Here is a 230,686-nt window from a genome sequence, read left to right as displayed (position 1 = left end):
AAATAAAACGAAAATTCTGCGGTATGTTATAAGTCCCTATTGTTCCTCAAGAAGAGTGGATTATTTTGAAATAAAATCCTTTTCATCATCCTCTCAAAAAGTAGTTTTCCGGGACCGGGTTTATAATCTTAAAATAATGCGCTATAATTTATACGTTTTCCTGTATTTATAATGTATGGAATTCTTATTTAGAAACATTACAAACTGCCTAATTGTGAGATTTCTCACTTTTCGATATTGTTAAACTTTCTTAATTTTGTAGAAATTCAAATTTAAACTTATATGGCAGGTTTAACGAGTTCTACGATAGGTAGAAAATATGCTATGGCATTATCAGCTCTATTTTTGCTGATTTTTCTTATACTGCATTTGACGACCAATTTGTTATCAGTTCTGAATAAGGATGCATTCAATACGGCATCTGACTTCATGGGCTATAATCCTTTTGTGCAGTTCTTAATGCAGCCTATTCTTGGTTTTGCAGTAATTTTCCATTTCATTATGGGATTTGTACTTGAAATCAAGAATAATAAAGCGCGTCCGGTAAAGTATGCAGCTAACAATGCATCGGTGAATTCTTCATGGATGTCCAGAAATATGATTATTTCCGGAGCTGTTATATTAGCATTTCTGGCGCTTCACTTATATGATTTCTGGCTGCATGAAATGAATTACAAGTATGTAGAAAGATTAACTCCTGATGCAGAACGTTTCTGGCCGGAACTTCATGAGAAGTTTGCCGATCTTTGGAGAGTGGCTTTGTATGTGATCTCTTTTGTTTTATTAGGATTACACTTGGCTCACGGTTTCCAGTCTTCATTCCAGTCTATCGGAGCAAGACATCCAAAATATACGCCGGTGATCAAAGCTTTCGGGACATGGTATTCAATCCTTATCCCTGCAGGATTCATCATCGTAGCAGTTTTCCATTTTATAACTCAATAATATCAATATACTAGTATGAGTAAATTAGATTCAAGAATTCCAGCGGGTCCTCTTAAAGACAAGTGGAAAAATCATAAAGACCATATGAACCTTGTTGCACCAAACAACAGAGATAAGATTGATATTATTGTTGTAGGTACAGGTTTGGCAGGAGGTTCTGCAGCAGCTACATTAGCTGAGCAGGGATACAATGTAAAAGCATTCTGCTACCAGGATTCACCAAGAAGAGCGCACTCTATTGCAGCTCAGGGAGGAATCAACGCAGCTAAGAATTACCAGGGAGACGGTGACTCTACTTACAGATTATTCTACGATACCATCAAAGGTGGTGACTATAGAGCAAGAGAAGCCAACGTTTACAGATTAGCTGAAGTTTCTGCAAATATTATTGACCAGTGTGTTTCACAAGGAGTTCCTTTCGGTAGAGATTACGGCGGTCAGCTAGATAACCGTTCATTTGGTGGGGTTCAGGTAAAAAGAACTTTCTATGCAAAAGGACAAACAGGACAGCAGTTATTATTAGGAGCATATTCTGCAATGAGCCGTCAGATCGGTAAAGGTAGAATCAAAATGTATAACCGTCATGAGATGCTTGATCTTGTAATTGTTGATGGGAAAGCAAGAGGAATCATCGCGAGAAATCTTGTTACAGGTGAGATCGAAAGACATTCTGCTCATGCTGTAGTAATTGCTTCAGGAGGATACGGAAACGTATATTTCCTTTCTACCAATGCAATGGGATCAAACGTCTCTGCAGCATGGAAAATTCACAAGAAAGGAGCTTACTTCGCAAACCCTTGCTATGTACAGATTCACCCGACTTGTATTCCTGTTCACGGAACACAGCAGTCTAAACTGACTTTGATGTCTGAATCATTAAGAAACTCCGGAAGAATCTGGGTTCCTAAAAAGCATGAAGATTCAGTAGCTATCAGAGAAGGTAAATTAAGACCTGAAAATATTAAAGAAGAAGATAGAGATTACTATTTAGAAAGAAGATACCCTGCGTTCGGTAACCTTGTACCAAGAGACGTTGCTTCAAGAGCAGCTAAGGAAAGATGTGACGCTGGATTCGGAATCGAAAATAATGATACTCAGGAAGGAGTTTACCTGGATTTCTCTACAGAGATCATGAAAAAAGGTAAAGAATCCGCTATCGAAAAACATATTCATAATCCTACAGATCAGCAGATCTATGATTTAGGTAAGAGCTGGGTAGAGGAGAAATACGGTAACTTATTCGTAATGTACGAAAAAATTACAGCTGATGATCCTTATAAAACTCCAATGAAGATCTATCCTGCAGTTCACTACACAATGGGTGGTGTATGGGTTGATTATAACCTTCAGTCTACAATCCCAGGATGTTTCGTAATTGGTGAAGCTAACTTCTCAGATCACGGTGCCAACAGACTTGGTGCTTCTGCATTGATGCAAGGTCTTGCTGACGGATATTTCGTACTTCCTTACACGATTGCAGATTACCTTTCTGCAGACATCAGAACAGGAACTATTCCTACCAATACAGGAGCGTTTGACGAGGCTGAAAAGGGGATTAAAGAAAAAATTGATTTCTTCTTAAACAATAAAGGAACTCATTCCGTAGACCACTTCCATAAGCAATTAGGAAACATTATGTGGAATAAAGTAGGAATGGGAAGAACTCCTGAAGGACTGAGAGAAGCAATTAAGGAAATTGAAGAAGTAAGAAACGATTTCTGGAAAAATGTAAAAGTACCGGGAGAAGGAGAAGGAATGAATACTGAGCTTGAAAAAGCATTCAGAGTAGCAGACTTCCTTGAACTTGGACAATTAATGGCTATCGATGCACTGCACAGAAACGAATCTTGTGGTGGACATTTCCGTGAAGACCATTCAACTCCGGACGGAGAAGCGGAAAGAGATGACGTAAACTACAAATACGTCGGAGCTTGGGAATATCAGGGGGACGATATCAATACGGAAGTATTGCATAAAGAAGAACTGATATATGACAACATCGAGGTTAAAACTAGAAGTTATAAATAATCTCCAACCTAAAATATAACATTATGAGTGCAAAAAAAGGCTTACATCTTACGCTGAAAATTTGGAGACAAAAAAATAGTAAAACTAAAGGTCAGTTTGAGACCTATAAAATATCAGATGTATCTACAGATTCTTCATTTTTGGAAATGCTGGATATTCTGAACGAAAATTTAATTAACGAAGGAAAAGAACCTATCGCTTTTGACCACGACTGTCGTGAAGGAATCTGTGGTATGTGTTCACTTTACATCAATGGTAGAGCTCACGGGCCGGATACAGGTATCACAACCTGCCAGCTTCACATGAGAATGTTCAAAGATGGAGAAACTATCGTTATTGAACCTTGGAGAAGTGCCGCTTTCCCTGTTATCAAAGACTTGATGGTAGACAGAAGCGCATTTGACAGAGTAATGGCTGCAGGAGGTTTCATTTCTGTGAATACTTCTGGAAATACATTGGATGCTAACGCAATTCCGGTTCCAAAAGAAGATGCAGACAGAGCAATGGATGCAGCTGCTTGTATCGGATGTGGAGCTTGTGTAGCTACATGTAAAAACGGATCTGCAATGCTGTTTGTAGGAGCTAAAGTTTCTCAGTATGCATTACTTCCTCAAGGTAGAGTAGAAGCTAAGAGAAGAGTTCTGAACATGGTGAAAGCTATGGATGAAGAAGGATTCGGAAACTGTTCAAACACCGGAGCATGTGAAGTAGAATGTCCTAAAGGTATTTCTCTTGAAAACATTGCAAGAATGAACAGAGAATACATGGCTGCTCTTGTAGATCAAGGATAGAATTGATTCAAATACATAAAAAATCGCCTTCATTTTTGGAGGCGGTTTTTTTATGAATGGCAGTACCCTGTTAAAGTTTGTTAACTTATTGATGGTTTTTAGTCATTCTTTATTTAATAAGTATATATTTGGAGGGTAGTTGAATTGTTTTTTTAAAACTTTCAAATATAGCATGCCATTCAAAAAGAGACAATTGAAATAATAGAAATGTCCCTCTTGAAGGGTGATAATAAAATTTTTAAAAAAAATAATTAGTGTGAATTAGCAAGCCCTAAAAAGCGTATTTTTGTGTAATATTAAAAATTGAAATGAAAAAATATCTTTTATTGTTTATCATCACAGCTTTTGTGATGTCTTGTTCAAAAAAAGTAGAAGTAAAAGGAAAAATTACTGGAAGCTCATCATTAGAAAGAATTGAATTTGTAGAAGCTTCAGGAGTAGGAACCCTGCCTTTGATTAATATAGGTTTAGATAAAGACGGAAACTTTTCAGGAAGCTTTGAAGCGCCTAAAGACGGTATGTACGTGATCAACTATGCAGGCAGACAAAACCTGATCTATCTTGAAGGAGGACAAAAAGTGAATATTTCAGGAAACGGAGCTACTTTCCCAAATGAATATGTAATTACCGGAGATGCTAAAAAGAACAATGATTTCCTTACGGCAAGTATGAAGTTCTTGGCAGACTATGGTAGCAAAGTTAATTTAGGAGGATTAATGGGCGGAGATGAAGCTGCATTTTTGAAAGGAATGCACAAAGTTGAAGCTGATATTAATAAAAACGTAGACGAGTTAGCAAAGAAAAACAGCCCAAGCAAAGGACTTCTTGAGTGGAAGAAAAACGATATAAAAGTTACCATTCTTAATTTGCTTGCTAACTATGAAATGTCTCACGGACCAATGTCTGGTAACCCATCTTACAAAGCTTCTAAAGCTTTCAAAGATTACGAAACCCAGTTGGAAACTGACAAAGAAGCGATGGTGAAAACAATCCCTCTTTACAGACAATATCTTCTTGTAAAAATGACTCCTGATTTCCAGAAGTATGCAGAAGCAAACAGCAAAGGAAAAACAGGAATTACAACTTCTGAGATGTTTGCCCAGTACCTAAAAACAAAGAAAGATTTATCTCAGACTGCAAAAGATTATCTTTTGGCATTTGTAATGGCTCAGGCGGATATTCACCCTACAACTCCGGCTGCAAATATTGACAAAATCAAAAAGATCATTGATTCAGATATTAAAGATGCTACCATTAAAAGTGATCTTTTAAAAATGCAGGTAGCTATTACAGGACTTAAAATTGGAGATGTAGCTCCTGAAGCAGCTTTAGCAAAACAAGATGGAAAAGCTTATAAACTTTCTGAAAACAAAGGGAAATCTTATATGTTATTCTTCTATGCTTCATGGAACCCTTACATCAGCGAAGCTACAGTACCTGTATTAAAAGAAGTAGTAAACTTCTATAAATCTAAAATGAATTTTGTATTTGTAAACGTAGATGATACAAAAGATCAGTTCATTAAAACAAGCAATTCTCTTTTAAAAGGAATTCAGGGAGTGAACGTTTATGGAGAAGGAGGTCTTAACTCTGATATCGCTAAGAAATATGGTGTATACGGATTCAAGTTACCTTGCTTTGTGATCATTGATAAAGATGGTAAAATTGCCAGCAGATCATTCGTAAACCTTGGTGAGCAGGAATTGGTAACTATTCTTGATAAGCAAACAGGTCTTTCAGCTCCAAAAGTAGAGCCGAATGCTCAAATGCAGCCACAATTACAGCTTGATCCATCTGCAATGCAGCAAGCTCCACAGCCAGCAAACCCACAGCCGGCTCCAACAAAATAATAAACTTTAACACAGTATAGAAACCTTATCTTCGGATAAGGTTTTTTTTATTGTATTTTTGCAAATTGAAGCGTAAAAGTTTCAATTAGGAAAATAGAAAATTTTAGAATGAGTAGGAAGAAAAAAAGAGATTTAATTCTTGAAAATATAAAGTTATTGACGGCCGGAGCAAAAGGTGTGGCAATAGGAAAGACAGAAGAAGGAAAAGCGGTAATGGTTACAGGCGCAATTCCCGGCGATATTGTGAATGTAAGAGTGAAGAAAGCAAAGTCTAAATATTATGAAGGCGAGGCGGTTGAAGTTCTTGAAAAATCACCTTACAGAGTTGATCCAAAATGTGTTCATTTCGGAACCTGTGGTGGCTGCAAATGGCAGAATATGAGCTACGAAAAGCAGCTTGATTTTAAACAGGAAGAAGTATATAATAATATCAAGAGAATCGGAGGAATTGATAACTTTGAGACCGTGTCAATTCTAGGAGCTGAAGAACAGTATTTTTATAGAAATAAAATGGAGTTCTCCTTCTCAAACGCAAGATGGCTTACTCAATATGAAATCAGTTCTGAAGAAAATTTTGGCAGCAAAGATGCTTTAGGGTTCCATATTCCGGGAATGTGGAGCAAAATTCTTGACCTTAAAGAATGTTTTCTTCAGGAAGATCCTTCTAACGCAATCAGACTCGCAGTAAAAGAGTACGGTGTCAATACCGGTCTGGACTTCTTTGATGTAAGAAATCAGGAAGGTTTTTTAAGAACCTTGATGATGAGACAAAACTCTAAAGGAGAATGGATGGTTCTTTTCCAGCTTTACAGAGAAGAAAAAGAAAACAGAGAAAAGCTTTTTGAATTCTTATTAGAAAAATTCCCGCAGATTAAAACATTAGTATATGCTATTAATCCTAAGCAGAATGATTCTATTTATGATTTAAATATCAATATATATTTTGGAGAAGGTTACCTTATGGAAGAAATGGACGGGCTGAAGTTTAAGATAGGTCCGAAATCATTCTTCCAGACAAACTACAAACAAGCTTTGGAATTATACAGAAAGACTCTGGAGTTTGCAGATCTGAAAGGGGATGAAGTGGTGTATGACCTTTATACAGGAACAGGAACAATTGCTCAATATGTAGCGAGAAATGCAAAACAGGTAATCGGAATAGAATCTGTACAGGAAGCGATAGATGCTGCTATAGAACATGCTGCATTGAATGGTCTTACAAACTGTACTTTCTATTGTGGAGACATGAAAGATATCTTCAATGACGAATTTATGGCAACCCACCCGAAAGCGGACGTATTAATTACAGATCCACCAAGAGACGGAATGCACCAGAAAGTAGTAGAACAGATCTTAAAGCTTTCACCGGAAAAAGTAGTTTATGTAAGCTGTAATTCAGCAACACAGGCGAGAGACCTTGCTTTGATGAAAGATCATTATACTTTAGTAAAGATTTTGCCGGTAGATATGTTTCCACAGACACACCATGTTGAGAACATAGCATTATTGATTAAAAAATAAATTTATTTAAATTTGAATTTCAAATCTTAATATGAAACGTCAGTTCCATCTGACTAAATTAAAAAATAAAAATGTACAGATGAAGTACTTTAAATTTCTCATAGCGATCTGCTTTTTAGGGATGCTTTTTTCCTGTGGAGGAGATGATGATATTTGTGAAAGTGGAGAAGGAACTCCCAGAATGAAGGTGGCTTTCAGATCACTGGATACTGGAAAAGAGAAGACGCTGGATACACTATATGTAGCAGTAGATTATGGAGCAGGAAAAGTGGATCTGGGGAAACTTGCAAAAATTGATTCCCGGTTAATTCCTTTACGTGTAGACAATTCACCTTATACAGACGTTTATTTTAAACTTACATATAATGGGGCAGAATCTAAAGTAAGGATTAATTACACTACGAAGTCAACATATGTTTCTCCCGGATGCGGAATCAAAAAATCTTACGAGAATTTAAGTTCAGAATTAGTAACTCCGAATCCTGTTCAGAAGCTGGAAGCCGGACAAAATCAAATAGAGAATGAAGACAAGACTAATCTTTACCTTTCTTTTTAGTTTATTGGGAATAATAAGCTGGGCACAAGACAAAAAAAAGGAAGCAGAGAAGAAGGTTCAGGAGAAATATGAACCCAATTTTATGGTTGGCCTTGATGTACTGAATACCGGAGCCGGTTTTTTTTCTGACAGAAAATTATATCAGGGGTTTATTTCTTCAAAGATAAAAGGAAATATCCATGCTATTGCAGAGGCAGGTTTTGAAAAGAATGTGTATCAGAAGAATGGTTATGATGCGAAAGCAAGCGGTCCTTTCGTGAAGTTGGGAGCGTTCTATATGCTGGCAAAAGATGCAGAGAATGAATTCAACGGATTTTATGCCGGGGGAAAAGTGGCAGGATCATTTTATAATCAGGAATATATGGCAATCCCTGTTCGTGGGTTTGGAGGAAGTAATTCTTCTGAAGCTTTTCCTTCATCATCACAGTCGTCTTTTTGGCTGGAAGGTACGTTGGGAGGCAGAGTACAATTATTTAATTCCAATTTCTACATTGATGTGAATCTTCAGCCAAGATATATGGTATATACTTCCAAGCAGGAAGATATTTCCCCCATGATTGTTCCCGGCTTCGGAAAAAGTTCTTCAAAATTCAATATGGGATTTGCATGGAATATTGCATATAAGTTTTAGAAATATTATTTCTTGATATTTAAAATACATAAAATACAAACTTTAGAATAGTCTAAAGTTTGTGTTTTTTTTAATGGATGTAGAGGATAGATATATTATATTGAAAAATATTAGCTTATTTTATCTGTGAGACTTATAAAATAGTTATATTTGGCGGAAATTATAATTGTGTTTTAATTTATGAAAAGAGTATTTACTGCTTTAATGTTTACTTTTATAGGAGGAGCCGTGTTCGGGCAATGGACACCAACTTCCTTTAAAAAAGGAGACGATAACAAAAGAAGTACAGGATTCAGAGTAGATCAATCTAATGTAAGAGGTAACGGGTACTATAAGTTAGACCTGAACTTACTGAGATCTCAGCTGAAGAATGCACAGGAAATGGGTACAAATGCCGCTCCTGTAGTGATTTCTCTTCCCACTATGAGCGGGAAGATTGAAAGATTTAATGTATACAGTTTTCCAGTAGTTGTAAAAGAACTGGCAGACAAGTATGAATTAGGATCTTATGTTGGAACAAGTGTAGAGGACCCTACCAAGTATTTAAGATTCAGTGTTGCTCCTAATGATTTTCAGTCGATGATCATCCATGGAGATAGCTATGAGTTTATTGACCCGGCTTCTGCAGATAAAACAGTTTATGCTGTTCATCCTAAAACTAAAAAAGAGAAAAATGGATTCTTATGTTCTACAGAAGAATCTCCTGTTGCTAAAAAGGAAATAGATGCCTTATTAAAAAATGGGCAGTCATTCTCAAATCAGGCAACAACTTTCAACAAGAGTTCTGATAAGAAATACAGAACAATGAGACTGGCAATGTCTGTTACCGGTGAGTATACTCAATACTTTATGGGGCTTGCTGGTGTACCTGCTACAGCTACAGATGATCAGAAAAGAGCTCCAGCACTTGTTGCGATTAATAATACTTTAACCAGAGTAAACGGAGTTTTTGAGAAAGATTTTGCATTGCATTTGAATTTGCAAAACTTTCCGGGTGTAATTTATATTGATCCGAATAATGATCCATATTCTGCTGCTGCTACAGGAGCAGGAGGTGCATGGAATGGACAACTACAGGCTGCTTTGACAGCCAATGTAGGAGATGTCAACTATGATATCGGACACTTATTCGGTAAATCAGGAGGTGGAGGAAATGCCGGATGTATCGGATGTGTATGTATTAATCCTACCACTACAGTTCCTAAAGGAAAAGGTTCAGGATTTACTTCCCCGGCAAATGGAATTCCATCAGGTGATAGCTTTGATATCGATTATGTTGCTCATGAGATGGGGCACCAATTAGGAGCTAACCATACTTTCTCTCATAATATTGAAGGAAGTGGGGTAAATATGGAACCTGGTTCAGGAACTACCATTATGGGATATGCAGGTATTACTGGTCCTAATACAGATGTTCAGGCTAATTCTGATCCTTATTTCCATAAAGCAAGTATCGGTCAGGTTCAGGCTAATTTAATTGCAAAAACTTGTGATGTAGAAACTACAATTACCAACAATCCACCGGTAATTACGGATCTACCAACATATACTATACCTAAAGGGACTGCTTTTGTTTTAACAGGTGGTGCTACAGATCCTGAAAATGATCCAATGACTTATTCTTGGGAAGAAGTTGATAATGCGTCAGTTTCTATTAATAAGTTTAACTTAGGAAATACAATGTCTGGAGCTTCATTCAGATCTTCTCCGCCTAGTACAAACCCTACAAGATACTTTCCAAAATTTGCATCTGTAATGAATGGAGTATTAAATAATGCAAACAATACTTGGGAAGCGGTATCAACTGTAGCAAGAACGACAAACTTTGCACTAACTGTTAGAGATAATAACTCTAATGTGGCTCAACAGCAGTCAGCTTTTAAAGTTCAGACGATTGTTGTGGGAGATAATGGTCCTTTCAGAGTAGCTAATCAATATGCAGATGTGAATACGCCAACTCCAATTCAGTGGATTGTTGCCAATACTAATGCTGCTCCTTATAATGTTGCTAATGTAAAGATCGACTATACTACAGATAACGGAACAACTTGGACTGTGTTATCAGCATCAACACCTAATGACGGAACTGAAAACTTTACTTTCCCTTCTGCTTTGAATGGACAGACGATTAAAGTAAGAATTTCTTCAATAGGGAATGTTTTCTATGCTGTTGGACCTGTTAGTATTGCACCTCTATCTGCATGTAGCAGCGCTGCTCCAACAAATTTAGTGGTGAGCAATATTACTGTGTCTTCAGCTAGTGCATCTTGGATGTCTTATACTGGAGCAACTTATAAAGTACGTTATAGAAAGGTAGGTGCAACAGTATGGACTGAAGCTGATACAACAGTTCCTTCAATCAACTTAAGCAATTTAATTGATGGTACAACGTATGAAATTCAGGTTGCTTTAGTTTGTGGAACTACGGTAGGTACATATTCTGCATCTGTAAACTTCAGTACACCTGTACTTGCTTATTGTACTGCTGCTACGGCTAATGCAAACTATGAGTATATTTCCAATGTAACACTTGCGAATATAAATAATACTTCAGCAAGCAGTACATATACAAATTATACAACAAATACTGCGCTTCAGATTAATTTAACAAAAGGGAATGTTTATCCTATGTCTGTCACTGCTAGTAACCCAGATGTTGCTGATTATGATACAGTAGCAGCATTTATTGATTTTAATAAGGATGGTGTTTTCAGCGAAACAGAAAGAGTATTGAACTACCCTGTAGCGCTTACTCCGTCGCCAACTGTAGTAACAGGGAATGTTACAATTCCAAGTAATGCAGTGGAAGGACAGCCATTAAGAATGAGAGTTGTAGTATTTTTTGTAGGTGATACAAATGCAGGCTTATCATTACCAGCAGATTATCTATGTGGAAATAATTTTGATTACGGAGAGGTTGAAGACTATAACGTAGTTATTACTGGTAACCTTGCTACTTCTGAAACTGCTGTTAAAAATAATGGTATTCAGATTTATCCAAACCCTGCAAGTGATGTTCTAAATGTTACTAAAGTTTCAGATAAAGCTACTTATAAAATCTATAGTGCTGCTGGACAATTAGTAGATAGAGGAAATATCAATAATGGAAAAGTGAATGTTTCAGCTTTAGTTAAAGGTGGTTATGTAATTACAATAGATGATAAAGGAATTGAGCAATTCAAATCTAAATTCATTAAAAAATAAAGATAACCTTTAAATATTAGTAAATCCCCGGGCTTTCCCGGGGATTTCTTTATTTAAAGCATAAGTGGATATATTATTGTGTTTTTACAAAAAAAACCTAAATGCACCTATAAATTAATAATAAAAAATGATTAGATTTGTATGATTAATATTATAATGAAAACATTATGAAGAAATTCTTTACCTCTTTAATTCTGTTTCTCTGTTTGATTTGTACAGGCTTTGTATCCAAAGTCTCAGCTCAGGCAGGACAGATCGGGACAGGAACAGGTACCTCAGTGTATCTCCCCATACGTTCCTATTATGGGTATAGCTATTCTCAGCAGATATATACTGCTGCGGAAGTTTCGACTGCCATAGGTACGTCGACCTATATCACAGCTGTAAAGTTTTATGCCACCACCGTTTCAACCTCACAGGATGTATATAAGGATTGGGTGGTATATATGGGAAACACAACCCAGAATAACTTTGCAACTACTACAAACTGGGTTCCATTAAGTTCTTTGACCCAGGTTTTCTCTGGAACTTTACCTAACCTCACAAATGGGAACTGGGTAACTCTTCAATTGGCGACTCCGTTTTTGTGGAACGGGACAGACAATCTTGTGATTGCTGTAAATGAAAAAACTCCAGGTTATTCATCTTCGCCAGGTACGGCTTGGGGATCTTATAATGCAGGAGCAAACAGAGGAATGATCTACTATGAAGATTCTGCAAACCCAGATCCTGCTGCACCACCTCCAGCAAAAGACAGACTTGCGGATATTCCTAGAGTACAGTTGGAAAGCCATCAGCTGCCAGCTTGTTCAGCCGCGCCGCCTACCAACATTACAGTTTCAAACCTTACAACAGTTTCAGCTAATGTAGGATGGTATCTTTCTGCAGGAGCTACATATGTTGTACGATACAGACCTGTAGCGGGAGGACCTTGGGTTACAATTAACGTAACAACACCTTTGGTAGGAAATCAGATCATTACCGGGCTAACAGAACAAACCCAATATGAAGTTCAGGTTGCTACGGTCTGTGGAGGTGCTCAGGGAGCATTTTCTTCCAGCGTAAACTTTACAACTCCAGCGCTCAGTTATTGTAATTCAGCAGCGACGAGTACTTTTATTGACGGGTATATAAGTCAGGTTACAGTCAATGCGCAAGGAGCTCCTTCAATGAACAGTAACTCTAATCAAAGTGGTTATACAGATTATAGTACAGATCCTACAAGATTAGTTACTTTAGTAAGAGGTGGTACTGCTACTGTTTCTGTAGCAAAAACATGGCCGGGTTACCAATATAGCTTCTTAACAGGAGTTTGGATTGACTTTAACCGTAATGGTGTTTTTGAAGCTACTGAAAGAGTATTGACTTCTCCAAGTAATACGACAACACCGGTTACAGCCACATTCAATATACCAACTGCCGCAGGTGGTGCGTATACTGGAAACCTAACTACCAGAATGCGTGTTGTAATGAATGAGTACAGCCCTATTAATGCTTGTGGTACATATTCTTATGGTGAGACAGAAGACTATGCTGTTAAACTTATTGATTTGTCAGCATGTACTACAGCTCCACCGTCTGATATTCAGGTAAACAATGTAACTCCTTCTTCAGCTAACGTTACTTGGACATCAACTACAGGAGCTACTTATATTGTAAGATATAGAGTTTCTCCTTCTGGTGCATGGCAGCAGATTGCTGTAAATACACCTTTGGTAAGTAACCAAATGCTTACAGGATTATTAGAGCAGACAGCATATGAAGTTCAGGTAGCTACAATTTGTGGAGGTACTACAGGTGCATTCTCTCCGAGTGTAAACTTTACAACTCCGGCTCTTACTTATTGTACAGCAGGTCCTACAGGTAATACTGCTACTAGTGGATATATTAATAATGTAACCGTTACTCCTACGAATACTCCTATCATGTTGAGTAATTCAGGATCAGATAACTATAAAGATTACACACCAGACCCTACAAGAATAGTGATATTTGAAAGAGGTTCTGCAAATAATAAAATTTCTGTGAACAAATACTGGCCAGGTTCTCCTACATCTTATGGAGTTTCAGCTTGGGTTGATTTTAACAGAAACGGAACATTTGAAACAAGTGAGAGAATCCTTAATACTACTTATAATACAACGACTCCGGTAACGGCAACTTTTGCTGTGCCTACAGTAGCGAGTGGAAATGTATATACTGGAACTCTTCCTACCCGTATGCGTGTAGTAATGAGATATTTTGATAATGCTAACCCTTGTGGAACATTTACTCAGGGAGAAGTAGAAGATTATCCAGTAAAATTTGTAGATTCTCAAAACTGTACAACAGCTCCTCCAACGAATATTACAGTAAACAATATTGGTGCAACTACTGCAACAGTATCATGGGTTGCAACTGTAGGAGGTACTTATAATATAAGATGGAGAACTACTCCTGGAGGTGTTTGGCAGACGGCTACTGTGCCAGCTGGTCAAAACTTCTATGGAATCACTGGTCTTACTGAGCAGACAAATTATGAAGTTCAGGTTTCTACAACATGTGGAGGTTCTACAGGATCTTACTCATCATCAGTAACGTTTACAACACCACCGTTGTCTTACTGCCCTATGACAGGTACAGGAACAAATGACCATATTTCGAATGTAACAGTTACCTCTTCGAACCTTGGAGTTCCTCCAATGAACAATACTTCAGTACAGACTAATTATACTAGCTATACAACACCTGAGACTCTTATTACTTTAGATGTTGATTCTCAAAATAATAAGATCTCTGTAGCTAAAGGTTGGACTGGAGCTACAGGTAACGATGCTGTAACAGCATGGATCGACTTTGACAGAAACGGACAGTTTACAGACGCTGAGAGAATTTTAATTTCTCCAGCTAATACAACTACTCCTGTTACTGCTACGTTTGCCGTTCCTTCAACATCTTATACTGGTCCATTGACAACTACAATGAGAGTTGTACTAAAACGTACAAGTGCTCCTGTAATGTGTCAGAATGCAGTAGATGGGGAAGTGGAAGACTACAGAGTAAGAATCAGACCTTGTAGTAATGCAACTCCAAATGCACCTACATTTACTACTACTCATACAACAGCTACTGTTACAATTACAGGAGGAGGAGTAAGTTATGTGGTAAGATACAGAGTTCAGGGAACAACAGCCTGGACACAGGTATATGCTTCAGCACAATTGGGTAACCTTCCATTAGTAATCACCGGATTGACACCAGCTACCACTTATGAAGTAGAAGTAGCAGCAATTTGTGGAGATATTATTGGAACAGCAACTCCAATCAAGACATTTACTACAAGATGTGATCCTACTCCTCCAAATGTGACAGTAGGTAATATTACTCCAACAACAGCATTGATTACATGGACTCCGCTTGCAGCAAGTTCTACCTATACAATGAGATGGAGAAAAGTAGGTACTACAACATGGAATATTATTAGTTTACCGGTAGCTCCTGCAAATACTTATGTATTAGGAAGTGTAACTCCATTAGAGCCATTCACTACTTACGAAGTGCAGATTGCTAATACGTGTAACGGAGAAACAACTCTGAATCCATATTCTAACCCTAAAGTATTTACAACAGAAAGAATCTGTGAAATTCCGCCTCCAGGCTTGACGATTACTCAATTGCTTCCTACCTCTGCAGCGATCCAATGGGATCCGTTCCCAGGAGCAACCTACGTTCTTAGATATAGAAAAGTGGGTATTCCAAGCTGGACAGAAGTACCATCATTGGTTAATAATCTTGTATTAACAGGTCTTACAGAATTAACGAAATATGAAATGCAGGTTGTAAATATCTGTAATGGTACACCAGGAAATTATACCCCTCCATATTACTTCACAACTCCTACAGTAATTTATTGTAAGATGAATTCAGGAAGTTCTACAGGAGAGCATATTTCTAAAGTTACAGTGAAGCCTACTGGTAAAAAAACGATGGAGAATGAATCAGGAGCATCAACGTATACAGATTATACAGGAGTTCCTAAAACATTCATCGAAATGATTCAGGGATCAACAGACAATGAGATCATCATTGAGAAGAAGTGGACAGGAAATACTTATAACGAAGGAATTGCAGTATGGATTGACTTCAACAGAAATGGTGAATTTGATATCAATGAAAGAGTATTAAGCTCTCCACCGAATACAGACAGCCCTATCTCAGGTAAATTCAATGTACCGGCAGATGCGTTTGTAAGCATGACAGATTACAAATATGTAGTGATGAGAGTAGCAATGGAAAGAGATGGTATCCCTGTAAACTGTACAAGCTTCAAAAATGGAGAAGTAGAGGATTACACAGTAAGAATCTCTAAACCGATAGTAGCTAATCCAATTGATCAGACGGGTATCATGATTTATCCTAACCCGGTAAGCTCAATACTGTTTGTGAAAAATATCAGCAAGAGAGCTAAATATAAGATATATAATGCTGCCGGACAGGTAATCGGAGATGGTATCTTACTGAATAACCAAATCAACGTAAGCAGATTGATTAACGGTGTTTATGTAATCGATATCGATGATAACGGTAAAACTGTTCAGAAGAAATTTATCAAAGAATAAGTAAGCTAAATTTCAAATAGAATAAGCCTCCAGAAATGGAGGCTTATTTTTTTATTATCCTTATTATATATTGATTAGTTACAATAATTATAAAAAATATTAGTAATAAGGCTAATTATAAGTTATAGAACGTTTCTGGCCAATTTATATCAGGAGGAATAATATTAAATAATAAGATTGATATGAGTAAACTAATCAACAGTGTATATGTTATATATATTGAAGATAATAGAAATATCATTCAAAAGAAATTTATAAAGGAATAATACAAAAAGCCCTCAAAAGAATGAGGGCTTTTTTATTCTTTAATTGAGAAAATAACCTTTAAGAATATTTCTATTCAATAGCAAAAATCACTTTTTCAGTCTGTTCTTTTAATTCTTCCAGATTGGTATTGTTGTAGATGATACAATCTGCCATTTTAATTTTATCCCTTTCAGGCATCTGCTTTTCCATGACAGCCTCTACCTCACGATAGGTTTTGTTATCTCTATCCATTACCCTTTTAGCTCTGATATTATCCTCAGCCGTTACCAAAAGAGATTTATAACATTGTCTGTTAAGTCTCAGTTCAAACAATAATGCGGTTTCTTTGAAAACCAAATATTTGCTTTGCTTCTTAACCCAATCTTCAAAATCAATTCGTACAGCTGGGTGTATGATTTCATTTAATTGCTGGAGCAGATCATTATTGTTGAAAACTTTACTGGCAACAAATTTTCTGTCATACAATCCATTTTCATCATAAGATCCTTCACCAAGAAGTTCCTTGATCTTTATTTTCAAATCTTCGCTTTCATTGACGATTGCCTTGGCTCTGTCATCGGAATAATAAACCGGAAAGCCGAATTCCTCTATAAAGTGTGCTACTGTAGTTTTTCCAGAGCCTATACCGCCTGTTAAGCCTATGATTTTGGGTGCTGGTTCCGGTTCAGCTTGCTGTGTTTCTGAATGTAATTCTTCCATGATTTAAAATTAATATCCAAAAACATCATTAAAGCTAAACGTCTCATCAAGTCGTACCCCTTTGTCGGTCATTTTAAGACTTGCAAGCTCATTATGAGCATCATGTTCAAAGAACAATATATATTCATTATCTACACACTGCTTAAGGAACTTTCCTTTCTCTTCCAATGTTAAAAGAGGTCTGGTATCATATCCCATCACATATACCTGGTTGATATGTCCTGCTGTAGGAATAAGATCTGCAGCAAAAACAACTGTTTTTTCCTGATATTGGATTACCGGAAGCATCTGTTTTTCTGTATGACCGTCTACAAAGATGACATCCATCTTCAGATCCGGAGCAAAACCGTAGTTTCCGGTAGTAGGAAGCGGTAAAAAATTAAGCTGGCCACTTTCCTGCATAGGCATAATGTTTTCTTTCAGGAAACTGGCTTTTTCCCTTGCGTTTGGCTCTGTTGCCCATTGCCAGTGATTTTCATTAGTCCAGAAGTTGGCATTTTTGAAAGCTGGTCTGTATCCGGTTCTGTCATCATTCCATTCTATAGCGCCGCCACAGTGATCGAAGTGAAGGTGGGTAAGAAATACATCCGTAATATCTTCCTTTATAAAACCATATTTCTTTAGATTTTTATCAAGAGTATCATCTCCCCAAAGAGAATAATGTCCGAAAAATTTATCATCCTGTTTGTTTCCAAGACCACAGTCTACCAGGATTAGTTTTTTTCCGTCTTCAATAAGCAGGGAACGTGTTCCCAGTTCAATCAGGTTTTTTTCGTCTGCCGGGTTTGTTTTTTCCCACAGACTCTTCGGGACGACTCCGAACATAGCACCGCCGTCCAGTTTAAATTTTCCACATTGTATTGGATATAACTTCATATGTATATTTTGATTATTTTTTTATTACTTTCATTTTCTCCGCAATCTTTCTTGCGTTATCATCAGAACCCTCAAGATGGTTAATAATGTTTTCATAATCAGCCTCTTTTCTATTCTGAGAAAGTTTTTGCTTAATAAATATTTCGTCAGGAATTATTTTAATACCAAAAGCTCCCTTCATTTCCTTTTCCACAAATTCTTTTCCCATATCCTTCACCATCATTGGACATTGCTGAAATTTTTCATATTTGGACGTTAATTTGTCCAAATGAGCATACAGCTCGTCATGATTCATCAGTTCAATCTTTCCGTAGATCTGCACTGCTTCATAATTCCAGGTGGAAACATTAATATGATCATACCAACTGCTGGATATGTAAGTGTGGGCCCCTAAAAAATCACAAAGAACTTCATCTCCGTTTTTTAAAGTTTTCGCCTGTGGGTTAGCTCTTGAAATATGAGTTTCAATATAAGCATTTTCCGGATCATCTTCATTTAGCATCATCATAGCATGAGTCGCCCGGATTTTGTCAACAGAAGAAATCAGTAAAGCAAATGAGTTTTCTTTAATGATCTCTCTCATCAAATTGTAATCTTCGCTTCTGTATAATTTTGGTATAAACATAAACTAATAAACTCTCATTAACCTTGAACCTTACACTTTGAACCTTGAATTAAAAAAGTTCTCCCGGATTTTTAGGTCTTGTAATATTTAAATGTTTGTAAGCTTTGTCAGTAACTTCTCTTCCTCTCGGAGTTCTGATAATAAATCCTTCCTGGATCAAAAACGGTTCATAAACCTCTTCCAGCGTTTCAGGATTTTCAGCAATAGATGTGGCCAGAGCAGAAATGCCAACTGGCTTTCCTTTAAAATTTTCAATCATAACACGCATGATCTTATTATCCATTTCATCCAATCCAAATTCGTCTACATTTAGAGAGTTCAGCGCATATTTTGTAATATTGATCTCAATTTCACCATTCCCTTTGATCTCCGCAAAATCACGCACCCTTCTCAATAATGCATTGGCAATCCTTGGGGTTCCACGGCTTCTTCTTGCAATTTCTATCGCTGCATCTTCGTAAATGACAACTCCCAGAACCCTCGCACTTCGCTGGATAATCATTGATAAAAGTTCAATAGAATAATACTCCAGTCTGCTTTGAATCCCGAATCGGGCAAGCATGGGTTTAGTAAGCATTCCGCTTCTGGTAGTTGCTCCTACTAAGGTAAAAGGATTCAGTCCTATCTGTACACTTCTGGCATTAGGACCTGTCTCCAGCATGATGTCAATCTTATAATCTTCCATCGCAGAATACAAATATTCTTCTACAACAGGAGAAAGACGGTGAATTTCATCAATGAAAAGAACATCATTTTCTTCCAGATTGGTCAATAAACCAGCTAAACTTCCGGGTTTGTCCAATACAGGACCGGAAGTAATCTTACAGTTGACACCAAGCTCATTGGCAATAATATTGGCTAAAGTAGTTTTTCCAAGACCTGGCGGACCATGCAATAAAACATGATCTAATGCTCCGCCACGTCTTTTCGCAGCGGTAACAAAAACTTCAAGGTTCTCCAGCGTTTTTCTCTGTCCCGCAAAATCTTTAAAGCTCTGGGGACGGATCTGTTCTTCCTGCATCAGCTCCTCGCGTGAGTAGTTTTCCTTATCTGGATGTAAAAAATCTGGCATTAATTCATTTCATTTACCTCAAAGATAGCAAATTTAGACTAAGGTTGAAGGGCAGATTGAGAAAAGGTTAAGATTGACACAGAGTTTACGCTAAGGTTAAAAATGAGAACAGCTAAGATTTAAATAATTGGGATATTTTAAGTATTTTTGAGAGGAGAAATTATTGATAAAAATTATTAAAATTTTGATTGTTTAGCAGGCTAGTATTGATGATGAATGAATCTGCCTCAATCTAAACATTAGCATTAACTTTAAACTAATGAAATTAATAGGACCATTTAAGCAGGTGGTAACGCTTGCTAACTTACCATTAAGAGGAAAAATTTCCGATGAACAGCTGGAAATTATTGTAGACGGAGGAATTGTAGTAGATCATAATACCATTCAGAAAGTTGGAAATTTTGAAACATTAAAAACAGAAAACCCTGCCATAGAAATTGAACACATTGAAGGAGAACAGATTGTACTTCCTGCCTTTGTAGATTCACATACCCATATCTGTTTCGGAGGAAACCGCGCCAATGATTTTGCCATGCGTAATGCAGGAAAAACTTATCTGGAAATCGCTGAAAGCGGTGGTGGAATCTGGAGCTCCGTACAACATACACGAAATGCTTCTGAAGAAGAATTACTGAGAACTTTAGTGGAAAGAATCAATTTTTTGATTGATCTAGGAATTACAACCATTGAAGTAAAGAGTGGCTACGGTCTGGATGTGGAAAATGAGCTGAAGATGCTTAGAATGATTAAAAAAGCACAGAACACAACTAAGGCTACTTTAGTTCCAACCTGTCTTTCGGCACATCTAAAGCCTAGAGACTTTGAAGGAAGCAATCCTGAATATCTTGACTATATCATTACTGAAATTTTGCCAAAAGTAAAAGAAGAAGGACTGGCAAATAGAGTAGACATTTTTATTGAAAAGTCTGCATTTCAGCCTGAAGAGAGTAAGGAATTCTTACTTAAAGCAAAAGCATTAGGTTTTGAAATTACCGTTCATGCAGATCAGTTTACACCAGGAAGCTCAAGAATTGCAGTAGAGGTGGGTGCTAAATCTGCAGACCATTTAGAAGCAACAATTGATGAGGATATCGAGTTTTTGGCTAAATCCGATACTGTAGCAACAGCTCTCCCCGGAGCAAGCTTAGGCTTAGGTGAAAAATTTACTCCGGCAAGAAAATTATTAGATGCAGGAGCTATTGTAGCCATTGCAAGTGATTGGAACCCGGGATCAGCCCCAATGGGAAATTTAATAACTCAGGCTTCTATCTTAGCTGCTTTCCAGAAATTAACCACTGCTGAAGTATTGGCGGGAATGACTTTCCGTGCAGCTTATGCCCTTAATCTGGAGGATAGAGGACAGTTGGAAACAGGGAAGAAAGCAGATTTTGTTACTTTCAAAACCAATAATTTTCAAAATATACTTTATAATCAGGGAAGTTTAAAGGCTGAACTTGTTTATATTGATGGGAATAAAAATTAAAATTATAAAAATTAACCATACTTTGTTATTCAATGAGCGGGTTTTCAATGTCAGCTAATTGAATACATACAATAGGCAAATGACTGAATAATGAGTAATATTTGGCAAGGCAGATTGGACGGAGAAGAACTTCTCCATCACAGAATATTTCAAAGGGTAAGAGAAGAACGCAATTACGATAATATCGCAATAGATGACTTTGTACTGCATGGTTTTGCTGTAGATGAAGGAGTAAGACGAAACAAAGGCCGTCAGGGAGCTAAGGATGCTCCTGATGTGATCAGAAAAAATATGTCTAATTTTCCGGTGATTCTCCCTGATTTTTCAATGCTGGATTTCGGGAATATTAGCTGTGACGATGGTAATCTGGAAAACACACAGAACAATCTTGCCAAAAATGTTTCAAAAGTACTTTTAAAAGGCGGAAAATCCCTTGTCTTAGGCGGAGGGCATGAAGTTTCTTATGCCCATTATTTAGGAGTTAAAACAGCTTTTCCGGAACAAAAAATAGGAATTATTAATTTTGATGCCCATTTTGATAACAGACAGCCGGAAAAAGGAGTAGGAGCGAGTTCAGGTACTGGCTTCTGGCAGATTGCTCAGGAAGGCCCTATTAATTCTCTGCATATCGGAATTCAGAGAAACTCCAATACACTTAAGCTTTTTGATACCGCTCATCAGTACGGGATGAAATATATTCTGGCAGATGAATTATTTTTCGAAAATCTTCCATCCATCTATCAGCGTATTGATGAACTCTTGAATACTGTAGATTATGCCTATCTTACTATTTGTATGGATGTTTTTAATGCATCAGTAGCTCCCGGAGTTTCGGCTGCAGCATATAACGGAATCTTTGCGGATCCAGCCTTTATGCATTTTTACAGGCATATCTTAAAAAATAAAAAATTGGTTGCATTGGATGTGGCTGAAGTTAACCCTTCTTTCGATATCCAGGACCGAACAGCAAGACTGGCAGCATGTCTTGTTAATGAATGGCTAATGATTTAAGATAAAGCTATATTCTTCCGATAGAGAAAATCATTATTTTATTAACCCTTAAGGAATGGAATTTGCTAATTTCACCGTGCTTTTAAAATAAAAGCGCTCATAAATTCATTAGCTGAATTTAAAACAGAATTTATATTATGGAACAATTAATTGAAAGCAAGCTTATTAAAGCAGATAAAGCGTTTTCAGTGTGGAGAAAAGTGCCGTTTGAGGAAAGGCAGAAGTTAATTGCAAAAGCAGCAGAAATCTTAAAGAATAATTCGGAGAAATTTGGTAGAATAATTACAACAGAAATGAATAAACCCATTTCAGAATCAATAGCTGAAGTGGAAAAGTGTGCTTTAATGATGAATTATTATGCCACTGCTGATAATATCTTAAAACCAGAAAAAGTAGAATCTGAATTTGCTTTTTCCGAAGTTCATTATGCTCCAAAAGGAGTAATTTTAGGAGTAATGCCGTGGAATTTTCCTTTTTGGCAGGTATTGAGATTTGCTACTCCTGCAATTTTAGCTGGAAATACAGTTGTTTTGAAGCATGCTTCAATTTGTTTCGGAAGTGGAAATGCCATTGTAGATGTTCTTCTTGAAGCAGGTTTTCCGGAAGGTGTTTTTCAGAATCTTGAAGTGGGACATAAAGCGGTAAAGGAAATTCTTGAGCATGATGCTGTGAAAGGAGTAAGTCTTACAGGCAGTGGAAAAGCCGGAGGTGAAGTGGCTTCAATTGCTGGTTTAAATATCAAAAAATCTTTGCTTGAATTAGGTGGAAGTGATGCATTTATCATTTTTGATGATGCCAATCTAGAGGAAGCAGCAAAAGCTGGAGTAAAATCCAGACTTCAAAACTGCGGGCAAACTTGTACAGCCGCAAAAAGATTTATTATTGACGAAAAAATCGAAAATGAATTTCTTCCTATATTCATTGAAGAATATAAAAGATATGAAATTGGAGATCCCTTAGACAAAGAAACCAAATTAGCAGGAATGGCAAGACCTGACCTGGCTGATGAGCTGGAAGCTCAGTTTAACAGAGCATTGGAAAATGGAGCAGAAATCATTATTCCTCTGGAAAGAATTTCAGATAATGAATTTAAACCAGGCTTAATTAGAGTTCAGGAAGGAAATCCAATTTTAAAAGAAGAACTTTTCGGACCTCTTGGCATGGTTATGATTGCAAAAAATGATGAAGAAGCCCTAAAAATGGCCAATGATATTCCTTTTGGACTTTCCAATTCTGTATGGACTAAAAATAAAGACCGCCAATTATTCTTCATTGAGAACCTTGAATCTGGAACAGTCAATATCAATAGAATGACAAGTTCTGATCCGCGTTTTCCATTCGGAGGATCAAAGGCCTCAGGGTATGGAACAGAACTATCCCTATTAGCTTTAAAGGAATTTGTGACAGCTAAGACGATTGTAGGTAATTAATATTTGTATAATGTAAAAAGTACAATGTATTTATAAATACAAAAGAAATTATAAACAAAAACTCCCGGAAATCATTTCCGGGAGTTTTTATATGTTTTTACAAAAAGTAATTTTGCTTATTGCTTATACTGTCGTCAATCTCAGCGTATTTGTTTTTCCACCTTCGTATGATGGAGTAGCATTGATGTTGATTACGAAATCTCCTGTTTCGATATAACCATAATTATGCGTTAACATATTTACCTGGATAATCGTTTCATCAGTAGACTTTTTCATATCATAATAGTATGCGTGAACACCCCAAAGAAGGTTCAGCATAGCGATTACTCTTCTGTTACCGCTATATACGATAATGTGAGAGTTCGGTCTGTGTGCTGCAAGCTGGAAAGCCGTATATCCTGAATGAGTAAGCGTTACAATAGCAGAAACGTTTGTGGTTTTAGCAATTCTTACCGCTGCAAGACAAACTCTGTTTGTAATGAATCTTTCATCAATACAGTTATAATCTTTTTCGATTGGCTCATTTTTGTGTTGATAAAAATGAGTGGTTTCGATATTCTTTACAATTTTAGCCATGTTTTCTACAACCTGTACCGGATATCTACCTACAGAAGTTTCTCCGGAAAGCATTACGGCATCAGCTCCGTCCAATACAGAATTCGCCACATCATTTACTTCCGCTCTTGTTGGTGTTAAGCTGTTGATCATAGTTTCCATCATCTGGGTTGCGATGATTACCGGCTTAGAATAGAATCTTGCTTTTTCTACCAGATTTTTCTGGATGGCAGGAACTTCTTCCATTGGAACTTCTACCCCAAGGTCTCCACGGGCAACCATTAGACCGTCACATTCAACAAGGATTTCTTCAATATTTTTTACCCCTTCAGGTTTTTCAATCTTCGCAATAATCGGAGTTTTGAATTTACCATTTGGATGCGCATTAATAAGCTCCTTCAAGTCGATAATATCCTGAGCATGACGAACAAATGATAAGGCAATCCAGTCAACTTCCATGTCAAGCATGAAATTAGCATCCTGAACATCCTTTTCTGTCAAAGCAGGAAGCGAAACATTCGTATTAGGTAGATTAACTCCTTTTTTAGAACTTAACGGACCTCCTTGAATGGTTTTTGCTCTTACAGTATCTTTTTCATTGGTTTCGATAACCTCCAACATTAGTTTCCCATCATCAATAAGGATTCTTTCTCCTACTTTTACGTCTTGTGGAAACTGCTGGTAAGTCATATACACCTTAGTGGAATCTCCTTCCATCTTTTCATTGGTGAAGGTAAGAATATCACCTGGATTCAGGTAAGACCCTTCCTTTACAACTCCCACTCTCAGCTTAGGGCCCTGAAGATCTCCCAGAATTCCTACTGAATAACCATACTCGCTGTTGAGCTCTCTAATTATTTCAATATTTGTTCGAACTAAGTCGTAATCTGCATGGGAAAAATTTATTCTGAAAATATCAACACCCGCTTTCATTAAATCTAACATTACCTCCTTCGACGATGAAGCAGGCCCTAGTGTTGCGATAATTTTTGTCTTCTTTAAATACTTATTCATAATACTGGATAATTTGATAAAGTTCTTCATCAGAACTCAGTGTATAATCTTGAATTGGAAACACAAGATTTTCAGGGAGCAAAATTACGGAAAAATCAGGAAACTGTTCCGAACTATGCAGAATATATTCCACATCTACCTGATTATTTAATAAAAATTTAATGTTTTCTTCTTCTGTAAAGAGTTCTGTCTGAACTTTTTTTTGCTTACTTTCAGAAGATTTATTTGAAATAAAGGTAAAACAGGTCTTGGAAAACTTGTGGTAGGCCTCAAATCTTGGAAAAAAGTAATCATAATACCCTCCATGAAAGACAAGATCTTTTTTTCTTGAAAAACTGAGATTGTTGGCTTGATTTATTTTGTAAAAAAATTCATGAGCAGGTACATCTTTTGCTAATCTTACCAATCCTATGGCAATATCTTCAAATTCTATATCATCAAGATCATAAAGTTTTTGAATTTCCAAGTATATTTTCTTTTTTATTTAAAATATAAAATGCCCTTTGTGCTGCTTTTTCCTCTGCTTTTTTCTTGGAAGTTTCCGTTGCATTAGCAATTTTTCCTTCACCCAGCCAAACGTGACATCGGAATACCACAGATTTATTAGCTTGTATTTCTTCGCAGGTTTCGTACTTTATATTGACCTTCTTCTTTTGGCTCCATTCGAGTAGGAGACCTTTATAGCTTACAATTTTGTTTTCAAGCTTATTGATTTCAGAAGGGGTCAGCAATTTTTCCAAAATAATCCTTTTACAGGTATCATAATGGAAGTCTAAATAAACGGCACCAATTAGAGCTTCGAATAAATTTCCGGAGATATTCTCGCCCAAAGCGGATGAACTGTTTTGCTTTTGCAAAAGGTTGGTAAGCTTGAGGTCTTCTCCTAATTTATTGAGGTTTTTCCTATTAACAATCTTAGATTTCATCTGGGTCAGATATCCCTCATTTGCCTGAGGATAGGTCTGGAACAGATGACAAGAAATAATTGTACCCAAAACAGAATCTCCCAAAAATTCAAGCCTTTCGTAGTTGCTGTCTTGATTTTTAGAAGAATTTTTCAAAGAAAAAGCCTCGCGGTAAAGAGCTATATTCTGTACCTCTGTACCTAAAACTTTTTTAAGTTCAGTACTGAGAAAATATTCTCTCTCCGTTAATTGTCTTTTTCTTTTTTTGAGAAGGAATTTAGAAAAGTATTTCTGTAACTCCATTCATTGAATTTAGATTTTCTTAAATAGAACGCAAGCATTATGCCCGCCAAATCCAAAAGTATTGCTCATGGCTACTTTTACATCTTTCTTCACAGCAGTGTTAAACGTAAAGTTTAGTCTGCTGTCAATATTTTCATCATCAGTAAAATGGTTGATGGTAGGAGGAACAGTACCATGAATAATAGTTCCCAATGCAGCGATAGCTTCAATAACACCTGCAGCACCAAGAAGGTGGCCTGTCATTGATTTTGTAGAATTAATCTGAATATCATAAGCGTGCTCGCCTAATAATCTTGAGATTGCATTGGATTCTGCGATGTCTCCTAATGGAGTAGAAGTACCATGCATATTGATATGATCTACTTCATCAGCAGTTAAACCTGCATCTTCCAGGCAGCTCTTCATTACCAGATAAGCGCCAAGGCCTTCAGGGTGTGGAGCGGTCATGTGATGTGCATCAGCACTTAAACCTCCTCCTAATAATTCTGCATAAATTGTAGCACCACGTTTTACAGCGTGCTCATATTCTTCAAGAATGATAGTTCCCGCACCTTCACCTAATACAAATCCATCTCTGTCTTTGTCAAAAGGTCTTGAAGCTGTTTTAGGATCATCATTTCTTGTAGAAAGTGCCATCATTGCATTAAACCCACCGACACCACTTGCTGTAACGGCTGCTTCAGAGCCTCCGCACACAATCACGTCTGCTTTTCCTAATTGGATCAGCATTTTGGAATCAATTATAGCATTTGCTGAAGATGCACATGCAGATACAGTAGTATAGTTTGGTCCATGGAAACCGTATTCAATAGAGATATGTCCTGGAGTGATATCCGCAATCATTTTAGGGATAAAGAACGGGTTAAATCTCGGGATTTCCGTATTGGCCCATCCTAATACTTCAGTTTCAAAAGTCTCTAAACCTCCGATTCCGGAGCCCCAAATTACACCGACTCTGTTTTTATCCACATTGTCTTCCATAATCCTGGAATGTGCTACTGCTTCTCTGGCAGCAACAAGTCCCAGTTGGGTATTTCGGTCCATTTTTTTAGATTCTTTCTTATCGAAATGCTGTAATGGATCAAAATTTTTGACTTCGCAAGCGAACTTCGTTTTAAAGTTTGTGGCATCAAAAAGAGTAATCGGAGCGGCACCGCTCTCACCTTTTACAAGATTTTCCCAGTATTCTTTTGCATTATTTCCTATTGGTGTTATTGCTCCAAATCCGGTTACAACTACTCTTTTTAATTCCATAAACTTTGTTTAATTTCTTTTTTGTTGAAGAATATTATTTATTTACTACTTCTTCGATGTAAGCGATAGCGTGTCCTACAGTAGTAATTTTTTCAGCTTGGTCATCCGGGATCTGAATGTTAAATTCTTTTTCAAATTCCATGATTAACTCAACTGTATCTAGTGAATCAGCTCCTAAATCGTTAGTGAAGCTAGCTTCAGGAGTTACTTCTGTTTCTTCAACGTCAAGCTTATCAGCGATGATAGCTTTTACTCTTGATGCAATGTCTGACATAGTAAATTATTTTTTTAATTGTTAGATGGTGCAAATATATAAAATTCTTTACGATAAAACATTTTTTTAGCCTTTTTTGTGGACCAGAAGCTTTCATTTTAGATTGTTCTGCTTTAGTCTTTTAGTTTTCAGGAGGTTATATTTATACTTGAACAATAAATGCAGAGCCTGAACTTTAACTTTAAATGTACTTGTCAGTTTTTAAGGTTAAGATACTATGGGTAAGCTTAATTTTATTAGGCAAATGAAAGTGAGTAAGAGTATTGAAATTATATAATGTAAAGGTATCTATTTTTTTGAGAGAGGAAATCCATCATTTATAATATATGATAAAGTTGTTTATCAGAAATGAAATAAATTTATACTTTCCTAACACTTATTCTTTTTCTTTGACATAATAAATGGCTGCAGAGAAATCAGGATATCTTACCATTAATGTGTCGTTCACTTTCTTGACTCTAAACTCATAGTTACTATATAAACCGCCGGTATTGGGTCTATGGGTTATTAAATAAACATATCCAGTGCTTGATGATCCTTCATGTTCAACTGCCCATATCAAATTTGTAGTTTTCGATTTATTTATTTGATCATTGAGACTTGAGTTATCAATTAATGAAATAACATCATCTTGAGTGAATTTTAAACGTGCAACAGGTGTGCTTGTAGTATGCCAAACACCTTGTATCCAGAGTGGCGGATGGAAATGCTTGGTTTGGGCTGGTACTTCTGGTTCATTGTTAGGTAAATTGTCATCACTTCCTGAGCAATTTATTGTTAAAAATGATAATGCCAAAAATGGTATTAACAAGATGTTTTTTGTAGTTTTCATAAAATGGTGTTATTAGTTTAAAAATATAGTTATAGGTTTGGATGAGCTAACATTCTCTTTGTCAATGAGGATGGGTGTAAATATATGCATTGCTGATTGATGTATTTAAGCTTAGATGTTTGGAGTGCATAATTTATAAGAAATAAATGTGAAAATGAAAACCCGCTTAGATGACCTAAGCGGGTTTTGTGGAGTTGGAGGGACTACTTTTTTGAATGTAATTTGATTTGGCTTCACTTTTGTATTCGTTATAAAGCCTTTATTTTAGGTGATTTGATCAATATTTGATTTAATTTGATTAAATAGTATTTAAAAATTTCGGATACAATTTCGGATACAATTTTAAAATAAGCATTACATTATGGCATCAGTTAGTTACTATTTGAGAAGTAAAGTCCTAGATAAGGAATGTACAATTTGGTTACGATTTAGAGATAAAAATATCGACTTGAAAGTTCCTATACCTTACCTCTCATGTAAACCAAAAGATTGGAAAGACGGAAAATGCAAGACAGTTTCTAAAAAAGTTGCTGAAAACGATGTTGATACAATTAATGTGCGTTTGTCAAAATTGGAAGCTGATATTATTTCAAAATTTAAATCAGATCATCCAGAGGTTGATGTAAAAGGTTGGCTAGAATCTGTTATTGAGCCGCAAAAGGTAAAGCTGGATGAAGAGACTATATATTCTGATGAAGTACTTTCTTTTTTTGATGTATATATAAATATAAAGAAAAATGAAAATGCCTCAATTTCCACTATTAAGAAGGCTAATGTTGTAAAGAATTTGTTAAGCCGATATATTGAACATAAACAAACAAAGAAAAAAACATTTACGAATTTAAAATTTAAAGATTTAGATAATCATTTCAGAACTGATTTTGAAAGTTACTGTAAGAAAGAATTGTATAGTATCTCTACTACTTATAGAGATTTAAAATTTTTAAAGACAGTCTGCAAAGTTGCAGAATCATTTGATATTGATGTTCATAAACATGTCATGAGTTGGAGATTTGAAGTTGAAAAAGCTACAAAGCATATCCCTAAATCAATTTATTTAACGTTTGAAGAGCTTGAAAAAATTGAAAATGCGAAAATGCCTCACGATTATCTGGATAATGCTAAAGATTGGCTTTTAATAGCCTGTTATACGGCACAACGCGTTAGTGATTATTTAAGATTTACTTCATCAATGATTGTACAGGATACGGAGGGGCAGATGTATATTGAATTTACACAGAAAAAAACTAATGCTAAAATGAAAATTCCTTTATTGAAAAAAGTTTTGGAAATTTTAGCTAAACGAGATGGAGAATTTCCACGTAAAATATCAGAAGTAAATCTTAACCTCTATATAAAGCAAGTTTGTGAGATTGCCAAGATTGATGAAATAGTATATAACGGAAAGACAGAGGTTATAGAAAGAGAGGGTAAAAAGAATGTTACAAGAAAAGTTTTTGGTGAATTCCCTAAACATGAGTTGGTAACTTCGCATATTGGACGTAAAAGTTTTGCCTCTAATTTCTATGAAAAAATACCAACTGCTTATTTGCTTAATTTTACTGGACATACAACGGAAAAACAATTATTGACTTATATTAATAAAACGGATGTTGAAAAAGCAAAATCAACGGCTAAATTTTTCAGTAATTTAGGTTATTAAATAATTTTATAAAAAAAATAATTATTTGGCATGATTTTTGATACTTGATTTAATTAGAAAGCTAAAAATATTTTATTAAATTAATATCCAAAAAAAGCTTTTAATAATGATTTTGACAATTAAAAGTCAAGATATTGGAAAAAACCTATAAATGTTATATTGGCATTCATAGGTTTTTTGCTTTAAAGACAATAAATGAATTTTTATTGCCTGTGGGAAAATTACTCCCTTTAATTAAAAGAGTATAGAAAATAAGAATAAAACATATAATAAATTATGGTAAACTGAAAGACCTTTAAACAAAGGGGTCTTTTTTTTATATCCAAAAATTTATTATGTATAAAATAATATTAATATAAAAACAATTTAAAAATGAACACATTGCAACTGGTACAAGTACCAAAAGACGAATTAATTAAAGAAATTGAAAACGTAGTTATGAAGGTATTGGAAGCGCTTAATTTCGGGAAGCAAGCAGAAAATGAAAAAGAACTTTACACCCGAAAAGAAGTGATGGAACTCTTAGGTGTTACCTATTCAACGCTTTTTAATTGGAATAAGAAAAAGATTTTAATACCCAGAAAAATCGGGCATAAAGTGTATTATGATAGAAAAGAAGTTTTAGCGTGTAAGAATAATTAAAAACAAGAAATATCTATCAAGTGGAAATTTATAAATAAAATATAAAAAGACTTATAAAATTTCAGCTTAGTATAATTTAAAATAACAAAATTCGACGTGCAAACATATCCGTAATAAATATTACGGGAGGAATTGTCGTGTCTAAATTTTAATAAAATAAATTTTAATTTATTAAAAATCAATACATTATGAATTTAAATAAAAACAAAAACAGCCACATTGAAATTCTATTACTTATAGTTATGCAGAAATTAAAAGAACAACTTCATTATGAAATGGAAGAAACTTTAACAGCTAAAATAAATGCTATGGAAGAAAGAAAAACTGAAGAACTCTTATCAATTAAAGAAGCTACTGAATATCTAGGAGTAAGCAAAATAACACTTTGGAGATTAAGAAAATCTGGAGAAATAAAAACCCATATGCTCGGATCACAAGTTTATTTCAAAAAGTCCGAGATTTTAAAATCGCTGACTCCTGTAAACTAAGGTATTAAAGATATGCTCTTTAGCCCAAACTTAAAAAAACAAAATATAGTAAAAACATTTAATAAACAATTTTATAATGAAAAATCTCAACAAAAAAACTCAGGTTAAAAATGAAAAAACGAACAAGAAAACTATGAAAACATTTGATTTTAAAAAATTTGAACAAAAATTATTACTCGCACAAGTCACCTATCAACTTGAATTGGAAGAAAGACTAAGGAATGAAGCTAAAGGCTTGTATTTTGAAATGGACTGTGAAGAGCAGATATGGGTATATAAAGATTCTAAAGTGGTGGCTGATATTTGTATTGAAGAGGAATGGGAAAATAAGATTGTTGCTACAATAAATATTAGCCCTTATTCTAAAGTTACATTTAAGAAAGTTAAAAAGAAACTCCGTGATTTTCTATTCAACGAATGGACTAGAGAACAATATGAAAAACTTGAAATTATTGAGTCTTGCATGAGTGGAAATTTTGAGCACTGGAAAGATCATTAATAAAAATATTAATCCACAATGGGAATTCCTTCTTTTTTAGGGTTGGAATTTCTGTTGTTAAAAAACAGGAGCATGTTTAAAGTATACAATAATTTAGCTGATAAAAAAGTGATAGCAGAATTCTGTGATGTAAGAGAATTGTGTGATTATATCCAGAATCCAGATAGAAAAGTTGCAAAATTCATTGAAGAATTTAGGAAATGCTATTCAGATGCAATCTTACATAGGTTGCGTGACAAATTAGAAGTGTGTAATTTCAATTACTTGAGTCCAGTTTCAAACAAAAATGAGGATGGCATATTACTGAGTGGATATTTTTATTATGAGATACAAGACAGCAACGATTTTGACTATGATGTTACCCATGTTAAAGCATTTTGGAGTACCATTAATGGAAAAGGATGTTGTATTTTGGTGGAAGTAGAAAATATACCTGAAGAAGAACTGGCAAATGCCTATAAATGGGTAGCAAACAAAGTGGGAGTGCCAGAAAAAGATTATTTGGACACCATTTTGATGGAAGCAGAGCTTGTGAGCTATGATATGCAGGCGCATTGCAATGATGATGCGATAGCATTATCTTTTGAAACAAAAGAGCTTGAAGCTAAAGTGGACTTGCAACCTAATTTTTTCCCCCAGTTAGATGGATATAATGATATATACTACCGAACTGGGGGGGAAATAAGGCTTAATAATTTAGAAGAAATCGCTGAAGATTATCAGATCAGCTTTGATGAAAACGGATTATTCGACTTTGGAAAAGAAAAAATCAAATACTGCCAATGCTTTGTTCCGTTTGAAGCTGTTGGAGCAAAGAATAGATATAAGTTTTTAAGTGGTTTTGCGAAGTGTCTTATTTCACTCAATCCCCATATGGCTTTCGAATTATTACATCATTATTTACAAAGCTATAACAAACAATATTTTGTGACACCATTGGGTGATGGTGTGGTTGAAGAAATTTTAAATAATGCTTATAAATTGAGAGGAGTTTTAGAACCTTTGGAAAATAGAACAAGAAGATTTTATTTTGAAGATCCGACAATGCCCGCTCCAGAAAAGAAAAAGTTGGTTAACCAAATCTTAGCAAAAGACAAGGTTGAAAAAACACGCCAAGAACTTTTAAGGTATCTTGAAAATTGGGATTTTGAAAAATATCCTAAAATTACCCAAGCTAATCTAATAAAAGTATCTGGAAGAGACAGAAAGACGATACAAAACCATTATAGGGTGGTTCGTAATAGATTTGAAAATAAATAATTTTTGCATTTATTACCTCTTTTCTATGTTGGTAATTAGGGTTTGGTAATATTGTTTTGATAGGCTATTATAAAAGCAAATTAGGTTTGTTATAGATTTATTTTTTTGAGTTCATATACTGTATTTGGAAAAGTATTGCAGTATATAGTAGGTGTAAATTTTGTAAATTCGCAGACAAATGTATTAACGTGAAAATTTATGGATAAGCAAAAACGAGTTGGTGAAGGAATTAAAAAAGTAGTCTCTACTATGATGGATAAAGTAATGCAGAATGTGCTTGTAAAAGATCCATTTATAAAAGAATCACATCATGCAGCAAAGCCTCTTTATGCAGCATTAGTGCCTGATGAAATATTCAAAGGTTCTCATTTTGAGAGAAGATTTGTAACTCCTTTTGGAGGAGTTTGGGAAAAGCTAGCTCAAGTTGTTGCTAATGAAAATCATGGACATTGTTCAATGGGGCACACTGTTAATGGTGTAGTAGGTGCTGAAAGTTTAAGGAGAATTCAAGAGGTTCTTAATAACTTAGAACATAAAAAAGGTGTAGCTAAAACAAAACCAGATTGGATAAAAGAACTTGCGTATGTTAGACAAGGGGGAGGTGATCCAATTCCAGTCAGTGTAACCTGTGATATATTCATACATAATACCGAGACAGATACTAAATATGCTTTTGAATTAAAAGCTCCTCTTCCAAATAGTGACCAGACTAAAGTTAGCAAAGAAAAGCTATTGAAGCTGTTGGCTATGAATCCAAAACAGGTGGATTATGCTTACTATGCGCTGGTCTATAATCCATATGGAAAAAAAGAAGATTATAAATGGGCGTTTCCAATGAGATGGTTTAATATGCATACAGATGAATCTGTTTTAATTGGAAATGAATTTTGGGATCTTATAGGGGGAGATGGTACATATGAAACTTTTATTACTGAAGTAAATAAATTAGGAAGTAATTATAAAGAAATAATTTATCGTGATTATTTGGAAATAGAACCACCTCAACAGTCAGAACAAAATTTGTTGAAATAAGATTATGAAGAAAGAAATAAAGTTTAGTTTTATAGATTTATTTTCAGGAATTGGAGGTTTTCGAATGGCATTGGATAATAATGGGGGTGAATGTTTAGGCTTTAGTGAAATAGATAAAGATGCAATTGAAACTTATTGTAGGAATTCAGATGAACCTATTGAGAATAATTTAGGGGATATCAGGAAGATTAAACAACTACCAAAGCATAATTTATTAACTGCTGGTGTGCCTTGTCAAAGTTGGTCAATAGCTGGAAGAAATTTGGGTTTTGATGACGATAGAGGACAGTTATGGAATGATACGATTTTCTTACTACATCAATCGAAGCCAGATGCTTTTATTTTTGAAAATGTAAAAGGCTTGGTTGATCCAAGAAATAAAGAAGCATTAAAATATATTTTAGAGAGGATAAAAGAGGCTGGTTATCATGCGAATTATTATGTATTGAATTCTTTTGATTATGGTGTTCCTCAAAATAGAGTAAGAATTTACATTATTGGATTTAAAAATAAGAAATTTGCAAATAAATTTGTTCTACCTAAACCATTACAAAAAAAAATAAAACTAGCTTCTATTTTATCTGATTTCAATGAACAGCTTATCGATAAAAAAGAAGAAGTATATAAAGATTTATTTGGGGAAATTGTACCACAAAAAACTATGAGCTTGTCAACCAGTAATGGTTTAAATGATTATTTCTTATTTAATGACTTAAGAAATGGTCATTCGACAATTCATTCTTGGGATATTTTAGAAACAACGGAAAGACAAAAGTCAATTTGTTATTTACTGTTGAAAAATAGACGCAAAAGTGCTTATGGTAATCTTGATGGTAATCCTCTATCATTAAAACACTTTCAATCTCTTGATCCATCCATAAAAAAAAATGAAATTGAAAGTTTAGTGGATTTGGGTATTTTCAAAAAAGTTAATTATTCTTATTCAATAAATGGAAATTTAGATTTGGAATTAACTGAAAATGAAAAAGTTATAATTAACAATTGTCCAGGTAATATTCTCATTGTCGATGATTTAAAAACAAATAGAGAGTTAAAATTAAAAAAAATATCTCTATCCAAAACAATACCTTTAATGATTGAAAAAGGGATGTTAGTTCCTATTGAAGTACGTTATGATTTTAAGAATACCAAGATCAGTACAGGATTATATGGGATTAATCGAATTTTCTTGCCAACATCGAATATATTTCCAACTTTAGTGGCTAGTGACACTAATGATTATGTAACAACAGAAGTTATCCGAGCAAAAAATCAAGATGAACACAAAGATTTGTTTATCAACGAAGTTTTTAAGAATAAAAATTATCGTAGAATTACTAAAGAAGAGGCTTGCTTGATTCAAGGGTTTCCTTCGGATTTTCTTCTTCCTGAAAATAGGGCAAGGTGGATGAAATTAATTGGGAATAGTGTTTCGGTGCCTGTAATAGATGCTTTAGCTAAAGCAATAGTTGAAACTGGAGTTTTTGATATTAATAGTGATTTATCATCGGTCAAATTGAAGTCTAATTCTGTAAATACCCATGAAAATCAATTATTAGGTAGCGCAAGAAATGTTTGTTAATAACGACTTTTATATAATGTCTAATTAAAAAAACATTTAAAGTTTAGAATTTGTTTAAAATAAAAAGCAGGCTTAATTAAGCCTGTTTTTTATTATCTTAAATATTCTGATTAATAAGTTTAACGATGCGATCTATTCTTTCTTTCCACTCAATTGTATCTTTGAAGTTGTTATTATTTATTCTGTAAATTGTTTCTGAATGAATAATATCACTCATTTCTGATAATTCCCTTTTTGTGTCAAAGTCTTCTAATCTTTCAAATAATCTCATAAATACAAGAGCAAAAGAAATATTGATATTTATCTCAATGCATATTTTTATTAAGATTGAAATTTGTATTTCTTGTTCAGTTGGTGAACCCGCTACAATCAATATCCACTTATTTTTAACTTGTATGATAAATGTATTATTAAAAATATTCTGAACACTTGATTCTTGCAAAGTACTATCTTTTAGATTTGCAACAACGGCAGAAAGTTTATAAACTTTTGTTGGTTTTAGCTGTATGCAAACCTCTTTTGCGGTTTCGGATTTTCCTGCGTGACTAGCACCATTAATTAAAATTGATTTCATATTAAATTAAGAATTTTAAAAACAATTTAAGTAGTTTTTTTATTATTACAATGTGGAAAACCGTAAAAAGCTTGGTTAATGTAATTTTTGTTATAGAATAAAATTCTTTATTCTTCTAACCGCTGTTTTTAAAATAAGTAATAAATAATAAGAAAAGCTAATGTAAAAAGTAAGAAAAGCAAACAATATCAAAATAAGTGATACATCATCCCAAATGCTGTACTGTTTAAATTCAAATGGTAGAATACATGCTCTCTGAAACTGCAATATCATTTTGCATTGTTAAAAGGATTTTTCCCTTCACGCATAAAAACTGTTCCCATCTTTTGATATTGGATTGGCTGTCCTTTTACGCAAGCTGTATAAATCCCACTTCCAAAGCCATTTTGTGCTCGGATAATAATTACCTCTTTTTCATCAACTCCGTTGTCAATAGCAACAAATTTCTTTAATCTGTTATTTTTGATTGGCTCTTTGAAATCTTTCGGTAAATCACACTCTTTAGCGGTTGGTGATTCTTTCGGTTTTTCTTCCTGCGCGAAGTAAAATGTTGGCACTGCCAATAATAAAGTAAAAATTAATTTTTTCATTGTAATTATTTTTGATTGTTAATAATGTCTATTTGATAAATTCTTCTCTTTGTTTTGATGCTTCGGCATAGCTGTCAAATACGAGAATCTTTCTTTTTCTGATATTCATTCCTGTTGGAACAGCACCGTCCTTATAGAGTGTTTTCTCGAATTCGTCCATTTTTTTGTACTTCGAATCTTCGCTAACGTCTGTCATTTCAATAACATCACTTCCAATACTTTGATAGCGAGACATATTCTCTTTAGTAAGTACAGAATCACTATTTGGGGCTATAATAGCCCATATAATAGCGTATTTGGGTTTTGTTGACGTAATTGACACTGTATCTTGAATAATGCTTGTAGAATCATTAAAAACAGGTGTAGAAGCCTGATAAGTCGTATCTGTGCTAATGGAATCGGAGTTCATATAAACATTATCCCAAGTGTCTCGTTTTTTACAGCTAACTACTACACAAAAAGCCATTAATAAGTAAACTTTTTTCATAATTACTTATTTTTCAGATAATAATGCGATAATTCCAATGAGAATAAAGTGTCCTATGTAAGAAAGAATTCCCCAGACAATCATAAATCCGATTGCTCCGAGAAAAGATTGTGGCTCAGTCCAATTCCATGAAAGAACTCCTGAACCAATAATAACGACTGCATAAAGAATAAATGCTAATACGGGTAAGCATCCGCCCTCATTTGTGTTGCTCATATTTTTATAAATTTTGTTTGATTTTGAGCAACGAAAAAGCAAGTGGTTCTCACTTGCTTTTAGTCTTGAAGGCTCGGCAAAGCCTATACTACATAAAAACAGGATAAGCCACTTGCCTATATGACAAGTGCGCTAAACTGTTTGCATTTTGTAGTATTAAGAATTTTGCCGATTCACAAGACAAAAGCAAAAGTTTTACACTTTTATTTTCCGTTGATGTTCATCTAAAATAGCTTATAAGCTTTTTTGGATAAATCTGTTTATATCAATAATTAAACCATTTTTAATTACAATTGTATGCAAATATCATAAAATTATTAATATGTAATTGTTGTCGCTTTTCAATTTATTAAATAAGTTGCTATTTTTCAATAATATTTAATTTATAAATTTGATGTTATTTTTTTGTATAAAACTATAAATAACATTCTATTTTTTTATATACTCCATCAATTGATGTAGCAATTCCCATCACATCAACAACCTTATCTTCGTAAAGACTTTCAGTGAAAATCGAATTAGCTAAATCTTTTTTATTTGTATGTACTGTTAGTGCTATTTTATGGTGTTTTTCAGAAGAATCAGGATAAAGTCTTGCGCCTCCTTTTCCTGTTTCACTATTTATTCTAAAAACTAATATTCTATAATTTTGGGGAGTTTCGTCAGAAACTACTTTTATTTCTTCATCAGTTGTATCTGTTGATAAAAGTTTTGAATCAACAATAGATTTATAATTACTGTCAATAGTACCATTGCTTAAAAATTGACCTTGGTTAATTATGCCTACTTCTATAGAATTGAAGCTGTCATTTGACTTCATAAATTCACTCACATCAGATAATTTCTCCGCCACGTTATTAATACTATCAATTAGTATATCAGAAACTGTTGATACAGGTTCTTGATGAGAGCTATGAAATATTTCCTTAAAGCTATTTTGGATTATTGAAAAATCCTCCGATTCTTCGGTGTGATTATTTAAAAAATCCTCTTTCTCATGTGGTAACGTTTGGGAAATATAGTTAAGGTATTGATTTATAAATTCAGTCACTTTGTCCTTATCTACCTCAAAAAAATTAAGTTGAGGGTTGGGTATAAAATTAATATCAAAATTTAATCTATAACTTCCTGTGTTAGAAGGCTGTGAAAAAACTTTTGATGTGATTCCGAATATATTTAATGTTTGCAAGCTTTCATTTAAATAATCATATATTTTTGAATTTATGCTATTAATGTCATCTACTAATGCTTTATGGAAATCAGCTAACTTTCCTTTTAAACTAAAAGAATAACTTAAAGATTCAGACACTATATATTTATCTGGAATAAATGATGATTCTAATGGGATATAATCTAATGGTATGTCTGATATAGGTACAAAATAAGATTTAAGGATTTTATTATTATAATTTTTCTCAAGTATAAAAATTTCGTTAGAATTAAGTATTAATTCTCTATAAGATATTTTCTTTTTATAAAAATTACTAAAATCCTTATCGCTAACTATTATTGTAAAATAAATTAAAGTGTTAGTTTCATCGTCTTCATCACAAAACGATCCAATAATTTTATTTCCATATTTGTTTGTCCCTGTGAATAAGATAGGATATTCATCAAAATGCAAAACACTATAGTTGTCTGTTATTACAGGCAATTCAGAATTTGTTAGCTGAGTACTAGTTAAGTTAAGCATCTTGATTTGGTATTAAGGGGATCATTTCAATTAGTTCTAAACGATCAACAGTGAAAGAGTCTTCTTTATAAAAATCATAATGATATTCATTGAATTCTACTTGATGTGGAGTGTGTTTTACTAACCCTGCATTTTCTTTTAATTTGAAAACAGATAGATTATTTTTATGTTTTGGGCTTATTCCTGCAGTGTAGAGATATTTCTCTAATAAAGCTTTGGAACTGCTATCGTTCCAAATCTCAATTGAAACTCCATGAAACCCGCAAATTTCATCACATGTATTTGTTTCGGGAGTTTTATCTCTTTCAAAATGATTTTTAAAGTCTGCATCCTTCATGTCGGGAGCTTTTCTCACTTTTCTAACAAACATATTTGTTAAATCAGCATAAGAATCATTTAAGCAACTACACTCAGTATTACTAGATATCTTTATAAATTGCATATTGAAAAGAAGAGGTTATTATTGTTTTAAACAAATATACACATTCTGCCTAAATTCACTGTTTATTCAAGTGTGATTATTTTTTTTCAAAATTATTCCCATAGTACGTCAAATCTTGTCGTATTTTTTTCCATCTTTTAGTAGCTTGTTTTTAAGGAATTATATTATTCTTAATAAATGTATTAATACAGTACCTATGTTAGTCTAAGGTACACCCCGAAAAGACGTTTTTCCCTATATCCCCCTGTCTTTTAAATTTAAGGCATTATTTTTACTTACCATTTAGTAACCTAAACATTTTTTAGATATTTTTTCAGAGAAGCTTTACAACTTCATAAACCATATAGATGCCATTTTATATAGGTGATTGATTATTCATTGTTTATATTGAAAAAGCAATCAAAAGATTAAATGTATTAAAACAGAGGGGCGATACATTCCTAAAAATGGAATTGATTATTTTCGCAATAAATAAAAACATTAAAAAAGAGCTAAAATTCCATTGTTGAAAATCTAGCTCCTTATATATTCTATATATCTAAAATGGTACTAATTTATTTGAAATCATTTCTATAGTTTGTATCTTTACATCCTTATAAAGCTTTATAATTGAGGTTTATTCAAATAGATTAAATGAGGTTTAATTAGATCAAATAATTACCAAATTTAGTTTTCGGATACAATTTTGGATACAAAACAAAAAAGAGAAAATGTAATTATTTAAAATTCAATAATTTACAAATTCTCTTTAGATTAAAAAGTGGAGTTGGAGGGATTCGAACCCTCGTCCAAACAAGCAATACATAAGATTTCTACATGCTTATTCTACCATTGGTTTTCGACTGAAGGCAGAGGGCAGACACTCAACTTCCAGCTTATCTTCTATAATTTTCGAATTTTAGCCGAAGCGTCTAAAATCTTATTCCTGCATTCCTATATCTCAGGATCAAACGCCGCAGAACAGAGCATTTGTGAGATATCTTGCTTCCTTACTATCTTCAGGAAAACGCTTGATCTACTATACTTCGATATTAAGCTGCAAGAGCGAACTCTTCGTTGCCAGTTAAAGTTTTGTAGCAAGGGATTAAAGAGATCGCGCCACGGTTCTCTGCATGCTTACTTACCCATTGGTCTTGCTGTCGAAACCAGTCAACCCCATGAATAAAGTGAATGCAAAGATAATGCTTTTTGTTTATATTTCATTAATATGGGCGTTTTTTAATGAGAACAGGTCGTGAAATGAATAATTTGAAACTGCTAAGATTTGAATATTTAGTCATTGTGGATAAAAATATTATTATGTGTTAAATGCCTTTAATGCTAGGTTTTTTAAAGGTCATTAGATATGAGAGTGATTCTTTGTAGTAATATATTTTGTGATGTAAGAAAAATTGTCTAGTTTTGCAATCCAAAATGAGATGTAAAATATGTTAATAATTCCAGTAAAAGATGGTGAATCCATCGACAGAGCTTTAAAAAAATACAAGAGAAAATTTGATAAAACAGGTACAGTTCGTCAATTAAGATCTAGACAAGCGTTTATCAAGCCTTCTGTAACTTTGAGACAATCAAGGTTAAAAGCTGCTTACAAACAAAGAGCACTTAGCAAAGAAGAGCAGGCTTAAGATTTTTTCTTAACCATATATTAATTCACTTCTTAAATTCTTATATTTGAGGAGTGAATTTTTATTTTTATACCCATGATGCTGGAAAAGTTTTTAGAATACTTACAATTCGAAAAAAGGTACTCTCCTCATACAGTTACAAGCTACAAAAAAGACCTTGAAGACTTCTCCTATTTCTTTCTCAGAACAGAGTCTTCTGACAATCTGGCTAAAGCAGACAAAAAAATCATCAGAAATTTCATTGTTGAATTAAGTGAAAATAATATTTCCAAAAGAAGTATCAACAGGAAATTATCTTCTCTTCGTAGTTTTTATCTTTTTCTTTTAAAATTAGGTGAAATTAAAGTTTCTCCCACTGAAGGGATTTCTTCCCTGAAGTTTTATGCTGAAAAACAGATTCCTATGTCTAAAGAGGAAATGATGGATCTTAACGAAAGAGTTTTCGAACAACTGCATGATGTGCTTGAAAGATGTATTATGGAAGTTCTTTATCAGACAGGTATGCGTAAAGCGGAACTTTGTGGCCTGATATTTGAGCATGTTGATTTATATGAAAATGAATTAAAAGTAATAGGAAAAGGAAATAAAGAAAGGGTAATTCCTGTTTCCAATGAACTGTCTGAACTTCTTAAAAGTTATCTGGAAATAAGAAATCCACAGACAGAATTTAAATCATATTTTTTTGTAAATAAGAAGGGGAAAAAACTCAATGAAAAATTTGTTTATGTGGTAGTTAATAAGTACCTTAGTCTTATAACAACGAAAGAAAAAAAAAGTCCTCACATCCTCCGTCATAGCTTTGCTACTCACGTGTTGGATAATGGGGCGGAGATCTCCAAAGTGAAAAAAATATTAGGGCATTCCAGTCTTGCCAGTACTCAGGTCTATACGAATGCTAATATTGAACAATTGAAAAAAGTGTTTAATCAGGCTCACCCTCGAGCTTCAAAAAAAGAAGAATTATGAAGATTTCAGTACAATCAATTGGTTTAACTCCACACGAACCACTAGAGTCACACATTGACAAAAAAGTAAGTAAATTAGATACCTTCTATGACAAGATTCAGGAGTGTAAGGTGTTTTTGAAAGTAGAAAATAACGCTGATAAAGTGAACAAAACAACTGAACTTATTCTGGCGGTTCCGGGAGATGATATTGTAGTAAAAAAGACATCTGCAAGTTTTGAAGAAAGTCTGGACCTTTGCGTTGATACTGCTAAAAAGCTATTAATCAAGAAAAAAGAAATGGCGTAGGAAAAAAAGTTAAAAAAAGTTTATAAAAAATTTGAGAATTCAAAAAATCCGTTCTATATTTGCACTCGCAAAAAAGGAACAGCGATCTTTTGAATTCTTTTTTATATTTGCCTCCATAGCTCAGTTGGCCAGAGCACGTGATTTGTAATCTCGGGGTCGTGGGTTCGAATCCCTCTGGAGGCTCATAAAATATAAACTTTTGGGGAGATTCCAGAGTGGCTAAATGGGACTGACTGTAACTCAGTTGCTTCGGCTTCGTAGGTTCGAATCCTGCTCTCCCCACTTTATATTTTTATAAAAAAAAACTTGCAAGATTAAATAAGTTTTCTTAGTTTTGCACAGCGTTTACCAATAGTTTTGGAAACAAAATTGCGGAAGTAGCTCAGTTGGTAGAGCGTCAGCCTTCCAAGCTGAATGTCGCGGGTTCGACCCCCGTCTTCCGCTCAAAAAAATACCCTGATAAGGGTGATTTTTTTTAACACTGAAATCTGTAGAGTAGAGTTTCTCGATCCATTTCAGTCTTTTATTAAAATGCCTCCATAGCTCAGTTGGCCAGAGCACGTGATTTGTAATCTCGGGGTCGTGGGTTCGAATCCCTCTGGAGGCTCATTTTAATATAAAATATCTGGGGAGATTCCAGAGTGGCTAAATGGGACTGACTGTAACTCAGTTGCTTCGGCTTCGTAGGTTCGAATCCTGCTCTCCCCACATTTTATATTATAAAAAACTTGCAAAATTAAATAAGTTTTTTTAGTTTTGCACAGCGTTTACCAATAGTTTTGGAAACAAAATTGCGGAAGTAGCTCAGTTGGTAGAGCGTCAGCCTTCCAAGCTGAATGTCGCGGGTTCGACCCCCGTCTTCCGCTCAAAAAAATCACGCTACTTAGTGTGATTTTTTTAGTTGATGCCGACTTAGCTCAGCGGTAGAGTGCTTCCTTGGTAAGGAAGAGGTCACGGGTTCAAGTCCCGTAGTTGGCTCTCGATTTTCCCGAATTTCTTCGGGAATTTTTTTTATCCCTGCTTTTTGAAATTAAGTATGAAGTGATTTTGTCACTGAAGAAGTTTTATAGTTAAACACGTGCTTAAACAAAATCATCAATTGATTCCATCTCATTTTTTCTTCAGGTCACTTTTCATCTATTATGGATAGTGTACTGTGATGCCTTGGAAATTTTTACTTCATCTTTAGAATCACAATCATAAAATTTTCGTTAAATTCGTGTAAAATAAATTTTGATGAATATTCTTTTATTAGAAGATGATCTCATTCTGTCTGCAGAGCTTTGCCGATTTTTAGAATCAAATAATTTTAACTGTGATAAGATCTATGACGGAGAAACTTTCCTCCGCCAGATAAAAAATAATACTTACGAACTGTATTTGCTGGACATCAATGTTCCTAAAATAAATGGACTTGATGTCTGCCAGACCATCCGTTCCTTTGATAAGAATACGCCGATTATTATCATTTCTGCCTATGGAGATATCTCTGATAAAAAAGATGCCTTCACCAGGCTGGCCGATGATTATCTGGTAAAGCCTTTTCAGTTTGAAGAACTTCTTTTAAGAATGAACTCGCTGCTGAGAAGAAAAGCACCTTCCGATAATTCAGACCAGGATATTCTTAGAATTGATGATCTTATTATCAACAAAACCGAGCAGAAAGTCTATCGTGGAGGAAATGAAATTACCCTTACGTTAAAAGAATTTCAGCTGCTGGTTTATCTTGCGGAGGCGCAGGGAAGAACAGTTTCAAAACAGCAGATCACAGAACATGTCTGGGAACACAATTTTAACACGAATACCAATACAGTAGAAGTTTATATCAATTTCCTGAGGAAAAAGATTGATAAAGATTTTAAAATAAAACTGATCCATACCCGTTCAGGTTTCGGATATTACCTTAGCCCATTATAAATGTCTTTAAAAAGAAAGATAGCATTAACAATCAGTATCGCCTTTTCATTACTTTTTGGAATGGTAATGGCGGTCATTTATTTATCTTTTAATGACTTCAGAAGGGATGAGTTTAAAGAACGTTTCAGGCAGAGGCTTGAATTTACTTCCCATTTCATCTCAAAATCCAAAGACTTTGAGGAGGAGGCTCCGGTTTTCTTCAATGAAAATTCAGATAACATTCTTTTGAATGAAAAGATTTTAATTTTCAATGAGAAAAAAGAGTTGATCTACAGTACAATCAAGGACCGGAATGTCACCTGGGACAGTGCAATGCTTAAAGAACTGGATAAAAAGAAGATTATCTATACGGAAAGAACAGTTCCGGAAATCTATGCTGCACTCAGAACTATTAATGGTGAAGACTATTATATCCTTACCAGCGCCTTTGATACCAATGGAAAATCGAAGTTGGGTTATCTTAAATATCTTTTGATCACGGCTTATGCCATGAGTACTCTTCTTATTGGTTTTTTCAGTTATTATTTTGTGGAAAAGTTTCTGCGTCCGCTGGAAGATCTGAACAAGGAAATTTCTGAAGTAACGGCCCATAAACTTACAACCCAGATTCCTGTTGAGCAGTCTAATGATGAAGTCAGTGTGCTGGCAAAATCATTTAATACAATGATCGGAAGGCTGGATGATGTATTTCAGTCACAAAAGGATTTCACCGCAAGTGCTTCCCACGAGATCAGAACACCTATTACAAGAATGGCATTTCAGCTGGAGAATCTTATCAAATTTGAAGAACATTCTCCGGAAACTCTGTCTTCTTTACAGCAGATTCAGCGGGACGTGTACCAGTTGTCGGATTTGACGAATTCGCTTTTGCTGCTTACTAAATTTGACAAAGAAAATATTCAGAGTATTTATGAGGAAGTAAGGATTGATGAAGTCATCTTTGAAGCTTTTGAAGCAGTAGAGAAAAGTTATCCACAGCTTAAGCTTGATTTCCTGATTAATGAAGACAGTTCCGAAAATGCTTTTCTCATGATAAAAGGAATTCAATCACTATTGGTCATTGTCTTTATTAATCTCTTTAAGAATGCGGCGGTTTATTCTGACAATACGGAAGTGAATGTCTTGATCACCGAAACGAATGATAACCTTTATGTAGAAGTTATTTCCCATGGAAATACTATTTCCGAAGATGAGCAGACCAAACTGTTTGAAGCTTTTACAAGAGGAAATAATGCCCAGAATATTGCGGGATCGGGCCTAGGTCTTAGGATTGTCAAAAGAATTCTGGAATACCATGACGCCGATATCATCTACTCCTCTCCTCAGGAATATATTAATAAATTCACTTTAATTTTTAAGAAATAATATTCAAAAGCAACTGACCTCAAAAGCAGTTGCTTTTTTTTGTTAAACTCAGGATTAAATTTTTGATAGAAAATTCAACTTTTGGAGAATAAAATATCTGTTCAATTGTTGCTTTTTTCTTTGAAACGGCCTGTATAAGGAGATTTTAATTTTATTTTAAGCGTCATTTAAGTTTCTTTTAATAGCATCAGAGCAATTTTGTAATTTAAAAAGAAAAACAATGAACAGAATTGCAGTGCTGTGTCTCGCCGTTTCCTCATTCATGGCAGCACAACAGCAGATGTCTCTTTTGGATTGCGAAGAAGCCTTTCAGAAGAACAACCTCCAGCTGCTCGCCGAACAATACAACATCAATATGGCTGATGCAGATATTCTGCAGGCTAAAATCTGGGAGTTACCACAACTAAGCGGACAGTTCAATGCTTATAATCCCCAGGATAAAAAGATTTTTGATGTAGGACACTCAAAAGGAGCAGGAGTTACTCAATTGATCTATATGGGTGGGAAAAAGAAAAATGAAATTGCTTTTGCCAAATCCAATAAAGAACTTGCACAACTTCAGTTTTCCCAACTGCTGGCTGATTTAAGATCTCAGCTTCGTTCTGCCTACTTCAACCTTTATTACGAAAAGCTAAAACTGGAAAACACCAATAAGCAGTTAGGTTATATGAATGATCTTTTAAACGCTTATCGTGTACAGTCTGCAAAAGGGAACGTTTCGCTTAAAGATGCTGTAAGGTTACAGAGTATTGTGATCCAGCTGAATCATGATAAACTTGAGATCAATAAAAATATTCTGGATTTTGAACAGAATCTAAAAGTTTTAACAGGCGTTTCGGAGGAAATAGAACCTACGATGTCTGAATCTGAAGCTAAAGAATCACTGGCAGCACAGCCATTCGGTGATGAAGAAGAACTGAAAAGCAAAGCGCTGGAAAATAATGCTGATTACCGATACAATCTGAAACTCATTGATAACAGCAAGTTATATGCACAATGGCAGAAATCCCTGAATGTACCGGATGTGACAGTAGGCGCTTCATGGGATCAGGCAGGCGGAACTTTTAATAATGAAGCAAACCTTACCTTAGGAATTCCTTTACCCTTATGGAAAGCGAACCAGGGAAATGTGGTAAAAGCAAACTATGCTATTCAGCAGAATCAGAAAAATGCTGACTTCCAGAAACTGACCCTGGAGACGAAAGTTCAATCTGCTTATAAAACATGGAAAGCTCAGTATGATCAGCTTTTGGACATTAAAACTACAGATCTGCAGAATATGGATCTTGTATACAACGGAATGCTGAACAATTTCAGAAAAGGAAATGTCAACCTGATTGAATTCACAGACTTTATGGATAGTTATAGGGAAACGGCCCTTCAGATCTATGATATGAAAAATGAGATCATGCAGTCAGCAGAACAGCTTAATCAATTAGTACAAACGAAAATCTTCTATTAAAATCATGAAAACATATATTATCTCCGTATTAATGGTCCTTTCATTATTGGCCTGTTCAAAAAAAGAGGAAGAGAAAACCAATCACGCTAAAAAAGGATTCGAGCTGAGCAACACAATGCTGAATTCAATTTCTTTGGCAAAAGTTGAAAAAAAGAATATAGAAGATGAATATAGCTTCTACGGAAAGATATCTGCAGACAAAAACAGCTATATAGATGTTTATCCGTTGGTAGGAGGAAATGTGATGAGTGTAAATGTAGAACTGGGAGACTATGTGAAAAAAGGGCAGGTGCTGGCAACCATCAGAAGCACCGAGCTTGCAGAAATTCAAAAGGATGTAAGTGATGCAAAAACAGATCTGGTAGTGGCAAAAAATAATCTTCGGGTTGCGAAGGAGCTGTACGAAGGAAAACTAAATACGGAAAGAGATGTCCTGGAAGCAAAAAGCCAGTTACAAAAAGCCGAAGATCAGTTGCAGAGAGCTGCAGCAGTAAGTACGGTTTATAATGTGAAAACCGGAAATATATACAGTGTAGTAGCACCCATTAACGGTTATATTGTTCAGAAAAGTATCAATAAAGATATGCAGCTGAGAAGTGACAGAAGTGATAATATCTTTGATGTTGCCAATACTACCAACGTGTGGGCAATTATGAATGTCAACGAATCGGATATTGATAAAATCAGTCTGGGAATGAAAGCTCAGGTATCTACTCTGTCTTATCCGGATAAGGTTTTTGACGGGAAAATTGATAAAATATTCAAGATTATTGATCCGCAGACCAACGCTATGCAGGCAAGAGTGGTATTGGATAATGCCAATGGACTTCTCATTCCGGACAGTAAAGCAACTATAAAAGTTTCCAGCCTGGAAAGCAGTACTATGCTGACTGTTCCGTCCAAAGCAGTGATTTTTGATGATAACAAAAGCTTTGTAGTGATTTTTAAATCCAGAACAGATGTGAAGGTCAGAGAAATTAAAGTCTTAAAGCAGGTAGGAGATGTCACCTATATTGCAGACGGGCTGAAAGAAGGAGAGGAAGTGATTACCAACAACCAGCTGCTGATATACCGTTCACTGAACAGTTAGTCTTAATTAAACCATTAAGAATATTGATATTTTTCTTTAACGGCTTTTTTAGGTCATCAATTTATCTATCATGAATAAATTCATAAAAAATATAATCGCTTTTTCATTAAAAAATAAAGCATTTACCTTTATCTGGGTAGCGATTTTAGCTATCTCCGGTTTTATAAGTTTCAAAAATATGCCTATTGAAGCTTTCCCGGATGTTACCAATACTCAGATTGTAATCATTACTCAGTGGAATGGGCGTAGTGCAGAAGAAGTAGAACGTTTTGTCACTACACCTATCGAATTGGCGATGAGCCCGGTTCAGAAAAAAACAAGTGTGAGAAGCACCACAATGTTTGGACTTTCTATTGTTAAAATTCTGTTTGACGATGGGGTGGACGATACTTTTGCCAGAAATCAGGTCAACAACCAATTAAGAACTATTAGCCTTCCTGATGAGGTAGATCCGGAAGTACAGCCGCCCTACGGGCCAACCGGTGAGATTTTCAGATATACGCTGGAAAGTAAAACAAAAGATTCGAGAGCATTACTTACTCTGCAAAATTGGGTCATAGACCGTGCTTTAAGAGGTGTCCCAGGTGTAGCGGATATCAATGTTTTCGGAGGTCAGGATAAAGTTTTTGAATTAAGTATAGACCCAAGAGCATTGGATAAATACAACCTTACTCCACTTCAGGTATATGATGCTGTCACCAAAAGTAACCTGAATGTAGGAGGTGATGTCATTGAAAAAAATGGCCAAGCCTATGTAGTAAGGGGGATAGGTTTGGTGAAGTCAGTAGCCGATATCGGAAATATTACTATTCAGAATGACAGCGGAAACCCTGTTCTGGTAAAAAATGTAGCAGAAGTTCATGAAAGCTCTATGCCTAGAGTAGGACAAGCTGCCCTGAACCATCACGATGATACGGTGGAAGGAATTGTGGTGATGAGAAAAGGAGAGAACCCAAGGGAGGTTTTAGTTGGAGTGAAGGCTAAAATTAAAGAACTTAACGAAAAGATACTTCCAAAAGATGTCAAAATGGTTACTTTCTATGATCGTGACAATCTGATGGATTTTACCACTCATACCGTAATGCATAACCTTATCGAAGGAATTGTACTGGTAACGGTAATCGTTTTAATCTTTATGGCCGACTGGAGAACAACATTAATAGTCTCCATCATCATTCCTCTATCCTTACTCTTTGCATTTTTATGTTTAAAGCTGGCTGGAATGAGCGCCAACCTGCTTTCATTAGGAGCAGTTGACTTTGGGATTATCATAGACGGAGCCGTCGTCATGGTAGAAGGTCTCTTTGTAATGTTGGATCATAAAGCGAAACGGTATGGAATGGAGAAGTTTAATAAACTCGCAAAAGGAGGCTGGATCAAACAGACTGGAACCGGATTAGGAAAAGCGATCTTCTTTTCAAAATTAATCATCATTACCTCCCTGATTCCTATTTTCTCATTTCAGAAAGTAGAAGGAAAGATGTTCTCTCCTTTGGCTTTTACATTAGGGTTTGCATTAATTGGTGCATTAATATTTACATTAACATTGGTTCCTGTTCTTTCACATATCCTTTTAAATAAAAATGTAAGAGAAAAAAATAATCCATTTGTTAATTTCTGGGATAGAATCGTTTTGAAAGGCTTTAATTTAACATTTAAGCATAAAAAAATGAGTATGATCGTTGCCATCTCATTCCTGGCGGTCACTTTATTTTCCGGTAAATTTTTGGGAACAGAATTCCTGCCTCAGTTGAATGAAGGTTCACTTTGGATTACGGCCGAAATGCCAATGAGTTCCTCATTAAAAGAATCTCTGAAAACAGCGGACCTTTTAAAGAAAGACATTATGAGCTTTTCAGAAGTTACAGACGTTCTTGCACAGACGGGGAGAAGTAATGATGGGACAGACCCTAATGGATTTGGATTCGTACAGTTTGCTGTTAACCTTAAGCCAAGGGAAGAATGGAAGCGTAAGATTACCTATGATGAGTTGATTAATGAAATTGATAAAAAGCTCAGAAGTTACCAAGGAATTACCTTCAACTATTCCCAGCCGATTTCGGATAATGTAGCTGAAGCAGTAGCAGGTTTTAAAGCCGAAAACGGAATCAAAATCTATGGTGATAATCTGGAAACTCTGGATAAAATAGCCAATGAAGTTTTATTAAAAATTAAAGATGTAGAAGGGGTAAAAGACCCTGGAATTATTAAAAATATCGGCCAGCCGGAAGTAAGTGTTGTACTGGACAGAGATAAAATGGCGGCTTACGGTGTAATGCCGGCAGATGCACAGGCCGTATTGGAGATGGCTTTTGGTGGGAAAACGGCTTCAGAAATGTTTGATGGCGAAAGGAAATTCCCGATCCGTCTGCGCTATTCTCAGGAATACAGGACCAATGAAAACGATATTGCAGCTTTGATGGTTCCTACACAGGATGGAGCAAAGATTCCTTTAAAAGAAATAAGTACCATCGTTAAAGATAACGGAGCTGCATTTATTTATCGGGATAATATCAAGCGGTATATTGGGGTTAAATTCTCAATCCGTGATAGAGATTTGGGAAGCACAATTGCCGATGCCCAGAAAAAAGTTGAAACTATTGAACTTCCGGACGGTTATTCTGTGGGATGGACCGGTCAGTTTGAAAATCAGCAGCGAGCCTCTCACAGATTGGCACAGGTAGTACCCGTGAGTATTCTGATGATTTTCTTCCTGTTGTTTATCCTGTTTGGAAATATGAAAGATTCCCTTCTTGTATTGGCCAACGTTCCTTTTGCTTTAATAGGGGGAATCATCGCATTGCATGTTACCGGAATCAATTTTGGAATCTCTGCCGGAGTAGGTATGATTGCTCTTCTGGGAATTTGTATCCAGAACGGAGTGATTCTTATCACAGAATTTCATCAGAATGTGAAAGACGGTCTTGATATAGACTCTGCGATATTAAATGGGGTAAAATCCAGAACAAGACCCGTAATTATGACAGCGCTTATGGCCTCTATCGGATTGATGCCGGCAGCATTGTCTACGGGAATCGGGTCGGAATCTCAAAAACCTCTGGCCATTGTCATTATTGGAGGGCTGATTACCGCTACCGTGCTTACACTGCTTATTTTTCCAATTATTTTCTGGATATTCAACCGGACAAAAAAGCTCAGCCAGATGTGATTTTTCTTTCATTTATATATTAATTGAGCCTGGAATATTCTGTATTTCAGGCTTTTTAATAAAAGGTTTCAGAAAGTTTTTTTCAATTCGGAAAATTGTGTAAATTTGCAGTCTCAATACGTTAAATATAAGGTTTGTCCTTCACTGGATGAGAATATTGAAAGTTTTTTTAATAAAAAGTTTTTGGTATTTAAAAATTCATTATATTTGCACACCGAAAATTTGAAAAACAATAAATAAATAATTTTAAATCATGGCAAAGGAAACGTTTAATCGTAACAAACCACACTTGAACATTGGTACTATTGGTCACGTTGACCATGGTAAAACTACTCTTACAGCTGCTATTTCTGCTGTATTAGCTAGCAAAGGTCTTGCTGAGAAAAAAGACTTCTCTGCAATTGACTCTGCTCCAGAAGAAAAAGAAAGAGGTATTACTATCAATACTGCTCACATCGAATACGAAACTGAAAAAAGACACTATGCTCACGTTGACTGTCCAGGTCACGCCGACTATGTTAAGAACATGGTAACTGGTGCTGCTCAAATGGATGGAGCTATCGTAGTATGTGCTGCAACTGACGGTCCAATGCCTCAGACTAGAGAACATATCCTACTTTGCCGTCAGGTAAACGTACCAAGAATCGTTGTTTTCATGAACAAAGTTGACATGGTAGATGATCCAGAGTTATTAGAGCTTGTTGAAATGGAGCTTAGAGACTTACTATCTACTTACGAATTTGACGGAGATAACTCTCCAGTAATTCAAGGTTCTGCATTAGGAGCTCTTACTGCAGCTACTGCATCTCCTGCTAACACAGAAGATAAGTGGTTCAAGAGCGTTGAAGAATTGATGGATGCTGTTGATACTTGGATCGAGCAACCACCAAGAGATACTGAAAAGCCATTCTTGATGCCAATCGAAGACGTATTCTCTATTACAGGTAGAGGTACTGTAGCAACTGGTAGAATCGAGGCTGGTGTTATCAACACTGGTGATCCAGTTGATATCGTAGGTATGGGTGACGAGAAATTAACTTCTACTATTACAGGAGTTGAAATGTTCAGAAAGATCCTAGATAGAGGTGAAGCTGGAGATAACGTAGGTCTATTGTTGAGAGGTATTGAAAAAACTGACATCAAGAGAGGTATGGTTATCGCTAAGAAAGATTCAGTTAAGCCACACAAAAAATTCAAAGCTTCTGTTTATATCCTTTCTAAAGAAGAAGGTGGACGTCACACTCCATTCCACAACAAATACCGTCCTCAGTTCTACGTAAGAACTACTGACGTTACAGGTGAAATCTTCTTACCAGAAGGTGTAGAAATGGTAATGCCTGGTGATAACTTAGAGATCACTGTAGAATTGTTACAACCAATCGCTCTTAACGTAGGTCTTAGATTTGCGATCAGAGAAGGAGGTAGAACAGTTGGTTCAGGTCAGGTTACTGAAATCTTAGACTAATTATCTTAAAATAAATAAAGCTTCCGAAAGGAAACTCTCGGAAGCTTTTATCTACGGGCATCGTCCAATGGTAGGATACCGGTCTCCAAAACCGTTGATCAGGGTTCGAATCCTTGTGCCCGTGCAAATATAAATTATGAGTTCATTTGTCGATTTTTTAAAAGGTTCTTATAACGAATTCAGACATAAAGTTGAATGGCCAAAGTGGGCTGACCTTCAGTCATCTACTATTGTAGTGACTATTGCGACAGTGATTCTGGCATTGTTCACTTTTGGAGTTGATGAATTGTTTTCTAAATCAATCAGCAACATCATAGGAATGCTAATCAACTTGTTCAATTAATTAAAAGTATTTTCCCATAATGAGCGAATTGAAATGGTATGTGCTGAAAGCAATCAGCGGACAGGAAAATAAAGTGAAAAACTATATTGAGACAGAAATCAAACGTCTAGGGTTTGATCAGTACGTTACTCAAGTGGTTATTCCTATGGAAAAGGTTATTCAAATTAGAAACGGAAAAAAAGTTCCTAAAGAGAGACCTTATTACCCTGGATACTTGATGATTGAAGCTGACCTGATGGGAGAGATTCCTCACGTTATCAAGAATATTCCCGGAGTTATTTCTTTCTTAAGTTTAACTAAAGGAGGAGATCCTGTTCCAATGAGAAAATCTGAGGTTAACAGAATGCTTGGAAGAATGGATGAACTTTCAGAATTTGCAAGCGATGTTGAAATTCCTTATGTAGTAGGTGAAAACGTTAAAGTAATCGATGGACCTTTCAACGGATTCAATGGTACAGTTGAGAAAATTCTTGAAGACAAAAAGAAAATTGAAGTTTCTGTATTGATCTTCGGTAGAAAAACTCCAATGGAACTGAGCTACATGCAAGTAGAAAAAGTATAACAATTACTTATAAAAATATAAAAAGACTGCTATTAAGCAGTCTTTTTGCTTTTTCTAGAAATTTGATTTTAAAAAAATATTGCTGTTGTTCAGTAGTATTTTCAAGCACAGATATCCTGTTGGTTGCTTCTAAGAAGGACTTTACTTCAATGTAATTACTACCTCTTTAGAATTTTTTCTTAATTAAAGTCTTATGAATTCTTTAATTTATTTTCAGCTGGCATAGTTCTTGCAACCAAGCTGTTAACTAATCCATAAAATTTTATGTTTTTATTTCATACACTGTTTACAGGCGTATGAAAATTCTATGTTTTTAACTAAAAAATGTAAAGTTTCGATTAGCTATTCAAAACACAAGCCTTATATAAACACATAACCCAATGACAAAAATTATTTCGATGGTCATTCTGGTGGGTACTTCCGTACTCGCAAGTGCGCAGGTTGGTATCAATACTGCGAACCCGGAAAAAGAACTTACCGTGAACGGTACAATGAAGACATCAGGAGTTGTTTTCAAGCAACCCCTGGAGAAACTGAAAGCAGATGAGAATTACACTTTCATTATCAAATCTCCAGCTCCGGAAAACAAAATTACAGCGTACAACGATTCCTTTGTACCCAATTCTCCGGCACCGATTAATCTTGTTCAATTTAAAATTACCTGTGATCCTTCAGACAAGGATTGGGTAAATCAATTTGACACAAAGATCAATTCTAGTAAATTTTTGGTGGTAATTTCTTCCTTTGGATTTACACAGCCTACAAGAACTTTTTCTGCAGATTGGCTTACACCGGTACCTCAGATTTTTGCTTATTCTGCAGGAGGAACATGGAAGCTTAAAGCAGATTATCAGGGGTTTTCTCCGGATGCCTCTTTTCCTACAGGAGTTTGGACACTGAATTTACTGGTATTTGACAGGTCATATGCCAAAGATTTTAATTCTACACAAAGTCTTAATGCTTCAACAACTGGTGCTGCTGCAGCTCCATTAATTCAATAAAACAAACACTTATGAAAAAAATTATTGCGATACTCTTTACGGGTTTTGCTGCTTTAAGCATTAATGCACAAGTTGGAATTAACACTAATACACCCAAAGGAACTCTCGATGTTGAAGGAGAAACATTGGTAGAGTCCTACTTAATAGATACTGAAAATACGAAGGCAAGCGGAAACTATCTTCTTCTTACTCGTTCAAAAGATACTTCACCGGTAGGTAAGGTAAAGCTGTTGGATATATCGCTCCGTAATGTAGCCCCTGTAAATATGTATAATATTGTATTGAAAAATGTGAGACAGGATGAAGTTGTAAATCTCAATACAGGATTAGATGTAAGTAAATATGTAGTGGCAATTACAGGTGCTGTTTTTACAGGAGCGGTTTCAGCAGCTAATACGACGACCAGCCCAAAATCATTTGGCTCTTATTCTACTGAAGTTACTCAGATAGCAAGTGGAGGTAAAAATTATCATGCGATTAATTTAAGTTTTAAAGGAGCTGGTACCGTTTCATCACAAAATGGAACATGGACTCTTACCCTGAATGTCTTTGAAAAATCACTAGTTAAAGATTGGGGAACTTTCAATGGTTCAGTTTCAGCATCTGCTTCACCGGCTTATTCAGGAGTATCAACCAATACGCCTCTAGGGCTTCAATAAAAAAACTATGAAAGGAAAAATTTATATCACAATAATCTTGTGTCTGGGGATATTTTTGAATGCCCAGAAAGGAAAAGTAGGAGTGAATACTGCTAATCCCACAGAGACACTTGACGTTAACGGGAAAACATATACAAATTCTTTATATCTGAGAAATCCTGGAGAACCTACCATGACAGGGGGGAGCTTTTTAGCAACTTCGCAGAATGGTTTACAATTGTATGATCCTGCTTTGGAAAGCAGCGGACTGTTCAATTACCTTAAGCTTACTCTTACTGGAGTATCAGGTACAGGAATTTCGGATTATGATACCAAAATTGATGCAAATAATTTTTTGGTTGTACTTCATAACTATTCTTTCAAACTGAATGACGGGAATACCAATGTGATGCTTGATTATGGCGATAACGGTATTAATGACAACAAACAGGGATCACCTGATGTTGTTGCTTTCAAAAGTAACGGGACATGGCATATAAGAGCAAGATTTACAGACAGTAGAATTATTGCTGTGAATTCATCCAATCCATCAAGAAGTTACAATAATTTTACGGTAGATCTTTATCTGATGGCTTACAGAAGGCTGATTACAAAACAAAATATCAGTGATGTTAATGCTGATCTTGGAGGGAATAATGGTTCTACCCAAACGATTACCAAACCATCAGGTTTTTAGTACGTTTTTGATTCTATAAATAAAAAGAAGGACAGATATCTGTCCTTCTTTTTTTAATCGGGTGGAAGTAATTGGAGGTGTCTTTGGGTTATATTTCAAAATCCTCACGAAAAAAGATGCTGCAAAAGCTGTCTGGAAAAAAATAATTCTTTATTTCAATTATTTTTTAAAACTTTTTAAAAATCAGCAATTTCCGTTTGCTATTTCAAAAATATTTTATACTTTTGCAGTCCAAAAAGTAGGTTTATTGTTATGTGAGTGCATAACCTGCTGAATAATAAATGCTTCCAAACTCATTAATTATTCAAATTTAAAAAACAAACAATGGCTAAGAAAGTCTTTAAAATGGTAAAGCTTCAGGTGAAAGGTGGCGCAGCTAACCCTTCTCCACCAGTAGGTCCAGCATTGGGTTCTGCAGGTGTGAACATCATGGAGTTTTGTAAGCAATTTAACGGAAGAACCCAAGATAAGCCAGGGCAAGTTTTACCTGTAGTAATTACAGTATACGAAGACAAATCTTTTGAATTCGTTATTAAAACTCCACCTGCAGCAATCCAGTTAATGGATGCAGCTAAAATCAAGGGAGGTTCTGGTGAACCAAACAGAAACAAAGTAGGTTCTGTAACTTGGGAACAAGTAAAGAAAATCGCTGAAGATAAAATGGCGGATCTTAACTGTTTTACAACAGACTCTGCACTTTCTATGGTTGCAGGTACTGCTAGATCTATGGGATTAAGAGTAACAGGAACTAAACCAACTAACGCTTAAAACTTAAAGAAATGGCAAAATTAACAAAAAAGCAAAAGGAAGCTTTAAGCAAAGTAGAAAAAGGAAGAATCTATAACCTTGAAGAAGGTTCAGCTCTTGTAAAGGAGGTGAACACTACAAAGTTTGATGCTTCTGTAGATATCGCTGTAAGATTAGGTGTAGACCCAAGAAAAGCAAACCAAATGGTAAGAGGTGTTGTATCTCTTCCTCACGGTACTGGTAAAGATGTTAAAGTATTAGCTCTTGTAACTCCAGATAAAGAAGCAGAAGCTAAAGCTGCTGGTGCTGACTATGTAGGTCTTGACGAATATTTACAAAAAATCAAAGAAGGTTGGACAGATGTTGACGTTATCGTTACTATGCCAGCTGTAATGGGTAAATTAGGTCCATTAGGTAGAGTATTAGGTCCAAGAGGTTTAATGCCAAACCCTAAATCAGGAACTGTAACAATGGAAATTGGTAAAGCAGTAACTGAAGTGAAAGCAGGTAAAATTGATTTCAAAGTAGACAAGTATGGTATCATCCACGCTGGTATTGGTAAAGTATCTTTCGATGCTGCTAAAATCAAAGAAAATGCGCAGGAATTGATCTCTACATTGATCAAAATGAAGCCAACTGCTGCTAAAGGAACGTATGTAAAAAGCATTTATTTGTCTTCTACAATGAGCCCTGGTATTGCAATCGATACTAAATCTGTTAACTAATATAAATCCTTAAGACAATGACAAAAGACCAAAAAGTTGTAGCAATACAAGAGATCAAAGACTTGCTTCAGGATGCAAAAGTAGTATACGTAGCAGATCTAGACGGTTTGAACGCTGCGAAGTCTTCAGAATTCAGAAGACAGGCTTTCAAACAAAATATCAAAGTGAAAGTGGTAAAAAATACACTTTTACAAAAAGCAATGGAGCAGATTGAAGGAGTAGATTACTCTGAAATGTTCCAGACTTTTAAAGGAAACTCTGCATTAATGATTTCTGAGACTGCAAACGGTCCAGCAAAATTAATCCAAGGGTTCAGAAAGAAAGAAGAAAAGCCTGCTTTAAAGTCTGCTTTTGTTCAAGAAACTTTCTACGTTGGAGACGAAAACTTATCTGCACTTGCTAACATCAAGTCTAGAGAAGAAATGATCGGAGAAATCATCGGATTACTTCAATCTCCAATTCAAAGAGTTGTTTCTGCTCTTCAAAACAAACCTGAAACTGTAGAAGCTAAAGCTGAAGAAGCTGCTGCTCCTGCTGTAGAAGAAACTCCTGCTGAAGCTCCGGAAGCTGCTGCAGAAAGCACTGAAGAAACAAGTGCTGAATAATTACACTCAAGAAATTAAATAAATAATCAACAAAAACATTACAACAATGTCAGATTTAAAAAATTTAGCTGAAACGCTAGTAAACTTAACAGTAAAAGACGTAAACGAATTAGCAACTATCCTTAAGGATGAGTACGGAATTGAGCCAGCTGCTGCTGCTGTAGTAGTTGCTGCAGGTGGTGGTGAAGCTGCTGAAGAAAAAACTGAATTCGACGTAATTCTTAAGTCTGCAGGTGCTTCTAAATTAGCTATCGTTAAATTAGTAAAAGATTTAACTGGTGCTGGTCTTAAAGAAGCTAAAGATATCGTAGATGGTGCTCCTGCTCCAATCAAAACTGGTATCTCTAAAGACGAAGCTGAAGCTCTTAAGAAGCAATTAGAAGAAGCTGGTGCTGAAGTAGAATTGAAATAATTTCAATTTTATTATAAATATAGGAACCCGGGCAAATGCCCGGGTTCTTTTTTTTGTATGTAAGTCTTTGTAAATGTGTGTTTTATTTTATAACAGTATTTGAATATTATTAATTCTTTCTTTATTGTATTTTAATATGGTTGCTTATTTGATAAAAATTAGCATGATATTTTGTTTTTATTTTTTAATTTATTTATTTTGTTTGGTTTTTTATTATAAAAGTGTTGTTTTTATTGAAAATATATTATATTTGTACCGAAAAAACACAACATAACTTGGATAGAAATTATTTTCTTTCTTACAGTCACAAGATTACACTTTTGTTGCTTCTCGCGGCCGTAGGAAAATTAAACGCTGAGTTTATACCTGTCACAATAAGTAAAACTGAATTACCATATTGTTCAGCTATAAATAATCAGCCACAACGATGCTTAGCTGATGTTTCAGTTCATCTGTCTGAAGAAGGAAATGAAGTGGCAGCTGCAAACAAATTGTCTGCTGTTCAAATTGAAACCTTTGCATTCTATTGCAATAGCCAACAATACAATTTTTCTATTTTTAATAATAATGATCTTCAATCATTCCTTTTTAGAGACATAAAATTTGTCGCTGGATGGAGTAAATGGGCTTATTCATACTCTATCTGTAAGGAATATATTTTCCTGACATTTAATGAAGTCCGAAAGTTCTATATCAATCCTTTTAAACTCGTTGATGGCTTTAAGTTTATTATCAAGATCCCTGATAAATTAATCCATTCTATCATCTCCAAATACTTCTAACAATTTTATGCGCTTTCTTACAGTACTATCTGTTATTTCATTTATTATTTGAGTGAGAATGCCTGAGAATTGTCCTTTTAAAAAAACACATATATAAAAAACAGCAAATATCATTAGACATGAAAAACAGATTATTCACCATCGCTCTTTTATCATTAGGTTTGCCAGCATTAGCACAGGTAGGGATTAATACCGAACAAGCTCAGGCTACCTTTGACATAGTAGGATCACCTTCCAATGCCGGTAAACATGATGGCGTGATTGCTCCAAGGCTTACAGGTGTACAATTAAAAGCTAAAAACTATACTACAGCCCAAACAGGAGCAATAGTATATGTAACCTCGGTTGAAGCTGCACCTTCCGGGCAGACCGTTGATGTTGTTTCACCAGGGTATTATTATTTTGATGGAACCAGATGGGGAAGCTTAAGTGGAAGCTGGCGTACAGTAGGAAATGCCGGTACAACAGCAGCAACAGCAACCCTAGGAACAAATATTGGAAGCGGAAATTATTTAGGAACAAATGACGGTCAGAATTTGGTTCTGGCTACTCAGAAAAACGTAAAAGGAATATTAGATACTAATGGAACACTACAAGGTGGAAATTCCAATTCTGCAACAGGTCCTTATGCTTCATTTACTTGGGGATCCAATAATATTCTTACAAACAGTACCTCTTCAAATATTGCATTAGGAAAAGATAACTCAGTCTCTGCACAGGGTAATTTTCTCGCTGTAGCCATTGGATTAAACAATACAGCAAATAATGGAGCTAAAGTAATAGGAAATAATAATAACGCTACAGGTGCCAATAACCTGGTTTTTGGAAATCTTAATACCGTAACAGGACTTACGGGACTTACTGTTGGGAATAATCACATCAACAGTGGTGGGATTGCTATCGGAAGCGGAAATACAACATCATTGAACAATATCGCTGTTGGATCTGCAAATACTGCTACTGGTACAGAAGCTTTTGCAATAGGATTTTCTGGTCAGGCAGCTGCGGGACAAATGGTTTATGCTAACAAAGAGCATGTTTTCTTCAATAAAAGTAATGGAACAGATACCATATTAGGAATCAATATGGCTCCTACTGCAGCTACATCTACAGGTGCTGCTATACAGATGAAGGGAATCGCTTCGGGTGCCAATGCAACATGTACATCAGCTGAAGAAGGTGCAATTCGATATAATACAACCACTAAAGCACATGAGGGCTGTAATGGAACCAATTGGAAAGCCCTTTACTAATTCAATAAAAAATAAACACAAACCTTAAAAAAATATAAAATGACCAGAAAATTATTCGAAAAGTTAGCTGCGATGCTTATGACATTGATGATGTCGGTAGGAGTATTTGCGCAGCAGGGCTATGAACCAATCCGTGGGATGGGTGTAGAGGCAAAACCTGTCAACAATTCAGGGATTTGTCTAGCATGTTATAACGGAAGCATGAATCCTGTGGTAGATGCAAGCCTTGATAACAGCGTAAGCATGGGGAATTTTGCTTCCCTGTTAAGTGGGAACGGTATCTCTGTAAAAAATAAAAATACAACCTATCCTGCGGGATATATTACCGGATTCAATGTAGATCTTGGAACGAGCTTTATTACTGTTGATCTTTTGAGTTCTCTGCGAATCAGTACTTATAAAAATGGTATTCTTCAGGAGACAACTACCAGCAGTACACTTTTATCAGTACCGGCATTCGGAGGAAGTAAGAACAGGATATTCCTGCATTTTAAAACTTCAAAAGAATTTGATGAAGTAAGACTGTACCAAACCAATGTCCTTTCCATATTCAGTGCTATGAATGTGTACTATGCATTTGCATTTGATCCCGCAAAAGTACCTACAGATAATAATGGTATTTGTGATGATATCATTGCAGGAGGCGGTGTTGACGGAAACGTATCCGGAAGCAGCAGTTTCCTGGCTCCGCTTTCTTATGTTCAGAATAAAGAAAGAATTGGTGATGGAAATAAAAACTCTTACGGATCAATAGTTCTTCCGATCGGATTGCTGGGATCTTATTCAGTTGGAGTTCTTGACAAAAACCAGATTTATCCTGCGGGTAACAGAACAGGGTTTGTTATAGAACCGGATGATCAGGGGAAACTGTTAAGTGCTGAGTTTTTAAAAAATATTACAATAGAAACTTATCTTTATGGCCAGCTTCAGGATTCAAAGCAGCTGTCTGACGGAGGAGGTCTGATTAATATTAAAGTATTAGGATTTGGTTCAGGAAAACAGAAAATTACATTAACGACCACAAAGCCTTTCAATGAAGTACGATTAAAAATTACCCAGACAGTAGGATTTAATTTAGGAGCTTTAAAAGTATACTATGCTTTTGAGGAGCCTGTTTCTTGCGAATGTGATGATAAAATCCAGACCAGTGGTTCTGCTGTTCCCGGAAATTTGGTAACCGGAACTTCATGGACATCAGGTCCGGGATTTCTTGGTCTTATTTTAGCGAAGATGACGAATCCGGAAGCTATTGTTGATAATAATCCGTCTAATTATGCAACGGCTACGGTTCCAGCGGCATCCTTTCTTAGTGTTTTTTCAGCATTTGCAACGGTAAGCAGTACTGCTGTGCTTCCTGTCAATACGATGGCTGGATTCACTGTAGAAAAAGCAGGAAACCTTCTTGGAGTAAGTGTTCTGGAAAATATCACCGTGACATTATACAATGGAAATATCTTGACAGATACCTTTACAAGTTCAGGAAGTCTAATCAGTGGAAACTTCTTCACAACGAACTCAAATAAATTCTATGTAGGAGGAAAAGCTACAAAGCCTTTTAACCGCATTAAAATTACATTCAATAGCGGAACGGCCGTTCGTATTCCTCAAAATTATTATATCTATAACGCTTTCGCGAGCAGAGATGATGATAACGATGGTGTTCCAAACTGTTTCGACAGTTGCCCTGGAGGTGATGACAGCATAGATAATAACGGAAACGGAATTCCTGACTGTGCAGAAGGCTGTACTGAAGTGAATGACAAATCTCCTGCACTGGATACTGATGGAGATGGTATTGTGGATGCCTGTGATCTGGATTCTGATAACGATGGTATTCTTGATGTGGCAGAAGATTTTGATAAAAATGGCAAGTTTCAGGATGATGATAATGAAGGAGATATTCTGTTAACGCCGGTATTGGGAGATTCTGTTCCAAATTATCTGGACCTTGATTCTGATAACGATGGTATCTTAGATCTGTTTGAATCAGGAATTCCGTTATCAGTAATCAATCAGATTGATGCAGATCACAACGGAGTTATTGATACAAATGTTCCGGTAGGTAAAAACGGTATTGCTGATATTCTGGAAACTTCACCGGACTCAGGAGTATTGAAATATGCAATTAAAAATACAGATGGAGATGATAAACCTGACTTCCTGGATATTACTTCCAATGGTTCGGATCTTGACCTTTATAAGATCGGAAAAGAGAACCTCGATACATTAGGAGGTGGATTCATCTCTACGATTAACGATAAAGACAAAGACGGTATTCAGGCTGTAGTAGATACAGACCTTGTGAAAAGAGGTTCACCGGATTCACCACTTTCACCTTATGCTTCATTGCTGAAAAATGCTTCCAAAACTGCTGCGAAAATCACAGCTACAGAAATTGCAGATGCAGCAAATGATGTGAAAGTATATCCAAACCCTGTAAAAGCAGGAGAAAATCTTAGAATCACATCCGCAGAAGAAGGAGTATATACACTGTTCTCAGCACAGGGACAGATCATTAGGACAGATAAACTGAATGCCAATACCGGTATTGATACGTCTTCACTTCCTACAGGGGTTTATATCATTAAAATAGAAACCAAATCAAAAATAAAATCTTATAAGGTTATTGTGAAATAATCATAAGATTAGCTTGTGTTGTAGAGGGGTTGCTCATATTTGGGCAGCCTCTCTTGTTTTAAGAGCCTCGAAATGAGGTGTTTTATTTGTTATTGTGGATGTTTTTTTGTATATTTGCCCCTCTTTTGGCGCGAAAAATTGTTTGTAAATTTATAAAATACTGAAAATCAACTCTTTCATTGTGAAAACGTGGAAGGGATTTCGTATGTGTAGATATTGCGGTAATGCTGCCTCAAAAGTAATAAAAATATTTTGCATTACACTGTGAAAAGATATACCAGTGTTGCAGTTAGAAAGAGCCAAGTGCATAGTTAAAAGAGTCCTAAGGTCTTCTGTGAGCGCCAAAAACACTTTTACCTTTTACTTTTACCTTGTTTCTTGTTCTTTTCTGATATTTTTTAATGAATCAAAATATTTTTTAACCCTTTCTTAAAAGTTTTATGAGTAAAACAAAATCAACAACTCAAGGAAATCCGAGAATTAATTTCTCATCAGCGAAAGGAAAAATCATCACTCCGGACTTTTTGGATATCCAAATTGAGTCTTTCAGAGAATTTTTCCAGCTTGATACACTTCCTGAAGCCAGAAAGACAGAAGCTCTTTACAAGACTTTCCAAGAGAATTTCCCAATTACGGATTCAAGAAACCAATTCGTATTAGAATTCCTAGACTATCTGGTAGATTCTCCACGTTATTCAATTGATGAGTGTGTGGAAAGAGGACTTACTTATTCAGTTCCTCTAAAAGCTAGACTTAAATTGTATTGTACTGACCCGGAACACGAAGATTTCCAAACTGTGGTTCAGGATGTATATTTAGGTCCGGTTCCTTATATGACGCCAAGTGGTTCTTTCATCATCAACGGTGCTGAGAGAGTTATCGTTACGCAGCTTCACCGTTCACCTGGTGTATTCTTCGGACAGACTTACCACGCGAATGGGACCAAATTATATTATTCAAGAATTATCCCTTTCAAAGGATCTTGGATGGAATTTACAACTGATATCAACAGCGTAATGTACGCGTATATCGACCGTAAGAAAAAATTACCATTAACAACTTTATTAAGAGCTATCGGATACGAATCTGATAAAGATATCCTTCAGATCTTCGACCTTGCGGAAGAAGTGAAAGTTTCTAAAGCTGCCCTTAAAAAAGTGGAAGGGAGAACATTGGCTGCGAGAGTATTGAACACTTGGTTCGAAGATTTCGTAGACGAAGATACAGGTGAAGTAGTTTCTATTGAAAGAAACGAGATCATCTTGGATAGAGAAACAATCCTTGAAAAAGAACATTTAGATCTTATCCTGGATGCTGGTGTGAAATCAATCCTGATTCACAAAGAAAACAGTAATGAATTCTCTATCATCCAGAATACATTACAAAAAGACCCTACTAACTCTGAAAAAGAAGCGGTAGAGTATATTTATCGTCAGTTAAGAAACGCAGATCCACCAGATGAGGAAACGGCAAGAGGAATCATTGAAAAATTATTCTTCTCTGAGCAGAGATACTCTTTAGGTGAAGTTGGACGTTACAGATTGAACAAAAAGTTAGGTCTTAACATTCCTACAACAACTGAGGTTCTTACAAAAGAAGATATCATTGCTATCGTAAGACATTTGATCGAACTTGTAAACTCTAAAGCTGAGGTTGATGATATTGACCACTTATCAAACAGAAGAATTAAAACTGTTGGTGAGCAATTAGCAGGACAGTTCGGTGTAGGTCTTTCAAGAATTGCAAGAACAATCAAGGAAAGAATGAACGTTAGAGATAACGAAATCTTTACTCCGCTTGACCTTGTAAATGCTAAGACATTAACATCTGTAATCAACTCATTCTTCGGTACCAACCAGCTTTCTCAGTTCATGGACCAGACCAACCCGTTATCAGAGATCACTCACAAGAGAAGATTATCTGCACTAGGGCCTGGTGGTTTATCAAGAGAAAGAGCAGGTTTCGAGGTTCGTGACGTTCACCATACTCACTACGGAAGAATTTGTCCGATTGAAACTCCGGAAGGACCAAACATCGGTTTGATTTCATCTCTAGGGATCTATGCGAAAATCAATAACCTAGGTTTCATCGAAACTCCATATAGAAAAGTAGAAGGTGGTAAGATTGACCTTAACGCTGATCCTATTTACTTAAATGCAGAAGATGAAGAAGATAAAGTAATTGCTCAGGCAAACGTTGAATTGAGTGATAACGGAGACTTCTTAACAGACAGAATTATTGCAAGATTGGATGGTGACTATCCGGTAGTTGAGCCTGCTCAGGTTAACCTTATCGATGTAGCTCCAAACCAGATCTCAGGTATTTCCGCTTCATTGATTCCTTTCTTGGAGCATGATGATGCGAACCGTGCATTGATGGGATCTAACATGATGCGTCAGGCCGTTCCTCTATTGAAGCCACAGGCTCCAATCGTTGGTACAGGGCTTGAGCAGCAAGTTGCAAGAGATTCAAGAATCTTAATTAACGCTGAAGGTACAGGTACTGTAGAGTACGTAGATGCTGACAGAATCGTTATTAAATATGAAAGAAGCGAAGACGAAGATTTAGTACAATTCGAGTCTGCTACTAAAACATACAAACTTACTAAGTTCAGAAAAACCAACCAGAGTACAACTATTACCCTAAGACCAAACGTAAGAGTAGGTGATGTAGTGGAGAAAGGACAAGTACTTTGCGACGGTTATGCTACCGAAAAAGGAGAATTAGCTCTTGGTAGAAACTTAGTAGTAGCGTTCATGCCTTGGAAAGGGTACAACTTTGAGGATGCAATCGTAATCAACGAAAAAGTTGTACGTGAAGACTGGTTTACTTCAATCCACGTAGATGAGTATTCTCTTGAAGTTCGTGATACCAAATTAGGTATGGAAGAGCTTACAGCAGATATTCCAAACGTATCTGAAGAAGCTACCAAAGATCTTGACGAGAACGGTATGATCAGAATCGGTGCAGAAGTGAAGCCTGGAGATATCATGATTGGTAAAATTACTCCAAAAGGTGAATCTGACCCGACTCCTGAAGAAAAACTTCTTAGAGCAATCTTCGGTGATAAAGCTGGTGATGTAAAAGATGCATCATTAAAAGCTGACTCTTCATTAAGAGGAGTTGTTATCAACAAAAAATTGTTCTCTAGAAACATTAAAGACAAAAAGAAAAGAACTGAAGAAAAACTTAGACTTGAAGAAATTGAAAACACTTACAAGGCTAAATTTGATGAGTTGAGAAATACTTTAATTGAAAAATTAAATACACTGGTAAGCGGTAAAACTTCTCAAGGGGTACAAAATGACCTTGATGAAGAAATCATCGGTAAAGGTGTGAAATTTACTCACAAGCTATTAACTTCAGTTGAAGATTATGTAAATGTTAGTGGTGCAGACTGGACAGTAGACGCTGACAAGAATGAATTGATCAAACAATTAATTCACAATTACAAAATCAAATATAACGACATCCAAGGAGTTAAAAACCGTGAGAAATTTGCTATTTCAATCGGAGATGAGCTTCCAGCAGGGATTATGAAGTTGGCTAAAGTTTACATCGCTAAGAAACGTAAACTGAATGTAGGAGATAAGATGGCAGGACGTCACGGTAACAAAGGTATCGTTTCAAGAATCGTTCGTGAAGAAGATATGCCGTTCTTAGAGGATGGAACACCAGTAGATATCGTATTGAATCCACTAGGGGTACCTTCTCGTATGAACATCGGTCAGATCTATGAAACAGTTCTTGGATGGGCTGGTCAGAAGCTGGGAATGAAGTTCGCTACACCAATCTTTGACGGAGCAACTCTTGATCAGATTACTGAATATACAGAGAAAGCAGGTCTTCCTAAATTCGGTCACACTCACCTTTATGATGGTGGTACCGGAGAAAGATTTACTCAGGCTGCGACAGTAGGTATCATTTACATGTTGAAACTAGGACACATGGTTGATGATAAGATGCACGCACGTTCTATTGGACCTTACTCATTGATTACTCAGCAGCCGTTAGGAGGTAAAGCTCAGTTCGGAGGGCAGAGATTCGGAGAGATGGAGGTTTGGGCACTTGAAGCATTCGGTGCATCCAATATCTTGAGAGAAATCTTGACTGTGAAGTCGGATGACGTGATTGGTAGAGCAAAAACTTATGAAGCAATTGCAAAAGGTGAATCTATGCCTGAACCAGGTATTCCGGAATCATTCAATGTATTACTTCACGAGTTACAAGGACTTGGACTTGATGTAAGACTTGAGGAATAATTTTAAATTTTGCCTATTGAATTTTGAACCAGTTCAGAATTCTATAATCCAAAATTTATAATCCAAAATCTAAAATCTAAAAAATGTCAAATAAAAATAAAACAAGTAGATTTAATAAAATAACCATCGGTTTAGCTTCACCGGAGTCTATTTTACAGGACTCAAGAGGGGAAGTTTTAAAACCGGAAACTATTAACTACAGAACTCACAAACCTGAAAGAGACGGATTATTCTGTGAGAAAATCTTTGGTCCTGTAAAAGATTACGAATGTGCTTGTGGTAAATACAAGAGAATTCGTTACAAAGGGATCGTTTGTGACCGTTGTGGTGTAGAAGTTACTGAGAAAAAAGTAAGAAGAGAAAGAATCGGTCATATCGGATTGGTTGTTCCTATTGCTCACATCTGGTACTTCCGTTCATTGCCAAACAAAATCGGATACCTTTTAGGAATCCCTTCTAAGAAATTAGATATGATCATCTACTACGAAAGATATGTAGTGATTCAGCAGGGTATTGCTAAAAAATTAGATGGTTCTGATTTCGAAAATATGGAATTCCTTACAGAAGAAGAGTACCTTGATATCATGGAAACTCTTCCTGTAGAAAACCAGTATCTTGATGATTCTGATCCAAATAAATTCATCGCCAGAATGGGTGCTGAGGCTGTAGAAGATCTATTAAAAAGAATCGATCTTGATGCATTGTCTTTCGACTTGAGACACAAAGCTCACAACGAAGGTTCTAAACAAAGAAGAACAGAAGCTCTAAAAAGATTGAACGTTGTAGAAGCACTAAGAGGTGCTAATACAAGAATGATCAACAGACCAGAGTGGATGATCATGCGTGTACTTCCTGTTATCCCACCAGAATTAAGACCATTAGTTCCATTGGATGGAGGACGTTTCGCAACTTCTGACTTGAATGACCTTTATAGAAGAGTAATTATCAGAAATAACCGTTTGAAGAGATTATTGGAGATTAAAGCTCCTGAAGTAATCTTGAGAAACGAGAAGCGTATGCTTCAGGAATCAGTAGATTCATTATTCGATAACACAAGAAAATCTTCTGCAGTAAAATCTGAATCAAACAGACCATTGAAATCACTTTCTGATTCATTGAAAGGTAAGCAAGGTCGTTTCCGTCAGAACTTACTAGGGAAAAGGGTAGATTACTCTGCACGTTCGGTAATTGTTGTAGGTCCAAACTTACAGCTTCACGAATGTGGTATTCCTAAAGATATGGCAGCTGAACTTTACAAACCATTTATCATTAGAAAACTAATTGAAAGAGGGATTGTAAAAACTGTAAAATCTGCAAAGAGAATTATTGATAGAAAAGAACCTGTAGTTTATGATATCCTTGAAAACGTGATGAAAGGACACCCTGTTCTATTGAACAGAGCACCTACGCTTCACAGACTGGGTATTCAGGCTTTCCAACCTAAGATGATCGAAGGTAAGGCAATCCAGCTACACCCGTTAGTAACAACAGCATTCAACGCCGATTTCGATGGTGACCAGATGGCGGTACACTTACCGTTAGGACCAGAGGCAATCCTTGAAGCTCAGTTATTGATGTTAGGTTCTCAGAACATCTTGAACCCTGCAAACGGTTCTCCGATTACGGTACCTTCTCAGGACATGGTTCTTGGTCTTTATTTCATGACTAAAGAATTGAGCTCTACAGAAGATATGAAAGTAAAAGGTGAAGGTCTTGCATTCTATTCTCCTGAGGAAGCGGAAATCGCTTATGCTGAAGGTAGAGTTTCTTTAAATGCTAAGGTAAGATGTAGACTACCTGTTAAAGAAGATGGAGTAATAGTAACAAGATTGATCGAAACTTCTGTAGGTAGAATTTTATTCAACCAAATTGTACCTAAGCAGTCAGGATATATTAATGAACTTCTTACTAAGAAATCATTAAGAAACGTTATCGGTAAGATCCTTGCTGATACAGATTTCCCTACAACTGTGAAATTCTTGGATGCAATGAAAGATTTAGGATATTCAAATGCATTCAAAGGAGGTCTTTCATTCTCACTTGGAGATATTGTAGTTCCTGTTGAGAAAAAACAGATGATTGCTTCTTCAATTGAAACTGTAGACGAAATTAGAGCCAACTATAACATGGGTCTAATTACTGATACAGAACGTTATAACCAGGTAATCGACGTTTGGACAAATACCAACGCCGGATTAACTGAAATGATCATGAGCAGAATGAAAACTGACCAAGGTGGTTTCAACTCTGTATACATGATGCTTGACTCTGGAGCGAGGGGTTCTAAAGAACAGATCCGTCAGTTATCAGGGATGAGAGGTTTGATGGCAAAACCGCAAAAAGCCGGTTCTACCGGAGCGGAGATCATCGAAAACCCGATCCTTGCCAACTTTAAGGAAGGTCTTTCGATTCTAGAGTACTTTATCTCTACCCACGGTGCTCGTAAGGGTCTTGCGGATACCGCTCTTAAGACAGCCGATGCTGGTTACTTAACGAGAAGATTGGTAGACGTTGCACAAGACGTTATCGTTACAGAAGACGACTGTGGAACTCTAAGAGGTACAGAAGTTACTGCACTTAAGAAAAATGACGAGATCGTTGAAAAAATCTCTGAAAGAATCTTAGGTAGAGTATCTCTTCATAATATTTACGATCCTGAAACTGACGAGCTTATAGCAAGTGCAGATCAGGTGATCATTGAAGCATTGGCGAAAAGAATCGAAGAAGCCGGATTAGAGGCTGTTGAGGTTCGTTCACCATTAACTTGTGAAGCTAAGAAAGGTATCTGTGCTAAATGTTACGGTAGAAACTTAGCAACAGGTAAAGTGATCCACATGGGTGAAGCGGTAGGTGTAATTGCAGCACAGTCAATTGGAGAACCAGGTACTCAGCTTACGTTGAGAACCTTCCACCAAGGGGGTACTGCAGGAAACGTATCAGAAAACCCATCTATCGTTGCAAGAAGAGATGGTATCGTTGAAATGGATGAAGTAAGAACTATTACTTCTGAAGATGAAAACGGTAATACAGCTGAAGTTGTAGTTTCCCGTTCAACAGAATTCAGATTAGTTGCTGATAATGAGCTTAGAACTCCATTAATGGTAGCTAACGTACCTTACGGATCTATATTAGCTGTAAAACCAGGTGATAAAGTGAAGAAAGGAGATACAATCTGTAGATGGGATCCATATAACGCAGTAATTATTGCAGAAACTTCAGGTAAGGTAGAATACGAGGATATCATCCAGGGTATTTCATTCCAGCTTGAAATTGACGAACAAACAGGATTTGAAGAGAAAGTAATCTCTGAATCTAGAAATAAGAAAGCTGTACCTACCTTGAAAGTGGTAGACTCTAAAGGTGTTGAGCAGAAAGCTTACAACTTACCGGTAGGAGCCCACTTAATGGTTAATGATGGTGAAAAAATTAAGGCTGGTAAAGTCTTAATCAAAATCCCAAGAAAATCTGCAAAAGCAGGGGATATCACCGGAGGTCTTCCGAGAGTTACCGAATTATTTGAAGCAAGAAACCCTTCAAACCCAGCGGTTGTTACTGAAATCGACGGGGTAGTTTCTTACGGAAAAATTAAGAGAGGTAACCGTGAACTTATTGTTGAGGCGAAAACTGGAGAAAGAAAAATTTACTTGGTAAAACTTTCCAACCAGATTCTTGTTCAGGAGAATGACTTCGTAAGAGCAGGTTCTCCGCTTTCTGACGGTTCTATCACACCGGAAGATATCTTAAGAATTAAAGGCCCAACAGCAGTTCAGGAATACTTAGTAAACGAGATCCAGGAAGTTTACCGTCTACAGGGGGTAAAAATCGACGACAAGCACTTCGAAATTATCGTAAGACAGATGATGACGAAAGTATCTATCGTAGATGGAGGTGATACTCAATTCCTTGAAGGAGCTCTTGAACACAAGTATGATTTCTTGGAAGAAAACAACAGAGTATTCGGTCTTAAAGTAGTAGTAGATGCTGGTGATTCTAAAGAATTCATGCCAGGTCAGATGATTACTGCAAGAGAATTAAGAGATGAAAACTCTAAGTTGAAACGTGAAGATTTAAGTCTTGTAGAAGTAAGAGAAGCTCTTCCTGCTACAGCAACTCCTGTACTACAAGGTATTACAAGAGCAGCCCTTCAGACTAAATCATTCATGTCTGCAGCATCGTTCCAGGAAACAACCAAAGTTCTTAACGAAGCAGCTGTTGCTGGTAAAGTAGACGATCTTAACGGTCTTAAAGAAAATGTAATTGTAGGTCACAGAATCCCTGCAGGTACAGGTCTTAAAGAGTATCAGAACGTTATTGTAGGTTCTAAGAAAGAATTCGAAGACCTTAACTAAAATTAATGATTTGAAATTTGGGATTTGAAATTATTTTTATATTTTCACAATCTCAAATTTCGAATTTTAAAAACATAATTTATAACAATGGACAACAATCAAAATCCACAAGACGGAAACATCAACATCGAATTAAACGAAATGGTAGCTGCTGGTATCTATGCTAACCTAGCTTTAGTAAACCACTCTCCATCTGAATTTGTAGTAGACTTTATTCAGTTGATGCCAGGTGTTCAGCAAGCTAAAGTAAGATCAAGAGTTATTCTTGCTCCACTTCACGCTAAAAGAGTATTAAACGCTCTTCAACAGAACATCGCTAACTACGAGCAGCAGTTCGGAGAAATCAAAGAAGTTGAGCCTTTCGTATTAGGAGGAAACAACGTTCAAGCGTAAGATTTCTTTTTTACAATAAATAAGAATACCCTGGTTTTTACCGGGGTATTTTTTTATTCTGAACTTTAAGCAAAGCAGATTAAAATTACTTAATTGTTAATTTTATTTAATAAGATAAAAATATATAGTAACCATTCATCAATTTTATATCTTTGTTCAAGAAAAAGTAGAAAATACAAGATATGATTGATAATGCGTTCGCTGTAAGCAAATTTGGATTTTTAGGTGCTGATTTTCTATCTGAGTTGGAAAAGCATGCTGTTGCAATTAATATAAAAGCAAAAACTGAAATCATAAGAGAAGGGCAGAAAAATAAGTTTGTGCCTTTCCTGATAAAAGGCTCTATCAAGGTTTTCACCCTTAATGATGGAAGAGAACTTATCTACTATTATATTAAACCCAAAGATAGCTGCCTTATGACCTTCTCATCCATTCTCACAGATTACGTCAGCAGGGTATATGCTATCGCCGAAGAAGACTCGGAAGCCATTCTTATTCCTGTTTCCGTAATGCATGATTGGCTGATAAAATTTCCGGAAATCAACAAACTGTTTTATCATGAATATGACCGTAGATTTTCAGAAGTGATGAATATGGTGAATGATGCAGTGTTCCACAGACTGGATAAAAGAGTCCTGAATTACATCAAACAGCAGATTTCATCCACAGGAAACAACCCCATTAAGATAACCCATCGTGAAATTGCCAACAGTTTGGGAACTTCCAGGGAAGTGGTAAGCAGAGTTTTGAAAAAAATTGAAAGCGAAGGTGAAATTGTTCAAACTAAAGAAGGTATTAAAGTTCCTGTAAATGAAAATGTTAGAATAATCTAATTCTAATTGTTTGAAAAGTTTATTTTTATCATCGATAAAAACAATTTGGATGGTGACTTTTATCACCTGTTTTTGAATTGAGAACTCAATAAGTTTGTTATATCATAATTTAATTCAAATTGTATATGACGAAAACTCTCTTATTTTTGTCAGTATTTTCATCAGGTCTTGTCTTTGCACAGGAAGATCTGCTGAAAGATATTGACACGGTGAAAACCAACACAGAAACCTCACAACCCGCCTTCAAAGCCCTTCAGATTGTTACAGGACAATCTACAAAACTGGCTGCCAAAAAAGAATGGTACATTATTGTTGCTCACAGATTTGGAGATATAAGCGCAGGCTTTAAAGACTTTTTCGGTCTGGATCATGCTTCAACCAAATTAGGTGTTATCTATGGTATTTCAGATGCTGTATCCGTAAGTCTGTCCAGAGAAACGAATATGAAAACGTTTGAAGGAGCAGTAAAATACAGACTGGTAAGACAAAATGAAAACTTTCCGGTGGATATTGTGGGGTACAATGTAATGGGTGCCAATACTGAACTGGATAAAGATAATTATCCACACCTTAAATTCAGCGACAGGCTTTCTTATCTTACACAGGCATTGATCTCAAGAAGGTTCAATGATAAGCTTTCCTTACAGCTTACCCCTTCCTTTGTTCATAAAAACCTTTACGAACCCACCATTGAAAACAAAAATCAGTTTTTGGCAGGTTTGGGAGGACGCTATAAAATTTCAAAAAGAGTTTCTGTGAATGCAGAATACTTTGTGAATTTCGACGATCACAGTTTTTATAAAACCCCATTATCATTAGGGGTCGATGTAGAAACCGGAGGACATGTGTTCCAGCTTTTATTAACGAACTCCCAGATAAATTCAGATATCGGATATCTTACCAATGCCACTGGAGCATGGGGAAAGGGGCATATTTTCTTTGGGTTTAATCTTTATAGAGTTTTTTAATATGAAAAAGCTAACATCCTTATTGATACTGTCGTCAGCAATCATACTGACGGCTTGTGACAGCAGAACTTATGAAGAAATTTCTGATAATACACCAATCACTGCACCTGTAAAGTATACAGCAGATGTAAAACCCATTGTTGATAACAGCTGTATAGGCTGTCATTCCGCGGGAAGTTTTAAACCACTGGTTACTTACGATCAGGTGAAAAATAATATAGACGGAATTCTGGACCGTATTCAAAGACCTAACGGTGATCCCGGGAAAATGCCTCAGGGAGGATCGTTGTCTGCCGCTCAGATCAATATTTTCATAAAGTGGAAAGCTGACGGGTTAAATGAAAATTAAAAAAATTGATATGAAAAAATTAGCATTATTAAGCGTATTACTGCTTTCTGCCGGTTACGCTTCAGCACAAAAATACAGTTCTAAGACCGGAAAAGTAACTTTTGAAGCTTCAGTACCTCTGTTTGATGATATTTTTGCCCAGGACGACAATAATGTTGTAATTCTGAATGCAGATAACGGTGAAATGGCATCTGTTTCAACTGTCAAAAACTTTCATTTTAAAACAAAATTAATGGAAGAGCATTTCAATGAAAGTTATGCTGAATCTGCAAAATACCCTAAAACAACTTTCAAAGGGAAAATTGTCAACTTTGATAAAACAAAACTTACAGGCAGCCCTCAGAAATATACGGTTCAGGGAACGCTTAACTTTCATGGAGTAGACAAAGCTGTAAACTCTGCAGCTACTTTGTATGCAAAAGATGGTAAAATATATATGCAGGGTAGTTTTATGGCCAAACCTGCAGATTATAAAGTGACCATACCTAAAATGGTTACCAAGAAAGTTGCAGAAAACGTCAACATAGAATACAACTACGTAATGGTAAAACAATGAGAAATCTAATCTTAATTTTAGGACTATTTCTGAGCTCATGGCTATCTGCTCAGGGAAAAGCAAAATCAATATTTGATATTGCCAGAAGCGGAACAGTTCCTGAAGTACAGGAGCTGATGAAACAAAACCCGGATGTTATTAATCAGGTTAACGAAAATGGTTTTTCACCCCTTATTTTAGCTTGTTACAGAGGAAATGTAAGCGTTGCTGACTTTCTGATTGATAATGTAAAAGATGTGAACTATAAAAGTCGTGAAGGAACCGCATTGGCAGGTCTTGCCATAAAATACAACAAAGACCTGGTGGAACATTTATTAAAGAAAAAGGCAGATCCCAATATAGCAGACGCTACAGGATATACTCCTTTATTCTGGGCAGTAAAATCAGGGAATAAAGACCTGGTAGAACAGCTGCTTAAATATAAAGCAGATAAAACAAAAAAAGATTCAATGGGAATGACCCCTTTTGAATATGCATTACAAACCAATAACAAAGAAATTATTAATCTCTTAAAAAATTGATATGAAAAAAACTCTACTAGCACTTAGTTTAGTTCTTGCAAATTTTGCATGGGCACAGTTTTCATCAGGAACGGTAAATTTACCGGCAACTTCCATGACGGTGAAATTAGACACAACTCCTACCGGAGCAACAATTACAGTAACAGGTGACAGCAACTCTATGTTAGGAATTGGTTTTGGAAGTGTAGGGATGGCAGCAGGTTCAGATGGATTTATATACAATTCATCTACCAATAGAGACTATACATTCCCCGGTCCTATGATGCCTCCAACCATTGATCCTTCACAGGACTGGACAGAAACTTCTAACACTATTTCAGGATCTACAAGAACTGTTGTAGCAACAAGAAGCCTTGCCGGAGGTACTGGTGATTTTGCTATTGCCAATGCTGCGGGAGCTATTAACATCTTTTATGCGAGAAAAACAGGCACAGGTATTGGTTACCATGATGCAGGAAGAGGATATGCAACATTAACGATGACTACAGCCTCTTTATCAACCAATGAAATTGCTGCCAATAGCAAGAAAGTAAGTCTTTACCCAAATCCTGCTAAATCAACAGTAAACTTCAAAAACGTTGATAAGATAAAATCCATTGATATTTACGAAGCAACTGGCAGAAAGGTTAAATCAGTGAAACCGGAAGGCGAAAGCATCAGTGTTGAAGATTTAAGATCAGGAAGTTATTACCTTGAAATTCAGCTTAAAGATGGAACTACATCTTACGAAAAACTTATTAAAGAATAATTTTTCAGAAAAAACACACCTAAATATTTTTTTTTAAAACGATACCTCTGATCTTTCAGGGGTATCATTTTTTTATTAAAGTACCAATTCCAGAGAGATTGCTTTAAATTTTATATATTTGTGTATATCCAGATTCTTTAATAAGAGGCAGTTTCTTTGCCGTATAATTTTTACAACCAATGGAATTCAAAACATTAGCCAATATCACAATAGACGAACTTTTATCAGTATTCAATCATTCATTTTCAGATTATGTTATTCCTTTTCACTTAACGAAAGAGGTGCTTATCTCAAAAATTGCAACAGAAAAATTAGATATGAACTTATCTGCCGGAGCTTTTGATGATGGAAAATTGGTAGGTTTTATTCTTCAGTCTGAAAAAGTTGAAAATGGGGAGAAAATTATATACAATGGCGGGACAGGAGTAGTTCCTGAAAGCAGAGGTAAAGGATTGGTAAGAAAAATGTATGACTTTATTATTCCCGTTTTAAAAGAAAGAAATGCAAATACATTACTGCTTGAAGTTATTGAAGGAAATCAGCCTGCAATCAGGGCATATGAAAACCTGGGTTTTGCAATTGTCCGAAGATTACTTTGTTTTAACGGAAGTATTCAACAGGGAAAAGAAAATGCTGAGGTTTCTATTAGGGATCTGAAAGACTTTCAATGGGATCTGCTATGCTCTTTCTGGGATATTGAACCTTCATGGCAGGGATCTGTTTTCGTATTGGAACCGATGCCGGAAAACTATGTGACTTTAGGATCTTATGACGGAGAGAAGCTTGTAGGATATATTATTTATGGCCCAGCTGCGAAAAAAATATATCAGTTTGCAGTAGATAAGAATTACAGAAATCGTGGAATTGGAACAAAGCTTTTTAACGCTGTTAAAGAAAAAAATGGAGGGCAAACTATAGCCTTGAATAACGTAGATGACTCTTCAGAAAACACCAGCCAATTTCTTAGTGAAAAAGTAGGACTGAACAATTGGCTGTCACAGTTTGAAATGAAAAGACCTATTTAATGAGCATTAATTTTGATTTTAAAAAAATAATCGGTTTTAATATACTTTTAATCTCTTAAACTTTTTATGCAGAAGTATAGGGTGTAACTTTGTAGAAAATTTTAAAATAATGAAGCGAGGAATCCATTTATTACTGCTGCTAATTTCCTTTACGGCTTTTGCGCAACAGATCAATATTGATACAGCCCAAGTGATTATCCCTGGTAGACAGAACAGCACAGAAGCACAGTCAAAACCTTATGTGATTATGATATCTACAGACGGTTTCCGTTATGATTATGCACAGAAGTACAATGCTGAAAACCTTTTGAAACTGGCCAATGGCGGTGTGAAGGCTGAAGCAATGATTCCAAGCTATCCAAGTATTACTTTCCCAAATCACTGGAGCTTAATTACCGGACTTTATCCTTCTCATCATGGTTTGATCGATAACTTTTTCTATGATTACAAGAGAAAAGAAGGGTATGCCATGAGCAATAAAAAAAATGCTGAAGACGGAAGCTGGTATGGAGGAACTCCACTTTGGGGACTTGCTGAAAAACAGGGAATGGTATCAGCCTCTTTAATGTGGGTAGGATCTGCCAGTGATGCCGGAGGAATGAGACCTTCTTATTATTATCCTTATCACGAAAAATTTTCTCCTTCCGAAAAAGTAGAAAAAGTGGTGAACTGGCTGAAATTACCGGAAGATAAAAGACCTCATTTTATATCATTATATTTCCCGGAAGTAGACGGAAGCGGGCATCATTATGGTCCGGATAGCAAAGAAACAGAAAATGCTGTTCATCTGATAGATCAGGCAATTGGTGATCTTGTTCAGAAAGTAAATGATTTAGGATTAAAAAATGTCAACTTTATATTTGTGTCTGACCACGGAATGATCAAAGTAGACGGTGGTACACCTTTAGAAATCCCGGCTGTTCTTTTTGATAAAAACAGATTTGATTTTTACAATTCCCAAACCTTGTTAAGAGTTTATGTTAAAAATCCGGATGAGGTAAAGAAGGTTTACAAACAACTGAAAGCTCAGAAAACAGACGATTACGAAGTATATCTTGACAAAAAACTTCCTAAATACCTGCACTTTGCAACAAGAGACGACCAATACAACAGAATAGGACAGATTCTTCTGATCCCGAAAGCACCAAAAATATTCCTGGAAAAAGGCAAGAAAACATCTGTTGGAAAGCACGGTTATAACCCTAAAGTTGTTCCGGAAATGAAGGCTACTTTCTTTGCCTGGGGACCGGAATTTAAAAACAATCTTGTTATTGACGAATTTGCCAATATCAATGTCTATCCTCTGGCTGCAGAAATTTTAGGATTAAAAATTGATCAGCCCATTGATGGAAAACTGAAAGTTTTAAAGGAAACCCTGAAAGACAAGAAATAGTCTGAGGTTTAAAATATAACATTAAACACGAGTTTCGGCGCACCTTTGGTGCGCCGAAACTCGTGTTATCAGTCTTAAAAAGACAAAAGAATTTAAAACTTAGAAGAAAACTCTTTAGCAAAATCCTCTAGCTTTACATTACCTGTAACAGGAGAATTGTGATCAATAAAATCCTTCTGAACAACCCCGGTTCTTATTCCTCTACCCATTTCAACATAAAGATGAGCCATATCTTCAGGTAATCCGGCTTGAAGCATTCCATTTAAAGAATCTTCATCAGAGAATTCTACCCATGGAAGCTCAGGTTTATTAACAGAAGTTCCCAGGACCTTCGCAAAATCAGAAGCTTTTCTTACATCACTTACAATATATCGGATGTTGTTTGTATTTTCTTCTTTTACCAGTTCTTCAGCGGCTGCTTGGGCAATATCATTGGGATGTACAACGGGTACTTCAATATCTGCAGGATAATTTCCTCCAATAATTCCAGCATTTTGAATCAAAGGAATATCGTTGAAAAAATTATTATAAAAATATCCGGCTCTTAAAAAAGTGAAAGAAGTATTTTCTACTTCGTTATATATTTTTTCAATATTGTGAAGACCTGCAATAGGGCCATTTTCTACCGGAGATTCAGCGCCTACACTGCTTAGCATTACAGCTCTTTTTATATTGGCATTCTTTATAGCTTTAGCATAATTTTTTCCGGCATTGGTTGTGTTCTCCACAATCTTATTCGGGCTGATAGCAGGAGGAGTCATTACAAAAACAGCATCTGCTCCCTCAAATGTCTGAGTTAAAAACTGAACGTCTGTGATAGAACCTATGGCTGGAGTGGCTCCAAGAGATTCAATATCATGTTTTCTTGCATTGCTGCTGCTGACTACCGTAATATGGTGTCCTTCGGCAATTAATTGTTGTGCTAATGGTTTAGCAACATTTCCTAGTGATCCTGTGATTACAATTTTCATATGTAAATATTTTTTTATTTCTGAGAACAAAGTTATATTTGTACTTACTTTTATACAAGTACTTACCCTAAAGTATGTAGATATGACAGCCATCAAAGAAAGCTCAACCATTCAGGAAAATAAAAAAACAGTACAGGATTGTCCTGTAATGTACGTTATGGAAAGAATTGGCGGATTCTGGAAACCGATTATCCTGTTTAATCTTTCCACAGGTGAAAAAAGATACAGTGAATTGAAAAAAGCAATTCCTGCCGTAACAGAAAAAATGCTCATCCAACATCTGAAACAGTTGGAAACAGATGGATTGATTATAAGAACCGCAAAGCCCGTAGTACCTCCTCATGTGACCTATAAGTTAAGTGATGCAGGTAATGAACTGGCTCCTGTTATTGATGCTATGGCTGCATGGGCTTTTCAGGATATGGAAAGAAATGATAACAAATGTGCTGAAGGAAACCGATATATGATGAATCAGGATCAGAACGCTTTTAGCCTAAACCTGAAAAAATAAAAACAGGCGCTTCAATCCGAAGCGCCTGTTTCTGTTAATATCCTATAGAAGAATTATAAAGACTGCATGTCAATAACAAAACGGTATCTTACATCACTTTTCAGCATTCTTTCATACGCTTCATTGATTTCCTGCATTTTGATCATTTCAATTTCCGAAACAATATTGTGCTCTCCACAGAAATCCAGTAATTCCTGAGTTTCAGCAATACCACCAATTACAGAACCGGCTACAGACTTTCTTCCCAAAATCATAGGAACTGTATTCAGAATAGGTTCTAAACCTCCAAGATATCCTACCAAAACATGAGTTCCACTGATATTTAAAGTAGTCACATACGGATTGATGTCATGTACATAAGGAACCGTGTCAATAATCACATCGAATTTCCCTTTTACAGAATCCATTTGTGCCTCATCTGTAGAAATCACAACATGATCAGCACCCAATTGTTTTGCATCTTCAGTTTTTCCCGGAGTTCTTGAGAATAAAGTAACTTCAGCTCCCAGTCCTTTTGCTAATTTAATAGCCATGTGACCAAGACCCCCCAATCCTACAACAGCTACTTTAGAACCAGGACCTACATTCCAGTGTTTCAAAGGTGACCAGGTTGTAATACCCGCACAAAGTAGTGGTGCTACGGCTGCTAGGTCAAGGTTTTCAGGTACTTTTAAAACATGGTGAGAATCCACAACTACTTTTTGAGAATATCCTCCAAAAGTATGACCTCCCAAATGTTTGTCTTTTCCATTGTATGTTCCGGTGAATCCGTTCAGACAATATTGTTCAAGATCATGCTTGCAGCTGTCGCAATGTCCGCAAGAGTCTACAATACATCCCACTCCTGCAAGATCTCCAACTTTAAATTTGGAAACTTCGCTTCCTACATTGGTAATTCTTCCTACAATTTCATGTCCCGGAACTACAGGGTATAAAGATCCGCCCCAGTCGTTTCTTGCTGTATGAAGATCAGAATGGCATACCCCGCAGTATAGAATTTCAATCTCTACATCTTTTGAGGTTACTTCTCTTCTTACAATATTCATTTCTTTCAGATCTGCTGTGGTAGACTCTGCACCATAAGCTTTTACTGTAATTGTACTCATTTTTTATATTTAGTTTATTTAGGCTTATAAATTATTATATTCTTCATCCGTTACAGGCTCCAGCCATTCTACAATACCGTTTTGAGTATTAGGATTAATGGCAATATGAGTAAACTCACTGTCCGGTGCAGCTCCATGCCAGTGGATGGTATCAGGAGGAATATTAATAACATCTCCAGGATTTAAAACCTGAGCAGATTTCCCTTTTTCCTGATAATAACCTGTTCCTGAAGTTACGATTAAAATCTGTCCGCCTCCATGAGAATGCCAGTTATTTCTGCATCCTGGCTCGAAAATGACATTTCCAATCTGACAGTTCAGATTGTCTTCATTGGGTTTAAGAATATGAACCCACGCTGTTCCTCCGGAGAAATAATCTGAAGAAGCTTTTTCTCCTTTTGGAAAAATGGTTGTATTAAAAGTTTCCATAACGGTACAAAAGTCGACACTTTCCCGTAAATCAGACTTATACAGATTACCGAATTACTTACCAATTTTACAGACACTATTTCAGTTACAAATGAAAGTGGTAATTTTGAATAGAAATAAAAATATACTTCATGGACAATCAGGAGGTTGAAATCTATAATACGGTCTCGGAATACAATAAAATGGCGAATCATGAAACCCTGCACCCGCTGGTAAGTATCATTGATTTTTCCAAATCTGATCCTATATGCCAGTATAAAAGAAAATTTGGGTTTTATACCGTTTTCCTGAAGGATGTTATGTGTGGAGATATGCAATATGGAAAGCACAGCTACGATTATCAGGAAGGGACTTTGGTTTTTATTGCTCCCGGACAGACCTATGGAATTTATAATAGAGACAGATTTGTTCAGCCTGCAGGTTTTGCCCTGATTTTTCATCCGGATTTAATCAAAGGAACCAACCTCGGTAAGAATATGAAAGACTATTCATTTTTCTCTTATGACGTACATGAAGCACTCCATCTCTCAGAAAAAGAAAGGGAAGTAGTACTGGATTGCTTTAAAAATATTAAGCTTGAACTGGAACAGGCTATTGATAAACACAGCAAATCTTTAATCGTTAATAATATTGAACTGTTTCTGAATTACTGTATGCGTTTTTATGACCGTCAGTTTATTACAAGAGACCATATCAATCAGGGAGTCATCGGAAAATTTGAAAATCTGGTCGATGATTATTTAAAATCTGAAAATCCTAAGAATATTGGTTTTCCGATGGTAAACTATTTTGCAGAGAAGCTGAACCTATCCGCCAATTATTTTGGAGACCTGATAAAAAAGGAACTGGGTATTTCCGCCCAGGAATTTATCCACAATAAACTTATTGATATTGCTAAAGAACAAATCCTGGATCAGGCAAAAACAATCAGTGAAATTTCCTATGATTTAGGGTTTAAATATCCACAACATTTTACAAGATTGTTCAAAACGAAAGTAGGCATTTCTCCAAGTGAATACAAAATCCTGAACTAAGTTTTTTAACACGAATAGCACTGATTTTTCACAAAAGACACTATTATGATTAATGAATATTTGTGCAATTATTTACGAAATTTGTGTTTAAATAATTAAATTTAAAGAGAAAAGTTTTCACAGTTGTAAAGATGACACCCAATCAGCAGAATACCACTTTTTTTGAGACCCGTTTCGGGAAAATTCTAGCATTAAAAGAAGAAGGAATTATCAGGGCAAGAAGTATCCGTTATGCTTATTCTGAAAGATTTAAAAAACCTGTTGCCGTAGAAGCTTCTTTATCTTCGGTAATTATTTCTCCTGAAAAAACTCCGGTTTGCCCACAGGCCTTAAGCCCGCTTGTGGAAAAGATGATTGGAGCAACTCCTGTTGAAATCTTTGAGCCCGATGAATCTACCCAATATCTTTCCATAACCCGTCCTGAAACAGTCTCTGAAAATGAAAAACTTCCTGTTGTAGTCTGGATTCATGGTGGATCTCATGAAATAGGCTGTGGTGATCTTGCTACTGCCAATCCTGCCGAATGGGTGAAAGAACAACATATCATTGTAGTTGCCGTCTCGTATCGCCTGGGATTATTCGGCTTTCTAGGTGGAGATGAAACAAGGCCTGCTAATCTTGGACTTTTGGATATAATCGAAGCATTGAGATGGATAAAGGCCAATATTGTAGATTTTAGTGGCGATGAAAACAATATTACCCTTCTCGGGCAATCTTCGGGAGGTGACGCGATTGCTCACCTGATGATTTCAGAAGGAGTGGAGGATTTATTTCAGCGTGTGATCATCCAGAGCGCTCCGTTGGGATTACGTCAGAAAAGACAGAAAATGTCCGCGGAATTTCTGAAAAAAACAGAAGCATTGAAAGATGAAACCGATGTTTTAAAAATGGTGGAAGGCTACAAAATATTTGTACCCTCTATAATAAAATACGGTTTGAAAGCTGCGATGCCCTTTGGTACACAATATGGACATTTTCCTTTGTGTAAAGAAGAAGAGTCGGTGGAGATGTGGAAAAAGAATGCTCAGAAATTTGATGTGCTCATTGGTTTAAATAATGATGAAACTGCTTTTTATCTCAAGACTTCCGAGGCTGTAAATAAATATTTCGGAAAAGGATTTGGTTTAAAACTCATGGATAAAGCAGTTGAAAAAACTACAGCACTTATCTATGGAAATCCGGCAAAGCAATTTGCTCAGACTCTGACTGAAGCCGGCGGAAATGTCTATCTCTTCAGAATTCATTCAAAATTGAAAGACAATCACATCGGAGCACCGCATTGTATTGACCTTCCTTTGATTTTTGGGAATGAATCTGCGTGGAAATCTTCCGAACTGCTGAAAGATATCCCTTGGAACCGTATTCATGAGAATGGTAAAAAGCTGAGGACTCTCTGGGCAGAATTTGCCAGAACTGGAAAAATATCTGATACCTCCGAAAGACCGGAAATCCTGGAACTCCGAAAAATGTAACCACACATCAAAACTTATAAAATCTCTCATCTTGGCAAATTCCTCAACTGAAGACGCAAACATTTCCCTCTTCTGGATGGGTGGTTAACTCTACGTTCAATATCTGTTTGCTTATTTTATTGTGAATTATGTATGCTAAATCAGGTAATTGATATTAAATGTTTATTGATAATTATTATTTTTAATGTAAATTTAATTACTAAACCATAAAGAATAATAATTATGAAAACAAACAAAGATTTCAAAGTAAAAAAACTTAAACGTGAAGAACTGAAGAGTTTAAAGGCCGGAGATTTAAATTGGGGTAAAGTATGCTGTACTTCCACCGAGGACGGGCAATGTTGTGAATGGGCCATAGATATTTGGAATTGCCGTTACATTTATTGCTGATTTGAAAATCCTTATAAAATAAAGATATACATATGTATTGCTATGTATGTCTTTATTATTTCTATTAAAATTCATCTTATTCAGGAATCCAAACACTTACATTTCCTGCCGGAACTGGAAAATCTCCCCATCCGTTTTCATCAATAGTTACTTTTTCTTTGAATCGTTTCAACAGGTCTTTAAATTTTTTTCCGGCATAAAGCTGTCCCACTTCCATAGGCTTATTGTAAGAATCTTTATTGCTCAAAACAACAGCACATCCTGGATGTTGATCATCACCGGTACGAACCCACCCAAGGCAATTGGCATCCTCAAAATAATCCTGCTGGTCACCATAAGCATGCTCTTTCCGAGCTATTAATAACTCTTCAATGCCGTCTACCTTGGGCATAAATATCTCCTGATCATTACCTTCTCTATCTTTATCCACATAATGAGCCCCATAAAGATCTGGATAAAATATACATGGATAGCCGTCTTTTCTTAATAAGATGAATGCATAGGCAAGAGGTTTGAACCATGGGTCTACAGGAGCTTCAAGATCCTGTAAAGGCTGTGTATCATGATTGGCTACCAAACTTACAGAATGCATAGGATCTGCCTGAGTAAGGGTTTCATCAAAAATTCTCCTGAGATCATAAGAACCACCTTCCCTGGAAGCCGTATGGAAATTATTCTGTAACGAACTGTCAAAAAGACTCATACATCCATCCGTTACTTCAATATATTTTTGAAGCAGATGAAGATATCCTGGAGCCCAGTATTCTCCTACAGCGAAAATATTTTTTCCGGAATTGGAACGAAGCAGCGTAAGCCATTCCTTATAAAAATCAAAAGAAATATGTTTTAAAGCATCCAGTCTCACGCCATCGAAATCTGTCTGATCAAAATACCATTTTGCCCAATTATTGAGCTCTTCCCGTACAAAAGGATTTCGGTGCTCAATGTCATTATACATCAGGTAATCATAATTTCCTTTTTCATCATCAATCATTTCTTCCCAGTCATTTCCATATTCAGACTGTATTTTGAAGATATGGGAATCCATACCTTCAGCGTAATCCACACCACTGAAACAGGTGAAATTCCATTCAAAATCAGAATATTTTTTTTCTCTTCCGGGAAAAGTGAATTTGGTGTAAGATTCAATTTCGATGACGTCGGAGATAACTTTCTCCCTGTTCTCTTCATCTACTTTTACCACTTTGAATTTTTCCAGCTCATCGCCACCGGCTTTATGCCCAAGAACAATATCTACAATCACTTGTATATTTTGTTTCTTTAAGGCCTTAATGGCTTTTGTATAATCGTTTTTAGTGCCATATTTTGTGGGAATAGTTCCCTTTTGATCAAACTCTCCCAGATCATACAGATCATAGGCATCATATCCGATAGAATAACCGCCGTTTGTCCCTTTATAGGCTGGAGGAAACCATACAGAAGTAATTCCAAGTTTTGCTAAGTATCCGGCCTGTTTTTCGGCTTCTTTCCACAATTTTCCGTCGCCTTCAGAATACCAGTGGAAAAACTGAATCATGGTTGGGTTCATAGATTTGCTGATTTGGTTGATACAAGGTAGCAAAAAAATATGACCTATTCATTTTCAAATTCCTCAAACGGGATTTTTAGTTGAACGGAAACCTGCTTTTTTTCTTCAGTATTCAGTTGAGAGAGAGACAATCCGAGCAGGCGTACCGCTTTGTCAAAAGGACGGAGCTCCCAAAGTTTTTTCCCGGTATTGTAATACTGTTCAGGAGACGAAAAATAATCTTCTCTTGTTATGCTTCTTGTGAAAAGAGAGAAATCTTTATATTTTATTTTTAACGTTAAAGTCCTTCCAAGAATATTATTTTTCTGTAATCTTTGATGGATTTCCTCTGCAAGACTTTCCAGCTTCTCATTGATCTGCTGTTCATCCAGAAGATCCTCAAAAAATGTTCTTTCCACAGCCACACTTTTCTGAATACGATGAGGTTTTACTTCTGAAGTATGAATACCGCGTACTACATTGTAATAATGCTTCCCGGATTTCCCGAAAAGTCTTACCAGATCTTCAAGTGATCTCTTTTTTAAATCTTTTCCTTTATAAATTCCTAAACTAAACATTTTGTTAGCCGTAACTTTTCCAACACCATAAAATTTTTCCACAGGTAATTCTTCCAGAAAATGCTCTATTTTATCAGGATGAATGGTTTTCTGGCCATTCGGTTTATTGATGTCTGAAGCTACTTTAGCCAGAAACTTATTAACCGAAATGCCTGCAGACGCTGTAAGACCCGTCTGTTCAAAAATTTTCTGACGGATTTCTTTGGCGATGAGGTTGGCAGATTCCATTCCTTTTTTATTTTCGGTGACATCCAGATAGGCTTCATCCAGAGAGAGAGGTTCTACCAGATCAGTATATTCATAGAAAATCTCCCGGATCTTTTTGGAAATCTCTTTATATCTGGCAAATCGGGGTGGAACAAAAATAAGCTGTGGACATTTTTCTTTGGCAGTTTTACTAGGCATTGCGGAACGCACACCATATTTTCTGGCTTCATAGCTTGCGGCTGCCACTACACCACGGTGCTGTCCTCCTACGGCTATTGGCTTGCCTTTCAACGTAGGATTATCATGCTGCTCCACAGAAGCATAGAATGCGTCCATGTCCACATGAATAATTTTACGAAGAGGCAAAGAAAAATCCATATACAAAGATATGGATTCCTTTATTTACGGTAAATTTTTTATAGAAGGGAAGTGTGAAGCTGGGAGAGGGAAGTTAATGAGGTCGATATGGAAATTTAGGGCCAATTTATTGAACATTAATAAAAAGAATAACCAGCTCTTCATAGCACTAAATTACTTCCATCTTCGATCTTACTGCTTCCAGCCTCTTACGATTTCAGTCTCATGGTGAGAAGATGAGGTTCAAAACCTGCTTTTTCATAAGCTTTTATGGCAGATTCATTTTGAGCATATACATCAAGTCTTACCTCACTGATTCCCCTTGATGTTGACCAGGAAAGAAGTTCATCGGTAATCACTTTATTGATACCTTTTCCTCTATATTCCGGCTTTACGTACATAAAACCCTGATAAGAGTATTTCTCAAATTGATTGTAATATTTTTCTGAATTTTTGATCAGGGCATATCCTGACGCAACGATTTCATTATTCTCTTCAGCAACAATTACGGTTGCTTCCGGAGACTGTATCAGATGTTTTAAATCATAATAATGAATTTCTCCTTCTATAAGTGTACTGTTGAAAGGCCTTTCAGCAGTAACAACTCCCTGTTCAAATTCTAAAAGGATTTCTAAATCCTGTTCTGTGGCTTCTCTTGTGATCATAGTGTTATATATCTTTAAATTTTAAAACTCATTGAAATCCAGTGGTCTTCAATGAGTTTTTATGTTTTTTGGATTAAAATAAATGAAAGTTACTTTAAAAGTTTATCTATGGTTTGTTGAAGTTCAGGATCTTCAGGGGATATCGCATAATATTTTGCAATAGAAGATTTCTGATCAATCACCATATACCTTGGAATCCAGTTAAGGTCCACATAATTATTAAAATCATTTTTCCAGCCTGTAGAAAACCAATAATTTTCTTTGTGTTTCATGTCAAATCTTTCAAGACTTTTTTCAAATCCTTCTTTTGAACGGTCTAATGATAAAAATACAAAATCAATATTCTTGTTGTTTTCTTCTAATTCTTTAGCTTTTGGAAGAGCATTTAAACAATCTCTACACCATCCTGCCCAAAAATCAATGACCAAAACTTTTCCTTTATGCTGATCAAGAATCTGCTGGACTGTAATGGCTTTTCCTTCTTCATCTTCCAGTTTCTGTTGTAAGGCTTCTTTTGAAAACCCTGTTTTAAGAACGGCAGGAACTTTTTGTGAATAACTTATTCCAAAAATACCCATCATAAAAATTAATATCAACTTTCTCATCTTGTACAATTTCATTTGTACAAATCTAAACAATGAATTGCAATCTGAGATTGATTTCTGATGAATTAGGAAAAATTTATAATATTGATGGTTTCTATGAGGATTGAGTGAAAATATGCTTAACCACCCCGTCAAAAATTCTATTGAATTTTCGCCACCCCTCCGGAGGAGGAGAATATTTACGTTTTCAGTTGTAATCCCGGACGATTTTTATTGGTAGTTTTTAACCAAGCCTTTCACAACGGTAATTACATTCGGCATTGCTTTATTGGCAGCATTTAAAACTTCTTCGTGAGAAACGGCCAAAGCAATATCTGGTCCACCGAGATCAGTGATCACAGAAATACAGAATACATCCATTCCCATATGTTTGGCAACGATTACTTCGGGAACGGTGCTCATTCCTACCATATCACCGCCGATAGCTTTGATCATGCCGTATTCAGCCGGAGTTTCAAAAGTTGGTCCCTGTAAGGCAACATAAACTCCCTGATGGATCTTGATATGATGATCTGCGGCAGCTTGTTCTGCTGTGGCAATCATTTTTTTGTTGTAAGGTTCGCTCATATCCACAAAACGCGGTCCAAGCTCATCTATATTTTTTCCGCGTAAAGGATGCTCAGGCATCATATTGATATGGTCTTTCAGAATGACAATATCTGCCACACTATAAGCCGGATTTACGCCGCCGCACGCATTGGAAAGAATAAGATTTTGAATTCCCAGTAGATGAAAAACTCTTATCGGGAAAGTTACGGTTTCCATAGAATGCCCTTCGTAATAATGGAAACGTCCGCTCATCATCAGTACTTTTTTCCCTTCCAGTATTCCATAAATCAGTTTTCCGGTATGCCCAGCCACTGTAGTTTGTGGGAAATGAGGAATGTTTTTATACTCTAAAACATGGACCGGTTCTACTTCATCCTGTAGTTTTCCAAGTCCGGATCCTAAAACAACCGCAAAATCAGGTGTTTCCTGAATGATATTTTTAATAAAATCAGCGGTCTCTTTAATTTTTTCTAACATAATCTAAGATGATTTGATTGAATTCTTCTTTCTTATCAATAAGTACATTGATAGGCCAGTAGTAAACAATTTCTCTAAGATAGTCAAAAGTTTTCAGACGTACATAGTCTTTCTCTGTGGTTAATATCAGCTTATATTCCCCTAATTTTTTATATTCGGCAAGGATTTTTTTAATGTCATCATCTGTGAAATTGTGATGATCTCTGAACTTTAAATGTTTCACCCTTTTTGAGAATTTTGCCAGATGTTCCAGAAGTGGTTTAGGATTCGCAATTCCGGTGATCAGTAAAATATCATAATAATTCAGGTTGTTATCCGGAAGCATTTTATCTTTTCCGTATACATTTTCGTCATAACCAATGGATGAAAAGAAAACTTTCTGCCCATATGAAGGTCTTATTCTTGAGATATAATACCTTTTTGTTTCCTCAGTAAGTTCATCAGGACATTTGCTGACCATAATAATGTCTGCTCTTTTATATCCTGATCTTGATTCTCTCAGATCTCCGGCCGGAAGAAGGTAATCCTTAAAAAAAGGATCATTAAAGTCGGTCATCAGGATATTAAATCCAGGCTTGATCGCTCTGTGCTGCATGGCGTCATCCAATACCAGAACTTCAAGGTCCATATCTTCAATTACTTTTTTAGCTCCGGGCACACGTTCTTCTGAAACGGCAATGACGAAACGGTTTTTAAAACGCTCAAAAAGCTGCATGGCTTCATCACCCACCATTTTGTAGTTGCTTTCATAATTGGTTACTTCGTAGCCTTTTGTCAGCCTTCCATAGCCTCGTGAAAGAACACCGGTTCTGTAATGTTTGGATAGATATTGAGCCAGATACATCACCATGGGTGACTTTCCGCTTCCGCCCACAGAAAGATTTCCGACATTGATTATCGGAGTTTTGAATTTTGTCGACTTAAAAATTCCCAGATCATACATTGTGTTTCGGATACCCGTTACCAAATGATAACCAAGGGAAAAAGGATAAAGGTACCATCTTTTCATACGATTGCAAAAATAGGAATTTTCATAAGCATTTGGTATAATATTCTCAAAGACTTTTCAACAAATATTTCGTTAAATTAAAGTATTTTTGTGGAGTTATTACAATACATTGAGATACTTTATTGAATTTTCTTACAACGGAAAGAACTATTTCGGCTACCAGATACAGCCGGATGCCATTTCTGTGCAGGAAGAACTGGAAAAAGCACTTTCCACTATTTTAAGAGAAGAGATTAAAACTACAGGAGCTGGAAGAACCGATACAGGAGTTCACGCCAAAAAAATATTTGCTCATTTTGATACGGAAAAAGAATTGGATAATCAGCTTACACGCAGGCTGAACAGTTTTCTTCCGCCTGATATTTCCATTAAAAGGATTTTTCCGGTAAAAGATGATTTTCATGCCCGTTTTGATGCCACGTACAGAACCTATGAATATTATATCTCACTGGAAAAAAATCCATTCACTCAGGAATCTGCATGGCAGCACTGGAAAAGAGGTCTGGACATTGATGCCATGAATGAAGCCTGTAAGATTCTTTTTGAATATGAAGATTTTACCAGTTTTGCCAAATTAAAAACCGACAACAAAACCAATATCTGCAAAATGTATAAAGCAGAATGGGAGCAAAACGGATCAGAACTGAAATTTACAGTTTCTGCTAACCGTTTTCTTAGAAATATGGTTCGTGCTATCGTTGGAACAATGGTAGAAATAGGAACCGGAAAACTGAAACCTGAAGATCTTCGTACAGTGATTGAAGATAAAAACCGAAACGCTGCCGGAACTTCAGCTCCAGGGCACGGATTGTATCTGGTGGATGTGGGATATGAATTTTAAATCTTAGATTCAATTCGTCATAGAAAAATCTTAATTTTCAATAAAATAAATAACTATGACTGAAATTGATAAATTAGCCTTCGCATTACATCATTTTGCCGGACTTTCAGAAGAAGATTTCAGATTGTCTGAAAATTTTTGGCTTCCCAAGGAATATAAAAAAGGAGATTTTTATAATCTTCAGGGAAATGTATGTTCTTATTTAGGATTTATAGTTGACGGTGTTTTCCGTTCTTATGTCATCAATGGAGATACGGGTGAAGAAAAGAATGTTTTTCTTTATTCGGCTAATGGTTTTGTGGTTCCTTTTAAAAGTTTTCTGAATCAGATTCCATGTGATTATTTTACACAGGCTCTTACGGATGCTTCTATTATTTTTATTCGGCATGCAGATCTGCTTTCGCTTTATAAGCAGTCGCATCAGTGGGAGACATTCGGGCGGCTTCTTGCACAGGCAGCTTTTAATGTGACTATGACAAGGGTAGAAGGGTTTTTATTAAAGTCTCCTGAAGAACGCTATCTGGATCTGATGAAAGAGCATCCGGATATTTTCAGTAATGTTCCGCTTTATCATATTTCTTCTTATCTGGGTATTCAGGGACCTTCTCTGAGCAGGATAAGAAAAAGAATTTCAGAGAAATAGTACGATTTTAACCTGAGTTAAAGTTTTCGTCATTTTATCTGCGGAAATTTGTTTCATCAATTTAACAATACAAAAAATAAAAATTATGAAAACAAAAACAATCGTATTGATTCATGGGTTATTTGTGAATAATACAAGCTGGAAAGAATGGAAAACGTATTTCGAAGCTCAAGGGTATACGGTACATACACCTTCAAATCCCGGACATGAAGGAGATCCTGTCTCTTTAAAAAATAATATTCCGGGAGAACTTCGTCATGTAGGATTTGATGACACAGTGAATAATCTTGTAAAACTCATAGACAGTCTTCCTGAAAAACCTATCGTTATTGGGCATTCTTTTGGAGGGCTTATGGTTCAGAAGCTGATTGATATGGGAAAAGCCGCAGCTGGAGTAAGTATAGATGGAGCTCCTCCGAAAAATATTATGGCTCCTTTTTCTACCATTAAAATTGTTTGGCCGGTAGTGAACTTTTTCAAAGGAAACAGTCCGTATCTGGGAACAAAAGAATGGTATCACAAAGCATTTTTCAATAATTATTCAAAAGAAGAAAGCGATAAACTGTACGCAACAGTAGCAGTTCCTGAAAGTAGAAAACTAGCAAAAGATCCTTTGTTTAAAGCTTCTGCAAAATTAGATCTAAAGAAACCACATCAGTCATTGCTGTTTATTGCAGGTTCTAATGATCACATTTTTCCGGCTGAGTTTTCAAAGAAAATAGCAGGAGCTTATAAAGATCCCAACAGCATTGTAGATTTTAAAGAGTTTGCAGGCAGAAGTCACTTCATTTGTGGGGAAAAAAATTGGGAAGAAGTAGCAGAATATGTACTGGGCTGGATACAAAAGAATGCTTAATATATTCATATTGTAAATAGTAGGTATCTGAAATTTTCTATGACGATTTGTAAAAGTTGTAAAGGCAGTCCGGTTATAATGTCTTATTTTTGCATAGAATTTTTATTTTAATTCTTTCTTTCGATTCGTACAATGAAAAAACAAGATACCTGGGAGATTATAAAAAGGCTGTTCTTTATCGGAATGAAGTTCCGTTCATGGTTCATCCTTACTCTTATAATTTCTATATTCCTTTCCATTGTTTCTACTTACAGGCCGTATCTTACTATGCAGGTGGTGGATAATGATATTACAAAGCTGCATGATAAGGCTTTGATGATGAAACATATCTATATCCTTGTAGGATTGGTGTTTGCTGAAACAATTTTAAACTTTTTCCTGGTTTATTTTTCAAATTTTATCTCGCAGAATGTAATCAGGGACATCAGAGAACGGTTATATGCTAAGCTGATTTATTTCAAAACTTCATTTTTTGATAAAACTCCAATCGGGCAGCTGGTAACACGTGCGGTAGGAGATGTGGAAACAATTGCTACAGTATATACAGACGGTTTCCTGATGGTTTTCGGAGATATACTGAGAATTCTGTTTGTACTGATTATGATGTTCAATACCAATGTTCACCTGAGTTATATTACGCTGGCTATTTTACCTTTAATGGTCGTGATCACGAGATTCTTCCAGAAAAGACTGAAGAAAGCTTTTGGAGATGAGAGAAACTGGACTGCCAATCAGAACTCTTTTGTTCAGGAGAGACTGGCGGGAATGTCTATTATTCAGGTATTCAACAGACAGGAATCTGAGTTTAAGAAATTTGATGATATTAATATTACACTAAAGGGAGCATTGCTGAGAACCGTATTTATTTTCTCGCTGTTCTTTCCTGTAGTGGAACTTATTTCTTCATTATTCATAGGATTTATCCTTTTCTATGGAGGATATATTACGATCAGTGCGGGGGTGGTGATTGCCTTTATCCAGTATATTTCAATGCTGATCCGTCCTTTGAGGCAGATTGCAGACCGTTTCAATAATATCCAGCGCGGAATTGTAGGAGCAGAAAGAGTATTGGGATTAATGGATGAAGAAAATGCAATGCCGAATAACGGAACAGTGAAGAAAGATCACTTTGCCGGAAAAATTGAATTCCAGAAAGTCCATTTTGCTTATGACGAAAAGCAGGAAGTTCTGAAAGGAATTGATTTTAAAGTGAATCCTGGAGAAACTGTAGCAATCGTAGGAGCAACGGGTGCCGGAAAGTCTACCATTATCAGTTTGATCACAAGATTGTATGATATCAACTCCGGAAATATTCTGATTGATGATGTGGATTTAAAAGATTATGAGCTTTATAATCTGAGAAGTCACATCGGGGTAGTTTTACAGGATGTTTTCCTTTTCCATGGAAGTATTTTTGAAAACCTTTCCTTCGGAGATGACAGCATAACTTTAGATAAAATAAAAGCAGGCGCAAGGGAAATTGAGGTAGACCAGTTTATTCAGCAGCTTCCCGGCGGATATGATTATGTAGTGAGCGAAAGAGGTTCATCAATATCTTTAGGCCAGAGACAATTGCTGTCTTTCCTGAGAGCCTATTTATCAGATCCGAAAATTTTGATTCTGGATGAAGCCACATCTTCTATAGATCACGAAAGTGAAAAGCTTATTCAGAGAGCAACAGAAAAAATTACCAAAAACAGAACATCCATTATTATTGCCCACAGACTTTCAACGATTGAAAAGGCTGATAAGATCATTGTAATGGAACATGGTAAAATTGTAGAAGAAGGGAAACACCTTGAGCTTTTGGATAAGAACGGGTATTATGCCACTCTTTACAAAGCCCAGCTGCGTCATGAAGTGGAAATGGAAGAAGAAAAAGAATCATAATCAATAAGGGATTATAATAAACAAAAAGAGAACTATTATGGTTCTCTTTTTTTATGAAGCAGTCTAATATTTACATTGATTATTTTACTACAAAAGGCACAAAAGTTTTAAACATAAAAGTTTTTTTGAACCAAGCTTTAATGCACGCCGTGATCCAATCTATTAATGCTTCTTAAAACTGCAGAAAACAAAATTCTGAACGGTTTCAAAAGGAGTGGTGTGATCTTCGGTAATGCACTTTACTTTTTCAAAAGCGCTTTCAAACTTTTCCGGTAATGATTTCTCGTCATACTGTTGAATATCCAATCCGCTGCATTTCGTAGGTCCGTTTTTAGAAAAAGTTCCCAGGATCATAAAGTTATTTACATTTTTTTCTGCAATACCTATATATTTTGAAACCTGTTCCGCTGTTGTAAGGAAATGGAATGCAGCTCTGTCATGCCAGATGTCATAAGTCTCCGTAGGTTCAAAAGCAGTAATATCAGTTACAATCCATTTTACTTTACTGGCAGCAGTTCCAAGTCTTTTCTGTACTTTTTCTAAAGCTTTGGCAGAAATATCAAGGACTGTAATATTCTCATAGCCTTCCTCAAGAAGAAAATCAACAAGATTGCTGTCTCCACCACCGATATCGATGATCTTAGCATCTTTTCCCAATCCCGAAGATTTGATAAAGTCAATTGATGTCTGAGGTTTTTTCTGGGTCCAGCTTACCTGGTCGGGATTTTTGGTTTCGTATACGTTTTCCCAATGGTTTTTGTTGTCGGAAGAACTCATAATTCTTTTAATTGATTATTGATCTCTTCAAATTTATTAATTAATTCATCAAGTTTTCCCTGTTGTTTCTTTATTGTTTTGGGTCTTAAATAAAACCAATTGAAAGCGATCCATGCTAATGTTACGGCATAGGTCAGAATACCTGAGCCAAGCGTCATTCTAGACGTGTATTCATACATGTAAAAGCATATTCCCAGAGACAGCATAATAAAATATAAATTGAGTATGGTAGTGTGCATCAATTTCTGCTTACTCTTTACCACATATAAACTCTGGAGATATTCATTGTTCGACTGAGTCTGATCAATTTTATAAAAAACCATAAACATTCTGTTATAGGCAAAAAGGAACATGACCATAGCCAGAATGACAAGCACAATCCCGATTTTTGTAGTAATCATCTGAGGCTGGAAACGATACCAGATATAAATAATTAATAATGAGGTGACGATTAATCCAATATTGGCAACAATCAGCTTACGCAGATTCTGGTTTCTGAATTTTTTCAGCTTACCAAGAAGCTCCTCCAGGTTGGGTTTGTTAGAAGTCTGTTGCTTCCATATATTTTTGAAATTGATATTAGTATCCATTTTCTCTAAACTTTTGTGTTAATTTTTCCTTTATCCTGTGAATTTTTACCCGTATGTTAGATTCTGAAAGTCCTACAATATGAGCTATCTCAGCTTGCTTTACCTCTTCCAGCTCCAATGAAATAATAATTCTATCCGTTTCAGACAGTTCCGAAATAAACTGATAAAGCATTTGTATCTGAGGTTCCATAGACTCCTGCTTTTTCTCCTCCAGATTAACAGGCAGATCTGTTTTGGTAAATTTTTTTTCTTTTTCAATCTGCCGGAGACAGTTATTGGAAGCAATTCTGAAAATCCATGTTCCTACACTGGATTCATTTCTGAATTTCGGAAGCTGCTGCCATACAATGATGAATGTTTCCTGGGCAAGATCCTGGGCAAGATCGGTATCATTCACATATCCCATGCATAGACGGAATATCCTTTGCCAGTAGAGTTCGTATATCTCCTCAAAAGCCATTATTTCGCAGATAAAAAGTTATTAAGCTGATTAAAGTACCAATCCTTATCATCATACATGATGAAGTGTAACCCTTTTGAAGCATACTGCATATTGGTATTTTTTAAATTTTTGTACTGTTCCTCAATTGTTGGCTTTAAATTTACGAAAAAGGATTCCAGAAGAATAAGAGAGGGACATTGTATAGTTTTTATTTTCTCTCTCAGATCAGTATTGGAAAAATCACAGTACATTTTAGCAAATGTTCTTCGGTCAGATTTCATGCTCCAGTTGATCACCGTTTCCTGCATAGAAGTGTCTGCCAGAAGGCGTGGCATAGTCTGTGTCTGCATTTTGCGGTACTGATCATCATTCATAGCTGTTAATTGAGTAATGGTAGATGTACAGTCATTATTTTCTTTAGATGTAAAATTAGGATCAGATATCGCTGCAAGGCAAGGTAGCGTATCTACAATAACGATTTTTCCTACTAACTCAGGATAATCCGCTGCAATAGCCAGAGCAAGGCCGCCTCCCATACTGTGTCCGACGATAATAGGTTTGGCTATTTTATTATTCTTTATATAAGCAGCAATTCCTTTTTCCCAATCTTTAAAGCTGGCATCTGCCTGCGGTTTAGTTCCGGCAAATCCTGCCATTGTTAAAGTATAACAGGTGAAGCTTTTTTCAAATTTTGCTGTCGTTTCGTTCCATACATCTCCTGAAGAGGCAAACCCCGGAATAAATAGTAAAGACTGGCTTCCTTTTCCGGTTTTCTTTACTTCAAAAGGATACACTTTTTCCTGACCGAATATATTGCATATTGCTAAGAAAAATAACATAATGATAAGAAGGAATGTGAATTTTTTCATGATTTCTAAAGTTTTAAGGTTTATTTGTCTTTTAGAGACGAACCTTTAAAAAATGTTACACAAGATTTAAATATTTTTTTCAAAAAAATATTTCTCCTCCTTCTAAACCCTTTTATTTAGAGCAAATCATATGGGAATTTATTTTAGCAATTTGTTGTTAAATGGTAAAACAAGAGTGAAATCATGAACAGATACAGGAATAATTAATCTAATATTCTTCCATAAAATCTGCTGATGTCAAAATAAAACCCCGGAATTTTATATTTATCCTTTTCAAATTCCTGATAATCGCATTTTCCTTTCAGACTTTGCGATTTTGTTTCCATTTGAAACCTGTTTAAAAGTACATATTCATCAGTAACGGAAATGACATGAAAACCGGTCTCACATTTCAACCCATCACCGGAAGTAAGAATAGCATTTAATAATCCGTGGAAATTTCCAGCGACTTTTTCAGCCATGTTATCATCATTATTTAAATGATATAAATAAGCAAGATAATTCATGGCACGCAGATCCAGTGGATTTTCATCCAAAGCATCCAAAAACAATTGGATCCCTTTGGAAAGATCTTTTTGTGAAATACCTTCCCCGCGATAATATTTGGCCACTTCTTCGGCTTTCTTCCCAGTTTTATAAGGTTGATAGTCTTTTTGAAAGGTATAACCGAAGTAAAGATGACGGTACTGATTGCTTGTAAGGAGCGTATCGTTCTGTTTTAATCTTTTTAAAAGTTTCGGATAATACAATTCCGAATTTTTATCCTCAATATTTTTTTGAATTAAAGAATAATCTGGTGCTTTAAATTCCATTTTTTGTGCATGCAGGAAAGTAAGCTGTGTTAAAAAGAATAAAGAGAAAAATGCTTTAATATTCATGGTTTGTATAATGTTGTTGTGATTTTTTGATGACTTAAAAATACGGAATATGCATTAATAAGATAAAAGTTTACTGTCTGTTTGTAAAAAAAACAATAAAATGTTATCAAAGTGTCATTTTGTGTTGATAAATTTACTAACTTTATTCAGAATTTAAGAGGTAACCCCTAACATTCGAAGGGGTAAATGGAATTTTTAACTAAAAAACTAAAAATATTAATGAGTAGTAGTATCCAAGATGAATTTAAAGTCTTCAAAGACGAATTGAAAAAGCTAAATATCGAAGTACAGAAAGTTGTAAAAGTAGGAAACGGCAGTATGGATTTCCACGAGGTTTTCTATAAATCGCCGAGGTATGAAGAGGTAAAAAGTATCTATGTTCAGCGTCATAATCTGGACAATATGATTGAAAAATTTAAACAAGCCTATCATTAAGAAATAGAATGTGCGCTGCAGAGAATCTGCAGCGCACAGTTTTTATAAAGCGGTATAATATTAGTCTTTATCGAGTGTAGATGTTTCTTTCGTATCCTTCATTCGGGCATATACGATCAGGGAAAATAAAATACATCCCGTAATGTACCAGTAGAAATAACTTTCTGTTCCTGTCTGTTTAAACCATAAAGCAATATATTCCGCAGTTCCTCCGAAAATAGCTACTGTAAGAGCATAGGGAAGTCCTACACCCAGCGCCCTGATCTCAGAAGGGAAAAGTTCTGCTTTTACAACAGCATTGATGGAGGTATACCCGCTGACAATGATCAGAGATGCCATAATCAGAAAAAAGGCGGTCCACATTGAGGTTGTTGTACTTAAAGCAGTGAGAAGAGGGACAGTGAATAACGTACCCAAAATTCCAAAGCCTAAAAGAAGCGGCCTTCTTCCGATTTTATCTGATAATGCTCCGAAAACTGGCTGCAGGCAGGCAAATATAAATAATGAGATAAATGAAATAAGGGTAGATTGTTCTTTAGTCAAATGTACAGTGTTCACCAGAAATTTTTGCATATAAGTGGTATAAGTGTAGAACGCAAGAGTTCCCCCTAATGTCAGCCCGATTACCGTAAGCAGAGCTTTTGGATGCTTTAGAAGTTCTGTTACTGTTCCTTTTTTCTTTTCACTAAGTTCTTTTTTATTCTCAAATGCTTCAGTTTCGTGAAGATTGGCTCTTAAATATAAGGCGATAACAGAAAGTAATGCTCCAATAACAAAAGGAATTCTCCAGCCCCATTCTTCAAGCTGGGCTTCTGTTAAAAGCAGTTTCTGTAAGATCAATTGTATTCCCAATGCAATCAGCTGACCTCCGATGAGAGTGACATACTGAAAGCTCGAATAAAATCCCCTTTTATCTTCTGATGCCATTTCGCTGAGATAAGTTGCGGAAACGCCATATTCGCCTCCTACACTCAATCCCTGCAATAGTCTGGCGATCAGCAATAAAGCAGGAGCCAGAATTCCGATGGTTTTATAAGTAGGAGTAAGAGCAATCAGAAGAGATCCGAATGACATGAGTAATACAGAAAGTGTCATTGCCTTTTTTCTTCCGATCTTGTCAGCAATACTTCCGAATATCCAGCCTCCAATGGGGCGCATCAGAAAGCCTACCGCAAATATTCCTGCTGTATTCATCAGCTGTGCATTCAGGTCAGAATCCGGGAAAAATGAATGTGAAAAATAAATGGCAAAAGCAGCGTAGGCATACCAATCATACCATTCAACAAGATTTCCGATAGATCCGCCTATGATGGCTTTGATTCTTTGACCAGTAGTGATAGAGGATGAATTCATAAATTATTATTTCAGACAAGTTTTTGGCACCCAAGATACAAATTTCAGAAAAAAAATAAACCGCTCTGAAAAAGAACGGTTGAATAATAGGTAAGAGTAAATTTTTAAAATCTATATCCAATGGAAAGCCCGCTTCTAAAGCCCGCCCAAGGACCATCCACTTTTATTCTGGCACCATTGGCATTGGTTTCTACCGTATACTTTACAAAAGGAATATCCAGGTCTTCAATTTCTTTTTTAAGCTGAGCCTGCATGTCAGGAGTTAATATATAATCTGAGGTCATGGTAAAATCACCTTTTCCACTTCCGTAGTGTGCTCCTGCAATCCAAAAATCCAGTACAAGATTCTGACTCCTTGTTAAAAAGAATTGTACTCCCACCATCAGGCCGCCACTGTTTCCATTAGTGTCTCCCTGGCCTCTAAGCGGGATTTGATAAGTAATTGAATTAGGACCATTGTAATCATAATAAAAATCAAAAGTATTGGAAGTAACACTTGAATACCGATAATAAGGTGCAAAATAAAATCCTTTTCCATAGCCTTTACCGATATAAAACCTCGGTTCTATGGTAAAATTGGTAGCTTTTACCCTAAGATTCTGGAATCTTTTTTCATCTTCGTCTTTCAGAAAGGCATTGATGAACGGTACTTTTCCTTCCGGCATTGTTCCGAAACCGATGTTCACTGAAAACCACTGGTTGATGACCCGCTCATAAGACAGGTTAATGTTTCTGAAAGCATAAGCTGTGACATTGGTTTTGATGATATTCATCTTTTCTCCTGAACTGTTTTGAGTTTCCTGAGCTCCCAATGCTGAAAAAAGAAAGCAGGGAATTAATATGAATGCTTTTTTCATGACTTTATATTTTGTGATGTTAAAAAGTACCAGCAAAAAGCGGGCTGTATTTAACATAATAATTAGATTTTTTTTAAAATTTAATTAATCTTTAATTTTTAATGATCATCAATGTAATACACGTCGGAGATTGATTGTCCTAATAGTATAATTCATCTTTTGATATGAAAAAAACTATTTATACCATATTCTTTCTTTGTGGAGCTTTTGCTTTTGCCCAGGAGAAGAAAAACGATACAGCCGATGTTGCAGCAACAAAAGAGATCCAGGAAGTTATTTTAAAATCACAACGTAAAAAACAGTTTGCGGATAAAGCAGTTTATACTTTTGATAAAGAGGCATTGGAAAGAGCACGCTATGCAAAAGATCTGCTCCGTACCCTTCCTGAATTACAGTTGGATCCGGTATCGAATACCATTACCAGTACGAAAGGAGGAACTACACTATTTCTTATCAACGGGATTGAAGCTACAGATATGCAGATCCGAAGCGTTACACCCAGTGAGGTTGTGAAAGTTGAGTATTATGATATTCCACCGGCAAGATGGGCAACAAGAGCAGATACTGTAGTTAATATTCTGACGAGATCCACAGAAACGGGATATGTGTTCGGGGCTGATGTTTCTACAGCGTTGAATACAGGATTTGTGAATGGTTCTGCTTACGCCAATTATACAAAAGGGAAAAATAATTTCGGTTTAGAATATTCCCTGAATTTAAGAGATTATAATGACAGAAGAGTAAACAGTATCTATGATTACCAGCTGAACGGAAAGCATTACCGTTCTGATGAAAACAGGAAAGATCATTTCGGATATACTTTTCAGAATGTTGCTTTACGTTATACAAGACTTGTTCCCGATGATTATGCTTTTCAGGCCAAACTGAATATGGACATTTTCAGCAGATTTTCAAAAGGAGTAGGGCAGAGTATCTTTAGTGAAGATGATCTGAAGGAAGAACATGCGATGTTTAAAAATAATGGTTCAGATTATGTGATTCCTAAGCTGGATCTTTATTACTCCAAAAAGATTGGTGAAAAAGATGAGCTGAGCATTAATGTAGTAGGTTCTCATTATACGACCAATACTTCAGAAACTGCCAGGGAATGGATTGTAGGTTCGGGACTTTCGGTATATGATAATGATATGGTTTTAAAGGCAAAGCAAACGAGTCTGGTAGGAGAGCTTGCCCATACTCATGATTTTGAAGCAGGAAAACTATCATCCGGATATCGTATTTCAAGGTCTTCTATTTCCAATGATCTGAATAACCTTGCCGGATATTCTCAATACAGTGTCAATTATCTGGAGCAGTATTTTTATACCGAATTTGCTGGAAAGGTGAATGAATTCAGTTACCGCATTGGAGCTGGTCTTACAAATATTCACAACAAAAGTGCAGAGAATACTTTTGATGAATGGACTTTTACTCCAAAGGTTATTTTAGCCTATCAACTTAAAAACAATCAGAACCTTCGTTTTACAGCAAGTTATAATCCGGTAAGCCCCTGGAGTAATGCTTTGAGTAGTAACGTGGTACAGCTGGCTCCCAATATTGTCCAAAGAGGAAATCCCTTTTTAGAATCTCAGCAGGTATTTTCTAACAACCTGACCTATTCTTTTAATAACAAGTATTTTGACTTTAATGCAGGTCTGTTTTACCGATATACCAACAGGGTAATCAATCAGTATTATGTTCAGGATGATGTATTGGGAGGTTATGCACTCACTTATGAAAACGGGAAAAACGGGCAGCGATACGGAGTACAGCTTACAGGATCTTATAAGCCTTTCGGGAATAGCCTGTTTGTAATAAAAGCTGTGATTACACCTACTTCTGAAACGGTAAAAACCAGTACCGGCGCTTTGATTAAGAATGATTATTTAGGAAATTATTTTTCGCTTTCCTCAGAATATAAATCTTTCTCACTTCAGTATCAGTTCAATATTCCGGTGTATAGTCTTAGCGGTGCTTTCCTGAACACGAACGAAAATCAGAATAATATTTTTGTAAGCTATAAACACAAGAACTGGACGTTTTCTACAGGTATGTACTGGATAGGAATGCCTTCAGAGTACAAAACGAAAAGTTTACCGGAAAGCTTAGTTGATTATAAAGTTCATACTCAGATTATGAATAATAAGTCAATGTTTATATTAGGACTGAGTTATGATTTCTCCAAAGGAAAAAAGACAGAAATTCAGCGAAAGCTAAACAACGAAACAGCTCCTGCTGCTACTTTTTAATCATAAAACAGGATGGAAGCAGGGAGTTTACGCTGTGTAAACTATTACACCAGATTTTTAGCTGAAAAATAGAATAAAATTGAACTGTATTTGTTCTTAGGCTGAAATAACTTCCATCCTCCAACTCCAGCTTCTTTCTAAAAAAATCCCGCTCAATTGAGCGGGATTTTTTTATTATTTCTTGATGAATTTTGTATTCTTTGTGTCTGTAGCATTTTTTCCACTGATCTCTATAAAATAAGACGCTGGTGGAAGATCTGAGATTTGAATATTTCCGGATTTTACATCTGATGTTTTAACCAGTTTTCCATCCAGACTGTAAATATTTGCTTTGGAATAATTATCTGTATTTCCTTTGAAACCGATAAAGTCCTGTGCAGGGTTAGGATAAACTACTAAGCTTTCTTTTCTTGCTGTATTGCTGGTTGCCAGAAATGCTTCGTTTAAAGCTAATGCAGTGGCTACTGTCTGGTTGATACTCAACAATGGAACACTTACATTTCCGCTTGTAGAATTTAGCAGAGCATATCTGTGAGAAGCATCATAATAAGCATAGGCCGTATTGGTAGCTGTTCCGATAGGGTTAGCATAAATAACATCAAAAGATGCGTATAGACTAAGGTTCTGCGTATATTTTACTCTAAGAACATTACTGTATGTTTGATTACCTATAATCAGAGTTCCATATGCATCAGCTTGGGCAGTCATTGTACCGCTGAATAATCCGTTGGCTACAGATGACGAGAAAGTCCCTTTAGCTGTATCGTTTTGTGCCGGTCCATAAGTGGTAGGATAATTATTATAAGTACCATTATCTACACTGAAATTTAAAGTAAGCTGTGGATTTACAATTCCTGTAATTTCCAGTTTAGTTGTAGAAGCTTTATAATAAATGGTTGTTGTTCCGTCTATCATTTTAATGGTAGAACCCGGAAATGTTGTTATTTCAGCAGAAGTAGGAGTAGAATAAGTTGTTACTGACGAAACTCCCATTGTAAGACCTCCGTTTGAAAACGTAGTGTTAGCTCCTGTTGCGGAGTTGTTTACGGCTCCGGTTACATGATTGTAATTGATAACGTTTCCAGAAATAGGGTCATTAGCTGCTTTTGTAAGCGTGATCTGCGCAGAAAACATTGCAGAAGCTCCTAATAAAAGGAGTAAAGATTTTTTCATAGTCAAGATTTTTTTTGTTAAAAATAATTAAAAAATAGTATTAAAATGCTGATTTTATTTGTTTTTAGTTAAATTTTTAATAAAAACGCCTGCTGATCCTATCAGCAGGCGAATCTGTGCGTTAAAAATATTTACGTTTAATTGCTCATCACCATTTTACGATAAGCATAAATGTCTTCGATGGTCACTACGCTCATCCCTTTTTTGATAGCAAAGTCTACGATTTCAGGAAGTCTTGCCATAGAACCGTCTTCATTCGTCAGTTCACAAAGTACGGCATCGTCACCCAGATTGGCCATTTTTACAAGATCTACACTGCCTTCGGTATGACCGCGTCTTTCAAAAACACCGTCTTTTCTGGCAATCAGAGGGAAAACATGACCGGGACTTGCAATATGCTCTGCCTGAGCACCTGCTGCCACAGCAGTTCTGATCGTTGTTACACGATCTTTTGCAGAAACACCTGATTCCACACCTTCTCTGGCTTCAATGGAAATGGTAAATGCGGTTTGATTTTTTGAATTGTTGTTTTCCACCATCGGACGAAGGTTGAGGTGGCGGCTTTTTTCCTCAGAAATGCATAAGCAGACAATTCCGCTGCATTCGCGGATCAGAAGTGCCATATCCTGTTCTGTAATAGTGGAAGCGGGAAAGATGATATCACCTTCGTTTTCACGGTTTTCATCATCTACCAAAAGAATGCCTTTTCCCTTTTGTAGTGTTTGAAGTGCTTTTTCTACACGTTCTTTGGAGGTTGCTCCGAATTGTTCTAATAATTTTTCCATGTTATTTTACTTTTAAAAGTTAAAATAGTCTTCGGTACATGGAAATGAAATACAACACAACAAGAGTCCATAAGGAATCTTATTGGTCATCTCATTTTCTTCTCCCATCCAGACTTTAACTGTCGGTTCTGGAATTTCACCAGATCAGTCCCTTCATAAGAAAGGAGTCGCGGACTGTAACCGCCGGTAGGGAATTTCACCCTGCCCCGAAGAAAACTTATACTAAGTTTTGCTGTATGTTGTAATTTAAATTTTTATTTCATTGAATAGTATTTAACGCACAGACCGCTAATTTCGGGAAGTTTTTTGAAATGGAGAAGAGATTTTTCAGATTTATAAGACCGTAAAAGATATATTTTTTAGACTATTCTCAAAATTTTCTCCATCTTCTTTCCCTTTGCCAGCTCATCAATCAGCTTATCCATATAGCGGATATTTCGCATAAGTTCATCTTCAATTTCCTCCACGCGATATCCACAAATGACACCTTTGATCAATGAGACATTAGGATTCACTTGAGGAGCCTGATTAAAAAAAGTAATAAAATCATTCCTTTTATCAATCTGTTCCTGCAGACCTTTTTCATCATAACCTGTCAGCCAGCAGATGATTTCATGAACTTCCGATTTTGTACGCCCCTTTTTCTCTGCTTTTTGAATATAATGCGGATAAACACTGGCAAAAGCTGTTGTGAAAATTTTGGTATTCTGCATGAATTTATTGTTATTAATTACCACTTCCAGATCTGAGGTTCATCTTTCCAGACCAGCAGTCTGAACTCTTCATAATGCTTTCCGTTTCCGATGGTGTGGGTATCTCTATGTCCTTTTCCCAGCTTTAGTTTGTGTAGAATGCCTGAGTGTGCGGCTACCCACAGGGTTTCTTCGTTATCAGAAAGAGCTATTCCTGTAATGGTAGAACCCAGGAAGTGTCTCCACAGCTGGTTTCCGTTCTTGTCAAAAGCCTTGATATAGCCGTATGCATCTCCCAGGATATAATTATCTTTTATGGCAACTCCTTCATAGACTCTCATCTCCTCATCAATGAAAGTAAAATGTTCACTTTCTGTATAAGCTTCAATATCAGCTCCTATATATTGATCAGCATTGATTCCTATGGTAATTCCGTTATAAAAGTGGCAGGAGTTTGTAATCAGCTGGCTGTCATCTTTTGCAAAAAGACAAAAATGCGGGTAAGATGATTGAGGTCCTATAGATCCTACCGTATTGCCCTCATGATCCAATATTCTGTGATCATAGCACTGATCCCCCACCACGATATAAGAATTATCGTTGGATAATGCTGCATTTTCCATGTCAATCTGAGAGCTCCAGTCTTCTTCATTGTCTTCATTAATGGGGTGAATGAGTTTTTTTTCAGTATTTGAAACCAGGAAAATTCCGTCTGAGGAAACAATCACTACTTTGCTTCCATCATTGAAAGGATACATATCAGTAATCCCAAAATCTGGGTTTTCATCCAGTTCAAATTCATTGATGAGGTCTCCGTTCCAACCTTTATATAAAGATATTTTATGAGAATCTGCAATGGCGAAAATGTTTTCCCGTTTGGATTTCCCAATGGCACGGATGTTTTCATCAAGTTTTGTGGTAACATCTTTATCAAGAATATAAGCCTGTCTTTTTTCATATGAAGTGCCTGTCATGAAAACAATTTTTTCATCAGAGATAAAGTGCATATGTTCAATATTCTGAGCCTTATTTTCCATTAAAGGGATGATAGGAGTGTGGGCAGGCGGGAAATGTTCCCTGAAATTTTCTGTGTCTTCGTTTTTGTTAGCAGTTTTAAGCAGTTCAAAAACTTCGCGGGCTATATCTGCTCTTTTATCTTCGGGTTCTTCACCTTTCCAGTTTTCCCAGCCATTTTTTTCACCAAATTCAACCATTTCATTGATTTCTTTTGCATAGCGTTCCCCTTCTGAGAACCATTCTTTTTGGATTGTAGTGTTGTACATTAAACTTTTTATATTAAAATTTTATTGAAAATGAGGTTGTATTCTCTATCAACTAACTTACAAAAAATCTAATAATTCTGATAAAACAAAAAACAATTCTGGCTATAGGAGTAATTTATTTTTGTGGATAACCTCAAGAATTAGTTTTAAATAATGCCTGCGAATAATTGCTGAATAATAAGGCTGAAAAAATGTGGATAAGTTATCCACAGAACTTATCCACATGATTTTTTATTTTAGAAATTTTTCAAAAATTCAATATTATTTTAAATTATTGAATTTTAATATATTATATGGTTCTTTTTTATGGGTTAAAAACTTATCCATAGTTTATCCACAAGAGGAAATTGGATAATAGAAAGTTATCCACAAATATTTAAAGATGTGGATAACTCATTGTTTTTAATTTAATTATTTAAAAATCAATTGTTTAATTGAATATTTGTTGGTGCTCTGAAATTGTATCTCATACTTATCCACAAAATTTATAATTCTAATGGGTTAATGATAGTAAATGATTTTTTGTTGACTTGGTAGAATATTCCATTCTCGGTAGAGTGAAGGTTTTTAAATTCCGAATGCATTTGGTAGAATTCGTCTGATTGAAGATTCCAAATAAAAAAACTTGTTTTGTCTTTATAGGTTGAATGAAATATAATATTTCCAGCATTGGTAGATACAGATTGAGCACCTATGCATACAGGTGGAATTCTATAGCTGACAAGATTAAAGTTGTTTACATCCAACTCCTGCAACAGAAAATTTCCATAACCATTAAAAACTATTTTTCCATTTCCCAAATTGGCAACACAATAGCAATCGATAAGTTGGTCTTGTAAATTACTTGAGTTAAAACCAAAAACATGTTCCCCATTAAGATTAAATACTGCTAATGCATCACAGTCAGGTTTATCGCCTCTTAAAACACCTTCATCAAAATACGATACTATTATTTTTTTGCCATTTATCTTAATGTCATTAATTGAAGTACCAATATTAAATTTTACATAGGGCTTTCCTGTATAGTCAATAATTAAAGCATTTTCTATTGAGGTTGGACGATGAAGTACAATTAAAATTTTTTCTTCATTAATGATTTTAGCCATTAAGATATCAACTCCTAATTCTAATGGCGTTTCTGTGCCGGAGATTACAATTTTGTTCTTAGAGGTTATGGCAATAAAATTCCCGAGCTCATTAGTTGAAAGGTGTTTGATGTTCTCCTGAAATAAATCGAGTTCTATGGTTTTAGTGGTCATAATGATGGGGTTACACTGTAAATTACTATCTTTTTAAGTGATAGAAAAGATATACCTTTTATTGCTTGTCTTTATAAATATTCCAGAAGTTAAAATCGGTCATAGGAGCGTCTGTTATTCCGATATTTCGTCCCATGGTTACAATTTGCCCTCTGTGATAAGTTCCGTGAAGAATGGCATGCTGAATGTATTCATATTTTGAAAAATCACACTGAAACCATTGAGATTCTATCTTTACATTCTTTGAAAGATCATCTTCAGAGAGACTTTCCACATAATCTACCAGCTTTTGTGAATTGTTTTTAATGGCATTGAAAATATCTTCTTTGTCAGTTGTTTCTGTAGTTTTAGTAAAATCAAAATCATTTTTTTCAGAAATATGGCTCCACCAGTATTCCTGGGTCTGCCAGATATGATGTAAGGTTTTTAAGATTGTTGGAAAACTTGAAATTGTTTCCTGATTAAGCTGCTCGTCAGACTTTGTGGATAACCAGTCGATGTATTTATTGACTACCCAGTTGTTGTACTGTACGCTTTTGTTAACTAATGCTTTTAAGCTCATAATATTAGTATTTAGTTGGTTTAAAATAAGGTATTATAATCCGAAATGCCGGTTGTTATCTGTATTTTCAGGATTAATGAGAGCTTTGTTACTGTATGTTGCTGCTTCAAAATCGCTGATGTTTACAGAAAGAAAAGAAATTTCAGGTAATAATTCTGAAAGCCTCATACTAATCTCTTTTGAAAGATGGGCTTTTTGTTCCGTATTGCGTCCCTGCATAATATATCCGAACACATGCAGGAAATTTTTCTTACCTGTACCTAATCTGTAATACTGATAGGGCTGAAGTCTGACTTTAATATCATTGGGAGCAAATAGACCTGTAGCGTCAGCCGCTTTGTAGACGACATCCATTAATTCATCAGGTGTTCTTTGCTGAAGAATATCCTGTGAACAATCTATAATAAAATGAGGCATAGATTATATTTTGTGGTTTGATTTTGTGTCAGATAAAAATAATAAAAAAATGAATGGATATTGAAAATAAAAACCGTTCTGAAAAACAGAACGGTTTGAAAATGTGTATTTTTTAATTTGTAAATATCGATTTTATGGATTTGATTTTTTGATGCTGTATTGTGGTTTTACAGTATTTGTCATATCGAGAACAATATCATAAATTCCGTCTTCATTGATAGGGAAATCGTAGGCATCAAAGGCAATACTTTTATTATCATTATTCAGTCCGAGGTTGTATCCCCAGTCATTATTAAACCTGAATTTAAGATTCCCTTTATTCAGTTTATAGTTTTTAAGGAAATAAATATTCGGAGTTTTAGAATTTGTCTGTAGTGGAATATCTTTTCCCTCCCAGCCGTTAGGAGTTGCATTTCCAATGATTCCCCAGGTAAGATTATTGGTATTTCTTTTCGCAGTTTTCACCGTTCCATCCCAAAATTGGATGACAACAGTATCTATTTTTCCATTTTGATCAGGTTTAAATGTGCAGGAAAATTTTTCATCAAGCTGAAATGATGTTTTACTTAACGGTAATAAAGAGTTTCTGGGGTAACTGCCTTCTTTGAAGATCAGTTGCCCATCTGTACTATTTATGTAGAAGTTTGAATTTTCAGTAGAATAAACGCCTTCCAGTTTTTTTAAATCCTCCGCACTCACTTTTGCAATAGCTGGAATGCTATAAGGTTTATTGTACAGTATTTTTTCTACCAGCGGAGTAATAAAATCTGTGTGTGATAATTCTGAATTTGAAATTAAAACCAGACAAATATCATCTTCCAGGACTCTGTAATATCTGCTTCTGTAACCTGGCCCACCGCCATTATGACCTACCCGTTTTTTGTCAAAAACAGTTGAAATCTGAAACCCTAATCCATAATGATCCTTAAGGTAAGGAGTAAAAGCTTTATCTATCGTTTCTTTTTTCAGGATAGTATAATTCTTTAGCGCTTCATTGAACTTAAAAAGGTCTTCCACTGTAGAATACATAGCTCCTGCACCAAAAGGGTGATCGGTTTTGAAACGTAATGCCTCGTTTGACATGTTATCAGATAAAAATTCATAACCCAATGCTTTATTTTCATCAGTAACATTATTGAAGTTGAATCCACTATGATTCATTTTCAAAGGTTTCAGGATATAATCTTCAATCGCTTTATCGTAGTTCATGCCAGTAACTTTCTTAATGATATAGCTGAGAATATAATACCCGGAATTGGAGTAATCCCAATCTTTACCGGGGGAAAAATTCAAAGGTTTTGCAGAAATATATTTTAAAAATGTTTCTTCATCTACAGTATACTCAGAATTTGTATCATTGGGAATTCCTGATGTATGGGAAAGCAAATGGGCAAGAGTAATGCTGTCGCCTTTTGGAAAATCCGGATAGTATTTCGAAAGCTTGTCATTCAAAGATAATTTTCCCTCTTCTTCCAGCTGAAAAATAACGGTGGCAGTGAACATTTTTGTGGTAGAGAAAACCCGATAAAGGCTGTTATTGGTATTTTTCTCTTTTTTAGAAGCATTTCTATAGCCGTAGCTTTTTTCAAAAATAATCTTTCCTTTTTCTGCAATTAGAACTGAACCACTAAACAAACCGGCCTTTTCATACGTTGAGAATACCTGTTCCAGCTGTTTGGATTTTTGAGAAAAAAGAGGTCCGGCTGCAAGTAATAAAATAAAGCACGTTACAATAGATTTCATTTAATTTTTTTTTAATAAGACACTTTTAGGTGTTATAATATTACATGGAATTTCAAAAATGTTTTGTTCTTTATTGTGTTTTTATTAATGGTCAATTTACACATAAAGCATATCTTGTATTTTAATCCCACATTTTTTTATTTCATCAGCTATGTCGTAAGCTTTAGTTATAGTGATCCAGTTTACAATTCTGGTTTCGTTGCCATTTTGTATAAAAACAATAGAATACGTAGACTCACTTATTGAAAAATGATAGCGGACACCAAATTTATACTTTTCTACCTGAAAGTCTTTTATCTGAACGTGATCAATTTCCTTTTTCAGATAGATTCTGGGACTTGTAAACAACTTGTTTTTATATCGGACTGTTATTTGTTCGGGTTCAATAGTGAGAATTGTTTTTCCAAAGGTATTCCACAGCCAGATATACAGAAATAGGATAAAAAAAGCAGCAAACGGAATGACGGTTGAAATATAGTTTAAAACAATATAAAACCCTTCCGCCTGCATGCTCATAAGGGGAATAATAATCAGAATAATAAAAGAGAGTATAAATAAACCCAGCCCCAATATAAAAGTTACCGCCCAATTGGGTTTGTTTTTTATTTCAATGATAGCCGGCATATCTGATAGATTACTGTGAATGTTTTCTTTCATACAATTTTGTTTTCTCAAGTCCGAAATTGTTTATGTCCATAGGTGAATAATCTTCTTTCCAGTCTGGAAGTTGGTTGTAAAGCTGATCGGCCAGCTTTACGATTCCGGGTGTTACAGTATAATCAAATTCATAGCTTTTCCTATCGGTAATAATTTCCAGCCCGGATTGTTTTCTTTTACTGAATGGTGATGGAATGCGGAAAGAATATATTGAAATAATTTCATCCCACAGTATCAATTCTGTTGAGTTTTTTTGTTTAAAATAAAACCCTTCGTCTGTGTATTGAAAGATCCCGTCATCATCATGCAGTTTGTCCATTTCTTTTTCAATCGAATCATAATCTTCTTTTTCAACGGGAGAATAAAGTTTTGCTATCGAAAATACAATAACAGCAAAGCACAGAAAAATAACAGCAAATGTAATTTTTTTGTCGTCAAAAATAGGATAGTTATAAAGGGTTAGAATTAAGACAAGACAGGTGACGGCAATTATTTTTTTCATGGCTGTAGATTAGTTAGTTTTATTTTTTGCTTTTTAATTGAAAAACATTTCCTTCCGGATCAGTTCCGTCACAGAGCCAGAAAGGGTAGTCCTCAAAAGTTTTGATCTCTTTCATCTGAATGTTTTTTGAGACCAGTTCATTTCTTGCAGATTCTATATCAATATCAATTTCAAAAACGAGTTTGGTATTATTGTCGAAAAGATGTCCGGCTTCTATTTTTTCAAGATACTGGTCTCCTATTTTATGTAATCCGATATGGGCACCTCCGGCATCAAGCAAAACCCAGATTGGATCTTCCTCAATCACTTTCAGATTAAAATAATCCACATAAAAGTTCCTGAGCAACTGCACGTTTTTTACATACAGAATAATAGTTTCAAGCTGGGCATTCATGTCCTGACTGTTTTAAGTTTAAGCTTCGTAAATAATTTGTACCACACCGGATTTAAAAACATTAGTAGCTACCAGTTTTAAATTTAATTTTTCCTTTAAATCTTCAAAAAGTGGTTTTCCTTTTCCTAAGGCAATCGGATGAACAGATATCCTGTAGGTATCAATCAGATTATGCTGGATAAATGTTTTAATAAGACTTGCTCCTCCATACAGCCAGATGTCTTTTCCACCCTGTTTTTTTATTTCAGAAACTTTTTCTAAAATATCAGAACTGATGAAAACGGCATTTTCATCTTCTCTGTTTTGACTGGAAAACACAAATTTATTTTTTGAATGAATGGCTTCCCAGAGTTTTTGTTCTTCCGGACCTGCATTTTCTTCCGGCTGATAATTTCCCCATGCATCATAGCTTACTCTTCCGTAAAAAATGGTGTCTATCCCTGTCAGAAACCCATCAAAATCCATATCATCATCCATGATACACCAATCTGTTTCTCCATTGGGACCTTCAATAAATCCGTCTAATGTAGTGGCAAGGTCTAATATTACTTTTTTCATTTTATAATACGTATTGAATATTTTGAAATACCATGAAAGATAGGGATATTTTACCTTTTTTATGGCGGAATGAAATCACTTTATTTTATTTTTCAGACTCTGTAACTCCTATCATCACTCCAAAATTTCCGTCTTTCTGAATCCAGTTTTTTGCCGGGAGATAGGTTCTTGAAACATACCCATCAAGATAAAGAGCATCTTTACAGCCTAAATTTTTGAAAAACTGTGCTAGGGTATAAAAACTGACTTCTTTCTTAGACATCGCAAAAATGAGTTCTCCGTTTTCCAGAATTCCTACGCCGTTTCTGATGTTCAGATTTTTAGAATTTTCCTGAAAGATCGGGTTGATGTTTCCATTTGTTATCAGCATTGGCCCGGATTGGGTAGAATATCTGATGTTTTTACTTTGCCTGTATTTTTTAGTTTCAACAATTCCTGCCCGTTTGTTTTGGGTTAAATAAAATATTCCGTTAGGTTGAAGATAAAAGTTTCCGACGCCCTTCAGTGTGTCTATAGGTTTTAGGGTGTTAAAATTTTCAATATACAGACCTTTCGGAGCGTTGCCGGTCTCAAACATTCCTCCGTTCATAGCGAATACTAATTTTTCTTTTCTAGACCGAACATCAAGATTAAGATGATCAATACTTTTCAGGAGTTCCCCTTTATTATTTTTCCAATACAATTGTATATTGTGTTTCTCAGGATTCACCTGATAAATAATAAAACGAGTATCATCCTTTACTTTTTCTTTACAACAAAAGCTAGAGAAGAGCAGCAGTGAAAGGAGAAAGTAACGGATTGATTTTATATTACATCTCTTGTTTTTTATTTCGAGAGTTTTGGTCATAATGTAGTTTTCAAAACAAATATATTGCTTTCTGCTTATTCATTAAGGCGGTTTTATGGTATTTCACCGTTGATGTTTCTTGCGTAAAATAATTAAAGCAATCAGAAACATGACGATCACAAATGTTGAAATATAAATGATTATTTTGTACCTGCTATTTTGTTGAATAAGCGTAACTATTTCTTTTTTTTGTTCATTGATTTTTCGATCGGATTGATTAAAATCATCCACAACCAAATCCGTAAGTTCAGCATGATTGGATGCATTGGAGCTTTCAGCTAATTTTTTATATTCAGTACTTAAAGATTTCAGCTCCTTTAATTCTTCCGAAGAAAGCTGATCCACCCTTTTTTGTAGAAAACATTGACTGGAGTAGAGGAGTCCGGTATCTTTTTCATCATAAGCGAAAATTAAATATTTCCCTTTTTCTGTGAAAAGAACATCACAAGAATGCAGCGGAGACCCGAAAAGAGTAGCACTCTGTGTATAAAATTCATTGTAGTAATCTGACTTGTAGATCTTATTGATTTTTACTTTGCTTAGAATATTTTGGGCAGTTTTGAATCCCGCAGGAACTTCTGTGACATCATATACTTCACCGATAAAAACAAAATCTGCGTTTTCAAAGGAAGACTTCAGAGTGGGCTCACCATTGCATTTGCAGGCAAGAATCTTCACAGAAAATAATAACAGGGAGAATAAAAAAAGTCTGAATTTCATGAAAATATTTTAAGGAACCTTATGACTGCAAAAATAAATATTGAAGTTTTTATTGCTTGTGTGCGGGTTGATAATTTTAGATAAACTTTCATTTATTGGCTTTATAAGCTTCTATATTTGAGGTTTATAGCTTCTTGTAGTGTGATTACGTTTTATTTGTCATATTTATCATAGAGAAAAGTGAGAGTTTCTTTACTCTTTACAATAATTTCAGACTTTTTATTAGGAATCCAAGAGATATTTTGAATAAAATATTTTGCTTTTTCTTCAAATTCTTTAGCGAATTTTTGATTATAAGGATTATGAAAAGTTGAATGCACCTTTAAATTTTTTATTTTACCTTTTCTGGTTAATATAAATTCAATATCAGTATGTGAATAGAGGTCTCCCTCTTTTCTATGTATATAATTAGCCGGATAGGTAAAATCTTTGAAATAATCCCCTCTATATCTATCAATGTATTCATCTACATTTTTTGCCAGAGGATAAATGGAGTGATTTCTATCACATTCATTCCCGGGAAAAATTTTATAAATGTTTTTTGTAATATATATTTTTTCAGCTTCTTCTCTTTTTTTCTCAATAAAATTTGAACCATACAATTTTTCAATTTCTTTATTCATGAGATCACCGTAACAAAACTGTTTTTCATAAGGTACAGTACAAAATATTCCTTGAGGAGTAGTTTTGATTTTATACTTTTTTAATAGTTGGTTCAATTCTTTATCACTGTCAAACATTTCTACCATTCCTTTTGGAATTACATATGTCAGCTTCCCAAGCTTAATTTCCTCAAGAGCTAATTGGGTCTCTGCAGTACAGATTGAATCCCATATTTTGTCTTGTTCTATTTGATATTTTTTAATTTCAATGCTATCCATTTGTGCATGTACACTCATGAATAGCATTAGAAATAATAGGGATAAAAGAAAATTTTTATAATTCATGGTTAAGGTTATAATTTTATTATTTAAAATGAATGAGCATCTTCCAAATAATGATCATTGATATTTCCATCAAATTCATTTGAAAGAATATTCCCTAACCTGTATCTGAATTTTGTTTTAAAATTACCACTTAATCGAGGCTCAAATACAGTTGCAATTTCTTTTGGCTTTAAAACGAAAAATTTAATACCTGTTCCACAAGTATATTTTCTGAAATTATATATTTTTTTCCATTGATAATTTTTATCTAAAGCTTCCAGCTCTAATATCACATTGTTACCAAAACCAATTACACGCTCCTTCCCTTCCATGTTATAAATGGTAACAGGAAATCCATCATAATAAGTCATAATGAATGGGATCTCTTTTGAGAGCTTTAAGCCTACAGATAAACTATCCATTTTAGCATTATAGTCTGCATTTGATATTTTTGTAGTATCAATATCGGTTATAGTTAATGGTGTTTTTTGGGAGGTATCTACAAAAATTCGGAGATCTTTATACTGACGCTCATTAAGTTCTTTATTAAGAGCTATGAAATCACTATTTTTATAATTTCTTTCTAAGATTTTATTATGTAATTCATTATCAGTATATTTAAGGTTAATGTTTTTTTGAGGATGACCTATATACTGTATTTGCTTATATCTGAAAAAATTGATGTCTTCAGTTTTTTCTAGAGTAATGCTATTTAAATCTTTTTCGTAAATATATTTAGGATAGATTATTTCCTGTGACCATAAAAAGCAGGAGAAAAAAACAAGATAAACTGTTATACATTTTTTCATTCGGTTAAAAGTTTTTTTATAAAATAATAAAACCGTCCTTATAACGGAACGGCTTTACATATATTGTTAACGTACACTTAGCGGTAAGGCATATTGATTTCTTCAATTTTTGCTCTCAAATCTCCAATGGTGTAGGCTTCTGGGTTGCATTGGATTTCAGGAATATTATGGGCCGATAGGAAATCATTTAAATCATCACAGTTTTGCAGAATATTAAATTCTTTGTTTTCTAAATCTAAAACAATTCCTTTGGTTTTTCCATTGATGGAATAAGTAAGAGGACTTAATGCTCCTAAAAATGCCTTCGACCATAAACCTTTCATGTTTTCTTCAAAATAAATAAATCTCCCATAGTTCAAAACTCTACAAAACCTTGAATATTGGTCGGGGTCATATCCATTGTCTTTCTTGTTGGTATATTTTCGATAGGTCTGAAAATACATTTCTCCTTTATGCGAAACGGCTAAGGGAATTCTCACTCTTTTATTTTTTTCTTTAAAGTAAAAGAATGCTTTTTCCGGCAGATCAAGAGAATCACATTTTTCACAGGCTTTGAAATATACTTCTTCGGTGGACGACGGTTTTTTGTTTAAAACATCTTCCAGGGTCATATAAAGGCCTTCGGTATAGATTGATATTGTTTTTCCTGTGCAACTGTAAGATTGAAAATGCAAAACAGGAAAGTTAAAATATAAAGTTTCATGGTTCTTTTTTGAGTGGCTAAATTACAAATAAGTGAGCAGGGAAAATAGTCTAAGAAATAATTTATTCTGTATCATTGTAAGAATTGACTTTATAAATCAGTTGGAACTTTACAGTACCTTTCTTTGAATTGGGATATTTTTCTTTGTTTACCTGCTTTTCAAATTCTTTCATAATTTCCAGATCCAGATCATCCTTAACGGCAAATTGAATTTCGTTTTTCTTTTCTCCCAATTCAAATTGAACCATTACTTTTCCTTCATTTTTAGAATTTTTAAATAAACTTTCAAAAATTTTATTCGTTTTTTCCATAACAGACTTCATATCTTCAACCGAAGAGTTGGCCTGTAATTCCGGATCACTGCTTAACAATATTACTTTTTCAAGTTTGGTTTCTTTGTTTCCTTTATCGGTAATATAAACTTCATTTCCATTTTGATACGTTTTGAAAGTACCATTCGTTTTATATGTTCCGTTGTCAATAGGGTTATGGTAAGCATTTTTATTAGGAATCTCATCCAGCCAGAATAACTTCATACTTTTTTTCAGAGAGTTTAAAATATACAGATGGTTTTCGGTCTGCAGCACAAACAAGGGTTCTTCAATATCAAATGAAATGGTTGACCAGTAATATTTCAATTCATCTTCATTGGCTTTTCGTATCTGAAATTTTCCGTAAACTTCTTTTTTTACTTCATCCCAAATCTTTTTGGAGTCCTTTAGGTTCTTGGACATTTTTCCTTCTATTTCCATATCGTCAATATGAAAAATGACACTATCCGGAATACTTTTTAAGCTTTCAAGATTTTTAAACCTTTTCCAAAGCGTTGGACCTATGATTAAGTTATCTCCCAACAGATCATCATTGGTCATATTCTTAAGGCTTTCAGTGAGTAGTTTTTTTGCTTTTTCATTTATTTTGTCATCAGCATAATTATAAACCACTCCATTAGGAATGGTTATTTTCTCTGTGACTTGTGCTTTGGCTGAGCTTACGATGAATAATAAGAGTAGAAGGATTTTTATTTTCATGAGTTGTTTTTCATGGGCATAAAGTACAAAAATTGTGCTTTATATTTTTTCTGATGGTAATGTTGTGTTGCAGATATTATTTTCTAAACTGCAAAGTCTGAATAGCCTTTAAAAGTTCAATCTGACTTTTCTTTTTTAGGTTTGTCCCGTATAAATTGAAACGGATTTTTCCTAAGGATCCAGTCTTAATGCTGTCAATATAAACTCCTGTCATTCCTTTTCCAACTTGTTTTGGCTCTAATATTTTTGCCCTGTACCCATCAATTTTTTTATAGGTTATTTTACTTTTGATGAAATCCTCCGGATTTGCACTTGCATTGATGATCATAAATGCGGTAGTGTCAGCCTCTGGATTTACTTTTAAAAGTTCGTTTAAATCTTTTCTGCTAATAATTGCATCTGTAGGTTCTTCCAATGAGCTTGAATAAGGCCCATAATCATAAAAAACAGAATCGTTATTTTTTGTGATGATGATTCCGGCATTGCTATCGTAAGCATCCGTTTTTAATTTGTTCCAGGTCTTGGGAGTCTGAATTTTAAAACTGCCAAAGTCCATTGATTTCGTTTTTTGTGAATGCTCAGAACAACTTAGTATAATAAAAGAAATTATAATGAATAAGGATATTTTTTTCATGGTTAGTTATTGTTAACATCAGAAATTTAGCTTCACTTTTTGTACTTCTGCTGTATTAGGTTGATCTATTTTGTTTGGTAAAACCCAATCTACATAAAGTTCTTTATTCTCAACATATATACTATCAATACAATAATGGGGAAAAAGGCTTGAACAATTTTTCCAGTGTTCTCCCAGGAATTGTTTCTTCTTTCCAGTAATATTTTCTGCAACTAATTTATAAGGGAGAGAGTCTGTTTCATAGATAACAATGCCGTTTACTTTATCATAAGCCAGAGTATTTTCATATAACTTGACCTCGTTATTGTTAAATGGCAAAATTAAATCTGTCCAGGTATCACTTCCGTTGGAATGCCTGAGACACATATATTGATCATTACTCCATTGTAATAGTGTTTTATGATCAAGGTAATTGTTACTAATGGACTTTGAAGAATGATAAGTTTTTTTTCCATCACTCCAACGCAAAAAAGAGGTTGAATCTGTTGCTTTAATGAGTTCAAATGTGTGCGTAGAATTAATTGTCTCAATTTTGTCTGATGAATGACAGCCAAGGATGACAGCGCAAAAGAATAATAAGAAGAGAGATTTCATGGTTTTTATTAGTACTCAAATCTACACATAAATGTTAGAATAGTAATATTAAGAATAAAAATAAAATACCGTTCTGAAAAACAGAACGGTATGGTAAAATTTCTAAATGTTTTTATTTGCAAATTAAACACTCGCTGCCCCTTTCAATTGTATTGCACCAGGTGGATTTTCTGACAATATACGACTTGGGATTAACTTCGTTTCTGACCTTTTCTAACTGTGATTCAGCTTCAGCTTTTGAAAGATATCCCATCAGAACCGTTCTGAATGAACCCTCTTTTTTTATAATATTTGAATTAGGATTGATCTTAATTGCTTTTTCAAGATTGATATTGGCCCCGCCTATATCATTGTTGCCTGCTGCTATAATAAACCATTCTGCATTATTGCTTGATAAAGGGGTCAAAAATAATTCTACTTTTCTTTTGTTTTCTTCAGTTTGTTTTATTTGTTGGGGAGTTGGGTTAGCAATTGCTGAATCTTTTTTTAAGTTATTCTGCGCCTCTATATAGTCGTCATACTCCTGTTTAATAGTTTCATAATAATTGGTCCAGGATTTTTTCATGTCACCGCTTGGGGCAACTATAGAAAGGTATTTTGCAAGCTGAAGCCTTACCAGCGGGCGGTCTTCGTTTTTAACATCATTTACGTACTTATCAAAATATTCAAGTTCTTTAATATCCTGATCCCTCTCTTTAAAGAGATCCGTTACAATTAAAGTGACAGTACTGATAGCAAGAGTAATGATCACCCATTTGAAGTAGTTTAAAAAATTCTCAAGCTTATCAGGGGCTAGAGTTCCTTTTTTTATCAGATAATATACTATAAAAATAGATAGTAAACCTATCACAATAAAGAAAAGGTACAGATAGAATGAGACGGTTCCGGTATTTGATAACATAGTATGAGTTTTTATGGTTAGTAAATTTTCTGATCATGTGTTGTTTCACATATTTCAATAACCAAAATTACCAAGCATAAGCTTACCTGTCAATAACCCTTTTGTGGTAGATTACATAAAAAAAACCATTCTGGTTTTCAGAACGGTTTTGAATGAAACTGTTTTTCAGTCATTATTTTCTTTTTTCCTTTTAGAGTACTTCTTCAGATAAAGCACCGGAATTTTTCAGCTCTTAACAGTTGATCTTCATTTAAAATAAAGGCTCTCCATTGAGGTCAGTTGTCAGTACTTCACTCATGTAATCAAAAAAGGGACGCATTGCCAATAAGGTAAGAAGGACCTCCTTTTGAAAATTGCTCGACAAAACCTCCTTATCTGTAAATTTCCGCATTACCAGGAATTGCTTTTTTCTGATTAAATCTATGGCCGGATGATTTTTATCAAAACCACGAGGTGCTGTTTTTACAGCGTCACCTTTGAGTTCTCCAAAATATTTTACAAAGGTTTTGTCAGAGATTATTTTTTCAATTTCTGTGCTGCTGATTTCGAATTCTTTACGGATACGGAGCAAATCCTTTGCTTCCGGTCCCCAGAATCCGCCGCCTACAAAACTGTTGCCCGGTTCCAGCTGAATATAATATCCGCCTCTCAGCATGGGTTTCGAGCGGGAGTATCCAACTCCGAAATTGGTTTTATACGGTGTTTGGTCTTTTGAAAAACGAACGTCTTTGTAAATTCTGAAAATATGGATTCCTTTCAGGTTATCAAATTCCTGAAGTTCGGTATAGATCTGATTAAAAAAAACTTTGTTTTCTTTTACAATCGAGTCGTATTCAGATTTGTGATTGGCAAACCATTCCCGATTGTTGTTTTCTTTTAAATGGGTGAGAAAATCCAGTGCTTTTTTCATGTTGTATAAATGTTTTTACCTCTAATCAAGGAGTTGTAAAAATGTTTTAACTTCTGGTATTTTATTTACCAGAGCAGAAAACAGCTTTTTAGCTATCCTATTTTTTTGTTCCAGAATGAGCTTGTATCAATTTTCTTTTTTTCAGAATGATAAATAGAAAAAATGTCACTTACAATTCCTTTTGATAAATTGCCGCCCCAGAATATAATATCATTGCCATACATTGAAAGAACAGTTTCTTCATGATCCAGTATTAAAAATCGATGTCCTAAATAAGGGATAATTGGAGGTACATTTTGGTTCTTAATAACATCTTCCGTCACGCGGTTGGCTTCCATGATCCATTCAATTCTTGCTTTCATTACAGGGATGTCATCAGGATAAGAATAAAATATAGGACCAAAATCAAATTCTCCTTCCCCTCCATTATTATCTATTCCCGGTTTGTCTAGGCCATTCATCGTTCTATAATAGTTTTTTAATGACTCTGGAAAGGTGATGTTCAGTTGGTTCTGGAAATCTTCTAATTCAGACTCTGACAATCCTTTTTTCCATTTACTTCCTTCCTGAATCTGAAATCCCCAGCATTCCATCAGGTCTACTTTCTGCCAATATTTTTCACTTTTCTTTTTTATCCATTGAAAGCTTGAAATTGAATTATCCAGTTTTTTATATTGTCTTTTTTTCATTTATAAAAGAATTTATTTAATTCTATTCAGAGTTATTACATTTTGATGACCACCAATTGCTTCAAAAGCTTCATTTTGATGTTGTGTTTCTGACCATCCTTTTTTAGCGAGTTCAGTTCTGATTTCCTCCTCAGATTTATCTTTTAAGATATGATAGAATGTGAAATCAATTACTTCCGTAGGTACTCTATCAATGACATATTTTGTGAGTATAGAGACTAGTTTAAGGTAAGCAAAAATACCTGTTAGTCCGAGTTGTATAATCCATTTAATAATCCATCCAACCCAACCTAAATTTATTTTGTTTACTGTAAAACCGTGTAAAAATCTTATTAGTAAAAAATTCCAAAATCCAATTCTTTCAAGGTTATTGGTATTCAGAATTATTTGATATTGAAAATATTCGCTTGAAATGGTGGTTAGCATAATCATTCCTCCAACCAGATATAACAGCTTCTTGAGATCAGTATAATTTGAAAATTTAATTAAATACTTCATCACAAAAACAAGAGCTGTTGCTACAAGAAATTCAAATAATCCAATAAAGTATAGCCCTTTTACCGAAAGCCATGCTACCAGAAAACCAATGACCAAAGAAATGCCTACACCACCTATAATTGGGAGTGTTATATTCGGCGTTTTTGTTTTTATTGGTTGTGGTAATGTTTCAGGGATTATATAGTCATCCCAATTTTTTTTCTTTTCTACTTCCTTTTCAATTTCTTTTAGAGCCTGATTATCGAAAGTTTTTAATATTTCCTGATAAGCATAAATAAATAGTTTAACTCTTTTAGAGTTTTTTCCGTTATCCCATATTTCGTTACCCAGAGATTCACTTTTTACAGAAATGGAACCTTTATTATAATGGGCGGTAATAATTTCTGTCCACCGATTGCTCATCCAGCTTGTCTCTTTATATTTTGCTTCTATAGAGTGATCATCTTTATACACTACATCCCAGTGCAGTTTTTCAAATGCTTTTTCTGCGATGGCAATGAAAAGTGTTTCGTTGACAAATGTTCTGAATTCCTCTTTATATTTAGGTGTAAAACCAATGCTGTGTTTTCGGGATATTGTTTCTTCGTAGTTTCTAAAAATGTCTTCCATTTGTAGTTTCAGGTATTGTTATTGGTTTAAGTTTTTTATAGATAAATTTTAATAAAAGATAATCTATTCTCTGGTGCCTGAAGACATGAAATATTAATTCATGTTCTTTAATTGTCAACTATTGTTCGTATTCTCTGCTAATTTTTGTTTCAGTTCTTCAGTGATCAAATTATTTTCTATCAGGTAATGAGTCACTATTTTCAGAAAATACCCGGATTCTTTTAAATAATCTTTATCAAGGAGGCCATGTTCCTTTGTTTCTAAATAGATTTTTGCTCTGTGGATGAATATTCCGGCCCCTTCAAATTTTTTGCTGATGAAGAGTGTGCCAATCAGGGAGATGTAAGAAACAAATTTATATTCACTGTGGTTTCTACGTAAATATTGAGGCGGCATTTTTTTGTTCATCTCCTGAAAGTATGATATGATTCCAATGTCTTTCAGATATTTTTCCCGTTCAATCATCAACGAGTCATCCACTATTTCTCCATCCAGATCCATTTCGAGATCATAATAACCGATAGGCTCTAAATTTTCAAGATAAATATCGTTTTCTACATACAGACCTATTCTTGCTCTGACAATTGGCCCGCTGTATCGCTGCTCAATAAGGTATTGATATCCATCAAATAGAAGGGTAATTTCATGGAGAGCAAAACCTCCTATAAGTTCTTCAGAATCTTTTGAGAGTATCTTGTGAAGAGTATCAAATGCTTTCTTTTCTAGATCAAATGTTTTAACTCTTTCGGTCAGTAATGTTTTAAGCTCCTGAGCTGTCATATTGCAGTTATTAGCCCTCAAATCTACGAATTAGAATGCTATTTTTGTTGTATATAATAAAAATGAGCTCTGAAGTAAGGGAAAGAGTTTATTCTAAAGGAAATGTTTTTATTTTGTTGGCATAGAGTCGGTGGAGTTGAGTATCAATAGTTTTTTATTTCCAATTTCTACTATTCACAATTTCTTTCGCAACTTCATCTACTTCTTGAATCATCTCATTTTTTGTTGGAGAAGTCGCAATCCGGATTATTTCATTTTTGATAATAGGACTTTGAGTTATTGGACCAAAAATAGTAATAATCCAATATTTCCATACTTCATCTTCGTTGCTTTTTACAATGGCAAGTAACTCTGTTGTAATTTTATCATGGATGCTTTCTAAATATTCTGAAACAGGTTTTGCAACGGGCCAGTTAAAATCTTGCAGCCATTCAAGTAAATTCGGAATAATTTCTTTGAGATCCTCGTAGGAATAGTTTTTTAGTTTTTCAGCTGCAGATAAATCACCTTTGTTTTTTGGAATTAAATCTTCAATATTTTCAATCATTTTTAGCTGTTTTTTAATGTGTCGTTGTCAGTTAGGAGCTTTAAAAAAAATATCCGCCCACTAATTTTACAAATACCTCTCTGTCTCCAATTTTATATATCGTCAATATACTTCCGTCTGAAAGTTGTTTCATTTTTTGACTAAATTCGGCTCTGGGTCCAGATTTTATTAATTTATCAAGTTGTTGCAAAACTTCTCCAGGTGTTAAAACACAAATTGCCGTTTCTTCACTTTTCCCATCGCCGCTTTTTTCTATTGTTTGAATGATTAAGTCCTTTTGCTTAGAGCAAAGTTCTTTTTTTTGCTTTTCATCAAGTGCTTGATAAATATTCATCATATCATCCAGTAGATTTTTATTGAGAGGATTGATAGCATATTTTGATTCTGCTTCAGAGACCATTTTTTCTGCTTTACTTTTTGACAGTCTTTTTTGAGCGGGTTTCCAGAATGTGCCGGATTCACTGTTATAATTTCCAATGGTGTAATCAATTTTCATGAATTTACTTCCGTAATAAAGTTGGTTCAGTTGCTCCTGTGTCAATTCAGAAGGGGTTACTTTGAATACATCCAGAAGCTTATGAAAATTTTCCTGTGGATTTTCGGTGACATTCTTTTTGATCAGATCCGTATTTATCTGTGTATAGAATATCTGAAAAATTAAAACTAAAATACCTGAAGTAATATATTTTCTCATTGTTTTTATGATTTGAATTTCGTGATTGTTTGTTTTATAAAAATAAATATATGTAAAGTTAGATGAATATGGGAGAGGGTAAATTATTTGAGGTTGGAAAGGGTGAAAAAGTATGGCCAATTAAATTAAAAACTTATTATCTGTAAATCTTAATCTGCTGTAAAACCCCTTTCTCATTTTTAAAACTAAAAATGTAGTTCCCAGGTCGTACTCTGGATAGATCTATCGTTTTATTATAATAGGCAAAGCCCCTGCTGACCACCTCTCCAGCTGTGGAGTAAACCGTATATTCAAACTGATTGCTGTTATTTTTATTGCTGATGATAAAACCATCTTTGGATGTATTGGTATAGACTTTTGTTTCCAATATTCGGTCGTCATTGGTTGTATTTGCGAGTACGTTTTCGCTAATATCTGCCACTTGTATGCTTTTAATAGCTGATTTGGTTACAGACGTTGTACTTCCACCGATGATATATAGTTTATTGTTATATACTTCTGCGGCAGCGTGCCTTCTGGGAATCATATTGGATGATAACTGATGAAACTTATTCGTTGTGGTATCAAAATAGGCCAGAAAAGTCTGATTATTATACCCTCCTGCTATAAAAATCTTATCACCGGATACGGCTAATGAATGTCCGGATATCCCGGCGGGCATCGTAAACTGATCGGTCCAGCGATCAGTGTTAAGGTCGTAGACGTTGATCAGACGGGATGAGGTACCGTTGAAACCACCAATGACATACAGCTTATCATTCACAATTTTACCCCTTGTTTCTCTGGCTGTAGGCATATCCGGTAATGGGTGCCAGGTATCAGAAGCAATATCATAATATTGAAATCTATTAGAAAATTTAGTGGTTGCAGCACCGTTTAGTCCGCTGCCACCGAACACATATATTTTGCCGTTATGGATGGCAGAACCTGCATTTCCTGTGTAGGAACGGTTAACAGCCCCCTTCGTTATTTTATTGGTTTCAAGGTCTACAATTTCAAGATGGCTGTTTCCCCAACCGTTAAAAATATAAATTTTATTATTGTAAGTCTCCGAGTTAGCAAATTTTTTGGAAAGCAGAGAAGAATTGAAAACACTCCATTTGTTATCCGTAATATTATATTTTTCAATATAATTGGCGTTACCGCTGTTTTCCTGGTACCCATTGCTCACATATATATTATCATTCACTATTACACTGCTTGTGGCACCTCTGCCTACAGACATATTGGCGAGATTTTTAAAATTAAGCGTTTGTGCCTGGGTGAGCAGTGAGCCCAAAAATGAGAGGAATAATAATTTTGTTTTCAATGGTAATAAGATTTAGTTTTATAGGCTTAGAATTCAGGGGTTATAAGGTTGTGCAAAAATACATCAGGATTTTCCTTCATTGATATATTCCAGATAATCTTGTTCTAAATTATTAATCTCTTCAATTAAAAAATCGTAAATATTTCCTTCAAATACTTCATAATCTTCCTCGTCGTATTTGTCATACTCAATTTTTATGATTCCGTTGTCGGTATAGGCCCTGTAGAGATTTCCGCTGCGTTTGAAAAATAGTTGTCCCAATGGTTTTTCTTTATACTCAAGGGCTTCGTGGTGCTTTTCTTCAAAACCCATCCATGAAGGCATTTCTTCATCCTGAGAAAGTCCAAACACAAAAAAGCCATACCCGAATTTCCAGCTCGGAAGAACATCAAATTCATTGGGCCGTTTCCAGATCTCTTCTCTGACTTCAAAAAGTAAGGATCCAAATGTGGTCAGAAAATCCTTAACATCTTCGCTGAAGGTAAAACCTGTGCTTTCTTCATATTTTCTGATTTGTTCCTGGGTTGCAGGGTTTGCTACGGAGCCCATCACAAAAAAATCATCATTTAATTTCTTTTTTCTGTCCCAGAATTCTTCTTTAGTTGCCATATTTTGCTTTGGTTTTACGTCATCAACAGTCGTCAGATCGTTATTGAAACAAATATAAGAGAAAGTTTGGGGATAAAAATAGGATAGCTGGCGGATTTTATTTTATTTGCACAGAGCCAGCAGGCAGGGAAGAGTAGGGGAAATAGAAACTTTTTGAAACAGAAAGTTTAAAAAATCACAAGAACCCACCACACCCCTATTGATAACCTTCAGTTCTCGCCTCCTGCCTCCCGCTTACTGCCTATAGCTTACTGCTTACTGCCTCCAAATCCCGCTTCCTTCTCCTTTCAAGAATCAGTTGTGCAGCATCCAGCATTTTAGTAAGGTGAATGTAGGGAATCACGAGGTTTCTTTCTGGCGGGTTTTCATACATTCCCATAGAGAAATAGGTGATGCCGGACATAAAATAATCAAACTCTTTGATGCTGTATTCTTTGAAGGCTTTTTTGAAGACCAGCACAGGATTCTGGTATTCCTCCACAGAAAGCAGGCCGAGAACCAGCGGAGAAGGATTTTCCTGAGTTTGAACGTCCAGTTTTTTCCCTTCCAGATGAATGAGGTAGCCGGCACGCACAAAAGACTGTACCGACTGATGAAACTGAAAGATCACAGACGGCTCTTCGCTGATCCATCTGTTTCTCTTTACAGCGCAGCTCATAATGCTGTGGAGTTTCTTTTTGCAGGCAGCCAGATCATTGAACTGGAAAAAATTTTCTATCAGCTGCAACACTGAGCGCTTCTTGCCAGTAACCCCAGTATTGGGATCAAGCTGTGTTTTATTCTTTTTCATGTGTTTTTGTAATTGGTTTTTTTTCATCATGTATGGTTGTATTAGATGGGGGCACAGTGCTTTGTGCATCATGAATAGATCATGATCCCATTGCAGGCTGAACTGTATGGATTCTTCTGTGCTGGATACTGTTTGTTTTCTGTTAATGGTTTTTTAGAGGTTGTAAAGGAGGAAGCCCAAACCATGCCGGGCTTCCTGCCCATACCAACCAAAATATATGACAGAATTGTGTTTTTTCTGAAAGCCTGTGGCCGCAATGGATTGTACACCCCATTGTAACATGTCATGATACTTTATGTGATACAGCGGGCTTAGAAAAGATGTTGTAGAAAAGCAGAACAGCATGAAAATAAAACGGCATGGGACTCTACAATATCCGAACAGAGGTACTGGTATACCGTGCACACAGATAAGAGAACCCACGCCTAGGTCGTGAGCTTCCTGCTTATCGTCTCGTATGCTAAAAATTACCAGTTTTCTGTTCGAGATTCTAAGCAATAGCTTCTATATTTCTTTGAAGTATCGCAAAGCTACTTTATTGTAACTTATTCTACAAATGTAATAAAAAAACAACAATGCTGGCATATATCCCCATAAGATTTATTTTTTATAAATGCAATTTGCTTGAAAACATAGTATTAATGGATTTTCACGAGGACCTGCAAATTTTGATCGGAAAGCGTATTTCTGAAATTAGAATGAAAAATAATCAAACTCAACAAGATTTGGAATTTTTAACAGGCATTGATTCAGCAGAAGTAAGTAAATATGAAAAAGGGAAAAGGAATCTAACCTTAAAAACTATGATAAAATTTGCTGTAGCATTACAAGTTCATCCAAAAGAACTTTTTGATTTTGATTTTGATATCAATAGATATAAGAATGAAGAATAAAGAAAATCCCGACGAGAGTTGGGATTTTTTTATTGAACTAAGGTTGGATACTTTGGATAGTAGGGTAACATCTTTTTAGCGTAGTCATTATTTAAAATTTGGCTTTGAACCAATTTCAGGAGTTTTTATTTCAGGCTCATTGTATATCTCTCTAAAAAAGCAAGATTCTAAGCAATAGCTTCTATATTTCGTTGAAGTATCGCAAAGCTACATTTATTGTAGCTTATTGTACAAATATAATATATTTTCCCATATATGGTAATATATTACCATGAAATATTTGATTGAAATTCCAAAATTGCTATTAATTATAAAATTAATGGATAGCAAAGACGTTTTAAAATTGTATATGCAGTGTTTTTCTGAGCATCTTAAAGAGATCAGGAAGGAAAAATACACTTCTATGGATGCTGTTGCACAAAATTCGGTTTTTGATTCCAGTAATTATAACAAATATGAAAATGGTAAAGGAAATCCGACGATTGAAACCATTCTTAAAATGGCTTCAGCATTTAAAATTCCACCAAAAGAACTATTTGATTTTGATTTCGATATAGAAAAGTATAAAATTGATGAATAATCTTCACAATAGTTGGGATTTATGTTCCATCCAAATTCAGTAGACATATCAGCATGTTTTAAAGAAAATATTTTATTTCACTTTAAAATATAATATTAATTTGTTTAAGATAATTTTATATGTAAAATCATTTTTTTTGTTAAAATACAAATAATTTATAACTAATGATTGATGAAAATTTGAAGAAAGCTATTAGAGATAATAAACTTGTTCTCTTTATAGGTGCAGGAGCTTCGATACCTTTGAACCATCCTTCTTGGAAAAGTTTGGTTTCTGGAATTTTAGATGATTTAAATTCAGATTTTTCTGAAGATTCATCTTTAAATTTTATTAATTTAAAACGTTCCTTAATTGATAATACCAAAAGCCCCTTAGAAATTTTAAATAAAATAGAAAATGATTCGGATAGTGGGGGGATATATAAAACCAGAGCGAAGGAATATGTTCATAAAGTATTAAATAAAATTAATACTGAAAGTTCTTTATATTCTGATGTACACAAATTACTTTGGGAATTGTCTTCAAAGATTGTGACTACAAATTATGATCAAATTATTGAGGCTAATAGCCCCGATGATCGTACAATTGATGTTTTTGGAAATGAAAATGTCTTTATGTCCTTAAAAGCTCAAAAAGATAACGCTAAATTTTTATATAAAATCCATGGTGATTTTAAAAATCCAGAAACAATAGTCTTATTTGAAAGTGATTATAAATCAATATATTCACAAAACAACCCTAATGAAGATGCTTTAAGTACATTTTTTAAAAATAATACTCTTTTATTTTTAGGGTTTAGTCTTTCAGATCCGTTTATAAATGAACTTTTTACTAAAATAAAAAATCTATACAACAATCATACGATTGCAAATCATTTTATTTTTTCTACAACTGATACTGGAGATTTTTCGAAGTATGATGTAAAGAAAATTTTTATTAATAATTGGAGTGATTCTTTAATTACTTATCTGAATGCACTTATTCAAGAAAAGTTTAAAGAACAAGATATAATTATTGATGATATAAACGCTAATAAATCAGATGTGAAAGATGATAATATCGAGAATTTAACCATTTTAATAAAAAATAAAATTGATGAACTTAAAAATGATCCAGGTAATAAGTCATTGGCATCTGAAATGCATGATATAAGATCAAAAATTGATCAACTTATATATGGCGATTTAGATTATCTCAAAACTTTTGATAAAGAGTATAAAAATACTCATCTTCAGATGCTTTTTGATTCAATATATGCCACAGAAAAATTATCAAAGGAAACCATTGATGAAATTAATAGAATTAGAAATGATCATGAAAATCATCAATGGTTTGAAAGGTGTCAATTAATAAGTGCAATTACTTGTAGTTTATTTATATTCAATAAAGCAGATGAAAAAAAGATTTCATTGTTAGTGGATTTTATTAATGATAATGAAGATAATGTATGGGAAAGAGCGATTACTTATTTAGTAATGATTCTAAATCACTTAGGAAATAAATGGTTAAGGTTTGATCCAATTAAGAGAAAGATTAAGTCTCTAACTTTAAACAACAAAGTGCAAGATGCATGTCAACAGATAGTTGAATATATTTTAATTTTTGGTATTGGTAAATTTAATTTTGCAGAGAAAGTTTTTGAAAATCAATATTTTATGGATAATCCTTATAATTACTTTTTACCTTTTTTTAAAAAAGATAATCCACTATTTGATAATATTTACGATAATTATGATGGTGAGGATATTGAAAAATTTATTGATTTACTAGAAAGATCTCCTTATCCTGATTCATTTAAATACATTATATGTAACACTAAATCTAAAAAGATTGGAATTGAAGATAATGAAGATCATACTCTAATCAGAAAAAATGCTAAAGAACACCTTAATATTAACGGTAATTATTACCCTTATGCTGGATATATCCAAGAATTTGTTAGTTTTATTAAGAACTTTCCAGCACTACAACATAAGAATTTGATAGATATACAGTTAAAAATAACATCAACACCTTTAAAAGATTATCTTTTAAGTGAAAAAGAAAAATTCCGTGTTTTAGGAATTCATTTTCATAAAGAAAAAAATTGGGGACAAGCTATAATTAATTTTGAGAAATATCTTCAACTTAGTCCAGAAGACTTAGCTATATCTGATAATCTGGTAAATTGTTACTTAAGTAATAAAGAAATTGGAAAAGCAAAGGATCTTTCTACTATGATTAGACAGAAATATCCAAAATATACACACAATCTAAATCGCTTAGCAAGTATTTATTTTTCCCAGAAATCATATCAAAAAGCATTGGATATTTATGATGAAAGTATTAATTCAACTGATAAAAATGCGAATTCCCATTACGAAAAGTCAGTTGTATTTATTGAAATGGGTAAGTATGCAGATGCTTTAAAGTCTATTCAAAATGCAGAAAAACAAAATTTTGAACCTAAATCAAGATTATATAATGTTTATGGTGTAATTTATCAACATTTGAAATTTACTGACGAGGCAATAGAAGCGTTTACCAAGGCGATAGCTCTAGATCAAAGTAATCCGATTTATTATTCAAATCGTTCTAATCTGTATTCAGAAATCAATAATTATGACAAAGCGCTTGAGGATATTAATGAAGCAATAAGTTTAACTGATGATGAAACATTAATATTTACAAAGGTTTATTATCTAATATATTTAAATCAGTTTGAATTAGCATTTTCGCAATTAACAAAAGCAAGAGTTAAAAATGCAAACTATTATAATACACTTGCAAATTATTACCGATTAAAAGGAGAATATGATTTGGCTTTTTCAACAATTGAAAAAGCAATTAGTTTAGAGAATCATCATACTGTTAAAGGGACGAAAGCCGCAATTTATGGTAGTATTGGTGATGATGTAAGCTTTTATAAACATCTGGATGAAATTTTAAAAGAGGGAATATTAGCATCTAAATTTTTACCTGATATTAAAGAAAAATATAAGCATAAAAAAGAGTTTAAAGATATTTTACAGAAATATAATCAAGTTATATAAAAACCGCTCTACAAAAAGTAGAACGATTAGCATATTAATTGACCATTTGCACTCTGCCTTTTTATTTTACCTTACTTATCCGGTTCCAGAATATTCTTTTGTGGTTCTAAACCCATCCGAAGCTATATAAAACCCATCCGTTGGGGTTCACCAACCGGAAATTTGGCGTTGCAAACCTATCAGGAGAAGCTGAAGACCTTGAAGGAGTATTTCAGAACTCCAAGATATGGTTTCTAGACCTCAGCTGAGATATGTGGAACCTTAAATGATGAGTTCAGGAGACATTTTTTGTCAATATTATGTGATCAGATACAGAAGCTGCATTTTCAAGGGCAACTCTTGTTACTTTAGTTGGGTCTATGATTCTTTGTTCACAGAAGTTATTTATTAAGTTTGATTACTCCGGCATAAGTCGCAATCCAGATTGAACCATCTTTGTCTTTTGTTATTCTCTCGCAATAAACACTTGGAACATTTGAATTTTCATTGGTATAAGTTTCCCATTTTTTTGAGTTGATGTCATAACTTAAAACGCCAACTCCACTTACCGTTATCCATAACAAATTACTCTCTTCATCCAAATAAAAATCATTGATTGCATTTTCACTGAACATTTTAGGATTTGGATGTTTTATTCTTGTCCACTTCTGTTGTAAATCTAATATATAGATTCCAGCATCATCAGATTTATCATTGTATAAGCCAAACCAGAAGTTCCCTTTTTTATCTTCATAGATTTTTGAGATGTATGCTTTTGATAAAGGTGAATTTTTATCGTTTAATGGTTTAGTTATTCCATTTTCAATCATTACATTTCCTTCAAATGTTCCAATCCAGATTCTATCTTTTTTGTCTACATAAACACCAAGGGTTTTGTCAGTGGGTAGATTTGAATTTTGTTTGTTAATTACAGACCAGTTCTTTCCGTCAAACTTTGCGACACCATTCCAAGAGGTAAACCATACATTATTTGAGTGGTCAACAAATATTTTTCTTGCCCAATTAATAGGAGAATTTATTGAGTCGTATTTTGTCCAGTTTTTGTTATCATATTTATAAACATCCCAGGCAGCAATAAACCACTTATTGTTGTTTTTGTCAACTTCTAAATCCCGTACTGATGCTGTTTCATTTTTATTATAAGGAGGAGGAGATATTAATGTATTTTTTGAATTAAAATGTTCCCACTGGCCATTATTTATTTTTACAATTCCATTATCTGTTCCAATCCAGATATTATTGTCCAAATCATTTGCAACAGCTCTTGTCATGTCCCAGGGTAATTCTGAGTTTTGTTGAGTGAATACAGTCCAGCCTTTTGAAAGTTTTTCTTTATCGGTTCCTTTTATATCAGGAGTTCCAACGGATTTTGCATTAGGTTGATTTTTAAAATCAAATATTCTGCGTTTTGCAGAAAAATTGCTGTTTTCAAATTCAAAAATTAGCGAAACAGAGCTATTTGTTTTTTTATTTTGTGAAATCGCAGGTTCCCAATTTGATGTTGAGTTTATTGCATTCTGTAAGCCTAATTTTTTTGAGGAGATATTAGTTTGATTTAATGAGCTTAGCAGGCAAGGTTTTCCATATTCGTCAATTAAGATTTGTACTTCAATTTTTCCGGCTATTTTGCTCAAACTTTTTTTGTCAAATTTGTTCAACAATTCATTTATTATTGAGCTTTGTGGCTTAGCTATAGTTTCTCCACAATCAAGACAAAAGGAACTTAAACTGCAATCTTTGTATTTTTCAGGATAAAGATTCTGGGAATAACTTAATGTTAAACTAAAGAAGGTCAATAATAAAAGTATAATTCTTTTCATATTGGGTTATTTTTCATGTGTTATAGTTACTCATCAAATATAATAAAAACCGCTCTACAAAGTAGAACGGTTAGTATATTAAATTGTCTTAGCTACAAGCTACTACATCATTCCTGGCATTCCACCACCCATTGGCATAGCTGGTTCAGCGCTCTTCACTTCAGTGATAACACATTCAGTAGTAAGAAGCATTCCAGATACAGAAGCTGCGTTTTCAAGGGCAACTCTTGTTACTTTTGTAGGGTCAATGATTCCTGCTTCAAGCATGTGAACATACTTTTAGCGTTGTATTCAAAGATTATTAATTACATAATTGATCTTTTTAGTTGCGGTAAACTATTAAGAGTATAATAAGAATTGCAGGTACAATAATTAAAATATGATAAAGAAAATATGAATGTAAATAGTACTCAGATTTATATTTTATTATTTGCCAACAATTCAATTCATGATAACTTGCTTTTTTTGTTTTGAAAATATTATTGTCTATTTGTAAATGATTGTCATATTTCTCAAGTACTTTTTGATATGAAATAGATATTTCTTCAGTGAATTGATTTTTTCTTTCCTGAGAAGGATTTTCTTCAAGAGTTTTAAAAATTCTAAGCTTATTGTAAATCTCAGATAATTCAAGACCACAGTTATGAAATTCTTTAGATTTTAGCGTATAATCTTTTGAGCTTTCTATTTGCCCGAATACTAGAGCTAGAATTGACAAGCTAGTTATCAAATATGCTAATAAATTGTCGTCAATAATTTTCGAATTTATATTATAGACAGTAATTAAACCAGCAATTGTCAAATAAACAGAAATCATATTTATTGCAAGGTTTGATAATTTCCCAGTTCTTATGAGCCTGGAACTGGCATTAAACCTACAACCTTTAGTAACCCAAATTTTGTAATTTAATTCTTCTAGGAACGTTTTATTTAAGTAGTCGCTATATCTTCTCTGTTGTGTATTTGACATAGGTAAAAGTTTTTTATAGAATATTTAGATTTGTTGATCTAAATTTAAAATAATGAAATAATACTTCCTTACGGAAAACTGTAAAAAAACCGCCCTACAAAAGCAGAGCGGTTTTTATATATTAAATTTGTTTCAACGACACGCTATTACATCATTCCTGGCATTCCACCACCCATTGGCATAGCTGGTTCAGCGCTCTTTACTTCAGTGATAACACATTCAGTTGTAAGAAGCATTCCAGATACAGAAGCTGCGTTTTCAAGGGCAACTCTTGTTACTTTTGTAGGGTCAATGATTCCTGCTTCAAGCATGTGAACATACTCGTCAGTTTTAGCATTGTATCCGAAGTCTCCTGATCCTTCTGCTACTTTAGCAACAATTACAGAACCTTCACCACCTGCGTTAGCAACAATTTGTCTTAATGGCTCCTCGATTGCTCTTTTCACAATTTTGATCCCTGTAGTTTCGTCAGAATTGATTCCTGTAAGGTTTTCCAAAGCAGAGATTGCTCTTACTAAAGCAACACCTCCACCTGCAACAATACCTTCTTCTACAGCTGCTCTTGTAGCGTGAAGTGCATCATCTACTCTGTCTTTTTTCTCCTTCATTTCTACTTCAGAAGCAGCACCTACATAAAGTACAGCAACACCTCCAGCTAATTTAGCTAGTCTTTCCTGAAGTTTTTCTTTATCATAATCAGAAGTAGAAGTTTCCATCTGAGCTTTGATCTGAGCTACTCTTCCTTTGATTTTCGCTTCGTCACCACCACCGTTTACAACCGTTGTGTTGTCTTTGTCTATCGTTACTTTCTCAGCAGTTCCCAGCATATCCAAAGAGATGTTTTCCATAGTGAAACCTTGCTCTTCAGAGATCACCTGTCCACCTGTAAGGATAGCGATATCTTCTAACATTGCTTTTCTTCTGTCTCCGAATCCCGGAGCTTTTACAGCAGCAATTTTAAGAGAACCTCTTAGTTTATTTACAACCAAAGTAGCTAAAGCTTCACCTTCAACTTCTTCAGAGATAATTAATAGAGACTTACCACCTTGTGCAATTGGCTCAAGAACCGGAAGTAATTCTTTCATTGAAGAAATTTTCTTCTCTACTAAAAGGATATATGGGTTTTCCAGTTCAGCTAGCATTTTCTCAGGGTTAGTCACGAAGTAAGGTGACTGGTAACCTCTGTCAAACTGCATACCTTCTACAACATCTACTGTTGTATCAATACCTTTAGCTTCTTCTACAGTAATTACTCCTTCTTTTCCAACTTTTCCGAAAGCTTCAGCGATTAAAGCACCAATAGTTTCGTCATTGTTAGCAGAAACAGAAGCAACCTGCTTTACCATTTCTGTAGAATCTCCAACAGTCTGAGACTGTGTTTTCAGGTTTTCAACAACTGCAGATACAGCTTTGTCAATTCCTCTTTTAAGATCCATTGGGTTAGCACCAGCAGCTACGTTCTTAAGACCTTCTCTTACGATAGCCTGTGCCAATACAGTAGCGGTAGTAGTACCGTCTCCTGCAATATCATTAGTTTTGGAAGCCACTTCTTTTACCATCTGAGCTCCCATATTTTCTACTCTGTCTTCAAGTTCGATTTCTTTTGCAACAGACACACCATCCTTAGTTACATGCGGAGCACCGAAAGATTTTTCGATTACTACGTTTCTCCCTTTAGGACCTAAAGTTACTTTTACTGCATTAGCCAATGCATCTACCCCTCTCTTTAGAGCGTCTCTTGATTCAATATCGAATTTTATTTCTTTTGCCATATTGTTTAGCTTTTGGCGACTGGCTGTTAGCTTTTGGCTTTAACAAGTCGCAGTTTGATTTTAAATGTTAGTTTACTTTTAGCTTATTCCACAATGTTACAAGCTTCTTTTTAAGTATTGTTAATTCTTGTAAAATATTTTGATAATCATTTTCATGGATGTATCCTAAATCTTTGGCCAGAATTAATTGGTTTTCGGCTTCATTGGATGATCCTAGTGCAATATTGATGAAGTTAGCAAATTCTTTATCTGAATTCCTGCCACTCCCTTCAGCAATATTATATCCAATTGATGCAAATGACCTTCTGATCTGAGAGGTAAGTCCAAAAATTTCTTCTTTCGGAAAACTTTGAGTTGAAGTATAAACTTTTAAAGTCAACTGATGACTTAATTTCCAAACTTCAAATTTTTTAAAATCTCTCATAAACTAATTTCTATGCAGAAAAAAGCCATTTGCCAGAAGCCAATAGCTAGAAGCTTATCCTATGATTCCTAATAAATCAGCTTCTCTTACGATTAAATAATCTTTTCCTTCAAGCTTCAATTCAGCTCCTGAATATTTTCCATAAAGAACTTTGTCACCTACCTGAACAGTTGTAGGCTCATCTTTTTTACCAGGACCTACTGCCACAACAGTACCTTCTTGAGGTTTTTCCTTTGCAGTGTCCGGGATGATAATACCTGAAGCCGTTTTAGTTTCTGCAGCAATAGGCTCTACTAGAACTCTGTCTGCTAATGGTTTAAAGTTTACTGACATAATATGTTTATTTATTAATTATTTCTGTGTAGTAATTCTCTAAATGTATGCCATGAGAGACTGGTGGATGAAATGGCAGACTTTTGTTTGCGAATGTGAAAATTTGGCAGAAAAATTATTTCTTGCGGGCTGGAAATCCGAAAAGATAACTGGTTGCTACAGGTACTACAAACAGAAGAACAGTAATGGCGGAAACTAGAATTTCCATGGTATGGCTGGCTAAGAAATGAGCGAATGCCGTAGCAGGGTAGAAGTGCTCAAATAAAGACAAACTTAGTTTAACACCTAAAATAGCAATTACAATAAAAGCTGCCGTTTCCAGAAAAGGAAATACCTGCATCAGACGAACAAACCACTGTGCAATAAATCTCATCGCTAAAATCCCTATAAATACCCCAAGCGTAATCAAAAGTAAATTGTCTGAAAAAGCTACTGCCGCAAAAACATTATCTATAGAAAAAGCAAGATCCATTACCTCTACAATAGCTACAGTGGCCCAGAATTGTCCCAGCAGCCCAATTGAATTTTTGTACAGCCAGCTGGATTCTTTGTCTGGGGTTTCCTCCGCATCTTCTTCATCTTTATTTTTAATCTTTTTGATAAACCAGTCAAAGGAAATATAGAGCAGATATAATCCTCCCAGCGGTTTTAGCCACCAAACGGAAATTAATACGGAAGCAAAAATAAGAGCCAGCCCGCGAAACAGGTACGCTCCAAGGATTCCGTATTTTAAAGCTCTTTTTCTTTGATGTTCCGGCAGATCCATTACGATGGTAGCCAGCACTGCAGCGTTGTCTACAGAGAGAAGACTTTCAATAAGGATAAGATTGCCGATAATGGCTATAGATTTTGCAGGGTTTTGTAATATGTCATTTAAAAGGTGTGTGAAATCAGGAAACATCATTTTTTAAAGAAATAGTATTTTGGTTAAGTTTTGAAATAATGGCAGCAGAAACAGAAATGCCTATGAAATTGGTAACAGATCTGGCTTCATTCATAAAGCGGTCTACACTGTAGAGCAGAGCAAGGTCTGTGGTAGGAATTTTTCCAAAACGGCTTAGGGTAAACATCAGGGCAAGGAAGCCTGATCCAGGTACTCCCGAAGCAGTTTTTGAAGCAATTGAAATGGTTATAAAAAGCCAGAAATAATCTTTTACCGTAAGAGGAATGTTATAAAACTGGATAAGGAAAATACATGAAATGGAAAGGTAAATACATGCTCCCGCCAGATTAAAATTGTACCCGAGAGGAATAATAAGACGAAGAATTTTCCGGTCATAGCCCTGTGATTCCATTTTATCAAAAATCATGGGGAATGCCATCTTTGAAGAAGAGGTTGCTATAACAAGGATAATTTCTTCTTTGATGCTGATTAAAAAATCCCAAAGGTTAATTTTGAAATAAGCCGTTATAACACCTAATATTCCGAAAATAAAAAATACACAGGTAAGATATACCGTGGCAACAATCTTACTTAATGGAAGCAAAGTATTAATCCCGTATACAGAAATTCCGTAAGCGATATTAGAGAAAATGACTATCGGAAGAAAGATGTAAACATACTTGATGAGCTTGAAAAATAAGTTTCTTCCCCTATCTATAGCTTTGAGAATGTTATTCTTTTTCTTTGAAAGACCTATCAGGACGCCGGCAGTTATTGAGATTAAAAGAAAAAGTACATAATTGCTGATATGTAATGGATTGGTTGTTTTTGTTAAAAACCTTTCCGGAAGGGCTTTATGTGAAGAAATAATAATTCCCGTATTGGCTCCCGGTTTTAAAAGAAGCCCGGACCCAATTCCCAATACAATACTTACGGAGGTGATGATTAAAAAATACAAAACCATCTGACTTACAATTTTAAAAGCATTTTTGGTGCTGAAAATGTAGCTTACCCCATAAGTTACGGCAATGAAAATAACAGGAATAATCAAAACCTCAAGAAGCATGAAAAAGTAACTGCTTACCGTTTCCAGATGTTTACTGACTTCCGGAAAATAATAACCGGTTAATGCTCCACAGATAATGGCTGTGAATACATAAAGCGTAAGATTTCTTAAATAGGAGTCTGTAAATGTTTTTTGCTTAGAAGGTTTCATCATTCACTTTTTATAAGGTAAGATTACAAAATTCAAAGATATAATCTTATATAATACCAAGTGCCAATGCACTCAGCAACATTACGATTGATGATCCTATAGCCCATTTTAAGGTGAATTTCAGGTGGTCAGAGAATTCAACACCTGCCAGTGAAACCAACAGATAAGTAGAAGGAACCAAAGGACTTAATAAATGGGAAGCCTGGCCCACAAGACTGGCGCGTCCTAAAATATCAGGAGGAATATTCAGCTGGCTGCCCGTTGCTGTAATCACGGGTAATATTCCAAAATAATAGGCATCATTGGTAAGGAAAAAAGTCAGCGGTACACTGAATATTGCGGTGATTACATTCAGATAGCTGCCCCAGGTTTTAGGAACGATGCTGATAATACTGTTTCCCATAGAGTTCATAATTCCGGTACCATTCAGGATTCCTGTGAAAATTCCTGCTCCAAAGATCATACCCGCTACAGATAACGCATTTCCTGCATGTTTTGAAATAATTTTCTGCTGGTCTTTCAGTTTCGGATAATTGATCACGGAAGCTATACAGAAAGCAATCATAAAAGCAACTCCCAAAGGAATAATGTCCAGAATCATAACACAAAGCAGGACAATGGTCAGGATCAGATTGATAATAATAAGCTTGGGACGTCTTAATGCCGGATCATTCTCGCCGGCAATATCCTGTCCGCTGTATTTGGTGTATTTTCCGTGTTTGCTTATTCTTTTTTTCTCTCGGACTCCCAGAATGTAGGCAACAAAAAATACCCAGATCAGCCCGATCACCATTACAGGAATCATAGGAACAAATATTTCTGTATGGCCAAGTTTAAGAGAGCTCATCACTCTTGCAGTAGGACCTCCCCATGGTAAAATATTCATAATACCGCCTGCAAGCATGATAATACAGGTCAGAACTAAAGGATTCATGCCTTGTTTTTTATAAAGCGGGAGTAATGCTGCCACTACAATAATATAAGTGGAAGAGCCATCTCCGTCTAAAGAAACCAAAGTGGTGAGAAGGGCGGTTCCGATAGTTGTTTTTACAGGATTATCTCCTACAGCTTTTAAGATGACATTGACAAGTGGCTCAAAAAGCCCGGTATCAATCATCAGACTGAAATACAGGATGGCAAAAATCAGCATAACCCCCGTAAGTGCTATTTCTTTTACTCCATCTTTCATCATTTTTCCCAGGTCAGGCCCGAATCCTGCTGCTACAGCTATAAGTACAGGTACAAGTACTAAAGCGGTAAGCGGAGTCATCTTTTTGTTCATGATAAGAATCATGAAGATGAAAATCATTAAAAAACCAAGAAATGTAAGCATAGTTGTGTGTAAATATTATTAATGAGGTTATTATTGTTTCTTTTTTCTCCAGTCAAAATTGTTTCTGAATCCTACGAACCCATAATTACTTGTCTTTTTGGTTTCCAGCTGATTGATAAAAGCCAACTCCAAAGCAGAGTTTTTTCCTAATTTTATTCCAAGGCCTGCTGTAATACGATTGCTGTCGAAGGGTTCTAGCTTATCAACATTCATTCTTATTTCATTTTTAAGAATACCGTAGAGCTTTTCTTTTTCTCCTTTTTTATTGAAAGGAATTCTGACAGAGATGAGGTACCGTATTCTTACCTCAAATTCATCAGGATTGCTGATAAAACGTTCTTCCACTCTTAGTCGGTTGGAGATTGACGTTCTGCCGATGTAATAATCAGCAGTTACCTGCTGGAAAGGTCTTTTTTCATATCTTATCTTTTTAGAATCGTCTGCATTATAAGATTCAAGGATTAAAAACATAGCTCCTGCAGCAGGTTTTATATTTTCTACCACTTCATAATCTACATAAGCATTCACCAGAAAAAGCCTTGTGTCATAAGCTAGGTCAAAGGAACGGTATTGGGTAAGAGCGGTTAAAGTACTTTTGTCAGTTAGTTTTGCCGACATCAGGTACTGAAACCACATATTATAATTGTCTTTACTTTGACTGTGTAAAAGGCCATTTACCAGGCAAAATGATAAAATAAGCGTTAATTGTATATTAAGTTTCATGTAATATTTGATTAATATTGCGGTTTCTCAAATATATTTATTCGGCAGAGCAGGCCTGGATTTTTTCAATCAATGACAGTTTTTCTCAACGAACTGCATTTTGAGACAAAAAGATATTATATTTGATGCGTTTCAAAATAAGGTATGGACTATGTTTTTAATCATTAATTTTATTGTTATATTATTGATTATCAGAATTTTATTCAGTGGTAAGATTCTGGAAAGTCTTATGAAGTACCGTTGGAAGTTTCTGCTGAGGTTTCAGCATATTTTTTTCCTTTTTATCTTCATTTTGATGACTTATTTCACCGAAAACTACTTCCTGGATTCAACTCAATTGGTGATAAGCATTATTTTAAATACAATTTTCAATGTTGGAATTTATTATCTGGTATACTATTATCTTGTTCCCCGGTTTTATTTATCCAATAAGTATCCGGAGTTTATCCTGTATGCTTTAATCTGTTTTTTGGTGTCCAGTCTTTTCAGGATTCTTTGGGAGCCGGCAGTTTTTCAGATAGATTTCAGTGAAAAAGGCTACCATGTTGGGTTCCTGTATAATGTCTACATCTCGCAGGGAATAATAATTTTGGTCGGCTCTTTTTTGGGAATTACCAAAGACAAATTTTTAATAGAACAGGATGTAATTAGCCTTGGTGAAGAGAAAGATCAGCTTTATCTTGATTTGCTGAAGTCTAAGCTGAATCCTCATTTTTTGTTGAATACTCTTAATAATATATATGCGAACAGTTTTACCCATTCGGACAAAACATCGGATTCTATTTTGCAGTTGAGCAGGCTTCTGAAGTATATTATTTATGACAGCGGAAAAGAAAAAGTAACGGTTTCCCAGGAATTTTCTTCACTGAAAGCTCTTGCGGCTTTGTATCAGCTTAAATATAATAATCAGCTCAATATTGTAATGGATATTGAAGATCAGGAAGAATTTGACATTGCTGAAATCCCGTCTGCTATACTTCTTACTTTATTTGAAAATGCATTAAAACACTCAGCAATAGGAGAGGATGCTCATGGTTTTATAAAATTATTCTGTAATATTGAGCGCTTTGAACTGTATTTTGAAATTATAAATTCTGTAGGGAAAGATAGAAATCATGCAGCTGAATCTAATTATCACGGATTGGGTCATGAAGCAATTATTCATATATTGGAAAAATTTTATCCTGATCAGTATGAATTTTATTCCGGACCGAAAGAAAATGATCAATATAAAATTGCTTTAACAATTACTATCAATGGCTAACCTGACTATCGTTAATGTAGATGATGAATATCCTGCATTACAGCTTGTAAAACAATATTGTGATCAGCTTGAGGATGTTGAACTGCTGGCTTCATTTCAGAAACCGGAAGAAGCACTGGCTTTCCTGAAAGCAAACAAAGTGGATCTGGTTGTTTTCGATATCAATATGCCTGGAATTAATGGAGTAGAGCTTTTGCAGCAGCTTTCTGATCCACCGCTATGTATTTTTCTTACTCTGGAAACAAAATACGCGGTGAAAGCCTTTGAGCTGGATGTTGTTCATTATCTTATAAAACCTGTAGATTTTGATACTTTTAAAAAAGCAGTCAATAAAGCTAGAGATTTTGTTCAGTTTAAAAGTTCTGCTAATAATAATCAGCAGGAAGACTATATTATGTTCAAATCCAATTATGTGATGAATAAAGTTTTCCTTAAAGATATTCTTTGGATACAGGGATTCGGTGAATATATCGTACTGATGACTCCATTGAAAAAGTATATGATTTTGGAGAGAATGTCAAATTTTGAAGAGAAATTTCAGCATTTCGGATTCATCAGAATTCATAAGTCTTATATTGTATTATCAGATCATATCAATTCTTATAATTCCGGGCATGTTTTTTTGAAAAACGGAGAAGAGCTTCCACTGGGACGAACTTATAAAAAGAATGTAAAAGCACATTTAAGCTAAAAAAGAAAAGCCGGAATTTTTCCGGCTTTTCAAAAATTGTTATCTGATGACTGAACTATGGACAATATTGTCCAGGTCCGATCCACAGGATACATTGTCCTTTGTAATTGTATTCACAGCAAATACGTCCTGCAGCTCCGCCATTGATAGATTTCTGAGCATCTCTGCTTAATAATTTAGCGTTTTTCATAGTTAATAATATTTTGATTTGTACGTTCCTGAGCATTTAAAGTCAATCAGGATTTTGACATTTGGTGTAAAAGAAGTGGATCAAAGATACTATTTTTCCTTATTATGGGATATATTTTATTGCTGTTTTTTAAAATAAAATTTTGATTATCAGTTGCTAATGTTTTTATTCAATAAGTATGATAGGCAATACACAGATTAAGAATATAAACACAGAAAGCCGGAAACTTCCGGCTTTATTCAAAATTGTTATCAGATGATTGAACTATGGGCAGTTCTGTCCCGGTCCGATCCATAAAGTACATTTTCCGTTGTCGTCGCGTTCGCAGCATACAATTCTGGCAGCAATTCCGCCATTGATGGTTTTCTGAGCATCTCTGCTTAGTAATTTGGCATTTTTCATAAGTAATATTTTGTTTTTTTTGATCCTGAACATTTATTGTCAATCAGGTTTTTGACATTTGGTGTTATGATAATTCAAATATAAGACTTTTTAAGTCAGGTTGTTATATTTTTTTGTAGACGAAAGTAAGATGTTGGTATTTGATTCTCAGTGATTTATTGAGTTGTTTCTAAAGACATTTTTCTCCCTGCCATGTCCATATCCTGCTTAACGATTTTTCTTGTGATGGGATCAATATAATAGGTTACTGTGGTTAATTTGTTGCTGATATCATCATTTGTTTTTACTGCCCAGACAGGTTTTCCTTTATATTCTGACTTTTGGGTATCCAGAATGTAAGCTTTCATCATCCCTTTTTTCTCAGATTTTGGATTGTAATCGAAAATGGAAATCTCGGCAGTGTAATGCTCTTTCAAAGGAAGATATCTAATCAGCATGGCATAGCTGCTGCTGTCAAAATAATGGGCTGCGGGGATATCAATAACATCTTTTTTCTGAGATTTTTTATCAAGATAATATCCGGTCACTTTGTCTTTCCCGGATTTGAGAGCCATATCTCTGTTTATGTTGTAAGAAGAATGATAAATAGGTGCGAAATTGGCTGTTTTGACAAGAGTAGTATCTGTCCATTTGGCATCCGGAGCCTGCTTCATTTTTACCGTTGTTCTGATAAGAAGATCGGTTTTATTCAGTTTTTTGATTTCTGTAATGATGGTTCCTATTTCTATTTTTGTACCTGCATTTTCAGCCAACCATACTGATTCAGAAGTTTCATCCTGAATGAGTTTGGAATTGATTCCGGAATTTTCAGGAGTAAGTAGTTTCTGGGAAAAAAAATTAGCACTGCTTAGTATTAAAAGGAAAAGAATAGTTTTCATGATCTTTTTAATAATAAGTAGTGCTGTATTTGTTAAAAGTTACAACCTTTTGGTTTTTAACTCTTTCCTGCGGCCTGCATTGGATTCACCTTTCCGGTTGAGCCTCCTCTTACAGAACCTGCTTCCTGTTTTTGCTTAAAGAGCTGGAATTTTGAAGTTTCAGTACCGGACCCGGTGCTGCTCCAGAAATTATTGTTTGTATCAATATCAGCAGTTTCTCTCATGGGATCAAGCTGAATAGATTTTACTTTCTTATCAAAATAATAGGTCTTGGAAACTTTTTGTTCATTCAGTCTCCAGATCTGTGCAGCAGATTTGTCATATACTTTTGATCCGTCTTCAAAAGTAAATTCAAGGATAATAGGCATTACCAATCCGCCTTTGTTTACAAAATCGATCTGATAACCGGTAATATTTTTGAATTTCTCTTTATCCTTTGCATCTAAAGGAAGACTTGCCTCCGTTTTGATAGTATATTCTTTATTATTATCTATCTTTTCCTGGCCTCTGTCATATTTATAATAGAAATCCTGAGCAGCTTTGTCAGTATCTACATAGAACTTGATATTCTTGTCTTCTCTGTTTCTGATTTTTGAAAGATCCTCAAAACTGTTTACCAAAGGCTTTTCAACCTGATATTTTACTTCAGCAGCTGCTTTTGGATCTGTCTCTAGGTTTGGAACAGCTACTGTTACTTTATCAATCGCAATGTCTACAGGATCTGTACCGTAGAACCATCCTCTCCAGAACCAGTCAAGGTCTTCACCGCTGGCATCTTCCATTGTACGGAATAAATCTGCAGGTTCAGGATGTTTGAATGCCCATCTTTTAGCATAGGTTTTAAAGGCCTTGTCAAAAAGCTCTCTTCCCATGATGGTTTCACGAAGAATATTCAGTCCTGTAGCAGGCTTTGAATACGCATTCGGGCCATACTGAACAATATTTTCAGAGTTGCTCATAATAGGTTCCAGCTGATCCTTCGGAAGTTTCATATAATCTACGATGGTCCATGCCGGTCCTCTTTTGGAAGGGAACTTATTATCCCATTTTTCTTCTGTAAGATATTCTGTAAACGTGTTCAGACCTTCATCCATCCATGCCCATTGTCTTTCATCAGAATTGATGATCATTGGAAAGAAGTTGTGTCCTACCTCGTGGATGATCACTCCAAGCATTCCGTTTTTGGTTCCTTCAGAATAGGTTCCGTCTTTTTCAGTTCTTCCGAAATTGAAGCAGATCATAGGATATTCCATTCCATTTGCTGCTTCTACAGATTGTGCTACAGGATATGGATAAGGAATTGTAAATTCTGAATAGGTTTTAATTGTATGAGCAATCGCTTTTGTAGAAAACTTTCTGTAAAGACCATAAGATTCTTTTGGATAAAAACTCATCGCCATTACTTTATTATTGTTTTCAGGAATTGTTACACGCATTCCGTCCCAGACAAATTTTCTCGAAGAAGTCCATGCAAAATCACGAACATCCTTCGCTTCAAAAACCCATGTTTTTCTTTGTTTTGAATGATTTTTTTCAGCTTTTTTAGCTTCATCCAGTGTGACGATTTCGATAGGTTCAGATGCATTTTCAGCTTTTTTGTATCTTGATAACTGCTCAGATGTTAATACCTGATCGTAATTCTTACATTCTCCGGTTCCTCCTACAATATGATCGGCAGGAACATTCATTGAAACCTTAAAATCTCCAAAAACCAAAGCGAATTCCCCCCTTCCGGTAAACTGGTGGTTCTGCCATCCCTGGAAGTCACTGTATACACACATTCTTGGATACCATTGTGCCATAGTGTAGAGATCATTGCCATCTTCAGGGAAATTTTCATAACCGCCGCGGCCTCCCATCTTCATTCTGTTGGAGATATTGTAGTTCCAGTCTACTTTGAAAACGAATTTTTCACCCTTTTTCAAAACTTTAGGAAGATCAATACGCATCATGGTTTTGTTGATGGTATACTTCAAAGCATTACCTGAAGCATCTGTTACTTTCTCAAGACTTACGCCATAGCCATTATCTTTTACAGGAAGTTCCGTTGCCTTAAGCTGCTGGTCGGTCGTTGAAGGACGAAGAACAGATGAAGTATCATATCCGGCATTTCTGATGCTTGAATGTTCATTTTCATCAAGCTGCAGCCAGATATAATCCAGATCATCCGGAGAATTGTTGTAGTAAGTAACCGTTTCTGAACCTTTCAGATTTCTTTTGTCCTCATCCAGATACGCGGTAATGTTATAGTCGGCTCTGTTTTGCCAGTATCCGTGTCCCGGAGCTCCTGAAGCCGTTCTGTAAATGTTGGGTGTTGGTAGAATTGTTCCCAGCTGCTCAAACTTATTGCCATGGTTGCTGCCTGGGTTATTCTGAATATTTTGTGCGGTGAAACCTGTATATGCAAATACAGAAAGTGAAAGTATGACAACTTTTAGTTTCATAACCGAAATGATTTATTAATGATCAAAGATAGTAATAAGCTCTTGAAATAATGAAAATATTTAACTTTTAAAAAGGAATTCTTTCCAAAGTCATTTTTAAAGATAAAGCAAATACCCCGGAAGAAACAAAGAGTATCCAGTCTTTTTTATTCACTTTGAAAAGATTGAGTGAAATAAACAGGATGATTAAGATTGCAGCAACAATTACAATCTGTCCAAGCTCCAAACCAATATTGAATCCCAGCAGAGGTAAAGCAATACTTTGACTTTTCGCAATCATTACTCTTGCTGTGTTGGCGAATCCCATCCCATGTACCAGCCCAAAGATCAGAGCAAGATAGTAATTGGCCCGCATCAAGGTTTGCTTTTGATTTTTCATAATGATATTATCCAATGATGTCAGAACAATTGTAAGGGGAATTAAAAACTCAACCCAGTCAGACGGAACTCTGAAGATGTCGAGAATACTTAAAGCTAATGTAATGGAATGTCCAATCGTGAATGCGGTTACAAGGATCAGTATTTTTTTCCAGTCACTGTAAGAATAAACAGCAATCAAAGCCAAAACAAATAACTGATGATCTAATGCATCCAAAGAAATAATATGTTCCCATCCAAGGTTTAAATAAAAAAGAAAATCCTGCATTTTGGTTAAAAAATTTTATATTTTAAATATTTTGTTAAAATGTTATTAATTTTATTATTTGATTTAATTTTTACGCTTATTATTTATTAATTGTTGATCTTATTTTTGATTTAAATAAAAATTGTATAATTGTATTGCTTAAAAATGAAATATGGATATTAAAAAATTATTTTTTACAAAAGTAAGCATTTCACATGGAGGAACGAAGCTTCTAAGAAATGCAGCAGCAGCCTTTTTAGGATTGTATTCTTATGCTTTTTATGGGCAGGTACAGAAACTGGACTCCCGATTTGATGTTTTATTGAAAAATAAAGAGAATATAGCCAATGGAAGAGCAGTGAAAGAACTGGAACGCCCGGATATGAAACTTGATCAACATTTGGTAGTGACTTCAAAAGGAGCACAAACAATGTATTCATGTGTTATTTATACCAAAGAACCGGAAAAACTGAAAGCAGAAGGTTTCATTATTCAGAGCCAGCTGCCATCTTTTTCCACAGCTTTAGTTACCATTGAAGATATTGAAAGACTTGTGCAGCTGCCTTATGTAACGTCTGTAATGGGACCGGAATTTGATGAGCTTCATAATGATGTAAGCAGAGCTCAGTCCGGAGCAAGTCTTTTGCAGGATGGAGCTTTCAATAATACTTCTTATAACGGCACAGGTGTTTTGGTTGGAATTTATGACAGTGGAATAGACTGGAAACACCCGGACTTCAGAAAAGCTGATGATCAGACAAAAAGCAGAATAGTTTCCATCTGGGATCAGACATTAACGGCACAATTTGGAGAGACAACGCCTACAGGGTTTTCAACAGGTGTGGAATATACAAGAGCACAGATTGAAGATGAACTGGATGGAACACCTACAGGCTTCGTTCGTGAAAATGATACCAACGGACATGGAACCCATGTTTCAGGTACTGCTGCCGGAAATGGTGCAGCATTTACAGATAAGAGACACAAAGGATTTTCATCCGATGCAGATATCGTATTTGTAAAAGGAGGGAATGGCTCTTTTCCTACAACAAATACCATTAATGCCTTAACCTATTTCAAAAATGTAGCTACAGCACTTAATAAGCCTATTGTTGTCAATATGAGTATTGGCGGTCAGGGAACTGCCCATGACGGAACATCCAGTCATGAAGTAGCAGTTAATAATTTTACAGCGTCAGGACCTGGTAGAGTCGTGGTTATTTCTGCTGGAAATGATTACGGAGCTAACCTTCACAGAAAAGTGGATATTGCAGCGGGTGCTGCACAGACATACAGCTTTACAGTAGCAAGCAATACCTCTGCAGCTTCAGTATTTTCATTCATTATGTATGCCAATGATAATACTGCTGTTACAGCAAAACTGACTACTCCCGATGGACAGCAATATACACAGAATATAAGTACGACTACGGCTCACACTATATTGGGAGGAGGCCTTACAGCAACTATGTATAATTATTGGGGAAATGATAACAATAAAAGATATGTACAATTAGTTGTAACCAGAACTTCAGGAACTACTGATGTTCAGGGAAATTATACATTAGAAATTACCAATAACGGAGCACAGCAGATAACCACACATGGCTGGTTGTATAGCCAGGGAGTGCAAACCACGTTGCAAAACGGAGATAATGAATATATTGTAGGATCTCCGGGGAATGCTTCCAATGCAATTACAGTAGCTTCATACATGGGAAGAGCCAGTTGGTATAGTGGAACAAGCGGTTATTTTACACTTACTCCACAGGAATCCATTTCTTCATTTAGTTCACAGGGACCAAGAGTAGATGGTGTCCAAAAACCTGATATTGCTGGTTCAGGTCAGAATGTTATTTCATCAAGATCCAGTAATTCGGTTCCGTCTGCAACAGATATTATTGCAGGAACCAATTATTATGTGAAAAACCAGGGAACAAGTATGTCTTCACCAGGAGTAGCAGGAGCTGTTGGATTATTGCTTCAGGCTAATCCTTCATTAACCGCAGCACAGGTGAAAACACGTCTTACGGCAAATGCTAGAATGGATGGGGCAACAGGAACCGTTCCCAATATGAGGTGGGGCTATGGTAAACTAGACATTTATAAAGCTGTTACTGATGAATTAGGATGTGTGAAATCTAATTTTGAGACTGTTGGGTATGATGAACCTTATATTATTGCTAATACAGAATCTAATTATTACTTTGATAATATTGCGCTGGCAGTAAGGTATACACCAACATTAACAGGGAAACTGGGAGGCTTTTCATTTTTAACAGGCACTTCACTCCCTTCAGATATTCCAGTTGATATTCAAATCAGAAAAGTGAATGCCAGTGGAAATCCAGGAGATATTATCGCCACTAAAACCATTACTTCATGGCTTAATAATTCTCAAAGATTTACCTGGAATTATGTGAACCTTTCCGATTTGAATGTACAAATGGTAACCGGAAAAGAATTTTATATTGTCGTAAATGGGTTAGGTGGAAGAATTGCCATGAAAGCTGAGAATGCAGTAGTGAATAACAGATCTAAGACTTCTACAGACGGTACCACGTGGACTTCAAGAACATTCGATCTTAAAATGAGAGCTGTGGTTTATGAAAATGTTGCCGAAGTGAAAAATTTAGCAACATCCAATCAAACCAAAGCAAACGCAGTAGCTAATGGATATAACTATTTTACCAATGCCTGCCAGCTTATTTCCAGAGTTGAAAAAGAAACTGCGAGTACCGTAACAGGAAATACAACCTCAAAGGTATGGGTGGATAATGCACAGCCTAACTATGTTGCAAGAAGATATGAAATAAATCCGGACACGAATGCAGCTGCTGCAACTGGAAAAGTAACTCTATACTTTAAACAGAGTGATTTTGATGCTTATAATCTGACCAATGGTGTCAAACTTCCTACTTCACCTACTGATGTTGCTAACAAAGCGAATCTTCTTATTGAAAAATATACAGGAACAAGTACTACAGGTACAGTAGCTTCTTTTGGGGGAGCTGCTACAGTTATTACACCTGATATTGCAGATATTATCTGGAATGACACCTACCAATACTGGGAAGTGAGTTTCCAGACAACAGGTTTTGGCGGATATTTTGTGAAAACAGGAACAACATTAGGAACTGCGGATGTTAAGATGAACTCAGAAGTGAATATCACTCCGAATCCTGCGAAAGATTTTGTGAATGTAGCATTAGGCAGACATTCTAAAGCAGCTGTAACGATCTATGATCTTTCAGGAAAACTGATTAAAACCGTAAATGTGGATACCCATTCCGGTAAAATTGATGTTTCGGAACTGGTAAGAGGAACTTATCTGTTCAACATTGTACTGGATGATAACACAAAAATTACGAAAAAAGTAATTAAACAATAAATCTTCATCAATCAATTATTATCAGAAGCAGCAGTTTTTATAACTGCTGCTTTTTTTATATTTGCTGTAAAAATAGAATTCATGTCGGGTAAGCTTTTTTGGGGATTTTTTTTATTCGTAACCATGGTATTTCAGAGTTTTACGGGCGATGAAGCCTTTCATCCCTATCATGTAGGCTCTGTGGAAATTAATTATAATTCCAAATCCAGAACATTTGAAGTAACAGGGCGATTCTTCCTTGATGATATGGAAAATGGATTGGGGAAAAAATATGGAGGAGCTTTTCATTTTAATGATGAAAAATACAAAGCAAAACTGAATGATGCATTACAGAAATATTGCTTGGAATATTTCAAGTTAAAAGCGGATAACAAATTTTTGAAAGTAAACTATATCGGCTATGAAGAAGATCAGGAATCTGTAGATATATTTCTCGAGTCTGAACCTGTAGCCTCACCTAAAAAAGTAGAAACTGCCGTAAGTTTTCTGTACAACCTTTTTGATGATCAGATCAATATCGTTCATATCATTGTCAATGGACAAAGAAACAGTGAAAAGCTTACCTATCCTAACCGTTATCTTTATAAGCAGTTTTAAGAATATTAATTTTCCAGTTGAAGCAGTGTGTTAATTCCTTTTGCATGAGCGAGAAGATCAGGAAAAAAATCATCATAACATTGCTGAAGATGATCTTTATTCTTTAAAAAAGCTTCAAAAACAGGAATGTCTTTATCCAGATATTTTGCTTTGTTGAGTACATTCTGAATACTGAATTTAATTCCCCAGTCTTCACGGTAATTATAAAGCCAGTCGTCGTGCTCCATTTTGACAAGCATTTTTTTGAAATTTTCCGGAAGCCATTGTTCATGGGCATTCAAAACGCTGTAAACTTTAAGAGAATGAGTTTTCCATTCTGACAGAGAATTCAGAGAAAGATCTCTGGCTACAAAGTGATCCATAGAAACATCTACAAATGCACCAGCATACAGTCTTACCAAAGGAGCAAATACTTTTTTAGCTTCATGAATGGCGGGATGGGAGTCAGTATAAGTATCAATAGCTCTGTGCAGAGTAATTCCGTCCTGAATATCTTTAGGGAAAGAAAAACGATCTCTGTTGCGGATAAAATCTTCGAGAAATTGACCCACGATCTGTCCGTCGGTAAAAGAAAGAAAAGAATGCGCCAGGTAATTCATAATTTAAAGGTATGAATTAAATGCGAATGTCTGGTATAATAATGAATGGTGAATATTGAATCCGTTTCGCTTGTGATTTTTTTTATCCATCCCAATTGACTATTGACTCGCGAAGCAAAATTGACCATTCACAATAACTCTTCCCTTAAAAAAGCCTCTCATGAAAATCCTCAATCTTACTCACTTCTTCGATCTTTATGCCGAATTTTCTTTTCGGAATCTTATTAAGATTGGAAACAAATATTTTTTCATAACCCAGCTTTTCAGCCTCAGTAATTCTTTGTTCCACCTGTGCTACAGGACGTATTTCACCACTTAATCCGATTTCTCCGGCAAAACAGTAATGTTCTGAGATGGCAATATCCTCATTGGATGAAAGAACAGAAGCTACTACTGCCAGATCCAGTGCTGGGTCGTCTGTTTTTATTCCTCCGGTAATATTCAGGAAAACGTCTTTAGCTCCGAGTTGGAAACCTGCTCTTTTTTCCAGTACAGCCAAAAGCATATTCAATCTTTTGGAATCAAAACCGGTGGAACTTCTTTGAGGAGTCCCATAAACGGCAGTACTTACCAATGCCTGAATTTCCAGAAGCATAGGTCGGTTTCCTTCCAGGGTTACTGCAACGGAGTTTCCGGAAAGTTCTTCAAATTTCTTTGTGATCAGAATTTCAGAAGGATTTTTAATTTCTTTCAATCCCTGAGAAACCATTTCATAGATACCAATCTCAGAAGTAGATCCAAAACGGTTTTTATTGGCTCTCAGCAATCTGAAAAGGTGATTCCGGTCTCCATCAAAATTCAAAACAACATCCACCATATGTTCCAGTACCTTTGGTCCGGCAATCTGGCCATCTTTGGTGATGTGCCCTACAAGAAATACAGGAGTATTATTTTCTTTGGCATATTTGATGATCTCATTAGAACATTCCCGGATTTGGGAAACTGTTCCCGGAGAACTTTCTATCAGCTGAGACTGCAGGGTCTGAATGGAGTCAATAATCATGAAATCCGGTTCCAGTTTTTTTGCCTCATGAAGGATTTTTTCCAATGATGTTTCAGTGAAAAGAAAGCAGTTTGGATTTTGAATATCCGTAAGTCTGTCTGCTCTCATTTTTATCTGAGAGGCACTTTCTTCCCCCGAAACATAGAAGATTTTTTTCTTCATTTTCAAAGCAAGCTGAAGCAGAAGGGTAGACTTTCCGATTCCCGGTTCACCACCAATCAAAGTAACGGAACCTAAAACAATTCCACCTCCTAAAACGCGGTTCAATTCATCAGAAGGAGTTTTTATTCTCGGCTCTTCACTCGTTACCACTTCAACAATATTGATCACATGTTGTTTGGTTTTTGAGAAAGGAGGAGTTTTATGAGAAGGTTTTTCAACCACCTCTTCCACCAGAGTATTCCATTCTCCACAGTTTTTACATTGTCCGAGCCATTGTGGGTATTGAGTTCCGCAGTTTTGACAGAAATATGCTGTTTTCAGTTTTGCCATACTGCGAAGTTATAAAAAAGCATTTTTTTATCAGAATCTAAATGTATTTAATATTAAAAACTAATCCATCCACGGTAGAAATATCTTTCATATCTTAGCTTTGTTCAATTAAATAGTAATGTAAAATATAATTACAATGAAAAAAGTATTTTTATCTTTCGTATTTGCGCTTTTAAGTGTTGTGGCATTTGCACAAGGTACCTGGCAGGTAGACCACATGCATTCTTCTGTCAACTTCAATATTAAACATATGGGAATTAGCTTTGTACAGGGAAGGTTTGATAAATTTGACGGTAGAATGGCTAGCAGCGGTGCTAATCTGGATAATGCCGATTTAAACTTTTCCGTAAGTGTTTCTAGCATTAACACCGGAGTGGACATGAGAGACAGACATCTTATAAGCGAAGAGTTTTTCGATGTTGCCAAATATCCTACTATTGAATTTAAAAGTTCTTCTGTTACAAAAGATAAAAACAACAATTATATCGTAAAAGGAAAACTGACTATGAAAGGGGTGGAAAAAGAAATCAGTGCTCCAGCTACATTCGGTGGAATTACAAAAAATAAAGACGGAAAAGAAATAATGGGAATTCAGACGAAATTTACAGTAAACCGTCTGGATTACGGAATCAAGTATGACCCTACAGGAGCTGGTATTGCAAAAGATGTTGAAGTAACGGCCTATTTTGAATTGGTTAAACAGTAACATTGTAAAACATAAAATATAAAAAGGTTTTCCATTTAAATGGAAAACCTTTTTGTTTGTAAAAGCCGATAAAAAATCTACGTTATTAGCAAAATCTGTGAGAAAGTTAAAAATATTTTTAATTTGAAACATTCACTTTTACCGAAGAAACTGTAAAAATTCCAAAGTCATCAAGAATTCAGTGAAGTGGTTATAACTTTGTTTCATTTGCTTATATCAAATTATGGATAAAAATTTTTATCAGGTTTTATGATTGTTTGAGGGATGTTTTGTCATTTTCAAAATGTAAAAGATTGCTTTGTATCTCTTTTTCCCATAACTTTGCACAAACCTAATCTAATGAGTAAAAAGAATACAAAGTACATCTTTGTGACAGGAGGTGTAACTTCATCTTTGGGAAAGGGAATCGTTTCTGCTTCTCTGGGACTTCTACTAAAATCACGCGGCTTTAATGTAACGATCCAAAAATTAGATCCTTATATCAATATCGACCCAGGAACTTTGAATCCTTATGAGCACGGAGAGTGTTATGTAACTGAAGATGGTGCGGAGACGGATCTGGATTTAGGCCACTATGAGCGTTACCTTGATGCTCCTACATCCCAAAACAACAACGTTACTACAGGAAAAATCTACCAGACTGTAATTGAAAAAGAAAGAAAAGGAGATTTCCTTGGAAAAACAGTTCAGGTAATTCCTCATATTACTAACGAAATTAAACGTAGAATTAAAATCCTTTCAAAACAGAACTACGATATCATCATTACTGAGATCGGAGGAACTGTAGGGGATATCGAATCTTTACCATACATTGAAACTGTACGTCAGTTAAAGTGGGAACTGGGAGAGAGAAATTCTATGGTGATCCACCTTACTTTACTGCCTTATCTGGCTTCAAGTGGAGAATTGAAAACAAAGCCATCCCAGCACTCCGTTCGTCAGTTGATGGAAAGCGGAATCATGGCGGATGTTTTAGTTTGCAGAACGGAGCATAAAATCCCTAAAGATCAAAGAGCAAAACTGGCTCAATTCTGTAACGTTGCTTTAGAAAACGTTATTGAGTGTAAAGATCTGGAAACTATCTATGAAGTTCCAATGTATCTTCAGAAACAAAACTTTGATGATGTAATATTGAAAGAACTGGATCTGAAAAGTGATAAAACAGCTGATCTTAAAGACTGGAAAAGTTTCCTTAAGAAATTCCAGAATCCTAAGAAAACGGTTGAGATTGCATTAGTTGGAAAATATGTTTCACTTCAGGACTCGTATATTTCTATTGCTGAAGCTTTTAAACATGCAGGGGCTGACCTTGAAACTGAAGTAAAAGTAAGATGGGTATACAGTGGAGATATTACAGAGGAAAATATTAAGGATATTCTGAAAGGAGTGAATGGTATCCTTGTAGCTCCAGGCTTTGGAGACAGAGGAATTGAAGGAAAAGTTCTTACTGCAAAATATGCAAGAGAAAATAAAATTCCAATGTTGGGAATCTGTTTAGGAATGCAGATCATGACGATTGAATTTGCAAGAAATGTTTTAGGACACACAAAAGCGAATTCTGTAGAATTTGATACGGCAACTCCGGATCCTGTGATCTCATTAATGGAGGAACAGAAAAATGTAATCGATAAAGGAGGAACAATGCGTCTTGGAGCTTGGAAATGTTCTTTGAAAAATGGTTCTAAACTATTTGATATCTACGGAAACAAGAATATTTCTGAAAGACACCGTCACCGTTATGAATTCAACAGTGATTATCTTCAGGAATTTGAGAAAAATGGCTTCCTTGCTACAGGTACAAATCCTGAAACAGGTTTGGTGGAAGCACTTGAACTTCCTGATCACCCATTCTATGTAGGGGTTCAGTATCACCCGGAATATAAGAGTACGGTAGCAACACCGCATCCTTTATTCAGAGCTTTTATTAAGGCTTGCGAAAAGAAATAAAGTAATATTTTATCATAATCGTCTATACATAAACTCAAGCTGAGAATAATCAGCTTGAGTTTATTATATAGTAACATCGTAAAGCATAGAGTTTTGATAAAAAAACAGTATTTTTGTCAGCTCAAAATTATGTACGTTACAGGTACATCCTAAGTTTAAAATTTTAATATAAAATAAAATGCAACAAAACAACGGAATCGATAAGAAACAAATGATTAGTTTCGCGGTTTTATGCCTGGTTCTCTTCGGTTTTATGTTCTATTTCCAGAACAAACAAGCGAAAGAAGAGGAGTTAAAAGCTCAGCAGCAGAAAACAGAACAGGTAAAAAATGCCGTAAAGCAAACTCAGGCAAACAATATCAATCCAAATGTAACTCCTAACTCAATCCAGACCGCAAGTCTTGGTAATAATGAATTAAAACTTGAATTTTCAAGCCTAGGAGGACAGGTGTCCAGAGTAGAGCTTTTAAAGTATAAAGCTTACAACCACAAAACAGATAATGCAGATCAACCACTTTATCTGATCAATAAAAATAACTCAAACTACGGTTTTCAGTTTAAAGATAAAACAGGAAAGGTTATTAATACTAAAGATTTAGTTTTCTCACCTACTGTTAATGGAAATGCAGTAACCTTAACTGCAGATTACAATGGTGCTGTAATTCAGTTTATTTACACACTACTTCCTAAATACACTCTTGATTTTAAAGTGAGAACTCAGGGGCTTTCAAAAATTACTTCAGACAACAAAGCAGATTTCATCTGGGATTATAATGTAAGAAACCTAGAAAAAGGTAGAGCTCAGGAACAGTCTCACTCAGAATTCTCTTATGCTTTCAATAATTATAAAGACTATGATTATGATGGAAGAACGACAATGGAGGAGGATAAGGAAACCCTTAACTGGATTGGGGTAAAGCAGCAGTTTTTCACTTCTGTGATTGAAGCTAAAAACGGATTTACTCACAGTAAAGGAAATCAGGAGAATGTTGAAGAAGGAGAATATTTGAAGAAATTAAACTATGAAGGTTTTGTTCAGATGACCGGAAGTGAGCTGAACCAGGATTTCACTTGGTACTTCATGCCATTGGATTTACCATTGCTTAAATCTTATGATAAAAACTTTGATGAAATTCTTCCGTTGGGGTGGTCATTTATCGGAGCGATGAACCGTTACTTCTTCATGTGGTTATATGGTATTATTGCTGCTTGGGGGTTATCTGCAGGTTGGGTAATTTTTGTAATGACAATCATTGTTAAGTTAATCCTGTCGCCAATTATGTATAAGCAGCATAAATTGAGTGCGATGATGAAGGTGATTCGTCCGGAAATTGATGAAGCAAATGCTAAATTCAAGGATGCTGATCCAATGAAGAAACAGCAGGCTACGATGGAGATCTATAGAAAAGCTGGAGTGAATCAGATGGCGGGATGTTTACCGGCATTGGTGCAGATTCCTATCTTCTATGCGTTGTTCCGTTTCTTCCCGAACTTTATTGACCTTAGAGGGCAAGGATTCTGGTTTGCAAAGGATTTGACCGCTTATGATGATTTGATCAAGCTTCCATTTAAAGTTCCTTTCCTTGGAGATCACTTGAGTATTTTTGCATTGGCATGTACTGTTGTTATCTTGATATATACTGTGATGACTTCCGGGAATATGCAGCAGCCTCAGCAGGAAGGAATGCCAAATATGAAGGTTTTAATGTATATCTTCCCGATTACGTTCCTATTCTTCCTTAATACTTCAGCTTCAGGTCTTTCTTGGTATTATTTTGTATCGAATGCGATTAACATCTTAATTATCCTTGTTATTAAATACGTGATTCTGGATGAAAAGAAAATTCACGCTCAGATTCAGTCTAATAAGGAGAAACCGAAAGCAGAAGGTAAGTTCCAGAAGAGAATGAGAGAAATGATGGAAAAAGCTCAGGAGCAGCAAAAAACTCAGGAACAGCAAAGAAATAAGAAGAAATAATTCTTTAATTATATCATAAAAAAGAGAAGCAATTCAGTAATTGCTTCTCTTTTTTTTATTTTGGTTTTTATTTAGAATGGTTTCAAATTTCTGATCTTGGCATGAGAATTTAATAATTGAGAATGAGTTATTTCAATCATATTTCAGTCTGAAAGATTGCCTGTGATGTGATGTCGGGCCATGCTTTATAAGGGCTTCTTGATGTTTTTTTGTTGCATAGCCAAAATTGGTGTTCCATCCATATTCAGGGTGCTCTTCATGAAGCTCAATCATTAACTTATCTCTGTAATTTTTGGCAAGAATAGAGGCCGCAGCAATAGACAAAACCTTGGAATCTCCTTTGATAATACACTGGTGAGGAATGTAATTATAAGGATGGAATTTGTTACCATCTACTAAAATAAGTTCTGGTGTTATTGTCAGTTTATCCAGTGCACAATGCATAGCATGAATGCTTGCATTAAGGATATTATGCTCATCAATAAAAGAAGGAGGAAGCTCTGCTATAGCATAGTTTTTCACATTATCTTTGATGTAACTATCCAGTTCCATTCGTGTTTTGAACGTTAATTTTTTTGAATCATTAACCAGATTTTGTTTGAAATCATCGTCTAAAATTACCGCTGCTGCTACCACCGGACCACTTAAACATCCTCTTCCTACTTCATCACATCCCGCCTCGATATAAAGGTTTGACCAGTTTTTTATTAGCTCCATATTTTATTTAAAAGAAGTGTAAAATTATGAAAAAACAGTATATTAATTATCTCATTCATGATTTTTTTCATAAGATATATGATTATCAAATTATTGTTTTATAACAACTTTTATTGATGATATTATTATTGTATTTGGAATTTTTGTTTTTTTTCTTTATTCTGTGATTGAAAATGAATTTAAGGTTGTGGTGTGTTTTTTGAGGTTTTCGGGTCGTTTGTTTTACTTTATTGATTGAATATTTGTTTTTGTGGTTATTTTTTTGTTTTTATTTATTGTTTTATTGTAAAAAAGCAATGAATAAATAATATTGAAATATTGAAAAATTATTAATTGTTTTTGTTTTGTTTTTTTGTTAAAAAATGATTTTTTAACAAAAACTAATGTTTTTTTTATTGTTTTTATTATTAATAGTTTAAAGTTTTATATTTTTTTAAGAAAATGCTTTGTATTTTTAAGAAAGTTTTACAAATTTGTAACCTGTAAAAAATAATTGAATTAACATGAAGAAATTAACAACTAGTGTACTTATTGTAGCACTTTCTTCATCTTTTTTTATTGTAAGCGCTCAACAAAGAGAAGCAGACACGATAAAAACAAAGACTATTGAAGAAGTTGTAGTTACTGGTGCCTTAGGTATTAAGAAAAAGGCTGATGCCGTTACCAATGCACAGCAAGTAGTAGGTACAAAGGAATTGAATCAAGCTTCTGCTCCAAATGCTGTTCAAGCTTTGACGGGTAAGGTGTCTGGATTGCAGATTACACAAACTGATAACAGTGTAGGTGCATCAAGTAGAATTGTAATCAGAGGAAATAAATCAATCTCAGGAGGGAATGAAGCTCTGGTTGTAATTGATAATGTTATTTCTTCTGCATCTGTTTTAGCTCAGCTACCACCTGAGGTTATTGAAAACGTGAACGTAATCAAAGGTCTTCAAGGTGCCGCACTTTATGGACAACAAGGGGTAAATGGAGTTATTATTGTAACAACTAAAAAGGGTGCGAAAAGTGAGAAAATGCAATTTACTCTTACTTCTTCAATTCAGATGACGCAAGCATTTAAATTCCCTATTATACAAAAGCAGTATGGTAAAGGGTATCCTCACGAGCCTGCTTTTAGTGGTGGAGATGTGGACTATAATGGAACAACTTATGTTCCTTTTGAAAATATGTCCTGGGGCCCTGCTTACAATGATCCAAATATTGGGGGACAGATGGTTCCATCGGGGCTACCACAGGCAGATGGAAGATTTATTTATGAAAAATATGCTCCTATAAACAATCATTTCTCTAAATTTTTCAAAAATGGCTTGATCCTTCAGAATGGACTTACTGTTAACTCTGGTGGAAGTGATTCTTATGCAATGTTATCTATTAACAGATTAGAGAATGATTTTGTTGTTGAAGGAGATCAGCTAAGACAAAATAGTTTCTTGGTTAAAGCAGGAAAAAAACTAGATAAGTTAAGGATTGATGGTACCATCAATTATATTAGTAAAATTACTAACCAATCTAGTGCAGATTTATATAGTGATATCCTTCAGATGCCTTCAATGAATGATATTAGAAAATATAGATATTCTGGTGTTGAAGGAGGATTATCTGCTTTTACAAAAAATCCTTACTATCAGTTAGAACATACAAGACAAAATACTGTTAATGATTATTTATCAGGTATTTTATCTTTACAATATGATTTTAACAAGAATATTAATTTAACATATACTGGGAATTTATATTTAAATAATTCCAGATCTGATAATCATGATGATGGTTTCAAAGCTAGTCAGGTTTACACAGGAAGTGGGCTTGTTTTAGATGGAGGAACATTGCAAGATTATACAGGTAGCTCTAACTTTGATTCATACTACATTAACCGTACCGTGAGTACAAGAAGTTATTATGGAGATTTAATGTTAAACTTTAATTATGATCTTACAAATGATATTAATATGAAGTTAAACATTGGTAACAACATTCAGGATAGCTATAGAACTGCCAGATCAATGGGAGGTACGAATCTGGTTGTTCCAGGATGGTATGATATCAGAAACGTTACTAACCTTATTCAGCCGGGGAACTCAACAGGGGCTTCAGCATTGGATAATATTCTTTTTGAGAATACTACAACAAGACAGAGAACTATTGCTGGATTTGCGAACTTAGATCTATCATATAAAGATTACTTATTCTTGAACTCCACTTTCAGAATTGAACAAAGTTCTGTACTATCTACTTATTATAACGGACAGGTTCATAACAAAACCTATCCTTATTATTCTGTAGGGCTTTCATTTATTCCTACAAAAGCTTTTGAAGCTCTGAAAGGGAATGATATTATCAATTATATTAAAATTGCACCAGGATATACTAAAGTTGGAAATACATCGGCTATTTTGCCTTATGAAACTTCTAACGTAGGTATTGCTCCTTCAGGGTATCCTTTTCCTAACCTTCCTGGATATGGGGTGGATGCTACACAAACTAATAGAACCATTAAACCGGAGTTTATTTCTACCTATGATTTGAATGTTCAGTTAGGTTTCTTAAATGATCGTATTACATTAGAAGGGTCTGTTTATCAATCAGATACTAAAGACTTGATTACTAATGCAAACGTTTCAAATGCCTCTGGGATAAGTAATTTGAAAGACAATTTTGGTAAAACCAGAATGAGAGGGTTTGAAATTGATCTAGGGCTTACTCCGTTTAAATCTCAAAACTTCACTTGGAATTTAAGAGCTTCTTTTGCTAAATCGAGATCTACAGTAATTGATTTACCAAACGGGTTGGATGAGGTTGCCCTTGCAGTGCCTTACCAAACTGTTGGGATTGGAGTCTTTGCAATAAAAGGGTCAGATCTGCAGGTTATCAAAGCAACAACCTTCCAAAGAGATGATCAAGGAAGAGTTATTGTAGGAGCTGATGGGGTTCCTTTGCAAAATACTACATTAAGCAGTATGGGACGAGTAACACCGGATTATACCCTTGGATTTAATACATCTCTTAAATTTAAAGGCTTTACACTTTCTGCTACAATGGATTACCGTAAGGGAGGTAAATTTGCTTCACTTAGTAAAAGTCTCTTAACGTTTGCAGGTGCGACTGAAGAAACTGCTGGTTTTGATAGAAGCAAAGGATATGTTATTCCTAACTCGGTTCAGATGGTAAATGGGCAGTATGTTCAGAATAATACTCCTGTAGGGGGAACAGCAGACTATGATGGTGTAGCTGGTTATTTCAGTTCACAATCTTTACAGAGATTGGGTGAGCCAATGGTATTAGATGCTACAGCATTCAAAGTAAGAGAAATTGCTTTATCTTATGATGTTCCAAAATCAGTGTTATCATCAACTTTTGTAACTGGGATTACTGTAGGTTTATTTGCTAGAAATCCATTCTTTGTATATTCAAAAGAAAATAGAAATTATGCAGATCCTGAAACCTCTTACACTAGTGGTAATGGTGCCGGAATTGCTCTAGCTGAACAGTATCCTTCTCAAAGATCTTTTGGAATTAACTTAAAAGCTACATTCTAAAATTTAAAAAAATATGAAAAATATAAAAATAACGACAGCGGTTTTATCTTTAACCATGTTATTTGCTTCCGTGTCATGTAACAGATATCTTGATATTAATGAAGACCCTAATAATATTTCAATTGATAAAGTTACTCCGAATGAATTGCTTCCTGTTGGTATCACATCAACATATGCAAAGCAATCTCAAACATTAAATAGATTTGCCAGTGTTGTAATGAACTCAACTGCGGGAAACTCATTGGTATATGGTGCTCCATTTATTGACGATTATAAACCCAATGTTTCTAATACATTTTATAATGATGTTTGGGATAGTCTTTTCAGAGGAATAGCTAATTTTGAAAAAGTTATTACCTTTAATGATCCAGGGAGCAAATATGTTCAGCACAAGGCTATTGCTAAAATTATGAAGGCTAATTATATACAGATATTGACAGATTTGTATGGTGATATGCCTTATTCTCAAGCTTTTAAAGGACAGGATAATTTAACTCCTAAATATGATAAAGGTGAAGATATCTATAAAGCTTCTATTGCAGATTTAGATAATGCGATAGGTCTATTAGAGTCAGGTCAAGGAGATGAGCCATTAAGTGATATCGTTTTCCATGGTGATAAAGATAAATGGATTTCTTTTGCTAATACATTGAAGTTGAGGTATTTATTAAGAATGTCTAATGTGACAGGTGATATGGCTGCTTATAGAGATCAAAAATTAGCAACACTTAGTGGTGCTGATTTCATTGACGAGGATGTTTTAGAAAATCCTGGATACTCTGCAGCTAATGATGCTCAACAAAATCCATTTACCAATTTCTATGTATATCTTAGTTCAGGAACGAGAGCTGCAAACTATTCTATAAATGTTGCTTCAGAGCATGCGGCTATTATTTTAAACGGAAATGCAGATGGAGATACTCGTCCAGTTTACCAAAAATTTAATGGAATTGTTGATGGTAGAAGAGCGAGAATGTTCTCACTTGTTGGAGGGAAAGTTTCTGGTATCAGACAAGGTAATTTACCAGGTCAACCTGGTGTGCCTGCTGCTATTTCCAGATTTAGTTATGGTATCACTATTGGAACAGGAACACCTACATCAACAAGAGAATATGTAGAAATGGCTTCAGCGAAACCTGGTTGTATTATGACTAGAGCTGAATCGAAATTTTTGCAAGCAGAAGCTGCTTTAAGATATCCAGGTCTATTCTCTAACGCAGCGGGTAATTTCTCTGCTGCTATTACTGCATCATATACTTACTTTGGAGCAAGTGGTTCTGCAGCTTATCTTACTGCTATACAAAATGTTGCTGGTTTAGGTTGGGCAGGAACTGATGCAAATAAATTAGAAGCAATTATGACTCAGAAATGGATCGCTTTAACAGGTGTTAATCCAGAGCAATCTTTCTTTGATTATACAAGAACAGGTTTCCCTGTTACACCATTAGCTACAATAGCATCGAATCCAAAACCAAACAGATTGATTTATCCTCTTTCTGAATATATTGGTAATGCTAGTAATGTACCTGCTATTAGTAATGCAGATGTATTTAGTAAAAATCAATATACTCCTTTCTGGGCAAGAAATTAATTTTGTAATTTCAAATTTCAATATATTTTACCGCCTTCGGGCGGTTTTTTTGTTTAATAGGGAAAGTTTTTTTTGAATATTAAAATATGTTAAGCATAGTACTATCTCTTATCTATGCCTAGTTTTTATACTTTTTTAATATTCAATTTATTGATATTCAATTTGTTTTATTGCTATTGTGATAAAAATTAAATATAGATAATATCAATTTAAGTAATTGTTATTATTTCTTAAAAAAAGACAACAAATAAGTAATCTGAATTTGTTAAATATTTTGTTTTTAACTTATTTTAATACTTATTTATGTGTTTTTGTTCAAAAATATTGAATAAATTGTAATTTTTTCAAATTTTGCTTTGTGGTATTAAGAAAGTTTTACAAATTTGTAAAGTCACAAAAATTAATTTGATATGAAGAAACTAACAGCAAGTCTTCTTGTTTTAGTACTGTCTTCTTCCATAGCTGTTGCTAACGCTCAGCAAAAGAATGATACTATTAAAACAAAAGAAATTGAGGGGGTGGTTGTAACCGCACTCGGGATTAAAAGAGAGAAAAAATCTCTTGGTTATGCTTCTGAAGAAGTAAAAGCTGCAGAATTAACCGGTGGAACTACCAATACCGGTAACGTAGCATCCCTTCTTTCAGGTAAGGTGGCCGGACTACAGGTAAATACAAACAACAACTTTGGCGGATCTGCAAACCTTTTGATCAGAGGGTATAAATCTCTGTCAGGAGGTTCTCCACTTATTGTAATTGATGGTTCACCAGTTAATAATAATACGGTAACCGGATCTGTATTCGATTACGGTAACTTTCTTTCAGACATTAACCAGGAAGATATAGAATCTGTAAACGTATTGAAGGGTGCAGCTGCATCTGCTTTGTATGGTGAAAGAGGAAGTGATGGGGTAATTTTGATTGTAACTAAAAGCGGAAGAGGAAATAACGACGGAAGCTGGGGTGTTACTTTAAACTCAGGAATTACAGCAGGATTTATTGATAAATCTACTTTCCCTACCTATCAGAAAAAGTATGGTGCAGGATATGGTGGTCAGTCATGGAATGAAGACCCAGGTCCTGGAGGTTATAATTATGCCAACTTTGTAGATGATGCATCTTATGGACCTGCATTTAATCCTAATCAATTGGTTTACCAATGGGATTCATTTGATCCATCTTCTCCAAACTATGGAAAAGCTACGCCTTGGGTTGCCGCGAAAAATGGACCCATTAAATTCTTTGAAACACCAGTCACATACATTAATACAATCACCATTGAAAAAGGAAATAAAACTTCAAACCTTTCCTTATCATATTCCAATATGCTTTCCAATGGTTTGATGCCTAATTCAGAGCTGAGAAAAAATACAATTTCAGCAAAATTTAATCACGATTTTACAGATAAATTACATGCCTCTGTTTTCACAACTTTAACTTTACAAGATACGAGAGGACGTAATGAAACTGGCTATTCAGATAATATTGTTTCTGGTTTCAGACAGTGGTGGCAGACCAACGTAGATGTGTTGGCATTAAGAGATGCTTATGCTAACAATGGAAATAGTAATTTTTCCTGGAACAGATCTACAGCAGCAGATGCAACTCCTCAATATTGGAATAACCCGTATTTTCAGAGATATCAGAATTATCAGTCTGATGACAGAACCAGAATATTCAGCTATGCTCAGTTAAAATATGATGTTTCTAAGAACTTTGGAATTACAGGAAAATTATCTTATGATGATTTACAAATGGTTGTAGAAGAGAGATTGATGAATGGATCATTGCCTCAAGCGTTTGGTGCATCCGGGCTTAATGTAAGTTCAGGATATGCAAGAACCAATGTGAAAAATACTGAGATCAACTTTGACTTATTTGCCAACTACAAGGTTGATATTACTTCTGACCTAAGTGTTAGTGGTATTGCAGGGGGGAATGTGAGAAGAAATCTTGTTGACAATATCTTCATGAGTACAGAAGGAGGTTTATCTAAACCTGGACTATTTGCAATATCTAACTCAGTCAGAACAATCCTTCCGCCTGATGAAAATTATGCAAAATGGGTTACTTCCAGTTTATATGCAACGGCATCTTTTGGGTATAAGAACTTCTTATTTGTGGATGGTACTTACCGTGTAGACCAGTCGTCTAACTTACCAAAAGGAAATAATAGCTATGGATATCCTTCGGTTACTGGTGCTGTTATTCTATCTGAATTTGTAAAACAACCATGGTTAAGTTTCTGGAAATTGAGAGCAAACTACGCTGAAGTAGGTTCTTCTACTAACAATTACAGATTGGTAAATACTTTCAAAGCTAGAGGTGAAGGTCTGTTTGATCAACCTTTTTTCCTTGCGAATCCAAACCTGAAACCTCAAAGATCTAAGGAAACAGAATTTGGTATGGAGGCACAATTCTTCAAAAACAGATTAGGTTTTGATATTGCAATTTATAAAACCAGAACATTTGATCAGATTATCAATTTACCGGTTTCTTCCGCAACAGGATATAGAACATTCCTTGTAAATGCAGGACAGATTGATAACAAAGGTATAGAAGTACAGTTAAACGGGACACCATTTAAAACAAATAATTTTACATGGGATGTAAACGTGAACTGGTCTAAAAATGAGAATAAAGTTATTGCATTAAATGGTGATTCTCAGAATTACTTAATGGCAAGTTATCAGGGTGGTGTTTCTCTTAATGCACGTGTAGGAGAGTCTTTTGGAGCTTTGGTAGGATCAGATTATGTATATAATGCGAATGGTGATAGAGTCATTGATCCAGCTACAGGTCGTTATTTAAGAAATAATAATCAGGTTATAGGGAATATCACACCAGACTGGGTAGGTGGTATCAGAAACAGCTTCCGTTATAAAGATTTCTCAGTAAGTTTCCTTATTGATGTGAAAAAAGGAGGTGATGTATTCTCTACCGATATGTATTACGGATTAGCAACTGGTCTTTATGCAGAAACGGCTGATTATAGAGAGGGTGGATTTGTACATCCAGGTGTTAACCCGAATGGAAATGTAAATACGACACCTGCGATTAATCCGGGATCTTTTGGTAACGTAGACGGATATAGAAGAATGCCGAATAAAAGATTCGTTTATGATGCATCTTATGTAAAACTTAGAGAAGCAAGTATAGGGTATAACCTTCCTAAATCTGTTCTGGCCAATACTGCTATTCGTGATGCAAAAATTTCAATTGTAGGGAGAAACCTTTGGATTATCCACAAAAACTTACCTTATGCAGATCCGGAAGCTGGAACAGGAAATGGTTTAGGAGCTAAAGGTAATTCTATCGGAGTACTACCTACTACCCGTGATATTGGGATTGATATAACTTTAAAATTCTAGAAAATGAAAAAAATATTTTTAATTATAGGTTTAGCTTCATTATCGTTAACTTTTACATCTTGTGAAAGAGACATCACGTCACTAAATGAAGACCCTAAACACCCAACTGAAGTTCCGTCAGGAGTACTTTTTGCCAGTGCTGAACATGCACTTCTTGACCAACTATTGTCTGCCAATGTAAACCGTAACATTACCAGGTTTTTTACACAACAGTGGTCAGAAACTACTTATACTGATGAGACGAACTATGATATGGTGACGAGACCAATTCCAAGGAATCATTATAACCGTATGATGGCATCTGCATCAGCAACCATCAACTCTCCGGGAGTATTATCTGCATTAAGAGATGCCAGAAGATTTCTTGAGAGCGAGGGGGTAGATCCTGTTACTAAAAATAACAATATTGCTATGATTGAATTAGTAAATGTATATGCATGGGCCAATTTAGTTGACACATATGGTGATATTCCTTATTTCGGAGCATTGAAAGCTACCGCTGAAAATCCAGGGAGTGCGGAAATTCCTTATGATGATGCAAAAACAGTGTATCTGGATCTTATCAAAAGAATTGATGCTGCTGTTGCTATGATTAATACTTCTGGTAGTGGATATGATAAGGATTTGATCTACAAAGGAGACATGACTAAATGGAAGAAAATGGGTAATTCATTGAAATTCAGAATGGCTGTAACTTTAGCAGATAGCGACCCCGCATTGGCTAAAACTTATGCTGAAGCAGCATATAATGCCGGCTTGTTCACGGGAAAAATAGATAACTTCGGACTTCAGACATTTCCTTCAGGATTATTATCAAACCCGGTATATCAGGATGTAATTCAATCGGGTAGAAATGACTTTATTCCGTCAGATGTTCTGGTTGATTTTATGAATACTACTTCAGACCCAAGAAGAGCAACGTGGTTTACACAGGTTGCTGGTGCTTATGTGGGCGGAGTATATGGTGATCAGAATGTTTTTAGTGATTACTCTCACTTTACAAATGCTATTTCAGGAGAAAATGCACAAGGTTTCTTATTAGATTTTTCTGAAATTCAATTCCTGAGAACTGAAGCTGCTGCAAGAGGCTTTAATGTTGGAGATACTGCTGCTAATTTATATAAAGATGCTATTATAGCTTCAATGGCTGAATATGGTATTGATACACCGACTGCAAATGCATTTATTGCTGCTAATCCATATAATGCTGCCAATTGGAAAAAATCTGTAGGAGAACAAGCATGGATAGCGATGTTCAATAAAGGATTCCAGGCATGGAATTTTGCAAGAAGACTAGACTTTCCTGTATTTGTAAATCCTGGAGGTTCTGTGGTAGAATCAGTACCGGTAAGAATGAAATATTCTGATCAGGAGTATCTTCTTAACGCTAAAAATGTGAATGCTGCAGCTTCAAAAATTGGAGGTGATAAGGTGTCAACCAAATTATTTTGGGATAAATTTTAATAATAATAAATTCTTCAAGCCTGCTTATGGCTTGAAGAATATAAAAATTTTTATATGAGATTTTTTATAGGAATTCTTCTTTTAATGGGTATTGCATCATGTTCTAATGATGATGACCGTGCAGTTGTAAATGAAGATGTAAGTATTAATGGAAGCTGGAAACCATATAAGTATGAGTTCAAAGGTAAAGATATCGTGCTGACGGATTGCGAAAAGAAAGGAATTATATTTATCAATCCTGATTTTTCAGGATCTTACGAAAGATATGATGTGTCTTCTTCTGGAAACTGTAATCTGTTCGATTCTTTCGGAGGAAAATGGAACTTTGATAAAATGTATCAAACGCTAACTCTTACTTATACAGAAGCAGGAGTTTCCAAAACACTGAAAAAGGAAATAGACTCATATTCCAGTACTGAACTCAGAATTAATGACAACAGCAAAAACTTAGACAATACACCTGGAAATGACGAGGCAGTCTTAGTTTTCAGAAAAGAATAAATAATCTTATTTACTTATAAAACCGCCTTCGGGCGGTTTTTTTATTTCCGTATATTTGTAACTTATATTTTGAGTGGAAACATAGGTAATATGTTTCGGCTTTAGGCATTAAAAGAGAATTTGGAAACATGAATATTAAAGATATTATAGAACAAAAACTTTCAGAAGTCATTTTAAATGTATATCAGTTAAAAGACATTAAACTGGAAGTTCAGGCTAATAAAACGGAATTTGAGGGTGATTTTACCATTGTCACTTTCCCGTTAGTAAAACAGTTGAAAAAAAATCCTGAGAGTATCGGGGTTGAATTAGGTGAGGCTTTGACAGAGCAGACGGAAATTTTCGAAAGCTTTAATGTAGTGAAAGGGTTCCTTAATGTTAAAGTTAAAAACCAATTGTTTGTAGATAACTTTAGATCTGTAAGCAAAAATTTTTCTACTATAGAAAAGAAAAATTCTACGGTAATGGTAGAATATTCTTCCCCAAATACAAATAAACCACTGCATTTAGGGCACATCAGAAATAATTTATTAGGATTTTCTGTAGCACAAATCTTAAAAGAAGCCGGGTATGATGTAATCAAAACTCAGATCATCAATGACAGAGGTATTCATATCTGTAAATCTATGCTGGCCTGGGAGAAGTTCGGAAACGGAGCAACGCCTGAAACTACCAATACTAAAGGAGACAAATTTGTTGGAAACTATTACGTAGAATTCGATAAAAACTATAAAAAAGAAATTGTAGAGCTTGTAGAGCAAGGTGTAGGAGAGGAACAGGCTAAAAAAGATGCCCCGGTGATGAAAGAAGCTCAGAAAATGCTTCTGGATTGGGAAAATGGAGATGCAACTGTAAGAGCACTTTGGGAAGAGATGAATTCATGGGTTTACAAAGGATTCAATGAAACTTATAAAAGACTGGGGGTTGACTTTGATCAGGTTCAATACGAAAGCAATACCTATATTTTAGGAAAAGATCTTATCCAGGAAGGATTAGATAAAGGTGTTCTGTATCAGAAAGAAGACGGTTCTGTTTGGTGTGATCTTACAGATGAAGGACTTGATCAGAAGCTGCTGTTACGTTCAGACGGTACATCGGTTTATATGACACAGGATCTTGGAACAGCAGTTGAACGTTTTAAACAAAATAGTATTCAAAAACTGATTTATACAGTAGGAAACGAACAGGATTACCACTTCCAGGTTTTATTTAAAATTCTTAAAAAACTTGGATATGAGTGGGCTGATCAGTTGTTCCACCTTTCTTACGGGATGGTAGAATTACCAGAAGGTAAGATGAAATCCCGTGAAGGAACCGTAGTAGATGCAGATGATTTGATGCAGGAAATGTATGAAACAGCAAAATCTAAGGCTCAGGAATTAGGAAAACTGGAGAACCTTTCTGAAGAAGAGAAAGAAGCATCTTATGAAACAGTAGGATTGGGTGCACTGAAATATTTTATGCTTAAAGTAGATCCTAAGAAAAAAATGCTTTTCAACCCATCAGAAAGTATAGATTTCAACGGAAATACAGGACCATTTATCCAGTATACCTATGCTCGTATTCAATCATTGCTGTCTAAAGCAGGTACTTTGCAAACGGAAACGGCTGATATCGAATTAAATCAATCTGAAAAAGAATTGATTATGCAGTTGACAAACTTTAAAACTGTAGTTGCCAAATCAGCAGAGACATTAAGCCCAGCTTTAGTGGCCAACTATGTGTATGATCTTGTGAAAGTATACAACTCTTTCTATCAGAATAACCCTATTCTGAATCAGGAAGATGAAAATGTAAAACAATTCCGTTTGAATATTTCAGATATTACAGCGAAGACGATCAAAAAATCGTTAGAACTGCTGGGAATAGGAACAGTAAACAGAATGTAAAAATAAAAAGCCTCCTGAATTTTTCAGGAGGCTTTTTATATGTGAAATTAATTATCCATAATTAATGATCTCGCATCACTTACCATGTAACGGAATCTCGCATTTTATGTTTTATCATTACTTTCGCCATGCATCTGCTTCAAACTATCTGCATACAACTTGGCAGGAGTCCATCTTGCATGCTTGGAAAGAATGGCTTTATATCCTTTTTTGTAAGTATAAACTTTGGTGAATACGGCACCAAAAAATATCAGCATGCAGGAATAGTTGATCCACATCATAATCAGAATGACGGTTCCAGCAGCACCAAAAGCTGAAGTAGGCTTTACCTGATTAAAATAAAGACTTAATAAAAACTTTCCGAGGGTAAATAAAACGGTTGTCAGAAATGCCCCTTTCCATACGGGCTTCCAGCTGATCAGAACATCAGGCAGCACTTTAAACATTAAAGCGAATAAAAGCATGACCAGGCCAAATCCTACAGCAAAATTCACAAACTCTACCAGCATATAGGTTTCAAAACCAAAATACCGTGTAATAATCTGATTGAAAAGACTGATCAGAGAAGATAAAACCATAGTAATCATCAGAAGAAATCCCATAATAAGAATCATTCCCAAAGAATTGGCTCTGTCTAAGAGAAATTTAACCAATGCCTTTTTGGGAGCCGCTTCTACTTCCCAAAGTGAATTTAAAGAATGCTGAAGCTGAAAAAAAAGTGTCGTAGAACCAAAAACCAATGATCCGACCCCCACTGCTTTCATGAAAATATTTTTTTTGTCAATCAGAGCACCTGCCAGCATACCTTCAATACTTTTAGCAACATCCGGCCCCATAATACCGCTGATCTGCGTGCTTATTTGTCCGCGGATAGCTTCTTCACCAAAGAAATTTCCAAGTACCCATATAATAATAATCAATAATCCAGGGATAGAAAAGATGGCATAATAGGCAAGACTTGCTGAATCTTTTGATGCAGTAGAATTATTCCATTCTGTAAAGGTATCTTTCAGAACTTCCCAGAAAAATTGAGCATTTTTGATCATATTAAAAAGGATATCCGATGGCAATATTTAAAACAAGGTTATCTTTTCTCCACTTTGAATCTCCGAAATTAATTTTATCGAAGGCCCATCTGTCCCCTTTTTCGTAATAAGGAACTCTCAGTGGCATGGCAAGGTCCAGTCTTAAAATCAGGATAGAAAAATCCAGTCTCAGACCTACTCCGGCTCCCACCGCAATTTCATTTAAAAAGTCTTTTGAAAATTTAGCGCCCGGTCTGTTTGTGTCATCGTGAAGCAGCCAGATATTTCCGGCATCTACAAAAACGGCAGCATTTAAAAATTTATAAAGATTGGCGCGGTATTCTGCATTTAATTCCAGCTTAACATCTCCGGACTGGTCAAAATAAGTACCTTCATCGAGAGTTCTCGGATCAAAACTTCCCGGCCCCAATGTTCTTGCACGGAATGCCCTGATACTGTTGCTACCTCCTGAGAAAAACTGCTTGGAGAAAGGTATAAATTCTGAATTTCCGTATGGATAGGCAATTCCTCCAATAAATCTCGTTGCTAATGAAGACTTTTCAGTCAACTTATGATAAAACCTGAAATCGTTTTCAATTTTTACATACTGGCTGAAAGGAATACCGAATATTTTCTTTTCCTTATCTTTTTTTACATCAGCCCCTGTAGCAAGTCCTGTAATATTTCCTGCAAGATCAAGTGTTCCTTTATAATAAAAGGTATTGGTCTTTGGCAGCATAGTATTGGTGTATGTGAAAGAATAGGTAGGGCCAAAAATGAGCTGTTTATCTACGATTCGCAGCATAGCAGGATTTCCGGCAGATTTAGTGTAATATTCATCTGTAACATTTGCTGGTGATACCAACGTAATATCAATCACTTTCAGCTCATGTTCTTTTCTTGCATTCTCTTTCCACAGATATCCAAATGATCCGGTGAAATTATTAAGCGTGTAATATTTTGTTCTGTTTTGGAATTCATATCCTAATGTGATATTCGTTCTCGGAACAAATTCGCTGGAAGAATGAAAACGGAATGGCGCTACAATTCTCGGAATGGAAAGTTGTGCATTGGCTCCGGCGCGGAAAATATTATTCGCGTCCTGGGCTCCTCCCATTTGGAAATCAAAAGCTCCGTAGATGGCTGCTTTAAACTGTTCTGCACCTCTGAAGAAATTTCGGTGAGTCCAGTTCAGGTTCAGTTCACTACCCGCATAATTGGCAGAATTTGTTCTTCCTAAAGCTTCCAGACGAAGTGACTGGGTTTGTCTTGGAGTTAATAGATAATAAGCATCAAATTTGTGACTTAATGAATCCGAGACCACGAACTCATTTTTCACAAATTTAAAGACACCGAGACTGATCAAACGGTTCAGCGTAAGATTATGATTGGAGCGGTTATAAAGATCTCCTTTTTTGAAATATAGAGCTCTGTCAAAAATTTTAGGTTTGAATTTATGCTGAGGATCAATGACGTAAATATCATCAAAAGCATATTTTGAAAGAGAATCTTTATCCATCGGAATACTATACTTACCATCCTTTACATCCTGAATGTTGTAATTGGGAAATACAATAACATTATTAATGCTGAATTGCTGAGTTGCTAAATCAGGCGTATTGTCTTTCAGTTTTACGTTAAGTTCAACCTTATGATTTTTACTTATGGTACTGTCTGCCTGCACGATAATGTTGTCGGGATGGAAATAATAAAAACCTCTTTCTTTTAAACCATTATCAATTCTTTCTCTTTCTGCTTTGATGACATCCAGATCAAATGGTTTTCCATTTTTAAGAAATGTTCTTTTTGTTAAACCCTGAATTTCCTGGTTCACCAATGTAGAATCCTTCTGAAATTTTACTCCGTCAATTAAATATCTGGAACCCGGTCTTACTGTATAAATGACCTGAGCTTTTTTATTCTTTGAAACCGTATCATAAGAAGCTTTAGCATTGAAATATCCTTTGTTTTCAGAATAATTTACAATAATATCTTTATTGAACTCGCGGTCTACATCGCCTAATAATACAGGTTTTTCACCCACTTTATATTTAAGCCAGTAATTAAACCCTTTATCCTTTTTCGGCTCTTTGGCTATATTATAAAAATACAGCTTGGGACGCATACCTAAAAATGTAGAATTAGGTTTCGGAGTGAGGTTCGCTTCCAGTGCAGCCTGAAGATCTTTTTTTTCGTTTTTTGAAATTGTATCGTTTTCAATTTTTAGTTTGGCTCCGGTATAAAGCATTTGGTCTTCTTTCAAAAACCTTGTGTTACTGCACGAAATTACAGTTGATGCCAGTCCGGAAACAAACAGATACTTACAATATATATGGAACTTATTACTCATTATTTAAATTCTACCACTTGGTTATTTTGATTTTTTTTCGGCTTCTTCTCTTTAGATTTTTGGAAAATCTCCCGGAATTTGTCATAATCCAATGTAATAATGAATCCTACTCCGGTTTCTATGATCTGACCCTGAAGAGCTACCTGATATTCATCTTTACGATAAGCGCGTAGCATGTACCTTCCGTCTTTGGAAAGACTGTAATCCACGGAAACATTACCCGCAATATTGGTCATATTTTCGTTTTCGCGGGCCTGGCCCTCCAATCCGAAGTTACTTCCTACCGTTACTTTCAATCGGTCATTCAATAGTTTTTTACTGATATCCACATTCAGGTCGGTTCTGGTATTTTTTTGTCCGCTGGAATAATCTTCTGTAGAATCAAGTCCAAAATTAAGATCTACGCCTTTAATCAGACCTGCTGCAAGATTATTTAACTGTTGAGAAAGAATCTTACTTACACTTTGCCTGGCCATAGTTTCTGCAGACATTCCGGCGCCGCTTTCAAATGGATTTTCTCCGATAAAACGGTTCAGAAGCAGTAACGCAAAAACCTGTTTGTTCAGTTCAGATTCCAGAGTTCTGAGTTGGGCAAGTTTTTGATCAACAACATCTTTTACATTCGTAGATACAGAATTATTTTTTTCTTCTGTAGTAATATCAAAAGTAAGCTGAGGTTTCAACAGCTCTCCTTTCATTTTCAATAAAGCATTGAACGGAATTCTTTGTTTGAACTGATTGATCAGCGAAGCTCCTCCGTTTTCAGTTCCTACCTGCTGTTCCACAAGATCAATAGGAGCTGCCTCTGTTTTATAAACAGCGGTGATGTCCATAATAGCCATCGTAGGTTCACCGGTCCAGGTTATTGTACTTCCTTTCTGGATATCAAACTTACGTTTCAGAAAGCTTACAGAAAGATCATAACTACCTTTTTCTACTTCATATACGCCTACCAGTGTAGTTTTCCCTGATGGGTCTATTCCTCCGGTTAATTCTGCTTCACCCTGAAGCTGGACAAAATCACCATTGGCCTTGTCGATAATTAATGAAAGTTTTGCTTCCTTACTTACTTCAATATTAACACTTACGTCCATGCCTTTAATACGGCTTTGCGCATTAAGAGAATCTGCTTTGATCGTTTTATTTAAAACAACCTGATCCTGATCCACAAACTCTACAATACCGTCTCTTTCCTGTAAAGATGGAGTAGATTGAGGAAGAACAAAAGTGAAATCAGTATTGTCTGCTACATTCAGTTTCCCATCTACCTTAGGAAGATCCAGATTACCTCGGATATGAAGACCTGCATCAATGGCAAGAATGCCATACATCATGGCATCATTGGACTTTTCTGAATTAACAACCTTGAAGTTTTTAGCATTCACATTCAGATTAAAAGCAAAATCTCTATAGGTCTGTGTTAGAACCTGTCCGTCCACAACAAGAGCATTTCCGTCTTTATCTTTGATTTTAAATTTATCAAACTCAATTCCACGGCTGGTAAAATCTATTTCATCGCTCAGATGTCTGAAATCACTTCCGGTTTTTGCAATTTCCAGCCCTGCATCATTGAATTTTACTTTTCCTAAAACATTGGGTTTATCAGTAGTTCCGGTAATCTTTAAATTTCCTGAGAGATAACCTTCCGTATCGGTAATTGCATTCATAGAAAAACCTTGAATACTCTTCATCTGAAGCTGATTGATCGCCATATTCAGATCGAAAGTACTGGAAGAAGTATTATAATCTCCAAGGATTTTTACATCATTGTTATTTCCGGAAAGGGCAATATCAGCATTTAAAAGATTCGGTGAAGCGTTGTTTACTTTTACTGCAAGATTTCGGACAGGACTTCCATAGACGATTAAATCAGAGATATTCAGGTCAGAAGTGAACGTCATTTTTTTAGTGACATCCCGAAGCTGTGCTGTCCCATTAATGGTTCCTCTTGCCAGAACGGTATCTTTTTTAATAAGTTCCGTAATGGTTTCAATTTTAAAATCTTTCAACGAGATGTTTAAAGGACTGCTTGGGCTGTTGCTTTCAGACTGAACAGCAATTTCACTGTTTCCATTGGATAAAATGAAATTATCTGCCAGAATCCCTTTATTGCTGATCTGGATTTTGTTGTTTTCCGCAACATTCCAATCTGTATAATTGAGCTTTAATCCGTTCGGGTTTAAAGATATTTCTGTAATGTCATTCAGTGATTTTGCATTTCCTGCAATCAGGAATTGAGTAGCATCTTTCTCGTCTTTTGTAGTGACGTTGTATCGGATGGTATTGTCTGCAACATCTCCGTCAATGTTTATTTTGTTTAAAGAAAAACTTGAACTTTTTAAAGCAGCAACATTCAGGCTGTACTGCAATGCCTGATTTTCATTGGTAACTTTTAAAGCTCCTTTTTCAATAGTATTTTCACCATATAATAACCTTGGAATCTGCCCGTCAATCTCAATTTTCTGAGAATCTGCATCATAATTTCCAACAAGATTTATCGTTTCAAAATCTTTCAGATCAGGAACAAATTTTCTGATCAGATCATCATTTTTGATCTTCGCAGTGAAGGTAAAATGCTGCCCCGGATCAATTTTTTGACTTTTTTCCGGTTTCTGGAACTGATAATATTGATTAACAGTTTTCGTTAAAGCACCAAAAATCTGGGTAAGTTTATATTTACCTTTCAGTTCTACATCCGCGATCTGAGAATTGAAAATAATCTGTGTGGAATCCTTTGTGGATGAAGCTTTCAGGTTGACTTCCTGTACCGGATATACTTCTTTGGTATCTGAGAATGCAAAATCTTTAAGGTTCAGATATCCGTTCAGATTATTTGGATCAAGACTTGTGAAATCACCATCAATTTTTCCGGCAATGATCATCGGTTTTTCGTAGAAGCCAAGTTTATTGACATCCAGTTTGATGACTTCTCCATTCACTTTTACTGTAGGATTTTTTTCATCATACACTCCGGACGCGGTCAGCTGTAAACTGGCATTCGGGTCTTTTGAATCGAGAATAACATGGTAAGCACCTTTGTTGATCTTTCCGGTAAGATTCATATTTTGATAACGATACCCTTTGTAAACCGCGGAAGCAATATGCCCTTTTAGGTCCGCATTGGCATTTTTAAAATCAAAACTTTCACCTTTTGCTGCAATCTGTGCTGTGATGGGACCAATATCTTTATTCTGAATAATTTTTCCTATCTGTATGCCCTGAAGATTTGCTTTTACATCATATAACTCATGATTTTTCCTATGCATATCTACTTGTGCAATGACAGCGGCATTTCCAAGCGTGGAATAGAGGTTCAGATCTGTATTCACTACTTTAGTCGTGCCTTTTGCATTTCCTTTGATACTGAAATGGGAAGGAAGGGAAATATTGGAAGGAATTGTATTTTTCGGAACAAGATTAAATATCGTTTTGGCACTGGAAGAAAATTCTCCGATTCTCAGATCGTAATACAACTGATCAGGATTCATCGCATTTTTAATTTTCCCCGATGCCATTACCCTAAGCTGATCCAGCCCTGAAACTTTGAGATCCCTGATTAAAAGATCATTTACGCTTCCTTTTACATTGGCATTAACATTTAGAATAGCGTTCGGATATTTGTTGAATGGAACCGTATTCCTTAAAGTCGGAACCAGATTCAGAATGTCAGAGAATCCTATTTTTGAATCTTTAATGTTAGCTGAGATCTTTACCGCACCAAGATTTGAGCTTAGCTGGTCAATGGAGTTATAGTTTAAAATAACCTCATCACGTAAGATTGTTTTTGGGGTTTGTAGATAAAGGTCTTTGAGATAAGCCTCCTTTTCTGCATACACGAAATCTGTATTGAATTTCTGGATATCCAGGCCTCTTCCTTCTTTGATTTCTGCTGTGTTCACAGTTCCGGCAAAAGTATTATTCTCCATTTTGAAGCTTCTTACTTCCACATTCATTTTTGAAAAATTCAGGTGGTTAAAGTCCATGCCTTGTTTGGTAGGAGCAATGGCGGTATTGTTATAATTGACCTTTACATCATTTAAAACAAGCTTTCCTAAAAGAAGTTTCATTGCCTTGTCCTGATCGGAGGCTTTGGAAACTTCAGGTTCTTTTGTTTTTTTCGGATTGGCATTCTGAGCAGGAAGATAAAGATTGGCATTAATATCTGCTCCGGAAAGAAATACATTCGCAATGTTGTAAGCATTATTTTCAAGATCAAGTTTATTAACCTTTGTGCTCAGTTCTTTGAATATGACTTTTGCAAATGTTTTGGTATTGTCATCACCGTAATCAATATCGAAATGGGTAAGCTTAATGCCTCTCAATCCAATATTCATCGGTTTCTTTTCATTAAGAGAGTCTACTTTTTTCTCAACCTTTTGGGCAACTTCTTCTACAAGTCCCTGTTTTAGCTTTAATTTTAATCCGTCAAGATTAATATCATTAACAGCGTAATTGTTTTTATTAAGATCAAAAGTTTTTACCCTGGTATCAAAAGACTTAAAATATAGTTTAATATCATTCTTCGACTGCTGGTCATTGAATGTCACGCCAATATCTTTTAAATTGATTTTATCAAGAGAAATAATGAATGGTTTGGAAGAGCTTTCCTCTTTGTCACTGGTTGCGAAAGCATCGATGATATAATCGAAATTGAATTTGCCGTCCGGTTTCCTTACAACATTGGCACGTGCTCCTTCCATACTGACCGAAGTAATATCTGCGGTAGAATTAAGAAGCTTCAGCATATGCAAACCTACATCCAGTTTTTTCACTGCCAGAAGGGTATCCACATCCTGTCCTTTGAGATAAAGATTCTCCATGACAAGGCTGTTGGGAAATCCTATATAGACTCTTTCAAGGCTTACCTGAGTTTTGATTTTTTTCTCAAGGTAAACAATAAGCTTGTCTTTGATAAAGTTTTGAACGGCAGGGAGTTTTAAGCTTAGTATCAACAGGGTAAGAAGAACCAATATTGAAATAAAGGTTATTGCAATACGCCTTAAAAGTTTTGTGGTGTTGATTTTCAGTTTCAAATGCGATGAGGTTTCTAACAAAGATAATAATACTATTTTACTTGGTCTTTGTTGTGGTACCCTTTTGCGAATGCAAAAATCCTGCCTTGGCTGTCTTTTTATGGAATTTCTAGTTTGTAGTTGTCAAGTGAATAGTTGAGTAAGACAGCCAAAGTAAGGATTGTTATTTGTAAAAAACGCCCCCCATTTTATCATTTTTAGTGTTGAAAAGGTAGTTAGCAAAAATGAAATTCAAATGTTAGTAGTTGTAAAGGGGGCGTGGCATGGTTTATATGATAGATAATAATTTTAGTTGTTTCCGTTTTCCCATTTCACTTCTTCTCCCTGAGGAGCGGCACCACCTTGTGCTGTTGTGATAGGAGCGGTTTCCTGATTGATGTGATAAATATAGGCTGCAATTTTTTCAGCATCTCTTCCGGTAATGGTTCCTTCCTTGATAAAAGGTCTCATGGTTGGATTGTTTGGAGAGCCGTTTTCAAGCATCCAGAATACATTTTTAAATAGACTTTTTTCTTTCATATTGATCCAGTGTGTATCAGTAAGGTTCGGACCTATACCTCCTTTTCCTCCGTCTCCATGGCAGGTAACACAATTCGTTTTGAAAAGTTCCTGACCTTCTGCGATATTATCAGCACTGTATTTTGCAGATTCCAGATTGATCTGAGGGGCCGTTTTTTCATATTCTTCGATGGATGCTAACATGGTTTTTGCTTCTTTGGTGTACTCTGCTTCCGGATGGGCATAATCTGTGAAAGAAAAGGCAAACAGATAGACTGCACAGAAGATACATCCGAACCAGAACAGGCCAATCCACCATTTCGGGAGTGAGTTGTCAAGCTCTGTAATTCCGTCAAAACCGTGGTCAATAAGAATATCCTTTTCTTCCGTAACGGATTGTTTTTTGAAGGCAGAGTTCCATAATTTCTGGTAATAGGGAACTTTTTTTTCTGCCAGATATTGTTTTTTCTCTTCCTCGGATAATCTGTTGAAACTTTCATTTTCCACCAGATCTCCAATCGAATTCATGATCAGCAGGAGGATAATGGCAATTAATATCAGCGCCCAGAAAAAAGGAGAAGAAAAATATCCTGAATCACTGGCGAACATTTCAAAGGCCATGATCGTTAAACCTATCGTTGCTGCGATATATATTGAAATTGGGGTTCTCGTTTTCATTGCAATTCAATTTTAAATGTTACTCTACGCTGGCTGTTTGTACCTGTGTTGTTTTAATATCCGTACCTAATCTCTGGAGGTAAGCAATCATAGCTACAATTTCTCTTTGTTCAAGCGGTACATACGCAGTTCCTTTTGCTGTTTTTTCTTTTACCATCTGATCTTTTACATCCGTTGCTTCAGCATAGATTCTCTGTACAATTGCTTTTGATTGGTTGTCTGCCCATTGGTTGGCAGAATCTATCTGAGCTTTTGTATAAGGAACATCGAAAGCATTTTTCATCAGTTTCATCTTATCCACCATCTGATCGCGGTCCAGTTTATTGGTGATCAACCATGGGAAACGAGGCATGATAGAACCGGCAGACGTAATTCTTGGGTTATACATATGTTTAAAATGCCATGAATCTGGGTTTCTTCCTCCTTCCCGGTGAAGATCTGGTCCTGTTCTTTTAGATCCCCATAAAAAAGGTCTGTCATAAATAAATTCTCCGGCTTTGGAATACTGCCCGTTTTTTCCTTCAAATCTTACCACTTCATCACGGAAAGGTCTGATCATCTGAGAGTGGCATGAATTACATCCTTCACGGATATAAAGATCTCTGCCTTCCAGTTCCAGTGGTGTATATGGCTTTACAGCTGTGATCGTAGGAACACTTTGCTTCAATGAAAGTGTGGGAACAATTTCCACCAATCCACCAATTGCTATCGTGATAAAAGCTAATATAGAAAGGAGAGTAGGGGTTCTTTCCAGCCACAGGTGTACACCTTCACCTTCTTTTCTTGAAGTACTGATGTTGGCCAATGCGGGAGCTTCTGCAGGAACCTCTTTCTGGAATGAACCGGCTTTAACAGTTTTGATAACGTTAATGACCATTAAAATTGCTCCGGACAGATAGAGAACACCTCCTAAGAATCTCATTTTAAAGTAAGGAATGATCGCAGTAACGGTATCCAGCCAGTTTTTCCACAATAATGTTCCGTCCGGGTTGAATTGTTTCCACATCAATCCCTGTGTGAATCCTGAAATATACATAGGAACGGCATAGAAAATAATTCCTAATGTTCCCAGCCAGAAGTGCCAGTTGGCCAGTTTTTTAGACCAAAGAGACGTTCTCCACATGATAGGAACCAGATAATATACCACCCCGAATGCCATGAAGCCATTCCATCCAAGTGCTCCTAAATGTACGTGACCAATCACCCAGTCGGTATAATGACCAATTTTATTTAATGATTTTGTTGCCAATAAAGGTCCTTCGAAAGTAGCCATACCATAACAGGTAATAGCAACTACAAAGAATTTCAGAATTGGATTTTCTCTTACTTTATCCCATGCTCCTCTTAAGGTTAGAAGACCATTCAGCATTCCTCCCCATGACGGTGCAATAAGCATGATAGAAAATCCTGTTCCTACAGCCTGAGCCCAGGCAGGTAAAGCTGTATATTGCAGGTGGTGAGGCCCGGCCCAAAGATATACAAAGATCAGCGACCAGAAGTGAATAATGGATAATTTGTATGAGAATACCGGCCGCTGAGCTGCTTTTGGCATAAAATAATACATCAGACCTAATACAGGGGTGGTTAATACAAATGCTACTGCATTGTGCCCATACCACCATTGTACTAATGCATCTTTTACACCTGCATATACAGAATAAGATTTCCAGCTTGTGAAAGATAACGGAACTTCCAGGTTATTGAAGATGTGAAGCATCGCTACAGCAATCCAGGTTGCAATGTAGAACCAGATGGCTACATATAAATGTCTCACCCTTCTCTTGGCAATAGTTCCAAACATGTTGATCCCGAAAACGATCCATGAGAATGCAATTAAGATATCAATAGGCCACTCATGTTCCGCGTATTCTTTAGATGTGTTGATTCCCATAAGGAAAGTAATCACTACACTAACGATCATCAACTGCCATGACCAGAAATGGATCCATGAAAGCGTATCACTATACATTCTGGTTTTAAGAAGTCTTTGCATACTGTAGTAAGCACCACAGAAAAAGGAATTACATACGAAAGCAAAAATTACAGCACTTGTATGAAGCATTCTGATTCTTCCGAAGCCCATTGCTCCCTGAGTATTGATCAGTCCCTGAATATTGCCCGAAGCTAAGCTTTTAATAGTTGTATCATCCGTACCGAATAAAAATTCAGGTAATTCGGGATAAAAAAGCATCAATGCAGCTGTAAGCCCCAGCAGAAATCCGACAAGTCCGAATGCGATAGTCGCATAGAGGAATGCTCTGACAATATTATTGTCATAATTAAATTTTTGCGTCTCCATAAATTCCAATAGTGTTTACCGAAGTGATATTTTCTCTAAAAAAAAGGCTTATTTTTGACTCTTTTCTATATTGAAAATAAATATCATGTAACGTGTATAATGTTTTGCCAAAGGTATTTATTAACTTTGTTAGAGGCTATTAGATAATCTTCTAAAATATACCTAAAACTACTAAAACAAAAACGATGAAAGTATGTGGACAAAATATCAGGAAAATTCGCAGGAGTAAAGACCTTACGCAAGAATATATGGCTTTTGAAATGGGGATTTCCCAGAAAGCTTATTCCGATATTGAGAATTCCAAGGTGAAAATCAATCTGGAGATACTGACTAAAATTTCAAATATTTTAGACATCAAGCCATCCGATATCTGCAGCATTTCGCATAAATGTGGAATAGATGCATATGAAGATAAATATCAGGATCTTTTGGAGTATATGAAAAAGAATAATATTTCAATTCCGAAAGAGTTTTTGTAGACTTTGGTTTTACACTTCACATTAAATATAAGTAATAATAAAATAATGATCTCCTTCAGCTATTGAAGAAGATCATATTTTTTGCTCAAAAAAGAGCTGTGTTTCTAGTATGCCTGATGATCATGAAGTTGATAGGGAACAAGTATGGATTTTTCAAATTTATTATAATTAATAAATTATTAATAAATAATTATGTAGAAAAAAATTCACATAATTGTGGATAAATGTTTACAATTAATTTAATTTTCTATAATATATTTGTCATAAATCTAACGCTTGCCCACTGAATGAAGCTTCTCTACTTTATTTCACTCCTATTTTTTTTATGTGTCAACGGGCAAAGCTATACCTCCCAATGGTATAACATGGATAATGGTCTGCCTCAAAACAGTATCAAAGACATCGTAAAAGATAAATATGGATTCATCTGGCTGTCTATGGAAGGCCGGATTGTACGGTATGATGGAAGTAATTTTGTTCAGTACAGAAATTTTAAATTCAAAAACCTAAGCTTTGGTGATTTCTTTGGAAACATACAAAAAGACAGTATCACTATTTTTAATGCTTCCGAAAAAAATGTTCTTCTGATTTCTCAAAGAAAACCACATGCTATATCATCCAACCAGGTTTTCAAGCCAGGAGGAACAGGAAATCAGAAAGTATATAAACAACTTGTTAAAAATAATATTACCGTAAGATTTATTTCATACATTGATTCTTACTTTATCCGGCTAAGTGCGGGTGCTTATTATTTTGAAAATAATGGAATTATTTACATTGATAAGAAAAGTAAAAAAAATACAAAAATTGATGTGAGATTCCCCCATCATAAATTAAAGAGATTATTTGTGCATGGGGATTATGGTTTTATTGCTGATACTGAAAATAAAAAGATATTTCAGTTGTACCAAGGTAAATATTCCTATATAAGTGCACCTTCTGTGTATACAGATCCTGAAACAAAAATTTATTGGCAGCAAATCACCGGACAGGTGTTCTTAATCAACCATGGTAAAATATACAGAAGTGAATTCTCAGAAGGAAAATTCAAACTCACTTATTTATTAGAATACAGGGATATTGGTAAAGAGATTTCCGGAGCTATGTTTTATGATGACGCTACTCATAAATTATATATCGGAAGCTCCATTAATGGGCTTAAAATTCTAAGTCTATCCGATTTCTCCGTATCCAGGAAAAACTTACCTTATCAGGATGAGGTCTGTTATGCAGCGGTTCCTTATGGAGATCATTCTGTTCTTACACAGGAAGGTATTAAATATTCTCAGGGTTCATCAGAAAGAATATATCCGGCCCGTCAATCTTATGATAAACGGTATATGTTGGAGGATAACTTCCAAAATCTGGTGTACCGCGAAAATAATTCTATTCATATAAGGAATAAAAATAGCGGATTTATAAAATATGATTCTATTTCTTTTGAAGAGAAAGAGATTCATGGGTTGTACAAAAGCGGAGGTCTGTACATGGCATCTCTTGTTAGCGGACAGCAATCTTATCTTTATCTATTTAAACATGATCATTTTAAGGAAATAGAGAAAATCATTCCTTGTAAAGATAATATAGATGCTGTTTTAAGATATAATAAAGACCTTCTTTATCTGGGAGGCGGTGGTGGCATCTATGTGTTTTCCCTCAGCCGGAATAAAGTGGTAAAGCTTATCGGAAAAGGTCTTCCGGTGAAACAAATCATTAAGACAAAAGACGGAAATATCTGGTTTACCACTTACAGTAGAGGAATTTATTTAATAAGAGACCAAAAAGCAATTAAAATTCCATCCGATAAAAATGATTTTCTGGCTAATGCTCATTATCTGCTGGAAGATCAAAACTCCAATTTGTGGATCTCATCTGATAATGGATTATTTAAAGTGAATAAAAATACCCTTCTGCAATATATTAAAGCTCCAAAGGAAGTGCTCACTTATTACCGCTATACTAAAAAGCATGGTCTTTTAAATAATGAATTTAACGGAAGTGCCAATCCTTGTGCTCACGAGTTGAAGAATGGGGAATTTGTGTTTCCTTCTATGGGTGGATTTGTATTTTTTACTCCAGAAAATGTAAAAACTTATTATCCAAAGTCTGAAAGTATCTATCTGGAACGAGCAAAAGTAAATGGAAAGATGATACAGCTGACAGATAAACTCTTGCTGGAATGTGGGTATAAAAATGCAGAACTCTATATTGATATTCCTTACTATTCCGACTTGGAAAATATCTATCTGCAGGCTAAGCTTTTAGACAATGAGGGTAGTTCATGGGTTAATATTAAAAGTGATAAAACATTTCGGCTGGCCAATATGGAACCCGGAAATTATACTCTTTTGGTTCGGTTTTTATCTTCAGAAACTGGAAAATTCGTTTATAAAACAATTCCTGTAGATGTTGAAGCCTATTTTTATCAGACTTTTCTTTTTAAAATCCTGATTGCCGGTATTGCTGTTTTCATCGTTTTAGTAATTGTACAGATGAGAACCAATTTTTTAAGATTGAAAAATAAGGTGCTGAAAAATACACTTGTGCATAAAGATAAAGAGCTGCTGGAAACCAGTAATAAACTGAAAAATGAATCCGATTATCAAAAAAAGCTGGTGGAAAGTATAAGCCATGATATTACTACACCTGTTAAATTTATTGCGCTTCTTTCACAGGAACTTAACCAGTCGGTAGATTTGAAGACTCAGAAAAAATATTTTGACAGCATTTACAAAACTTCGGAACAGCTGTATAAATTTACATTAAGTCTCAAAGAATATACAGAACTATACAAACAGGGAAATATAACAGACGAAGAATATTCAGTTTATGATCTGATTGAAACTAAAAGGCTATTGTTTGAAGAAATAGCAGCAAGGGAAAATACGTTTATATACAATTTTTGTGATCACCAACTGAAGACCAGGCTTAATAAAAATATTCTCCTTGCAGTTTTTCATAATATCATTGATAATGCAGTGAAAAATACCTCAGATGGGAAAATTACGATCACATCGGCCTCTACAGAATCACATATAGAAATCAGTATTACGGATACCGGTAGCGGGATGTCTGATGAACAACGGATTTATTATTCTGAACTTTTTAAGAAAAAAGGGAGCGAACATATGACTTTTAAAAATTATGGATTAGGTCTTCACATGGTTGCTCAGCTGATGATGAAAATCAATTCCGAAATGACTTTTTATAAAAATACTCCTAAAGGAACCATTATTAAAATCCTTATTAAAATATGACAAAAAAAATACTCATTGCAGATGACCATCATGTGGTAAGAATCGGGACAGCTATGATCCTGGAGAAAAATTTTAATCATTTTGAAGTCGATTTTGCAGAAACCTATGGAGAAGCAAAAAAGAAAATTGAATCTGAAAAATATGACCTCGTTATTCTGGACATTGAACTTCCCGGAAGCATTTTCAAATCTATGGTCAGAGAGATAAAAAGTATTTCTGAAGATACTCTTGTTTTAATATTTACATCCTACAAAGAAAATATTGCCCTGCAGTATATTGAAGAAGGAGCAAATGGTTTTCTGAATAAGCAGAGTGACCCTGAAAATTTTGTCAAAGCTGTTGAATCTGTCTTTAAAGAGGGTTTCTATTATACTCCGGAGATGATGCATGAAATGCTGAAAGGGAATAAAAAGAAAAAAGCAGTAGATGATTTATCAGAGAGGGAATTGCAGGTTTTTAATCTTTTGGCCAAAGGAAACGGAAATCTTGAAATAGCGAATGCCCTTAATATTGAAGAATCTACTGTGGGTACCTACAAAAGAAGGGTATATCAGAAACTGAAGATTACCAACCTGGTTGAATTGCTTGACATTTATAAAGAAATACATTAATCGCTCATCCGCTCTTGTCATAAAATCACTACGATTTTGTGGAAAAATGCGTACAGGATCTGTTCTTTATTTACTCATTTTTCGCAGTAGGTTCGTATTGCGAAAAATGAGTAAATAATTCAAGGTATTGGATATTATTCAGGACCCTTTAGATTCTAAAAATACGTATTTGTTTATGAAAAAAAAGATGCTTTTCATGGCCTTATTGGGCGGTTTAAATGGTATTCTGGTAAAAGCCCAGGTAGGTAACGTGGGGATTAGTACTGCAAGTCCCGGCAGTACCCTTACTGTCAATGGTTCATTTGCTGCCACCTACAAAACAGTTACTGCAAGTGGTGCCATAGGAGCCAATGATTACTATATTGCTTATAACGGAACTGCTGATGGAACATTAACTTTACCGGCAGCCATCAATGGTGCAGGTAATTTTGCCGGGCGTACTTACCATTTCAAAAATACCGGAGGAAAAATACTTACCGTTTCTGCTAATGGATCTGAATTGATTGATGATCAGAATGGAACCGGGTTGGGAGTTCCTGCTATTACGGTTCCTCCCGGGTATTATGCATTTTTGGTCAGTAAAGGAACAACTACCGGTACAACATGGGAACTGGTGCTGGTTTCTAGCTCCAACAGTATTCCTTCCGCAGAATCTACTTATCCGTTTTCAGCGGTGTCTACTACGACCCGACAAATGTGTGATGCTACTGCCACTCCCTCTAGTCCATGGATAATGACAGCGATTACTTATCCTCAGGGTACAGTTCTTAATAAAGGAAATGTCCTGAATACCTCTACAGGAGCTTTTAAGGCACCCAACGATGGATACTATGTGATTCAGGGATCTACACAGTTTGACAATGGAAGTGTAGCAGGAAATCCGAATTTTACCTGGACGGTACTCTACCTGGTAAAAAACTATGCTCCTGGTAACGGAGGAAGTATATTAGTTCAATCTTATCAACCTACTGTAACGAGGGTTTTTGGTTCGAGTATTTCATGCATGACATATCTTAGTGCAGGAGAAACGGTAAGCATGGCTTCTGTAGCGGGAGTATCTTCCGGTAACAAGTATGAGGTGGTGACAAGTACCATGTTCGGATACAAAATTGCGAATTAAAATAATATTGATACTGTGAAAAAGCGGTCTTGATTCAATAGATTAAGACCGCTTTTTGTAATTATATTTTACATTTTACCAGCAAAGGTATAAATAGAAAGGGGCTTTCCGGTTTGAAGAAGGGTGAATTGTCAATTTACCCCATGGAATGTGAATTTCTCTGAAAAGTTTTTATATATTTAGCGACCGAATAATTCATTCAATGAGCAACGAAAATAAAACAGGAGAAAAGGAGACTTTAGTTAGAGGATTAACAAATCGACATATACAATTAATTGCCCTTGGAGGTGCCATAGGAACCGGGTTATTTCTGGGAATCGGGCCGGCTGCAGTACTGGCGGGACCATCAGTAATTTTAGGCTATGCTTTAGCAGGAATTATTGCCTTTTTTATTATGCGTCAGCTTGGTGAAATGGTTGTTCAGGAACCCGTATCAGGAAGTTTTAGCCACTTTGCCTACAAATATTGGGGAAATTTTCCGGGATTTGCTTCAGGATGGAACTATTGGATCCTCTATATCCTGGTAAGTATGGCCGAACTCACTGCAATAGGGCATTATATTCACTTTTGGTGGCCGGAAATACCTCTCTGGGTTTCCAGTTTGTTCTTTTTTATTGTGATCAATGCGCTTAATCTTGCTTCCGTAAAGGTTTACGGAGAAACAGAATTTTGGTTTTCCATCATCAAAGTAGTGGCTATTATTGCCATGATTATCTTCGGAGTATATCTTTTGATAAGCGGTACAGGAGGAGAGAAAGCAACCATTACTAATTTATGGAATGATGGCGGATTCTTCCCAAAAGGATTATTTAATAAAACAGAAAACGGATATTCAGGATTATTTGCTGCAATGGCTATGATTATGTTCTCTTTCGGTGGATTGGAACTTATCGGAATCACTGCTGCAGAAGCCAAAAATCCGGAGAAAACTATTCCACAGGCTACCAACCAGGTGATCTATAGAATCCTTATTTTTTATGTAGGAGCTTTGGTAATCTTATTTTCATTAAGCCCTTGGAGAGATATTACAGAAGGATCCAGCCCGTTTGTAATGGTGTTTCAAAATCTTAATGGTCTTGAATTCAGTATGTTTGGTAAAGTGATTCAGTTCAATACATTGATTGCAAATGTTCTTAATCTGATTGTTTTAACGGCTGCTTTATCCGTATATAACAGTAGTGTTTACAGTAACAGCAGAATGCTTTTCGGACTGGCTCAGCAGGGAAATGCTCCGAAATTCCTGAAAAAGCTGAATAAAAATTCTGTTCCTATCAACGCTATTCTTATTTCATCATGCTTTGCCGGGATATGTATTATCATTAACAAACTAGTACCGGAAAAAGCTTTTGAATACTTAATGGCTTTAGTAGTATCTACTTTGATCATCAACTGGCTGATGATATGCTACACTCATTTGAAATTTAAAAAATCAATAAATGCATCAGGAATTCATTCAAAATTCCCTTCTATATTTTATCCGGTATCCAATTATATCTGTATTGCCTTTTTGGTTCTGATATTAGGATTGATGAGTATTACAGGAATGGAAATTCAGGTAATTCTGATTCCGGTATGGATTGGCTTTTTATTCGCTATGTACAAATTGTACAAACCAAAGTAAGAATATAAAAACAGATTTCAACATGTTTTGAAAAGGTGAAAATTAAATGATTTTCACCTTTTTTTGTTTGTATTTCTGTAGATTGGCAGTAGGATGTATTCCTAAATACCATTCTTTCTATCGATTGGCCTCATCTGGTATTTTTTTATGGAAACAATTCACAGAATCTGACATGTTCAACGGTTATTTTTTGTACATTAGTAAGAGGTTATATTTCAAATTCAGGTGAAATTTTAATCTGTTTGAAATACCTGCGGATAAGCCGAAAACCGTTACCAAAAAGTAGGCATGACCAAAAAAGACAGCTATGGCCAATTTATTTCAAACCCTTACCAACACTGTAAAACATTGGTATATCCCATTGATCTTCGGAATTCTTTTCCTTGTCTGTGGTTTTTATGTATTCAGTGTGCCGCTTGCAACGTATGTTACACTCTCTATTTTTTTCAGTGTCTCCTTTTTGTTTTCGGGAATTACGGAAATATTCTTTTCCTTACAGAATAGTAAGTCCCTGCAGGGCTGGGGCTGGTTTCTTGTAAGCGGATTATTAACTACGGCAATAGGAGTTTATCTCATCGCAAATCCTCAGATTTCAATGACGGTACTTCCGTTTGTCATAGGATTCACTTTACTGTTTCGTTCCTTTCAGCTGCTGGGCTTCGCCTTCGACCTGAGAAGTATGAGAATAATGAGTTGGGGAAATGTAGCCCTTGCTAGTGTTGGAGGAATTATATTTTCTCTGTTGCTGATATTTAATCCTGTGTTTACAGGGATTTCATTAGTTACTCTCACAGGTGTTTCCTTTATTTTTATGGGAATAGCTTCCATTATGCTTGCCCTGGATTTAAGGAAAATTAAAAAAATCCCCGGAAAAGTAAGCCAGGAATTAAGAGACAGAATCAAATCTTTACAGGAGGAAATTGACGACCTAAAAAAATCATGACCTATTTTATAGCTCCAGAATCCACTTCTGAAGGTCAGTACCTGAGGAAAGTTTCAGCTTTTTCTTGAGCCTGTATCTTTTTGTTTCTATTCCCCGTAAACTAATATTTTCATATTGGCAGATTTCTTTATTTGTAAGATTTAATCTGATATAAGCACTGAATTTTATATCATGCTCTGTAAGTTCAGGAGTATGTGTAATCAGTTTTTCATAGAATTCAGGGTGTACTTCTTTAAAACGCATCAGAAACAGAGGACTTCTGCTTTCCATAAGCTGGATAATTTCATCAAATGAATTATTTACTTTCAGTTTAAGAACATCCGTTTCAATGGTCTTCTTCTCAAGAATTTTATCTTTTCTCAGTACTTTTTTAATATAGATTTTTCTGATGAAGTATAATAATAGACCAAATGATACTACAATGATCATAACTATAAAGTAGAACACCTTTCTTTCTTTTCCTTTTTCCTCATGCTTTAAATCAATCAGTGTATTAACGGCAAGATTTACAGCTTCTTTTTCGTTTTTATTGATACTATCATTAAGAATGGTATATTTTCTTAGAAATTCATTAGATTTTTCTATTTCATTTAAAGATTTATAAACACTGGAAAGAGTATCATAAACAGTCAATAAAATAGGTTTACTTTTTGTTTTTTGGAATATATCAAGTGATTTCAAATAATACTCCAGCGCCTTTTCTTTATTTCCTTTTACATTATAAAGATCTCCATAGCTGAACCATGCAGTTGCTTTTTCAGCAGCATATGCATCTTTGGAATGGGCAAGAGCTTTATTCATATAGTATTCTGCAGAATCTAAATGTTTTTTTGTGCGATAAAGTTGTCTGCTTTTCTTGTATAGGAAATAATATTAGGCCTTACCGTGAGTATCTTATTATCTATATTTTAATATGAAGAAAATGGTAACACCCAAGGCATCATTATGGTATACACCAATATTGGAAGTATTTTGTATAATTTCAGTAAATACAGGAAAGCTTAGAATATCTGGACAAGGCCAAAAAAGAACTGAAGCATATCAATGAACCTTTTCTGAAAGCCAATTTATATAATGAGTATGGAAGGAATTATACCCGTTTGGGACTATATGAACAAAAATATTGAGAAGAAAAAGAAAATCAGATATAGTGCTTTAATTCTAACATTGGGGAACATATTTTTTAAAATTAGTTAAACAAAAATAACTTTTGTATGAAGATGATTAAAAATTTAATTAACTACAGATACTTTTTATAATAACATATAGCAAAAGCATACTTCAAAAACACTCCATTAATTTTATAAAATGTTGTTTTTTAATTCATTACGGCGTGATGTATATTTGAAGTAATGCTTCGGGTAGATAATATTGATACATTTACTATGAAATTTTTTTTTCATTCTAAGTGTTTGTGTTTTATTAGCAGGGATATTTGTGATCCCTGCTTTTTAAATGATAAAACCATTGAAGTTAAAAGCTGTAAAGTATTTATAATTCTCCTCTCTATCCTCTCAATTTTACTCGAAAAATAATAATAATTCACTTTTTTTAGTTTACTTCAAAGTTATTTCAGTTGTGTTGTAAAATACTGTTTTTCAGTTTGTTGTTGCTTGAGTGTCTTTGGTATAGAATTTTTTTTGTTTGCAGGCAGTAAGTTTGCATCATCTAATTCGAACATTGGAAAATTTTAGACCGGTCATATAAGACACCAAAAGATAAAATCTATGATAAAGTCGGTAGTTAAATTGTACGGATATGTGTAGGAAAATGGACCAAGGGTAAATATTCTATTCCCAACTCATTGCACTTAACCCCTCAAATTAGAATAAGTAAATTGAATTGAAAATAAAAAAACCACCCTTGAAAAGGATGGTTTGTAGACCCACAGGGAATAACATATTGTGTTTATTTACATCTTGTTGAATTAATTTATTTGCTCAAAATTTTGATTAATAGGTGAATAAATTTTATTACATGTAAATGAATTCAAATATATTCAAAATTTACAGTGACCAAAATAGTGACCAGATTTAAAATAGTCGTATATTTGTTATGCGTATATTTTTTTATTTTATGGCACAATACAACAACGAAACAGGAAGTGTTAATTTTAGACTGAAGGAGGCAAAGGCATTAATCTCTCGAATAATGGGTAGGTATTCATTTAAAGGGTTACAGGCCGATTTTTCTACAGGTTTAAAAGTTTTTCCGAGTCATTGGGATAAAGATACAAAAACTGCTATTGGAATAGATAGAAGAGAAATTAATCAGCAGTTAAATAAGTTTAGAACCTCTATTATTGATGCTCACAAAAATTTCAATGAGAATTATAATCGTATGCCAACAAAGGATGAACTAAAAACGATTGTTGATAATGCAATGGCAGGAAAAGAACTTACAACTGTACAGAAAAATAAAAAATCTTTTGATGATGTGTTTCAGGAGTTTATGAGGGTAATAGAACTTAAAGTAATGCGTGCTATTGCTTCGGGGCAAAAGCCTCTGCACAGAAGCTATGTGTCATCTTTCAATACTATGTACACAGATTTAAAAGACTTTGCCAATGAAAACAATATTTTTCTAGATATTGATAAATTTGATGAATTGCAGTGTTTAGAGTTCCAAAATTGGCTTTTGGGTACTGAAAGGGTAGGAGAACTAAGCACACTCAAAACTCGAATAAAAAGACTAGCTGCAATACAAAAACGTGCTTTTGAGAAAGGTTATACTAATAACAGAAGCTATATGCAGGAGGAATACAAAGTCAAGGTGCCACCAACGTTTCATACGGTGCTAACAGAACCTGAAGTCAAATTATTGTACGAGTATGATTTTTCAGATGTTCCAAGATTAGAGAGGGTTCGGGATATGTTTATTCTATCCTGTCATACTTCACTTAGATTTGGAGATATTACACGTATTGAGAGTGGACACATTGATCATAGCAGTAAAACGGTCAACATCCTGTTAAAAAAAGGTTCAGGAGTAGATAATTATAAGACAGTCCGTTTTTCATTTTTTGGTTATGCCAGTGAAATCCTTAGCAAATACAATGATGATATTAAAAGCATTGCCATATCCAACCAAAATACGAATGATTACTTGAAAGAACTGTTTAAGGTTGTACCTTATTTCAATGAAAAGGTAATAACTCGTGAACGTCCTACGAATAAAGGTGTTGAGTTTGAAACGATAAACTTTGCAGAAAAGATAGCTTTTCATGATTCCAGGAGAAGCTTTTGTACCAACCGATATATCGAAGGTTGGGATCTATTAGAGATATGGCAGTATACAGGACATACGGACGAATCTGTTTTTAAGACATATTTTAAGCCCACTTTTGAACACGAACAAATAAGACAGGAAAGTATCAAAGTAAGAAATGAAAAGTTGCAAAAGGTTGATTTACAATCTAAGGAAATTGAAGAACTTAAAAGCCAACTCCAAAAAATGAAAGAATTATATGAGGGTGGAAGTGTTAGTCAAACGAGTAAAACTATAGGTATAAATAAATCAGCATCCTAAATATATGGGCATTGAAAAGATTGAAAATAAAAATTTTTTAATTAGAAGTGAATACTTACTAGATGAAATAATATTGACATTTGGAAGTTTGTGTTTTTCAACTGAAAAAAAGATTAAAAGAGTTTATTTTAGTCTGGAATTGACACCTGAAAATATTCAACCTTCATATATTACAAAAGAAGAATTTGAGAAATCACCTAAAGAAAATTTTTATTTTTTGAATGATGAAATAGAAGGGTATTATTCAAGATTGAATTATGAGGATTTTACAAATGATTTTGATTTTCAGGATTGGGGTGAAACTTTTTTAGAAACGATAAATAATACCATTTTAAATGAATTTCTTTTTTCGGTCAAACAACAATGTGAAGAATTATCAGATATAAAGTCTAAAATGTTTTTTCAGGACTTATTAAATGAACTTTATTTTTCTGATTATTTTTTAGATATGTTTATGCAAAGTGAGGGCTGTAATTTAGTGAGAAAAACCGTTTGTGAGTCATTTAAAACCTTTAATAAGGAGCTGTACGAAAATTTGAGATTACAATATAAATTTATTTTTTCTGATTTAATAGAATCGTATGATTTAAGTAAACTTGTACATGTAGAGGATATAAAAAATGATAGGTTAAGAGATACTCATCTATATAGATTTGGGTGTTTATTTGCCAACGGAACATTTATCATTGAGGGGAGTTGTTTAATGTATGAAAATGTAAAATATGATAATGCAAATGGTTTTTCATCGAAGTATTCTCGGTATTTTGGATTTAAACACACTTCCTTTTCTTCTTATATAAAACAAACTTTAAATGATTTAAGTCCTAAGAATAATATTTTTCATAAAGATAATTTTAAATATGTAAAGTTGATTTATCAGGATTTCAAGGAACAGAAAAAAAACATAGCTCCATTTTTTGAAAGAAAATATCAAGAACTGTTGATGCTTACTGAACAAGATTAACTTTATACTCACTTTATACCATATAACTCGAGTATAATTTATTTCTAAAATACCTTTGCCATATTAATTAAAAACAATAAAGAAATATGGAGTATTTTAAAGATTTTTTTAACAAGATAGAAGAGTTGATAGCTCAGAAGCTTGAGAAATTTGAAGAGCAATTTTCAAAATCAAAAAACGGTGAAGAAATTAAAGAAATTATGACTAGAGAAGAAACTGCAAGATATTTTGGAGTCTCTGTTGGAACATTACATAATTGGTCTAAAAATGGCACTTTAGAGTCAATAAATTTTGGTGGGAGAGTATACTATACAAAAGATGAAATCTTAACAAAATTGAAACAAGCTTCTTAAATTTTCTTATCTGCGGGATTTCAAGACATAATCATGCAGTCGAACAGGTGACAGTTTTGCTTAAAGTTATATAAGTTACTGCAGCTATCCCTTTTCAATCCTCATTTTAACAATAATAAACAAGACATAAACCATAGTAAGGATGCTAAGGGGAGCTATCGTTATGTCTATCTTTTAAAAAAATATATGATAAATAGAATAAATAATTGTAGAAACAGAAATATTACTGGTTCGTTTAATACTATTGAAGAGGTTATAAGCTTTATCAAGTCTCCTCCTCAACAACATTTGGAATTGGTGCAAAAAGCTAGAGGTTTAGATAGAAAATCTCAGGAATATAATAATATAAAGGTAAACCAGCTTCCAGCAATTAGTGTAAACTTTAATTTTTCTAATGGATATATAATGGGAAGAAATGTACACAAACCAACTGGGTATTTGTATATTGATGTTGATGGTATGACCGAAAAAGATTTTGAAATTAATACAGCTTATATTTGTGCTTATTGGAGAAGTCTTTCTAATACAGGTGTGACTTTAGTTGTAAAAGTTGATGGGCTTACTCAATATAATTTCAAAGAAGCAACTGAAGAAATTGCAACTACATTAGATATTCCTTACGATAGACATGCTATATCCATTGATAGATTAACAGTTCTATCTTACGATCCGAATGCTTATTATAATGGAAATACTGAAGTAATTCCTGTTTCAGAATCTGAATATATACAAAGTAATTCAACAATAGGAAAAAGTACCCATTATAATAATATACTATCTAAAACTATAGGGTATGATTATAGTGGGTATAAATTAAGATTTAATAATCTAGATGAGTTAATACAACAGTATGATATTGTCTTTGATGAAAATGGTCTGCATGATTTTGGTTGTGAAAACAAACTTGAATATTCATTGGTATTCGTACCATTCAGAAAAATTTTTGAAGGAGAAAGAGAAAATGTACTAAAGAGCATAGCATATCAATTAATTGCTCTTAATAAAACAGTAAATAAAGGTTTGATAATGAAATATCTATATGCAATCAATTACAGCAAAATGAGTCCACCTCTTGAAAATAGTGAAGTTGAGATAACAGTAGCAAAAATTTACCAAAACTTAAATCAGGTTAAGCCTATCCCAAATAGAAAAAGAAGATTTATTTATGATATGTTTAGAAATTTTACTCCAAGTGATAAAAAAAGATTAAATATTAAAAAAATTCATCAGGATAGAATAAATAAAACTAAATCTGAATTATGGGATGTGATGGTTGATTGGGATTCTAATTTTTATGGTAAAATGACAATCAATAAAATAGCAAAAGCTTCAGGTAAAAATAAAAAGACAGTTCAAAAGTATTATAATGGATTAAAATCGATGTTACCTCTCAAAGAGTCGCAAACTGTATTTTTAATAACAAGAAAGAAAAGAGTTTTAAATCAATCTATAGAAAAAAAACCTTTATTAAGAGATTTAGATGATTTGATGAGATCTGATTTAAATACTTAATTCCAATAGTTTTAATAAAAAGTACCCACTATATTACTTAATAGATATAACTTAAAGGGTATGATTATAATGGGTGTATTAGTTATAAATTTATCTATTCTCTATTCTCTATTCTATGCTAATACAAGTAAAAAGAAATCTAAAAAACTGTTCATAAAATAATACATGGCATTTTTATTTATGAAATTGAGTAACCCATTCAATTTGACTAAAATAGTATGGCAGTGAATGAAAATTAAATTTCAATTTTTAAATTTGTATTCTAACGAAATTTTTAACACATGCTGAAAAAATATAAAAATGAAGTTTACCAAATTATTAAAGAAAAATTTAATTTAGATACAAACAGGTTTATTATCTCAGATTTTGAAGAAAACCAGAATCCAGTTACAGAAATTAAGGTTCTAGGGTCAGAAATGAGTTTTCACTTTTACAATTCTCTTAGTAGTTGGGATCATTTTAGATATAGAGGTACAATATTTAAACCTGTACTTAATATTGGAGAACTTGTACCACCTTTAAATAACACTCAAGTTTTTGATAAAGAAAAGGTATTTAAACAATTTGAAAACTGGATAGAAGCTCAAGTTATCCCATTTATTGAAGAAATGGATTCAGTTGATCATTGGAATAATTTTCAATTTGAACAGAATATTTTTTCTTTATTAGATGCTAACACACTTGACAACACTCCATTCACGATACGTCAAATTCAAGATATTACCAGCTCAACAAATGTATTAAGAGAATCCATTGTTGAAAGAATTAATCCCACGGAAGCACAAATACAATATATTACGGAAAGATTGGATTATTTATTAGATGCTACCGAAAGATTAGGAAAGTTTGATTGGTATGGTGTTTTTTTATCTACTCTTATTTCTATTGCAATTAATATGGGAGTGGATACTGGAACACCACAAGTTTTATATGAATTAGTGAAACAGGCATTTTCATCGTTTAAATTATTAATCAATAATTAATTAGCATAGTATAAATATGTAGCCTTGACAAAATTTTCAAGGCAAAATTAGAAATATGTAAAAAATTATTGGTATTTAAGAACAAACAATTATGAAAATTTTTTAAAATTTATTGATTCTGATGAATTTGAGGTTTACATTATGGGACACTCATGTGGAATGTCTGATAAAATAATGTTAAGTTCAATCTTTAATAATCCTAATTGTAAGAAAATCAAAGCTCTTATTTATGATAAATCATTTGGAAGTAAAGATTTAACCATTGATACAACTGATTATATTGAGAAAACATATCAGATTGGAAGGTTATTCAAAAACAAAGGGGATTTAAGGAAAAAGCTTATTCCATTTGAAACAAAAGATTTATTAAAAATTGATATTGAAAGTTTGAAATTAGCAAACTTGTTAGAAAAACTATAACTAAAAATTGATAATTAAAAAGTGAATTTAGCAATACTTATTGGGGTTTCCTCATATAAAAATGTACAAAATTTACCAGGGTGTAAAAATGATGTTATTTTTTTCAATGAATTAATAAAACATACAAAAAAGTATGATAATATATTATTCATTAACAATAATACAGATAGTACATTTATTAAAAATGAACTAGTAAATTTTATTAGTCAAAATAAATCTAGTCAAATAAATGAAGTACTTTTCTATTTTACAGGACATGGACTATATTCTGAAAATGAATTCTACTATATTTTAAGTGATTTTGAACAAGATAGAAAACAACAAACAAGTTTACAAAACTCAGAACTAGATAGTTTATTAAAATCTTTAAACCCTAAATTAGTAACCAAAATTGTTGATGCTTGTGAGTCTGGATATAACTATATAAAAGACATTAATAAAGTTGATACATATATAAAATCTACACAATCTCAGTTTAATAACTGTTATTTTTTATTTTCATCTCTTAATATTCAAAGTTCATATCAAAATCAAGAGTTTAGTTTTTTTACTCTTAGCTTTTTTAATGCAATAAAAAAATATTCCGATAATAATATTAGATACAAAGATATTATAGATTATATTTCTGATGAGTTTATAAAGATTTCTGAACAAACACCTTTTTTTGTTATTCAAGCAGATTTCACAGAAAATTTTTGTAAAAAAAATGATGAATTAAATGTATTTTTGGAGACAATTCCCAACACTTTTAATAATGTTAAAGATTCTTCTGAAACTGTTTCGTCTCCTACAAAATCTTTGGAAGATCTAATTAAAGAAGATGCTAGTAAACATTTAAATCAAGAGGAAATAATATGTTTTTTTGAAGATGTTAAGAGCTATATTGAACAATTTAAGCCTAATGAAGAATTTCAAAATCTGTATGAATATAAGCATAAATTCCTTAGCAATTTGAATTATGATTTGAATTTAAATAAAATTGGAGAATATGTTTCTCAATACAAGGAGTTTTACGCTGAACCAACTTATGAAGATATTTCATATGAAACTGTTGAAACGCCTAATCTCCGTGATATGTTCGGAATGTTTAATAAGCCATATACTGTAACAAGAACGAAAAAAGAATTAAGTGGGTATAATTTAACAACTACTTATCCATATGAACAAATAATTATTGACGTTAAAAGTAAATATCCTAACCTTAACTCATTTCTTTGCTCAATTTTTTTTATTACCACAGATAGAAAAATTCGTGTTTATTGGGGTTTAACTAAATATATAAAAAAAGGTTGGGATAATACTGAAATTGAAAAACGTTTTAAATGGAATATTTTTGAAGATGAGTTTATTAATAAAAATGATTTGATTAATAATTTTGGATTAATTAATAATGAGATTAATATTTTAATTGGAATTGAAATAAATAGAATAATAAAATAACTGATAATGTAAGGTGCTAGAGTTATAAAATGGGACATTAAAAGTAATTATTTTAGGAATAATCCAAATGAAATTCCTAATTGCGGATGCTCATTTAGAAAACAATGCTTTTGCTGTAATGATTAAATATTGATTTAAAGAAAAATATTGTCATATTTGTGTATCATTTTTTTTATTGTAATGAAAAAAACACCTGAAATATTTTTATCACATTGTTGGTCTAATAAAGATGATGCCGAAAAAATTTATAACAATTTAAGTCAAGTTGGTGTAAAAGTTAAAATGGATAATCATGTGCTGAATTACAAAGACAGTATTGTTTCTTTTATGGAATCAATTAGGGACTGTGATTTTGCTATACTACTGGTTAGTGATGATTATTTAAAATCTAAAAACTGTCTCTTCGAAGTATTGAATTTATTGAAAGAAAAATCTTATGATAATAAGATACTTCCTATAATCCTTTCGTCAGCAAAAATTTATAGTCCTATAGATAGGATTAAATATTTGCACTACTGGATGGAACAAAGAGACAATTTAGACAATTTACTGAAATCAGTAAATCCTATAGATGCAATTGATTTGTATACTGATTTGAAAATTATTTCTAATATAACACAATCGATAGATGGTTTTTTGAAGAATTTAACTAGTAATTTAAATATTACATTACAAGACTTAGAAAAAGAAGGATATAAACAAATTTTTGAAAAAATAGGATTTATTGATATTAGTTATATAACTGAACTTATTAATATTTCTCTGATTGAAAATATTGAAGAAAAGGAAATTGAGCTAGATAAATATTTGTTAAAGTTTCCTCATAATACTTTTTATTATGGTATTAAAGCAGAAACTTATTCTAAGAATGGAAAACTTCAACAAGCAAAATTCGCTTATGAGCAGTCAATAAAAATGGATGAAAATAATACATCCTCTTTAAATAATTTAGGACATTTGTGTCATGTAGTTTTAAAAGAATATGATTCCGCAAGGAAATATTTTGAAAAAGCAATAAGAATATTTCCTGAATTTACTATTGCAAGATTGAACTTGGGAGTATTACTTTCACAACATTATAAAGAGTTTGATAAGGCTATAGAGCAATATGAAGCTATTTTAGAATATGATTATAATGAGCCTAAAGCCCATAATAACTTAGGAAATCTGTATAAGTTAAATGATTTCAAAAAAGCTAATTTCCACTTTAATAAAGCTATAGAATTAGAGCCCGATTATATTGATCCTTACATAAATTTAGGAAACATTTTAAAACTAAGAGGTGAACTAAAAAAAGGAAATGATTATTATAGATTAGCACTAAAGAGAACAACAGATTCTAAAGTTCGTAAGTTTATTAATATTTTACTAAAAACCCATAAAGGATAGATGTAAATAATTAATTATATTTGAGAAACAAAATTTATAATAATATGAAAGCAGACGTACAATATAATGATTTTACAGGAACGGCAGCTGCAGATATCTCTGATATGATTAGCACTAATTACGGTGGAGATACATTAGATAGTTTTGCTAATTTTTTTAAATTAGATAAGGAGAGATTTAAAATTATTGGGATTTCTTTTTATGGGACAAGAAAATTTTCAATCTCGTTGCTTTGTGTTGACTTAGAGTTATCTACTGATGAAAAAGAACATATTGTAAGTATGATGATGGATTGGGATCAGGAAAGAAGTCCATTAGATATTTTATTTAAACGTTTAGATATAGTATTGCATCAAAAATACGATGAGAGATATTCTAGTTTAAATTATGATGAAGAGGTGAGATATTCAGATTTTCATGAAAATGACTAGAATCGAATAAAATAGTTATTTAACAAAGATTACAAATTTCATATATTTGTGGTTCAAATTTTATCGGAAAATAAAAGTGTAAAAACTTTTGCTTTTGTTCTGTGAATCGGCAAAATTCTAAAATGTTACAAAATGCAAACAGTTTCAGCACACTTGTCATATGGCAAGTGGCTTATCCTGTTTCTATGTAACATAGGCTTTGCCGAGCCTTCAGAACTAGAGCAAGTGGTGGTCACTTGCTTTTCTATTTTTCAGAAAAGCTGTTTACCGTAAAAGCTAATCATAAATTCAAAAATTTAATTATATGAAAAAGTTTTTAACAGCATTAGTGATAACAGCTTCAACAATGACTTTTGCACAACAAACAGAACAGAACAAATGTAATCTTCCAGTTAATTATCAGGAGCCTAAACCAGACAAAAAAGTACAATCCTTTTTAAAAAAGGTAGATGCTACTATTGAAGATCTTAGAAAACATATTGCAGTAGAAAATGACTGTAATGAGAAAGATGTAATCTTTTTAAAAATTTCAGAACAAAAAGGTAATGGAATGTACTCGGTTTGTGTAGCAGGAAAACCAATGAAATATAAACGTATGGGCAGTGTTTTTATGGGAAGCTCTGAAAATCCTTTTGATACTGCTAATTCTGGTAAATAAAGATAGCATGAAACAACTATTTTTATGCACAGGGGTATTTTGTAGTTTTTTCCTGTCAGCGCAAGTATATCATGATAAAATTACATTTTCTTACGGATATGATGTTATTGAAATTATTGAGAATGGAAAGCATATTAAATACATCAGTATGCCTACTGTATGCACTTTTAATACTGGAAGTAATAAATCAAAAGTAGTTTGTACAAACAAATTATTTAATAATAGCAAAACATTTATCAATATTGATGACGATTTGTTTGATAATTCACAAAAAATAAAATTTCCAAAGTCTCCAATAAAATTTTATGATTACAAAATTGTAGATGATGAAAATTATTATCTATTGAAATTATGTCCAGATAGAGCAATACTATTAGATATTCACGGAACAGGCTATGTTTTCTATGATTACAAAAAAATTAACAAGAAAAAATAAGCCAATATGAAAAATCACAAAATACATTTAAAATAAAATGAAAGTCAGTTTCCTACCGATAAAGAAATCAGAATATCCCTCCGAAATTTAGGATTAAAAGATGTTGTTTTTTCTATATTAAAGACCGTTGAGTTTGCCGAATTATCCGAAAAAGATTTAAAAACTGTCATTACTAGCAAACCTCAAACTCCATTAGAGGAATTTTTGAAAAGCCAACTGTTAAAGTAATAATTTGATATTTTAGATGAGGATATGATTTGTGGTCAAGGCTATTTTTATTCTCGGAAACACTGATGAGCAAGAAGGTTAGCAGAAAATCTGCTAAATAGTACCAATGCATATTACAACTATACTTTAATCAATTAAAACTTACAAATCCAACCAAAATGAAAAAAGATACATCTTAAATTATAATACGACACGTTTTGTCGCTTTGCAGATATATCTTTGTCTTGTTAAAGAAAGTTAATAAATTTCCTTTGAGGGAATGGTTAAAAAGTTTTAATTTTGAGCACATTAAAAACACAACTATGAAACAATAATTCCACTAGACATTCGTGTATTTCTATGTACGCAGTTATTAAATCAATATTTACTTAACAATTAATACGACACAAGTATGAAAAAACTCTACATGGGTGCGTTATTCTTATGCACTACTACGGGCATATTTGCTCAGGAGGTACTTTGGCAGAAAGATATAAAATCCAATTCGCAGGATTTTCTAAGCCAGATTACAACGACTATTGACGGACAATATCTTGTCACAGGAAGTTCTATTCAAAGTGATAAACTCCAACAGAACAGCAAACAAAACAACGGTTATGATTTTCATCTGATTAAATTAAATCAGCAGGGAGAACAGGTTTTCGAAAAATATTTTTCAGGAGACAATCACGACTATTTATCTTCAACTGTCACTACCCAGGACGGAGGTTTTCTGATTTCTGGAACGTCATATTCAGGAAAGGGACTTGATAAAAAAGAAGATTCTAAAGGAGGTTCAGACATTTGGTTAATTCGAATCAATGAATTTGGAGACCAGTTATGGCAGAAAACATTAGGAAGCTCATCAGATGAAGAAGCAAGAGCTGTAATTCAAACGACAGACCAGGGATTTATGGTGGCAGGCACTGTCCAAAACTCATCAAAAGGCTACGGTTCAAAAGATGTACTTATCGTTAAATTAGACAAAGACGGAAAGGTTCTGTCTGAGCAAACATTTGGAGGCAAGGCGATTGATGAAATTGAGAAGATGATTCCAACACGGGATGGAGGAGCCTTGCTCGGAATTTATTCCAGAAGTTCTATAAGTGGGACAAAGAAAACAGAAAACTACGGTGAAGGAGATTTTTACATTATCAAACTGGATAAAAATTTGAAGGTTCAGTGGGAAAAAAATCTTGGAGGAAAAGGAGACGATCATTTAAGAACATTGGCATTAACTTCGGAAGGATTCTTAATCGGAGGAGAATCGAGGTCTGAGCGTTCTGGGAACAAGACAGTTGGTATTGAAGAAGGTACTGATTTATGGTTAATCTCTCTCAATGAAAAAGGAGAAGAAATCTGGCAGAAGTCTTATAATTTCAAAAACAGAGATGTACTCATGGGAATGAGCGTTTTGAATTCTTCGGATGATAAATCTTCAAAAGGGATTTTACTAGGGGGATACACGCAGGCTGAGGGAAGAATTGAATCAGATGATGAAAAATTCTGGATGCTGTATTTGGATCAGGATGGAAATGAACAGTGGAGAAAGCACGTTAAGGATGAGTCTTCTCAGAGAGAAGAAAGATTATCTGATATTAAATTAAACAGGGATGGTTCCATTATTCTGGCTGGAACAAGCGCAGAAGAGCTAGGCAAAGAAAACTGGAAGATTGTAAAACTGGGTGATAAACAGATTGATCAACTGGTAGAAAAACAGGATATTAAGATTTATCCGAATCCTGTATCGGACTATACGTATGTAGAAATTGGTTTTGATTTTAAGGAAGCTGATATTTTGCTGTATGATATGTCTGGAAGGCATTTACAGAGCCTTAAAACCAAGAATAAAGTAACGAAGATTAATACACAGCCTTTGGTTCAGGGGGCTTATCTGGTTGTTATTAAAACTGATACAAATAAAATGGCAAGTGCCAAACTAATTAAGAAATAAACTAAAATGAAGAAGATTATATACACTATATTTTTTATTGTCTTGTTTATCAGTGCATATTCTCAAGAAGGAAATATGGCTTTTTATTTTAAAAACTTTCCTACTTCTCCTTCCACATCTACCTTTCTTAGGTATGGAGATATACAAAATTCAGAATTTACTGGTACAAATGCAACCAAAATTCCTATTCAAACAATTCAGCAAGGTGATATAGCCTTGCCACTAACACTTGATTACGTATCAGGAAATGGAATTAAAGTATCTGATCCCTCATCAAATGTTGGTTTAGGATGGAATTTTGGATTACCTTCTTTGGTTCAATCAATTTTAGGAAAAGATGATTTTGAATTAACAGTACGAAAATTAAAAATAGATCTACATTATCAGCCCACTACACCCTGGGGATTACTCAACACAGAATATAGATATTTAGAACCTGAAGATGGAAAGCCTGAACCACCAGGATATATAGATGTTCCTCAAATCGGCAGATATACATACTATTATTCTATTAATCATACAGTTCCTGTAAATGGAAGCTTTCATGCTTACGAAAACTGGTTACAATATGATTCTTCTCCTGATATGTTTGCATTAAATTTATTTGGTGAAAAAATAGAATTCTTTATTTCTAATCATAAAGACCTTGGCACAAATACAATATCGTTTAACTGTTTAAAAAAAGGATATAAAATTACTTTTGATAGAACAGCATTTAGTTTTTTAATCATAGCTCCAAATGGAATTAGCTACGAATTTGGTAAAAATGAAGAGGTAAAAATGAATGGGGTCATTAATCGAAATTTTGTATTGACAAAAATCATAGATAAAAATAGTAATACATTAAATATTGATTACAATAGTTATAGTGGCCCGATTGTCAATTTTATTCCCCAATCAAAAAATTTGAACTACAATAGGGGGTTAAATTCGACTCTAAATCCTGGATGTGGTGGAGTCCCAGTTTACTGGGGAGCTCATATGACCATGGGCTCAAAATTTAGATCTCCTGGATTATCTGTAGAACCTTATTCAGCAAATGCTACAACGGGGTCATATTTGATTCCTGATATTCCAGGGTATTATAGTACTCAAAATCATTTGATGGTTTCTAAAATATATGGAGAGTTTGGAAATGTAAATTTCACTTACACCGATAGAGAAGATAGTAGCCTTGGTAAATTAAGTAATATAACCATCAAAAATGCTAATAATCAAAAAATCAAAAATATTGATTTTATATATGAGTATGCAATTGCCCCTGATAATATGTTTCAGAATCCTGATTCAGCTACCTTTCAAAATGAGGTGATGTCTAAGAGACTTATCCTGAAGGAGGTGATCACCAATCAACAAGAAAGGTATGGGTTCGATTATTATGACCTTGCAATTTTGCCAAGACGAGACTCTTATGCTGTAGATTATTGGGGATTTTACAATGGAGGTGTAAATAATCAAACTTACTTCTTAAACCCAACTGATATATCTGTGCAGGCCTACAATCAGCTTCCTGTAACTAACTTAAATAATAATACGAAGGTTTCAAATATTAATTTTGCTAAAGCGGGGTTATTAAAGAAGATTACCTATCCAACTAAGGGATATTCATTTTTTAATTATGAACTTAATACAGCAAATAATTTATTTTCTGATGTTCCTTTTAACATTAGCCAGGGAAAAGGAGTAAGATTGGAAAGTCAGGAAAATTACGATTTTAATACAAATCTATTAGAAAAAACCAAATTTATATATGAAAATGGATATTCATCAAATCCTCTAAGCCTTATTAAAGAGCTTGTAAATAAAACATATTCTTCAGGTGGTTATTTCAATACTTATACAATAATTTCAATGAACTCCTCCAACAACCTTAGTGTTTCGGCTTTGTCTTCTGGTGATTATGTTGGATATGGAAAAGTTACAAAAATACAAGTTGATGGTTCTGGAAATGAAAAGGGAAGAATTATATCAAATTATAATATAAATCCTGATGTCGCTTATAATTTATGGCAAGATCAACTGCCCGTTCCTATTCCTAATACAAAGAATGAAGGAATTGAAAATGGAAAATTGCTTAGCCAAACATACCTTGATAATAATGGCAACAAAGTTCGAGAGATTATCAATGAATACAATACAAGATACTCTGATATTTATTATGGTACTATTTTTCAGCCAGTTAGTGAGAGTATGTATGTGTGTAAAGGATGGAGTAATGGAGGGTCAATTCCTGTTGGAAGTGGAACCCCTGATGCCTCTTCTACATTAAGTGTTTCTGTTGTAGCACATTATCCGATCTTTTCGAAAGAAAGTCTACTATCAACATCAAAAATTATAGATTATTTAAATGGTAAAGAATTGATTACAAATACAAAACAATATTTCAATTCTAATAACTTACTTACAAATAAATCTACAGATTTTCCTGACAGCAGCTACAACAGCCAAAATATTAATTATTCAACTGAAAAAGGAAATTCAAAATTAATAAATGCTAATATTATTAATATTCCACTGGAAACTTTTACAGTAAATAACAATAATGGGATTAGTAAAACGGTATCACATACAGAAACTAAATATGATAATCCAAACCACTTAAATCCTACTTCTGTTTTGTCTTATAGTTTGGAAAGCGGTAACACTACTGAAGGAACTTACGACCTTTATGATAATTATAGATTACTACAGTATACAACTAAAGGAGGAATTCCTGTAACAATTCTTTGGGGATATAATAAAACACAGCCTATAGCTAAAATAGAAGGAGGAAACTATTCTCAAATAATGCAGGTATTTGGCTTGGATGGAAATAATAACACTTCTTATCAACAATTAGATATTGTAAAAAAATCAAATTTAGATATTGATAACAGCACTGAAAATGATCTAGTTTCTGCTTTAATTAATTTTAGTAATAAAAATGAATTTAAAGATTTCAAAATTACTACTTATACTTATGATCCTTTGATAGGGGTAAAAACAATCACCCAACCTTCTGGCTTGAAAGAGACTTACAAATATGACCTCGCTGGGCGGCTTGATCATATTTTGGATAATGATAATAAAATCATGAAAGAATTTAAATACAATTATGGCCCTATTAGATATTATAGTAAAGCTAAAAGTGAGATATTTTATAAGAATAATTGTGGCTCTAATGCTATAGGAGGTTCTTATACTTATAGTGTTGCTGAAAATAAATATATCTCTATAGTAAGTCAGGCAGATGCTGATCTCCAGGCACAAAATGATATTGTTAATAATGGTCAAACAGCTGCAAATACAAATGGGACATGTACTGCATTAAACTGTGGTATAATAGGAGCTGGTATAGCACAATATAATTATGGATCGATATTCCTAAACGATCCAAGTACGTTCAGAGTAAAAATGAACTTCAGATATAATAGTAGCCTTGCATGGAACACTGGTGTAATCATAGCAAAGATTAATGGAAACTGTAAGCCATCGGGTGAAAGATCATCTAGTACATATGCCAATGGTGTATGGCTGATTACAATTGATATAGACGGAAATATCAAGGCTAAACTCAGTTCAGCTTCGCCGTCTTTAGTAAATAATATGGACTTACTTTTTGATTTCACATTTCCAATAAACTAAACACCAATATGAAAAAAATAATAATCCCGATAAGTGCTTTGTTTATAACAGGCACTCTGCAGGCACAGCTTACTACGCTTCCTAATACGGAAAACTACATCCAGAGTAAAACATATCTTGATTATAATGGCACTACCGCTACAAAATCCTCAGAAACAGTACAATATTTTGATGGGCTGGGAAGACCAAAACAAATAGTCAATGTAAAAGCATCACCATTAGGAAAAGATGTGGTTACTCCTATTGAATATGACCTGTTTGGAAGACAGGTAAAAGACTATCTTCCTGTTCCACAAGGGAGCACTTTAAACGGAGCTATTACTCCCAACCCTTTAAGCAATCTATCCAGTAGCCCTTATGGCAATGAAAAGATTTACTCTGAAAAGATGGTAGAAAACTCTCCTTTAGACCGAGTTCTGGAGCAGAAACAAGTAGGTAATGACTGGAATGGAAAATCTGTAAAGTTCGGATATGATGTCAATTCTACATTAGACAAGGTTAAAAAGTTTACCGTTACTACAACCTGGGTCAATAACGCTACATTATCAGAGATCAGTAACATTACAATGTATGAAGAAGCCAAATTGTATAAAAATACACTAACTGATGAAGATAACAATAAAACCATAGAATTTAAAAATGGTAAAGGACAATTGCTGTTGGTAAGAAAAGTAATGAGTGCTACAGAGAATGCAGATACCTATTACCTTTATAATGAATATGATCAGTTGGCATTTGTTATTCCTCCTAAAGCATCAATAGAGACTAATCCCAATACTGTACTTAATGACTTATGCTATCAGTATAAATATGATGGCAAAAACCGCCAGGTAGAAAAAAAAGTTCCAGGTAAAGGCTGGGAATTTATGGTGTATGATAAAGCAGACAGGCTGGTAGGAACTCAGGATGCAGAATTAAGAGCAAAAGGACAATGGCTATACACCAAATATGATCAGTTTGGAAGAGTTGCTGTCACAGGACTCGCTACAGGAGGAGAAAGAAATACAGAACAGCTATTGGCTAATGATTCAGGAAATATGACACGGACAAATTCTGTGGTCTTTAACAGACAGGGAATGGATGTTTTTTATGATCCAGGTGTTTCTTATCCTCATGCTTCTAAATGGGTGGCTTTATTATCTGTAAATTATTACGACTCTTACCCTGCCTACAGCTTTAATCCAGCTTTTCCTTCAACGATTCAGACAGAACCTGTACTTACTGAAACTCCTACAGCTGACGGAAGGAGCACTAAAGGTATGCCCGTCATGAATTTTGTAAAAAACATTGAAGGCGACAGCTGGGCAAAAGACTATACCTATTATGACAGAAAAGGAAGAGCTATTGGAAGCCACTCTATCAATCACTTAGGTGGCTATACCCATACAGAATCCAAGCTAGATTTTGTAGGATTAACACTACAAACCATTACCACTCATTTACGAAAAGCAGGGGAAACAGGAATCACTGTAAAAGAACGTTTTGTATACGATAATGGAAACAGGCTAAAAGAACATTACCATCAGGTAGACAGCAACCCTGAAGAGCTACTGGCTAAAAATAGCTATAATGAACTCTCCCAGCTGGTCAACAAGGAGGTAGGAAACAATCTTCAGAGTATTGATTATGCTTACAACATCAGAGGCTGGATGACTGATATTAACAAAGATCAGATGAGTCTTACGGATTTAGGAGGCAGGCTTTTTTCTTATAAAATCAAGTATACCCAGAAAGATGGTATCAGCAATCCTGATCCTGCACAATTTTCAGGTAAGGATGTACTGCCAAGGTATAATGGTAATATAGCAGAAGTAGATTGGCGAACTGTCGAATCTATAGGAGCCAACCCCCCATTAACTCCTAAAAGATATGGCTATGCTTATGATAAACTTAATAGGCTGACAGCTGGGTACTACCAAAATCCTAATAACCCTTACAGTAAAGAGAATACAGAATCTTTGCAGTATGATCTGAATGGGAATATCACCGATCTTTTCAGAACTTCGGTATTTAATACAGGAACCAATACTGCTACTGTCATTGATAATCTTACGTATTCATACACAGGGAATCAGGCTGTCAAAATTAAAGATAACAGCGGTAATAGTACAGGATATGAAGGTACCGCTGGATTACCTATCGGATATGATGTCAATGGAAATATGATTTCAATGCCCGATAAGCAAATCTCAGAGATCAAATACAATCATTTGAATCTTCCTCAGGAAATGAGTATAGATTTCGGTACTGCTGGCACCGTTATCAATAACATGTATAGAGCAGATGGTACAAAGCTGGAAAAAACCTCTGTAAATAGTGTCGCAGGCTATAATAATGTTACTACCACTACAGAAAAAACAGAGTATCTGGATGGGTTTCAGTATTATAAAAAAGATATTGTTACTTCAGGAGGGGATCCAGGGGGAGGTGGAGTTGAAATGATGACAGCAAGAGCAATGGAACCTCAAGCTTTCTCATTGGAAAATAATATCGTTTCTCCCCCGCCAGCCAAAACTCCCGATTTACAGTTTTTCCCAACTTCTGAAGGATTTTATGATTATCAAAAAAATCAATATATTTACCAATATAAAGATCACTTAGGAAATGTAAGAGTGAGCTTTGGGAAAAATAGCACAGGTGCTCTTGAGATAACAGATGCTAATGACTATTATCCATTTGGTATGAACCACCTGAAAACAGGTAATGCTTATTTTGGAGCTGGAAAATACCAGAACTACAAGTATAACGGAAAGGAATTGCAGGAAACGGGTATGTATGATTATGGAGCAAGGCTATATATGGCGGATATCGGAAGATGGGGAGTAATAGATCCATTAGCGGAATTAGGTGTTACTATAACGCCTTATCGTTATGGATTTAACAATCCTATTTTATATACTGATCCATTTGGATTATTTGAAACGAGAAAAGAGGCTAGAGAATATAGACGAGAACATAACATAACTGGTTCTATAAAGAAAAATGAAGATGGTTCATTTTCAATAAATGATAAGGCAAATAGTGTTAGTTATACTAAGGGTGTTGAAGGTTCAGGGGAAACTTTCGCTAATGATGGTATTCAAGAGTCTGCTTTAATTACAGTAAATAAAAAAACTGATAATCAGCAACAGAACATCTACTCTCCATTAGGACAGGCAAATACATTATTATCTTTTAATGGAACCTATATGTCTAATTTATCATACAGAAGATATATTGGGACAGCTAGACCGAATTCTCCTTTTACCTATCGTGGGATTCGATATCACGGTAATGGCCAAACTTTTTTAAAATCTGAAAGTTTAATTAACACAGGCTCTCTTATAAAACTAGGTAAAGGTGTGGGCGTTGGAACTGTTGTTTTAGGAACTGTCCTTGATTGGGGCTATGGCGTCCCGCAATACAAGAAAGATCCAAATTCTCCAAATGCAGTATCACCAGGTAAAGCATCATTAAATACAGGTGTAGGTATATACGGCTTAACAGGTGTAGGAACTATTCCTTCTTTAGTATATTTTGGACTAGACGCATTTTATCCAGGCGGATTTAATGGTTATGTTAATGATGTTGGTTCAGCTCAAACTGAATTAGATAATGGAGTAAATAGCGCTGGACCTTATAGAGTTAATTTAACAGGAGCGCACGAACCTAAATAAATAAAAAAAAATAAATGAAATTTTATTATTATCTATATTATAAGTTTTATAAAATTTGGGACTATATTTCTAGTCCTAAAATTCTATTGGATTTTAAAGCAGCAATAAGCATTTGCTTTTTCGAAGCATTAATTTTTTTATCATATTTATATTATAGTGAATCTATGCTTCAAAAATCTGAATTGATAATCATTACACTTATATTTATAATTATTCCTAATGTTTATATATTTATATTCGATGACAATTGGAAAAAATATTTTGTAGAGTTTGATCAGTTCTCGTTGAAAAAAAGGAGAAAATACTCTACTTTCTTCTGGGTAATAATTATGTCCATAATAATTAATTTTATTATTTCATTAAATTATTTTTTATCAAACTAGTAAAAAGTGCAATAATAAAGAACCCATCGCAATTGCGTTGGGTTTTGTGTTTCTAACAAGGTATATAAGCTTGCAAAAGTGACATTATTAATTGTATTCCTGATCAAATTGATCACCTATAACTCATTTTTGAAATTTCATATGCTCGATTTAATGTAATTCTAAATATTAATATCTCTACTACAAATTCTTTAAAATAATATTTCAGTGATTTTTTGACAGTTTTATTACGGTGGGTGGGAGATTTTTACCCATTGTGATACTCAAACAAACTGTCAGATTTTTCTAGATTCTCAAATTATTATAATTGAGGCAGGCAGGGTAAGTGAATTTCGTAAACTTTTAGAAATTTATATTAAAAAAGTATTATAAAAACTTTCATTTTATACATTTTACTCCAGCCACCCCACCCAAACTCTCGACTAACAACTGTCAAAAAGCTATACTACATTATTATTTGCTTGAATAGACAATGGTAAATCCCCTCCCTCAAAAATACCCCCACCTAATTTCTCTCAAAGAATCAAACAATCCTTTATAGAAGAATTTACGGCAATTTAACACCAAAATATAATGAGTGTACGGACGCAAGGTACTAAGGATAAAGAGGTGGACATCAAACAACTTTTCTTTGCTACCCCCTACTAACTGTCGAACCTTTTCTTAAAAGTAGATATTGTTTTATTGTGTTTTTGTGTGTCTGCTTTTACTTTCCACTTACTCTTTTGTACTGGATATATAATCTTTAATCTATATTTTTATTGATATTATTTTGACAGTTTTTGTTTGTTGCGGTCTCTGTTTAAAAATATTTTAAGAACTTTAATTTTAAAGTTAAAATCTCTGTCAATTGGCATGAATATTGACTTTGTTAATGTGTCAAAGAACTGTTTCAGGTTCTTTTTTCTGTATAGATCTCACAATAATATATAAAAAATGCCTAAAGTGCTACAAACACGATAGGCAAGTCAATAAATTTTAACACATCTAAAACTTATCAACATGACAAATTTACAAAATTGTCTTGATTCTTGCAGTATCTATGTAGGAACGTATGCGAAGTACAATAATGGAAGTCTTTATGGTAAATGGCTCAATCTTTCTGATTATTCAGACTATGACGAACTACTTACAGCAATGTATAAACTACATTCTGATGAGTCTGACCCAGAATTTATGTTTCAGGACTACGAACACTGTGAACTGTTTGAAAAACTGGGATTGATTAGTGAGTGTCATTTGTCTTCTGAAATTTACGAAATAGCCCAGCAAATAAACGATTCTGGGCATGATTTAGAAGTTTTTGAAGCTTATATTGATTGTGTTGGAAAAATGGATTTTCAGAGTATTTATGACGGTATAATAAACTATTATATGGGTGAGTTTTCAGACGATGAAACATTTACTCAGTACATATTAGAAGAAAGTATTCCTGAAAGCTTACCAAATTATATTTATATTGACTGGGAAAGTACAGCAAGAAATCTAATGTATGATTATTTTGAAAGTGATGGATATTATTTCCGTAGTTAAAAATACAATTAGATTCAAATAGGTTCAATGAGGTGTACTCAGGGCATTTTTAAGAAAAACAGTGACCAAAATCGTGACCAAGTGACCAAAAATGACCAAAATAAAAAAGCAACTTGCTATAAATTAGCGAGTTGCTTTTGTTTGGTTGTAGACCCACAGGGATTCGAACCCCGACTGACGGTACCAAAAACCGGAGTGCTACCGTTACACTATAGGTCTGCTTTATTTTGGTGTTGCAAATTTATATATTTTTTTCTTATTTACAAATATCTTCTTTCAATTTTCTATTGTTTACACGAAAAAACAGAATTTGATTTTTTAAATTTCAGGCTTATTGAAATAGGAGAAGAATCTTTTTTCTGAGAAATCAAAGCCGGGATGATGAAAATTTTAATGAAAATATTTGATTAATCATAAAAACAAAAACCACCCTTAAAAAGGATGGTTTGTAGACCCACAGGGATTCGAACCCCGAATGACGGTACCAAAAACCGGAGTGTTACCGTTACACTATAGGTCTGTTTTATTTTGGTGGTGCAAATTTACAGCTTTTTTATTTATATACAAGAACTTTTTGAATTTTTTTTAAATTTACTGTAGAATTTATTTACGGAAAACATGCTGATAGACTTCAATAATCTCAATATTAATAAATTATCATTCGATACCGAATTTGAAAAGAAAGTGAAACTTTTTCTGGAAGAGTGGTTTTCAGAAAAAAAAGGAGTGAATGTTCAGACTTCAGGCTCTACAGGAGTGCCAAAAATCTTTGAAATCGAAAAAAAGAAAATGATTAATTCTGCAGTGATGACCTGTGACTTTTTGGGATTAAAAAAAGACGATACTGCATTACTCTGCCTGCCTGTAGAATATATCTCAGGAAAAATGATGATTGTCCGCTCTATAGAAAGAGGATTGAAATTAAAAGCTGCCGAACCTTCTCTGAACCCTGTAGAAAACTTAGAAGAAGAAATAGATTTTTGTGCCATGACTCCGCTTCAGGTAGAAAATTCATTGGAGAAACTTCATCTGATCAAAAATCTGATTATTGGTGGTGCCGCCGTTTCAGAAAGTCTGAAAAATAAAATTCTACAGATGAACCTTAGTGCTTCAAACCGTATTTTTGAAACCTATGGAATGTCAGAAACGCTTTCCCATATTGGCTTAAAACAATTGATGCCCGAACAGGAAGATTATTTTACTGTTTTTGAAAATGTATCCATCTCTTTGGATGAAAGAGGATGTCTGAAAATCTATGCACCTAATCTGAATGCTGAAGAATTACAAACTAATGATTTAGTTGATATTAGGAATGAAAAACAATTTAAATTTCTCGGAAGAATTGATAATGTCATCAACTCAGGAGGAGCCAAAATTTTCCCGGAAACTCTTGAAGCCCTGGTAAAGAAAGAAATTCCGAACGAAGCCGTATTTATTGGCTTACCGGATGAAAGTTTGGGTCAGAAATTGATACTGATTATAGAAGGAAATGAATCAGATGAGGTAATAAAGAAAATTTCAGAAATTCCGTTTGAGAAGAATTTTTACAAACCTAAAGAAATTATTTTTATCAGTGAAATTCCGCGGACACCCAACGGAAAAATAAACAGATTAGAACTCTATAAAAATATAAACATAAATCTATAGTCCTGCTCTTGATTCTGGTATATAAAAATCTTAACACTATGAAAACCTTTTCAAAAGAACTCAGTTTCAAAACTTCCCGCAGCAGTGGGGCAGGAGGGCAGAATGTCAACAAGGTAGAGACTGCTGTTACCGTACTTTGGAAAGTAGATTCGTCTGAATTTTTCAATGATGATGAAAAAATATTGATTCAGAATAAACTGAAAAACAGAATCAATGCGGAAGGCTTTTTATTCCTTACCGTTTCCGAAAGCAGAACTCAGCTGATGAATAAAAATAAAGCCATTGAAAAAATAATTGAAATTGTAAATAAAGCCCTTATCATTCCCAAGAAAAGAACTGCAACAAAGCCTTCAAGAGCTCAGAAACAAAAAAGACTTGATGGCAAGAAAAAACTTTCCGATAAAAAAGAGAACAGGCGTTTCAAATTTTAGTTTGTTTCTCCCGAAGAAAATTTTATTTTTGCCGGAAACTTTAAAACCATGATAAAAAAACTAATTCTATTAGGAACTATTTCGAGTTCTTTACTTTCTTTTGCACAGGAAAAAATAACCATCATGCCGGCTGTAGGATATGCATGGAGAGTAGCTAAAACAGCACCTGGTCTTTCCATAGCAGAAAAAAATTATGTTGAAGGGTTGAAAAACGGAATTCATTTTGAAATTGCTGCTTATTATAATGTGAAAAATATCGGAATCGGTGCTAAGTTTTCCAATTATAATGCTTCTAGCAGTGGTGTATTGAGTGGATACAATATGAATGGGCAGCCTGTTACAGTTTCTATAAGTACTAAAGATAATATTACATTCTTTGGACCTTCGGTTATGTTCTCTAATTACACCAAACCTACAAACCACAAAATTGTTGCTGATGTATCTCTTGGAGTGATTACCTACACTACAAAAACAGAAGCAGTAAAAGGTACAGGGTCCAATCTTGGTCTGGAATTGGGGGCAGCATATCAATATGCGGTTTCGAAAAACTTTATGATAGGCCCGAAGTTAGGAATTACCGCGGGAACTTTGAACAAAATCAAAGTTAATGGACAAACAACTGATCTTGGTGACGACCAGAAAGAAGGTCTGACAAGAGTTTCTTTAAGTGCCGCCGCGACATTTCGTTTTTAAATCTTATATTTGTAAGAATTACAAAAAATCTCATAATAATGGCAGCAACAATCTCTTTATCAGCAGAGCGCAGACAATCAGGATTGCTGCTGTCATTACTTTACCTTCATACAGATTCTTTTCTGAAAAGTTCTAAGGACTTTATCAATTAAGCCCTGTCAGGATCCAAGACAGGGAATCACTCCGGATTTTATTTATGCTTTTTTGCGGTTTTCTATAGAAGAAGGCTGTTATATGCCTGGATTCTACATTGGGTCGTTAGGGAATAACTGCATTTTAATTTTAAAAAATTGAACAAAATGTCCAATCATATTATTGTAACCACCGGAATTTATGATGCTATAAAAGATACACTCAGAAGAAAAAAAGTGAGCATCGGAGAAGAAAAAAGACTTACGGAAGAACTTAGAAATGCGAAACAGGTATTGAGAAGAGATCTGCCTGCTGATATTGTAACAGTTGAAAGAAAAGTGACATTGAAAGACCATACCTTAGATTTTGAGCACGAATATATTTTTGTGCCTTCTACTAAAGCAAAGCTTAAAAAGAATAAATATTCCATACTATCGGATATTGCTCTTGCAGTAGTAGGGTATAGAGTAGGAGATATTATCAGTTGGCCGTTCAAAGACGGAGAAAGAAAAATTGAGATTCTAAAAGTGGAAGCCTGGGAAGGGTAAAACTTTGTTGAATAATATTAGGTTGAATTACAATGAAAGCGTGGCTCATTTGATCCGCGCTTTTTATTTCATTAGTTAACTGTTTGGGGAAACACAAAGGCGCAAGGGTTTTATATAATGTGTGTTTTAAGACGCAAAGATTTTATCTCCGATAGAATCGGAATTGTTGAATCCATGTACATCATCCCTTGCTGAAAATCTCAGATTTTCTTGTGCCTTTGCTTTTCCCAACAAAACAGCTTTAGCATTTAACAAATGATAAAAAAAGACTCCTCTGCAACACTTTCTTCAAGTGCTTTGGCTGCATTCCGTTTTTAAGTTTTATCTTTGCAAAAATTAAAAAAATGAGCAAACCGATAACTGAATTCATAGAAAAGTATTACCTGCACTTCAACGCAGCTGCATTGGTGGATGCTTCTAAAGGATATGTTGCACATCTTAAAGATGGCGGAAAAATGATGATTACTTTGGCAGGAGCAATGTCTACTGCTGAATTAGGGAAGATTCTTGCTGAAATGATCCGTCAGGGGAAAGTAGATTTTATCTCTTGTACAGGTGCTAACCTTGAAGAAGATTTAATGAACCTTGTAGCACACTCTCACTATGAAAGAGTTCCTCATTACAGAGATTTGACTGCTCAGGATGAGTGGGATCTTTTAGAAAGAGGTCTAAACAGAGTTACAGATACTTGTATCCCTGAAGAAGAAGCTTTCAGAAGATTACAAAAACATATCGTGGAGATCTGGAAAGATGCAGAAGCTAAAGGAGAAAGATATTTCCCACACGAATTTATGTACAAAATGATCCTTTCAGGAGTTTTGGAGCAGTATTACGAAATTCCTAGAGAAAACTCTTGGATGATTGCTGCTGCAGAAGCAAACTTACCAATCGTAGTTCCGGGATGGGAAGATTCTACAATGGGTAACATCTTCGCTTCTTACTGTATCAAAGGAGAGCTTACAGCTACTACAATGAAATCAGGAATTGAATATATGACTTACCTTGCTGACTGGTATACTAAAAATTCAGGAGGAAAAGGAGTTGGATTCTTCCAGATTGGTGGAGGTATCGCAGGAGATTTCCCTATTTGTGTAGTACCAATGCTGTATCAGGATATGGAAATGCATGACATTCCTTTCTGGTCTTATTTCTGCCAGATTTCTGACTCTACAACATCTTACGGATCTTATTCAGGAGCAGTTCCAAATGAAAAAATCACTTGGGGTAAACTTGATATCACTACACCTAAATTCATCGTTGAAAGTGATGCAACGATCTGTGCACCATTGATGTTCTCTTATATCTTAGAAAACGCTTAAGAATAAATTCTCACCAGAGATTACAATATCAGCGCTTCAATTTATTTGGAGCGCTTTTTTATTTTATGATTGGAAAATAGATTTGTTTTGAAACCTAAAAACAATTTGAACCATTAAGTATTTATTTAAGTTTTAAAGAGCATTAAGGGAAATAGGTAAAGCTATTTTATTTAGCAGTATGCTTTACTTTTCATTAAAGATGAAACTTAATTATTCTTATAATCTTCATTTTTTCTTAATGGTTAAAAAATGGTACACAGTATTCCCATCATACGAATTACGCAGATTTTTATATTACATGTAGCACTTAAAAAACTTTTGCGACTTTGCATTCTCCAAAAAACATACATAAACATTTGTGAAAATCTGTACCATCCGTGGGAAAAATAAAAAATCAATCCAACGAATTCACCAGTACAAAATAACGATACGCCAGAATTCCCTTTTCAATCTTAGTCAGATGATTGGGATCTTTATTACTCAGCTTCGGGAGAACTTTTTTATTAACCGCATTCAACAGCCTGAAAAATGATTTTTTCATATCTTTATATTTTAATGAAACATCATTGAGCTTGAAAGAGTTCAAAAATGATGCAAAAAAGAAAGCCAGCTAAAAACAAAATTTGATATGGACGAGATTTTCAAACAACAGGTATACGAAGTAGCAAGACTTATTCCCAAAGGAAGAGTTTCTACGTATGGTGCCATAGCAAAAGCGGTAGGCTATCCTAACCATTCAAGACATGTAGGAAAAGCTATGGGAGGATGCCCGAAAGATGTTCCCGCTCACCGTGTCATATCAAGTTCAGGAGTTTTATCCGTTCCGGAATTTCAGCCTAAGCTGGAAGCAGAAGGAATCACTGTGGAAAATCTTAGAATAAAAAATTTCAAAAAACTGTTCTGGAATCCGCTGGATGAATTGTAAATTTCAAAGAATTTTTTTAACGCAAAGCTTTCATTTGTTTTCTTTAATATTTTATGGGAGCAAAGGAGGAATCAATGAAATTGCTTCTCTCTAAGCGAACGTATTACTATCACAAAGCTTCATCAGCGGCAGAGTCGCAGCTCTTTGCCCCCTGAAATAAAAACATTTAAATAATTAATTCTTTGTGTCAAAAAACTTTAGCATTAATTAGCCTATATCACAAAAAAATGTCACTCCATAACTTAATATGAGTGACATCAATATTTTTACAGTTTCAAACCGTATTATTTTCTTCCTCTTGGGAGACCTTTCAGTTCTTCTTTCAGCTTTTCGTTCTCCTCTTTTAGTAGAGCAATATAACCTTGAAGGTTTTCAATAATAGCTCCAGGGATATTATCATAGTTGTTCTGGCTAGTAATGATTCCCGCAGAAGAAGATCTATCATTAAATACAGGATGGTCATTATTAATAACTACTGTAGCTTCCTCTTCTTCATAAATGTCCTCAATGGGTACATCCAGAAAACGGGCAAGTTTGTCCCATTCATCTTTTACGATCCTTACATCACCGCTTTCTTTTCTGCTGTAATTAGATACATCTGTTGCGATAAAATCAGCTACCTGCTGTTGAGTATAGCCTTTTTGCTTTCTGATGACGCGTAATTTTTCTTTTTGCATGACCGACATTTTATACAAAAATGGCAAAAAAGCATAAGCTATACAATAGAAAATAGAAAAAATGTAGGGTAACGTAATGAAGATTAAGAGAAAAGAGAAACCGGGTTTATAATATGAATGCTATGTGCATTAATTGTTGATTATTTTCGATTTTTTTTGGATTGTTGGAAAAACGCAAAGACGTGCAAAGAGTCTCATGATGTAAGAAAAATTGGTGACTTTGCGTTTTCCCAACCCCTCAAAAAAAGACTGCTTCAAAATGAAACAGTCTCTTCTATATTATTTTTCAAGTTGCTTATAGCTTCTCTGTATAAAATCTGTCAGGTCTTTTCCTTTCAGTAAATTTTGTGAAAGCTTGGCAAGATCCAGAGCATATTTAATCAAATTCTCTTTCTCTTCCGTATTCTCAGTTTTTAAAATCTGATTGGAAAGCTCACTGTTCGAGTTCACTACAAGATTGTACATCTCCGGGAAACCTCCCATTCCGAACATACCACCACCGCCTGTAGCCTGCATTTCTTTCATTCTTCTCATGAATTCAGGTTGCGTAATGGTAAACGGAGCATCATTGCTGTCAAGATCTTCAAGCTGAACTGTAAATTTAGAATCCTGAATAGCTTCTTCCACATTCTTTTTCAAAGATTCTTTTTCAGTTTCGTTCAATTTTGAAATTACTGGCTCATCTTTTTTGATCAGATTGTTCACATGATCTGCATCTACTCTTGCAAAAGAGATGTTTTCTTTTGATGTTTCCAGCTTCTGGATAACATGTGGAGTGATAGGAGAGTCTAATAACAGAACTTCATATCCTTTATCCTTTGCAGACTGGATGTAGCTGTGCTGTTCATCGGCATTGGTAGCATATAATACAACCAATTTATTGTCTTTATCCGTTTGTGTAGGTTTGATTTTTTCAACCAATTCATCCCAAAGGAAATACTTTCCGTCTGTTGTAGGATACAATGTGAATTTGTCTGCTTTTTCAGCAAACTTTTCTTCCGTAACAATTCCGTACTCAATTACGATCTTAATGTCATTCCATTTTTTCTCATAGTCTTCACGGTTTTCGTTGATCAGAGAAGCCATTTTGTCGGCTACTTTTTTTGTGATGTAAGATGAAATCTTTTTTACAGCACCATCAGCCTGAAGGTAAGAACGGGAAACGTTCAATGGAATATCCGGAGAATCTATCACACCTCTCAGAAGCATCAGGAAGTCCGGAACAATACCTTTTACTTCATCTGTTACGAATACCTGGTTTTGATATAACTGAATTTTATCCTTGTCGATATTCAAATTGTTGCTCAGTTTCGGGAAGAACAGAACTCCGGTAAGATTGAAAGGATAATCAACATTCAGGTGGATGTTGAATAATGGTTCCTCAAACTGCATTGGGTACAGTTCGTGGTAGAATTTCATATAATCCTCGTTGGTCAGTTCGCTTGGAGCAATCGTCCATGCCGGTACCGGATTGTTGATGATATTGTCTACTTCTTCCGTTTCAGCTACAGCATCTTCAGGAGCGTCTTCCGGTAATGGAAGCGTATGTGTTTTTGTTCCGAATTTAATTGGAACTGGCATGAATTTGTTATACTTTAATAACAGTTCACGGATTTTTCCTTCTTCTAAAAATTCCACAGAATCTTCTGCAATATGAAGAATGATCTCCGTTCCTCTGTCAGTTTTGTCGGTAGTTTCTTCAAGCGTAAATTCCGGGCTTCCATCACAGATCCAACGTACTGCCGGCTCATCTTTATAAGACTTTGTAAGAATTTCTACCTTTTCAGCCACCATGAACGCAGAGTAGAATCCAAGACCGAAGTGCCCGATAATCCCAGAGTCTTTCGCAGAATCTTTATATTTTTCCAAAAACTCTTCAGCTCCTGAGAAAGCAACCTGATTGATGTATTTTTCAACTTCTTCACCCGTCATCCCAATACCCTGGTCGATAATACGTAAAGTTTTCTGGTCTTTGTCAATTTTAACTTCAAGTTTAGGATTTCCATATTCCACTTTTGCCTCACCAATGCTTGTCAGATGTTTTAATTTTAAAGTGGCATCAGTAGCATTGGAGATCAATTCTCTTAAGAATATCTCGTGGTCACTGTAAAGAAATTTTTTAATAAGCGGGAAAATGTTTTCCACAGATACATTAATATTTCCTTTAGTCATCATATTTTATATTTTAATTGTTCAACATACTTCTCAAAAAAAATACCATGCAGCAGAAAGTGACAGAATGGCATTTTTTCTACGCGAAACAGTTTTATCCTGTGAATTTGTCAAAGAAATATCTTACTTTTAATTATTAAAAATTTTTTAAAAATGAAGTTGAAATGTACAGTTTTTATTCTGCTCATGATGACCTGTTGGGTCTATGGACAGAAAAAGCCTTTAGACCATTCTGTGTATGACAGTTGGCAAAATATCGGCATGAGAAAAATATCAAATGACGGAAAATGGATTGCTTACTCCGTAGATGCTCAGGAAGGAAATTCTAACCTTTCTTTATATTCCGTAAAAAATAAAACGACAAAGAAGTTTGCAAGAGGAACAAAAGTAGATTTTACGAATGATTCCAGATTTGCTGTTTTTCAAATTCGTCCGCAGTATAAAGATATAAAAGCGGTAAAAGATAAAAAGCTTAAAAAAAATAAATTAACAAAAGACAGCCTTGCAATTGTTGATTTTTTAAATGATAAAACAGAGAAAATTCCTAATGTAAAATCATTTAAAATCCCTGAAAAAGCTGGTTCCTATGTTGCTTATCTTCTGGAAAACACAAAAGATAAATCTTCGGATGATGCTTCTGATAAAGAAGATGGAGATGATAATAAAGATGAAGATAAAAATGTAAAACCTTTGCAGTTGGTCGTGCGAAATCTTTTGGACGGGAAAAGTACAACATATGATAATGTAGTCCGCTATGAGTTTAGTAAAAATGGAAAGCAACTTGCTTTTGTGACTAAGAAACCTGAAGAGAAGCCCAAAAAGGATAAAAAAGAGGAAAAGGATTCCGTAGATGAAAAATCTGACGACAAAAAAGATAATGACAAATCAAAGCCAAAGAAATATGCACTTCAAACTGTACAGGTTGTAGATCTGCAAAAAGGAGTTGTAACTAAAATTTCAGAGATGGAAGGCGATTTTTCACAATTGTCTTTTGATGAAGAAGGGAATCAGCTGGCATATGTGGGAACTTCTTCTGCACAAAATGACCTGGTGAAACTGTATCAGTTGTATTACTTTAATTTTAAAGGAAATAAAAAGGAAACCATTACCAATGAAAATGCTCAGATGAAGAAGAATTGGGTAGTTTCAGAAAATCGTTTACCCTTATTCAGTAAAAATGGAAAGCAGTTGTATTTTGGTGTTGCTCCAAAACCTATCGCAAAAGATACTGCGATGATTGCGAATGACCATGCGGTAGTAGATATCTGGAATTATAAAGATGATTATCTGCAAACGGTACAGCTAAAGGAATTGAAAAATGATTTGAAAAAATCTTATGCTGCTGTAATGCAGACAGAAAAACCGGATTTCTTTAGAAATATTGACGATGAGGATCTGGATACTTTACGATTGGTAAACGAAGGAAATGCTGAATTTGCCCTTGGTATTACAAGTTTGAATAACCGTATTTCTTCGCAATGGGAAGGCGCAACAAAGAAAACGTATTTCCTGATTGATAATAAAACAGGTGAGAGAACGGAAATCATTCAGAATCTGAACGGCTCGGTTGTTGTTTCTCCGCTTGGGAAATTCGTAGTGATTTTTGACAGAGAAAAAGGGAAATGGCTCAGTTATAATGTGAAAACAAAGAAAACACTTCCATTGAGTAGCGGATTGCCTGTTTCTTTTGTGGATGAAGAGTTTGATATGCCGGATTTTCCAAGTTCTTATGGTATTGCTTCCTGGACGAATAATGATGAATCTGTGATTATCAAAGACCGTTTCGATCTTTGGGAGTTTTTCCTGGACAGTTCTAAAAAACCGAGAAATATCACGAATGGATTTGGACGTAAGAATAAAATAACATTTGATACTTACGACTTAGATAAAGATATTAAAAGCTTAAACCGAAAATCTGCCATTTATTTATCAGCGTTTGATAATACATCCAAAGCAAACGGAATTTTTAAAACTTCTATTCAGTCGGGTGCTGATCCGGTGAAAGTTCAGATGGAAAATGTGTGGGGATATAGAAGTCTTCAAAAAGCAAAAAATGCAGAAGAATATATTGTAGTAAAAGAATCATATACCGATTCTCCTAATATTTTCGCAACATCGGATTTCTCAGAACAGCAAAAGCTGAGTGATACCAATCCGCAGCAAAACAACTATAATTGGGGTACAGACGAATTGGTAAACTGGACAACACCAAAAGGAAATACATCTACAGGAGTTTTATACAAGCCGGAAGATTTCGATCCGAATAAAAAATATCCTATGATTGTTTATTTCTATGAAAAACTTTCGGATAATCTGAACCGCTATGTAGCACCGGCTCCAACGCCTTCAAGATTGAATATTTCTTATTTTGTGAGCAACGGATATCTGGTTTTCACACCTGATATTTCGTATACAGACGGTTTTCCCGGAGAATCTGCAATGGAATACATTAATTCCGGAGTTGAAAAGCTAAAGCAAAATTCTTGGGTAGATGGTGCTAAAATCGGAATTCAGGGACAAAGCTGGGGTGGTTATCAGGTAGCCTATCTTATCGCTCATACCAATATGTATGCAGCGTCGTGGAGTGGTGCTCCTGTTGTCAACATGACTTCCGCATATGGAGGAATCCGATGGACATCAGGGATGAACAGACAGTTTCAATATGAAAAATCACAAAGCAGATTAGGTAAAAATCTATGGGAAGCACCGGATCTTTATATTAAAAATTCACCGCTTTTTACCATTGATAAAGTACAAACGCCGGTAGTTATTATGAGTAATGATAAAGATGGAGCAGTGCCATGGTATCAGGGAATTGAGATGTTTACCGCATTACGTCGTCTCGGAAAACCGGTATGGCTTCTGAATTATAATGGTGACGATCACAATCTCGTAAAACGCCAGAACAGAAAAGATATTCAAATACGCGAACAGCAGTTTTTTGATTATTATCTCAAAGGTGCTAAAGCTCCGGTCTGGATGACGAAAGGTATTCCTGCCACCCAAAAAGGAAAAGATTGGGGATTTGAGCTGACAGATGATAAGCCAAATTAATATTAACTCGGCGGAGCCAAAGGCTCCGCCGAGTTTTTTATTTTTCTCAGAAAAATATATCACAAAAGATAAACTGACACAATGGCATTTTTTTATGATGGGCCTGTTGAGCACTTTTATTATATTTACCGCCAATTATAAATAACAGTATGGGAATCTTTGATTTTTTTAAGAAGAAAAATAACAATCAGGAAAATGTAAGTACTTTGGTTCAGGAAATGGAAATGCCAGAGGAAAAAGTAGTAGAGGAAGTAGCGGAAGAAGTTGTGGAAACGATACCGGAAACCCCTTCACAACAGATAGAAGAACCAAAAGTAAATGAAGAATATGAAAAAATCAGGATTTATAATGATTATATAGTGTATTCTATAGCGCTTCAGCTAAGAGGGGAGTATACGCCTATTTCAGCCTTTGAAAAAGAAAATGGCGAGGTAGAGGGCTTTGCTTATATGGTAACAGAGGATGCTTACGCACTTTCTCCACAACAGGCGATCGGGCAAATGGAAGAAAAGTTTGAGAATGAACTTCAGGCAGGAAAGATTAAATCTTATATGATCCTGTATCATTCTCAGTTTGATCATAACGGAAATCACACTCCGGCAATTCAGGAAGGGGAGTTCAAAGGGATTTCTCTTGCGTATCATTTTGCAGGTCAGGATAAGGCGAAAACAGGTCTGCCTTATGTTTTCGAAAATCAGAATGTTACATATAAAGGTTTTGCAGAGTTTTCTCACGAAGAAAATAATGCAATTATGAATCATCAGTTAGTGGATGGAAAAGATTATTTTCCGAATACAGAAGGAATTGCTGCTCCTGAAACCACTAACGAAGCAGGAATTATCATAAGAAAATCAAATGTTCATAATCTTGTGAATACCTGGAGTGGAGTTTTTGGTCATGAAAATTTCCAGACTAAAGATTACGGTCAATATCTTACTACTGTTTTAATGCAGTCCACAGTTACTGATCCGGCTGGTGAGGATAAAAGTAAAACAGAATTTGAAGATGTAAGATTTAAAACTATAGTTACGGATGAACTTAGTACAATAATTCCGGAGGTAAAAACTAATTATGTTTTAGATTTTGAAACAAGATCAATCAGAGAGTGGGAAAATGCGCTGAACTTACAGGCAATTGTAGCTGGTCCGGCTAGAGAGACTTTTGGAGTTTGGTTCTTTGCTACGGATTATGCGGAAAACAGAAATACATACATGACACAACCTCACCTGAAGGTTAATATCAGCGGAATTGTTTTCATCCTTGATGTTCATACAAACACTGATTTACCTGACGGGACTAAAATGAGTGAAGATTTCACAACTTACGCACCAAGCCAGGATCTTCCGAATTATGCATGTTTTGATTTTATTGCTCAGGTCATAGACTTTAAGGAAACAGAATTACTTGATGATAGAAGTGTTAAAGGATATATTCTGAAACTGAAGCTGATCACGAATGAAGAAAATGAAGATTTCTTCACCATTGATGCTTTTGTGAATAAAGAAAATATGCGATTTGAAACTCCAACAAAAGGAATGAAAGTTACCGGAGCACTTCAGCTGCAAGGTAAAATTGCCGAATAATTTTAAAAATATAAAAGCTAAAGAGGTTGTTCCACGGAATGACCTCTTTTTTATTATAAATAAAACCTGAAAGACTATTGAAACGCAAAGGAATAAGAGATTCGAAAGTGGATCTTAAGGAAACAAAAATTTGCGACTTTGTGGTTATGCGTTCGTTTAGAAAGAATCAGTGAAGTTGATTCCTGCTTTGCTCTCTTAAAAATACTACAGCATACAGATAAAACCTTTGCGTTAAAAAATATCTGCATTTAAAAAACAAAAAAGGCAATCCTAAGACTGCCCTTTCTATATTTTCCTGAAAAATTATTTGTTTTTCATTTCCTCTTTGATCTTGTTTTCCAATTCTTCGGAAAGATCAGGATTATCTTTTAAAACATCTTTTACAGCATCACGTCCCTGACCAAGTTTAGTCTCTTCGTAGCTGAACCAAGAACCGCTTTTCTTCACAATTCCCATATCTACTGCAGTATCAAGAATTTCTCCTACTTTAGAAACTCCTTCTCCATACATGATGTCGAATTCTGCCTGCTTGAAAGGAGGTGCTACTTTGTTTTTCACAATCTTCACTTTCACACGGCTACCAATAGCTTCGTCACCTTGTTTGATAGGTGCACTTGCTTTTCTGATATCAATTCTTACAGAAGCGTAGAACTTCAGAGCATTACCTCCGGTAGTTGTTTCAGGATTTCCGAACATTACCCCGATCTTTTCTCTCAACTGGTTGATGAAGATTACTGTACATTTTGTTCTTGAAATAGTAGCAGTTAATTTTCTTAATGCCTGAGACATCAATCTTGCGTGAAGACCCATTTTAGAATCTCCCATTTCTCCTTCGATCTCTGCTTTTGGAGTAAGAGCAGCAACAGAGTCAATTACAACGATATCAATAGCTCCTGAACGGATAAGGTTATCAGCAATTTCTAAAGCCTGCTCACCGTTGTCTGGTTGAGAAATGATCAGGTTTTCAAGATCAATTCCTAATTTCGCAGCATATGTTCTGTCGAAAGCGTGCTCTGCATCAATGAATGCAGCAATACCTCCTGCTTTTTGAGCCTCAGCAATAGCATGAAGAGTCAAAGTTGTTTTACCTGAAGATTCAGGACCATATATTTCAATGATTCTTCCTTTTGGATACCCGCCTATACCTAATGCAATATCTAATCCTAAAGAACCGGAAGGAATTACTTCTATTGTATTGTCTATAGATTGATCACCTAAAGTCATTACTGTTCCCTTTCCGTATGTTTTATCTAATTTGTCAAGCACTAAAGCAAGTGCTTTTTTCTTATCATCAATGTTACTCATCGCTATTAAAATAATTTCTCAAAAATACATAATTTAAATATCAAAAACTAATATTATTTGTATCTGGAATCTGTTTTTAGAGTTAAAAAACGATAAAGTTTTATGAGTGATGTTATTCATAACGAATGAGATGCAGAATGTGGTATCAGGAAATAATGAAAAAATAAATTTAATATAAGAAAGTTATCGTGGGAAGCCAGTATTTAATAAATGATTTCCCGTCTTCATAACTTATTGATGAATACAACCATCGTTTTATCCCATCCAATATAAAAAAATGCCTATCTTAAAACCTTGTTTTTAAAGATCATAATATGGACAGAAAATTAA

At 34.8% G+C, this 230,686-nt stretch carries 198 protein-coding genes, 10 tRNA genes, 1 other RNA gene and 1 riboswitch (2 of these 210 running past the window's edge); of the genes, 116 read left to right on the top strand and 93 right to left on the bottom strand.

What is annotated here, in order from left to right:
* The 10 genes from KIK00_RS12835 to KIK00_RS12790 form a co-directional block, all read left to right on the top strand.
* Positions 1-172, top strand: the end of a protein-coding gene (locus KIK00_RS12835) for a ComEC/Rec2 family competence protein (protein WP_255812786.1). 1,637 nt of this gene lie to the left of the window's left edge; 172 of the gene's 1,809 nt are visible here — the last part of the coding sequence; its start codon lies off the left edge, out of view; it ends in the stop codon at positions 170-172.
* A gap of 110 nt (positions 173-282) precedes the next feature.
* Positions 283-945 (top strand): succinate dehydrogenase cytochrome b subunit, encoded by a 663-nt coding sequence (locus tag KIK00_RS12830; protein ID WP_255812785.1) that lies wholly within the window; start codon positions 283-285, stop codon positions 943-945.
* Between the two features lie 15 nt (positions 946-960).
* Positions 961-2,973, top strand: coding sequence for a fumarate reductase/succinate dehydrogenase flavoprotein subunit (locus tag KIK00_RS12825; protein ID WP_255812784.1), 2,013 nt, complete (start codon positions 961-963; stop codon positions 2,971-2,973).
* A gap of 23 nt (positions 2,974-2,996) precedes the next feature.
* Entirely contained in the window at positions 2,997-3,764 is a 768-nt protein-coding gene (locus tag KIK00_RS12820; RefSeq protein WP_002976316.1) for a succinate dehydrogenase/fumarate reductase iron-sulfur subunit, read from the top strand.
* 308 nt (positions 3,765-4,072) lie between these two features.
* Positions 4,073-5,614, top strand: a complete 1,542-nt coding sequence (locus KIK00_RS12815; RefSeq protein WP_255812783.1) for a thioredoxin family protein — start codon at positions 4,073-4,075, stop codon at positions 5,612-5,614.
* A 108-nt stretch (positions 5,615-5,722) separates the two neighbouring features.
* Positions 5,723-7,135: a 23S rRNA (uracil(1939)-C(5))-methyltransferase RlmD gene (gene rlmD / locus KIK00_RS12810; protein ID WP_255812782.1), complete on the top strand. Its 1,413-nt coding sequence runs from the start codon at positions 5,723-5,725 to the stop codon at positions 7,133-7,135.
* A gap of 31 nt (positions 7,136-7,166) precedes the next feature.
* Entirely contained in the window at positions 7,167-7,691 is a 525-nt protein-coding gene (locus KIK00_RS12805) for a DUF6452 family protein (RefSeq protein WP_255812781.1), read from the top strand.
* Positions 7,657-8,322 carry a DUF6048 family protein gene (locus KIK00_RS12800; RefSeq protein WP_255812780.1) on the top strand — a complete coding sequence of 222 codons (666 nt, stop codon included), beginning with the start codon at positions 7,657-7,659 and terminating at the stop codon, positions 8,320-8,322. The genes KIK00_RS12805 and KIK00_RS12800 overlap by 35 nt, the downstream gene beginning before the upstream one ends.
* A 180-nt stretch (positions 8,323-8,502) precedes the next feature.
* Positions 8,503-11,526, top strand: coding sequence for a reprolysin-like metallopeptidase (locus KIK00_RS12795; RefSeq protein WP_255812779.1), 3,024 nt, complete (start codon positions 8,503-8,505; stop codon positions 11,524-11,526).
* A gap of 167 nt (positions 11,527-11,693) precedes the next feature.
* Positions 11,694-16,124, top strand: coding sequence for a GEVED domain-containing protein (locus KIK00_RS12790; protein WP_255812778.1), 4,431 nt, complete (start codon positions 11,694-11,696; stop codon positions 16,122-16,124).
* A 336-nt stretch (positions 16,125-16,460) separates the two neighbouring features.
* On the opposite strand, the gene coaE is transcribed toward KIK00_RS12790, so the two are convergent.
* From coaE to ruvB, 4 genes are all read right to left on the bottom strand, one after another.
* Positions 16,461-17,090, bottom strand: a complete 630-nt coding sequence (coaE, locus tag KIK00_RS12785) for a dephospho-CoA kinase (RefSeq protein WP_255812777.1) — start codon at positions 17,088-17,090, stop codon at positions 16,461-16,463.
* Positions 17,091-17,099: 9 nt separating this feature from the next.
* The gene (locus KIK00_RS12780) at positions 17,100-17,966 is read right to left on the bottom strand and encodes an MBL fold metallo-hydrolase (protein WP_255812776.1); all 867 of its coding nucleotides are present in this window, start codon (positions 17,964-17,966) and stop codon (positions 17,100-17,102) included.
* A gap of 13 nt (positions 17,967-17,979) precedes the next feature.
* Positions 17,980-18,549, bottom strand: coding sequence for an FMN-binding negative transcriptional regulator (locus KIK00_RS12775; protein WP_255812775.1), 570 nt, complete (start codon positions 18,547-18,549; stop codon positions 17,980-17,982).
* Between the two features lie 91 nt (positions 18,550-18,640).
* On the bottom strand, positions 18,641-19,663 hold the full coding sequence (gene ruvB, locus KIK00_RS12770; RefSeq protein ID WP_142719109.1) for a Holliday junction branch migration DNA helicase RuvB: 1,023 nt from the start codon (positions 19,661-19,663) through the stop codon (positions 18,641-18,643).
* A gap of 259 nt (positions 19,664-19,922) precedes the next feature.
* Here ruvB and hutI point away from each other — a divergent pair, with 259 nt between their 5' ends.
* The 3 genes from hutI to KIK00_RS12755 all read left to right on the top strand — a co-directional run bounded on the left by hutI (position 19,923) and on the right by KIK00_RS12755 (position 23,587).
* Positions 19,923-21,146 (top strand): imidazolonepropionase, encoded by a 1,224-nt coding sequence (gene hutI / locus KIK00_RS12765; protein ID WP_255812774.1) that lies wholly within the window; start codon positions 19,923-19,925, stop codon positions 21,144-21,146.
* 90 nt (positions 21,147-21,236) lie between these two features.
* A complete protein-coding gene (gene hutG, locus KIK00_RS12760; protein WP_255812773.1) occupies positions 21,237-22,157 on the top strand; it encodes a formimidoylglutamase in 921 nt (306 codons plus the stop codon).
* 137 nt (positions 22,158-22,294) lie between these two features.
* On the top strand, positions 22,295-23,587 hold the full coding sequence (locus tag KIK00_RS12755; protein ID WP_255812772.1) for an aldehyde dehydrogenase family protein: 1,293 nt from the start codon (positions 22,295-22,297) through the stop codon (positions 23,585-23,587).
* A gap of 123 nt (positions 23,588-23,710) precedes the next feature.
* On the opposite strand, the gene pyk is transcribed toward KIK00_RS12755, so the two are convergent.
* The 6 genes from pyk to KIK00_RS12725 all read right to left on the bottom strand — a co-directional run bounded on the left by pyk (position 23,711) and on the right by KIK00_RS12725 (position 28,724).
* Positions 23,711-25,156 (bottom strand): pyruvate kinase, encoded by a 1,446-nt coding sequence (gene pyk, locus KIK00_RS12750; RefSeq protein WP_255812771.1) that lies wholly within the window; start codon positions 25,154-25,156, stop codon positions 23,711-23,713.
* Entirely contained in the window at positions 25,149-25,622 is a 474-nt protein-coding gene (locus KIK00_RS12745; protein WP_213277160.1) for an IPExxxVDY family protein, read from the bottom strand. Before KIK00_RS12745 ends, pyk begins: the two co-directional genes overlap by 8 nt.
* Entirely contained in the window at positions 25,600-26,364 is a 765-nt protein-coding gene (gene rnc / locus KIK00_RS12740) for a ribonuclease III (protein ID WP_077418880.1), read from the bottom strand. Before rnc ends, KIK00_RS12745 begins: the two co-directional genes overlap by 23 nt.
* 9 nt (positions 26,365-26,373) lie before the next feature.
* A complete protein-coding gene (fabF, locus tag KIK00_RS12735) occupies positions 26,374-27,618 on the bottom strand; it encodes a beta-ketoacyl-ACP synthase II (RefSeq protein ID WP_255812770.1) in 1,245 nt (414 codons plus the stop codon).
* A 34-nt stretch (positions 27,619-27,652) separates the two neighbouring features.
* Positions 27,653-27,892 (bottom strand): acyl carrier protein, encoded by a 240-nt coding sequence (locus KIK00_RS12730; protein WP_002976354.1) that lies wholly within the window; start codon positions 27,890-27,892, stop codon positions 27,653-27,655.
* 376 nt (positions 27,893-28,268) lie between these two features.
* On the bottom strand, positions 28,269-28,724 hold the full coding sequence (locus tag KIK00_RS12725; RefSeq protein WP_255812769.1) for a hypothetical protein: 456 nt from the start codon (positions 28,722-28,724) through the stop codon (positions 28,269-28,271).
* 361 nt (positions 28,725-29,085) lie between these two features.
* Between KIK00_RS12725 and KIK00_RS12720 the strand changes: the two genes are divergently transcribed.
* The 7 genes from KIK00_RS12720 (at position 29,086) to dcm (ending at position 35,890) form a co-directional block, all read left to right on the top strand.
* The gene (locus KIK00_RS12720) at positions 29,086-30,387 is read left to right on the top strand and encodes a phage integrase SAM-like domain-containing protein (RefSeq protein ID WP_255812768.1); all 1,302 of its coding nucleotides are present in this window, start codon (positions 29,086-29,088) and stop codon (positions 30,385-30,387) included.
* A gap of 372 nt (positions 30,388-30,759) precedes the next feature.
* The gene (locus tag KIK00_RS12715) at positions 30,760-31,029 is read left to right on the top strand and encodes an AlpA family transcriptional regulator (protein WP_255812766.1); all 270 of its coding nucleotides are present in this window, start codon (positions 30,760-30,762) and stop codon (positions 31,027-31,029) included.
* A 188-nt stretch (positions 31,030-31,217) separates the two neighbouring features.
* The gene (locus KIK00_RS12710; protein WP_255812764.1) at positions 31,218-31,517 is read left to right on the top strand and encodes a helix-turn-helix domain-containing protein; all 300 of its coding nucleotides are present in this window, start codon (positions 31,218-31,220) and stop codon (positions 31,515-31,517) included.
* A gap of 76 nt (positions 31,518-31,593) precedes the next feature.
* Complete coding sequence (locus tag KIK00_RS12705) at positions 31,594-32,016, top strand: hypothetical protein (protein ID WP_255812762.1); 423 nt, start codon at positions 31,594-31,596, stop codon at positions 32,014-32,016.
* 72 nt (positions 32,017-32,088) lie between these two features.
* Positions 32,089-33,276, top strand: a complete 1,188-nt coding sequence (locus KIK00_RS12700) for a hypothetical protein (protein ID WP_255812759.1) — start codon at positions 32,089-32,091, stop codon at positions 33,274-33,276.
* A 198-nt stretch (positions 33,277-33,474) separates the two neighbouring features.
* Positions 33,475-34,308, top strand: coding sequence for a TdeIII family type II restriction endonuclease (locus tag KIK00_RS12695; protein WP_255812757.1), 834 nt, complete (start codon positions 33,475-33,477; stop codon positions 34,306-34,308).
* A gap of 4 nt (positions 34,309-34,312) precedes the next feature.
* The gene (dcm, locus tag KIK00_RS12690) at positions 34,313-35,890 is read left to right on the top strand and encodes a DNA (cytosine-5-)-methyltransferase (RefSeq protein ID WP_255812755.1); all 1,578 of its coding nucleotides are present in this window, start codon (positions 34,313-34,315) and stop codon (positions 35,888-35,890) included.
* 97 nt (positions 35,891-35,987) lie between these two features.
* On the opposite strand, the gene KIK00_RS12685 is transcribed toward dcm, so the two are convergent.
* From KIK00_RS12685 to ssrA, 7 genes are all read right to left on the bottom strand, one after another.
* Positions 35,988-36,464, bottom strand: a complete 477-nt coding sequence (locus KIK00_RS12685; RefSeq protein ID WP_255812754.1) for a hypothetical protein — start codon at positions 36,462-36,464, stop codon at positions 35,988-35,990.
* 269 nt (positions 36,465-36,733) lie between these two features.
* Positions 36,734-37,054 carry a hypothetical protein gene (locus KIK00_RS12680; protein ID WP_255812753.1) on the bottom strand — a complete coding sequence of 107 codons (321 nt, stop codon included), beginning with the start codon at positions 37,052-37,054 and terminating at the stop codon, positions 36,734-36,736.
* A gap of 28 nt (positions 37,055-37,082) precedes the next feature.
* On the bottom strand, positions 37,083-37,463 hold the full coding sequence (locus KIK00_RS12675) for a hypothetical protein (protein WP_255812752.1): 381 nt from the start codon (positions 37,461-37,463) through the stop codon (positions 37,083-37,085).
* Positions 37,464-37,547: 84 nt separating this feature from the next.
* Positions 37,548-37,757, bottom strand: coding sequence for a hypothetical protein (locus KIK00_RS12670; RefSeq protein WP_255812751.1), 210 nt, complete (start codon positions 37,755-37,757; stop codon positions 37,548-37,550).
* Positions 37,758-38,172: 415 nt separating this feature from the next.
* Positions 38,173-39,450: a hypothetical protein gene (locus KIK00_RS12665; RefSeq protein ID WP_255812750.1), complete on the bottom strand. Its 1,278-nt coding sequence runs from the start codon at positions 39,448-39,450 to the stop codon at positions 38,173-38,175.
* Positions 39,443-39,787, bottom strand: a complete 345-nt coding sequence (locus KIK00_RS12660; protein WP_255812748.1) for a hypothetical protein — start codon at positions 39,785-39,787, stop codon at positions 39,443-39,445. The genes KIK00_RS12665 and KIK00_RS12660 overlap by 8 nt, the downstream gene beginning before the upstream one ends.
* A gap of 863 nt (positions 39,788-40,650) precedes the next feature.
* Positions 40,651-41,049, bottom strand: a transfer-messenger RNA (tmRNA) gene (ssrA, locus tag KIK00_RS12655).
* A 270-nt stretch (positions 41,050-41,319) separates the two neighbouring features.
* On the opposite strand from ssrA, the gene rpsU reads away from it, so the two are divergent.
* The 40 genes from rpsU to KIK00_RS12455 all read left to right on the top strand — a co-directional run bounded on the left by rpsU (position 41,320) and on the right by KIK00_RS12455 (position 79,037).
* Positions 41,320-41,517 (top strand): 30S ribosomal protein S21, encoded by a 198-nt coding sequence (gene rpsU / locus KIK00_RS12650; RefSeq protein ID WP_047379266.1) that lies wholly within the window; start codon positions 41,320-41,322, stop codon positions 41,515-41,517.
* A gap of 78 nt (positions 41,518-41,595) precedes the next feature.
* Positions 41,596-42,483, top strand: a complete 888-nt coding sequence (locus KIK00_RS12645) for a tyrosine-type recombinase/integrase (RefSeq protein ID WP_255816671.1) — start codon at positions 41,596-41,598, stop codon at positions 42,481-42,483.
* On the top strand, positions 42,480-42,770 hold the full coding sequence (locus tag KIK00_RS12640) for an HPF/RaiA family ribosome-associated protein (protein ID WP_047386085.1): 291 nt from the start codon (positions 42,480-42,482) through the stop codon (positions 42,768-42,770). Before KIK00_RS12645 ends, KIK00_RS12640 begins: the two co-directional genes overlap by 4 nt.
* 109 nt (positions 42,771-42,879) lie before the next feature.
* Positions 42,880-42,953 (top strand) — tRNA-Thr (locus KIK00_RS12635).
* 18 nt (positions 42,954-42,971) lie between these two features.
* Positions 42,972-43,052, top strand: a tRNA-Tyr gene (locus KIK00_RS12630).
* Positions 43,053-43,141: 89 nt separating this feature from the next.
* Positions 43,142-43,214 (top strand) — tRNA-Gly (locus KIK00_RS12625).
* Between the two features lie 89 nt (positions 43,215-43,303).
* Positions 43,304-43,377: transfer RNA gene (locus KIK00_RS12620), tRNA-Thr, on the top strand.
* Between the two features lie 20 nt (positions 43,378-43,397).
* A tRNA-Tyr gene (locus tag KIK00_RS12615) sits at positions 43,398-43,478 on the top strand.
* Between the two features lie 85 nt (positions 43,479-43,563).
* Positions 43,564-43,636 (top strand) — tRNA-Gly (locus tag KIK00_RS12610).
* 40 nt (positions 43,637-43,676) lie between these two features.
* Positions 43,677-43,748 (top strand) — tRNA-Thr (locus KIK00_RS12605).
* A 258-nt stretch (positions 43,749-44,006) separates the two neighbouring features.
* The gene (locus KIK00_RS12600; protein ID WP_047379264.1) at positions 44,007-44,687 is read left to right on the top strand and encodes a response regulator transcription factor; all 681 of its coding nucleotides are present in this window, start codon (positions 44,007-44,009) and stop codon (positions 44,685-44,687) included.
* Positions 44,688-46,052 (top strand): ATP-binding protein, encoded by a 1,365-nt coding sequence (locus KIK00_RS12595; RefSeq protein WP_255812747.1) that lies wholly within the window; start codon positions 44,688-44,690, stop codon positions 46,050-46,052. It begins immediately after the preceding gene.
* 220 nt (positions 46,053-46,272) lie between these two features.
* Positions 46,273-47,514: a TolC family protein gene (locus KIK00_RS12590; RefSeq protein WP_255812746.1), complete on the top strand. Its 1,242-nt coding sequence runs from the start codon at positions 46,273-46,275 to the stop codon at positions 47,512-47,514.
* A 4-nt stretch (positions 47,515-47,518) separates the two neighbouring features.
* Positions 47,519-48,604, top strand: a complete 1,086-nt coding sequence (locus KIK00_RS12585) for an efflux RND transporter periplasmic adaptor subunit (protein ID WP_255812745.1) — start codon at positions 47,519-47,521, stop codon at positions 48,602-48,604.
* Positions 48,605-48,674: 70 nt separating this feature from the next.
* Positions 48,675-51,773, top strand: coding sequence for an efflux RND transporter permease subunit (locus KIK00_RS12580; protein ID WP_255812744.1), 3,099 nt, complete (start codon positions 48,675-48,677; stop codon positions 51,771-51,773).
* Positions 51,774-52,026: 253 nt separating this feature from the next.
* Positions 52,027-53,238: an elongation factor Tu gene (gene tuf, locus KIK00_RS12575; RefSeq protein ID WP_034687396.1), complete on the top strand. Its 1,212-nt coding sequence runs from the start codon at positions 52,027-52,029 to the stop codon at positions 53,236-53,238.
* A 53-nt stretch (positions 53,239-53,291) separates the two neighbouring features.
* A tRNA-Trp gene (locus KIK00_RS12570) sits at positions 53,292-53,362 on the top strand.
* Positions 53,363-53,374: 12 nt separating this feature from the next.
* A complete protein-coding gene (secE, locus tag KIK00_RS12565; RefSeq protein WP_045501119.1) occupies positions 53,375-53,581 on the top strand; it encodes a preprotein translocase subunit SecE in 207 nt (68 codons plus the stop codon).
* Positions 53,582-53,600: 19 nt separating this feature from the next.
* On the top strand, positions 53,601-54,143 hold the full coding sequence (nusG, locus tag KIK00_RS12560) for a transcription termination/antitermination protein NusG (RefSeq protein WP_047379257.1): 543 nt from the start codon (positions 53,601-53,603) through the stop codon (positions 54,141-54,143).
* 380 nt (positions 54,144-54,523) lie between these two features.
* Positions 54,524-55,144 (top strand): hypothetical protein, encoded by a 621-nt coding sequence (locus KIK00_RS12555; protein ID WP_255812743.1) that lies wholly within the window; start codon positions 54,524-54,526, stop codon positions 55,142-55,144.
* Positions 55,145-55,155: 11 nt separating this feature from the next.
* Positions 55,156-55,803 carry a hypothetical protein gene (locus KIK00_RS12550; RefSeq protein ID WP_255812742.1) on the top strand — a complete coding sequence of 216 codons (648 nt, stop codon included), beginning with the start codon at positions 55,156-55,158 and terminating at the stop codon, positions 55,801-55,803.
* 7 nt (positions 55,804-55,810) lie between these two features.
* A complete protein-coding gene (locus KIK00_RS12545) occupies positions 55,811-56,479 on the top strand; it encodes a hypothetical protein (RefSeq protein ID WP_255812741.1) in 669 nt (222 codons plus the stop codon).
* Positions 56,480-56,803: 324 nt separating this feature from the next.
* Positions 56,804-57,247 (top strand): 50S ribosomal protein L11, encoded by a 444-nt coding sequence (gene rplK, locus KIK00_RS12540; RefSeq protein ID WP_047379251.1) that lies wholly within the window; start codon positions 56,804-56,806, stop codon positions 57,245-57,247.
* A gap of 11 nt (positions 57,248-57,258) precedes the next feature.
* On the top strand, positions 57,259-57,951 hold the full coding sequence (rplA, locus tag KIK00_RS12535; RefSeq protein ID WP_047099699.1) for a 50S ribosomal protein L1: 693 nt from the start codon (positions 57,259-57,261) through the stop codon (positions 57,949-57,951).
* A gap of 17 nt (positions 57,952-57,968) precedes the next feature.
* Positions 57,969-58,556 carry a 50S ribosomal protein L10 gene (gene rplJ / locus KIK00_RS12530; protein ID WP_047379247.1) on the top strand — a complete coding sequence of 196 codons (588 nt, stop codon included), beginning with the start codon at positions 57,969-57,971 and terminating at the stop codon, positions 58,554-58,556.
* A 46-nt stretch (positions 58,557-58,602) separates the two neighbouring features.
* Positions 58,603-58,968 (top strand): 50S ribosomal protein L7/L12, encoded by a 366-nt coding sequence (rplL, locus tag KIK00_RS12525; RefSeq protein WP_007845452.1) that lies wholly within the window; start codon positions 58,603-58,605, stop codon positions 58,966-58,968.
* A 275-nt stretch (positions 58,969-59,243) separates the two neighbouring features.
* Positions 59,244-59,750 carry a hypothetical protein gene (locus tag KIK00_RS12520; protein ID WP_255812740.1) on the top strand — a complete coding sequence of 169 codons (507 nt, stop codon included), beginning with the start codon at positions 59,244-59,246 and terminating at the stop codon, positions 59,748-59,750.
* Positions 59,751-59,869: 119 nt separating this feature from the next.
* Positions 59,870-61,003, top strand: a complete 1,134-nt coding sequence (locus KIK00_RS12515) for a hypothetical protein (protein WP_255812739.1) — start codon at positions 59,870-59,872, stop codon at positions 61,001-61,003.
* Between the two features lie 39 nt (positions 61,004-61,042).
* Positions 61,043-63,640, top strand: a complete 2,598-nt coding sequence (locus tag KIK00_RS12510; protein ID WP_255812738.1) for a T9SS type A sorting domain-containing protein — start codon at positions 61,043-61,045, stop codon at positions 63,638-63,640.
* Positions 63,641-64,080: 440 nt separating this feature from the next.
* On the top strand, positions 64,081-67,902 hold the full coding sequence (gene rpoB / locus KIK00_RS12505; protein ID WP_047425671.1) for a DNA-directed RNA polymerase subunit beta: 3,822 nt from the start codon (positions 64,081-64,083) through the stop codon (positions 67,900-67,902).
* 83 nt (positions 67,903-67,985) lie between these two features.
* Complete coding sequence (gene rpoC, locus KIK00_RS12500; RefSeq protein ID WP_255812737.1) at positions 67,986-72,251, top strand: DNA-directed RNA polymerase subunit beta'; 4,266 nt, start codon at positions 67,986-67,988, stop codon at positions 72,249-72,251.
* Between the two features lie 87 nt (positions 72,252-72,338).
* A complete protein-coding gene (locus KIK00_RS12495; protein WP_002976436.1) occupies positions 72,339-72,644 on the top strand; it encodes a DUF3467 domain-containing protein in 306 nt (101 codons plus the stop codon).
* A gap of 182 nt (positions 72,645-72,826) precedes the next feature.
* Positions 72,827-73,477 carry a Crp/Fnr family transcriptional regulator gene (locus tag KIK00_RS12490; protein WP_255812736.1) on the top strand — a complete coding sequence of 217 codons (651 nt, stop codon included), beginning with the start codon at positions 72,827-72,829 and terminating at the stop codon, positions 73,475-73,477.
* Between the two features lie 125 nt (positions 73,478-73,602).
* Positions 73,603-74,445 (top strand): DUF5777 family beta-barrel protein, encoded by an 843-nt coding sequence (locus tag KIK00_RS12485; RefSeq protein ID WP_255812735.1) that lies wholly within the window; start codon positions 73,603-73,605, stop codon positions 74,443-74,445.
* A 1-nt stretch (position 74,446) separates the two neighbouring features.
* On the top strand, positions 74,447-74,794 hold the full coding sequence (locus KIK00_RS12480; protein WP_228406421.1) for a hypothetical protein: 348 nt from the start codon (positions 74,447-74,449) through the stop codon (positions 74,792-74,794).
* Positions 74,795-74,804: 10 nt separating this feature from the next.
* Entirely contained in the window at positions 74,805-75,350 is a 546-nt protein-coding gene (locus KIK00_RS12475) for a YceI family protein (RefSeq protein ID WP_255812734.1), read from the top strand.
* Positions 75,347-75,871, top strand: coding sequence for an ankyrin repeat domain-containing protein (locus KIK00_RS12470; RefSeq protein WP_255812733.1), 525 nt, complete (start codon positions 75,347-75,349; stop codon positions 75,869-75,871). Before KIK00_RS12475 ends, KIK00_RS12470 begins: the two co-directional genes overlap by 4 nt.
* 1 nt (position 75,872) lies before the next feature.
* A complete protein-coding gene (locus KIK00_RS12465) occupies positions 75,873-76,619 on the top strand; it encodes a T9SS type A sorting domain-containing protein (RefSeq protein WP_255812732.1) in 747 nt (248 codons plus the stop codon).
* A gap of 179 nt (positions 76,620-76,798) precedes the next feature.
* Positions 76,799-77,644: a GNAT family N-acetyltransferase gene (locus KIK00_RS12460; RefSeq protein ID WP_255812731.1), complete on the top strand. Its 846-nt coding sequence runs from the start codon at positions 76,799-76,801 to the stop codon at positions 77,642-77,644.
* Between the two features lie 109 nt (positions 77,645-77,753).
* A complete protein-coding gene (locus KIK00_RS12455) occupies positions 77,754-79,037 on the top strand; it encodes an ectonucleotide pyrophosphatase/phosphodiesterase (protein WP_255812730.1) in 1,284 nt (427 codons plus the stop codon).
* Positions 79,038-79,129: 92 nt separating this feature from the next.
* Here KIK00_RS12455 and KIK00_RS12450 read toward each other — a convergent pair whose 3' ends face one another.
* Positions 79,130-80,008: an NAD(P)H-binding protein gene (locus KIK00_RS12450; RefSeq protein WP_255812729.1), complete on the bottom strand. Its 879-nt coding sequence runs from the start codon at positions 80,006-80,008 to the stop codon at positions 79,130-79,132.
* Between the two features lie 82 nt (positions 80,009-80,090).
* Here KIK00_RS12450 and KIK00_RS12445 point away from each other — a divergent pair, with 82 nt between their 5' ends.
* The gene (locus KIK00_RS12445) at positions 80,091-80,519 is read left to right on the top strand and encodes a helix-turn-helix domain-containing protein (RefSeq protein ID WP_255812728.1); all 429 of its coding nucleotides are present in this window, start codon (positions 80,091-80,093) and stop codon (positions 80,517-80,519) included.
* Between the two features lie 53 nt (positions 80,520-80,572).
* Here the strand turns inward: KIK00_RS12445 and KIK00_RS12440 are convergent, their stop codons facing one another.
* Positions 80,573-81,625 carry an NAD(P)-dependent alcohol dehydrogenase gene (locus tag KIK00_RS12440; protein WP_304664979.1) on the bottom strand — a complete coding sequence of 351 codons (1,053 nt, stop codon included), beginning with the start codon at positions 81,623-81,625 and terminating at the stop codon, positions 80,573-80,575.
* Between the two features lie 24 nt (positions 81,626-81,649).
* Positions 81,650-82,054, bottom strand: a complete 405-nt coding sequence (locus KIK00_RS12435) for a cupin domain-containing protein (protein WP_255812727.1) — start codon at positions 82,052-82,054, stop codon at positions 81,650-81,652.
* Between the two features lie 131 nt (positions 82,055-82,185).
* On the opposite strand from KIK00_RS12435, the gene KIK00_RS12430 reads away from it, so the two are divergent.
* A complete protein-coding gene (locus KIK00_RS12430) occupies positions 82,186-83,088 on the top strand; it encodes an AraC family transcriptional regulator (protein ID WP_255812726.1) in 903 nt (300 codons plus the stop codon).
* A 131-nt stretch (positions 83,089-83,219) separates the two neighbouring features.
* The gene (locus KIK00_RS12425) at positions 83,220-84,560 is read left to right on the top strand and encodes a carboxylesterase family protein (RefSeq protein ID WP_255812725.1); all 1,341 of its coding nucleotides are present in this window, start codon (positions 83,220-83,222) and stop codon (positions 84,558-84,560) included.
* Positions 84,561-85,026: 466 nt separating this feature from the next.
* Here KIK00_RS12425 and KIK00_RS12420 read toward each other — a convergent pair whose 3' ends face one another.
* The 6 genes from KIK00_RS12420 to lpxK form a co-directional block, all read right to left on the bottom strand.
* The gene (locus KIK00_RS12420; protein ID WP_255812724.1) at positions 85,027-86,499 is read right to left on the bottom strand and encodes an alpha-amylase; all 1,473 of its coding nucleotides are present in this window, start codon (positions 86,497-86,499) and stop codon (positions 85,027-85,029) included.
* 44 nt (positions 86,500-86,543) lie between these two features.
* On the bottom strand, positions 86,544-87,641 hold the full coding sequence (gene dinB / locus KIK00_RS12415; protein WP_255812723.1) for a DNA polymerase IV: 1,098 nt from the start codon (positions 87,639-87,641) through the stop codon (positions 86,544-86,546).
* 188 nt (positions 87,642-87,829) lie between these two features.
* Positions 87,830-88,285, bottom strand: coding sequence for a GNAT family N-acetyltransferase (locus KIK00_RS12410; RefSeq protein ID WP_255812722.1), 456 nt, complete (start codon positions 88,283-88,285; stop codon positions 87,830-87,832).
* An 89-nt stretch (positions 88,286-88,374) separates the two neighbouring features.
* On the bottom strand, positions 88,375-88,890 hold the full coding sequence (locus KIK00_RS12405; RefSeq protein WP_255812721.1) for a thioredoxin family protein: 516 nt from the start codon (positions 88,888-88,890) through the stop codon (positions 88,375-88,377).
* Positions 88,891-89,100: 210 nt separating this feature from the next.
* The gene (locus tag KIK00_RS12400) at positions 89,101-89,916 is read right to left on the bottom strand and encodes a purine-nucleoside phosphorylase (protein WP_255812720.1); all 816 of its coding nucleotides are present in this window, start codon (positions 89,914-89,916) and stop codon (positions 89,101-89,103) included.
* Complete coding sequence (gene lpxK / locus KIK00_RS12395) at positions 89,900-90,925, bottom strand: tetraacyldisaccharide 4'-kinase (RefSeq protein ID WP_255812719.1); 1,026 nt, start codon at positions 90,923-90,925, stop codon at positions 89,900-89,902. Before lpxK ends, KIK00_RS12400 begins: the two co-directional genes overlap by 17 nt.
* 109 nt (positions 90,926-91,034) lie before the next feature.
* Here lpxK and truA point away from each other — a divergent pair, with 109 nt between their 5' ends.
* The 4 genes from truA (at position 91,035) to KIK00_RS12375 (ending at position 95,155) form a co-directional block, all read left to right on the top strand.
* Complete coding sequence (truA, locus tag KIK00_RS12390; RefSeq protein WP_047379205.1) at positions 91,035-91,766, top strand: tRNA pseudouridine(38-40) synthase TruA; 732 nt, start codon at positions 91,035-91,037, stop codon at positions 91,764-91,766.
* A gap of 55 nt (positions 91,767-91,821) precedes the next feature.
* On the top strand, positions 91,822-92,409 hold the full coding sequence (locus KIK00_RS12385; protein WP_255812718.1) for a Crp/Fnr family transcriptional regulator: 588 nt from the start codon (positions 91,822-91,824) through the stop codon (positions 92,407-92,409).
* 85 nt (positions 92,410-92,494) lie between these two features.
* Positions 92,495-93,265, top strand: coding sequence for a carboxylesterase (locus tag KIK00_RS12380; RefSeq protein ID WP_255812717.1), 771 nt, complete (start codon positions 92,495-92,497; stop codon positions 93,263-93,265).
* Positions 93,266-93,397: 132 nt separating this feature from the next.
* Complete coding sequence (locus KIK00_RS12375; RefSeq protein WP_255812716.1) at positions 93,398-95,155, top strand: ABC transporter ATP-binding protein; 1,758 nt, start codon at positions 93,398-93,400, stop codon at positions 95,153-95,155.
* Between the two features lie 162 nt (positions 95,156-95,317).
* Here KIK00_RS12375 and KIK00_RS12370 read toward each other — a convergent pair whose 3' ends face one another.
* The 5 genes from KIK00_RS12370 to KIK00_RS12350 form a co-directional block, all read right to left on the bottom strand.
* Positions 95,318-95,932 carry a class I SAM-dependent methyltransferase gene (locus KIK00_RS12370; RefSeq protein ID WP_255812715.1) on the bottom strand — a complete coding sequence of 205 codons (615 nt, stop codon included), beginning with the start codon at positions 95,930-95,932 and terminating at the stop codon, positions 95,318-95,320.
* A complete protein-coding gene (locus tag KIK00_RS12365) occupies positions 95,929-96,522 on the bottom strand; it encodes a hypothetical protein (RefSeq protein ID WP_255812714.1) in 594 nt (197 codons plus the stop codon). Before KIK00_RS12365 ends, KIK00_RS12370 begins: the two co-directional genes overlap by 4 nt.
* Positions 96,512-96,982: an RNA polymerase sigma factor gene (locus KIK00_RS12360; protein ID WP_255812713.1), complete on the bottom strand. Its 471-nt coding sequence runs from the start codon at positions 96,980-96,982 to the stop codon at positions 96,512-96,514. Before KIK00_RS12360 ends, KIK00_RS12365 begins: the two co-directional genes overlap by 11 nt.
* The gene (locus KIK00_RS12355; protein ID WP_255812712.1) at positions 96,982-97,833 is read right to left on the bottom strand and encodes an alpha/beta fold hydrolase; all 852 of its coding nucleotides are present in this window, start codon (positions 97,831-97,833) and stop codon (positions 96,982-96,984) included. The genes KIK00_RS12360 and KIK00_RS12355 overlap by 1 nt, the downstream gene beginning before the upstream one ends.
* A 203-nt stretch (positions 97,834-98,036) precedes the next feature.
* Entirely contained in the window at positions 98,037-98,711 is a 675-nt protein-coding gene (locus KIK00_RS12350; RefSeq protein WP_255812711.1) for a DUF4919 domain-containing protein, read from the bottom strand.
* Positions 98,712-98,930: 219 nt separating this feature from the next.
* On the opposite strand from KIK00_RS12350, the gene KIK00_RS12345 reads away from it, so the two are divergent.
* Complete coding sequence (locus tag KIK00_RS12345; RefSeq protein WP_255812710.1) at positions 98,931-99,146, top strand: hypothetical protein; 216 nt, start codon at positions 98,931-98,933, stop codon at positions 99,144-99,146.
* A 60-nt stretch (positions 99,147-99,206) separates the two neighbouring features.
* Here KIK00_RS12345 and KIK00_RS12340 read toward each other — a convergent pair whose 3' ends face one another.
* On the bottom strand, positions 99,207-100,499 hold the full coding sequence (locus KIK00_RS12340; protein ID WP_255812709.1) for an MFS transporter: 1,293 nt from the start codon (positions 100,497-100,499) through the stop codon (positions 99,207-99,209).
* Positions 100,500-100,603: 104 nt separating this feature from the next.
* Positions 100,604-101,356, bottom strand: coding sequence for a DUF3575 domain-containing protein (locus tag KIK00_RS12335; RefSeq protein ID WP_255812708.1), 753 nt, complete (start codon positions 101,354-101,356; stop codon positions 100,604-100,606).
* Between the two features lie 164 nt (positions 101,357-101,520).
* On the opposite strand from KIK00_RS12335, the gene KIK00_RS12330 reads away from it, so the two are divergent.
* Positions 101,521-103,605: a TonB-dependent receptor domain-containing protein gene (locus KIK00_RS12330; RefSeq protein ID WP_255812707.1), complete on the top strand. Its 2,085-nt coding sequence runs from the start codon at positions 101,521-101,523 to the stop codon at positions 103,603-103,605.
* Positions 103,606-103,779: 174 nt separating this feature from the next.
* Here KIK00_RS12330 and KIK00_RS12325 read toward each other — a convergent pair whose 3' ends face one another.
* From KIK00_RS12325 to KIK00_RS12180, 30 genes are all read right to left on the bottom strand, one after another.
* Entirely contained in the window at positions 103,780-104,778 is a 999-nt protein-coding gene (locus KIK00_RS12325; RefSeq protein WP_255812706.1) for a T9SS type A sorting domain-containing protein, read from the bottom strand.
* A 137-nt stretch (positions 104,779-104,915) separates the two neighbouring features.
* Entirely contained in the window at positions 104,916-105,563 is a 648-nt protein-coding gene (gene ribB, locus KIK00_RS12320) for a 3,4-dihydroxy-2-butanone-4-phosphate synthase (RefSeq protein ID WP_255812705.1), read from the bottom strand.
* A 92-nt stretch (positions 105,564-105,655) separates the two neighbouring features.
* A riboswitch (FMN riboswitch) is annotated at positions 105,656-105,781 on the bottom strand.
* Positions 105,782-105,922: 141 nt separating this feature from the next.
* Positions 105,923-106,276 (bottom strand): DUF2200 domain-containing protein, encoded by a 354-nt coding sequence (locus KIK00_RS12315; protein WP_255812704.1) that lies wholly within the window; start codon positions 106,274-106,276, stop codon positions 105,923-105,925.
* 17 nt (positions 106,277-106,293) lie between these two features.
* Entirely contained in the window at positions 106,294-107,538 is a 1,245-nt protein-coding gene (locus KIK00_RS12310; RefSeq protein WP_255812703.1) for a hypothetical protein, read from the bottom strand.
* Between the two features lie 485 nt (positions 107,539-108,023).
* Entirely contained in the window at positions 108,024-108,797 is a 774-nt protein-coding gene (locus KIK00_RS12305) for a hypothetical protein (RefSeq protein WP_255812702.1), read from the bottom strand.
* A 58-nt stretch (positions 108,798-108,855) separates the two neighbouring features.
* Positions 108,856-109,359 (bottom strand): DinB family protein, encoded by a 504-nt coding sequence (locus KIK00_RS12300; RefSeq protein WP_047425589.1) that lies wholly within the window; start codon positions 109,357-109,359, stop codon positions 108,856-108,858.
* Positions 109,360-109,392: 33 nt separating this feature from the next.
* Entirely contained in the window at positions 109,393-109,776 is a 384-nt protein-coding gene (locus tag KIK00_RS12295) for a 5-carboxymethyl-2-hydroxymuconate Delta-isomerase (RefSeq protein ID WP_255812701.1), read from the bottom strand.
* Positions 109,777-109,908: 132 nt separating this feature from the next.
* Positions 109,909-111,519 carry a serine hydrolase gene (locus KIK00_RS12290; protein WP_255812700.1) on the bottom strand — a complete coding sequence of 537 codons (1,611 nt, stop codon included), beginning with the start codon at positions 111,517-111,519 and terminating at the stop codon, positions 109,909-109,911.
* A 96-nt stretch (positions 111,520-111,615) separates the two neighbouring features.
* On the bottom strand, positions 111,616-112,176 hold the full coding sequence (locus KIK00_RS12285; RefSeq protein WP_255812699.1) for a hypothetical protein: 561 nt from the start codon (positions 112,174-112,176) through the stop codon (positions 111,616-111,618).
* Positions 112,154-112,678 (bottom strand): hypothetical protein, encoded by a 525-nt coding sequence (locus KIK00_RS12280; RefSeq protein ID WP_255812698.1) that lies wholly within the window; start codon positions 112,676-112,678, stop codon positions 112,154-112,156. Before KIK00_RS12280 ends, KIK00_RS12285 begins: the two co-directional genes overlap by 23 nt.
* A 19-nt stretch (positions 112,679-112,697) precedes the next feature.
* A complete protein-coding gene (locus tag KIK00_RS12275; RefSeq protein WP_255812697.1) occupies positions 112,698-113,072 on the bottom strand; it encodes a VOC family protein in 375 nt (124 codons plus the stop codon).
* Between the two features lie 18 nt (positions 113,073-113,090).
* Positions 113,091-113,630, bottom strand: a complete 540-nt coding sequence (locus KIK00_RS12270) for a dihydrofolate reductase family protein (protein WP_255812696.1) — start codon at positions 113,628-113,630, stop codon at positions 113,091-113,093.
* A gap of 85 nt (positions 113,631-113,715) precedes the next feature.
* Positions 113,716-114,477, bottom strand: coding sequence for a phosphodiester glycosidase family protein (locus tag KIK00_RS12265; protein WP_255812695.1), 762 nt, complete (start codon positions 114,475-114,477; stop codon positions 113,716-113,718).
* 63 nt (positions 114,478-114,540) lie between these two features.
* A complete protein-coding gene (locus tag KIK00_RS12260; protein WP_255812694.1) occupies positions 114,541-115,197 on the bottom strand; it encodes a hypothetical protein in 657 nt (218 codons plus the stop codon).
* A 152-nt stretch (positions 115,198-115,349) separates the two neighbouring features.
* The gene (locus KIK00_RS12255) at positions 115,350-116,096 is read right to left on the bottom strand and encodes an energy transducer TonB (RefSeq protein WP_255812693.1); all 747 of its coding nucleotides are present in this window, start codon (positions 116,094-116,096) and stop codon (positions 115,350-115,352) included.
* Between the two features lie 71 nt (positions 116,097-116,167).
* Entirely contained in the window at positions 116,168-116,932 is a 765-nt protein-coding gene (locus KIK00_RS12250; protein ID WP_255812692.1) for a hypothetical protein, read from the bottom strand.
* A gap of 77 nt (positions 116,933-117,009) precedes the next feature.
* Positions 117,010-117,543 (bottom strand): hypothetical protein, encoded by a 534-nt coding sequence (locus tag KIK00_RS12245; protein WP_255812691.1) that lies wholly within the window; start codon positions 117,541-117,543, stop codon positions 117,010-117,012.
* A gap of 154 nt (positions 117,544-117,697) precedes the next feature.
* Positions 117,698-118,666 carry a hypothetical protein gene (locus KIK00_RS12240; protein ID WP_255812690.1) on the bottom strand — a complete coding sequence of 323 codons (969 nt, stop codon included), beginning with the start codon at positions 118,664-118,666 and terminating at the stop codon, positions 117,698-117,700.
* Positions 118,667-118,742: 76 nt separating this feature from the next.
* Positions 118,743-119,222 (bottom strand): hypothetical protein, encoded by a 480-nt coding sequence (locus KIK00_RS12235; protein WP_255812689.1) that lies wholly within the window; start codon positions 119,220-119,222, stop codon positions 118,743-118,745.
* 96 nt (positions 119,223-119,318) lie between these two features.
* On the bottom strand, positions 119,319-119,894 hold the full coding sequence (locus KIK00_RS12230) for a hypothetical protein (protein ID WP_255812688.1): 576 nt from the start codon (positions 119,892-119,894) through the stop codon (positions 119,319-119,321).
* A 112-nt stretch (positions 119,895-120,006) separates the two neighbouring features.
* Positions 120,007-120,795: a hypothetical protein gene (locus KIK00_RS12225; protein ID WP_255812687.1), complete on the bottom strand. Its 789-nt coding sequence runs from the start codon at positions 120,793-120,795 to the stop codon at positions 120,007-120,009.
* A 250-nt stretch (positions 120,796-121,045) separates the two neighbouring features.
* A complete protein-coding gene (locus KIK00_RS12220) occupies positions 121,046-121,705 on the bottom strand; it encodes a DUF2461 domain-containing protein (RefSeq protein ID WP_255812686.1) in 660 nt (219 codons plus the stop codon).
* 92 nt (positions 121,706-121,797) lie between these two features.
* Positions 121,798-122,394 carry an SMI1/KNR4 family protein gene (locus KIK00_RS12215; RefSeq protein ID WP_255812685.1) on the bottom strand — a complete coding sequence of 199 codons (597 nt, stop codon included), beginning with the start codon at positions 122,392-122,394 and terminating at the stop codon, positions 121,798-121,800.
* A 12-nt stretch (positions 122,395-122,406) separates the two neighbouring features.
* The gene (locus tag KIK00_RS12210) at positions 122,407-123,501 is read right to left on the bottom strand and encodes a hypothetical protein (protein WP_255812684.1); all 1,095 of its coding nucleotides are present in this window, start codon (positions 123,499-123,501) and stop codon (positions 122,407-122,409) included.
* A gap of 114 nt (positions 123,502-123,615) precedes the next feature.
* Complete coding sequence (locus KIK00_RS12205; RefSeq protein ID WP_255812683.1) at positions 123,616-124,281, bottom strand: hypothetical protein; 666 nt, start codon at positions 124,279-124,281, stop codon at positions 123,616-123,618.
* Between the two features lie 154 nt (positions 124,282-124,435).
* Positions 124,436-124,828, bottom strand: a complete 393-nt coding sequence (locus KIK00_RS12200; protein WP_255812682.1) for a DUF5071 domain-containing protein — start codon at positions 124,826-124,828, stop codon at positions 124,436-124,438.
* A 40-nt stretch (positions 124,829-124,868) separates the two neighbouring features.
* On the bottom strand, positions 124,869-125,522 hold the full coding sequence (locus tag KIK00_RS12195) for a DUF4919 domain-containing protein (protein WP_255812681.1): 654 nt from the start codon (positions 125,520-125,522) through the stop codon (positions 124,869-124,871).
* Positions 125,523-125,658: 136 nt separating this feature from the next.
* Positions 125,659-126,831: a T9SS C-terminal target domain-containing protein gene (locus tag KIK00_RS12190; protein ID WP_255812680.1), complete on the bottom strand. Its 1,173-nt coding sequence runs from the start codon at positions 126,829-126,831 to the stop codon at positions 125,659-125,661.
* 63 nt (positions 126,832-126,894) lie between these two features.
* Positions 126,895-127,440, bottom strand: coding sequence for a hypothetical protein (locus KIK00_RS12185; RefSeq protein WP_255812679.1), 546 nt, complete (start codon positions 127,438-127,440; stop codon positions 126,895-126,897).
* Positions 127,441-127,681: 241 nt separating this feature from the next.
* Positions 127,682-128,230 carry a hypothetical protein gene (locus KIK00_RS12180; protein ID WP_255812678.1) on the bottom strand — a complete coding sequence of 183 codons (549 nt, stop codon included), beginning with the start codon at positions 128,228-128,230 and terminating at the stop codon, positions 127,682-127,684.
* An 81-nt stretch (positions 128,231-128,311) separates the two neighbouring features.
* On the opposite strand from KIK00_RS12180, the gene KIK00_RS12175 reads away from it, so the two are divergent.
* The 4 genes from KIK00_RS12175 to KIK00_RS12160 all read left to right on the top strand — a co-directional run bounded on the left by KIK00_RS12175 (position 128,312) and on the right by KIK00_RS12160 (position 132,735).
* On the top strand, positions 128,312-128,509 hold the full coding sequence (locus KIK00_RS12175) for a hypothetical protein (RefSeq protein WP_255812677.1): 198 nt from the start codon (positions 128,312-128,314) through the stop codon (positions 128,507-128,509).
* Positions 128,510-128,871: 362 nt separating this feature from the next.
* Positions 128,872-129,123, top strand: coding sequence for a helix-turn-helix domain-containing protein (locus tag KIK00_RS12170; RefSeq protein WP_255812676.1), 252 nt, complete (start codon positions 128,872-128,874; stop codon positions 129,121-129,123).
* A gap of 319 nt (positions 129,124-129,442) precedes the next feature.
* On the top strand, positions 129,443-129,703 hold the full coding sequence (locus KIK00_RS12165) for a helix-turn-helix domain-containing protein (protein WP_255812675.1): 261 nt from the start codon (positions 129,443-129,445) through the stop codon (positions 129,701-129,703).
* 164 nt (positions 129,704-129,867) lie between these two features.
* A complete protein-coding gene (locus tag KIK00_RS12160) occupies positions 129,868-132,735 on the top strand; it encodes an SIR2 family protein (protein WP_255812674.1) in 2,868 nt (955 codons plus the stop codon).
* A gap of 380 nt (positions 132,736-133,115) precedes the next feature.
* Here KIK00_RS12160 and KIK00_RS22920 read toward each other — a convergent pair whose 3' ends face one another.
* The 10 genes from KIK00_RS22920 to KIK00_RS12110 all read right to left on the bottom strand — a co-directional run bounded on the left by KIK00_RS22920 (position 133,116) and on the right by KIK00_RS12110 (position 142,209).
* Positions 133,116-133,544: a two-component regulator propeller domain-containing protein gene (locus KIK00_RS22920; protein ID WP_370647752.1), complete on the bottom strand. Its 429-nt coding sequence runs from the start codon at positions 133,542-133,544 to the stop codon at positions 133,116-133,118.
* 1,113 nt (positions 133,545-134,657) lie between these two features.
* On the bottom strand, positions 134,658-134,822 hold the full coding sequence (locus tag KIK00_RS12150) for a hypothetical protein (protein ID WP_370647760.1): 165 nt from the start codon (positions 134,820-134,822) through the stop codon (positions 134,658-134,660).
* A gap of 55 nt (positions 134,823-134,877) precedes the next feature.
* Positions 134,878-135,525: an SLATT domain-containing protein gene (locus KIK00_RS12145; protein ID WP_255812672.1), complete on the bottom strand. Its 648-nt coding sequence runs from the start codon at positions 135,523-135,525 to the stop codon at positions 134,878-134,880.
* A 146-nt stretch (positions 135,526-135,671) separates the two neighbouring features.
* On the bottom strand, positions 135,672-137,297 hold the full coding sequence (groL, locus tag KIK00_RS12140; RefSeq protein ID WP_255812671.1) for a chaperonin GroEL: 1,626 nt from the start codon (positions 137,295-137,297) through the stop codon (positions 135,672-135,674).
* Between the two features lie 67 nt (positions 137,298-137,364).
* The gene (locus tag KIK00_RS12135) at positions 137,365-137,721 is read right to left on the bottom strand and encodes a four helix bundle protein (protein WP_255812670.1); all 357 of its coding nucleotides are present in this window, start codon (positions 137,719-137,721) and stop codon (positions 137,365-137,367) included.
* 54 nt (positions 137,722-137,775) lie between these two features.
* Positions 137,776-138,054: a co-chaperone GroES gene (groES, locus tag KIK00_RS12130; RefSeq protein ID WP_034696138.1), complete on the bottom strand. Its 279-nt coding sequence runs from the start codon at positions 138,052-138,054 to the stop codon at positions 137,776-137,778.
* A gap of 115 nt (positions 138,055-138,169) precedes the next feature.
* Positions 138,170-138,958: a TerC family protein gene (locus KIK00_RS12125; protein ID WP_255812669.1), complete on the bottom strand. Its 789-nt coding sequence runs from the start codon at positions 138,956-138,958 to the stop codon at positions 138,170-138,172.
* Positions 138,945-140,156, bottom strand: coding sequence for a cation:dicarboxylate symporter family transporter (locus KIK00_RS12120; protein ID WP_255812668.1), 1,212 nt, complete (start codon positions 140,154-140,156; stop codon positions 138,945-138,947). The genes KIK00_RS12125 and KIK00_RS12120 overlap by 14 nt, the downstream gene beginning before the upstream one ends.
* A 43-nt stretch (positions 140,157-140,199) precedes the next feature.
* Positions 140,200-141,486 carry a CitMHS family transporter gene (locus KIK00_RS12115; protein WP_255812667.1) on the bottom strand — a complete coding sequence of 429 codons (1,287 nt, stop codon included), beginning with the start codon at positions 141,484-141,486 and terminating at the stop codon, positions 140,200-140,202.
* A 30-nt stretch (positions 141,487-141,516) separates the two neighbouring features.
* The gene (locus KIK00_RS12110; protein WP_255812665.1) at positions 141,517-142,209 is read right to left on the bottom strand and encodes a DUF2490 domain-containing protein; all 693 of its coding nucleotides are present in this window, start codon (positions 142,207-142,209) and stop codon (positions 141,517-141,519) included.
* A gap of 151 nt (positions 142,210-142,360) precedes the next feature.
* Here KIK00_RS12110 and KIK00_RS12105 point away from each other — a divergent pair, with 151 nt between their 5' ends.
* Positions 142,361-143,473, top strand: coding sequence for a sensor histidine kinase (locus KIK00_RS12105; protein ID WP_255812664.1), 1,113 nt, complete (start codon positions 142,361-142,363; stop codon positions 143,471-143,473).
* Positions 143,466-144,164: a LytTR family DNA-binding domain-containing protein gene (locus KIK00_RS12100; RefSeq protein ID WP_255812662.1), complete on the top strand. Its 699-nt coding sequence runs from the start codon at positions 143,466-143,468 to the stop codon at positions 144,162-144,164. Before KIK00_RS12105 ends, KIK00_RS12100 begins: the two co-directional genes overlap by 8 nt.
* Before the next feature lie 55 nt (positions 144,165-144,219).
* Here KIK00_RS12100 and KIK00_RS12095 read toward each other — a convergent pair whose 3' ends face one another.
* The 5 genes from KIK00_RS12095 to KIK00_RS12075 form a co-directional block, all read right to left on the bottom strand.
* Positions 144,220-144,354 carry a hypothetical protein gene (locus KIK00_RS12095; RefSeq protein ID WP_255812661.1) on the bottom strand — a complete coding sequence of 45 codons (135 nt, stop codon included), beginning with the start codon at positions 144,352-144,354 and terminating at the stop codon, positions 144,220-144,222.
* Between the two features lie 264 nt (positions 144,355-144,618).
* A complete protein-coding gene (locus KIK00_RS12090; protein ID WP_167498910.1) occupies positions 144,619-144,756 on the bottom strand; it encodes a hypothetical protein in 138 nt (45 codons plus the stop codon).
* A gap of 155 nt (positions 144,757-144,911) precedes the next feature.
* The gene (locus tag KIK00_RS12085) at positions 144,912-145,634 is read right to left on the bottom strand and encodes a hypothetical protein (protein WP_255812660.1); all 723 of its coding nucleotides are present in this window, start codon (positions 145,632-145,634) and stop codon (positions 144,912-144,914) included.
* 56 nt (positions 145,635-145,690) lie between these two features.
* Positions 145,691-148,078 carry a M1 family metallopeptidase gene (locus tag KIK00_RS12080; protein ID WP_255812659.1) on the bottom strand — a complete coding sequence of 796 codons (2,388 nt, stop codon included), beginning with the start codon at positions 148,076-148,078 and terminating at the stop codon, positions 145,691-145,693.
* Between the two features lie 67 nt (positions 148,079-148,145).
* Positions 148,146-148,724: a HupE/UreJ family protein gene (locus KIK00_RS12075; RefSeq protein ID WP_255812658.1), complete on the bottom strand. Its 579-nt coding sequence runs from the start codon at positions 148,722-148,724 to the stop codon at positions 148,146-148,148.
* A 151-nt stretch (positions 148,725-148,875) separates the two neighbouring features.
* Here KIK00_RS12075 and KIK00_RS12070 point away from each other — a divergent pair, with 151 nt between their 5' ends.
* Positions 148,876-152,094: a S8/S53 family peptidase gene (locus KIK00_RS12070; protein WP_255812657.1), complete on the top strand. Its 3,219-nt coding sequence runs from the start codon at positions 148,876-148,878 to the stop codon at positions 152,092-152,094.
* An 81-nt stretch (positions 152,095-152,175) separates the two neighbouring features.
* Positions 152,176-152,691, top strand: a complete 516-nt coding sequence (locus KIK00_RS12065; RefSeq protein ID WP_255812656.1) for a DUF6702 family protein — start codon at positions 152,176-152,178, stop codon at positions 152,689-152,691.
* A gap of 5 nt (positions 152,692-152,696) precedes the next feature.
* Here KIK00_RS12065 and KIK00_RS12060 read toward each other — a convergent pair whose 3' ends face one another.
* Positions 152,697-153,290 carry an ACP phosphodiesterase gene (locus KIK00_RS12060; protein WP_255812655.1) on the bottom strand — a complete coding sequence of 198 codons (594 nt, stop codon included), beginning with the start codon at positions 153,288-153,290 and terminating at the stop codon, positions 152,697-152,699.
* A gap of 145 nt (positions 153,291-153,435) precedes the next feature.
* The gene (gene radA, locus KIK00_RS12055; protein ID WP_047379126.1) at positions 153,436-154,785 is read right to left on the bottom strand and encodes a DNA repair protein RadA; all 1,350 of its coding nucleotides are present in this window, start codon (positions 154,783-154,785) and stop codon (positions 153,436-153,438) included.
* A 136-nt stretch (positions 154,786-154,921) separates the two neighbouring features.
* Between radA and KIK00_RS12050 the strand changes: the two genes are divergently transcribed.
* The 3 genes from KIK00_RS12050 (at position 154,922) to yidC (ending at position 159,416) form a co-directional block, all read left to right on the top strand.
* On the top strand, positions 154,922-155,491 hold the full coding sequence (locus tag KIK00_RS12050; RefSeq protein ID WP_255812654.1) for a YceI family protein: 570 nt from the start codon (positions 154,922-154,924) through the stop codon (positions 155,489-155,491).
* 339 nt (positions 155,492-155,830) lie between these two features.
* The gene (locus KIK00_RS12045; protein ID WP_255812653.1) at positions 155,831-157,438 is read left to right on the top strand and encodes a CTP synthase; all 1,608 of its coding nucleotides are present in this window, start codon (positions 155,831-155,833) and stop codon (positions 157,436-157,438) included.
* 178 nt (positions 157,439-157,616) lie between these two features.
* Positions 157,617-159,416 carry a membrane protein insertase YidC gene (gene yidC / locus KIK00_RS12040; RefSeq protein WP_255812652.1) on the top strand — a complete coding sequence of 600 codons (1,800 nt, stop codon included), beginning with the start codon at positions 157,617-157,619 and terminating at the stop codon, positions 159,414-159,416.
* 132 nt (positions 159,417-159,548) lie between these two features.
* Here the strand turns inward: yidC and KIK00_RS12035 are convergent, their stop codons facing one another.
* Positions 159,549-160,133, bottom strand: coding sequence for a ribonuclease HII (locus tag KIK00_RS12035; protein ID WP_255812651.1), 585 nt, complete (start codon positions 160,131-160,133; stop codon positions 159,549-159,551).
* 503 nt (positions 160,134-160,636) lie between these two features.
* On the opposite strand from KIK00_RS12035, the gene KIK00_RS12030 reads away from it, so the two are divergent.
* The 6 genes from KIK00_RS12030 (at position 160,637) to argS (ending at position 172,485) form a co-directional block, all read left to right on the top strand.
* Positions 160,637-163,672, top strand: coding sequence for a SusC/RagA family TonB-linked outer membrane protein (locus tag KIK00_RS12030; protein ID WP_255812650.1), 3,036 nt, complete (start codon positions 160,637-160,639; stop codon positions 163,670-163,672).
* A gap of 13 nt (positions 163,673-163,685) precedes the next feature.
* Complete coding sequence (locus KIK00_RS12025; RefSeq protein WP_255812649.1) at positions 163,686-165,263, top strand: SusD/RagB family nutrient-binding outer membrane lipoprotein; 1,578 nt, start codon at positions 163,686-163,688, stop codon at positions 165,261-165,263.
* 410 nt (positions 165,264-165,673) lie between these two features.
* Positions 165,674-168,631 (top strand): SusC/RagA family TonB-linked outer membrane protein, encoded by a 2,958-nt coding sequence (locus KIK00_RS12020; protein WP_255812648.1) that lies wholly within the window; start codon positions 165,674-165,676, stop codon positions 168,629-168,631.
* Positions 168,632-168,634: 3 nt separating this feature from the next.
* Positions 168,635-170,095: a SusD/RagB family nutrient-binding outer membrane lipoprotein gene (locus tag KIK00_RS12015; protein ID WP_255812647.1), complete on the top strand. Its 1,461-nt coding sequence runs from the start codon at positions 168,635-168,637 to the stop codon at positions 170,093-170,095.
* A 54-nt stretch (positions 170,096-170,149) separates the two neighbouring features.
* Positions 170,150-170,596: a lipocalin family protein gene (locus tag KIK00_RS12010; protein WP_255812646.1), complete on the top strand. Its 447-nt coding sequence runs from the start codon at positions 170,150-170,152 to the stop codon at positions 170,594-170,596.
* 128 nt (positions 170,597-170,724) lie between these two features.
* The gene (gene argS / locus KIK00_RS12005; protein ID WP_255812645.1) at positions 170,725-172,485 is read left to right on the top strand and encodes an arginine--tRNA ligase; all 1,761 of its coding nucleotides are present in this window, start codon (positions 170,725-170,727) and stop codon (positions 172,483-172,485) included.
* A gap of 104 nt (positions 172,486-172,589) precedes the next feature.
* Here argS and KIK00_RS12000 read toward each other — a convergent pair whose 3' ends face one another.
* The 5 genes from KIK00_RS12000 to ccoN all read right to left on the bottom strand — a co-directional run bounded on the left by KIK00_RS12000 (position 172,590) and on the right by ccoN (position 184,368).
* Positions 172,590-173,531, bottom strand: coding sequence for a YihY/virulence factor BrkB family protein (locus KIK00_RS12000; protein WP_255812644.1), 942 nt, complete (start codon positions 173,529-173,531; stop codon positions 172,590-172,592).
* 1 nt (position 173,532) lies between these two features.
* Positions 173,533-175,860 carry a BamA/TamA family outer membrane protein gene (locus KIK00_RS11995; protein ID WP_255812643.1) on the bottom strand — a complete coding sequence of 776 codons (2,328 nt, stop codon included), beginning with the start codon at positions 175,858-175,860 and terminating at the stop codon, positions 173,533-173,535.
* The gene (locus KIK00_RS11990; protein WP_255812641.1) at positions 175,860-180,893 is read right to left on the bottom strand and encodes a translocation/assembly module TamB; all 5,034 of its coding nucleotides are present in this window, start codon (positions 180,891-180,893) and stop codon (positions 175,860-175,862) included. The genes KIK00_RS11995 and KIK00_RS11990 overlap by 1 nt, the downstream gene beginning before the upstream one ends.
* Positions 180,894-181,181: 288 nt before the next feature.
* Positions 181,182-182,069: a cbb3-type cytochrome c oxidase N-terminal domain-containing protein gene (locus KIK00_RS11985; RefSeq protein ID WP_255812639.1), complete on the bottom strand. Its 888-nt coding sequence runs from the start codon at positions 182,067-182,069 to the stop codon at positions 181,182-181,184.
* Positions 182,070-182,088: 19 nt separating this feature from the next.
* Positions 182,089-184,368, bottom strand: coding sequence for a cytochrome-c oxidase, cbb3-type subunit I (gene ccoN, locus KIK00_RS11980; RefSeq protein ID WP_255812637.1), 2,280 nt, complete (start codon positions 184,366-184,368; stop codon positions 182,089-182,091).
* Positions 184,369-184,553: 185 nt separating this feature from the next.
* On the opposite strand from ccoN, the gene KIK00_RS11975 reads away from it, so the two are divergent.
* From KIK00_RS11975 to KIK00_RS11950, 6 genes are all read left to right on the top strand, one after another.
* Entirely contained in the window at positions 184,554-184,847 is a 294-nt protein-coding gene (locus tag KIK00_RS11975; RefSeq protein ID WP_255812635.1) for a helix-turn-helix domain-containing protein, read from the top strand.
* A gap of 287 nt (positions 184,848-185,134) precedes the next feature.
* Complete coding sequence (locus KIK00_RS11970) at positions 185,135-188,104, top strand: HAMP domain-containing sensor histidine kinase (protein ID WP_255812633.1); 2,970 nt, start codon at positions 185,135-185,137, stop codon at positions 188,102-188,104.
* Positions 188,101-188,715: a response regulator transcription factor gene (locus KIK00_RS11965; protein WP_255812632.1), complete on the top strand. Its 615-nt coding sequence runs from the start codon at positions 188,101-188,103 to the stop codon at positions 188,713-188,715. The genes KIK00_RS11970 and KIK00_RS11965 overlap by 4 nt, the downstream gene beginning before the upstream one ends.
* 175 nt (positions 188,716-188,890) lie before the next feature.
* The gene (locus KIK00_RS11960; protein ID WP_255812630.1) at positions 188,891-189,835 is read left to right on the top strand and encodes a hypothetical protein; all 945 of its coding nucleotides are present in this window, start codon (positions 188,891-188,893) and stop codon (positions 189,833-189,835) included.
* 202 nt (positions 189,836-190,037) lie between these two features.
* The gene (locus tag KIK00_RS11955) at positions 190,038-191,456 is read left to right on the top strand and encodes an amino acid permease (RefSeq protein WP_255812629.1); all 1,419 of its coding nucleotides are present in this window, start codon (positions 190,038-190,040) and stop codon (positions 191,454-191,456) included.
* Positions 191,457-191,763: 307 nt separating this feature from the next.
* Positions 191,764-192,399 carry an HdeD family acid-resistance protein gene (locus tag KIK00_RS11950; protein WP_255812628.1) on the top strand — a complete coding sequence of 212 codons (636 nt, stop codon included), beginning with the start codon at positions 191,764-191,766 and terminating at the stop codon, positions 192,397-192,399.
* A 6-nt stretch (positions 192,400-192,405) separates the two neighbouring features.
* Here the strand turns inward: KIK00_RS11950 and KIK00_RS11945 are convergent, their stop codons facing one another.
* Entirely contained in the window at positions 192,406-193,200 is a 795-nt protein-coding gene (locus tag KIK00_RS11945; protein WP_255812627.1) for a tetratricopeptide repeat protein, read from the bottom strand.
* Between the two features lie 1,275 nt (positions 193,201-194,475).
* Here KIK00_RS11945 and KIK00_RS11940 point away from each other — a divergent pair.
* The 15 genes from KIK00_RS11940 (at position 194,476) to KIK00_RS11870 (ending at position 215,870) form a co-directional block, all read left to right on the top strand.
* The gene (locus tag KIK00_RS11940) at positions 194,476-195,927 is read left to right on the top strand and encodes a tyrosine-type recombinase/integrase (RefSeq protein ID WP_255812625.1); all 1,452 of its coding nucleotides are present in this window, start codon (positions 194,476-194,478) and stop codon (positions 195,925-195,927) included.
* Positions 195,928-195,931: 4 nt separating this feature from the next.
* Positions 195,932-196,891 carry a hypothetical protein gene (locus KIK00_RS11935; RefSeq protein WP_255812624.1) on the top strand — a complete coding sequence of 320 codons (960 nt, stop codon included), beginning with the start codon at positions 195,932-195,934 and terminating at the stop codon, positions 196,889-196,891.
* 86 nt (positions 196,892-196,977) lie between these two features.
* Entirely contained in the window at positions 196,978-197,244 is a 267-nt protein-coding gene (locus tag KIK00_RS11930; protein ID WP_255812623.1) for a helix-turn-helix domain-containing protein, read from the top strand.
* A 186-nt stretch (positions 197,245-197,430) separates the two neighbouring features.
* Positions 197,431-198,756, top strand: a complete 1,326-nt coding sequence (locus KIK00_RS11925; protein ID WP_255812622.1) for a BT4734/BF3469 family protein — start codon at positions 197,431-197,433, stop codon at positions 198,754-198,756.
* Between the two features lie 281 nt (positions 198,757-199,037).
* Positions 199,038-199,739, top strand: coding sequence for a hypothetical protein (locus KIK00_RS11920; protein ID WP_255812621.1), 702 nt, complete (start codon positions 199,038-199,040; stop codon positions 199,737-199,739).
* 159 nt (positions 199,740-199,898) lie between these two features.
* Positions 199,899-200,159 (top strand): hypothetical protein, encoded by a 261-nt coding sequence (locus tag KIK00_RS11915; RefSeq protein WP_255812620.1) that lies wholly within the window; start codon positions 199,899-199,901, stop codon positions 200,157-200,159.
* Between the two features lie 21 nt (positions 200,160-200,180).
* Complete coding sequence (locus KIK00_RS11910; protein WP_255812619.1) at positions 200,181-201,599, top strand: caspase family protein; 1,419 nt, start codon at positions 200,181-200,183, stop codon at positions 201,597-201,599.
* A gap of 180 nt (positions 201,600-201,779) precedes the next feature.
* Entirely contained in the window at positions 201,780-202,988 is a 1,209-nt protein-coding gene (locus KIK00_RS11905) for a toll/interleukin-1 receptor domain-containing protein (RefSeq protein WP_255812618.1), read from the top strand.
* 44 nt (positions 202,989-203,032) lie between these two features.
* The gene (locus KIK00_RS11900; RefSeq protein WP_255812617.1) at positions 203,033-203,419 is read left to right on the top strand and encodes a hypothetical protein; all 387 of its coding nucleotides are present in this window, start codon (positions 203,033-203,035) and stop codon (positions 203,417-203,419) included.
* A gap of 304 nt (positions 203,420-203,723) precedes the next feature.
* Positions 203,724-204,077, top strand: a complete 354-nt coding sequence (locus KIK00_RS11895) for a hypothetical protein (protein ID WP_255812616.1) — start codon at positions 203,724-203,726, stop codon at positions 204,075-204,077.
* 7 nt (positions 204,078-204,084) lie between these two features.
* Positions 204,085-204,513 carry a hypothetical protein gene (locus KIK00_RS11890; RefSeq protein WP_255812615.1) on the top strand — a complete coding sequence of 143 codons (429 nt, stop codon included), beginning with the start codon at positions 204,085-204,087 and terminating at the stop codon, positions 204,511-204,513.
* A 619-nt stretch (positions 204,514-205,132) separates the two neighbouring features.
* On the top strand, positions 205,133-206,674 hold the full coding sequence (locus KIK00_RS11885; protein WP_255812614.1) for a T9SS type A sorting domain-containing protein: 1,542 nt from the start codon (positions 205,133-205,135) through the stop codon (positions 206,672-206,674).
* Positions 206,675-206,680: 6 nt separating this feature from the next.
* A complete protein-coding gene (locus KIK00_RS11880; RefSeq protein ID WP_255812613.1) occupies positions 206,681-210,298 on the top strand; it encodes a DUF5977 domain-containing protein in 3,618 nt (1,205 codons plus the stop codon).
* Positions 210,299-210,306: 8 nt separating this feature from the next.
* Complete coding sequence (locus tag KIK00_RS11875; protein WP_255812612.1) at positions 210,307-213,954, top strand: DUF6443 domain-containing protein; 3,648 nt, start codon at positions 210,307-210,309, stop codon at positions 213,952-213,954.
* A 1,385-nt stretch (positions 213,955-215,339) separates the two neighbouring features.
* Positions 215,340-215,870, top strand: coding sequence for an antirestriction protein ArdA (locus tag KIK00_RS11870; RefSeq protein WP_255812611.1), 531 nt, complete (start codon positions 215,340-215,342; stop codon positions 215,868-215,870).
* A 148-nt stretch (positions 215,871-216,018) separates the two neighbouring features.
* Here the strand turns inward: KIK00_RS11870 and KIK00_RS11865 are convergent.
* Positions 216,019-216,089: transfer RNA gene (locus KIK00_RS11865), tRNA-Gln, on the bottom strand.
* Positions 216,090-216,319: 230 nt separating this feature from the next.
* Positions 216,320-216,390, bottom strand: a tRNA-Gln gene (locus KIK00_RS11860).
* A 98-nt stretch (positions 216,391-216,488) separates the two neighbouring features.
* On the opposite strand from KIK00_RS11860, the gene KIK00_RS11855 reads away from it, so the two are divergent.
* From KIK00_RS11855 to KIK00_RS11835, 5 genes are all read left to right on the top strand, one after another.
* Positions 216,489-217,517: an AMP-binding protein gene (locus tag KIK00_RS11855; protein WP_255812610.1), complete on the top strand. Its 1,029-nt coding sequence runs from the start codon at positions 216,489-216,491 to the stop codon at positions 217,515-217,517.
* A gap of 38 nt (positions 217,518-217,555) precedes the next feature.
* Positions 217,556-217,948: an alternative ribosome rescue aminoacyl-tRNA hydrolase ArfB gene (gene arfB / locus KIK00_RS11850; protein WP_255812609.1), complete on the top strand. Its 393-nt coding sequence runs from the start codon at positions 217,556-217,558 to the stop codon at positions 217,946-217,948.
* 48 nt (positions 217,949-217,996) lie between these two features.
* A complete protein-coding gene (locus tag KIK00_RS11845; protein WP_255812608.1) occupies positions 217,997-218,641 on the top strand; it encodes a hypothetical protein in 645 nt (214 codons plus the stop codon).
* Positions 218,642-218,940: 299 nt separating this feature from the next.
* A complete protein-coding gene (locus tag KIK00_RS11840) occupies positions 218,941-219,321 on the top strand; it encodes a GreA/GreB family elongation factor (protein ID WP_255812607.1) in 381 nt (126 codons plus the stop codon).
* A 344-nt stretch (positions 219,322-219,665) separates the two neighbouring features.
* A complete protein-coding gene (locus KIK00_RS11835; RefSeq protein WP_047386291.1) occupies positions 219,666-220,640 on the top strand; it encodes a deoxyhypusine synthase family protein in 975 nt (324 codons plus the stop codon).
* A gap of 394 nt (positions 220,641-221,034) precedes the next feature.
* Here KIK00_RS11835 and KIK00_RS11830 read toward each other — a convergent pair whose 3' ends face one another.
* Positions 221,035-221,181: a hypothetical protein gene (locus KIK00_RS11830; RefSeq protein WP_167449396.1), complete on the bottom strand. Its 147-nt coding sequence runs from the start codon at positions 221,179-221,181 to the stop codon at positions 221,035-221,037.
* Positions 221,182-221,268: 87 nt separating this feature from the next.
* Here KIK00_RS11830 and KIK00_RS11825 point away from each other — a divergent pair, with 87 nt between their 5' ends.
* Complete coding sequence (locus tag KIK00_RS11825; RefSeq protein ID WP_047379087.1) at positions 221,269-221,565, top strand: MGMT family protein; 297 nt, start codon at positions 221,269-221,271, stop codon at positions 221,563-221,565.
* A gap of 284 nt (positions 221,566-221,849) precedes the next feature.
* Here KIK00_RS11825 and KIK00_RS11820 read toward each other — a convergent pair whose 3' ends face one another.
* Together KIK00_RS11820 and htpG are read right to left on the bottom strand one after the other, a co-directional pair.
* Positions 221,850-222,242, bottom strand: a complete 393-nt coding sequence (locus KIK00_RS11820) for a helix-turn-helix transcriptional regulator (RefSeq protein ID WP_255812606.1) — start codon at positions 222,240-222,242, stop codon at positions 221,850-221,852.
* A 279-nt stretch (positions 222,243-222,521) separates the two neighbouring features.
* Positions 222,522-224,414 carry a molecular chaperone HtpG gene (gene htpG / locus KIK00_RS11815; protein ID WP_255816669.1) on the bottom strand — a complete coding sequence of 631 codons (1,893 nt, stop codon included), beginning with the start codon at positions 224,412-224,414 and terminating at the stop codon, positions 222,522-222,524.
* 153 nt (positions 224,415-224,567) lie between these two features.
* Between htpG and KIK00_RS11810 the strand changes: the two genes are divergently transcribed.
* Positions 224,568-227,468 (top strand): S9 family peptidase, encoded by a 2,901-nt coding sequence (locus KIK00_RS11810; RefSeq protein ID WP_255812605.1) that lies wholly within the window; start codon positions 224,568-224,570, stop codon positions 227,466-227,468.
* 149 nt (positions 227,469-227,617) lie between these two features.
* The gene (locus KIK00_RS11805) at positions 227,618-229,051 is read left to right on the top strand and encodes a hypothetical protein (protein ID WP_255812604.1); all 1,434 of its coding nucleotides are present in this window, start codon (positions 227,618-227,620) and stop codon (positions 229,049-229,051) included.
* A gap of 303 nt (positions 229,052-229,354) precedes the next feature.
* Here KIK00_RS11805 and recA read toward each other — a convergent pair whose 3' ends face one another.
* Positions 229,355-230,356, bottom strand: coding sequence for a recombinase RecA (gene recA / locus KIK00_RS11800; protein ID WP_047379082.1), 1,002 nt, complete (start codon positions 230,354-230,356; stop codon positions 229,355-229,357).
* Between the two features lie 314 nt (positions 230,357-230,670).
* Here recA and KIK00_RS11795 point away from each other — a divergent pair, with 314 nt between their 5' ends.
* Positions 230,671-230,686, top strand: partial view of a hypothetical protein gene (locus KIK00_RS11795; RefSeq protein ID WP_255812603.1) — the beginning only. The gene runs 1,199 nt beyond the window's last position; the window shows 16 of its 1,215 coding nt (coding positions 1-16); the start codon lies at positions 230,671-230,673; the stop codon falls past the right edge of the window.

Source organism: Chryseobacterium sp. MA9, assembly GCF_024399315.1.
Lineage (GTDB): Bacteria > Bacteroidota > Bacteroidia > Flavobacteriales > Weeksellaceae > Chryseobacterium.
The sequence above is the reverse complement of the archived record's forward strand: the minus strand, read 5'-3'. Positions and strand labels throughout refer to the sequence as shown.

Bases quoted from the DNA above. Each gene is read 5' to 3' on its own strand.
- KIK00_RS12820 (WP_002976316.1), top strand. From the start codon at position 2,997: ATGAGTGCAAAAAAAGGCTTACATCTTACGCTGAAAATTTGGAGACAA.
- KIK00_RS12210 (WP_255812684.1), bottom strand. From the start codon at position 123,501: ATGGAAGACATTTTTAGAAACTACGAAGAAACAATATCCCGAAAACAC.
- KIK00_RS12405 (WP_255812721.1), bottom strand. From the start codon at position 88,890: ATGAGAAAGTTGATATTAATTTTTATGATGGGTATTTTTGGAATAAGT.
- KIK00_RS12475 (WP_255812734.1), top strand. From the start codon at position 74,805: ATGAAAAAATTAGCATTATTAAGCGTATTACTGCTTTCTGCCGGTTAC.
- ccoN (WP_255812637.1), bottom strand. From the start codon at position 184,368: ATGGAGACGCAAAAATTTAATTATGACAATAATATTGTCAGAGCATTC.
- KIK00_RS12485 (WP_255812735.1), top strand. From the start codon at position 73,603: ATGACGAAAACTCTCTTATTTTTGTCAGTATTTTCATCAGGTCTTGTC.
- KIK00_RS12300 (WP_047425589.1), bottom strand. From the start codon at position 109,359: ATGAGCTTAAAAGCATTAGTTAACAAAAGCGTACAGTACAACAACTGG.
- KIK00_RS12685 (WP_255812754.1), bottom strand. From the start codon at position 36,464: ATGAAATCAATTTTAATTAATGGTGCTAGTCACGCAGGAAAATCCGAA.
- htpG (WP_255816669.1), bottom strand. From the start codon at position 224,414: ATGACTAAAGGAAATATTAATGTATCTGTGGAAAACATTTTCCCGCTT.
- KIK00_RS12410 (WP_255812722.1), bottom strand. From the start codon at position 88,285: ATGATCACAAGAGAAGCCACAGAACAGGATTTAGAAATCCTTTTAGAA.
- KIK00_RS12135 (WP_255812670.1), bottom strand. From the start codon at position 137,721: ATGAGAGATTTTAAAAAATTTGAAGTTTGGAAATTAAGTCATCAGTTG.
- KIK00_RS12645 (WP_255816671.1), top strand. From the start codon at position 41,596: ATGCTGGAAAAGTTTTTAGAATACTTACAATTCGAAAAAAGGTACTCT.
- KIK00_RS12340 (WP_255812709.1), bottom strand. From the start codon at position 100,499: ATGAATTCATCCTCTATCACTACTGGTCAAAGAATCAAAGCCATCATA.
- KIK00_RS11875 (WP_255812612.1), top strand. From the start codon at position 210,307: ATGAAAAAAATAATAATCCCGATAAGTGCTTTGTTTATAACAGGCACT.
- KIK00_RS12105 (WP_255812664.1), top strand. From the start codon at position 142,361: ATGTTTTTAATCATTAATTTTATTGTTATATTATTGATTATCAGAATT.
- KIK00_RS12200 (WP_255812682.1), bottom strand. From the start codon at position 124,828: ATGATTGAAAATATTGAAGATTTAATTCCAAAAAACAAAGGTGATTTA.
- recA (WP_047379082.1), bottom strand. From the start codon at position 230,356: ATGAGTAACATTGATGATAAGAAAAAAGCACTTGCTTTAGTGCTTGAC.
- KIK00_RS11830 (WP_167449396.1), bottom strand. From the start codon at position 221,181: ATGAAAAAATCATTTTTCAGGCTGTTGAATGCGGTTAATAAAAAAGTT.
- KIK00_RS12455 (WP_255812730.1), top strand. From the start codon at position 77,754: ATGAAGCGAGGAATCCATTTATTACTGCTGCTAATTTCCTTTACGGCT.
- groES (WP_034696138.1), bottom strand. From the start codon at position 138,054: ATGTCAGTAAACTTTAAACCATTAGCAGACAGAGTTCTAGTAGAGCCT.
- KIK00_RS12795 (WP_255812779.1), top strand. From the start codon at position 8,503: ATGAAAAGAGTATTTACTGCTTTAATGTTTACTTTTATAGGAGGAGCC.
- rplJ (WP_047379247.1), top strand. From the start codon at position 57,969: ATGACAAAAGACCAAAAAGTTGTAGCAATACAAGAGATCAAAGACTTG.
- KIK00_RS11840 (WP_255812607.1), top strand. From the start codon at position 218,941: ATGTCCAATCATATTATTGTAACCACCGGAATTTATGATGCTATAAAA.
- KIK00_RS12100 (WP_255812662.1), top strand. From the start codon at position 143,466: ATGGCTAACCTGACTATCGTTAATGTAGATGATGAATATCCTGCATTA.
- KIK00_RS12115 (WP_255812667.1), bottom strand. From the start codon at position 141,486: ATGCTTACATTTCTTGGTTTTTTAATGATTTTCATCTTCATGATTCTT.
- KIK00_RS11855 (WP_255812610.1), top strand. From the start codon at position 216,489: ATGCTGATAGACTTCAATAATCTCAATATTAATAAATTATCATTCGAT.
- KIK00_RS12595 (WP_255812747.1), top strand. From the start codon at position 44,688: ATGTCTTTAAAAAGAAAGATAGCATTAACAATCAGTATCGCCTTTTCA.
- KIK00_RS12330 (WP_255812707.1), top strand. From the start codon at position 101,521: ATGAAAAAAACTATTTATACCATATTCTTTCTTTGTGGAGCTTTTGCT.
- KIK00_RS12070 (WP_255812657.1), top strand. From the start codon at position 148,876: ATGGATATTAAAAAATTATTTTTTACAAAAGTAAGCATTTCACATGGA.
- KIK00_RS12830 (WP_255812785.1), top strand. From the start codon at position 283: ATGGCAGGTTTAACGAGTTCTACGATAGGTAGAAAATATGCTATGGCA.
- KIK00_RS12035 (WP_255812651.1), bottom strand. From the start codon at position 160,133: ATGGAGCTAATAAAAAACTGGTCAAACCTTTATATCGAGGCGGGATGT.
- KIK00_RS12400 (WP_255812720.1), bottom strand. From the start codon at position 89,916: ATGTTAGAAAAAATTAAAGAGACCGCTGATTTTATTAAAAATATCATT.
- KIK00_RS12640 (WP_047386085.1), top strand. From the start codon at position 42,480: ATGAAGATTTCAGTACAATCAATTGGTTTAACTCCACACGAACCACTA.
- KIK00_RS12515 (WP_255812739.1), top strand. From the start codon at position 59,870: ATGAAAAACAGATTATTCACCATCGCTCTTTTATCATTAGGTTTGCCA.
- KIK00_RS12725 (WP_255812769.1), bottom strand. From the start codon at position 28,724: ATGAAAACTACAAAAAACATCTTGTTAATACCATTTTTGGCATTATCA.
- KIK00_RS12355 (WP_255812712.1), bottom strand. From the start codon at position 97,833: ATGAAAAAATTCACATTCCTTCTTATCATTATGTTATTTTTCTTAGCA.
- KIK00_RS12350 (WP_255812711.1), bottom strand. From the start codon at position 98,711: ATGAATATTAAAGCATTTTTCTCTTTATTCTTTTTAACACAGCTTACT.
- KIK00_RS12220 (WP_255812686.1), bottom strand. From the start codon at position 121,705: ATGAAAAAAGCACTGGATTTTCTCACCCATTTAAAAGAAAACAACAAT.
- KIK00_RS12075 (WP_255812658.1), bottom strand. From the start codon at position 148,724: ATGCAGGATTTTCTTTTTTATTTAAACCTTGGATGGGAACATATTATT.
- rpoC (WP_255812737.1), top strand. From the start codon at position 67,986: ATGTCAAATAAAAATAAAACAAGTAGATTTAATAAAATAACCATCGGT.
- KIK00_RS12580 (WP_255812744.1), top strand. From the start codon at position 48,675: ATGAATAAATTCATAAAAAATATAATCGCTTTTTCATTAAAAAATAAA.
- KIK00_RS11835 (WP_047386291.1), top strand. From the start codon at position 219,666: ATGAGCAAACCGATAACTGAATTCATAGAAAAGTATTACCTGCACTTC.
- KIK00_RS12720 (WP_255812768.1), top strand. From the start codon at position 29,086: ATGGCATCAGTTAGTTACTATTTGAGAAGTAAAGTCCTAGATAAGGAA.
- KIK00_RS11950 (WP_255812628.1), top strand. From the start codon at position 191,764: ATGGCCAATTTATTTCAAACCCTTACCAACACTGTAAAACATTGGTAT.
- KIK00_RS12430 (WP_255812726.1), top strand. From the start codon at position 82,186: ATGGACAATCAGGAGGTTGAAATCTATAATACGGTCTCGGAATACAAT.
- KIK00_RS12250 (WP_255812692.1), bottom strand. From the start codon at position 116,932: ATGAAAAAATGTATAACAGTTTATCTTGTTTTTTTCTCCTGCTTTTTA.
- groL (WP_255812671.1), bottom strand. From the start codon at position 137,297: ATGGCAAAAGAAATAAAATTCGATATTGAATCAAGAGACGCTCTAAAG.
- KIK00_RS12440 (WP_304664979.1), bottom strand. From the start codon at position 81,625: ATGAGTACAATTACAGTAAAAGCTTATGGTGCAGAGTCTACCACAGCA.
- KIK00_RS12235 (WP_255812689.1), bottom strand. From the start codon at position 119,222: ATGGACTTTGGCAGTTTTAAAATTCAGACTCCCAAGACCTGGAACAAA.
- KIK00_RS12590 (WP_255812746.1), top strand. From the start codon at position 46,273: ATGAACAGAATTGCAGTGCTGTGTCTCGCCGTTTCCTCATTCATGGCA.
- KIK00_RS11820 (WP_255812606.1), bottom strand. From the start codon at position 222,242: ATGCAAAAAGAAAAATTACGCGTCATCAGAAAGCAAAAAGGCTATACT.
- KIK00_RS12680 (WP_255812753.1), bottom strand. From the start codon at position 37,054: ATGAAAAAATTAATTTTTACTTTATTATTGGCAGTGCCAACATTTTAC.
- KIK00_RS12205 (WP_255812683.1), bottom strand. From the start codon at position 124,281: ATGACAGCTCAGGAGCTTAAAACATTACTGACCGAAAGAGTTAAAACA.
- KIK00_RS12495 (WP_002976436.1), top strand. From the start codon at position 72,339: ATGGACAACAATCAAAATCCACAAGACGGAAACATCAACATCGAATTA.
- KIK00_RS12550 (WP_255812742.1), top strand. From the start codon at position 55,156: ATGAAAAAAATTATTGCGATACTCTTTACGGGTTTTGCTGCTTTAAGC.
- KIK00_RS12215 (WP_255812685.1), bottom strand. From the start codon at position 122,394: ATGAAAAAAAGACAATATAAAAAACTGGATAATTCAATTTCAAGCTTT.
- KIK00_RS12260 (WP_255812694.1), bottom strand. From the start codon at position 115,197: ATGAAATTCAGACTTTTTTTATTCTCCCTGTTATTATTTTCTGTGAAG.
- KIK00_RS12310 (WP_255812703.1), bottom strand. From the start codon at position 107,538: ATGTACAACACTACAATCCAAAAAGAATGGTTCTCAGAAGGGGAACGC.
- KIK00_RS12385 (WP_255812718.1), top strand. From the start codon at position 91,822: ATGACTGAAATTGATAAATTAGCCTTCGCATTACATCATTTTGCCGGA.
- KIK00_RS11930 (WP_255812623.1), top strand. From the start codon at position 196,978: ATGGAGTATTTTAAAGATTTTTTTAACAAGATAGAAGAGTTGATAGCT.
- KIK00_RS12585 (WP_255812745.1), top strand. From the start codon at position 47,519: ATGAAAACATATATTATCTCCGTATTAATGGTCCTTTCATTATTGGCC.
- KIK00_RS12085 (WP_255812660.1), bottom strand. From the start codon at position 145,634: ATGAAAACTATTCTTTTCCTTTTAATACTAAGCAGTGCTAATTTTTTT.
- KIK00_RS11870 (WP_255812611.1), top strand. From the start codon at position 215,340: ATGACAAATTTACAAAATTGTCTTGATTCTTGCAGTATCTATGTAGGA.
- KIK00_RS12380 (WP_255812717.1), top strand. From the start codon at position 92,495: ATGAAAACAAAAACAATCGTATTGATTCATGGGTTATTTGTGAATAAT.
- KIK00_RS11975 (WP_255812635.1), top strand. From the start codon at position 184,554: ATGAAAGTATGTGGACAAAATATCAGGAAAATTCGCAGGAGTAAAGAC.
- hutI (WP_255812774.1), top strand. From the start codon at position 19,923: ATGAAATTAATAGGACCATTTAAGCAGGTGGTAACGCTTGCTAACTTA.
- KIK00_RS11905 (WP_255812618.1), top strand. From the start codon at position 201,780: ATGAAAAAAACACCTGAAATATTTTTATCACATTGTTGGTCTAATAAA.
- rplK (WP_047379251.1), top strand. From the start codon at position 56,804: ATGGCTAAGAAAGTCTTTAAAATGGTAAAGCTTCAGGTGAAAGGTGGC.
- KIK00_RS11885 (WP_255812614.1), top strand. From the start codon at position 205,133: ATGAAAAAACTCTACATGGGTGCGTTATTCTTATGCACTACTACGGGC.
- KIK00_RS12270 (WP_255812696.1), bottom strand. From the start codon at position 113,630: ATGAAAAAAGTAATATTAGACCTTGCCACTACATTAGACGGATTTATT.
- KIK00_RS12510 (WP_255812738.1), top strand. From the start codon at position 61,043: ATGACCAGAAAATTATTCGAAAAGTTAGCTGCGATGCTTATGACATTG.
- KIK00_RS11915 (WP_255812620.1), top strand. From the start codon at position 199,899: ATGTCTGATAAAATAATGTTAAGTTCAATCTTTAATAATCCTAATTGT.
- KIK00_RS12165 (WP_255812675.1), top strand. From the start codon at position 129,443: ATGGATAGCAAAGACGTTTTAAAATTGTATATGCAGTGTTTTTCTGAG.
- KIK00_RS12465 (WP_255812732.1), top strand. From the start codon at position 75,873: ATGAAAAAAACTCTACTAGCACTTAGTTTAGTTCTTGCAAATTTTGCA.
- KIK00_RS12370 (WP_255812715.1), bottom strand. From the start codon at position 95,932: ATGAGTTCTTCCGACAACAAAAACCATTGGGAAAACGTATACGAAACC.
- KIK00_RS11895 (WP_255812616.1), top strand. From the start codon at position 203,724: ATGAAAAAGTTTTTAACAGCATTAGTGATAACAGCTTCAACAATGACT.
- fabF (WP_255812770.1), bottom strand. From the start codon at position 27,618: ATGGAATTAAAAAGAGTAGTTGTAACCGGATTTGGAGCAATAACACCA.
- lpxK (WP_255812719.1), bottom strand. From the start codon at position 90,925: ATGAAAAGATGGTACCTTTATCCTTTTTCCCTTGGTTATCATTTGGTA.
- KIK00_RS12545 (WP_255812741.1), top strand. From the start codon at position 55,811: ATGAAAGGAAAAATTTATATCACAATAATCTTGTGTCTGGGGATATTT.
- KIK00_RS12265 (WP_255812695.1), bottom strand. From the start codon at position 114,477: ATGACCAAAACTCTCGAAATAAAAAACAAGAGATGTAATATAAAATCA.
- KIK00_RS11825 (WP_047379087.1), top strand. From the start codon at position 221,269: ATGGACGAGATTTTCAAACAACAGGTATACGAAGTAGCAAGACTTATT.
- KIK00_RS11955 (WP_255812629.1), top strand. From the start codon at position 190,038: ATGAGCAACGAAAATAAAACAGGAGAAAAGGAGACTTTAGTTAGAGGA.
- KIK00_RS12295 (WP_255812701.1), bottom strand. From the start codon at position 109,776: ATGCCTCATTTTATTATAGATTGTTCACAGGATATTCTTCAGCAAAGA.
- rnc (WP_077418880.1), bottom strand. From the start codon at position 26,364: ATGGAGTTACAGAAATACTTTTCTAAATTCCTTCTCAAAAAAAGAAAA.
- KIK00_RS12275 (WP_255812697.1), bottom strand. From the start codon at position 113,072: ATGAATGCCCAGCTTGAAACTATTATTCTGTATGTAAAAAACGTGCAG.
- rpoB (WP_047425671.1), top strand. From the start codon at position 64,081: ATGAGTAAAACAAAATCAACAACTCAAGGAAATCCGAGAATTAATTTC.
- coaE (WP_255812777.1), bottom strand. From the start codon at position 17,090: ATGGAAGAATTACATTCAGAAACACAGCAAGCTGAACCGGAACCAGCA.
- KIK00_RS12420 (WP_255812724.1), bottom strand. From the start codon at position 86,499: ATGAACCCAACCATGATTCAGTTTTTCCACTGGTATTCTGAAGGCGAC.
- KIK00_RS12815 (WP_255812783.1), top strand. From the start codon at position 4,073: ATGAAAAAATATCTTTTATTGTTTATCATCACAGCTTTTGTGATGTCT.
- KIK00_RS12325 (WP_255812706.1), bottom strand. From the start codon at position 104,778: ATGAAAAAATCTTTACTCCTTTTATTAGGAGCTTCTGCAATGTTTTCT.
- KIK00_RS12700 (WP_255812759.1), top strand. From the start codon at position 32,089: ATGTTTAAAGTATACAATAATTTAGCTGATAAAAAAGTGATAGCAGAA.
- KIK00_RS12170 (WP_255812676.1), top strand. From the start codon at position 128,872: ATGGATTTTCACGAGGACCTGCAAATTTTGATCGGAAAGCGTATTTCT.
- KIK00_RS12780 (WP_255812776.1), bottom strand. From the start codon at position 17,966: ATGAAGTTATATCCAATACAATGTGGAAAATTTAAACTGGACGGCGGT.
- KIK00_RS12360 (WP_255812713.1), bottom strand. From the start codon at position 96,982: ATGGCTTTTGAGGAGATATACGAACTCTACTGGCAAAGGATATTCCGT.
- KIK00_RS12045 (WP_255812653.1), top strand. From the start codon at position 155,831: ATGAGTAAAAAGAATACAAAGTACATCTTTGTGACAGGAGGTGTAACT.
- KIK00_RS12670 (WP_255812751.1), bottom strand. From the start codon at position 37,757: ATGAGCAACACAAATGAGGGCGGATGCTTACCCGTATTAGCATTTATT.
- KIK00_RS11890 (WP_255812615.1), top strand. From the start codon at position 204,085: ATGAAACAACTATTTTTATGCACAGGGGTATTTTGTAGTTTTTTCCTG.
- KIK00_RS11900 (WP_255812617.1), top strand. From the start codon at position 203,033: ATGAAAGCAGACGTACAATATAATGATTTTACAGGAACGGCAGCTGCA.
- pyk (WP_255812771.1), bottom strand. From the start codon at position 25,156: ATGAATAAGTATTTAAAGAAGACAAAAATTATCGCAACACTAGGGCCT.
- KIK00_RS12175 (WP_255812677.1), top strand. From the start codon at position 128,312: ATGATCCCATTGCAGGCTGAACTGTATGGATTCTTCTGTGCTGGATAC.
- KIK00_RS12225 (WP_255812687.1), bottom strand. From the start codon at position 120,795: ATGTTATCAAATACCGGAACCGTCTCATTCTATCTGTACCTTTTCTTT.
- KIK00_RS12110 (WP_255812665.1), bottom strand. From the start codon at position 142,209: ATGAAACTTAATATACAATTAACGCTTATTTTATCATTTTGCCTGGTA.
- KIK00_RS11970 (WP_255812633.1), top strand. From the start codon at position 185,135: ATGAAGCTTCTCTACTTTATTTCACTCCTATTTTTTTTATGTGTCAAC.
- KIK00_RS12315 (WP_255812704.1), bottom strand. From the start codon at position 106,276: ATGCAGAATACCAAAATTTTCACAACAGCTTTTGCCAGTGTTTATCCG.
- KIK00_RS11995 (WP_255812643.1), bottom strand. From the start codon at position 175,860: ATGAGTAATAAGTTCCATATATATTGTAAGTATCTGTTTGTTTCCGGA.
- KIK00_RS12445 (WP_255812728.1), top strand. From the start codon at position 80,091: ATGACAGCCATCAAAGAAAGCTCAACCATTCAGGAAAATAAAAAAACA.
- KIK00_RS11810 (WP_255812605.1), top strand. From the start codon at position 224,568: ATGAAGTTGAAATGTACAGTTTTTATTCTGCTCATGATGACCTGTTGG.
- dinB (WP_255812723.1), bottom strand. From the start codon at position 87,641: ATGGATTTTTCTTTGCCTCTTCGTAAAATTATTCATGTGGACATGGAC.
- KIK00_RS11945 (WP_255812627.1), bottom strand. From the start codon at position 193,200: ATGAATAAAGCTCTTGCCCATTCCAAAGATGCATATGCTGCTGAAAAA.
- KIK00_RS12435 (WP_255812727.1), bottom strand. From the start codon at position 82,054: ATGGAAACTTTTAATACAACCATTTTTCCAAAAGGAGAAAAAGCTTCT.
- KIK00_RS12245 (WP_255812691.1), bottom strand. From the start codon at position 117,543: ATGACCCTGGAAGATGTTTTAAACAAAAAACCGTCGTCCACCGAAGAA.
- KIK00_RS11920 (WP_255812621.1), top strand. From the start codon at position 199,038: ATGCTGAAAAAATATAAAAATGAAGTTTACCAAATTATTAAAGAAAAA.
- yidC (WP_255812652.1), top strand. From the start codon at position 157,617: ATGCAACAAAACAACGGAATCGATAAGAAACAAATGATTAGTTTCGCG.
- KIK00_RS12480 (WP_228406421.1), top strand. From the start codon at position 74,447: ATGAAAAAGCTAACATCCTTATTGATACTGTCGTCAGCAATCATACTG.
- KIK00_RS12450 (WP_255812729.1), bottom strand. From the start codon at position 80,008: ATGAAAATTGTAATCACAGGATCACTAGGAAATGTTGCTAAACCATTA.
- hutG (WP_255812773.1), top strand. From the start codon at position 21,237: ATGAGTAATATTTGGCAAGGCAGATTGGACGGAGAAGAACTTCTCCAT.
- KIK00_RS11880 (WP_255812613.1), top strand. From the start codon at position 206,681: ATGAAGAAGATTATATACACTATATTTTTTATTGTCTTGTTTATCAGT.
- KIK00_RS12800 (WP_255812780.1), top strand. From the start codon at position 7,657: ATGAAGACAAGACTAATCTTTACCTTTCTTTTTAGTTTATTGGGAATA.
- KIK00_RS12240 (WP_255812690.1), bottom strand. From the start codon at position 118,666: ATGAAAATAAAAATCCTTCTACTCTTATTATTCATCGTAAGCTCAGCC.
- ruvB (WP_142719109.1), bottom strand. From the start codon at position 19,663: ATGCCAGATTTTTTACATCCAGATAAGGAAAACTACTCACGCGAGGAG.
- KIK00_RS11805 (WP_255812604.1), top strand. From the start codon at position 227,618: ATGGGAATCTTTGATTTTTTTAAGAAGAAAAATAACAATCAGGAAAAT.
- rplL (WP_007845452.1), top strand. From the start codon at position 58,603: ATGTCAGATTTAAAAAATTTAGCTGAAACGCTAGTAAACTTAACAGTA.
- KIK00_RS12010 (WP_255812646.1), top strand. From the start codon at position 170,150: ATGAGATTTTTTATAGGAATTCTTCTTTTAATGGGTATTGCATCATGT.
- KIK00_RS12120 (WP_255812668.1), bottom strand. From the start codon at position 140,156: ATGATGAAACCTTCTAAGCAAAAAACATTTACAGACTCCTATTTAAGA.
- dcm (WP_255812755.1), top strand. From the start codon at position 34,313: ATGAAGAAAGAAATAAAGTTTAGTTTTATAGATTTATTTTCAGGAATT.
- KIK00_RS12710 (WP_255812764.1), top strand. From the start codon at position 31,218: ATGAATTTAAATAAAAACAAAAACAGCCACATTGAAATTCTATTACTT.
- KIK00_RS11935 (WP_255812624.1), top strand. From the start codon at position 195,932: ATGGGCATTGAAAAGATTGAAAATAAAAATTTTTTAATTAGAAGTGAA.
- rplA (WP_047099699.1), top strand. From the start codon at position 57,259: ATGGCAAAATTAACAAAAAAGCAAAAGGAAGCTTTAAGCAAAGTAGAA.
- KIK00_RS12015 (WP_255812647.1), top strand. From the start codon at position 168,635: ATGAAAAAAATATTTTTAATTATAGGTTTAGCTTCATTATCGTTAACT.
- KIK00_RS12160 (WP_255812674.1), top strand. From the start codon at position 129,868: ATGATTGATGAAAATTTGAAGAAAGCTATTAGAGATAATAAACTTGTT.
- KIK00_RS12675 (WP_255812752.1), bottom strand. From the start codon at position 37,463: ATGAACTCCGATTCCATTAGCACAGATACGACTTATCAGGCTTCTACA.
- KIK00_RS12285 (WP_255812699.1), bottom strand. From the start codon at position 112,176: ATGAAAGAAAACATTCACAGTAATCTATCAGATATGCCGGCTATCATT.
- KIK00_RS11985 (WP_255812639.1), bottom strand. From the start codon at position 182,069: ATGAAAACGAGAACCCCAATTTCAATATATATCGCAGCAACGATAGGT.
- KIK00_RS11845 (WP_255812608.1), top strand. From the start codon at position 217,997: ATGATAAAAAAACTAATTCTATTAGGAACTATTTCGAGTTCTTTACTT.
- secE (WP_045501119.1), top strand. From the start codon at position 53,375: ATGAGTTCATTTGTCGATTTTTTAAAAGGTTCTTATAACGAATTCAGA.
- KIK00_RS12305 (WP_255812702.1), bottom strand. From the start codon at position 108,797: ATGACCACTAAAACCATAGAACTCGATTTATTTCAGGAGAACATCAAA.
- KIK00_RS12490 (WP_255812736.1), top strand. From the start codon at position 72,827: ATGATTGATAATGCGTTCGCTGTAAGCAAATTTGGATTTTTAGGTGCT.
- KIK00_RS12705 (WP_255812762.1), top strand. From the start codon at position 31,594: ATGAAAAATCTCAACAAAAAAACTCAGGTTAAAAATGAAAAAACGAAC.
- KIK00_RS12715 (WP_255812766.1), top strand. From the start codon at position 30,760: ATGAACACATTGCAACTGGTACAAGTACCAAAAGACGAATTAATTAAA.
- rlmD (WP_255812782.1), top strand. From the start codon at position 5,723: ATGAGTAGGAAGAAAAAAAGAGATTTAATTCTTGAAAATATAAAGTTA.
- KIK00_RS11965 (WP_255812632.1), top strand. From the start codon at position 188,101: ATGACAAAAAAAATACTCATTGCAGATGACCATCATGTGGTAAGAATC.
- rpsU (WP_047379266.1), top strand. From the start codon at position 41,320: ATGTTAATAATTCCAGTAAAAGATGGTGAATCCATCGACAGAGCTTTA.
- KIK00_RS12125 (WP_255812669.1), bottom strand. From the start codon at position 138,958: ATGATGTTTCCTGATTTCACACACCTTTTAAATGACATATTACAAAAC.
- KIK00_RS12555 (WP_255812743.1), top strand. From the start codon at position 54,524: ATGACAAAAATTATTTCGATGGTCATTCTGGTGGGTACTTCCGTACTC.
- KIK00_RS12180 (WP_255812678.1), bottom strand. From the start codon at position 128,230: ATGAAAAAGAATAAAACACAGCTTGATCCCAATACTGGGGTTACTGGC.
- KIK00_RS12805 (WP_255812781.1), top strand. From the start codon at position 7,167: ATGAAACGTCAGTTCCATCTGACTAAATTAAAAAATAAAAATGTACAG.
- KIK00_RS12290 (WP_255812700.1), bottom strand. From the start codon at position 111,519: ATGAAATCTATTGTAACGTGCTTTATTTTATTACTTGCAGCCGGACCT.
- KIK00_RS12695 (WP_255812757.1), top strand. From the start codon at position 33,475: ATGGATAAGCAAAAACGAGTTGGTGAAGGAATTAAAAAAGTAGTCTCT.
- KIK00_RS12195 (WP_255812681.1), bottom strand. From the start codon at position 125,522: ATGAGAAAATATATTACTTCAGGTATTTTAGTTTTAATTTTTCAGATA.
- KIK00_RS12790 (WP_255812778.1), top strand. From the start codon at position 11,694: ATGAAGAAATTCTTTACCTCTTTAATTCTGTTTCTCTGTTTGATTTGT.
- KIK00_RS12255 (WP_255812693.1), bottom strand. From the start codon at position 116,096: ATGAGTGTACATGCACAAATGGATAGCATTGAAATTAAAAAATATCAA.
- KIK00_RS22920 (WP_370647752.1), bottom strand. From the start codon at position 133,544: ATGATTGAAAATGGAATAACTAAACCATTAAACGATAAAAATTCACCT.
- tuf (WP_034687396.1), top strand. From the start codon at position 52,027: ATGGCAAAGGAAACGTTTAATCGTAACAAACCACACTTGAACATTGGT.
- argS (WP_255812645.1), top strand. From the start codon at position 170,725: ATGAATATTAAAGATATTATAGAACAAAAACTTTCAGAAGTCATTTTA.
- arfB (WP_255812609.1), top strand. From the start codon at position 217,556: ATGAAAACCTTTTCAAAAGAACTCAGTTTCAAAACTTCCCGCAGCAGT.
- KIK00_RS12280 (WP_255812698.1), bottom strand. From the start codon at position 112,678: ATGAAAAAAATAATTGCCGTCACCTGTCTTGTCTTAATTCTAACCCTT.
- KIK00_RS12755 (WP_255812772.1), top strand. From the start codon at position 22,295: ATGGAACAATTAATTGAAAGCAAGCTTATTAAAGCAGATAAAGCGTTT.
- KIK00_RS12065 (WP_255812656.1), top strand. From the start codon at position 152,176: ATGTCGGGTAAGCTTTTTTGGGGATTTTTTTTATTCGTAACCATGGTA.
- KIK00_RS12000 (WP_255812644.1), bottom strand. From the start codon at position 173,531: ATGATCAAAAATGCTCAATTTTTCTGGGAAGTTCTGAAAGATACCTTT.
- KIK00_RS12375 (WP_255812716.1), top strand. From the start codon at position 93,398: ATGAAAAAACAAGATACCTGGGAGATTATAAAAAGGCTGTTCTTTATC.
- KIK00_RS12020 (WP_255812648.1), top strand. From the start codon at position 165,674: ATGAAGAAACTAACAGCAAGTCTTCTTGTTTTAGTACTGTCTTCTTCC.
- KIK00_RS11960 (WP_255812630.1), top strand. From the start codon at position 188,891: ATGAAAAAAAAGATGCTTTTCATGGCCTTATTGGGCGGTTTAAATGGT.
- KIK00_RS12230 (WP_255812688.1), bottom strand. From the start codon at position 119,894: ATGAAATCTCTCTTCTTATTATTCTTTTGCGCTGTCATCCTTGGCTGT.
- KIK00_RS12150 (WP_370647760.1), bottom strand. From the start codon at position 134,822: ATGCTTGAAGCAGGAATCATTGACCCTACAAAAGTAACAAGAGTTGCC.
- KIK00_RS12090 (WP_167498910.1), bottom strand. From the start codon at position 144,756: ATGAAAAATGCCAAATTACTAAGCAGAGATGCTCAGAAAACCATCAAT.
- KIK00_RS12460 (WP_255812731.1), top strand. From the start codon at position 76,799: ATGGAATTCAAAACATTAGCCAATATCACAATAGACGAACTTTTATCA.
- KIK00_RS12095 (WP_255812661.1), bottom strand. From the start codon at position 144,354: ATGAAAAACGCTAAATTATTAAGCAGAGATGCTCAGAAATCTATCAAT.
- KIK00_RS12775 (WP_255812775.1), bottom strand. From the start codon at position 18,549: ATGAGAGAGATCATTAAAGAAAACTCATTTGCTTTACTGATTTCTTCT.
- ribB (WP_255812705.1), bottom strand. From the start codon at position 105,563: ATGGAAAAATTATTAGAACAATTCGGAGCAACCTCCAAAGAACGTGTA.
- KIK00_RS12025 (WP_255812649.1), top strand. From the start codon at position 163,686: ATGAAAAATATAAAAATAACGACAGCGGTTTTATCTTTAACCATGTTA.
- radA (WP_047379126.1), bottom strand. From the start codon at position 154,785: ATGGCAAAACTGAAAACAGCATATTTCTGTCAAAACTGCGGAACTCAA.
- KIK00_RS12030 (WP_255812650.1), top strand. From the start codon at position 160,637: ATGAAGAAATTAACAACTAGTGTACTTATTGTAGCACTTTCTTCATCT.
- KIK00_RS12145 (WP_255812672.1), bottom strand. From the start codon at position 135,525: ATGTCAAATACACAACAGAGAAGATATAGCGACTACTTAAATAAAACG.
- KIK00_RS12425 (WP_255812725.1), top strand. From the start codon at position 83,220: ATGACACCCAATCAGCAGAATACCACTTTTTTTGAGACCCGTTTCGGG.
- nusG (WP_047379257.1), top strand. From the start codon at position 53,601: ATGAGCGAATTGAAATGGTATGTGCTGAAAGCAATCAGCGGACAGGAA.
- KIK00_RS11925 (WP_255812622.1), top strand. From the start codon at position 197,431: ATGATAAATAGAATAAATAATTGTAGAAACAGAAATATTACTGGTTCG.
- KIK00_RS11940 (WP_255812625.1), top strand. From the start codon at position 194,476: ATGGCACAATACAACAACGAAACAGGAAGTGTTAATTTTAGACTGAAG.
- KIK00_RS12730 (WP_002976354.1), bottom strand. From the start codon at position 27,892: ATGTCAGACATTGCATCAAGAGTAAAAGCTATCATCGCTGATAAGCTT.
- KIK00_RS12660 (WP_255812748.1), bottom strand. From the start codon at position 39,787: ATGAAGGATGCAGACTTTAAAAATCATTTTGAAAGAGATAAAACTCCC.
- KIK00_RS12470 (WP_255812733.1), top strand. From the start codon at position 75,347: ATGAGAAATCTAATCTTAATTTTAGGACTATTTCTGAGCTCATGGCTA.
- KIK00_RS12060 (WP_255812655.1), bottom strand. From the start codon at position 153,290: ATGAATTACCTGGCGCATTCTTTTCTTTCTTTTACCGACGGACAGATC.
- KIK00_RS12365 (WP_255812714.1), bottom strand. From the start codon at position 96,522: ATGGATACTAATATCAATTTCAAAAATATATGGAAGCAACAGACTTCT.
- KIK00_RS12080 (WP_255812659.1), bottom strand. From the start codon at position 148,078: ATGAAACTAAAAGTTGTCATACTTTCACTTTCTGTATTTGCATATACA.
- KIK00_RS12600 (WP_047379264.1), top strand. From the start codon at position 44,007: ATGAATATTCTTTTATTAGAAGATGATCTCATTCTGTCTGCAGAGCTT.
- KIK00_RS12665 (WP_255812750.1), bottom strand. From the start codon at position 39,450: ATGCTTAACTTAACTAGTACTCAGCTAACAAATTCTGAATTGCCTGTA.
- KIK00_RS12050 (WP_255812654.1), top strand. From the start codon at position 154,922: ATGAAAAAAGTATTTTTATCTTTCGTATTTGCGCTTTTAAGTGTTGTG.
- KIK00_RS12335 (WP_255812708.1), bottom strand. From the start codon at position 101,356: ATGAAAAAAGCATTCATATTAATTCCCTGCTTTCTTTTTTCAGCATTG.
- KIK00_RS12825 (WP_255812784.1), top strand. From the start codon at position 961: ATGAGTAAATTAGATTCAAGAATTCCAGCGGGTCCTCTTAAAGACAAG.
- KIK00_RS12345 (WP_255812710.1), top strand. From the start codon at position 98,931: ATGAGTAGTAGTATCCAAGATGAATTTAAAGTCTTCAAAGACGAATTG.
- KIK00_RS12185 (WP_255812679.1), bottom strand. From the start codon at position 127,440: ATGGCAACTAAAGAAGAATTCTGGGACAGAAAAAAGAAATTAAATGAT.